Source organism: Streptomyces lacrimifluminis, assembly GCF_014646095.1.
GTDB lineage: Bacteria > Actinomycetota > Actinomycetes > Streptomycetales > Streptomycetaceae > Streptomyces > Streptomyces lacrimifluminis.
In genome coordinates, this window is record NZ_BMMU01000002.1 from 113,884 (window position 1) to 344,569 (window position 230,686).

A 230,686-nucleotide genomic window follows, 5' to 3' on the forward strand; every position below is an offset into this window, starting at 1 on the left:
ACTACGACGTCGTCGTCAACTATCTGGTCCCGCTGATCCGTCAGTTGGGCGAGCAGCCGGACGGCGGCCTGATCGCCCACACCAACTCCCTGGCGGGGCTGATGGGCATCCCCCGCCAGGGCCCGTACTCGGCGGCGAAGGCGGCCGTACGCACCCTCATCGACGCCGCGCGCGTCGAACTGGCGCCCAGGGGAATCCGGTTCACCTCGATCCACCCGGGCTTCGTGGGAACGGAACGGGTCGACGCGGACGGCCTGCCCAAGCCCTTCCAGGTCAGCCAGGAGCGCGCGGCCCAGTACGTCGTACGCGCGTTGGAGCGGGAGCCGGCGCAGGCCTGTTTCCCCTGGCAGACAACGGCGTTGGTCCGCACGCTGCGGGCCCTGCCCGCGCCGGTCTCCGACCGGGTGCTGCGGCTGTTGGCCGCGCGGTAGCGGCCCTGGCGAGGACCACCGGTCCGTCAGGCCGTCGCCACGAACAGCACGCCGGACACGCGGCGCTGCCACAGCCGCCGGGAGGCCTCCTCCAGGTGGGCGGCGACGGCCGGTTCGGTGTCAAGACCTGGACGAGACGCCGTTCGGTGTCGTACGCGGGCCGGCCCGGGTCGCCGTGGTGGCACAGGAGGTCCAGGCTGTGCGGAAGCGGGCGGAGAGTGCCTCGGTCTCGAACGGCGGGGTGGGCACGGCCAGCATGTGCCGAGCCCGCCGGCGGTGTCGCCGTGGTTGCCGAAGGCCAGCGGCACGTCCAGCCCGTGACAGGCGCCCAGGGCTCCACCGTTCACCGGAACGGGCCAGGTCAGCTCATGCCCGTGGAGATGGTGTCCCGCCGAATGGTGTAGCCGATCAGCAGACCTGAACTTGCAGGTCACGCCGGGTAGTCCAAGCGGTTGGGGCACTCCCGGCGCCTGGCCGGGCCGCCTCGTGTGCCGCGCCCGTCGGAGAGATCGTCGCGAGCCAGGTACCGGACGGCGAGGCGCATGATCGCTTACACCACCGCGCGGGACGTGACCCGCGTGGGCCCGGTCACCGCCGGCCACCTGGGCGTGGGCCAGGCTCAGTGACGGCATGCGGAACAGCCGGTCGGCCTGCACCAGTTCGAACCGGCGCTGCGCCGAGGCGTCCGGGAACGCGGCACGGCAGAGGTCGCGCCGGAGGGCCCGCGGCACCGCTCGCCCTGCGCAGGGACGTGACCCCCGACTAGGTTGTGGGCCATGAGCAACCTTGACCGCGCGCCCGTACCCAGTGTCTGTGGCGGCCGTGGATTCGTCGTCGCCGAACCCGTGCGCGAGCTGCTGAGTCCCCGGCGCGTGAAGCTCGGGGAGGGCACCGAGGTACGCCGGCTGCTGCCGAACCTCGGCCGGCGCATGATCGCCGCGTGGGCCTTCGTCGACCACTACGGGCCCGACGACATCGCCGACGAGCCCGGCATGCAGGTGCCACCGCACCCCCACATGGGCCTCCAGACGGTGAGCTGGCTGCACGAGGGCGAGGTGCTGCACCGTGACTCGACCGGGAGCCTCCAGACAATCCGCCCGCGCGAACTGGGCCTCATGACCTCCGGCCGGGCGATCAGCCACTCCGAGGAGAGTCCCAGGGCCCACGCGCGATTCCTGCACGGGGCGCAGCTGTGGGTCGCCCTGCCGGACGGCCACCGCCACACCGACCCCCGTTTCGAACACCACGCCGGCCTGCCCACGGTCACGGCACCCGGCGTGACGGCGACCGTGATCCTGGGCCAACTCGACGGCGCGACCTCGCCCGGCACGGCGTACACCCCGATCGTCGGCGCCGACCTGACACTCGCCGCCGACGCCGACGTACGCCTCCCGCTCGTTCCCGACTTCGAGTACGGGGTGCTGGCGATGTCCGGGGAGGTGCACGTGGACGGGGTACCGGTGCTGCCGGGCTCGATGCTCTACCTCGGCTGCGGGCGCACCGAACTCCCGTTGCGCGCCGCGTCCGACGCGAGCGTGATGCTCCTGGGCGGTGAGCCGTTCGAGGAGGAGTTGATCATGTGGTGGAACTTCGTCGGGCGGACCCAGGAGGAGATCGTGCAGGCTCGCGACGACTGGGCGAAGGGGACCCGTTTCGGCGAGGTGAAGGGCTACGACGGAGCCCCGCTCCGCGCACCGGCTCTGCCCGAGACGCCGCTGAAGCCACGAGGAAGGGTGCGCTGACCAGGGGAAATCCGAGCTGCCGGTCCCGTGCGTCCGGGACCGGCTATCAGCCCGTCCAGCTACCAGGATCTTTGGCAGCGCGGCACCTCGGATGCTGCTACACAGGTGCCTCCTTGGTCATCCGTGTTTCTAAAGTGTGGGCGTCTGTGGGCACCTCTGGCAGGACGAATGCTGACCTGATGCTGACTTTCCTGACAGGCCGTCAGGGCGTGGTGTGGCGATGTATCCGACGTTGGGAAACGAGCCCTGGGACGTATCGACTGCATGGCGTTGCCAGCTGATGCCTCCTGGAGCGGAGCGGCCTGCGGAGGCCGTCGTCACAGGCGGCCATTCGGATGGCCGATTGTGGAAACTTGCTGAAGCCGAGGGCGCGCCAGTCACCAGGGATGACGCCGTGAACGGAACTCCACGAGTAGGGCCAGGGCCGTCCGGCCCGCTCAACGTCTGAACTGAAGGCGCCAGCCATGAAGAGGGGCCAGGAATCATAGATCTCTCGCTCAATCTCCAGCGCCAGACCGTTCTGGTCGTGCCCAATACCTCATCGCCGAGGAACTCGCCGGACCACGGGCGAGGGTATGCCCGGTATCCAGAGCCCCGAGAGGAAATCCTCGTAGCGGTGAAAGGCCGAACGATGGGCCTCGCCATCCGCCCCGACTAGACCTACTTGTCGCCGTCACCCCACTCGCCGATATCCAGGCCTGATCTTCCGGCCCACCGAGGACCGCTGAAGCCAGGCGGCGGCCTGCTGCGGATCGGTAGTAGCAAGGCACAGCGTCCAAGGCGGCTGCAACTGTTGATCGGTGAAGAGCCGCTCCAGCGCCACACGGCGCTCCCGGTAGGGCTGCCTGGTCTGGTCGCTGCCCAGGCGGAGCAGGGCGAAGGCGACGAAGTGGGCTGGCTACTGCACGGTCGCTCGGGCCGCAGCTGCCACTCTGCGGTGCTGGCGTTACTGAAGCCGTTCGAAGGCGAGCCCGTTGTTCTCCCACCCGATCAGCTCCCCGTTTCCCGACCGTCGACAAGGCGTCACAGAATCCGGCCCCTGACGTGCTACAAGGTGCAGCTGGCTAGCTGACCCCGATCTCCCCCGGGGAAAGCACTCCAGCCACACCCCCCCTGAGACCGGGGGCGTCCTTGCTCCACCTCCCCGGAGCATGCCGCCCCCGGCAAGACTTCCGGCACACACCGACGATCCCGTTCCCCGGGTGGCGTCTCCTGTAGGGCAGTGCCGGATCCGCGGCCTGGCCGACGGTCTGGGCATGGACCGTTCGGCCAGGCCGCGACACTAGACCCCGCGGACTGCACGTTTCCCGGCATGTCCCGCACGCAGCCCTCATCTCGTCTTCGCGTGGCCCCCTCACGCCAGGAGTTGCAGCGCGCCCGCCGGCCCGGCGTCATCTCCCGCGACGCGTCCAACGTCGCCGACATACTGCTGCGCGCCCCAGTCGCCGCCCGACGCCGCGCCTTCAAACAGGACATCAGCGCCCGCGAACGGTCGTACGTCATGCGGGAGGTCGAGCGAGTCACCGGCTCCTTGTACGGCCTGTGGCGGGACAGCCCTTCGGGTTTCGTGGAGGACGTCCTCGGCGAGTCCATATGGAGCCTGCAGCGCGACGTCCTGGACGCGCTCGTCGACCACAAGCGCGTCGCCGTTCCGGCCGGCTTCGGCGTCGGCAAGATCCACCTTGCCGCGCGTGCCGCCGTGTGGTTCGTCAACGTCTACCCGGTCGGCACCGCCCTGTGCATCACCACCGCGACCCGCTTCCGTCAGGTACAGCGGCTGCTCTGGCCCCACATCCGCAAGGTCGTCCCCCGCGCAGGCCTGCCCGGCTCCTGCGACACGGTCCAGTACAAGATGCCCACCCCTCAGGGGCACGACTTCGTCGCTGCATACGGCTTCTCAGCACCGGCGAACGATGAAGCGGCCATGCAGGGCATCCACACGGCCCACATCCTGCTGATCGTCGACGAGGCCGGCGGTATCGCGCCGAGCATTGGTCACGGCACGAACAACCTGCTGACCGGCGGACACGCTGCGATGTTGGCGATCGGTAACCCCGCCATGGATGACCCGGCGAGCTGGTTCGAGGAGCTGTGCACCTAGGGCGACGACCCTGAGGAACCGACCACTGTCACTATCCCGATCTCCTCCCTCACCTCCCCGGCGATCACGGGCGAGCGGGTGCCGTACTGCACAGACTGCCCGCCGAACCCGAACGACATGCACACCCTGAGCCGGCACATGCCGGACCAGGACTGGGTCGACCGAACGATCCGCGCCTACGGCCCCGATCACCCGTACGTCGTCGCCAAGGTCTACGCGAGGTTCCCGAAGGGAGGCGGAGGCCTCGTCATCCCGCCCACCTGGATCGAAGACGCCATCAACGCCGAAGACCCCACCGGGCCCGGCTGGCACCGACTTTACGACCTCGGCCTGGACGACGAGACCGCCACCCACACCGTGAAGGAAGGCGCCTGGGTCCGCTTGGGTGTCGATGTCGCCGCCGACGGTGGCGACGAATTCGCCATCGCCCGTTCCGTTGGCGACGTCATCGAGAACCGGCACGCGAGCGCCGGCGCCGCCAATGACAACCAGGTCAAGGTCGCGGAGAAGGTCCTCGATGAGATCCACGCAGCGCAGCGTCTCGCGGACGCCCTGCGCTCCCCGCACCCCGTCCGCGTCAAGGTCGACAAAAACGGCATTGGCCACGGCGTGGTGTCCATGCTCGAACGGGGCGAGAACGGACGGCACCAGGCGCAGATTGTCGGCGTGATGGTGTCCGAGAATCCCACCCAGGACGACCCGGGCGCCGTCATGCGGCCTTACCGCAAGCGTGACGAGATGTGGCTCGCCACCCGCAGTCTCCTGCAGCCCGACCCGTCCACCGGCCACGGCCGCCTGCGCTACCGGATCGACAAGAAGTCAACGGCGCAGCTCTCCACGCCGAAGCTCCTGTCGAACGCGGGCGGCTACTCCGTCGTCGAGTCGAAGAAGCAGATGACAGGGCGCGGCATGAAGTCCCCCGACCGTGCCGAGGCGATCCTCCTGGCCCTGTACGAGCCGGTGCCGATCAACCAGCCGCGCCGTCGCGGACTGCTCAACTAGTCAGTGGTCGTCACGGGAATGGTGGGCCACCGCCAAGATCAGCCCCGAGACGGCGTCTGACAGTCACTGTGCCCGGTGGCGGCGACCTTCCCCATGACAATGTGCTCGCGGTGCCCGGCGCGTTGCTGGTTCCCGGCACCAACACCCTGGAGATACGCAGTTCCACCGAGGCGCGCAGCAGACTGTGCTCTACCGGATCACCCTGGACTCCGTCCATGACCGGGGCTGCTCCGAGCGCGCTCTGGACGCCGAGGCCGGCAAGCCGTTCGTCTTCAGCTTCAGCAGCGAGCGACGGGTGCTGGACTCCGCGTCCTGGGAGTCCGCCCCGAGGCTGCGCTTCCATGTCGACCGGGGCGAGCAGACGCTGCCCTCGCAGCTTTCCTGGCGCGGAGCGGACGGGGCGGAGGCGACGGTCAGCTTCGCGTCGGGCATGTCCGGCTTCTACGGCTCCTACCGGGCCGCGGATGGCGCGATCGGCGAGTTCCGCGGCAGTCTCACAGAGCGGCTGGCCTTCTCGGAGGGGCCCGCGGACATGCCGGTCCTCCGATTCCGTACGGAGGAGGGGTGGGGCGGGTCCTGGCACGCGTCCTCGGAGCTGCGGCTGCTGTCGACGACGACGGCGCACCCGTGGAGCGCATAGCCTGACGCGACCAGCGGGAGAACTCCGGCTCGGTCAGCCTGCGGGGCACCGGCTCCCGGCCCGCCGACGCACACACCCATGACGTCACCGCCAAGGTGACAGACATCGACGCGAGCAACGAATTCCGGGCCGCGGGGGAGATCGCCGCCAACCTTCTCGACCGTGCCAGGAACAAGTGACTGTCCCACGGCAACAGCGCCCGCCTGGACTTCCTCCTCTCGCAGCCCACGGCTGTCGCGTCGTACACACTGACATCCGCCCACGACTGCTCGGCACCGCGATCCCCGGAGCTGGCACTTCTGAGGATCGCACGACGGCAACCAGTGGACGACCCTGGACTCCCGGACCCAGCAGGTCTTCACCGAGAGCTTCCAGTTCGCGAGCTACTCCTTCGGCAACACCACGGCGTACCGGCACTATCGCCTGCACATCACGCGCAACGGCGGCTCGCGGGAACTGCAACTGTCGCAGGTGCGTCTTTTCCGGGCTTCCCCCGCTGCCGCCCCGCGTACCCCGGACAAGTTCATCGGGTCCTACCAGCGTGCGGGCGAGGGCGCCATCGGATGCCGCGGCACGGCGGTACCCGGCTCCGGCGCTGTCGACTCCGACGCCACCGGGACGGTCGGGGAGAGGGACGACGCCCGCCTGAGTCAGCTCATCGGGGAGCTGGAGCAGACCGCCCAGAACCTGGGCGGCGCGGCCAGGACCATCGAGAAGCTGGCGGACTGGCTCGACACGCGCTGACCGTACGAAGTCCGGCTCCGCCCGTCCGCCCGAACGCGCGCCGGTGCCGCGAAGATCACGAGGTGGCCAGAGAGGCCCGGACCTCCGGGTAGTCCACCTCGTCGGGCAGCCGGTGGCCGAGAGCGGTGAGCCGCGCCGCGACGTCCGCCGGGCTTCTCCCCGTCAGGCTCGCGCTGCGCAGGACGTGTTCCAGGTGGATGTTGTCCAGGTACGAGCGGTCGACCGTCTCCAGCAGCCGGATGTCCTCCTCATCGACGGTCTCCGGCAGCTTCGCGTTCTCGTGCAGCCAGTGCCCCAGCGCGGCCAGCCTCTCGGCGATGTCCGCGGGGCTCCGTCCCGTGGTGAGGGCCGCGCGCAGGATGTGCCGCATCTGTAGCCCGACGACAGTGTTCTTCAGCAACCAGGGCGCGCGGCCGTCGAGTTCCTCACTGAGGATGGTGAGGTCGTCGGCCTCCGGGTGGTCGGGCACGACCGGTTGAGCCCAGCCCAGCTCCGTCAGCCGGGCGGCGACGTCCGCCGGACTGCGGCCCAATTCCTGTGCGACAGCGAGAATGTGCCCGATGGATTGAGCCCCGTAGAGGGGGCGAGCACCGTGTTCTCCAGAAGACCTGAGGAGCAACTCGTCGCCGGGGTCAGGGGTGTACGGCAGCCGGAGGCCGAACGCGAGCAGTCGCGTGGCGGCGGTGTGCGGGCTGCATCTCAAGTGCGCGGCCGCGCTGAGCACCTGGGACGCGGGCACCTCGTCGTCCCAGTCGAGCCACTTCACATAGGGGCCGGGGTTGACGCTGATCAGCGTGGCGTCACCGCGATCGGGGGATTCGGGCAGCGTCCTGCCATCGCCACCGAGCCGGTAGCCGAGAGCGGTCAGCCGCCGTGCGACGTCGGCAGGACCTCGATCGGCCAGGCCCGCCGATTCGAGTATCTGGCGCAGGGACACCGGCTTGCCGACGTCGAGCCATGCAGGCCTGCATTTCGCGCTCGAGTCCCTGACCAGCGGGATGTCGTCGAGGGCGACGGTGTCGGGCAGCGCCTCGGGGTGCTGGATGTCGGTGCGTCCCATGGCGGTCAGCCGTGCCACTACGGCGGCGGGGCTCCACCTCAGCAGGGCAGCGGCGTGCAACACGTGGCCGTACGGAACCTGTTCGGCCGGCTCGAGCCAGGGGCGGCGGCCATTGACTTCGCGACTGGCGATCCGGCGGTCGTCCGGGTCCAGGGACTCGGGGGCTTGGAACATCGTGCGGCCTTTCGACGGCGGTGGGAGCGGTGCCGGGGAACGAGAGAGGGAAGTGGAGGGTCAGGACCTGGCGACGGCGGTCATTCGGCGACCGCGATGTACCGGCCGTGTTCCTGCCCCCACTCGGGGTTGCCCCCGTCGTCCTCCTGCCGGGCGGTCAGATTCACACGAACCCCCTGCGGCTCCAGCTCTGTCCAGATCCGCAGCATCATGGCGTCGCTGAGGAAGTGGTGCGAGAGGTCCAGCTCCCGCAGGTGGCTGAGCGGCTGACCGTGCAGCAGTGCCTCCACGCCCGCGTCCGTGAGCGTGCCCAGCGCCAGGCTCAGCGACGTGAGCCGGGATATGACCGGCGCGGAGGCCAGCGCAGCAGCCAACTCGTCCTGGACCGGGCTGTTCTGCAACCCCAGGTGGCGCAGTGCGGGCTTGCCCGCACCCGCGAGCAGCGGGGCGAGGTGCTCAACAGTGGTCCCACCGCCGTAGCTTTCGTCACCCAGCCACAGCTCCAGGCGCTCCAGGGAAGGCAGATCGGATGCGGCGATCTGCGCCGCCGCCTCCGGGGGCAGCCCGCCGGACTCGACGCGCAGCACACGCAGTTCTCCGTGGCCCGTCACGGGGAAGTCCAGGCCTTCTCCACCGCGCAGGACCAGCTCCCGAAGACCGGGGAACGCCTCCAGGACGGGCGCGACATTGCCCAGGTATATCGTGGAGATCATCGACTCCTCGCTCTCCAGATCGCCGAGGAAGAGTGCTTCGAGTCCGGTCAGCCGGGAGCGGAGGCCGATCAGCGGTTCGTCCGGAAGCCCGCCGTCGGCGTCGTACCAGGGGTGACCGAATACCAGCGCCCGTACTTTCTCCAGCTCGACCGACTCGGTGAAGCGTGCCCAGTAGGCGTCGACGCGCCCCATGTAGTCGGCCTCGTAGGGTATTTCCGCGCACTGGATGCGCCAGGCCACGGAACCCGGATCAGGAAGGTTCTCGGGGTTCACCTGCGGTGAAAAAGTATATGTGGGCAGTCCGTAGAACCGCTCGACATGGTGCACATAAGACAAAACGTGACTCCCTACACTCCAGACCTGGCGGTTATTCAGTGTTTTCTATCAGTCGCCTCTGACAAGTGGATCCAGATCCGGTGGCGTTGGTCCGGAAGGCCGTTTCGCGGGCTGCGCGCATTCGCCCGAGACCGTGCAGCTGAGCCTCACCGGTGGCCGGGGCGGTGCTTCGCGGAGCCGGACCGCGTTCAGTCTCACTGAGCTTTTCCCGGTAAGTACCCGTCGCTCGCTGTGATCGCGATGCTGGCGCTGCGGCCCGTGCGGTCCTCAAGTCCGTGCAGGCGTAAGGCCCCTGGTAGGAACGATCTTGCGACAGATTGTTCTGACCGAGGGGCCTCACGTGTCGACCAGTGTCACATACACCACCGTGCTCGATGCGAAGCGGACCACCGCCGAGCACCTGGCCGGCCTCCTGCGTGACCACCGGATCGTGGCCAGGACCCGCGAGGGCCGACGTGCGCTGGGCTGCTTCAAGCAGGCCGTACTCGTGCTGCGCTGGTTCCTCGACGGCACCCGGTTGGCTCAACTCGCCCGTGACAACGGACTGTCGGCCTCCACCTCCTACCGCTACCTCCACGAAGGACTGGCCGTCCTGGCCGCCGGCGCACCGGACCTGTCCACCGCGCTGGAGCGTGCGAAGGCAGCCGGGCTGACGCATCTGAACCTCGACGGCACGGTCATCCGCACCGACCGCGTCGCCGCCCCGGGCCCCAACGGCGCAGACCTCTGGTGGTCGGGAAAACACAAGCACCATGGCGGGAACGTACAGGTCATCTCGACTCTGGACGGCTGGCCGATCTGGGTCTCGTCAGTACGGCCGGGCCGGGAGCACGACACCACCTGCGCCCGCCACCACGGGCTGGTCGACGCCCTCAACCGCATCGCGGCCGAGCTGGACATGCCGACCCTCGTCGACCTCGGCTACGAGAACGCCGGCGACGGCTTCCGCCACCCCGTCAAAAAGCCCGCCGGAGCCGAGCTGACCGAGGCTCAGCAGACCTACAACAAGGTCATCCGCGGCATCCACGGCGTCTGCGAGCGCGCCAACTCCCTGCTCAAGACCACCTTCAAGACCCTGCGCCGGGTCAGCCTCGACCCCAGCCGCATCACGAAAATCGCCGCCGCAGCCCTCGTACTGCTCCAACTCGAGTACGACCGCACCATCTGAACAATCACACAACGCCACGATCCGTTACTGACAAAGACTCAGTGACCAGCCGAAGTCGAGCGGCCTGTTCGATCCGCAACACCAACCATCTGGACGGCACGTCGCAACGGGGCGACTGCCGCCCGATGCAGCAGAAAGTATCCGGCAACGCTGCTTCCACCGTCCGTGGACCTTCACTCAAGCCGCAAGGTTGAGGTTGAGGATTTTGGCTGCTGAGCTGATCGAGCCGGGCATGAGGTGCCGGTAGACCTTGAAGGTGATGTCGAGACTCTTGTGTCCCATCCACTCAGCAACGTCCGTGATCGGAATTCCGCTGCTCAGGCAGTTCGACGCGAAGAAATGGCGGTTCCCGTAGAGCACCATCCCTTCCGGAATATCTACGACGCCCGCTGCCTTGATCCGCCGCCACTGATTGTCCATCCCATGATGCGGATACGGCTTGCTGACATCGGTGGGCTGACGCAGCAGGTAGCCGTCGAAGGCCCCATATTTTTGGGCGTACCACTCGATCGTCTCCCGGACCCGAGCCGGCAGAGGAACATCGCGGTATTCTCCTGGCTTCCGGTGCTTGAGCGGCCCGTACTGCCGGGTGGACATGATGGTCTGCTCAGCAACCCGATACACGTCGTCGGCCACTATGTTTTTGAGGTTCACTGCCGCCGCCTCGCCATTCCGCAGGCCACAGCCGCTCATCAAATCGACGATCAACGTGAACGCGTCATCGCCTGCGGTCCGTATCCCCCGCAACTGTTCCAGAGATAGAATCACGGCCCGCGCAGGGTTGTACTGCGGCGGCTTGACGCCAGCCACGGGGTTGTCGGGATAGAGGCCGAGCCGGTACGCATCGAGGAGGACCGCTCGTAGCTTGTCGAAGGCGTTGGACTGGGTTGCCAGGCCGGCGCCTTTGCGCTCCATGGTGCGGATGAAGCCGTCAACCACCTTGTGGTCGAAGGAGTTCATCCGCCGACTGCCGAGCGCCGGATAAAGGTGGTGCTTCAAGAGCGAGTCGAGGTGCCCTACCGAGGTGACAGCCAGGTGCCGCTGCCCGGCCTTCCACTCCTCCACGTACTCCTCGAACGGCATCTCCCCGTACGTCCGAATGCGCTCCGCCTTCGACTGAGACTGCGGGGCCGCCTTCTTCTCGTTGCAGATCTCCAACAAGCGCCCGATGGCCCCGTCCTGGGTCTCGAAACCAGACTCCTCCGCCTGCCGCCCGGTCGTCGGCCGATACCGGATCTTGTACGGGTGAGGGCACTTCGACCACCTCGACCGCGTATGCTCGCACTCCTTGAAGAACGACCCCATCCCACGAGCCAATGAATCCTGGGCCACGGTCAACCAACTCCTCGCGACTGATGCTGACGGTTTACTGACCGGCAGCCGTCCCAGAGGGCTCTGACCTGCGGAAACAACGGCGAGGTTCGATATGTGGTGGAACTTCGTCGGGCGGACCCAGGAGGAGATCGTGCAGGCTCGCGACGACTGGGCGAAGGGGACCCGTTTCGGCGAGGTGAAGGGCTACGACGGAGCCCCGCTCCGCGCACCGGCTCTGCCCGAGACGCCGCTGAAGCCACGAGGAAGGGTGCGCTGACCAGGGGAAATCCGAGCTGGCGGTCCCGGACGTCCGGGACCGGCAGGACTCACCCTCCCGATCGAGCGGCCGAGCCAGAGCGCACCTGCGAGGCCCGCCCGGCGGATCGCCCACGACACCACGCTCCCCCGCGCCCCTGTCACCCCGTCGGCAGCCCCTGCGGGCCTCACTCCTCCAGATCCGGCGCCCGTGCCGGGGCCGGGCAGATGCGCTCTCCGTGGTGGTCGAAGACGAACAGGTGGGCGAGGTCGACGAGGAGGGGGACCTGCATGCCGTGGCGGAGGTCGATGTCGGGGGCGGTGCGGACGATCAGGTCGCCGGGGAGGCGGCCTTCCGGGGGTGTCACGGGGGCAGTGCTCCTCGGCTCGTCGAGGACGGCCACCGGACCCGCCCGCAGGGCGCCCGCGCGGTCCCTGAGGCGGTCCAGGACGCCGGGGCCGCCCTCGCGGCGCCGCCGGGTGGAGCGGGCGGCGGGGCGCGGGGCCTCCAGGTCCGGTACGACGGCGGGGCTGGAGCCGGTGTTGAAGTGGACGAGGGCCTCGTGGCCCTGGAACTCCACGTGCTCCACGAGGCCGGTGAGCGCCATCTCCCCCGGGCGCGCGGCGGACGGCTTGGCGATACGGACCGCCTCCGAACGCAGGCCCACGATGACCTCCCGGCCCTGCTGGACCCGGAGCAACTGGTGGTCCAGGGAGAGGGGTTCGGGCAGACGCAGGTACTGCTTGCCGAGGCTGATGGTCATCGCGGCGCCGAGCGGGGCGCGCATCATGCCGCGCAGGAGGTTGATGCGTGGGGTGCCGATGAAGGCGGCGACGAAGACGTTGCGGGGCAGCGCGTACACCGAGCGCGGGGTGCCGACCTGTTGCAGGACGCCGCCCCGCAGGACCGCGACACGGTCGCCGAGGGACATGGCCTCGGACTGGTCGTGGGTGACGTAGACCGTGGTGACGCCCAACTCGCGGGTGAGCGTGGATATCTCGGCGCGCAGATGGTTGCGGAGTTTCGCGTCGAGGTTGGACAGCGGCTCGTCCATCAGGAACGCGGAGGGGTGGCGGGCGATGGCCCGGCCCATGGCGACGCGCTGGCGTTCGCCGCCGGAGAGCTGAGCGGGGAAGCGGTCCAGGACCTCCTCGATGCCCAGCATGCGGGCGGTGGCGTCCACGCGGGGGCGAGGGTCCATACCGGGGGCCTCGAAGCGCAGCGGAAAGCCGATGTTGTGGCGGCTGGTCATGCTCGGGTACAGGGCGAAGTTCTGGAAGACCATCGCCATGTCCCGGCCGGACGGTGGCAGGTCGTTGGCGTACGCGCCGTCGAGCAGCAGCCGGCCCTCGTCGATCTCCTCCAGGCCGGCGATCATCCTGAGCACGGTGGACTTGCCGCAGCCGGAGGGCCCGAGCAGGACGAGGAACTCGCCGGGCTCGATGTCCAGCGACACCCGGTCCACCACTCGGGTGCCCCTGGTGTAGCTCTTGCTCACGTCGTGCAACGAGATGGCGCGTGTCATGGCAGGTGCCCCCGAGGGCTGACTGAGCGCTGATGCTCGGTGGTCGGATGCCCCGCCTGTGTCGAACGGAGCCTGTGGGTCACGGAAGTTAACGGAAAGTGCGCGCCGATGGGAAGAGAACGGGCAGGATCGGACGGTGCCATCCAGCAAGTGAGAAAACGGACGCTCTCATTCAGCGCCGGACGGCGGTCGCGGGCGGCTCAGGGAGTCGTGGCCAGTCCTCCAAAACCGGCCCATCGGGCAACACGCCCGCCGAGTACGCGCCCGCCGACCGAGAACTCGGCCCGGCGGAGGGCGAGTCGGGCGGTGTGCTGCCGAACCCCGGCGGCCGTCGGCCGGTTCAGCGTCGGACGCTTGAAGTGGGCGTAGGGCGGATACGGTTTGAAGCAGATCAGCACCTCGAAGGGGTGCCCGCCGCCGAGTTCCTGGCCCAGGGCCGGGAGCGCCGCCATCAGTACCGAGCGTCCTTCGGTTACGCCTTTCTGGCGCGGGCCCCAGCCAGCCGCCTCAGCGAAGGACGTGGCGGTCTCGGCGAAGACCTCCCGGCTGCCGAACAGGAAGAACGTTCGGGCGTGGGTGGCATGCCGCAACTCGTCCCGGTTGTCGGCCCGTTCGCGGCGTTCACGCCAGGAGGCGGCGTCCCTGGCGGTGCGTGCCTCGTCGGTGCGGACGGTCAGCGGAGTGCTGTTCGCCAGCTTGCGCCGCAGCTCGGGCCACGTGCTGGGGCTCAGGCCGAGCGTGTGGTGGGCCAGGACCAGGTCGACCGTCTCCCCGACGCCCTCGTCCGGCGGGAGGCCGGTGCGCAGCGGTACGTGGACGATGGTGTGCCGGGAGTAGGCGGCGAAGGAGAACAGGCCCGCGAGCCGGTTCAGCCCGTCGTGGTCGCCGAGCAGAAGGCCGATGGGGTCGGGGGCACACAGCGAGGTGTGGCGCAGCGACTGCCGGGGCTGGACGACACGATGCTCGTACGGCCCGGTCCGGGGTGCACACTGAGCAGCCGCAGCAATTGACGGCCCGTCTCGTTGAGCCGGAGAGCGGGGTCCGCCTTGAGCCGGTTCACCGCCGAGAGCCCTTCGGCGAAGGCGGCCCCGGCTGCCATGTCGTACCGGTCCTCACCACGGCCGGTCTGCGGCACGACCTGCAGCCTCTCCTCACGGGGGCGAGGCCGGACACCGCGTGGCCGTGGCGAGAGCAGCGGCTCCTCCCCTCGGCTGAGGCGATTGCGCACGTCCCGCGCGGTCTCCGGGGAGATGCCGGCGGCACGGGCGATCTGACGCAGCGACAGATTCGGGTTCTCGGCGATCAACTGACCCGCACGCCTGCGCCCCTCGGCGATGTCGACGGGGCGCACCCGCCCGTCCCGCCCGATTCTCGCGATGCCCTCCCCGGGTGTGCCGACCGGCGCCGACCGGCGCACATCGGCGACCGTATTGGGGGCGATGCCCGTCACCGAAGCGATTTTCCGGTCCGACCACTGCGGATGGGTGGCGACGATCCGCGCCGCGGCCCTTTTGCGGTCCGGCAGTGACAGTGGCAGTCCGTGCCGCACGTTCGATTCGACGGCGAGGACGAAGGCGTCCGCGTCGGTGCCGTCATAGAAGGACACCGCGATAGTGCTGTGGCCGCGGAGTTGGGCGGCACGCAGTCGGTGCAGTCCGTCGATCACACGCATCGATGCGCGGTGCACGACGATGGGCGGCAGTGGAACATCCAGTTCCGCGAGTGCCACCACATGATCCGGGTCCTCGCCCGCGTTTCTCGGTGATCCTTCCGCCGATAATGATCGAATGTCAACGTCGATGATCCTGTCATCCGTACTCCCCCGTCGCACTACAACTCCATTCGCTTGATCAACACCTGCCTCACGCGCCGCGATTTCGGGCGACGCACACCGGCACACGCTGATTTCACGCCACGAGTCGATCAATCGGCTCTCGTCACAATTGACCGGAGTGACTTTCACCAAGATCACGCGCTCATTCTGTGGCGACCAGGCCCTCGGTGCCGGCGCTGTACGTCCGCATCACCACTGCATCGCCACAGTCAGATCCCGACTCTCATCGGTTCGTGGATCCGTGAAGTCCGCTCTAGCGAGGAGTCGAACTGTGACCTGCTCGCTTTTCGAACGAGTCTCCAGGCGAAACAAGAGTCCCTTTTTCCCTGGTGCGTTCACTCTAACAGCAGCACACAGTCCAGAGGACGAGGCTTCAGCATGCCGTCCGCATTCCTGACTGGTCGCCAATTCCGCTGAACACACAGGCGCACGCCGGCCCGCAATGCGGAATGGTCCATTCTCCCTTGGCTTTGGAATTTCCTTGCCCACGCAACGTCCGACCGCTCGGTCGGGCACGGACACGACTCGGCACCATATGACAGTGGACGTCGCAGTGCGCGCCGAAGGGCCCGGAAGCGGATTCACCCACTCTCCGGCGGGGCCACCGATCCAGGACGCGCAAACCGACAGCCGATCAAAGTTGTTCTGCCCCCGATCCGCGCGACAGCGGCTCCACCGCCGGCCCCCCATGCTCTCACCCACGGGGTTGCAGGGACGTAACAAGCGTGCGGCCTGGGCTGTCATCGCCATCTCGCGCATCACCGGTTGCAGCGGGGTGCCGCGCGACATGGCCGACGCCTTGCGCTGGCACAGCAGATGTTCCGGCGCGGTAACCGTCGCTCCGCTCTACTGAGCATCGGATCGCGATGACCCCCACGCCGGCCCGGGAGGCTCCCCATGGGTAACGCAACCAGTCTCTGCGCCACGTGCGGCGTCGAGTTCGTCACGACAGCCCGTCGCCGGGGCCGTCCCGACGCACGCTTCTGCACCGCCGCATGCCGTGCGCTTGGGGAGCGGACACGCGGCACTCACATGGTTCCTGGACCGCCCGCGGTCGTAACGACGCGTGCAAACGAGGCAGTTGAGACGATCGAGTCGGTCACCTCACTCGATGCGGTGGAAACACTGAGGTCGGTCGCGCCGACCGAGAGAGTCGAGGCACTTGGGAAGGTCGAGGCAGTCGGAGCCGGAGCCGTCTGTCCGACCCCGTTGCCGCCGCTGGGCACCGAGCATTCCTGCCCGCACTGCGGCCACGAGTTCACGATCGTCAACTTCGTGCAGCCGAGCCTGGATCGGACCGGTGACGCGGACGTGCGGAACCGCTACTCCACGGGGTGAGCGGCGCCGGTGGAACGCGGTCGGCGGCAAGGCAGCCGATTGAACGGGAGCCCATATGTCCACCCGCCCCGGCCTCAGTGGCCTCCCCTGCCGCCAGGGCGATGCAACGCTTCGGCGTCACGGCAAGCCGACTGGCCGCCGTGCGAGGCATGAGGCCTCACTGCTCCACTGCTCCACTGCTCCACTGCTCCACTGCACTGACGGTGTCGGGGCCGGTAGGCGTCAGGCCGTCTGGCGTGGCGTATGTCCACCGGGCGACGCAGCCCGACCGGTTGTCCGCGACCCACCGGGTCACAGTGGTCGGGTGGGCCAGTCGAGGATGCGGGCACCGATGGAGGCGGTCTGCAAGGGTGTAGCGGTCGGCGGGGTCTGCGGGGTCGTTGCCGGTCAGGGTGTGGATGCGTGCCAGCCGATAGGTCAGCGCGCGCACGCTGAGCGACAGCCGCCGGGCCGCGGCGGCGGCCACGCAACCGGTGTCGAAGTACACCATGAGGGTGTCGAGCAGCGGCCGGGCCCCACCGCGCGCCTGTTCCAGCGGCCCCACAGTGCTGCGCACGAAATCCACCAGGGCCTGCCGGTCGCGGGCCAGGACGGGAAAGACCAGCAGGTCCGCGGCGCGCAGCAGACGTTCGTCGAGGCCCATGCGCTGCGCCACGTCCAGGGCGTTGAGGGTCTCTTCGTAGCTGTGTCCGATGCCGACCGCGCCGGGCCGGGGCCGGCCGATGGCCACCTGTGCCTGGCCGGTGGCGGCGTGGGCGTGCTCGGCGAAGTGGGTGAGGACGTCGTCCTGGTCGCCGGGGGCGATGCACACCATCCGGCCGTCCTTGGTCGTGAACAGGATGGGGCGGTTCTCGAAGCGTGCGAACAACTCGCTCGCCACCTGCCCGGGTACGGCGTCCGTCTCGTCGTACTTCTCCGGCCCCTCGGCCACGGCGACCGCGTGGGCGCGGGACAGACGAAGCCCGAACCGTTCGGAGTGGGCGGCGAGTTGGCCGGGGTCTCCGCGTCCGTGGAGCAGGTCGTCGATGAACTCCCGGCGGGCGGCCTCCTCCTTGCGGACCACGAGTCGCTGCGCGCTCGTAGCCGTCGCGGGGGCGCCCGCCCCGCGGTTCACGGCCGTCCGCATCCGGTCGAGCAGGGCGGATGCCCGGCCCGGCCAGGCGGGGCCGGTGCGGCGCCAGAGCGGTACGACGAAAGTGACCCGCTCCCGGTACACGGCGGTGAGTTCGGCGGCCAGCCGTTCGGCGAGCGCGTCGTCTCCACACACGATCGTGTGCCCCGGCTGACGAGCACCGCGCGTGGGCTGAGGGAGGACAACCATGGTGCGTAACCTCCGGTCGGACGACGGCGAAGTACGGCAGCCACCACACGTAGAGCGCTGAAAGCACCGCCGTGACGGCGGGCTGTGCTGGGTGAACTGCCAGGAGATGGGCTGCCGGTCGCGTACGGCCGGGCGAGACGCGCACGTCAACCGCAGCGGGTGTGCACCGGCTCGGCCGTGATCGGAGCCGTGGCGACGATGTGGGGATGTCGTCCACGATGACGGACAGCACGGTCTCGGTAACCCGTCGACCGGGCTTTCCGGCCCACCCCCGGGAACCTTACGAGTCCTTTACGCGAGGTGGACAGGCCGACCGCGCGCAGTCGGGAGGCCCGGACATTGCCGGGTTCCGGCATGGTCGGCCCGACCAGACTCCGCGGCCCGGCTCCGGATCGCGAGCCGAGGGTGTCCTCGCCATGTTTCCTGACCGGATCACCTCACAGGCGAGGATGATTGATGGGATGGATTTGGCCTTCCATTCGCAGACCCGGACGCCGAGCACACCCACAGACCCGGATGACGGGGCGAATTACGTAAGGTCTAGACAGACCCTCGATGGCTCGCCTATACATACATCCCACCTCTCCGAGAAAGGACGCAACGGCCTGATCATCCTGGTCACGCTGATGATCTCGCGCATCACTGGAGGCAAGGTCCAGGACTGAAACGGGCGGCCGTCGCCGGACCCACCGTGACCGCGCGGCGCCCGCCCTCCCCCGTCGTTCCCCCCCCTTCACCCTCGTCGCAGGGTCCACGCCCCCTGTCCGCACCCGCTGCCCCCAGGAGTTGCCATGTCCTCCACCACCGAGTCCCCCGTATCTGCGTCTGCCCGCATCATCGCCCTGGACGTCCTCGACGTTCGCTTCCCGACGTCCGAGCACCTGGACGGCTCGGACGCGATGAACCCCGAACCCGACTACTCCGCCGCCTACGTCGTCCTGCGCACCGACGCCGCCGACGGTCTGGAGGGCCACGCCCTGGCCTTCACCACCGGCCGCGGCAACGACGTCCAGGCCGCGGCCATCGCAGCCCTCGCCCCGCACGTGGTGGGCCTGTCGGTCGCCGAGGTCTGCGCCGACCTCGGCGCGTTCTCCCGCTCCCTGGTGCACGATCCCCAACTGCGCTGGCTGGGACCCGAGAAGGGCGCCATCCACATGGCGACCGGTGCGGTGGTCAACGCGGCCTGGGACCTCGCCGCCAAGCGTGCCGGCCGGCCCGTCTGGCGCTTCCTGGGCGAGATGCCGCCCGAGGAACTGGTCGCCCAGGTCGACTTCCGCTGGCTCAGCGACGCCCTCACCCCCGAAGACGCGCTGGAGATCCTGCGCCGCGCCGAACCGGGCCGCGAGGAACGCATCGCCCGGCTGCTGGAGCGCGGTTACCCCGCCTACACCACCACCCCCGGCTGGCTCGGCTACTCCGACGAGAAGCTGGCCCGCCTCGCCCGCGAGGCCGTCGCGGACGGCTTCACCCAGATCAAGCTGAAGGTCGGCGCGTCCCTGGAGGACGACGTACGGCGCATGCGCACCGCCCGAGAGGCGGTCGGAGACGGTATCCGCATCGCCGTGGACGCCAACCAGAGATGGGACGTCCAGCCCGCGATCGACTGGATGCGCGAACTGGCCCCCTACGACCCGTACTGGATCGAGGAGCCCACCTCCCCCGACGACATCCTCGGCCACGCCGCCGTCCGCAAGGCCGTCGCCCCCATCAAGGTCGCCACCGGCGAGCACATCGCCAACCGGGTCGTCTTCAAGCAACTCCTCCAGGCGGGCGCCGTGGACATCGTGCAGATCGACTCCGCCCGGGTCGGCGGGGTCAACGAGAACATCGCGATCCTGTTGCTGGCCGCGAAGTTCGGCGTGCCGGTCTGCCCGCACGCCGGCGGCGTCGGCCTGTGCGAGATGGTCCAGCACCTCTCGATGTTCGACTACATCGCCGTCTCCGGCACGACCGAGGACCGCGTCATCGAGTACGTCGACCACCTGCACGAACACTTCGTCGACCCGGTGCGCATCGCCGACGGCCACTATCTCGCCCCCGCCCTACCCGGGCTGAGCGCCCAGATGCACCAGGACTCCCTCAAGGAGTACACGTACCCCGACGGGCCGGTCTGGGCATCCCGTGTCTGACAGCCGCCGCATGGTGGACGCCCACGATCACCTGTGCGACCTGGACCGCCGACCGAAGCCCTGGCCGGACGACCCCGACCACGAGCCCGTCCGCCGCACCCTGGGCGTGGCCTACCTGCGCTCGGCGGCGGCCCTGCCGCTCGCCGGAAGGGAGCCGGAGCGCACGGTGGCTGTTGGGTGCGTGGCCGCCATGCCCGAGACACGGGAACTACTCACCTGGCCCAGGCCGCCCCGCTGATCGGCGTGGTCGTCGGCCGGGAGGAGCGCGGCTCCCCAGCGGTCGCGGATGTTTTCGACGGCCTGTTCGCCTGCCCCGGGGCCTCTGCCTCCGCGCCCTGCGGCACCTCGTCCAGAGCGAATCGGACCCGGCCTGGTGGCAACGGCCGTCCGTGGAACGGGGGTTGCGGGCGGTGGGCGAGGGCTGGCCGGCGTAGGTCGTGCTGATCCGCAGCCATCGGTCCGACCGGGCCGTCCGGTTCGCCGAGCACCTCCCCGACCTGCCGCTCGCCCTCGGCCACGGGGGCGGGGGCGGGCCGCCCAACGGCCGGCGTGAACCGGGTGACAGGGAAAGGCAGTTGCGGAGACCGGCCGCGCAGCTTCGGGTGCGCCGCCGGTCTCGGGCCTGGGCACCGAGGCCGACCGGCACCAGTGGGCGACCGCCGACATCCGCCCGGTGCGAGACGTGCGGATGTCCGCCTTCGGTTCCGACCGGCCGATGTGTTCGGCCTGACCGGCCGGTGCGTTCGGTTCCGGCTGGCGGTCCGTGTCCTCGTGGGCAGCCGCCACCGCCGGGCCGCCACCGCCGATGAACCGCTGGCCGCCCGCTCCGCCTCCGAGACGCCGGTGATCCTCGCCGGGACCGCGACCCCTTCCTACCGCTCGACCTCTCCCGCGACAGACCCACCGAGGCATGGGGGACGACTGCCCGGAGGCGCCGCCCGCCCCGTTCACCCGCGCCCGGACGATCACCGACGTCTGCGCCGCCCACGGCACGCCCCTCCCGGGCCGCGATGGCCGTCCCGGACAGCCGTCCCAGTATCATCAACGTCACCCTCGGCATGCGAGCCCCGATCAGGTGGCACGGAACGTGGATCTCCACCGCCGGCACACCCCCGAAGGTCTCTGGGACGGTCTTCGCGCCCAGGAACCGATCAGGTCGGAGGTGCCCGCGGAGGGCGGTCATGGAAGGAGTTCGCGTTGTCACTGACGGACAAGGCCATCGAGCAGATCCGTGAGCTGATCCGCACCGGCGCCCTGCCGCCGGGATCGAAGCTCCCGCCGGAACCGGAACTGGCCGTCCAGCTCGGTCTGTCCCGCAACCTCGCCCGCGAGGCGGTCAAGGCCCTCGCCGTCGCACGGATCCTGGAGGTACGCCGAGGCGACGGCACCTACGTGACCAGCCTGGAGCCCAGGTTGCTCTTCGAGGGCATCGGCGGGGCGGTGGAACTGCTCCAAGGGGACTCGGCCGCCCTGCAGGACCTCATGGAGGTACGCCGGCTCCTGGAACCGATGGCCACCGCGCTGGCCGCCACCCGGATCTCCGACGAGCAGCTCGCCGAGGTCAAAAGCCATCTCGACGCCATGCGCGAGGCCCGCGACGACGTCGAACGCCTCAACGCCCATGACACGGCCTTTCACCGCGCCGTCGTCTCGGCGACCGGCAACGACACGCTGCTCACCCTTCTGGAGGCCATCTCCGGCCGTACCCTGCGCGCCCGCATCTGGCGTGGCCTGGTCGACGCCCAGGCCGCGGGCCGCACCCTCGCCGAGCACGAGGCGATCTACCGGGCGCTGTCCACCCGTGACGCCTCCCTCAGTCAGGCCGCCGCCCTGCTGCATGTGAGCAGCACCGAGCAGGGGCTGAGGGACCACCTGCGCGCCGCCGCCCCCCTCACCGACCGAGCGCCGACAACAGCCGCCACCAGCACCTGACCGCCCCCGCCCCGCCCCCGCCGAGCGGGTGACCGTCACGCGGGTCCGGTGCAGGTCCCGCGAGATTTAGTAGCCATGTACATAGTAGCCATGTAATCTATCGCCCATGAGTTCGACATCCGGGGACGCGACCCCCGGCTATCTGGTCTGGCGTCTGTCGACGAAGTGGCGCGTCGCCGTCGACCGGGCGGTCGCCCCCCTGGGACTGACCCACGCGCAGTACGCCCTGGTCGCCTCGCTGCAGGGCATGCGGCGCGCCGGTCTGCGCCCCAGTCAGCGGCAGCTCGCCGATCACACCGGCCTCGAACCGCTCTACGTGTCGAAGCTCGCCCGCGCCCTGGAGACCACCGGTCTGCTCGAACGCACACGGGACCCGCAGGACCCACGTGCGGTGCGGCTGGCCCTCACCGAGGAGGGCAGCGAGGTCACCCGGCGGGCGATCAAGGTCGTACAGGGGCTGCTTCAGCAGTTGCTGGAACCGCTCGGCGGCCTGGACAGCGAGCGCACCCGGGACTTCACCCGCGACCTGGCCCTGCTCCTCGACACCCCTCTCAACGCCGACCCCGAGAAGGAGCGGTCATGACCACATCCAACGCACCCACCACAGCCCCCACGCCCGTCGCGCCGACCCTGAACCCCCGTGTCATCGCCCTCGCCCACTACGCCGGGCGGGCGGTCCTGGAGACCGTGCTTGCCCGGCACGGCGCCACCTTCCAGCAGTCGGTGACGCTCAGGCTCGTCGCCGTCGCCGACGGGCCCGTAGAGCACGCGTGGCTTGTCGGCGAGGTCGTCGACGCCCTGAAGGTGGACGCGGCAGCCGTGCGCGCGGTCGTCGAGGAACTGGTCGAAAGCCGGCTGCTGGCAGCCGAGTCCACGACCTCCCTCACCATCACGGACGCGGGACGAGAGCTGTACCGCGCCACCAGCGCCGAGACCACCCCGATCACCGCACGGATCTACGCCGGCATCCCGGACGCTGACCTGGCCACCGCCGGCCGGGTGCTGTCCCTGATCAACGAGCGGGCGAATGCGGAGTTGGCCGCCATGGCCGGACCACGGGCGGAATGAACAACCGCTCCCACCGGTTACCGCTTCCGAAGGAGGCACGAGTGGAGACCACGACGTACACGTACTACGACCACGGAACCGCCGCGGAGCGCTGGGAGCGGGCGGGGCTGTTCTTCGACGCCAAGGACTACGCCGGCGCGGCGCGTGTTCTGGACGGGCTGGTCAAGGAGGTGCCGGAGCAGACCGCGCCCCGGCTGCTGCTGGCCCGCGCCTACTACCACTCGGCCCAACTGCAGCGCGCCGAAGCCGAGTTGCGCATCCTCGTCGAGCGCGACCCGGTGGAGCAGTACGCCCGGCTGATGCTCGGGCGCACGCTCCAGCGCCAGGGCCGCCACGAGGAAGCCGCACCGCACATGAAGCTCGCCTCCGCCCTCGCGGGCGACTTCGAGTAGATCTCCGTACGACTGGATCTCCGTACGACGGACAGGACGGCCCGGCTCCCCGGTTGAGGGGAGGCCGGGCCGTCGCGTACCGACGCCTACTTCGCGCCGACCCGCTCTTCGCGCGTGCGCCCGCCCCGCCGGTGGTCGATCTCGCCCAGGATCACGTCGACGGCGATGAAGGCGGCCAGCGGAATACCGAGCAACGGAACGAAGTAGCCCACGACTGCCACCCCCGCCATCAGCACCACCAGGAGCAGCGGGGGCACCTGCTGCCAGGCGCCGCGCGGGATCGGGCGGCCGAAGGCGGCGGCCCGGCCTCGCTGCCACCACATGCGGTAGCCCCACAGGATGAGCAGGACGAGCGAGAGCGCGAGGGCCATCAGCGCGACCTGGTTGACGATCCCGAACAGGAGACCGGTGTGCGCGTCGATGCCCCAGCGGGTCAGCTTCGCGAGCACCGGGTAGTCCGCGAACCGGAGGACGTCGAGCACCTCGCCGGTCGACGGGTCCACGGCGACCGAGTCCTGCTTGGTGGGCCAGCTGCGCTGGACCTGCTTCACGACATACGCGGAGGACTCGTCCACGGGCGGGACCATCTCGACGGGGTCGCCCAGGCCCTCGGCGCGGGCCGCGGCCAGCACCTTGTCGAGGCCGACGCCGTGCTCGCCGGTGCTACCGGAGCCGGCCGCCGCGCCATGGCCCGTGTGCTCGCCGCCCGCCGCCGAGATGGAGGGGGTGGACTGGCCGAGGGAGGTGCGCAGGACGTCGATGTTGGCGCCCGCGTACGTCGACCAGGTCAGGCCGGTGGCGGAGAGGAAGATGAAGCCGGCCGAGGCCCAGACGCCGACGGTGCCGTGCAGCCCGAGGGTCCGTCGCCGTCCGCTGGTGCCGCGCACCTTGCGCTGGGTACGGCGGCGGGCGAACCACAGCACCAGACCGCCGCCCGCGATCACCCACAGCCAGCTCGCGGCGAGTTCGCTGTAGAGGCGGCCGTTCTCGCCGAGGTGCAGATTGCGGTGGAACTCGCTGATCCAGGTCCGCAGCGGCAGTGCGCCCGACGATCCGTACTGTTCGAGCGCGCCCTCCACCTTCGCCGTGTACGGGTCGACGAACACCGCGAGCGTGTGTCCCTCGCCGACACCGGGCACGCCGGACAGCATGACCCTCGTCGTGGCGTCGTCCTCGGGTGAGGGGCGCACGGCCGCGACGGTGCCCTCGGGATGGGCCTTGCGGGCGGCGGCCACCTGCTCGGAGATCGGCAGCTTGGTGTCCCCCGCGGAGACGGTGAACTCGTCGGCGTAGATGATCTCCTCGGCCTGGAAGGAGGCCGCGTACAGAGCACCGCTCAGGGCGGCGACCAGCAGGAACGGGGCGACGAGCAGACCCGCGTAGAAGTGCAGCCGCAGGACGAGCGGGCGGAGCGTGGCGGCTGCGGACGGCTTCGCCGGGGCCGAGGGTTTCGACGACTCCGGTGCGTCCGGGGACTCGTCCGTCGTGGTCGTGGGAGCGGTGGACATCGGCGGGCTTCTCCGGTGGGCTGGGGACGGTGAGCGGGGAAGACGGCTGTGGGGGTGTACGGCCGGGGGTACGGCTCTGGGCGGTACGACTGTGGGGACGGTTCAGTAGTCGGACCGCCGGCCCGTCGAGTTCCCGACCCCGTCAGTGGCGTACGTCACACAAGAGGGCGCCGGGTGTCAGAGGCGCGTGGCATCCTGGCGCCATGGCAACTCCCCATGACCCGAGCACCCTTGCCGACCGGGTCGAACGACTCCTCGCCGTCGGCGGCCCGTTGCCGATCGTCGCCGCCGGGGACCCGGTGCTGCGCCGTGGCACCGTGCCCTTCGACGGGCAGCTCGGCCCGGAGCTGCTGGCCCGCTTCGTCGAGGCGCTGCGCGAGACGATGCGTGCCGCACCGGGTGTCGGCCTGGCGGCTCCGCAGGTCGGGGTGGGGCTGCGGATCGCGGTCATCGAGGACCCTGCGCCGGTGCCGGAGGCGGTGCGGGTGGTGCGCGGGCGCGTGCCACTGCCGTTCCGGGTGCTGGTGAATCCGTCGTACGAGGCGGTCGGCGCCGAGCGGGCCGCGTTCTTCGAGGGGTGTCTGAGCGTGCCGGGCTGGCAGGCGGTGGTGTCCCGGCCCGCGGCGGTGCGGCTCACCGGCCAGGACGAGTACGGGCATGCGGTGGACGAGGTGTTCACGGGGTGGCCGGCGCGGATCGTCCAGCACGAGACCGACCATCTGGACGGCACGCTCTATCTCGACCGCGCGGAACTGCGCTCGCTGTCCTCCGGCGCGGCCATGGCGGAGCGGTGGGCGCAGCCGACCCCGGCGCAGGCGGCCGAGGAGCTCGGGTTTCCCCTCTGACCGCCCGTCCCCGCCGACCGCCGGTTCCTACTTCCCGTCCCGGAATGCCTCCAGCAACCGCAGCCAGACCTCGCTGATCGTCGGGTACGACGGCACCGCGTGCCACAGCCTTCCCAGCGGCACCTCGCCGGCGACGGCGACGGTCGCGGAGTGGATCAGTTCGCCCACTCCGGGGCCGACGAAGGTGACGCCGAGCAGGGTCTCGCGGTCCAGGTCGACAACCATGCGGGCGCGGCCCCGGTAGCCGTCGGCGTACAGGCCGGCGCCCGCCACCGACGAGAACTCCACGTCGACGGCGCGCACCCGGTGGCCCGCCTGCTCCGCCTCGGCGAGGGAGAGGCCGACGGCTGCCGCCTCCGGGTCGGTGAAGACGACCTGCGGGACGGCGCCGTGGTCGGCGGTGGCCGCGTGGGCGCCCCAGGGGTCGGGCTCCAGGAGGGGTGCGCCGGCCGCGCGGGCGGCGATGGCGGCGCCCGCGATCCGGGCCTGGTACTTGCCCTGGTGGGTGAGGAGGGCGCGGTGGTTGACGTCGCCGACCGCGTACAGCCAATCGCTGCCGGTGACCCGGAGGCTGTCGTCGACCGACAGCCAGGAGCCCGGCTCCAGGCCGACCGTGTCGAGGCCGATGTCGTCCGTGCGCGGGGCGCGGCCCGTGGCGAAGAGGATCTCGTCGGCCTCGATCCGGTCACCGGTGCCCGTGACCGCCACGACGGTACCGTTCTCCCTGGTCACCGACTGGACCGACGTACCGGTGCGGACGTCCGTGCCCGCCTCGGCCAGCGCCTCGGCGACCAGTTCGCCCGCGAACGGCTCCATGCGGGGCAGCAGGCCCTTGCCGCGGACGAGCAGGGTGACCCGCGAGCCGAGCGCCTGCCAGGCGGTGGCCATCTCCACCGCGACGACACCGCCGCCGACCACGATCAGGCTGCCGGGCACCGACTTGGCGCTGGTCGCCTCCCGGCTCGTCCAGGGCCCGACCTCGTCGAGGCCCGGCAGGTCGGGCAGCTGGGCACTGGTGCCCGTGCACACGGCGACCGCGTGCCGGGCCGTCAGCGTCCGCGTCGAGCCGTCCTCGCCCGTCACTGTCACCGCGCGCGGGCCGGCCAGGCGCCCCCGACCCCGGTAGAGGTCGGCGCCGATGCTCTCCAGCCAGCCGATCTGTCCGTCGTCCTGCCAGTTCGAGGTCTCGTAGTCGCGGTGGGCGAGGACCGCTTCGGCGTCCAGGGAACCCTGGACGAGGTGGCGCAGGCCGGGTACCCGGCGGGCGTCGGCGCGAGCGATGACCGGGCGCAGGAGGGCCTTGCTGGGCATGCAGGCCCAGTAGGAACACTCGCCGCCGACCAGTTCGCTCTCCACGATCGCGGTGGACAGACCGGCCGCGCGGGTGCGGTCGGCCACGTTCTCCCCCACGGGTCCGGCACCGAGCACCACGACGTCGTACACGTTGGTTTCCGTTTCCGTCATGGGGTCAGTCTGGTAGGTGGCGTGGCCCGTGGCCACACGGGTATCGGCGCGGAATACGCGGTGGCCGGGCCGTGTTGTGCGAACGCCACCGGCAACGACCCGACAGCAGGAAGAAGAGGAATCAGGTCATGAGCAGCACCGTGGAGCTGACCAAGGAGAACTTCGACCAGACGGTCACGGAGAACGAGTTCGTGCTGATCGACTTCTGGGCGTCCTGGTGCGGGCCGTGCCGTCAGTTCGCCCCGGTGTACGAGAAGGCCGCCGAGGACAACCCGGACCTGGTCTTCGGCAAGATCGACACGGAGGCGCAGCCGGAGCTGGCGCAGGCCTTCGGTATCCAGTCGATCCCGACGCTGATGATCGTCCGGGACCAGGTCGCCGTGTTCGCGCAGCCGGGCGCCCTGCCCGAGGCCGCCCTGACGGACGTCATCGGGCAGGCCCGCAAGCTGGACATGGACGAGGTCCGCAAGTCGGTCGCCGAGCAGCAGGCCCAGCAGGGCGAGTAGCCCCCGCCGGGGCCCGCGCCCCAGGGGGGCGCAGCCCCCAGGGGCGCGGGGAACTGCGCGACCAGCCACTCGGACCCGCAGCCGACAACGCACCGCAGCGTTCTAGAAGGGGTACGGGGCGACATCCCCCCGTACCGTCGTCCACCGCACGTCCGTGAACGCCTCCAGGTTGGACTCACCCCCGAAACGCGCACCCGTGCCGGACGCGGCGACCCCGCCGAAGGGGGCCACGGCCTCGTCGTTGACCGTCTGGTCGTTGATGTGGACGATCCCCGTCGGAACGCGTTCGGCCAGGTCGAGGCCGCGTGCGGTGTCCCGGGTGATGATGCCGAGGGAGAGCCCGTAGGGGCCGGCCGAGGCGAGGGCGGCGGCCTCGTCGAGGGTGGTGAAGGGGCGTACGGGCGCGACCGGGCCGAAGACCTCCTCGGCGTAGGCCGGGGTCCGGTCGTCGACGTCGGCGAGAACCGTCGGCCGGTAGAAGAGGTCCTCGTGCGTTCCGCCCGCCGCCAGTTTGGCGCCGCCGGCCGTGCTGGACTCCACCAGGCCGTGGATCTTGGCGAGTTGGGAGCCGTCGATGATCGGGCCGAGGTGGACCTGCGCGCGGAACGGGTCGCCGACAGCGAGGGAGTCGGCCTTGGCGGCGAGCCGCTCGACGTACTCCCCGTACAACGACTGGTGGACGAGGTGACGGCCGGTCGTCATGCAGATCTGGCCCTGGTGGAAGAAGGAGCCCCAGGCGGCGGTGGAGATCACCGCGTCGAGGTCGGCGTCCTCCAGGACGATCATGGCGGAGTTGCCGCCGAGTTCGAGGTGGGCACGCTTGAGGTGGCGGCCGGCCGCCTCGCCGACGGCCCGTCCCGCCCCCGTGGAGCCGGTGAAGGAGATGACGGGCACCAGCGGGTCCGCGACCAGGGCCTGGCCCGCGTCCGGACCGCCCGGCAGGATGTGCAGCAGGTCCTCGGGCAGGCCCGCCTCGGCGAAGACCGCGGCCAGGGAGAGCCCGCCGCAGACCGCCGTGCGCGGGTCCGGCTTCAGGACGACCGCGTTGCCGAGCGCGAGAGCGGGGGCGACGGAGCGGATGGAGAGGATCAGCGGGGCGTTGAACGGCGAGATCACGCCGACCACCCCGACGGGCACCCGCCGTGTGTAGGACAGCCGGGGCGCCTCGGAGGGCAGCACCTGCCCGGCCGGCCGGGAGGCGAGGGCGGCGGCCTCGTAGCACTCCTGGGCGGCGACGTGCAGCTCGAACTCGGCCTTGCCGGGTATCGAGCCGGACTCGCGGACGATCCAGTCGCGCAGCTCTTCGGCGTGCGCGGCGAACAGGTCCCCCGCCTTCCGGAGCACTCCGGCGCGGACGAAGTGCGGGGTGCGCGCCCAGGCCGCCTGGGCGGTACGGGCGGCCTGCGCGGCCGGTCCGACGTCCTCGCCGGTGGCGAGCACGACCGTGCCGAGCGCCTCGCCGGTGGCGGGCTCGGTGACGGCGTACTCGGGGCCCGACAGGGCACGGGCGGCATGGGACTGCCAGGTCTTGGGGTCGAGCAACGGCATTGCGGCTCTCCGTTTCGTCACCGGCGGGACGCGCGGAGCGAACGCGAGTCCCGTGTGGTTCGCGGCCGTTCGTCAGCCGCGGGGCGGGATGCGGTGATCCGGCGCGCGGCGAAGCAGCACACGGCGTCCGGTGGTCGACGGCATCCCCACTGGTTGAGCGTGCAACATCCTAGTCACGCCGTACGCGAACCGCGCCGCCCAAGTCGCCGCGTGCGGACGCCTTCAGCTGGAGTCGCGGTGGACGAGCGTCGCTTCGTGGACGTGGTGGGTCTCGGGGGCGGCGCCGGGGTTGCGCACCGCCCGGTCGACGAGTTCCGCGAGATCCCGGCCGGCCGGGAGTTCGATGTGCACCGTGCTCAGGCTGGGCCGCAGCAGCCGGCCGAGGACCAGGTCGTCCGCGCCGACCAGCGCCGTGTCGTCCGGGACGGAGACTCCCGCGTCCTGCAGGGCCCGCATCAGGAGCATCGCGTACTCGTCGTTGAACGCGAAGACGGCGTCCAGGCCGAGTTCGGGCCAGCGGGCGGCGAGTCGGGCGGCGGACTCCTCCTCGTACGCGAGCGGCAGCACGGTCACCGAGGCGTCCGTGCCCTCCACGGCGCTGCGCACCCCGTCGAGGCGGGGCTTGGAGAAGACCTTCAGGCCGGGCTCCTCTGGCACGACGACGCCGATCCGACGGCGGCCACGGGCGTACAGGTGCGCGCCCGCGACGCGGCCGACTCCGGCGTGGTCGACGAGCAGGCTGTGCGCACCCTCGATGCGCTCGGTGCCGAGGGTGACGACAGCCCGGGCACCGGAGCGTTTGAGGACGGCCACGCCCTCCGGTCCGATCCCGCCGACAGGCACGAGGACCGCGGCGGGCCGCAGTTCGGCCCAGGCCCGGGCGGCCTCGTCACCGCGCAGACCGACGGAGGCGTACTGGACGACGGTGTAGTCGAGGCGGCTGAGCGCCCACTGGAGTTCGTTGATGAACCGGCTGTAGAGCGGGCCGATCGGCACGCTCGGCGCGGGCATCAGGACCAGGCGGCTGTGTCCGGCCCGCAGACTGCGGGCCGCCGCGTGCGGAACATACCCGAGCTCCTTCGCGGCCTCGTGGACGCGCCGGCGGGTGGGTTCGCTGATCCGGACGGCACTGGTGTTGTTGAGGACGTAGGAGACGGTTGCGCGCGAGACGCCGGCCAGGCGGGCCACATCCGCGCTCGTGGGCACGGAGCGCGGCTGGGGCGTAGCCGGGGCGGCCGAATTCGGTATCTGCACCATGACGTATGGCATCTTTGCAGAAGCTCGGGGCCCGGTTTTGACCGGGGGAACTTCGCAATCGATCCGATAGCAAAGGCGGTTGACGAAAACGCTTCGGGAAAGCGCTTTACTGAAACGCTTTAAAAGATCATTCGCAGCCGCCCGGGGCCTGTTGTCCCACCACTTCACGACCGCATGACGCACTGAACGCGCTTTCCGGACAGCTGGTGTCAAGTCCCGGACAGCAGTGACCGGTTGACCACCTCCGTGCGCCGGAGTGCGACCGGCGCAGTTGGCCGAAACTCGCGCTCAATGCGAAGGCGCGCCGCCCGTGATCCGGTCCACGAGGTCGATCCAGCCCGCCTCGAGCCGCGCCGGCGCCATCCCGCACTGCTTGGTCAAGTGATGGATGAGGGCCGGGTCCAGATATCCCATCAGCGTTTTCGCGAGGAGTTCGCAGTCGGCGCCCGGAATCGCCTGCCGCAGCAGCATCCCGACATGGGCGGACAGCACCATGCGCGGTGCGGAAGCGAAGCGGCGGTCCGGTTCGCCCTCGGCGGCCAGTTGCAGTTCCAGTTCGTCGACGGCCCGGCGCAGCACCGCGACACCGAACGCGCGCAGCCGCTCCACGGGCGGCGCCCCGGGTCCGAGCGGCGGCGGGCCCGTCAGGAAGGCGGCCTGGAGTTTCCGCTCCGAGTGGTCGAGCAGGGCCATCAGCAGACCGGTGCGGTCCCCGAAGCGCCGGAACACGGTCCCCTTGCCCACCTGCGCCGCGGCGGCCACCGCCTCCATCGTCACGCCGGCCGCACCGAACTGCTCCACCAGGCGGGCGGCGGCCTCCAGCAGGCGGGCGCGGTTGCGTGCCGCGTCGGCGCGCAGACACGGCTCGTCGGCTCCGGCCCCGGTAGCGACGCCGGGACCGGTACCCAGTTCCAGCAGTTGGTGCTCACCGGCCCGCCACTGGGGCTCCGGGAGGATCGGCAGGGAGTCGGACATGAGGCCAGCGTAACGCCTCGGTAAGAAAACTGGACCACGGTCCGTTTCGCTGGTAGAACTTTAAACGGACCTCGGTCCGGATCGTAACGGCAATGTTTCAACCCTCTGTGGAGTCCCCCATGTCTGTTCGTATCCTTGCTCTCGTCGGCAGCCTTCGTGCCGGTTCCACCAACCGCCAGCTCGCCGAGGCGGCCGTGAAGCACGCCCCGGAGGGCGCAGAGGTCGTGCTGTTCGAAGGTCTCGCCGACGTCCCGTTCTACAACGAGGACATCGACGTGGAGGGCAGCCTGGCCGCCTCCGTCGTCGCCCTGCGCGCGGCCGCCAACTCGGCCGACGCGCTGCTGCTCTTCTCCCCCGAGTACAACGGCACGATTCCGGCCGTCCTGAAGAACGCCATCGACTGGCTGTCCCGCCCGTACGGTGCCGGCGCCCTGACCGACAAGCCGGTCGCCGTGGTCGGCACGGCGTACGGCCAGTTCGGCGGCGTCTGGGCGCAGGACGAGGCCCGCAAGGCCGTCGGCATCGCCGGTGCCAAGGTTCTCGACGTCAAGCTCGCCATCCCCGGCTCGCTGGTCCGTTTCGCCGAGACCCACCCCTCCGACGACGCCGAGGTCTCCGCGCAGCTGGCCGAGGTCATCGGCCTGATCCACGGCGAGGCCACGTCCGCCGCCGCCTGATCGACGTACGCATGACGGAGGGCCGGAACCGCACGGGTTCCGGCCCTCCGTCTTGCCCCGGCCCAGCTCGCCCGTGCGCGGCCCCAGGACCACTGTCTCGATGCCGACGGACTTGGCGTAGCCCTCGGTGTCCCGACCAAGGCGTCGACGCCGTTCGCCTCGGGTGCGTCACCCCTGGAGACAAGCGTCCTGGCGATGTCGTCGTACGGGATGAACTCCGGGCGCGGTGAGCTGGCGGGCGCCGGGACGCACAGCGTCTCGGCGAACCGGCAGCGCGTGCCGTCGAAGGGCCCGCGTGGTGGCGAACTTGGCGAGCGGTCCGGGGTGGCGGTACGTCACGCCGGTCACCAGCGCGCCGAGGCGGACCGTGGAGGTGCGGGCGGCGCGGAGGCCGAGGGTCGTGCATGCCTCCGGCATCGGGTCCCCGGCGGCGCCGTTGAACTCGATGCTCGACGTAGTGGTCCGTGACCGTGAGCCGGTGGGCGCCCGCCGCCTCGGCCGTGGCACCGGCCGCCGCCGGCTCGGGGCCGAGCGCGGGGCCGCCTCCGGGTGGCCGAACCGATTGACGTGCACGCCGACCCGCGTGTCCGTCTCCCGGTCGCCTGCCTCCAGCGGTGTTCGACGAGCGGCGCTGGTTCTTCGAGCGCTCACGAAGGTCAGGCCCGAGACCGGGCCGCTTCGGCCTCCTCCTGCTTCTTCGACGCCCGCAGGCTCGTGACGGTCGTGACGGCCAGGACGAGGACGATGAAGCCGAGTGAGAAGGGGATGGAGATCTCCGGGACGTGGACGCCGGACTCGTGCAGCGCGTGCAGCACCAGTTTCACCCCGATGAAGCCGAGGATGATCGACAGGCCGTAGCTGAGGTGCACCAGCTTCTTCAGCAGGCCGCCGATGAGGAAGTACAGCTGGCGCAGGCCCATCAGGGCGAAGGCATTGGCGGTGAAGACGATGTACGGGTCCTGGGTCAGCCCGTAGATGGCGGGAATGGAGTCGAGCGCGAACAGCACGTCCGTGGAGCCGATCGCGAGCATGACGACCATCATCGGCGTCATGATCCGCTTGCCGTTCTCCACGATGAACAGCTTGGTGCCGTGGTACCGGTCCGCGACACCGAACCGCTTCTCGGCCATCTTGAGCAGTTTGTTCTCCTCGTACTCCTCCTCGTGCGAGCCCTTCTTCGCGTCCTGGACCAGCTTCCAGGCGGTCCAGATGAGGAAGGCGCCGAAGATGTAGAACACCCAGGAGAACGTGGAGATGATCGCCGCGCCGGCCGCGATGAACCCGGCGCGCAGCACGAGGGCGACCAGGACGCCGACCATCAGCACCCGCTGCTGGTACTGCGAGGGCACCGCGAACTTGCCCATGATCAGGACGAAGACGAAGAGGTTGTCGACGCTCAGCGACTTCTCGGTGATGTATCCGGCGAAGAACTCACCGGTGGGCTTGGACCCGCCGTAGATCGCCAGCCCGAGCCCGAACAGACAGGCGAGGACGACCCACACCACGGTCCAGGTGCCGGCCTCCTTCAGGGACACGTCGTGGGGTTTGCGGCCGATGAAGAAGTCGACGGCGACGAGGACGCACAGGCCGACGACAGTCAGCGTCCAGACGGCGAATGAGACGTTCACAGGTACTCCAGAGGAAGGGGGGCAAGGGCAGCGTTGTCATCACCCCTGATCATTTCCACCCCCATATGGTGAACAACGATTCATCACCTGGCAAAATCCCCAGGTCAGGTGGCGCGGGTGCCGGTTCGGCCGACGCGCGGGCCGACCGGGCTACCCGCCGTACGGCGGGCAAGTCCCGCCGTACGGCGGTGGGCCGGCACCCGGCGGACGCGCGGATCATCACCGTACGATCCGCCGCACGCAGCATGAGGAGCACAGGCAATGACGCTTACGCCGCCCCCGTTCGACCCGGAACTCGCCGCCGTCCTGGAGATGCTCAAGGACGCGGTGCCGCCCCAGCTGACCATGGACGAGATCGAGGCCACGCGCAACGGGCCCGGTCTCGCGATGCTGGCGGACATGGACCTGACGATGGGCGGCGCCTTCGAGGTCGAGGACCGGGTCGTGCCGGGCCCCGAGAACGCGCCCGACATATCGCTGCTGATCTGCCGACCGGTCGCTCCGCCGACGGACGGTCCGCTGCCCGTGATCTACCACGTCCACGGCGGCGGCATGGTGATCGGCAACAACCGCGTCGGTGCGGACGCCGCGCTGCGGTGGGCCGAAGAGCTGGGCGCGGTCGTGGTGTCCGTGGAGTACCGGCTGGCGCCGGAGCACCCGTACCCGGCGCCCATCGACGACGTGTACGCCGGGCTGCTGTGGACCGCCGGTCACGCCGGGGAGATCGGCGCCGACCCCGAGCGGATCGTCATCGCGGGGGCCAGCGCGGGCGGTGGCCTGACGGCCGCCCTGGCACTGCTTCTCAGGGACCGCAAGGGCCCGCGCCCTCTCGGGCAGCTGCTGATGTGCCCGATGCTCGACGACCGCAACGACACCCCGTCCACGCACCAGATGGCGGGCCTGGGCGTGTGGGACCGCACGGCCAACGACACGGGGTGGACGGCGTTGCTCGGCGAGCGGCGCGGCGGCCCGGACGTCTCCCCGTACGCCGCCCCGGCCCGTGCGGAGGACCTGTCCGGGCTGCCCCCGGCCTTCCTCGACGTCGGCTCCGCCGAGACGTTCCGTGACGAGGTCGTCGCCTACGCCACGGGCCTGTGGCAGGCCGGCGGCGCCGCCGAGCTGCACGTATGGCCGGGCGGCTTCCACGGCTTCGACGGCTTCGCCCCCCAGGCGGCCCTCTCCCAGGCCTGCCAGGCAGCCCAGATGAACTGGCTGCGCAGGCTACTGGCGGAGTAAGAGGCATGGGGCTGCGCCACCCCCGATGGGGCGCAGCCCCATCGGGGGCGCGGGAAACTGCGCGACCAGCCTCCACCGGGCCCACGGCACAGGAACCACCCCTCCCACGGCCCGCCACCCAGCGGCCAGCACCGACACGCCGACCGGCGCCCGGCGACTCCAAGGGGCGCGGGGAACTGCGCGGCCAGCCCCCACCGGGCCCGCAGCCGAGGAACCGCGCAACCTGCGGAGCAACTGGCACCATGGGGCCATGAAAGAGCTGGCCGGGCGGCTGACCGCGCTGGATCCGGACGCCGGCGCCGCCGTCCGGGTCATCGCCTACTTCGATCGGCTGGCCGAGCACCGGGCCGGCCTTGAGGCGCTGGTGCGTGGGGTCGCCGTGCTGGCCGGGTGTCCCGCGCGGCTCTCCGACGCCGGGCGGCGGGTGCATCTGCGCGTCGAGACCGACGGGCGGCGCCGGGACACGGAGCAGCCACCGGACCCCGCCTGGCCGGCCGCCGCGCTGTCGCCGGACGGTGCCCCGGCGCTGTGGCTGGAGCGGGCAGGCGCGCCCAGCGTCGTCGACGCGGTGATCCTGGAACGGGCGGCGGCTGCCATCCGCCTCGTCCTCGACCGCACCCGCGGTCGCGCACCCTCGGCCCTCGCCGACGACCCGGCGCTCGTCGAGACCCTCCTCGACGCCGCCGCACCCGCGCAGGTGCGGCTGCACGCGGCTCGCTGTCTGGGCCTGGACACGGCCGCCCCGGCCCACGCGGTCGCCCCGCTCGGCGGCCCGCCCCGCGTCCTGGCCGCCTCCGCTCTGCGCGGGCCGGTATCCGCCGAGGGCCGGCCGCCGGCCCGGGAGGACTCGGCCCGTGCCAAGCCGGCCGCCGGCACCGGGTCCACCGGCCCCGTTCTCCCGTCCGGCCGGGTCGGTGTCGGCCCCGCCGTGCCCGTGCTCGAACTGCCGGACTCCTGGGCCGCCGCCCGCACCGCGCTCCGTTTCACCGCCGACGGCACTCCGCACGCCCCCGGACCACGGGTCGTGTACGCCGATGAGCTCGGCGGTATCGGGCTGCTCGCCGAACTCGTCGTGCCGGGGGCGGATCCGCCGCCCGATGTGCAGGCACTGGAGGCCGCGGTCGCGGACGCACCCTGGATGCTGACGACGTTGCACGCCGTCGCCTCGACGGCGAGCCTGCGCGGCGCCGCCGCCGAGGTCAACGTCCACCACTCCACCCTTCAGGACCGGTTGGGCCACGCCGAGGCGCTGCTCGGGTGGCCCGTCCGTACCCCGCAGGGCCGACTCAGACTGCAACTGGCGCTGACCATGCGCCAGTTGGGGCGGTCGTAGCGGAAAAGAGGCTACGCCCAGGCCGTCACCGGGACGAAGGAGCTGTCCTGGCGGAAGGTGTCCGTGCCGTCCGTCAGGTCCACGCGCAGCTGGTAGTTGTAGTGGCGCAGGAAGTAGCCCGGGTAGTTGTACGACTCGAAGCGCACCGACCCCGACGTGGTGCCCGTCCGGGCGATGAACGTGGCGTCCTTCGCGAAGGTCGACGTACCGTCGTTGGCGTCGAACCGGGCGCGGTAGTCCCAGTGGCGGAGGTAGTTGCCGGAGCTGTCGCGGAACGAGTAGCCGTTGCCGTCGGCCAGTCCGGCGACGACGGTGAAGGTGGACGCCTGCTTGAGCGCGGTGGTGCTGGAGCCGCTCACCACGGGGAGGTTGAGCAGCGAGGACTGCACCTGCCAGTACCGCGTCGAGTAGTTGACCGACCGGAAGGAGCGGGTGACGCCCTTCGACAGGGCCGGGCCGCCACTGACCGTCTCCTTGACCACGGTGAAGTGACGGGCCGTTCCGGAGATCGAGGGCAGTGCCTTCGCGGCGGTCCAGGTGGCGAACGTGTCGTAGCTGTCGCTGTAGTAGTACTTCCCGTCACCGTAGCCGTCGAAGAAGATCCGCCAGCCGCCGTTGTCGAGCTGGATCACGGACGGGCCTTCGCGGTAGCTGCCCCAGCCGGCCCAGTCGCCGGTCTTCGAGATCGTGTAGGGGCCGGCGAGGCTGGTGGCGGTGGCGTACTCGATGTACTTCGTCGTCTCGTTCTTGGGGAAGGCGTGGTAGGTCGAGCCGATCTTCACGATGTACGTGTCGATGTGGTTCGGCCCGATGCCCGACAGCGCCACCGGTGAACTCCACGCCGTGAGCGCGGAGTTGGTCGCCTTCAGCAGGTACGGCGTGAAGATCCACTCGTTACTGGTGACCGAGCAGGACACGATGATGTTCACGCTGCCGTCGCTGTCGACGAACCACTCGGGTGCCCATGCCCGGGACAGGCTGGCGATCGGGACCGTGTAGTCGTACAGGAAGGTCCAGTTGACGCGGTCCGAGCTGCGGGCGAAGCCGATGGTCGTGCTGGTGTCCTGCCAGGTGTGCGTGGTGTAGGTGACGTAGTAGTAGCCGTTGGTGTGCTTGATGACGCTCGCGTCGCGGATGCGGTTGCTCGGCGGGGTGTAGGCCGGGGACTTCACGAGCCGGAAGTCGGTGGCGTCGTCCGACTGGTAGACGTTCACCGTGCCGTCGTTGCTGTTGAGGAACGGCACGATGGTGTACCGCGTCGCGGAGCCGCTGGGCGGGGCCGCCGCGGCGGCGGTGCCGAGCAGTCCGGGCAGTTCGCCCAGGACGAGCGCCGAGGCGGGCAGGGCGGCCAGCGCACGCAGCAGGCTGCGGCGGGAGGGCGTGGGGCGGGGACTGGTCACGTGCGGCTCCTTGGTGATCCAACCGACGGCTCTCCACGTTCGACATTGCGAACGCAGTTCGGTAAATCGGTCAGACCGTAAATCCGGGTCGTGCGCACGTCAATACTTCGGACACGCTCCGACCTGTGAACTTCTGCCCGGACGGGGCGCATTCGACATCCCGCACCGCACCAACCCGTCAGCCGGCACCGTGCGGTAGTGAAGCTGTGCAATCACTATGGGGGAACACACCGAAGCGGCGCGGAGATGCGCGACGGAGGTGCCCCGGTGACTACCTGGCCCGTACGCTGTGACCATGGACGACGCGGCGATGGTCGGCTTGATGGGGCGGGTGACGGGCACGATCGGGCCGGGGCTGGTCGGCGAGGTGATCGTCCGGGTGCGCGGTGGCGCCGAGCACTTCCTGGCGTATCCCTCTGCGGCCCAGGACCGTATCGAGCGGGGGACGGTGGTCATGGTCGTCGAGTACCTGCCGCCGCGCACGGTGTACGTCACCGCCGCGTACGACAGTTGAGCCCGCACGAGGGCTGAGACCGGCGAACGCGCGGTCGTGGGGTCCGTACGTCTGCGGATGATCACGTGTGCGTCAAGCTTGCAACAAGGATTCCTCAGCCGCTGTACCCGGGCCCCGCACAGGAGCACCCTTGCGTCGTTCGGTGCCGAAAGGGCACCAGGCAAAGGGGGCGTATGCCGATGTTCGTCGGCGTCGTAGCGGGGGCCGCGGTAGTAGCCGTCCTCGTACTCATCGGTGTTTTCAAGATGATGTGGCGGGTCGCTGAACCCAACGAGGCACTCATCATCTCCGGTTCCAAGCACAGGACCGAAGGCCTTGAGGAAGGCATGGGGTTCCGTATCGTCACCGGGCGGGGCACTCTCGTGCTGCCCGGGATGCAGGCGGTGCGCAAGATCTCGCTCGACCTGAACGAGACCGAGCTGCACGTGGACTGCGTGACCACGCAGGGCATTCCGCTCAAGGTGCGGGGCGTGGTCATCTTCAAGGTGGGCGACGACTTCGTGTCGATCGCGAACGCGGGCCGCCGTTTCCTCGACCAGCAGAAGATGATGGCGGAGCGCGTGCACAACGTGTTCGCCGGTCATCTGCGGTCCATCGTCGGCGGGTTGACCGTCGAGGAGATGATCCGCGACCGCGAGAAGCTCACCGGGCAGACCCGGGCCGCGTGCGGCACGGAGATGGAGAAGCTCGGCCTGATCGTGGACTCCCTCCAGATCCACGAGATCGAGGACCCGACCGGTTACATCAAGAACCTCGCCATGCCGCACGCGGCCGCCGTCCAGCGGGACGCGCGCATCGCGCAGGCCGAGGCGAACCGTCTCGCCACCGAGGCCGAGCAGAAGGCCGCGGCGCTGATGTCCGAGGCCACCCGGGACAGCGAGATCCTGCAGGCCGGATATCAGGCGGAGCGCGACAAGGCGGCGGCGAAGGCCCGGCAGGCCGGACCGCTCGCCGACGCCGCCGCCCGCCAGGACGTCGTCGTCCAGGAGACACGCATCGCCGAACTCGACGCCCTGCGCCGGGAACAGCAGCTCCAGGCGGACGTCCGCAAGCCGGCCGACGCCCAGGCCTACGAGACGCGGGCGCGGGCCGAGGCCGAGCGTGACGCGCGTATCTCGGCGGCGCAGGCCAAGGCCAAGGAGACGGAGCTCGCTGCCTTGGCCGAGGCGAACCGGGTCAAGACGGCCGCGACCGCCGAGGCCGAGGCGACCAAGGCACGTGGTGCCGCCGCCGCGATGGCGACCAGGGCCACGGGTGAGGCCGAGGCCGCCGCGTCCCAGGCCAAGGGCCTCGCCGCCGCCGAGGCGACACGGGCGAAGGGGCTCGCGGAGGCCGAGGCCATCAAGGCGCGGGCCGCCGCGCTCGCGGAGAACCAGGAAGCGGTGGTCGCCCAGCAACTCGCCGAGAACTGGCCGGAGATCGTGAAGGCCGGGGCGTCCGCGTTCGGCAGCGTGGACAACATGGTGGTCCTCAACGGCGCGGACGGCATGGCGGAGATGCTCGCCAAGGCCCTCACCATGGGCGGTACGGGGCTGGGGCTGGCCCGGCAGCTGCTCGCGTCCATGAACCAGAACGGGCAGACGCCGAACGGCACTTCGGCGCTGAACGGGCTGGCGGCGCCGACGGTACAGAAGGTGCCGGTGGAGAAGGACGAGGGGTGATGCGGTGACTCACGGGGCTCAGGCTCTAACGTGAGCCCCGTGACCGCCCTTCCCGATGCCGAAGTCCCGGGCCGCTACGGCCCTTCCGCCACCACCGAGGCCGACCCTCGCGATGTGGGGCGGGTCCGTACGGAGTACTCGCCCGCCCACGACGGGGATCCCGATCCCGGGGAGATCGTGTGGACGTGGGTGCCGTTCGAGGAGAACGACGGCAGGGGGAAGGACCGCCCCGTGCTTGTTGTCGCTCGCGAGGCAGCCGGGTCGTTTCTCGCCGTGCAGCTGTCCAGCAAGAGGCACGACGGGGACCGGGAGTGGGTTCCGATCGGGAGCGGGCCGTGGGATCGGACCGGCCGAGACTCGTGGGTGGCTGTGGATCGGGTGCTGCGGTTGTTCGAAGGCGGGATGCGGCGGGAGGCCTGTGCGTTGGACCGGATGCGGTTCAACTCCGTTGTGCGGCGGTTGCGGGAGCTGTACGGCTGGCAGTGAGGGGTTCGGTCGTGGGGCGCGTGCGGGTTGCGCGTGGCTGGTCGCGCGGTTCCCCGCGCCCCTGAATGCCGCGCCCTAGGGGGCGCTTGCTCCAGCGAAGGCACGTTCGAACGCTGCCCTTGTTGTCGTGCCGGTCGTGCGGTCCAGGATCGCGAACACGACCCTCTCGAATCTGCCCTCGAAACGGCCGCCCACCAGCAGGTTCCTGAACGCACCCGCCACCGTGCCCGGGTCGTTCCGGAACACCCCGCAGCCCCAGGCGCCCAGCACCAGGCGGCGGTAGCCCTCTGTGGCTGCCGTTTCCAGGACCCGTTCCGCGCGTGATGCCAGGGCCCGGGGGATGTCCGCCGCCCGCTCGGGGGCCGTTCGTCGTACGACGCCCGCGTTCGGGGCCGCCGAGGTCAGGAAGCCCGCCGTGTACGGGTCGTCCAGGAGGCGGCCCCGGTCGTCGCGGAAGACCGGTACCCCGGGTGAGTGGATGACGCGGTCCGTGTAGAACGGGTCTCGGTGGGTGCGGTGGTGGTCGTAGAACTCGCGCACCCCCGTCAGACAGGTGTACAGGGCCGAGGCTCGGCACAGGGCCTCTTCCTGGGCCTGGGCGCCGTTCAGGTAGCCGCCGCCCGGGTTGCGGGCCGAGGAGAAGTTCAGGACCGCCACGGGGCCGGGGAGACGGCGGGCGGCCTCCAGGCTGCTCTCGCCGGTGACCTCGAAGGACGTGTCCAGTGATGAGTCCGCCGGGGGTACGTCCAGCGGGCCCGGGCCGTAGAGGCGTGTGCCCGCCCGGGCGGCATCGATCGCCGCGGCGAGTCGCACCTCGCGCCCGTCGGACGCGCGGTAGGAACCGGCCGCGACGATCTCCTCCGTACCACGTGCGAGCTCGCGCAGTCGGGCACTCATGGCGCCACCCCCGTGTGCGCCATGACCGTGCCCGGTGCCCGCTCCCCCGCCGTGCTCATACACGCATCGTGGGTGATGCTGGACGGGCGGTGCAACAGAGTTTCCCGGGTATGCGAACGGCTCACCAACACCATGGAAACGGAGATCCATCGTCCCGAAAGTGCCCATGTGCACCCTTGTGCGATTCCACGCGAGGGGTTTGGGTGGGACGAGCGTTGCCTGTCCGGCCCACCCGAAGCCGGGCCGGCGGCATGGTGGAATCTCAGGAGGATCCCGACATGTCCGATGCGTCTACTGCCACTTCGGCAAGTGGCTGTACGAAACGCCGCACCGCTCTCTCCGAGGCCGAGGTCGAAGCCCTGGTCCGGGGGATCTGTTTCAAGACGGGACCGCCCCGCACCCTCGGTGTCGAGGTGGAATGGCTCGTCCACGAGCTGCGGCAGCCGCAGCTCCCCGTGACACCCGAACGGCTCGAAGCGGCCTACGCCGCACTGCGGACCCTGCCTCTCAGGTCGGCGCTCACCGTCGAACCGGGCGGTCAGCTGGAGCTCAGCTCCGCCCCCGCCGCCTCCCTGATGGAGTGCGTCGGGTCCGTCTCCGCCGACCTGGACGTGGTCCGCGCGGTACTGCGCGAGGACGGTCTCGGTATCGTCGGCATCGGCCAGGACCCCTGGCACGCGCCCCGTCGTTTCCTGCACGAGCCGCGCTACGACGCCCTGGAGCGGTGCCTCGACCTCACGGGCCCGGCCGGCCGCGCCATGATGTGCACCTCGGCCTCCGTGCAGGTGTGCCTCGACGCCGGTCACGAGGAGCCGGGCCCCCTCGGGCACGGACGGCGCTGGTGGCTCGCGCACCAGCTCGGCGCGGTCCTCGTGGCCGCCTTCGCCAACTCTCCGCTCGCCGTGGGCAGCCCCACCGGCTGGCGTTCCACCCGGCAGGTGCTGTGGATGGAGATCGGCGCCGGGAGAGCCGGGGCGCAGCCGCTGGACGCCGAGCCGCGGCAGGCCTGGGCACGGCATGTGCTCGACGCCCCGGTGATGTGCGTACGGCGGGACAGCGGACCGTGGGACGTGCCGGAGGACGGGCTGACGTTCCGGCAGTGGATCCGCTCCGGAGTGCCCCGGCCGCCGACGCAGGAGGATCTCGACTACCACCTGACGACCCTGTTCCCCCCGGTGCGGCCACGCGGCCACCTCGAACTGCGCATGATCGACGCCCAGCCCGGCGACGACGGCTGGATCGTCCCGCTCGCCGTCACGGCCGCGCTCTTCGACGACCCCGAGGCCGCCGAGCTGGCCTACCGGGCGGTCAAACCGCTCGCCGAGCGCGCCGGGTCACTGCCCGCCCCGCACAATCCGCTGTGGTCCGACGCCGCCCGCCACGGCCTGGCCGACCCCGAGCTGCAGGAGGTGGCACTCGTCTGCTTCTCGGCCGCCGTGGACGCCCTGCCCCGGCTCGGCGCGAGCCGGCAGGTCGTCGACGCCGTCGCCGCGTACCTCGACCGGTATGTCGCCCAAGGCCGTTGCCCCGCCGACGACCTGCTCGACAGCCTGCGCGACACGGACGGTGACCCGGACCGGCGCGCACCAGGGACTCCGTACGGAAAGGATCTCCGCACATGACCGACCCCGCCCTGGATCCGGAGACGCTCCGGGGGCGCGCTTTCGCCGCGCTCACCACCGCGCGGGAGCGGACCGCGCTCCTCACCTCCGTCGAGGATCCCGAACTCACCGCGCAGCACTCGCCGTTGATGTCCCCGTTGGTGTGGGACCTCGCGCACATCGGCAACCAGGAGGAGATGTGGCTGCTGCGCGCGGTCGCCGGGCGGGAGGCGATGCGGCCCGAGATCGACGGCCTGTACGACGCCTTCGAGCACTCCCGCGCCGAGCGGCCCTCCCTGCCGCTGCTGCCTCCCGCGGAGGCCCGTAAGTACGCGGCGGAGGTGCGCGGCCGGGTCGTGGACGTGCTGGAGAACGCCTCGTTCGAGGGAACCGGTGCGCGGCTGACCCAGGCCGGGTTCGCCTTCGGGATGATCGCCCAGCACGAACAGCAGCACGACGAGACGATGCTGATCACCCATCAGTTGCGGAGGGGACCGGCGGTTCTCCATGCCCCCGACCCGGAGCCCACTCCCCCGTTCACCGGTCCGGCCGAAGTCCTGGTCCCCGGTGGGCCGTTCACGATGGGCACCTCCACCGAGCCGTGGTCCCTGGACAACGAACGGCCCGCGCACCGGCGCGAGGTGGCCCCCTTCTTCATCGACACCACCCCGGTGACGAACGCCGCCTACCAGGCGTTCATCGCGGACGGCGGCTACGACGACCCGCGCTGGTGGACACCGGACGGCTGGGCGCACGTACGCGGGCACTCGCTGTACGCACCGCTGTTCTGGTTCCGGGACGGCGGGCAGTGGCTGCGGCGCCGGTTCGGCGTCACCGAGGTGGTGCCGCCCGACGAACCCGTCGTGCACGTGTGCTGGTACGAGGCGGACGCGTACGCCCGCTGGGCCGGGCGCCGCCTGCCCACCGAGGCGGAGTGGGAGAAGGCCGCCCGGCACGACCCGGCGACCGACCGCTCGACGCGCTACCCGTGGGGCGACGCCGACCCGGCGCCCGAGCACGCCAACCTCGGTCAGCGGCATCTGCGTCCGGCGCCCGCCGGAAGCTATCCGGCCGGCGAATCGCCGCTCGGGGTACGGCAGTTGATCGGTGACGTGTGGGAGTGGACGGCGAGCGACTTCCTGCCGTACCCGGGGTTCAGCATGTTCCCCTACAAGGAGTACTCGGAGGTGTTCTTCGGGCCCGAGCACAAGGTGCTGCGCGGCGGTTCGTTCGCCGTGGACGCGGTGGCCTGCCGGGGCACGTTCCGCAACTGGGACTATCCGATCCGGCGGCAGATCTTCTCCGGGTTCCGCACCGCCCGTACCCCGGAAGCCGTCTGATGTGTCGTCAACTGGCCTTTCTGGGACCGCCCGAGGCGATCGGCGAGGTCGTGATGGAGCCGCCGCACGGGCTGTACCGGCAGTCGTGGGCACCCCGGCACCAGCGGTACGGGACCGTCAACGCCGATGGTTTCGGGGTCGGTTGGTATGCGGACGGCGATCCGGTACCGGCTCGCTACCGACGAGCCGGGCCCGTCTGGGGGGATGCGTCCTTCGCCGACCTCGCCCGGGTCGTGCGGACCACCGCGCTGCTCGCCGCCGTGCGGGACGCGACGCTGGCCGGCGCCGACGGGGAGGCGGCGGCGGCGCCGTTCGCCGCCGGTGCCTGGCTGTTCGGGCACAACGGGGCGGTCAGGGGCTGGCCGGGGTCTCTCGCGCCCCTCGTACAGGCCCTGCCCGGCGAGGAGTTGCTGTCGATGGAGGCGCGCTCCGACTCGGCGTTCCTGTGGGCGCTGGTGCTGCACCGGCTGCACGCCGGTGACGACGTCGGCCGGGCGTTGGCCCGCACCGTCCTGGAGGCCGACGCGGCGGCCCCCGGGTCCCGGCTCAACCTGCTGCTCACCGACGGCAAGACGATCGCCGCGACCACCTGGGGCGACACCCTCTTCCACCTGACCGGGCCCGGCCCCCGCACGGTGATCGCGTCCGAACCGTACGACGACGATCCCCGCTGGCAGGAGGTACCCGACCGCACCCTCGTCATCGCGAGCCGCACCGAGGTACGGCTCACCCCGCTCCAGGACCTGAGCGGCGATCTGGCATCCGTACCACCCGAGGAGCTTCGTACGTGAGTCCGTTCCTGGTCACCCGCACCCTGCCCGAGGACGCCACGGAGGCCGCCCTGCGCGCCGATGTCCTCCACGGGCTCACCCGCACGCCCAAGACCCTCCCGCCGAAGTGGTTCTACGACGCCCACGGCAGCGAACTCTTCGACAAGATCACCGAGTTGCCCGAGTACTACCCGACCCGGGCCGAGCGCGAGATCCTTCTCGCCCGGGCCGGGGAGATCGCCGCCGCGACCGGGGCACGCACGCTGGTCGAGCTGGGCTCCGGCTCGTCGGAGAAGACGCGGCACCTGCTGGACGCGCTGCCGCGGCTGGAGACGTACGTCCCGGTCGACGTCAGTGAGAGCGCGCTGCGCCAGGCCGGCGAGGCGCTGATCGCCGAGCGGCCCGGGCTCGGCGTCCACGCCCTGATCGCCGACTTCACCGGCGGTCTGGCGCTGCCGGGCACGCCCGGACCCCGGCTGATGGCATTCCTGGGCGGCACGATCGGCAATCTGCTGCCCTCCGAGCGGGCCGCGTTCCTGTCCTCGGTCCGCTCCCTGCTGTCGCCCGGCGACGCGCTGCTGCTCGGCACGGACCTGGTCAAGGACGAGTCGGTGCTGGTCCCGGCGTACGACGACGCGGCGGGCGTCACGGCCGCGTTCAACAAGAACGTGCTCAGCGTCGTCAACCGCGAGCTCGGCGCCGACTTCGAGCCCGACGCCTTCGAGCATGTGGCGCTGTGGGACGCCGACAACGAGTGGATCGAGATGCGGCTGCGCTCGCTCGCCGATCAGACCGTGAAGATCCCCGCGCTCGATCTCGCCGTGGACTTCGCGGTGGGCGAGGAGTTGCGTACAGAGGTGTCGGCGAAGTTCCGGAAGGAGGGCGTGGGCGCCGAACTGGCCGCCGCCGGGCTGGAGCCGACCCGGTGGTGGACGGACGAGCAGGGCCGTTTCGCCCTCTCGCTGAGCGTCGCCCGTTGACGACACCTCGCGAACCACCGCCCCATGGGGCACGGTGGAACGTGGAACGCCGCCAGGAGAATCCCTACGTCCAGCACATCCAGTACCGCGAAGAGGAGCACCCGCATGTCGAACCACACCTATCGGGTCACCGAGATCGTCGGCACCTCGCACGAAGGCGTCGACCAGGCCGTCCGCAACGGCATCAGCCGGGCCTCGCAGACCCTGCGCAACCTGGACTGGTTCGAGATCACGCAGGTCAGGGGGCAGATCGTGGACGGGCAGGTCGAGCACTACCAGGTCGGCCTGAAGGTCGGTTTCCGGCTGGAGGACGGCGAGTAGCCGTACTGGGCCACTTGCTCAGGTCCGGCCCTCGCCCTCCTGCGCCTCCTTCAGCGCGCCGGACTCGGCGGTCCAGCGGGCCCGTACCACGCTGAAGCCCGCGCGTTCCGCGTCCTGGCAGACGAGTTCGTCGTCGTCCACCAGGACGCGGATCTCGCGGTCGCGGGCCAGGCGGCGCAGGATCTCCAGTTTGGTGCTGCGGGCGGGCCTGCGGTCGTCGTTGCGCCGCATCCAGACGCGGCCCTCGGGCAGCCCGTGCGCGGCGAGCCAGGCGAGCGTGTCCCGGCGGCAGCGTTCGGGCCGTCCGGTGAGGTAGACGACCTCGCACTCCCGGGCGCTCTCCAGGGCCAGGGTCACGCCCTCGGCCAGGGGCGGATCGTGCGGCGCGGCGGCGAAGAACGCCGCCCAGTCACGGGGCTTTCGCTCCAGGAACCGCTGCCGGTGCGCGGTGTCGGCGAGCGTGTTGTCCAGGTCGAACACGGCGAGCGGTCTGCTGTTGTTCAAGCTGTTGTTCTGCGTCACGGTCCCTGACCCTAGTCAGCCAGGACCGGCGACCTCCACGGGCGCTCGTCGCACGGACGATCCACTGCCTGCGGCCCTCAACTCCCTTGTGCCGCGCGCGACAACGAAATTCAATCTGTCGGAAACATTGACTCACTCCCGCCCCCTACCTATCTTTCGGTCGAACGTCCGTACATCGTTCTATATATCGAACAACCGGCCCGGGAACAGGCCGCTGAAGGAGACTCGCCGTGGACCGCACCCGCAGCAGCTCGACCAGCCGACGCACGCTCCTCAAGGCCTGCACGGCCCTGGTCGTCGCCGTGACCGTGCCCGCCGTCGTCGGCACCCCGGCGTTCGCCGCCGTCCCCGCTTCCCCGGCCGTCACCTTCACCAACCCGATCGCCGAGCAGCGCGCCGACCCGCACATCCACAAGCACACCGACGGCTACTACTACTTCACCGCCACGGTCCCCGCGTACGACCGGATCGTGCTGCGCCGCGCCACCACTCTGCAGGGCCTCGCGACCGCCGCCGAGACGACCATCTGGACCAAGCACGCCAGCGGTGACATGGGTGCCCACATCTGGGCTCCGGAGATCCACTTCATCGACGGCAAGTGGTACGTGTACTTCGCGGCCGGCGCCTCCAACGACATCTGGAAGATCCGCCCGTACGTCCTGGAGAGCTCGTCCGCCAACCCGGTCACCGGGACCTGGACCGAGAAGGGCCGGATCGCGCTGCCGCTGGACACGTTCTCGCTCGACGCGACGACCTTCGTGGTGAACGGCACCCGCTATCTGAGCTGGGCGCAGAACGACCCGGCCGTCGGCACCGGCACCAACCTCTACCTCGCCAAGCTGGCCAACCCCTGGACGATCAGCGGCACTCCGGTGATGATCTCCTCGCCCACCAACGCGTGGGAGACCATCGGCCACCGGGTCAACGAGGGGCCGGCCGTCATCCAGCGGAACGGCAGGGTCTTCATGAGTTTCTCGGCGAGCGCCACCGACGCCAACTACTGCCTGGGGCTGTTGACCGCGTCCGCCTCCGCCGACCTGCTCAACCCGGCCTCCTGGACGAAGAGTTCGCAGCCGGTGTTCGCGAGCAACGCCTCGACCGGGCAGTACGGGCCGGGCCACAACACGTTCACGGTCTCCGAGGACGGCAAGTCCGACGTCCTCGTCTACCACGACCGCAACTACAAGGACATCAGCGGCGATCCGCTCAACGACCCCAACCGGCGCACGCGTTACCAGAAGCTGTACTGGAACGCCGACGGCACCCCGAACTTCGGCATCCCGGTCTCCGACGGTGCCACCCCGGTCCGCTTCTCGTCGTTCAACTACCCGGACCGGTACATCCGGCACTGGGAGTACCGGGCGAAGCTGGAGGCGAACGTCACCAACCTCGCCGACTCGCAGTTCCGGATCGTCACCGGGCTGACCGGCTCCGGGACCGTCTCGCTGGAGTCGGCGAACTTCCCCGGCTACTACCTCCGGCACAAGAACTACGAGCTGTGGGTGGAGAAGAACACCGGCACGGCCACCTTCCTCGCCGACGCCTCCTTCACCCGGCGGGCGGGTCTCGCCGACCCGGCCGGGGTGTCCTTCGAGTCGTACAACTTCCCGGGCCGGTACATCCGGCACTACAACGGCCTGATCCAACTCCAGCCGCTCAGCACCTCCCTGGACCAGCAGGACGCGACCTACTACACCGAGTAGTCCTCCGGGCGAAACCCCTTACGGAGCAAGGAACTTAAGAGCTCAGCTACGTCAGTCACCTCAGAGACGAGGCACATGTGACCCCCCACCTGTCGAGACGGTTCCTGCTCCAGAGCGCGATCCTCGCCGCCGCCGCGCCCGCGTTCGCCCACGCCGCCGTCGGCCGGGCCGCCGCCGCTGCCCTGCCCGCGCCGTCCGCCTGGACGCTCCGCCCGTTCGAGCTGAAGGACGTCTCACTCGGCCAGGGCGTCTTCGCGAACAAGCGCCAGCTGATGCTGGACCACGGGCGCGGCTACGACGTGAACCGGCTGCTCCAGGTGTTCCGCGCCAACGCGGGCCTCTCCACCGGCGGGGCGGTCGCCCCGGGCGGCTGGGAGGGCCTGGACGGCGAGGCCAACGGCAACCTGCGCGGCCACTACACCGGCCACTTCCTGACCATGCTGTCGCAGGCGTACGCGAGCACCGGGGAGCAGACCTACGCCGACAGGATCTCGACCATGGTCGGTGCGCTGACCGACGTGCGCGCGGCGCTGCGCACCGACCCGCGCATGCTCACCGTCACCGGGCGGTGGGGTGGCGCGCACGAGAACGTGCGTGGCTCCTACCAGTACGTGGACCTCCCGGCGCCAGTGCTGGGCGGTGCCGCGGCGATCACCCTGTCGACCTGGGTCAAGCCCACACACGACGCCAACTGGCAACGTGTCTTCGACTTCGGCAACGACACCACCAGGTACATGTACCTGGTCACCCGGAACGCCGGCGGAGTGCCACGGTTCGCCATCACCACCAACGGGCCCGGCGGCGAACAGGGCCTCAACGGCACCGCCGCACTGCCGCTGAACCAGTGGAGCCACCTCGCGGTGACCATCACCGGCACCACGGGCACCCTCTACGTCAACGGCACCGCCGTCGCCCAGAACACCTCGATGACGCTCAACCCGTCCGCCCTGGGCACCCTGACGAACAACTGGCTCGGTCGCTCGAACTACTCCGGCGACCCCGTCTACGCGGGCGCCTTCGACGAGTTCAACGTCTACTCGCGCGCCCTGAGCGCGGCCGACATCACCTCGCTCCAGAGCAACGAGGCCAAGAAGTCCTCGGCTGGGCTCGGCAACCTCGCCTCGTACTACTTCTCCGCCACCTCCGGCGGCACCTTCGCCGACGCCTCCGGCCGCGGGCTGACCGCCACCCTGCGCCGCACCTGGGGCGCGCCGAGCCACGCCGGGTTCCTCGCCGCGTACCCGGAGACCCAGTTCATCGACCTGGAATCGAGGACCAGCCCGGACTACACCAAGGTGTGGGCTCCCTACTACACCGCGCACAAGATCCTCAAGGGTCTGCTGGACGCGTATCTCGCCACGGACGACGCCCGGGCGCTCGACCTCGCGTCCGGCATGTGCGACTGGATGTACTCCCGGCTGTCCAAGCTGCCCGAGGCCACTCTGCAGCGGATGTGGGGCATCTTCTCCAGCGGCGAGTTCGGCGGCATCGTCGAGACGATCGTCGACCTGTACTCGATCACCGGCAAGGCCGACCACCTCGCGCTGGCCAAGCTGTTCGACCTCGACAAGCTCATCGACGCCTGCGCCGCCAACACCGACACCCTGGACGGCCTGCACGCGAACCAGCACATCCCGATCTTCACCGGCCTGGTGCGGCTGTACGACGCGACGGGCGAGACCCGCTACCTCACTGCCGCGAAGAACTTCTGGGGCATGGTCATCCCTCACCGGATGTTCGGCATCGGCGGTACGAGCACCGCCGAGTTCTGGAAGGCGCGCGGTGTCGTCGCGGGCACGATCAGCGACACCAGCGCCGAGTCCTGCTGCGCGTACAACCTGCTCAAGCTGAGCCGGATGCTGTTCTTCCACGAGCAGGACCCGAAGTACATGGACTACTACGAGCGGGCGCTCTACAACCAGGTGCTCGGCTCCAAGCAGGACAAGGCCGACGCCGAGAAACCGCTCGTCACGTACTTCATCGGGCTCACCCCCGGGCACGTGCGCGACTACACGCCCAAGCAGGGCACCACCTGCTGCGAGGGCACGGGCATGGAGAGCGCCACGAAGTACCAGGACTCGGTGTACTTCAAGTCGGCCGACGGCGGCTCCCTCTACGTCAACCTGTACAGCGCGTCCACCCTGACCTGGGCCGAGAAGGGCGTCACGGTCACCCAGACCACCGAGTATCCGAAGGAGCAGGGCACCACGCTCACCTTCGGGGGTGGCAGCGCGGCCTTCGCACTGCGGCTGCGCGTGCCGGTCTGGGCGACGGCCGGCTTCCGGGTGACGGTCAACGGGCAGGCGGTGAGCGGGACTCCGGTCGCCGGGAGCTACTTCGCCGTCTCGCGGACCTGGCAGAGCGGGGACATCGTACGGATCAGTGTGCCGTTCCGGCTGCGGGTCGAGAAGGCGCTCGACGACCCGTCGCTCCAGGCCCTGTTCCACGGGCCGGTGAACCTGGTCGCGCGGAGTTCGAGCACCAGTCATCTGTCCGTCGGGCTGTACCGCAACGCGGCTCTCTCGGGCGATCTGCTGCCCTCCCTCACCCCGGTGAGCGGCAAGCCGCTGCACTACACGCTGAACGGCACCGAGTTCGCCCCCTTCTCCGAGGGGACCGAGGACCCGACGCACGCCTATGTCCGGCGCGCCGAACCGACGGTCGTGTTCGGGACCGTCAGCTCGGGGGTCGCCAATCCGGCGAAGGCCGACGGCACCACACTTCTCGACGAGATCTGGGCCGGGGCGCCCTTCGCGAACAAGGCCGCGCTGGTCACGCGGGTGCGGTCGACGTCGGCGGCCTGGGTGTCTGCGGGGCTGCTCACGCAGGCGGCGGCCGACACGGTGGTGAGCACGGCGCAGCAGGCCTCGTACGTGTCCTGACCGGCGTACGTCTCCTGATCATCGCGGGCGGTACCCCTACCCGAGGGGTGCCGCCCGTCCTGCGTGCGGACGACCGGCGAGGCCGCCTGTACTGCGTTCTCAGTAGTCGCGATTGTCGACAGGTGCACGACGACGGGAGGGGGCCGGTCCCGGGAACCTTGTCGGGTACCCGAGATCCGATGATGTGGAGACCTCCCCCTCGTGGCCACCTTCCTGTACAAGCTGGGCCGACTGGCCTTCCGACGGCGCTGGTACGTCGCCCTCATGTGGCTGGCGGTGCTCGCCGCCGTCGGTGCCGGTGCCGCGACCGCGCCCGCCGCTCCCGACGCGGACAACACGATGCCGGGAATCGAGTCCCAGAAGGCCTTCGACCTGATGGACCAGCGGTTCCCCGGCTCCGACGCGCACGGCGCGAACGCCCGGGTGGTGTTCGTGGCGCCGGACGGCGAGAAGGTCACCGCCACCGAGAACAGGGCGGTGATCGAGACGTTCGTGGGCGAGATGGCCGACGGTTCACAGGTCGCGTCCACCGCGGACCCCTTCCAGGCGCAGGCCGTCAGCGAGGACGCCTCGACGGCGTACGCCACCGTCACCTACAAGGCGAAGCCCGACGATCTCACCGACGCCACCAAGAACCATCTCGAGGACGCCATCAAGGAGGCGCAGGGCTCGGGACTGACCGTCGAGGTCGGCGGTACGGCGCTCGCGACGACGCCTTCGGCGGGCGGCGCGGCCGAGGCGATCGGTATCGCCATCGCGGCCCTCGTCCTGATCGTCACCTTCGGTTCGCTGGCCGCCGCAGGGCTGCCGCTGCTGACCGCGGTCATCGGGGTGGGTGTCAGCATGGCGTCGATCCTGGCTCTGAGCAGTGCGCTCGGGCTGTCCTCGACGACCGGGACGCTCGCCGGCATGCTGGGTCTGGCCTGCGGAATCGACTACGCGGTGTTCATCGTCTCCCGGTACCGGGAGGAGCGCGGCAAGGGGCACGGCCCGCAGGAGGCGGCGGCGCTCGCGACCGGTACCGCCGGTTCGGCGGTCGTCTTCGCCGGTCTCACCGTCGTCATCGCGCTGGCCGGGCTCATGGTGGTCGGTGTCCCGATGCTGACGAAGATGGGGCTGGCCGCCGCCGGCGCGGTCGCCGTGGGCGTGCTCGTCGCGCTGACGCTGGTCCCGGCCCTGGTGGGCTTCTGGCCGAACGCCCTGCTCTCGCGCTCCGCCCGGAAGACCGGGCAGATCGAGCAGGCCGACGAGCACAACGGCGGCAGCCGCTGGGCCCGGTTCGTGCTGCGCCGTCCGATCCCGGTGCTGATCGCCTCGGTGGCCGGTCTCGGCGCCCTCGCGATACCCGTGATGGACCTCCAGCTGGGCACGTCCGGCGACGAGGCCAAGCCGACCTCCACCACCGAGCGCCGCGCCTACGACGACCTCGCGACGGCCTTCGGCCCCGGCTTCAACGGTCCCCTGACGATCGTCGTGGACGCCAAGGGCGCGAGTGACCCCGAGGGCGCGGTGGCGAAGGTCTCCGAGAGGATCGCCGCCACCAAGGGGGTCGTGTCCGTCTCCGGGGCCCGCTTCAACCCCGCCGGAGACACGGCGGTCTTCGCCGCCGTCCCGGCCGACGCGCCGACCAGCACGAAGACGCAGGACCTTGTGAAGAGCATCCGGTCCGAGCGGCCGGCCACGGTGGCCGGCACGGACGCGGAGTTCAGCGTCACCGGCAGCACGGCGGCCAACATCGACGTCGCCCAGAAGATGCGGGACGCGCTGGTCCCGTATCTGATCGTGGTCGTGGGGCTGGCGATCGTGCTGCTCCTGCTGGTCTTCCGGTCGGTCCTCGTACCCGTCAAGGCGGCCCTCGGCTTCCTCCTGTCGGTGCTGGCGGCGCTCGGTTCGGTGATCGCGGTGTTCCAGTGGGGCTGGGGCGCGGAGCTGCTCGGCGTCGAGACGACCGGTCCGATCATGAGCATGATGCCGATCTTCCTGGTGGGCATCGTCTTCGGCCTCGCGATGGACTACGAGGTGTTCCTGGTCGCCCGGATGCGGGAGGCGTACGTCCACGGGGACGGGCCCGCACAGGCGGTCGTCACGGGTTTCCGGTACAGCGCTCGGGTCGTGGTCGCCGCCGCGCTGATCATGATCGCCGTTTTCTCCGGCTTCATCGGGGCCGGCGAGTCCATCATCAAGATGATCGGCTTCGGACTGGCCGTGGCCGTCCTGTTGGACGCCTTCGTCGTCCGGATGGCGCTCGTCCCCGCCGTACTGGCCCTGCTCGGCGAGGCCGCCTGGTGGATGCCGGGCCGGCTGGACAAGGTGCTGCCGCGGGTCGACGTGGAGGGCGAGGCACTCGCACACCGGGCGGCCACACCCGAGGACGGGGCGGACGGAACGGCAGACCGGGAGGCGGTCCGGGTCTGACATCCGGCCGTACGCCCTGGGGGCCGCCCGTGCTGGACCCACGGGCGGCCCTCGTCGGACGTCGTGACGCGCTGTCGTGGACCATGGGTCCAAGCCCTTCGACCGGAGAGAGCCGATGAGCACCAGCATCGAGCGTTGCATCGCGAGCCATCCCCGTCTCGTGGACACGGTGACCGTCGTGACGCTGTTCGTCCTCTTCCTGGTCGGCGCCCGGATCAGCCTGCCCGGCGCCACCCGGCGCGAGGACCTGTGGCCCGCCGTGCTCCTCGCCGTCAACGCGTGCGCGGGTGTGCTGCTGAGCCGCAGCCATCCGCGTACGGCCGTCGGCGTGACCACGCTCTGTGCCATGACGGCCAGCGCGCTGGGCTATCTGCTCACCGTGCTGATGCTGGCCCCCGCCATGGTGGCGATCTACTGGCTGGCGGTCCTCACCGACCGGCGGACGACCCGCTCCTACGGCATCGGTGTGATCGTCATGCTGGTGGCCACGGCCACGATCCTCGACCCGCTCGACCACCCGCTCGTCCTCAAGACGGTCGCCCCCGTCGCCTATGTACTGGTCCCGGTCGCCACCGGCAGCACTCGACGAATGCACCGCGCCTATCTGGACGCCGTGCACACCCGCGCCGAGCACGCCGAGCGGACCCGTGAGGAGGAGGCCAGGCACCGGGTGACCGAGGAACGGATGCGCATCGCCCGGGAGCTGCACGACGTCGTCGCCCACCATCTGGCCCTGGCCAACGCCCAGGCGACCACCGCCGCGCATCTCGCGCGCAGCAACCCCGAGCAGACCCGCAGAATGCTCAACGACCTCACCGGCACCACCTCCTCGGCGCTGCGCGAGCTCAAGGCCACCGTGGGTCTGCTGCGCCACGCCGACGACGTCGGCACTCCCCTGGAACCGGCTCCCGGGCTCTCCCGGCTCCCCGAGCTGATCGACACGGTCCGATCCGCCGGGCTCCGGGTCACTCTCACCACCGTGGGCAGGGAACGCCCGCTGTCCCCGGGGGTGGACCTGACGGCGTACCGGATCGTGCAGGAGGCGCTCACCAACATCACCAAGCACGCGGTCGGCGCGACGGCGTGTGTGCGGCTCGCGTACTCGGCGGACCGGCTGGCCATCACGGTCACCAACAACGCCGCTGCCACGGTCCCCGCCGGTCCCCCCGACCCCGTCGTACCCGTGCCGACGCGCGGTTTCGGTCTCATCGGGATGCGGGAGCGCGCCCACTCCGTCGGCGGCGACCTGGAGGCGGGACACCGTCCGGAGGGCGGGTTCGAGGTCTCCACCGCACTGCCCCTCTACCCCCAGCCCTCGGAAGAAGAAGAGCGCACCCCATGACCATTCGTGTCCTGCTCGCCGACGACCAGGCGCTGCTCCGGGCGACGTTCCGGATCCTGATCGACTCCGAGGCCGACATGACGGTGCTCGGCGAGGCCACCGACGGCCGGGAGGCGGTCGAACTGACCCGCACCCACCTCCCCGACGTGGTCCTCATGGACATCCGTATGCCCGGCACCGACGGTCTGGCCGCCACCGCCGCGATCTGCGCCGACCCGGAGCTGTCCGCGACGCGTGTGCTGATCCTGACGACGTTCGAGACGGACGAGTACGTGGCCCACGCGCTGCGGGCCGGCGCCAGTGGTTTCCTCGGCAAGGACGTCACCGCCGAGGCGTTGCTGGCCGGCATCCGCACGGTGGCCTCCGGAGATTCCCTCCTCTCCCCCAACGCCACGCGCACGCTCATCAACCGTTTCCTCAACTCCCCTTCATCGGAGTCCCGGTTGGCGACCCCGGAGGCGCTCGCGGCGCTCACCGCCCGCGAACGGGAGGTGATGTGCCTGGCGGCCGAGGGCGGCTCGAACGACGAGATCGCGGAGAAGCTGTACGTCAGCCCGCTGACCGTCCGGACCCATGTGCACCGCGCGATGACGAAGCTGGGCGCCCGCGACCGGGCCCAACTGGTCGTCATCGCCTACCAGTCGGGGCTGGTCCGGGCTCTGCCGCCGCGGGAGCCGTGAGGCGCGCGGCGACAGTCACTCCGTGTCGCCGTGACCGGCGGGCCCGCCGGTCGTCCTCCCCTGGCCACGCCGGTACGCTAACCAGCCGGCCGCGGTGAGCGCCGCGGCGGCCGTGGCCGTCCCCAGGGCGCCCACGCCCGTGGCGGCGAGGCTGCCGCCGGTGGTGGAGCCCGAGACGGAGGTGGCCGACCCGGTCGACGCCGAACCGCCGGTGGTGCCGGTGCCGCCCGTGGTGCCGCCCCCGGTCGTGCTGCCGCCCGCCGTACCGCCACCGGTCGTACTGCCGCCGGTGCTGCCCCCGTCGGTGCCGCCGGTCGTCCCACCGTCGCCGCCAGTGTCTCCACCGGTGGATCCGCCCGAGGCTCCGCCGGTGCTCGCGTCCGCGGTCACGGTGAGGGTGACGGGCGTGGTGCGGGTGGTGCCGCCCGTGTTGCTGAACTCGGCGCGGAAGCGGTGGCCGTCGTGTCCGGCCTCGGCGGTGAAGGCGTACGTGGTCCCGGTCGCGCCCGGCACGTCCTGCCAGGTCCGCGCCCCGTCCGTGCTGACCTGCCAGCGCTCCGACGGCTCCGGGGTCCCCTCCGCCCGGGCGATGAGGGTGACCGTGTCGCCCACCGTCACCGTCTGGTCCGTCGGCGCCTGGACGACCTTCGGTGACACGAAACGGTCCAGTTCGACGACCTTGCCCTCGGCGGGGCTGGTCACGTACACCGTCCTGCCGCCGGGGGCGACGGTGAGCGCGGCCGAGCCGAGCTGGGAGTGGTTGCCCGGCAGCAAAACCGCCTCGACGGCGACCTCGTAGGTCGTCGTGTCGTACACGGCGAGCGAGCCGTCGTTGTCGCCGCCGCTGCCGGTGTCGCCGTTGTCCTGCCGGACCACGAAGGCGCGGCCCGTCGACGGGTCGAAGGCGGCTGCCGCGGCCTCGTCCGTGCCCTCGACGGTGGCGAGGAGTGTCGCGTCCCGGTCGAAGACGAGGACCGAACTGCCCACGCCCACCCAGACGTTGCCGTTGGCCGGGTCCGTCTCGACGAACCCGATGGCCGCGTCCGGGAGTTGGGCGGTGGCCGTGACGGTGAAGGTGGCGGTAACTTGAGGCCTCGTGGAATGTCAACGGAAGGCAAAGCTGGCAGCAACCTCCCCAGGGCATACGGCAGTTGCCGACACGGCGCCGCGAACCGGACCGGGCCGGACATGCCGAAGCCCCCACCGCCGAGGTGGGGGCTCGTACAGATGATCGTCAGTCGCCGACCGTCGTGGGGTGTACCGCCTCGTCCGGAGGTGCCGTGGCCGGGGTCCGAGGGCGGGCGCGGCCGGCTCGCCACCCGCCGAACCGGGCGGCCAGGGGCTCGGTCCAGCGGGCGGTGAGCGGGCCCGCGACGACCAGGATCAGGACGTACGCCGTGGCCAGCGGGCCGAGGTCGGACTCGATGCCGGCGGTGACCGCGAGTCCCGCGATGACGATGGAGAACTCACCGCGGGCGACCAGCGCGCCGCCCGCCCGCCAGCGGCCCTTGACGGAGATTCCGGCACGGCGGGCCGCCCAGTAGCCGGTGGCGATCTTCGTGCCCGCCGTGACGACGGCCAGGGCGAGGGCCGGCAGCAGCACGGGCGGGATGCTGGCCGGATCGGTGTGCAGCCCGAAGAAGACGAAGAAGATGGCCGCGAACAGGTCCCTGAGCGGACTGAGCAGGGTGTGCGCACCCTCCGCCACCTCCCCCGACAGCGCGATGCCGACGAGGAACGCCCCCACGGCGGCGGACACCTGGAGCTCCTGCGCGATGCCCGCGACAAGGATGGTCAGGCCGAGGACGACCAGCAGCAGCTTCTCGGGGTCGTCGCTGGAGACGAACCGGGAGATGACCCGTCCGAAGCGGACGGCCACGAACAGCACCAGCCCGGCCGCGCCCAGCGCGATCGCCAGCGTCACACTGCCGGCGGCGAGCGAGACGCCGGCCACCAGCGCGGTGACGATCGGCAGGTAGACCGCCATCGCCAGGTCCTCCAGGACCAGGATGCTGAGGATCACCGGGGTTTCGCGGTTGCCGACGCGGCCCAGGTCGCCCAGCACCTTGGCGATGACACCGGAGGACGAGATCCAGGTGACCCCGGCGAGCACGACGGCGGCGACCGGGCCCCAGCCGAGCAGCAGCGCGGCGGCGGCACCGGGCAGCGCGTTCAGGGTGAAGTCGACCAGGCCGGCCGGGTAGTGGGACTTGAGGTTGGAGACAAGATCGCTGGCCGTGTACTCGAGCCCGAGCATCAACAGCAGCAGGATGACGCCGATTTCGGCGCCGGTGGCGATGAACTCCTCGCTCGCGCCGAGCGGCAGCAGCCCGCCTTCGCCGAAGGCGAGACCGGCGAGCAGATAGAGGGGTATCGGGGAGAAGCTGAGCCGGGCGGCCATCCGGCCGAGCAGCCCGAGCGCGAGGATGATGGCCCCGAACTCGATCAGCAGAACCTGGGAGTGCATGGCGGTGTCACTCCCGTCCGAGTATCGCCGCGGCGGCGTCGACGCCCTCGCGGGTACCGATCACGATGATGACGTCGCCGCCGGCCAGCCGGAAGGCGGGCGTCGGAGAGGGGATGGCCTCGGCCCGCCGCAGCACGGCGACCACGGACGCACCGGTCTCCGTCCGCATCCGTGTCTCCCCGAGCACCCGCCCGTTCCAGCGTGAGCCGGCGGCCACCTCCACCCGCTCCGCGACCAGCCCCAGCGGTGTCGTGGACAGCAGGCTGGAGCTGTGGTGCGAGGGACTGAGCGCGTCGATCAGCGAGGCGGCCTCGGGCGCGGTCAGCCGCAGCGACTGTGCGCACGAGTCCGGATCGTCGTCGCGGTACACGTTCACGGTACGGCCGCCGTCGCGGTGGGCCACCACCGACAGATGCCGTTGCTCACGCGTGACGAGGTCGTACTGAACCCCGATACCCGGCAGCGGTGTCGCCCGCAGGCGTGGCGCAGACACGTGGGTCTCCTTGCTGGTTGGGTGTGTTGCTCGTGGAACCTTTGCCCGTAGAACCCTTGTCGGAGCTCAGGCGCCCGTGGCTCCGTCGACGAGTTCGCGCAGGAGGTCGGCGTGGCCGTTGTGGCGGGCGTACTCCTCGATCATGTGCACCATGATCCAGCGCAGCGAGAGCCCCTGGGTGCCTGCCAGGGCCGCCTCCTCCTCCGACAGACGTCCGGACTCGTCCAGTGAGGCCGCGGCGCCGACCAGTTCCCGGCTCCGCGTGACCTCCGCCCGCCAGACGGCCAGCGCCTCGTCGAGGCCGCGCTCGGGGACGAGGGTGAAACCGTCGCCCTTGCCCTGCGGATGGACGAGGGGCACGTCGAGGCCGGCGAACACCCGCTGGAACCAGTTGCGTTCGACCTCGGCCAGGTGCTGGACGAGCCCGAGCAGGGTCATCTCCGAGGGAGCCGCCGCGGGGAGGCGCACCTGCCGGTCGTCGAGATCCTTGCACTTGAGGGCGAGGGTGGCGCGGTGGAAGTCGAGCCAGGCGCTCAGCATGGCGCGTTCGTCGGCGTTCGCGGGAGGTATGGGACGGCCGTCCGGTGTAGTCGACATGTACTGCACCCTTGCACAGGTGCCCGGCGGGCCGCGAGGAATACGTGCTGCGGGCAGATCGGCGGCAAGGACACGCCGGAGGACGTCCGGAGCCGTTGTGCCGAACCCAGCAGGTCGACCGGTGCGATCACAGGCGCCCGGGTCCGGGGCCGGTACTGTCCACCCCCGGTTCTCCGTGCTCGACCGGCCCCGCACCCGGGAGGGGCACCCGGACGCCGGGGCTCGGCGGGACACGCTCGGGCCGGCCCGGGAGGCGGAACGGCTCGGCTTCCCCCGGTTTCCGGGTCTCCGATCACCAGGGGGTGCCCGGGTCGCCGGTTCCGCGCCCCCTCGTGCCGACCGCGACCATGGCAGCCGGGCCGAAACCCGTAGGATCCGGGTCGGCGACGGCGGCGTCAGGCTGTTTTCTTTGGACCCCGGCCCCGGGCAGCGGTGCTTCGACGGCCTGCCGGGCGGTGGCCTTGAACACGTCCGGCACGGGTCGGCCAGGACAGGCGCGGATCGCGGGCTGCCTGGACGACCGTGGAGCCGGCATCAGCTGCCTCACCCGTGCCCAGCCCTCGGGTGAGGCATATCGGTCCGCAAGCGGTCTCCACGGATTCAGCACCCGTGCCGCTGCGGGCGCCCACCGACCGGTGGACGCCCGCAGGCGAAGACTGCCGGCATGTCACAGGGGCGTCGCCCGTCAGCCGACCGGCTTGAACGTCCACAGCAGGTTGTTGTGCTGCTGCCACGTCCACTGCTTGGTCGCGGTCCCTGCGGCCACCATGCCGCCGCCGTCGAGGACCAGTCCCGTGTTGCGGTTGGCGATCGAGTACTGGCCTTGGCCGCGGTGGGTGATCTGCCACTGTTGGTTGGCGCCGCTGTTCCAGGGGGCCTGCCGGGCCGGGTCGCCGTTGCCGGTAGCGCCCCAGCCGTCGGCGACCAGGCCGTTGGTGCGATTGACGAGCCTGTAGTAGCCGTTCCCGAGTTCGATCGCCTGCCACTGGACGTTGGCGTTGTCTATCGGCTCCCACTGCTTCAGGTTCGAGCCACTGCTGGAGCTGCCGCCGCTGTCGAGCACCAGGCCGCTCGTCACGTTGCCCAGGCGGAAGTACCTGGCCGGGTTGAACGTCACCTTCAGCGAGGCGATGGCGTCGTTGTTGCCGGTCACCCGAAGGTCGGGGTTGTTCGACGTGAACGTCCAGGCGGTGCCGGTGAAGTTGTCGCCGGAGTAGCCCGTCACCTGGTAGCCGTCGGGCACCAGGAGGGAGGAGGTCGCGGCGGGGCCCAGGCCGGCGGCGGACAGCTGGGAGGAGGTGTAGCTGCCCAACTGCAGAACGGCGCGGGTGCCTTGGTAGTCGACGTTCTGGAACACAGTCGGCGAGAAAGTCGTGGGCATGCCCTGGACCTCGACGCACACCACGGAGATGTTGGCGTTCGGCGCGGTGGCCGGCACGGTGACGTTGATCTGGTCGGTGACGGTGTAGGAGAGGGAGACCGAGGGGTTGTTCAACAGATAGACACGGCTGATCGTGTTGTCGACCCTCGGGATCCGCAGCTGGCCGTTGGTCGGCCAGGTGAAGACGTGGGCGAAGAGCTTGCCGTTCTTCTTGGTGAGCTTGCCCCACGAGGGTTCGGCGGTGAACGGGCTGCCGCTGGTGCCGTGAATGCTGTCGCTGTACGTCGACATCCATGAGGCCAGGCCGTTCAGGACGGTCTGGGATCCCGCTGTGACCGAGCCGTCGCCCTTGGGGCCGATGTTCAACAGGAGGTTTCCGTCCCGGGAGACCACCGTGACGAGCTCCTGGACGATGTCCTTGACGGAACGGTAGGAGTTCTCCTTCGACGCGTTGTAACCCCAGGCGTCGTTCATGGTGACGCACCGCTCCCACGGCCGGCCCATCGGCTCGCCCGGTATCCCGAACTCCGCGACGTCGTAGTCGCCGAGACGGTGGCCCCGCTTGACCCGTTCGTTGACGACGAGGTTGGGCTTGCGGGCGATCAGCCAGTTGTAGAGGTCGACGCCGTCCGACTGCACCCACCAGTCCTCCAGCGTGGGGCTGGACGGCTCGCCGAACCAGTCGCCGTCGAACCACAGCAGTGCCGGGTCGTAGCGGTCCAGCAGTTCCTGGAGCTGCGCCTTCATGTCGGCGATGTAGCCCGTGCGGGCGGCCTGGGAGGACATCGTCGTGAGGCCGAGGTCGTGACGGTCGGTCTGGGACGAGTGGCTCCAGTCGAGGATCGAGTAGTACAGGCAGAACTTGATCCCGCGGCTCTCGCACTCGGTCTTGAGGTTCATGAGCGGGTCGCTCTGGATGCCGTTGTAGTCGCGCAGGTTGTACTGCTTGGTGCCGGTGGTGTCGGTGAAACCCGCGACGTTGGAGTCCCACATCGCGTAGCCCTCGTGGTGCTTGGCGGTGATCACGAGGTACTTCATGCCGGCGTTCTTGGCCAGCTCGGCGATCTGGGCGGCGTTGAACTGGCTCGGGTTGAAGTTCTGGGTGACCTGCGTCTGGTAGTTCGCCTTGCTCCACTGCGAGTTGGTGAACGCCCACTCGCCCTGGCCGAGCTGCGAGTACGACCCGTAGTGGATGAACATCCCGAACCGGGCCTGGTACCACCAGTCCATCTTCGAGGGGACGGTGTACGCCTCGGCGGTTGCGGGCCACAAAGCCTGCGGCAGCCCGAAGGCCGCCACTCCTCCGGCAAGGGCGGCGGCCTTCATCAGAGAGCGTCTGCTGAGGGAGGCAGAGGACATGGTGCGGCTCCATGTGTCAGGGGAGGGATGACAGGGCGCTGGGAGCGGAACGCCGGCATAGCGGCCGTGCTCCGCGTCACCCTACAGAAGACATCGGATGGATTTATAGGAGAACGATGATGGCTACGTCTACAGTTGCGACGAGATTGACCCAAGATTAGGAGAAAAAGAGGAGGCGCTCAGTGGCGCGTTGATCCGAAAGGTCGCCCGTTCCCCGGTCAGGCGAGCCCCAACACATCGGATCTCTTGGAGTGGCTCTTCCCGAAGCGTGCCGACGGGGAGGTGCGCGAGGGCACCGCGATCGCCGCCCAGGGGCCTACCCGTGGTAACCGGCGACCTGCGCGGCGATGAGCGGATGCCGCACGGCATCGACACCTGGCGTGCCGGTTCCCCGCCCTCGTCCTGGGCGAGCCCGAAGACCGCCAAGGAGCGCGGCTTCTGCAGGTCCGGGTTCGCGGGCCGGCTCGCCGGTACGGCGGGCGAAGTGGCCCACGAACAGGAGACGTTGGTGAAGGAGACGGTGCGCAGGAGGTCCCGGTCACGATCAGCACGTACGACCGGGAGGCCCCGCGCAACTCCTCCGCCCGGCCGGCCGGGCTGTTGTGTGGCTGGCCGGGCGGTCCTGGCGAAGATCGACACAGCGTCGACCCCGCGCGCCGAGCGAGGACGCGTCCCACAGGAACGCGGGGCTGTGCCGATCTGCGGATCCGCCGCGGGGCGCGACCAACCGCAACGAATCCGAGCCAGGTCACGTCCCGCGCGGTGGTGTAAGCGATCGTGCGCCTCGCCGTCCGGTACCTGGCTCGCCACGATCTCTCCGACAGGCGCGGCACACGAAGCGGCCCGGCCAGGCACCGGGAGTGCCCCAACCGCTTGGACTACCCGGCGTGACCTGCAAGTTCAGGTCTGCTGATCGGCTGCACCACTCGGCGGGACACCATCCGCAGCCGCAGACGCGCCCCTCTTCTCAGGACGCGACCGGCCGCCGTCGGCCCACCCACGCGGCGGAGCCTGTTGTCGGGCAGGTTTCAGCCGTCCGGGCCTGAGCAGGCCGGTTCGGATGGGTGCCCGGCACATCGGCATCCCGTGTCTCGACCAGCAGAGGCCGGTGCGGGCCGAGGAGCGGCGGCTGGGCCGCTCTGGCCAGGGCCCGCCGGTCCCGGTGGCTTCCCGGGGCTATGACGTCCCGTACCTCGACCTCCGCCACCAGCCCCCGTGCCGACACCACCCGCCACACCGACGTGAGCAGGGAGTCCTCGCCGACGAAGGCGGGCGCCGTGCTCGCCGCTCCCCCGGCGAGCCGGTAGTGCAGGTGCACCGGCTGGACGGGGACGTCGGCGTCCAGCGCGGCCTGGAACACCGCCCGGCGGAAGTGACCCTGGGCCTTGCCGCACCACGTGCTGCCCTCGGGGAAGGCGACGACCGCCGTGCCCTCGCGCAGTGCGCCGGCGATCTTCGCGACGGTGTGCGGCAGCGCCCGCAGCCGGTCCCGCTCGATGAACAGCGCACCGCTGGTCGCGGTCAGCGCGCCCGCCACCGGCCACCGCCGGATCTCGGCCTTGGCCAGCATCCTCGCCGGTCGTACGGCGGCCAGCAGCGGGATGTCCAGCCACGAGATGTGGTTGGCGACCAGCAGCACGCCCCCGGTGGGCGCGGTGGCGCCGGTCACCCGGAGCCGGACCCCCGCGGCCCACACGATGGTGCGGGCCCAGCGCCGTACCCACCCGGCAGGGATCCTCCTGCCGAGCGGGCACAGCATGATCCCCGCGAGGAGGACGACCAGGACGATCACCAGTCGCAGCACGGCCAGGGGTGCGGCCGTGGCGGAACCCGTCGTCTCCACGCACGTCCTCGGGGTGCAGGGCGCGCTGGGCAGCCAGACGCTCATCAGGCCGGGACGAGGGAGAGGAAGTGCCGCAGATAGCGCTGGTTGATCCGGCGCATCGACAGCAGCACGTACAGGTCGGCGACCCCGAAGTCCGGGTCGTGGGCGGGCTCCCCGCAGACCCAGGCGCCGAGGCGGACGTAGCCGCGCAGGAGCGGGGGCAGTTCGGTGCGGCCGGCCGGACGGGCCACGCCCTCGGCGGACCAGGGCAGCAGCGGGCTCACCCGGAACTCCTCCGGGGCCAGGTGCTTGGCCCGGACCCGGTCCCAGGTGCCGGCGGCGAGGGTGCCGCCGTCGGCGAGCGGGATGGAGCAGCAGCCGGCCAGCCAGTCGTGGCCGCGGTCGACCATGTAGCGGGCGATCCCGGCCCAGATGAGGCCGATGACCGCGCCGTCCCGGTGGTCGGGGTGGACGCAGGAGCGGCCGACCTCGACGAGGCCGGGGCGGATCGCGTCGAGCGGGGAGATGTCGAACTCGCCCTCGGAGTACAGGCGTCCGGCGATCGCGGCCCGCTCCGGGGGCAGCAGCCGGTAGGTGCCGACGACCTGACCGGTGAGCGTGTCGCGGACCAGCAGGTGGTCGCAGTACGCGTCGAAGGGGTCGATGTCGAGGCCGGGCTGCGGGGAGGACAGCAGGGCGCCGAGCTCACCGGCGAAGACGTCGTGCCGCAGGCGCTGCGCGGCTCGTACGTCGTCCTCGTCGCGGGCGAGGGTGACGGTGTAGCGGGTGGGTGTGGCGGGGAGCGGGGGACGTTCGATGGTGGAAACGCCGGTCATGGCTCTCTCCTGGTCACGGGCCGGGGACGGCGAGGCGACGAGCTGGCCGGTCCCGTTACGTCCGGCCGTATCAGTTCTTCCGACCGCGGTTGTCCGGCGCGTGACTCTCGAAGAGAGGTGGGGTGTGAGCTTGTTGAATGCCAGGGGTGCCTGGCGGGACCGGGGTCGAGCACCACTCCGGTCCCGCCCGTCCGCACTGGTCGGCGAACGTTCTCGGGGTCAGCGTCCGGACACTTTACGCGTCGCCCGCAGCCACTCCTTGTTCATCCCGGTGATGGAGACGAGGGGGATGCCCTTCGGGCAGGCGGTGGCGCACTCCCCGGCGAGGGTGCAGCCGCCGAACCCCTCCTCGTCCATCTGCGCGACCATGTCGAGCACCCGGGTCTCCCGCTCGGGCGCCCCCTGCGGAAGCACGTTCAGGTGGTTGACCTTGGCGGAGGTGAAGAGCATCGCCGCCCCGTTCGGGCAGGCGGCCACGCAGGCCCCGCAGCCGATGCACTCGGCGTGCTCGAAGGCGAGGTCGGCGTCCGGTTTCGGTACGGGGGTGGCGTGGGCCTCGGGCGCGGCGCCGGTCGGGGCGGTGACGTAGCCGCCGGCCTGGATGATCCGGTCGAAGGCGGACCGGTCGACGACCAGGTCCTTCACCACCGGGAAGGCGGCGGCGCGCCACGGCTCGACGTCGATCGTGTCGCCGTCCGCGAAGGACCGCATGTGGAGCTGGCAGGTGGTGGTGCGCTCGGGCCCGTGCGCGTCGCCGTTGATGACGAGCGAGCACGCACCGCAGATGCCCTCACGGCAGTCGTGGTCGAAGGCGACCGGGTCCTCGCCCGTGAGGATGAGCTCCTCGTTGAGGGTGTCGAGCATCTCCAGGAAGGACATGTCGGCCGAGATGCCGTCCACCTCGTACGTGGACATGGCGCCGTCGGCGTCGGCGGCGCGCTGCCGCCAGACGCGCAGGGTGAGCTTCATGCGTAGCTCCGCTGGGTGGGGTGGACGTACTCGAAGACGAGGTCTTCCTTGTGCAGGATCGGGGCCTCGCCCGTCCCCGTGAATGCCCAGGCCGCCGCGTACGCGAAGTTGTCGTCGTCGCGGGCCGCCTCGCCGTCCGGGGTCTGGGACTCCTCACGGAAGTGGCCGCCGCAGGACTCGGCCCGGTGCAGCGCGTCGAGGCACATCAGTTCGGCGAGCTCCAGGTAGTCGACGATGCGATTCGCCTTCTCCAGCGACTGGTTGAACTCCTCGCCGGTGCCCGGGACCTTGATCCGCCGCCAGAACTCCTCGCGGATCTGCGGGATCCGTTCGAGGGCTTTGCGCAGTCCGCTGCCGCTTCGGGCCATGCCGCAGAACTCCCACATCAGTTCGCCGAGTTCGCGGTGGAAGGAGTCGGGGGTGCGGTCGCCGCCGACGGAGAGGAGGAGGTTCAGGCGGTCCTCGGTCTCCGCCAACACCTCCTGTACGACAGGGTGTTGGGCGTCGACCCGGTCCTGGCCGGGGTTGCGGGCCAGGTAGTCGTTGATGGTTGCCGGGAGGACGAAGTAGCCGTCGGCGAGGCCCTGCATCAGCGCGGAGGCGCCGAGCCGGTTGGCGCCGTGGTCGGAGAAGTTGGCCTCGCCGATCGCGAACAGGCCGGGGACGGTGGTCTGGAGGTCGTAGTCGACCCAGAGGCCGCCCATCGTGTAGTGCACGGCGGGATAGATCCGCATGGGGACGGTGTACGGGTCCTCGGCGGTGATCCGCGCGTACATGTCGAAGAGGTTGCCGTACTTCTCCTCGACCGCCTTGCGTCCCATCCGCCGGACGGCGTCGGCGAAGTCGAGGTAGACGCCCTGCCCGCCGGGTCCGACGCCCCGCCCCTCGTCACAGACGTTCTTCGCGGCGCGGGAGGCGATGTCTCGCGGCACCAGGTTGCCGAAGGAGGGGTAGATGCGCTCCAGGTAGTAGTCGCGTTCGTCCTCGGGGATCTCGTTCGCGGGCCGCGTGTCCCCCTTGGCCTTCGGCACCCAGATCCGGCCGTCGTTGCGCAGCGACTCGCTCATCAGGGTGAGCTTGGACTGGTGGTCGCCGGTACGCGGGATGCAGGTCGGATGGATCTGTGTGAAGCAGGGGTTGGCGAAGTGGGCGCCGCGTCGGTGGGCCCGCCAGACGGCGGTGGCGTTGGAGTTCATGGCGTTGGTCGAGAGGTAGAAGACGTTGCCGTAGCCGCCGGAGGCGAGGACGACGGCGTCCGCGAAGTGGCTGGAGATCTCCCCGGTGATCAGGTCACGGGCGACGATCCCCCGGGCCCGCCCGTCGACGACGATCAGGTCGAGCATCTCGGTGCGTGCGTGCATCTCGACGTTCCCTGCGGCGATCTGCCGGCTCAGTGCCTGGTAGGCGCCGAGGAGCAGCTGCTGTCCGGTCTGGCCGCGGGCGTAGAAGGTCCGCGAGACCTGGACGCCGCCGAAGGAGCGGGTGTCGAGCAGTCCGCCGTACTCGCGGGCGAAGGGCACCCCCTGGGCGACGCACTGGTCGATGATCTCGACGGAGATCTGTGCCAGCCGGTGCACATTGGACTCACGGGCGCGGAAGTCGCCGCCCTTGACGGTGTCGTAGAACAGCCGGTGGACGGAGTCGCCGTCGTTGCGGTAGTTCTTCGCCGCGTTGATGCCGCCCTGGGCGGCGATCGAGTGGGCGCGGCGCGGGGAGTCCTGGTAGCAGAACTGGACGACGTGGTAACCCTGTTCGGCGAGCGTGGCGCCCGCGGAACCCCCGGCCAGCCCGGTGCCGACGACGATGACGGTGTGCCTCCGACGGTTGGCGGGGTTGACCAGCCTGGCCTCGAAGCGGCGCGTGTCCCAGCGCTCGCCCACGGGGCCGGCGGGCGCCTTGTGGTCGGCGAGGGGCTCACCGGTCGTGAACTCGGTGTATTCGGAGGTCATTTCAGTTCACCACTCCGGTCATGACGCCCACGGGTACGGCGAGGAATCCGGCCGTGAGCAGCAGCGCGAGGATGTCGGCGACGGTCTTGAGGGCGCGGTCGCGGGTGCGGCTGCCGACGCCGAGGGTCTGGGCCGCGCTCCAGAAGCCGTGCCGGATGTGCAGGCCGAGAGCGAGCATCGCGACGACGTAGATGACGTTGCCGTACCAGGTGGAGAAGGTGTCGACGATGTTCTGGTAGGGGTGGCCCTCCTGGAAGCCGCCCGCGTGCACGGTGCCGGTGGTCAGGTCGAGGATGTGCCAGACGATGAAGAGGGCGAGAATGATCCCGCCCCAGCGCATGGTGCGCGTCGCGTAGCTCGCGCGCGCCTTCCGGTGCACGTACTTGGCCGGCCGGGCCCGGATGTCGCGGCGGCTGAGCTGGTACGCCGAGATGGCGTGGGCCACGACGGCGGCCACGAGCACGATCCGGATGAGCCAGAGCGTCCACTCGTAGTGCATGAAGGGCTCGCCGACCGTGCGCAGCCAGTGGGCGTAGTGGTTGAACTCGCCGGGTCCGAAGAAGATCTTCAGGTTGCCGATCATGTGGACGACGAGATACAGCAGCATGATCAGACCGCTCACGGCCATCACGGTCTTCTTGCCGACGGAGCTGTCCCACACCGTGCGTGCCATGGACGACCGTCGGTCCGTCCGCGTTGCCAGAGCCATGGCCAAGACGCTAGGCCGAGGGACCCCGATCGGTCCAAGACATGGTCCGGCTCGTTTCCATAGCCATAGCCTATGCAAGGCCTATCCTGGAGGCATGCAGTTCCAGCAGCTCCAGTACTTCGTGGCGGTCGCCGAGACCCGGCACTTCACCCGCGCCGCGGAGCTCGTCCATGTCGCTCAGCCGTCACTCTCCCAGCAGATCAAGTCACTGGAACGGGAGTTGGGGGCCGAACTGTTCCTGCGGGCGCGCGGCAACATCACCCTCACCGACGCCGGCGAGGCGCTCCTGCCGCTGGCCCGGCGCATCCTGGCCGACGCGGACACGGCCCGGCACGAGGTGCAGGAGCTGGTCCAGCTCCGGTCCGGGCGGATCCGCCTCGGTGCGACGCCGAGCCTGTGCACGGGTCTGCTGCCGGACGTGTTGCGCGCCTTCCACGACCGCTATCCCGGAATCCGGCTGCTGATCGAGGAGGGCGGCTCGCACGACCTCGTACGGGAGCTGGCGCGCGGCGCCCTGGACCTGGCCCTGGTCGTCCTTCCGCTGCCCACCCCGTCCCCGGCGCTGACCACGGTGGAGGTCCTGCGCGAGGACCTGGTGGTGGTGTCGTCCCCGGATGCGCCCGCACCCGGCCGGGGCCGCCGGACCGTCCGTGTCACCGATCTGGAGGGCGAGCGTCTGGTGATGTTCCGGCACGGTTACGACCTGCGTGAGCTGACCGTGACCGCCTGTCGCTCCGCCGGATTCGAACCGGACTTCGCGGTGGAGGGCGGGGAGATGGACGCGGTGCTGGGTTTCGTGCGGGCGGGGCTGGGCGTGGCCGTCGTACCGCGCATGGTGGCGAGCCGGTCGGGGCGCGGGCTACGGGTGACTCCGTTGGCTCGGCCGGGGTTGTTCAGGGCGATCGCCCTCGCCCACAGGAGCGATGTGGCTCCGCCTCGGGCCGCTCGGGAGTTGCAGCGGATGCTGCTTGAGCGCTGAGGGCGCGCTGCGCTGCGCTGTCCGGGGGCGCGAGGTCGTGGACAGCTCAGGCAGTACGTGGCTGGTCGCGCGGTTCCCCGCGCCCCTTCAAAGCGCTCCCCTCAGGCTGGATCCAAGGGTCACGTCGCGTCCGCCAACGCCAGGTCGTGGAGGCGTTCCGGGGGGCCCGGGCGGGCGTAGTACCAGCCCTGGGCCGTGTCGCAGCCGAGTATGCGGAGTTGCTCTGCCTGGGCGCCCGTTTCCACGCCCTCGACCGTGACCGTGAGGTTCAGTCCGTGGGCGAGGGAGACGATTCCCTCGACGATCTTGAGGTCGACGGGGTCCGCCGGGAACTGCTGCATCCCCTGGGTGAAGGAACGGTCGAGCTTGAGGATGCTCACCGGGAGGCGGCGCAGGTTGGCGAGGTTCGAGTATCCGGTGCCGAAGTCGTCCAGGGCGATGTCGACGCCCATCTCGGCGAGGCGACGCAGGGGCTTGAGAAGGTCGTCGTCCGCGCCGATCAACGCCGACTCCGTCACCTCCAGGCACAGCGCCTCGGGTTCCAGGCCCGCGCGTTCCAGGATGTCGACGGTGTCCTGCACCAGACCGGGATGGGTGAGCTGGCACGGGGACAGGTTGACGTTGATGCGCAGCGGACCCCCGGCCGGGTGTCCCCCGAACTGCTCCTGCCAGTCGCGGGCCTGGCGCACCGACTGTTCCAGGACCCAGCGGCCGAGCGGGACGATCAGGCCGGTGTGCTCGGCGAGCGGGATGAAGCGGTCGGGGCCGAGGACGCCGTGCTGCGGATGCAGCCAGCGCACCAGTGCCTCGGCACCCCGGACACTGCCGTCACCGAGGTGGACCAGCGGCTGGTACTCGATGAAGAACTCGCTCCGGTCCAGGGCCGCCGGCAGTGCCGTGGTGAGCCCGTGGCGGGTGATCGCCCTCAAGTCGGCCTCGGGGTCGGCGAGTTCGAAGCGGTTTCCGCCCGCCGACTTCGCCCGGTACATGGTGATGTCGGCGCTGCGCAGTACTTCCGCCGGGCCGCGCTCCCCCGCCGGGCCCTCGACGATGCCGATGCTGCCGCGCACGGTCAGCTCCCGGCCGTCGACGCTGACCGGCGCGATCATCGCGTTCATGATGCGGGCGGCTAGTTCGTCGACCTCGCGTTCGGTGTCGGGGCCGGTGGTCAGCGCCACGAACTCGTCGCCGCCCAGCCTGGCCACCATCTCGCCCGGCGCGGTCGCACAGGACTGCAGCCGGTCGGCGACCTCGACGAGCAGCCGGTCTCCGGCCGCGTGGCCGAGGCTGTCGTTGATGGTCTTGAAGCCGTCGAGGTCGAGATAGCACAGGCCGAAGCGCTGGCCCTCGCCCGCCGACAGCGCCTTCTCCAGGCGTTCGAAGAACAGGGTGCGGTTGGGCAGCCCGGTGAGCGCGTCGTGCGTGGCCTCGTACCGCAGCCGGAGGTTGAGGAGCCGCCGCTCGGTGGTGTCCTCCATCAGGGCCAGCTGGTACTGCGGCCGGCCGTCGGCGTCACGCAGCAGGGAGACCGTGAGGTTGGTCCACAGGACCGTCCCGTCGGGGCGGTAGAACGCCTTCTCGACGTGGTAGTGCTCACGGTCGCCACGGACGAGCTCCTCGTACAGCCGCCAGACCTGCGGAGCGTCGTCCGGGTGGGTCCAGTCCGTGACCCTGCGGCCCCGTACGGTCTGCTCCGAGCCGCCGAACATGCGTTGCAGCGCGCCGTTGATCTGGAGGATGTTCCCGTCGAGGTCGGCGATACCGATCCCTATCGCCGCGCCCTCGAAGACCGCCCGGAAGCGTGCCTCACTGTCGTGCAGCGCCTCGGCGACCGCGCTGCGCGCGCTCTGCGCGGCCCATGCGATCGCCTCCTGCTCGGCCAGTGTCCGGTCGCGCAGCGCGGCGGCGTATCCGGCGGACATGGCGTGCTGGAGCCTCGCCGAACGGGCGCGCAGGTCCTCCTGCGGGCCGTCCTCGCCGCAGTACAGCACCAGATAGGCGTCCACGCAGTCGAGCGAGCGACTGAGCGCCTCGGGGTCGGTGCAGTGCGCGGAGACCAGCGCGGCGCCGACCGCCCGGCCTTCCTCGGCGTCGAACGTCCTCGCCAACAGCGCCGCGCTCAACCGCCCGGCGAGCGGCAGGAGTTGCTCCTCGAACTCCACCCGGGTGAGTGACGTGGAGGTCACCTGGTAGACCGCCCGGCTCCAGATGGTCGCGAACCTGCGGAGTCTGCCCTGAGGGCCGTCCGGCTCGGCGGTCACGCCTTGCGCCCCACGCCGGCGAATCCGGAGAAGGCGTACGCGTCCTCGTCCTCCGGCGCCGTCTCCGGCCGCCAATGCGGCATCGGCACCAGTCCCGGTTCCACCATGTCGTACCCCTCGAAGAACCGCGCGATCGCCTCGCGCGAGCGCATGACCAGCGGATTGCGAATGCCCTTGTACACGTCGACCGCGCCCTCGGCCCGCGCCGGCGGCAGCGGGATCCCCTCGTACGAGGCATGCGTCAGGACGAGCAGGCTGCCGGGTGCGAGCGCGTCGCGCAGCTCGGCGACCGCGGCGTAAGGGTCGTCCATGTCTTCCACGAAATGCAGTATGGCAACGAGAAGCAGGGCCACTGGCCGGTTCTGGTCGATCAGGCCCCGCACCCGGGGGCTGTCCAGGATCTCCCGGGGCTTGCGCAGATCGGCGGCGAGGACGTCCGCGTGCTCGTCGCCGGCCAGAACGGCCTGGCTGTGTGCGACGGCGACCGGGTCGTGGTCGACGTACATCACCCGCGCCTCGGGGCTGACCGCCCGGGCCACTTCGTGGACGCTGCCGAAGGTGGGAATGCCGGAGCCGATGTCGAGGAACTGGGTGATGCCCTCGGCGGCGGCGAAGCGGACCGCCCGACGCATGAAAGCGCGGTTCGCCTGCATGATCTTCGGAAGTCCCGGCATGAACTCCATGGCCCTGCGGGCCGCTTCCCGGTCGACCTCGAAGTTGTGCGAACCGCCCAGGTAGAAGTCGTAGATCCGGGAAACGCTCGGCACCGAGATGTCGATGCCCCGGGGGGCCCAGGCAGGACGCTCCATCTATCTCTCTCCCAGGAGTTGGCAGGCGTTGGCGCTCCAGTGTTCGAGCTGAGGTTACTGATCGCCTGCCAAAGGGGCGAGCCTAAACGGAAATTGACCATCCGTTCCCGGTCACTGCCAGCGGCACGTGCCGAATTGGCGCCCGGTGAACTTCCTACGAAACGTATCCGGAGCATTCCAAAGAGTTCTCAAGGGCTCTGAACGGCTATGAAGGGGGTTACCCGGAGTCGCGTGGGAATCGCGGTGAAATCCGGCGAGTCATGGACGATTCCCCGGCAAGTTGCCCGGCCTCGCGGGGTTTTGAGAGAACGCCGAAGGGCCCGCTCCCCCCCCGTGCGGTACGGAGGGAGGGAGCGGGCCGTCGGTCCGACTGGGCGAGCGAGCTGATCGACCTTGGAGAGGGTGATCCTCTACTTGCTCGGCTTGCCGACCGCCTTTCCGTCGGGGGCGATGGCGTACCAAGTGCCGCCGACGCCCTGACCGTTGGTGTCGCCAGGAGCCTTGTCACCGGCAAAGGTGTAGATCGGCCAGCAGTCGATGCTCTGCTGCTTGAGCCCGTCCGGACGGTTCAGGACGACATAGCCCCTGCGGCCGTCGTTCGTGTTGGCGATGCCCTTGGTGTCGGCGGCGTCGACCGGGGGGACGACGGGCCACTTGTCGAGGCACGCTCCGACACAGGCCGACTTCATCGGCCACGGGGTGTCCTTCTCGAAGCGGTAGACCGTCATGCCGTTCTTGTCGACGACGATCTCACCGAGTTTGGGGTCGTTGCGGGTGGACAGGCCGAGCTGCCCCGCGGAGGACGCGGCGAGTGTCGCCTTCTTGCCGTCGGGCGCGAGGCCGTACCACTTGCCGCCCACACCCTGGCCCTTGATGTCGCCGGGGGCGGTGTCCTTGGCGTAGTAGTAGGCGGCCCAGCCACCCACGGTGAGCTGCTTGGTGCCGTCGGAACGGGTCACCTCACCGAGCAGCGCGGCATCGATACCGGCACCGGCCGTGACATCGCCCGCCGGAACCGGCGGCCAGGCCTCGGCGCAGTCGCCGTCGCAGTTGGACTTCGGCGGTTCGGCCGTGTCCTGGTCGAACCGGTACAGCGTACGGCCGCTGTTGCTGGCCAGCACCTTGCCGACCTTCGCGTTCGTGACCACGTTCAACTGGCCCGCAGCGGCCGAGTCACCGGCGGCGGCCTGCTCTCCGTTGGCCTGCGTACCGGTGTCGGTGCCCGTGTCCGTACCGGTGCCCGCGCCTGCCGTGCCCGCGCCGGCCACGGAGCCGTATCCACCGGCGGCCGGTGCCGCCGCGCCGACGTTCTGGCTGCTCGTGTCGGGGGCCTTTTCCTGACCGCACGCCGTCGTCAGCGCCAGCACGGCCGCAGCTGACGCTACGAGTGAGGCGCTCCGCCAGGAGGTGTTCATTACGTACTCCCCGTAATCATTAGGGTGTTGCGACGCCCTGTTGGGCCGCCGCACGGTCCTGAATACGGGCGGGCATGGTCACTGCGTTCAACCACCGCGCAAAATTCTTTCCGAACCCTGTGACCACACCCGTCGCATGCGGCACACCCGCCACACCTCGCACACGAGGCCGACGACCGGCCGAACCTAGAACGTGTGATCCAAACCGCTGCACGACATATGTCACTCGTTCGGGGCAATCTGCTCGCGCTCCCGCGCGCGCGGGAGCGCCCAACCCACATGATCTTCGTCGTGCATGGACCCACACGGACCCGATTCGCCCTCGCCATACGGTTATTGGCGCTACTGGCCCTGACCTGGCTGCTCGTCGGCGTGCCGGCCGGCACGGCCGGGGCGACGACCTGCGTCTTCGTCTCCACCGGCTCGGGCAGCGGCACCTCGGTGTCGGTCACCGGGCACGGCGCCACGGTCACGGTCGGCACCGGTGTCCCGGTCGCCTCCGGAGACGGCTGGTCGGTCAGAGCGGGCAACGGTGGAGCGGCCGTCACCGGAAACGGCACGGCGGTCGTCGTCGCCACCGACCCCTGGTGCCCGAGCCCGACACCACCCCCGCCCTGCCCCACGCCCACGCCCACGCCCACGCCCACGCCCACGCCGACACCTACTCCCACACCGGAACCACCGCCACCACCGAAACCGAGGCCCACTCCGACCCCGACCCCGAAGCCCACTCCCCCGCAGAAGCCGACGCCGGCACCGCAGCCGAAGCCACCGGCCGCCCCGCCCGCACCGGCCCCGCGGCCGACCCCGAGTCCGCCGCCGCCCCCCGCTCCCGCGCCCACCCCCGTGCACACACCGACGCGTACCGCGAAGCCGAGCCCGAGCCCGACCGCGTCACCGACCCCGGTGACCTATCCGCCGTACCACGTGTCCGCCCGCAAAGGGGCCGTCCGCAGTGGCCCGTCGCTGGTCTCGTTCACCCTGCTCGTGACCTTGCCCGCGGTGATCGCCGTCGCCGCACTGCGTCCCCGCTGACCCCTAGGAGACATCCCCTTGTCGGAATGGCTTGTTCTCGCCGTCGCGATCGCGGCCGCGTGCGCGGTCGTCATCCTCATCACCTTCGTACGGGACCGCAGGGCCCCGGAGGACGAGGACCCGTCCGACACCCCGGACGTGATCGAGTACATGACGATGTGGATCGGTGTGGTGTACGCCATCGTGCTGGGTCTGGCCATCGCCGGCGTCTGGGAGGCGCGCGGCGTCGCCCAGGACCACGTCTCGACCGAGGCCCACGCACTGCACGAGATCTCGGAGCGGGTCCGGGTCTATCCGCCGGACGTCCGTGACCGTATTCGGGACGACGTCAACGCCTATGTCGGACACGTCGTCAAAACCGAGTGGAAGGAGATGGCCGACAACGGCAAGGTCACCGAGCGAGGCGACCAGTTGCTGCGGCGCGTCCGCGTCGGCATCACCGACTACGAGCCGACGACGAACTTCCAGGCGCAGGCCTACCTGCCGCTCCTCGACCAGGTGACCGTGGCGGACCAGGCACGCACGGCCCGCGCCGACTCGACCGGGCCGACCATGCCCGGCGTCGTCTGGTTCGGCCTGATCGCGGGTGGCATGATCACGGTCGGCATGATCTTCGCCCTCCAGATCCGCCGCACACCCCGCGAACTGATCCTCGCCGGGCTCTTCTCGACCCTGATCGCCTTCCTGCTCTTCCTGATCTGGGACTTCGACGCGCCCTACAGCCGTGGCATCACGGCCACGGCGGATCCGTTCCTGACGCTCTTTCCTGGCGCGGGCCGCTGACCGCCTGCGGACCGGTGGGGACCGGCTGACGGTTCCTCACCGGACGCGTCCACGGGGGGACACCCGCCACGCGCGTGGCGGGTGTCCCCCGGTTTGCTCAGCGAGATCCCCTGAGCGGCCCACATCCATGCCCCATTCGCACGACACCGATCGCGCGTGCGCACACATGTTCCTAGCGTTTCGGTCATCGAGGTGCATTTCTGGCGCGAGCGGTACGGCGCGAGCGGAAAAGGTCCGCGGCTGCTCCTCGGGGACCCGGAGGACTCATATGCACGCGATACGCGTCGCCTCGGCCGCACTGCTGGGCGTCACCGCCCTCACCTTCACCGCACCCGCCGCCCGAGCCGTCGTCATGGACAACGACGTCACGTCGTTCGGGTTCAGCGTCGTGCCCTCGACCATCGCGGCGGGCGGACAGGTCACCCTGCGCGTGGACGGCTGCAACGACGACACCCGGGTGTCCTCCGGCGTCTTCGATCCGGTCACCGTTCCCAAGGGGCACTCGTCGGCGACGGCGAAGGTCGACTGGGACGCCAAGCCGGGAGCCGCGTACCGGGTGACGTTCACGTGCGGCGGTGAGAGCGGCCACACCGACCTCACCATCGCCGTCGGGCGCCCCAGCGACCCCACGCACTACCCCCTGCCCGTCCAGCGCGGTGTGCACGCGGGCGAGGGCGGCAGTGTCGCAGGCTTCGACCTCAAGGAGATCGGCCTCGGAGCCGCGCTCACCGCGGGGTCACTGGCGGTGGCGTACCGCTTCTCGCGCCGTCGCCCGAGCGACGACAACGCCTGACCCGGCAGCACCCGCACAGCCCTTCGCCCCGGACCCTGACGGGTTCCGGGGCGAAGGGCTGTTGACGTGCGGTCCGCGCTCCGAAGGGGCGAGCGTCAGATCCGGCTCTCGGACCGGCGGCGCATCCAGAACACACCACCGCCGACGAGCGCGGCGGCCACCAGCCCGCCCCCGATCGCCATATCGGTCGGGGTGGCCCCGATGGAGCTGCTGCCACCGAGACCGCCTCGGACACCGCCGATGACCGTGAAGACCCCGGAGAACGTCTGGGGCCTGCCCTCACAGCGGGTGGTGACGCTGTACGAACCCGCGGTGGCGTTCGAGTTGACGGTCACCGTCGCCGTTGCCGTGCTGCCGCCCATGGACTTGAACTTGGTCGTCGGGAAGGCGTTGGAGCTGATGGTGCTGCCGTTCACGGTGCAGGCCGAGCCGTTGGCCGTCAGCACCAGCTGGCCGCCCGGCGCGATGACGCTGGGGGCGGCGGTGACGCTGGAAGGCTGGTCCCAGGCCGAGGCCGCCGGGGCGGCGAGCCCCACCGCGGCAGCCGTGGCGGCAGAAACCACCAGGGCACGAGTAGTACGCATGTGAACCTCCGCGGAAGGCGCCCCGGGACCCGTCCCCGGTCGATCGGCGAGAAAACGCCTCCCAGACGAACCCTCAGATGCCGTGCGCGCAGCCGCATTTCGGGAATGGTCCGTCCTGGTGAGGGGACACGCCGACGGATGACCGCACAATCAGATATTGCCGCAGGTCACGGACCGTCAGAAAAATACTTTCGGCGCCGACTCGGATGGCTCACCAACGACATGCCCGCCACCCGTTCGCCGCTGCCCCGTCGCCGGTTTCCCGCCGGGCACTTAGCGTTCTCGTATGCGCGATTGACACGGCGACGGCCGGGTCGAGAGGGGATGACGAATGTCTGCGTCGGAGCTGGCGGAAGAAGAGGAGCGGCGGAAGAAGCGCGCTCCATGGGGCGTGATAGCGCTTGTTCTGCTGACCGGCCTCGCTCTCATTCGAAACGGTTCCGGAGAGTTCGACGCGGGTCCGCCACAGCCCGCGTCGGCGGCGGCAGCGGACAGCCGCCTCCCGGGCGGCACGTTCTCCAGCGCCCCGGCCGCGCTGCCGTACTCCGTGGTCGATCGCGTGCGGATCCCGGCGATCCAGGTCGACGCGCCGGTACTGCCGGTGGGCCTGGACGCTGCCGGGTGGGTGGACGCCCCGCCGCCGGAGGACCCGAACCTGGCCGGCTGGTTCACCGGCGCCGTGTCGCCCGGCGAGAAGGGCACCGCGGTGGTCGTCGGACATGTCGACAACAAACAGGGCCCCGCCGTGTTCTACGGACTCGGCGCCCTCAAGAAGGGACATCGCGTCGAGGTCCAGCGCCAGGACGGAAAGGTCGCCGTTTTCGAGATCTACGGCATCGAGGTCTTCGAGAAGAACAACTTCCCCGGCGACCGCGTCTACGGCAGCAGAAACACCCCCGAATTGCGGGTCATCACCTGCGGGGGCGGTTTCTCCGAGCAGAACGGCTACAACGGGAACGTGGTGGTGTTCGCCCGCCTGGTCGAGGTTCGCTGAGCGTTCCCCGGCCGGGCGGGCGAAAGCCCGTGGCCGGCAATTCGGTTACGTGTAATGCCGGGTCGGTACGGTGATGTCGTATCCCGAGTCCAGCAGTTCCGGCAGATAGTCGCGCAGCGCACGGACGCTCTGCGAGCGGTCGCCGCCCGCGTCGTGGGAGAGCACCACGACACCCGGGGCGGCACCGCGCTCGACCCGGTCGGCGATGGTGCGGACGCCGGGCGTCATCCAGTCGAGGGTGTCGACGGTCCAGCCGAGCGGCTCCATGCCGAGGTCTGCGCCGAGTTGGAAGGCGGCCCGGTTCCAGGCGCCGTAGGGGGCACGGAACCAGACGGGCGGCTCACCGCAGGCGTCCTCGACGACCTCGCTGGTGCGCTCCATCTGGGAGCGGATCTCGGAGCGCGTGAGGCGGGTGAGCAGCGGGTGGGACCAGGTGTGGTTGCCGACGACGTGCCCGTCCTCGGTCATCTCGGCGAGCAGGTCCGTGTTGTCGACCGCCATCTCCCCGCACACGAAGAACATCGCGCGTACGTCGTGCTCGCGCAGGGTCCGAAGGATGTCCGGGGTGTATCGGGGGTCCGGGCCGTCGTCGAAGGTCAGCACCATGGTGCGGCCCCGTCCGGACACGCGCAGCAGCGGCTCGTGGCGGACCAGGGTGCGCCCGTGGGCTGCGGCGCGCGGCGGGCCGTATCCGGTGAGGGGTTCGAGGCGGTACGCGGAGGGCTTGAGCGCGCGGTGCGCCGGGGGACCCGCGGCGGGGGCGGCGGGCCGGGCGGCCGGGGGCGTGTCCTGGCCGCCGGTGAGCAGCGCGGCCGTACCGGCCGCTCCCACGGCGGCGGCCCCGCCGATCGTCAACGCCCGGCGCCGTGTGAGCAACTGATCCTTCGTCATGACTCATCAGTCGCCCCGTCCGGTCCTGACGCCCCGCATCGACACCGGTGCGGCGGCAGGAAAACACCCGTTGGGCCCAGTACGCGCCCGCGCCTCCCGGATGGCGGCGACGGCCGGTTTCCCGGCGCCCGGCTGCCGATCATGCCCGCCCCGCGTGCCCGCCGGCGCCCTTGCTCCCGTTAGCCTCGCAGGGTGACGGAACACCAGCACTCAGCGCGGGACGGGCATCGGTTCGAGCGGGGCACGGACGGTCCGAAGGTCATCGTGGTCGGCGTCGACGGCTCCGACTCCTCACTCCGTGCCGCCGCCTACGCCGCGGGGCTGGCCCGGCGCCAGCACGCGCTGCTCGCCCTGGTGTACGTACAGCCGGTGATGACGGCGGGCGCCGCGTTCGGGGCGCCCGTGGCGGAGACGACGGACAGCATCGCGGAGGATCTCATCGCGCAGATCCGGGAGTCGACCGAGCAGGTCAAGGGGATATTCGATGTCCGGTGGGAGTTCCACACCCTGCGCGGGGACCCGTACGCGGGCCTGGTGAAGGCCGCCGACGACCTCAAGGCGGACGCGGTGGTCGTCGGCACGTCCGAGCAGGCGGGCCACCGGATCATCGGTTCGGTCGCGGTCCGGCTGGTGAAGGCGGGCCGCTGGCCGGTCACGGTCGTGCCGTAGCGGCTCCTACCGGCCCATCGTCAGGCCGTCCTGGCCCGCGCCCCGGCTCAGGACCACATCCCGGATACGGTCGCGCACGGCGCCCACGTCGGCCCCGCGCGCGAGCGCCTCGTTCAGGTTCACCACCCGGCCCGCGTCCGGGTCGTACTCCTGGGGCAGGAACTCGGCCCGGGTCACCTCCCAGCGGTCGCCCTCGCGGGCCGGCGGGGCGAAGGTGAAGCGGCCGAGAGTGCCCTGGTTGCCGCGCGGGTCGGACAGTCCCTCGTGGTTGGTCATCGCGCCCGCGATCTGGTCGCCCATGCCGTAGATCACCCAGGTTCCGTTGACCTTCTCGTAGGCCTGCGGGACGTGGGCATGGGTGCCGAGGATCAGATCGATGTCGGGACGGCCGCCGTCGGTGCGGGAGGCGGTGAGCCGGTCGGCCAGGCCCAGTTGGGTCTCGTCGGGCTCGTCCTGCCATTCGGTGCCCCAGTGCAGGGACACGGCCACGACATCGGCGCCGGCCCGGCGGGCGGCCCGGGCGTCGGCGACGATCCGGTTCTCGTCGATGAGGTCGACGGCCCAGGGCTGCCCGGCGGGGAGCGGGTAGCCGTTGGTGTCATAGGTGTAGGAGAGGTGGGCCACCTGGGCGGCGCCCGCGCGCAGGAGCGTGACCGCGTCCGCCTCCTCCGCCGTGCGCGCCGTTCCCGCGTGGCGTACGCCGGCTCGGTCCAGCGCGTCCAGGGTGCGCTGGATGCCGTCGGCCCCGTCGTCCAGGGTGTGGTTGGAGGCGGTGGAGCAGCCGTCGTAGCCCGTGTCCGCGAGGGCCTGGGCGATCTGGGGCGGGGACTTGAAGGCGGGGTAGCCGCTGTAGTCGCCGTCGGCTCCGTACACGGTCTCCATGTGGCAGAGCGCGAGGTCGGCGCGGGAGACGACAGGGGTGATTCCGGCCAGCATCGGGCGGAAGTCGTAGCCGGTGCCACCCGCGTCGGCGTTCGCGCGGGCGATGACCGAGTCGTGCGGCAGGACGTCACCGGAGGCGACGAGGGTGAAGCCGCGGGCGGGCGGCGGCGCCGCGGGACGTCCGGTCGGTCCGGGTGGCTGTCCGCCCTGGCAGGCGGCGGTGGCCGCGACGAGAAGGGCCACCGCCAGTCCCCTGGTCGCCGGCAGGCTGCGCATGATCATCGCCTCACCCCGTTGCGGTCGTATGTACATATGTATCTGTACGAATCCGTATACGGCCTCAAACGGGGAAGCGGCCGTTCAGATGAGGAACCCGCCGTTCAGACCGTTCGTCGCACCGTTCGTCGACGGGTCCGACCGTCCGCCGCACACTCCGGTCCACGGTCTGTCCCGAATCGGGACCCTGCGATGCCATACGGCCATGACGGCCGGAACCACCATCACCCACGGGACGACGACCGCCGAGCACGAGCTGGCCGCGCTGCAGCGCGAGCACGGCCGACCGCTCTTCGCCCTGCTGCTGCGCCTGTGCGACGGCGACCGGCAGCGCGCCGAGGACCTGGTGCAGGAGACCCTCGTACGCGCCTGGCAGCACCCCGAGGCGCTGCGCGCCGACGACTTCGAGTCGGTACGGCCGTGGCTGCTGACCGTCGGGCGGCGGCTCGCCATCGACGCGCGGCGGGCCCGGCAGGCGCGGCCCGCCGAGGTCGGGGACGCGATCCTGGAGAACGCCCGGGTGTGTGCCGATCACGCGGAACGGTCCGTGGCGACCCTCGATGTGCGGGAGGCTGTGAAGACACTCACTCCGGAGCACCGTGAAGTCCTGGTGCTGGTGTATTTCCAGGGGGCGAGTGTGGCGGAGGCCGCGGCGGCACTGGATATCCCGCCCGGTACGGTGAAGTCTCGCGCGTACTACGCGCTGCGCGCCCTGCGCCGAGTCCTTCCGGGTTATGCGGCCGACCTGCGGTGAAACCAATGGTTGGGTCAAACCTCGGTAAAGCGCCTTGCTGAGGACCATGGTTGAGCAATCAGCTGTCTTCATCCGTTGTACGGACCGGGCGAAGTCCCGGAGGCCCGGGGTCGGGCGACGCGCACGCACCGGAGGAGGGCAGGAAGGGATGCTGCACAGAGGTCAAGAGAGCACCGACGGCACCGGCGGGGGCGAACTCACCGTGCCCATGGCCTGGTTGTACGCCGAGTACATCGCCGACGAGCTGTTGCGGACGGGCGACCTGATGCCGCCCACGTCCTTCGAGTTCCGCGCGGGTCGGGACGCGCTGGCGCTCACCATCTTCCTGTCCGACACCAGCGGTGAACTCTCGGGCATCCGGGTCATCACGCAACTGGAGAAGTGGCTTTCGCTGACGGCGTACGACCAGCCCTGGCAGGACTGGGTTCGGACACGTATTTCCAGGTTGGCGGCCGACGCACTCGAATCGAGGGCGCCGGCACCGGACTTGGACATGGCCGCCGCCGCCTGGCGCTGGCTGGAGGAGACCGAGCTGCTCGCCCCGGACCTGGACGCCGTACCGGGAGGCGGGCCGGTGCTCGGTGAGGACGACGGACCGAAGGTGTGGACCCCTGCCTGGCGGCTGGGACTGCCTCTCGGGCATCTGGCGATCCATCTTTTTTAGAATCCGACCAATCCGCGCTCCCCTCCGCTCCGAACACCTTTGGTCTCGATTCGGTATGGGGCTTGAGTGATTCCGCTGTCCGGTGCGTACCGGTGGTAGCAACACCACCCCACCCGTACCATCGGCACGAGGATTCGGCATGAGGTCCCTGGAACTGCATCGCGACGTCGGCGCCTACGCGCTCGGCGTGCTCGACGAGGCGGACGCGTTCCGCTTCGAGGACCACCTCATGGAGTGCCCTCAGTGCGCGGCCCATGTGACCGAATTCGGTCCCGCCACACGGCAGTTGCTGCTTTACCGGCGGGCCACGCCGCGCTCCGTGCACCCCATGACCCAACCCGGTCCCAGACTTCTGGACCGGCTGCTCGGCGAAGTCGCGACCCGGCAGCGCGCCGGCCGTCGGCGCTGGCTGTACGCCGTGGCCGCCTCGGTGGTCTTCGCCGTGGCCGGGCCCGGTATCGCGATCATGGCGAGCGGCGACGCGGACCGGACGCAGCAGGTCACCGCGACCGACGAGCGGTCGGGCGTCTGGGCACAGGTCACCAGTGAGAACACGGCCTGGGGCAGCCAGATCGAACTGAAGGTCAAGGACGGCGCCGGCCCCCGCGCCTGCCACCTCGTCGCCATCGCGGACGACGGCACGGAAGAGACGCTGACCAACTGGAACGTGCCCGAGCACGACGCTCGCGCCAGCACCATGATGGGGGCGTCCACTTTCCACCCGGACCAGATCGATCGGTACGAGTTGCGTACGGTCGACGGGCTGCACCTGGTCACGCTCGACGCGCCGTGAAGCCGCACTTCGACTGCGGCTCCGTTGTGGCTGGTCTCGCAGTTCCCCGCGCCCCTTCGGTGCGCCCCTTCCGGGCGCTACTTCAGCAGGCGTGACATCCGGCGGTCCGCGAGCGGTTTGCCGCCCGTCTGGCAGGTGGGGCAGTACTGGAGCGAGGAGTCGCTGAAGGAGACCTCGCGGACGGTGTCCCCGCAGACCGGGCAGGGCTCGCCGGTCCGGCCGTGCACTCTCAGGCCGCTCTTCTTCTCCGCCTTCAGGCGTCCGGCCGCTAGGCCCCGGGAGCGCTCGATCGCCCCGGTGAGCGTCGTGCGCAGTGCCTCGTACAGCCGCCGGTTCTCCTCCGGCGTGAGTGAGGCGGCGAGCTTGAACGGGGACATCCGCGCGGCGTGCAGGATCTCGTCGCTGTAGGCGTTCCCCACCCCCGCGATCAGGCCCTGGTCGCGCAGCGCCCCCTTCAGCCGGCGCCGCTCCCCCGCCAGCAGACCGGCCAGGCGCGCCTCGTCGAAGTCGTCGGCGAGCGGGTCCGGACCGAGGCGGGCCACACCGGGCACCTCCTGGGGATCGTGCACGACATACACCGCGAGCCGCTTCTGGGTGCCGGCCTCGGTGAGGTCGAAGCCCTCCCCCGTCTCCAGGGCGACACGCAGCGCGAGCGGGCCCTTTCCGGGCTTCGGCGGGCCGTCGGGGAGACGGTCGCGCCAGTGGAGCCAGCCCGCGCGGGCCAGATGGGTCACGAAGTGCGGCCCGCCGTCCGATGTCAGGTCGAGGAACTTGCCGTGCCGGTGCACGGCGGTGACCTCGCGGCCCTCCAGGGCGGTGACCGGTGGGTCGTAGGTCTTCAGGACACTGATCGCGACGGGCAGCACACGGACCATCTCGTGGCCCACGATCCGATCGGTCAAGAAGTCCCTGAGCGCTTCGACCTCGGGAAGTTCCGGCATACGTCCAGAGTGCCACCGCGCGCCCCGGCGCTCAGCTCGTGGGCGGCACCACGAACTCGCACCACACGACCTTGCCGCCGCCCCGCGCCTCGACGCCCCAGTCGTCCGTGAGGAGGTCGACCAGGAGCAGGCCGCGCCCGGAGACCCCGGACTCCCCCGCCTCCCGGCGGCGCGGCAGCGCGCTGGAGGCGTCCTCGACCTCGACGCGCAGCCGGCGGTCGGGGCCGCTCAGCACGCGCAGGGTGACGACCGCCGCGCCCTCGGTGTGCATCAGGGCGTTGGTGATCAGCTCGTCGGCCACCAGTTCGACCTCGTCGGCGCGCTCCCGGGCGCCCCAGGCCCGGACCGCCGCGCCGATCATGTGCCGGGCCTCGCTCAGCGCGTCGGGGTCGGCCGGCGCGACGTGCTGCTGGAGCCGCCCGCCGGACTGCACGGCGGCCAGGCCCCGGCGGCGCAGGAGCAGCAGGGCCACGTCGTCGTCCCCGCTTCGCTCGTCGGCCACCTCGATGAGACAGTCGGCGAGTTCCCAGACGCTCTCCGGGCCCGCGGCGATGAGCGCCCGGAGGGTCCGCAGCCCGTCGTCGAGGTCGGCGCCGGGCTGCTCGATCAGCCCGTCCGTGCACAGCACCAGGGTCTCGCCGGGGTCCAGTTCGAGGGTGGCCACCGGGTAGGTGAGGCGCCCGAACTCGGCGGAGAGGCCGAGCGGCAGCCCGCCGTCGACCGGGACACGGCGGCAGGTGCCGTCGGCGCGCCGCACCAGCGGGTCGAGGTGGCCGGCGCGGACCGCCTGGACCACTCCGGTGGACAGGTCGGCCTCCGCGTACAGGCAGGTCGCGAAGCGGTCGGTGTCGAGTTCGTGCAGGAAGACGGAGGCGCGGGCCATCACCGTGGCCGGCGGGTGCCCCTCTGCCGCGTAGGCCTTCAGGACGATCCGCAGCTGGCCCATGACGGCCGCCGCGTGCGTGTCGTGGCCCTGTACGTCGCCGATGACCGCGCCGACCCGGCCGCCCGGCAGCGGGATCACGTCGTACCAGTCGCCGCCGATGTCCCGGCCGAGCTGGCCGCCGGAGGAGGCGGCGCGGTAGCGGACGGCGATGTCGGCGCCGGGCACGTTGGGGATGGAGCGGGGCAGCATGGCCTGCTGGAGGCCCTGGGCGAGGTCCTTCTCCTGCTCGTAGAGCATGGCCCGCTGGAGGCTCTGCGCGATGCTGGTGCCGAGCGCGACGAGTACGGCCCGGTCCTCCGCCGAGAAGCCGTACCGGTCGTTGTAGAGCAGGCCCATCGCGCCGATCGGCCGGGCCTGCGCGATGAGCGGCAGATAGGCGGCCGAGGTGATCTTCAGGTCGGTGAGGTGCGGCCACAGGATCGGGTACCCGGCCGCGAACTCCTCCGGCGACTCGATGAAACGAGGGCTCAGGGTCCGTACGACGTCGCCCATCGGGTAGGGCTCGTCGATCCGGGTGATGCGGGTGCCGGGCACGGAGGCACCCGCCGGGCCCTCGGCGACCAGCCGGATACGGCCGGCCTCCACCAGGCCCATGACCAGGCTGGCCGCCCCCAGGTGGGGCACACCGTGGGAGTCGGTGAGGACGTCGATGACGTCCTCCACGGTGCGGGCGTGCGCGAGGGCCGCCGTGATGACCTGTACGACGTTGGTCTGGCGGCGCCGGACCTCGTCCTGGGCGGCCTGTTCGGTACGGGCCTGGCTGTCCCGCAGCTCCTGTGTGGCATCGCGGATCAGGCCGATGATCCGGCGCGGACGGCCCGTGTCGTCGCGGCGGATGTAGCCCTGGGTGTGGGTCCAGCGCAGGGTGCCGTCACGGCGGCGGACACGGAAGTAGGCGCCGTAGTTCTCGCTGCCGTCCTTCATCGCCTCGCTGACGGCGGAGTCGAGCCGACGGCCCTCCATCGGGGGCACCCGCACGTTCAGGCTCTCCGGGTGCCCGTCGTATTCGTCGGGGCGCAGGTCGAAGATCTCGAACGCCACGGCGTCCATGTGGAGGAGGCCTGCGTCCAGGTCCCAGTCGAACGTCCCCATGCGGTTGAGCGCCAGGACCGGGTCCGGATGGGCGGGCCAGTCGTCCGGGAGTGACAGGGCGCTCGCTCCCCGATCAGCCATGCGCCCACCCTGCCAGTATTTGGCTGATTCTTCGACTTGTCCGACGGCTTTCGCCGTAAGACCCTCACTCGCCGAAGCCCTCGCAGGGGTCGTACGGAACATGGAAGCCGTACGCGGTGGTGGTCTCGTCGGGAATCAGGCCGCCGCCGTCGGGGAGGTCGGGAATCTCCGGGACCCGGTCGGGGCCGATGTCGCTACAGACATCCTGAGCTGTGCCCGGTCCGGCATCGTCCGGGGGCACGGTTTCCTCGCCCGGCGGGTCACCGTCCCAGCCGCCGACGAGCAGAGCCGCGGAGAGTGCGCAGGCAGTGACAAAGGTTCGCTGCATTCCCCATTGTCTGCGTCGTCCGCTCGGCGTACGCAAGCCGAGAGCGGTCACCCACGGTCACAATGGGAGGAGAAGGCGACGGGAGGGAAGGGTGACGGGAGGGGGAGGAAGAGAGGAGCGGTCGGCGTGGAGTGGTTCGCCGCACCCGACTACTGGCTGAGCCGTCTGTTGTTCCAGCGGGGCCTGGCCTGCGTCTACCTCGTCGCGTTCCTGGGCGCGGCACTCCAGTTCCGGGCACTCATCGGTGAGCGGGGCATGCTTCCGGTCCCCCGTCTGGTCGCCCGCGTGCCCTTCGGACAGGCACCGAGCGTGTTCCAACTCCACTACTCCGACCGCTTCTTCGCCGTCTGGTCCTGGGCCGGCTGCGCGGTGTCGGTGGCGCTGCTGGCGGGGCTGGACTCGCGACTCCCCCTCTGGGCCGGGATGTTGCTGTGGCTGCTGCCGTGGATGATGTATCTGTCGATCGTCAACGTCGGGCAGACCTGGTACGGCTTCGGCTGGGAGTCACTGCTCCTGGAGGTCGGCTTCCTCGCCGTGTTCCTGGGCAACGACGAGGTGGCGCCGCCCGTCCTGGTGCTGTTCCTGCTGCGCTGGATCCTGTTCCGCGTCGAGTTCGGCGCCGGCCTGATCAAGATGCGCGGCGACGCGTGCTGGCGGAAACTGACCTGCCTCGACTTCCACCACGAGACCCAGCCGATGCCGGGCCCGCTGAGCTGGTACTTCCACCATCTCCCGAAGCCGGTGCACCGGATCGAGACGGGCGCCAACCACCTCACCCAACTCGCCGTCCCCGTCCTGCTGTTCACCCCGCAGCCACTGGCCACGGCCGCCGCGTCCCTGATGGTCGTCACCCAGCTGTGGCTGGTTCTGTCGGGCAACTTCGCCTGGCTGAACTGGATCACGATCGTGCTGGCACTGTCGGCGGTGCGCCTCCCGGACACGGCGCCGACGCCTGCCCCGGACACCCCGCTCTGGTACGAGATCGTCGTCCTGACCGTCGCCATGGCGCTGGTCGGCCTCAGCTACCGCCCGGTCCGCAACATGCTCTCGCGCCGCCAGGTCATGAACCGCTCCTTCGACCCGTTCCATCTGGTCAACAGCTACGGCGCCTTCGGCAGCGTCAGCCGCGTCCGGTACGAGGTGATCGTCGAGGGCACCACCGACGACGTACCGCGTGCGGCGTCCGACTGGCGGGAGTACGAGTTCAAGGGCAAGCCGGGTGATCCCCGGCGCAGGCCACGTCAGTTCGCGCCCTATCATCTGCGGCTGGACTGGATGATGTGGTTCGCGGCGCTGTCGCCCGCCTACGCCGGATCGTGGTTCGGCGCGCTGGTCGAACGGCTCCTGGAGAACGACCGCGACACGCTCCGGCTGCTGCGCGGCTCCCCGTTCCCGCCGGACGCGCCCCCGCGCTACGTCCGCGCCCGCCTCTTCCGCTACCGGTACACGACCTGGCGGGAGCTGCGGGCGACGGGGGCGCGCTGGGAACGGGTGTACGTACGGGAGTTCATGCCGCCGACGCGGCTCGCCGGGTCGGTTCAGAGGCCGTAGACGCGGGTCGCGGTGCCCGCGAAGATCTGCTCGCGTTCGTCCGTGTCGAGGGAGGCGGTCAACTCCTCGGTCAGGGACATCACTTGGCCGTAGGACGCGGCGAGCGTGCACACCGGCCAGTCCGAGCCGAACATCAGCCGGCCGGGGCCGAAGGCGTCCAGGGCCGTGTCCACGTACGGGCGCAGATCGTCGGGCGTCCAGGAGGCGTGGTCCGCCTCGGTGACCAGGCCGGAGAGCTTTCCGGCCACGTTGGGCAGGGCGGCCAGAGAGCGGAGGCCCGAGGCCCAGGGGTCCGGCGTGCCGGAGGCGATCGGCGGCTTGCCCAGGTGGTCCAGGACGAAGGTGAGCTGCGGCAGCGACTCGGCCGCCCTGACGCAGGCGGGCAACTGGTGCGGGAGGACGACCAGGTCGTACACCAGGTCCGCCGCGGCGACGGCGGCAAGGCCACGGTGTACGTCAGGGCGCAGCAGCCACTCCGGATCAGGCTCGCCCTGGACCTGGTGGCGGATGCCCTTCAGGTACTCGCCGCCGGGGAGTTCACGCAGCCTGGCGAGCTCGTCGGCGATGTCGGTACGGGTCAGGTCCGTCCAGCCCACGACTCCCGCGATCAGCTCCTGCTCCGCCGCGAGTGCCAGGAACTCCGGGGTCTCCTCGGGAACGGTGATCGTCTGGACGAGGATCGTGCGGTCGACACCGGCAGCGCGGGTCTCCGGCCGGAGGTCCTCCACGGTGAAGTCCCGGCGCAGTGGACTGTCCTCGGCGATCCAGTCCTGGTCGCGGACGGACAGATCCCACACGTGGTGGTGTGCGTCGACGACCGTCACGGCAGCTCCCAGACCACCGGCAGACCCGACTCCGTGCCCTCGGCCGAGTAGTCGTGGACCACGTCGAGGAGTTCGGCCATCCGGGCCTGCCAGGCCACGTTGACCGGCAGTTTCTCCAACTCGGCGAGGAGCAGGGCGTAGTCCGCGCACTCCAGGACGTGGAAGAGGTCGGTGCCGCTGCGCCAGATCGTCCAGGAGGTGGCGCCGGCCGCGCGGATCGCGTCGGTCAGCTCGACGGGGACCTCGCGGTGGGCGGCGTCGTACTCGGCGACGCGGTCGGCGCGGACCTTGGTGTGCAGGGCCACTCTCATGACGACTCCTTGGTGGACAGCAGACCGGTGTCCCTGAGTTCCTGCCAGAAGGCCTCGGGCACGGGCACGGCGAACTGCTCGGCGCAGTCGCGGACTTCGGCGGCCGAACGGGTGCCGACGAGCACGCCGGCGACGGCCGGGTGGGCAGCGCAGAAGGCGAGCGCGGCGGACCGCAGGGTGATGCCGTGGTGGTCGGCGACGGACTTCATGCGCAGAGCGCGGTCCAGCAACTCCCCCGACACCGTCGCGTAGTTGTATGTCGACCCGGGCCTCGGGTCCGCCAGCAGACCGGAGTTGAAGGCGCCGCCGATCACGACGGACGTACCGCGTTCGACGGCGGCGGGCAGCAGTTCGGTGAGCGCGCTCTGGTCGAGGAGCGTGTAGCGGCCCGCGCACAGGACCACGTCGACGTCCGTGTCCCGGACGAAGCGGGTGAGCATCTCCGCCTGGTTCATGCCCGCGCCGATCGCCCGCACGACGCCTTCCGAGCGGAGTTTCTCCAGTGCCGGGTAGGCCTCGCGGAAGGCCTCCTCGGCATGGTCGTCGGGGTCGTGGAGGTAGACGACGTCGACGTGGTCGACACCGAGCCGCTCCAGGCTCGCCTCCAGGGTGCGGCGTACGCCGTCGGCGCTGAAGTCCCAGACGCGGTGGTGGGTGGCGGGGACCGCGAAGCCGTTGGCGAGGTCGTCGCCCGCCGGAACCTCGGTGGGTTCGAGGCGGCGGCCGACCTTCGTGGAGATCGTGTACGCCGAGCGCGGGTGCTCGCGCAGGGCCGCGCCGAGGCGGCGTTCCGAGAGGCCGATGCCGTAGTGCGGCGCGGTGTCGAAGTAGCGGATGCCCGCGCCCCAGGCGGCGGACACGGCATCGTGCGCCTCCTCCTCGGTGACCTCGGTGAAGAGGTTGCCGATGGCGGCGGCGCCGAAGGCCAGGCCGGTGACCTCGACGCCGCTGCGGCCGAGCGCGTGCACCGGCATGGGCACGGGAAAGCCCGCTGAGGTGTTGCCCGGAGTGTTCACCGGGCCGCCGGACGCAGTCGCAGGCCCTGCATACCGCCGTCGACGGCGAGTGAGGTGCCGGTGGTCGCGCCGGACAGCGGGCTCGCCAAGTAGGCGATGGCGCCCGCGACTTCGGCTGCCGAGACCAGGCGGCCGGTGGGCTGGCGGGACTCCAGCGCGGTCCGCTCGGCGGCGGAGTCGGCGGCCGAGTCGAGGAGGCGGCCGACCCACGGGGTGTCGACCGTCCCCGGGTTGACGCAGTTCACGCGGACGCCCTCACGGACGTGGTCGGCGGCCATGGCCAGGGTCAGCGAGTACACGGCACCCTTGGTGGCGCTGTACAGGGCGCGCTGCGGCAGGCCCGCCGTGGCCGCGATCGAACAGGTGTTCACTATGACGGCGTGCGCCGAGTTCCGCAGGTGCGGCAGCGCGGCACGGGCCGTGCGGACCATGCCGAGCACGTTGACGTCGAAGACGCGCTGCCATTCCTCGTCGGCGTTGTCCTCGACGGTGCCCTGGGCGCCGATCCCGGCGTTGTTGACGACGATGTCAAGGCCGCCGAGGTCGGTGACGGCGGCGGCCACCGCCTCCCGTACGGACGTGTCGTCGGTGACGTCGGCACGGTAGCCGCGCAGCGGTTTCTCGACCGACGACGGGTCCAGGTCGAGGACGGCGACCTGTGCGCCGCGCGCCGCCAGCAGTTCCGCGGTGGCCCGGCCGATGCCGGACGCGCCGCCCGTGACCAGCGCCTTGAGACCCTCGAAGTCGGTCATGCGGCCTGTCCCTTCTCCCTCGCCAGGTCGGCGGCCCAGAAGCTGCCGCCGGGGTACGTGAACTCCGCGATGGACTCCGGCCGCATGGTCGCGGAGAAGCCCGGTGCGGTCGGTGCCAGGTAATGACCTTGCCTGATCACCACGGGGTCGAGGAAGTGGCCGTGCAGATGATCGACGTACTCGATGACCCGGTTCTCGGTCGTGCCGGCCAGGGCGACGTAGTCGAACATCGAGAGGTGCTGGACGAGTTCGCACAGGCCGACGCCGCCCGCGTGCGGGCAGACGGGAACACCGAACTTGGCCGCGAGCAGCAGGATGGCGAGGTTCTCGTTGACGCCGCCGACGCGGGCCGCGTCGATCTGCACGATGTCGACGGCGTCGGCCTGCAGGAGCTGCTTGAACACGATGCGGTTCTGGACGTGTTCGCCGGTGGCGACCTTGACGGGGGCCACGGCCCGGCGGATCGCCGCGTGGCCGAGGATGTCGTCGGGGCTGGTGGGCTCCTCGATCCAGTAGGGGTCGAACTCGGCGAGCGCCTTGGTCCAGCGGATCGCCTCCTCGACGTCCCAGCGCTGGTTCGCGTCGATCGCCATGCGGATGTCGGGGCCGACGACGCTGCGGGCGACCCGGCAGCGCCGTATGTCGTCCTCGAGGTCCGATCCGACCTTGAGCTTGATCTGCTTGAAGCCGTCGGCGACGGCCTCGGCGGCGAGCCGGGTGAGCTTCTCGTCGTCGTAGCCGAGCCAGCCGGCGGAGGTGGTGTAGGCGGGGAAGCCCTTGGCCAGCAGGTCGGCCGTGCGTTCGGCGGCACCCTCCCGGCCCCGGCGCAGCAGGTCGAGAGCCTCCGCGGGGGTGAGCGCGTCGGTGAGGTAGCGGAAGTCGATCTGCTGGACGAGCCACTCGGGTTCGGCCTCGGCGAGCAGCCGCCACAGGGGCTGGCCCGCGCGCTTCGCGGCAAGATCCCATACGGCGTTGACGACCGCGCCGATCGCCATGTGCATCACGCCCTTCTCGGGTCCGAGCCAGCGCAGCTGGCTGTCGCCGATCAGGTCGCGGTTGAGGGTGCCCGGGTTCGCGCACAGCTCGTCGACGGACCGGCCGACGACATGACCGCGCAGCGCGTCGATCGCGGCGACCTGGACCTCGTTGCCCCGCCCGATGGTGAAGGTGAACCCATGCCCGGTGTGCCCGTCGGCCGCATCGGTACGCAGCACGACATAGGCAGCCGAGTAGTCGGGGTCGGGATTCATCGCGTCGGAGCCGTCGAGCTCACGCGAGGTGGGAAACCGGATGTCGTAGGTGTCGACCGCGGTGACGCGGGCGGGGGTCGGGGACACGGGATGCCTTTCGGTCAAGTGGCAGGGGCTCGCCGGGCGGAGCCTCAGGGGGTTCGGACGGCGGTGGGGAACAGCTGAGCGGGCCTGGCCGGGTGGCACCCCTCAGGGGCGCGGGGAACTGTGCGACAAGCCCCCGGCGCCCCGTGGACGGGGAACCGTTCGGCCGGCGGCGCTCCGCTCATCAGTCCTGGGCCCGCCCCGTCGTCACACGGGCGATCATGAGCGCCACCAGGATGATTCCGCCGTAGATCGCCTGGATCCAGAACGACGGCACCTGGGCCAGCGTCAGCAGGTTCTGCACAACACCCAGCAGGAGTACGCCGGTCAGCGCACCGAACATCGTGCCCTTGCCGCCGTCGAGGCTGATGCCTCCGATGACAGCCGCGGCGAACACGGTGAAGATCATGTTGTTGCCCTGGTTGGCACTGATCGCGCCGACGTACCCGGTCTGCATGATCCCGCCGACGGCGGCGAGCGCACCGGCGACGACGAACACGCCGAGCATCACCCGTTCGACGCGGATACCGGCTGCCCGGGCCGCGTCCGCGTTCCCGCCGATCGCGTACAGGGCGCGGCCGACGCGGTGGTACTTGAGAACCATGCCGGCGACGGCGAAGCAGGCTCCGGCCACCCACACGGACAGGGGCACGTGGAGGAACGTGGTGGTGGCGAGGGAGTAGAAGGAGTCGGGCATGCCGAACAGGGTCTTGCCCTTGGTCGAGCCGACCAGCAGTCCACGCAGCACGATCAGCATCGCGAGCGTCACGATGAACGCGTTGAGCTTGAGTTTGACGACCAGGAGGCCGTTGAACGCGCCGACCGCCGCGCCGACGACGAGGATCGCCAACAGGGCGAGTGCGGCGGGGAATTCGGTCCCCCACCCGGACTGAGCGACCGGCAGTACCAACAGCGCTCCGATGGCCGGGGCGATGCCGACGACCGACTCCAGGGAGAGGTCGAACTTGCCGGTGATGAGGACGAGCGACTCGGCCAGCACGACCATCGCGAGTGCCGCGGAGGCACCGAGGATCGAGATCAGGTTGCGTTCGGTGAGGAACGAGTCGTTGACCACCGTACCGAGCACCATGAGCAGCAACAGAGCTGGTACCAGGGCGAGTTCACGGGCGCGGCGGAGCAGTACGGTTTTGGCCGAACGCGGGTCCGGGGCCCGTAGGGGGGCGAGCGGTGGGGCCTTCGTGTCAGCCATGTTCCACTCCTTCTATGGAGGCGATCAGCTCGTGGTCGTGCCAGCCCGCCGGATGTTCGGCGACGACACGGCCGTGGAAGAGGACGAGGACTCGGTCGCAGCGGCGCAGGTCGTCGAGTTCGTCGGAGACGACCAGGACGGCGGTGCCGTCCTCGCGGGCGCTGTCCATGCGCGCGAGGAGCGACTCCTTGGACTTCACGTCGACGCCCGCGGTGGGGTTGATGAGGACGAGCAGTTTGGGGTCGGAGGCGAGGGCGCGGGCCATGACGACCTTCTGCGCGTTTCCGCCGGACAGGTCGGAGACCGGCTGTTCGGGGCCCTCGGCGTGGATGTCGAGGCGTTCGATGAGCTCGGTGGCGAAGCCTCGTTTGCGGTCGCCGGAGACGAATCCGTACCGCCCGAGCCTGCGCAGGACGCTCATGGTGGCGTTGTCGCCGATGGTCATGCCGGAGACGAGCCCCTGTTCGTGCCGGTCTCGCGGCACACAGGCGACGCCTGCCGTCAGTGCCGCCTGCACGTCACCGAAGGGCAGCCGTCCGCCGTCGAGTTGAGCCGATCCGCCGGTCGGTGTGTGCAGCCCGGCGAAGGACTCGGCCAGCTCGATCTTGCCGCTGCCGCTGGATCCTGCGAGCCCGACGACCTCACCGCGACGAACGGTCAGGTCGATGTTCTCGTACGCCGCCGAGGTGAGCCCCTCGGCGGCCAGCAGCACCGGCTGCCCCGGCTCGACTCCCCTGGGGGTGACGGCCTGTTCGGCGACCGACTCCCCGGCCATGGCCTCGATGAGGGCCTGGCGCGGGAGGTCGGCGACGGGGGCTGTGGTGATCCAGCGGGCGTCGCGCAGGACGGTCACCTTCTGGCACACCTCGTACACCTCCTGGAGGTGGTGCGAGATGAACAGGAAGGTGACGCCGGAGTCCTGGAGTGCGCGCATCCGGGTGAAGAGCCGCTCGATCTCCCGGCTGTCGAGCTGGGCGGTCGGTTCGTCGAGGACGATGAACCGGGCGCCGAAGCTCAACGCCCGTGCGATCTCCACCATTTGGCGGTCCTCGACCTTGAGGTCGGCGGTGCGGGCCTCCGGGTCGACATGGACGTCCCAGGTGTCGAGGAGTTCGGCCGCCTCGGTGCGCAGCCGGCGCCAGCTGATGACGCCGCCGCGGCCGGCCGGCTGCCGGTTGATGAAGAGGTTCTCGGCGACCGTCAACTCGGGGACGACGGTCGGCTTCTGGTAGACGCAGGCCACCTTGGTGCGCCAGGCGTCGCGGTCGGTGAGCGGGGGTGCGGGCTGGCCGTCGAAGCGGACCGTGCCCTCGTCGGGCGCCTGGAGACCGGTGAGGATCGAGACCAGGGTGGACTTTCCGGCGCCGTTGCGGCCGACGAGGGCGTGCGACTCACCGGCCAGGACGGTGAGTCGACCGTCCTGGAGCGCGGTGGTCGGACCGTACCGCTTGGCGATGCCGTGGGCCTCGACAAGCGGTACGAGAGAGGTGTCCGGGGTTTCCCGTTGCTGGCTGCTCATCCGACTGTGTTGCCCCACAGGTCGGGGTCGTCCACGTTGTCCTTGGTGACCAGCGGCGCGGACAGCTGGTCCTCCAGGAGGCCGTTGGGCAGCTTGACGATCTCGGAGTCGTGATCGGTGGGCCCGGGCTTGAACGTCTTTCCGGCCATCGCCGCCTTGATGTAGTACATGCCGTACTTGGCGTAGAGGTCCGCGGGCTGCGAGACGGTCGCGTCGATCTCACCCTTGCGGATGGCGTCGAACTCCTGCGGGATGCCGTCGTTGGAGACGATCGCGATATGACCGGGCTGGCCCAGCTTCTTCAGCAGCCCCTTGGACTTCAGGGTCTGCAGCGTGGGCGCGAGGTAGACGCCGCCGGCCTGCATGTAGATGCCCTTGAGGTCCGGGTTGGCGTTGAGGAGCGTGTCGAGCTTGGAGGCCGCGGTGTCCGACTCCCACTTGGCGGGGATCTCCAGCACCTTGAGCTTCGGGAACTTCTCCTTCACACAGGCGCGGAACGCCTCCGACCGGTCACGGCCGTTCACCGACGCGAGATCGCCCATGATCTGGACGACCTTGCCCGAGGGGATCTGCTTGCCGAGGTACTCGCAGGCCTGCTCGCCGTACGCGACGTTGTTGGCGCGTACGACCATCGCGACCTTGCCCTTCTCGGGCGCCACGTCGACGGCCACGACGGGCACGCCCTTGCGCTCGGCCTGGTCGAGGCCGGCCTCGATGGCGGCGCTGTCCAGAGGCGCGACCACCAGGCCCTTCACGCCCTGGTTGAGCTGGTTGTTGATGTCGGTGATCTGCTGCGAGGGGTCGCTGTTGGAGTTGACGGTCTTCAGCGCGTCGACGCCCTCGGCCTTGGCCATCTTCGGCACGTAGTCGTTGTACGCCTGCCAGAACGGCGAGGTCAGCAGCGGAAGGACCACTCCGACCTTGCCCGTCCCGTCACTGTCACCGCCGGAGGAGACGGTGTCCTTGGTGCTGCCGCAGGCGCTGAGCACCAGGCCGGTACAGGCGGCCAGGGCCACCACACCGAGGCTCCGCGCTCTGGCGGGCTTCTTCGGGTTCCCCACTGTTCGGTTGAGCATTTTGGTAGCTCCTCGTTGAGCGTGATCGAGCGGATGCCGCATATTTATCAGACCACTTCCAGGTAAGAACAGCCCATCGGGCCAAATTTTCCTAGATTCCGTCAGTAGTGGTCCGACCAACCCTCTGGTTAGACTGCGGCGGACCCGGCGACAGGAGGACACGGCGTGGACGAGATCCCGGCCAGGAACGGCGAGGCCGCCCCACAGAAGGGCACCGTGACGCAACGCGCCATCGACCAGATCAAGGCACTGATCGGCGAGGGCCGGCTGGAACCGGGTGAGCGGCTGCCCACCGAGCGTGATCTCGCCGCCCGGCTGGGTATCTCGCGCAGCTCGATGCGGGAGGCGATCCGGGCGCTCACCGTGATGGGCGTACTGGAGGCCCGGCACGGCTCGGGCATCTACGTGACCCAGCTGGAGGCCGGCGACCTGCTGGAGACCTTCGGCGTGGTCGCGGACCTCTCGCGGGGCCCACGGCTGGCCGAGCTGCTCGAGGTCCGGCGCATCCTGGAGTCGACGGCGACCGCCCTGGCCGCAGCCCGGATAACCCCGGCCCAGCTCGCCCAGGTCGAGAAACACCTCACGGCAATGAACACCACCGATGATCCCGAGGAAATCCTCGCCCACGACCTGGCATTCCATCGCGAAATCACCGCAGCGGCAGGCAATGACAGTATGGCGGCGATCTTGGAGGGTCTCTCCTCCCGCACCTTCCGCGCCCGTGTCTGGCGCGCCTACCAGGAAGAGGGCGCCTTCACCCGCACCCGCCGCGAGCACGCGGCGATCCACCGCGCACTCGTCGCCCATGACCCGGAGGCGGCCCGGGCGGCAGCAGCGGCCCACGTCGGCGAGGTGGAACAGTGGCTGCGGGGCCAGGCCGCGTCCCCGCCCTCGGATGAGCACCAGGCCTGAGCAGGGCACCGGCAAACGGCGGGTGCGGCACGGAACGCCGACCGCACCCGCGTACGACGCCCACTCGCGACCGTCAGCCCACCGCCGACCGGTACAGCCCGAACTCCGCGACCCGCACGTGTGCGCGGGCCTGTGTCACCCGGACCCGCCACCGCCGTGCCCGGACAGGAGCCGCCAGCAGCAGAATCCGGCTGGCGCCGACCGTGCCCGCGCCCGCCATCCGGGTCCAGCGGTCCCCGGTGAACGCCTCGGCCTGCTGTCCGTGCCGGATGCCCTCCGCGAGCCGGACCCGGTCCACCTCGCACTCCCTGCCGAGGTCGACGGTGACGACACCGGGAGTCCGGGCGCAGGAGCAGTTGGTTGAGCTTGTGGTACGCCATGTCGCGTACGAGGTTCTCCAGCCACGGTGTCGAGATGTGGATGCAGCAGACGCACACGCCGACGCCCCGCTCCGCGTACCGGGGTACGTCGACCGTGCGTCCGGCGGGGATCCGGTCGCCCTGGGCGAGGAGCCGGAGGAGGGTACGGGTGCCGTAGAACGCGCCCGCCTCGGCGGCACCGGTCACCGACAGCCGTGCGCCCGCCCGGAGTTCGTACCCCTCGGCGCCGAGTGCGGCCCGCCCCGTGGCCACGTCGACAACGATGTCACCGGACCGTGCACCGCCGCTCACCACGGGGACGATGCCGTGGCCCCCGTCGCGCAGATCGTCGGCGAGCGTGTCCGCGACCCTGCCTCGGGCACGGAGTGGGCGACCATGCGGGCAGCGCCGCCGTACCGATAACTCCCCTGCTCCGGTGTCCAGTTGGCGAGGGCGGGCACGGTGACCGGGATACTCGCCGCCACTGCGCCCGCGGCGGCCGGAACCGGGGCGGCCAGCAGCAGGAGGGTCACCAGCGCACCCAGAAGCCGACGTCTCGGCTACCTACTCATCTGGAAGCTCCCATTCATCGGAGGTGTGCTGATTGGGCGCGCCCCGGACAGTGACAATGGGGTCCGGAGCCAGGCGAGTCGGCCAGTGATCGGATGACCAGCGACTCCGCCACGGGAACCAGGAGTCCCGGTGGCAGAAAAGTCCACGAGACACGGGCCGAACGTCCAAGCCCGACGACACTCGACGCCAATCCGTACTCGCAAGTAGCCTCATCGCCTCACGCGTTGCACGATGTGTCGCATCCACCCCGAGGAGCCCCTGTGACCAGCTGGGTCGGCCGTACCGCCGTCGAGATCGCCGCCGCCGTACGCGAGAAGCGCATCACACCGCGTGAAGTCGTGGCCGAGCATCTCGCGCGCATCGAACTGCTGGACGTCCGGGTCGGAGCGTTCCGCCGGCTGCGGGCCCAGGAGGCGCTGGCCGAGGCGGACGAGGTGGCCGGCCGCGCCGACCTGGCAGACCTCCCGCTCGCGGGCGTACCCCTCGCGGTGAAGGACAACCTGGGCGTGCGTGGCGAGTCGACCCGGCACGGTTCCACCGCGACGCCGGACGCCCCCGCCGACGACGACCACGTCACCGTGGCCCGGCTCCGCGCGGCGGGCGCGATCGTCGTCGGGGTCACCAATGTGCCGGAGCTGTGCATCTGGGGCACCACGGAGGGCCCGCTCGGCACGGCCCGCAACCCGTGGGACACCACCCGCACGGCGGGCGGTTCCTCGGGCGGCAGCGCCGCGGCCGTCGGCGCCGGGATGGTGCCCGTCGCGCTGGGCAACGACGGCATGGGCTCACTGCGCATCCCCGCCGCCAACTGCGGTGTCGTCACGATCAAGCCGGGTCTCGGGGTCGTCCCGGCGGGCATCGGCAACGGCGACTGGTTCGGCATGTCGGAGAACGGTCCGCTGGCGACGACGGTCGAGGACGCCCGCCTGCTGCTGTCGGTCCTCGCGGACACGGAGTTCGTACGGTCGGACGCGCACGCCGGCCGCAGGATCGCCCTCTCCGTCCGCAGCCCCATCACCGGCGTCACCGTCAGCAGGCCGTTCACCTCCGCCGCACGCGAGGCCGCCGCACTGCTGGACAGCGCCGGTCACCAGGTGCGGCCCGCCGACCCGCCGTACCCGCTGTCGATCGGCGTGACCTCGTTCACCCACTGGACGGCGGGCACGGCGCGGGACGCGGAGGGCTTCGACCGGGGCGGACTGACCCGGCGCACCCGGGTCCACGCGGCTGTCGGGCGCCGGTTCGTCGGCCACGTCGAGCGGGGGCAGCACAAGGAACAACTGCGTCGGCGCCTCGAACCGTTCTTCGCCGAGCACGACGTGCTGCTCACCCCGGCACTGGCCCGGCGCTCTCCCACCGCCGCGGCCTGGCACGAACGGGGCTGGCTGCGCAACGTCCTCGCCAACACGAACTACTCGCCGATGACGCCCCCGTGGAACCTGACGGGCTGGCCGGCGATGGCGGTGCCGTTCGGCACCGCCATCGGGCGCGCCCTGCGCCGTGCAGTTGGTGGGCCGCCCGGGCTCTGAGGCCGTACTCCTCGACGTGGCCCAGCAGTTGGAGGAGCTGCACCCCTGGCAGCGGACGGCTCCGCTCGCCTGACCGCGGCCGGTCGCAGGCCGCGGCTCACCGGAAACTCCTCGATCGGCATGGGCGCGAGTCGGGCACACCCATGCCGACGGCGATCTCGACAGGTCCTGTCGGGGCGTCAGTCGACGCTGGGCAGGATGTGGGGCTCGGCGAGGTCGTCCTCGTAGCCCGCCAAACGGATCGGGGCCGACCTGGCCCAGACGTCGAGGCTGCCGAGCCGTTCGCTTCGGTCGCCGGGGGCCGCCGTGCGTTCTGCGGGGCCTTCTTCGAGCTTCGTCTTCTCCGGTGTCACCGCGCACTCCTTATGTGTCGGGTAACCCTCAGGACATTCGGGACCAGACTGATGCCGGCCGCTCTACGTCCACTCGGGTCTGGGTCGGGAACAGTCAGGACGCGGTGGCGCCGGTAACGGACCGTGGGTGTGGGTGGAACCCGGTCGTGCTGCCCGTCCGCTCCAGTATTAACCAAATGAGCGGGTGCCCGCTCGATGGGGTGAAAACAAGGAGTAAAGAACTCAAGTCGCTCAGTGTTCATTCAGCCATAATCTGCGGTTGTTTGTAACCTTGAGCACGGTTTGCGCTTCACCCGTACGGCTCAGTCGACGCCCCCACGTACGCCATTGCCGGAACACGTCCGGCAGTTCAGCTCCCGTTGGCCCGCACGCAAGTCGGCCCTGATCTGCTGGCCGACGGCAACGGCTGGTCCCGCCGTAGGACTCGGGAGGACTGACGTATGGAGCTGCGCGGCGTCGAGGAGCTGATGGATCTGCTGCACGCCTGCCGGGGCACCCCGGAGCACGGCGGCGGCCCGGTCGGTCCGGTCGATCTGCACCAGCACGCCCTCCAGACGGCCGCCCTGCTGCGCCGAAGTCGCCCCGCCGACAAGGAACTCCAGGTGGCCGGCCTGGTCCATGTCATCGGCCGGCTCCTCGTGCCCGGCGCCCCCGCCCGGCACGCCCGGGTCGCGGCGGACGCCGTCCGGCACCTGCTCGGCGAACGGGTCGCCCGCCTCGTACACGACAGCCCCTACGCCACGGACCTGGACCCGCACATGGACGCCGACACGCTTGCCCTGCGCCAGGCGGACGAGGCCGGCCGGGTCCCGGGGTTCGACGCGGGCGTCCTGGAGGACTGGCGCACACTGCTGGAACTGGTCGCACAGCAGCGCTCCCGGCTGGGCGCCGTCGACTGAACGCCGCCGCCCTCGAACCCCCTTACGTCCAGGGGCTGTTGGCTGACGGCCCGTCATGAGACGGTACGCGGATGACGTCGCCGTACGGACTCGACGGGCAGGTTGCCCTGGTCACCGGGGGCACACGCGGGATCGGGCTGGCCGTCGCCCGGGCGCTCGTGGGGGCGGGAGCGAGGGTGTGTGTGACGGCCCGTGACCCGGAGGGCGTGCGGCGGGCCGCCGAGTCGCTCGGCGGAGTCGGGCTGGCGGGCAGTGTCGCCGATCCGGCACACCTGTCGGCGTTGACCGAGTTCACACTCGACGCGTTCGGGCGGCTCGACATCGTGGTGAACAACGCGGCGACCAACCAGCCCTACGGCCCGCTCATGGACGCCGACCCGGACACCTGGCGCGAGGCGTTCACGATGAACGTCGAGGCTCCGCTGCGGCTGACACAGTGCGCGTGGCGGGCGTGGATGCGCGACCACGGCGGCACCGTGGTCAACATCTGCACGGAGGGCGCCACACATGTCGGCCCCCACATCGGCGCGTACGGCACCAGCAAGGCGGCGCTGCTCCACCTCACGCAGCAACTCGCGGGCGAACTGGCCCCGAGGGTAAGGGTCAACTCGGTCTCCCCCGGCCTCGTCCGCACGGAGATGGCCCGCTTCGTATGGGAGCACGGCGAGGTCACCGGCCTACCACTCGGCCGAATCGGCGAGCCCGAGGACATCGCCCACGCGGTGCTCTGGCTGGCGTCGGACGCGGCGGAATGGGTAACGGGGACAGACCTGCTGGTGGATGGCGGAACCCGTGTACGTCCAGCGCAAACGGGGACGACATACACGGTCCATGAACACTTGCGGCTGCAGAGACCCACCTAGGGGCGCGGGGCGGTGTCAAATTGCGGCTCCGCCGCGTGGGCGCGACCAGCCCCCCACTACCCGCACGCGCACCGCCGGCTCCCGCCTACCACTTACCGGGCGCGTAGTCCTTCATGAAGACCCCGTACAGATCCTCCCCCGCCTCGCCGCGCACGATCGGGTCGTACACACGAGCCGCCCCGTCGACCAGGTCGAGCGGCGCGTGGAACCCCTCGTCGGCCAGGCGCAGCTTGTCGTAGTGCGGGCGTTCGTCCGTGATCCAGCCCGTGTCGACCGAGGTCATCAGAATCCCGTCGGCCTGGAACATCTCCTGCGCGCTGGTGCGGGTCACCATGTTCATCGCGGCCTTCGCGGCGTTCGTGTTCGGGTGGCCCGCGCCCTTGTAACCGCGGCCGAACACCCCCTCCATCGCCGAGACGTTGACGACGTACGCCCGCTTGCTGACCGCGCCGCGCGCCGCCCCGGCCATCGCCGGCCGCAGCTTGCTGATCAGGATGAACGGCGCCGTGTAGTTGCACAGCTGGGTTTCGAGAAGCTCCACCGGGGAGATCTGCTCGATGGTCTGTACCCAGGTGTTGGTGTCGACGACGTCGGGGACGAGGCCGCCCGCGTCGATGGCGGTGCCGTCGAGGTGCCGGGCGACGCTGGCGTTGCCCGCGACCAGGGCGAGGTCGGCGACCTTCTGGGCGTCGATGCCGCTGATACCGACGGGCAGCGCGGCCAGTCCGTCGACCGCGCCGGAGTTGAAGGCGCCGATGACGTGGTGGGCGGGCAGCTCACCGGCCGGCAGCGGAGCGCTCTCCGCCTCGACCAGCGCGGCGTACGCGGAGGGCAGCCGGCGTACCGTCTGCGTCGCGTTGTTGATGAGGATGTCGAGCGGACCCTGCTCGGCGACCCGGTCGGCCAGGGCCACGACCTGCGCCGGGTCGCGCAGGTCGGTGCCGACGACCTCCAGGCGGTGGAGCCAGTCCGCCGAGTCGTCCATGGCCTTGAAGCGGCGGATGGCGTCCTTCGGGAAACGGGTGGTGATCGTGGTGTGCGCGCCGTCGCGCAGCAGCCGCAGCGCGATGTACATGCCGATCTTGGCCCGGCCACCGGTGAGCAGCGCGCGCTTGCCGGTGAGGTCGGTGCGGGCGTCGCGGCGGGAGCGGTTCAGGGCGGCGCAGGCCTGGCAGAGCTGGTGGTAGAAGTAGTCGACCTCGACGTAGCGCGTCTTGCAGGTGTAGCAGGAGCGCGGGCGCTGGAGTATCCCCGCGATCTGCCCCTCCTGGGTCACCGACGACGGCAGGATGCCCTCGGTCTCGTCGTCGATGCGCTGGGCGGAGCCGGTCGCCGTGGACTCGGTGACCGCCTTGTCGTGGGCGGTCTTGGAGGCCCGGCGCTCCTGCCGGCGGCGCTGCTTGACCGTGCGGTAGACACCGGCGGTGGCGCGGCGCACGGCGATGGCGTCGGGGTGGTCGACGTCCAGCTTGTCGAGTTCTTCGAGCACGCTGAGGCAGACGGCCATGCGCTCGGGGTCGATGCCGGGGCCGTAGGAGACGTCGCCCACGTCGTCCGAGCCGTCCACGGCCGTCGGGCCGTCCTCTGTCACCGTCATCGCGCTGCCGTTCCCTGGGTCGCCTTCGCGGCGCTCAGACCGCGCCCGCTCTCGAACAGGCGATTTTACGGAAGCCCCGGCCCAGTCACCAAACCCGCGACGATCATGACGCGGGTCACAGGGTGCAGGCGGCGACCAGCGTCTCCACCTCGGCGGACAGCGCGGCGGCGAACCGGTCGAGGTCCGGCACGGCTTCCGCGTCCGCGACGAGCCCGAAGTGGACCTGGCCCCGGTAGGTCGAGATGGCGACCGCCAGCGACTGGCCCTGGGCGAGCGGGGCGAAGGGGTAGACCTCGGTGAGCGGGTTGCCGCCGAGCCTGAGGCCGAGACTGGGCAGCGGCACGCTGGTCACGAGGATGTCGAACCAGAGCCGGGCGGCCTGCTTGACCAGCGGTCCGCCGAGCCGGTGTCCGAGCGGCGGCACATGGTCGGCGAGCAGCGCGACCGCGCCCGCGCCCCGCCCGGGGCCCGCGTCCTTGTTGCGGTCCATGGCCCTGCGTACGGAGTCGAGGCGCCGGAGCGGGTCCGGGTCGTCGACGGGCAGCCGCATCAGGTACCCGGAGAGCCGGTTGCCCTGCGGATGCGCGGTGCGCGGACGTCGTTTGGAGACGGGGATGAGCGCGCGCGGGGCGACTCCCTCGCTTCCGTCGCCGCGCTCGTCGAGCCAGCTCCGCAGGGCTCCCGCGACGACGGCGATGAGTACGTCGTTCACGGTGCCGCCGACGGTCTTGCGCACCCGGTGGACCTCGTCGAGGTCGATGGCGACTCCGGCGGTGCGGCGGGTGCCGGTCGGTTCGGCGACGAGCGCGGCCGACGAGCGTGTGTTCAGGGTGTTCAGGCCGGAGCGGGCGACGGACACGCCGATGTCCAGGGCGCGGCCCACGTCGGAGAGGGCGTCGCGCACCAGCCCCGGCAGCTTGCGCACATCCGGGAAGAGGCCGGTGACCGGCTGTTCGGGGCGTGGGCGCGGCTTGGGCAGATCCAGGGGGTCCATGACGCCGGCGGCGAGGGTCAGTGCGCGCAGGCCGTCGGCGAGGGCGTGGTGGAACTTGAACAGCACGGCGAAGGAGGTGCCGTCCTCGCCGGGCAGCACGTGTGCCTCCCAGGGCGGCCGGCCACGCTCCAGCGAGCGTTCCATGAGCCGTCCGGCTTCGGCGTGGAAGTCGGAGGCCGGGGCGTGCAGCCGGACGTGGTCGAGCGGGTCGAAGTCCGGTGCGGTTTCGCGGGTGGCTCCCCCGAAGGCCAGCGGGAGCAGGGGCTGCCAGACGTCCCGGATGCGCATACGCAGTCCGGGGACGGCGGCGGCGCGGGCGGCGAGCAGATCGGCCGCGTGGGCTCCGGCGGTGGGTGAGCGGGACGGGAAGACACCGAGTGCGCCCAGGTGCATGGGGTGCAGGTCGGAATCCATGTTCCAGAACGCCAGGTCGAGGGGGGCGAGCAGGTCCGAGGTCTCAGAGGTCAAGGGATCACTCTCGCGTCGACGACGGGTGAGTCAGCAGTCAATCGCCTACGGACGATTACGGTCAAGCACGATCAAGCTACGCTCAGTTAACAGCGGATTAAGTCCCGCCGCTTCGAGAGCGGCGGGACTCAGGTGACTCACGGGGTTACGCCGGGGCCCAAAGCGCCTATTTCAGAGCTGGCGGCGCCTCAGCCGCGCCCGTTCCCCACCCGGACGGCTCCGGGCCGACCGTGAAGTCGAGCGAGCGGGCACCCCGCAGCATCCCGCTCGTCACATACGTACGGCTGTACGAGGACCCGTCGACGGCCACCGACTGGACGTACCGTCGGCTGTCCGACGTACCCGGCGCCGTGACCGTGAGGGCGCCGAGCGGGTAGTAGCGGGGGTCGAGGGTGAGGTCGACCCGGTCGAAGACCGGGGTGGACAGACCCCAGGTGTCATAGCCGGGCTGCACCGGGAAGATCCCGATCGTGGACAGGACGTGCCAGGCGGACATGGTGCCCATGTCGTCGTTGCCGGTCATCCCGGTCGGGCCGTCCGTGTAGAGGGTCAGCGCGGCGTGCACGACCTCGGTCGTCTTCCAGGGCTGGCCGGTGGACAGGTAGGTGTACGGGGCGGTGAGGTCGACCTCGTTCTGCGGGTTGTACTTGTCCGCGTTGTAGTAGGCGTACGGGCCGTTCACCCACACCTCGCGGGCCGTTCCGGCCGGGTCCGCCATCATCCGGTCGTACGCGAAGAAGGCGTCGAGCCGCTCGTTGGCCGCCTGCCTGCCGCCGAGCAGGTCCACCAGGCCCGGCAGGTCCTGCGGAACCAGCCACTGGTACTGCCAGGCCGTGCCCTCGTGGAACCCCTCGCCCTTGGCCGGATCGGGGTCGCCCGCGAAGGCGCCCGAGCCGTCCCGGGGCCGGAAGAAGCCGGTCGAGGGATCGAAGACATCGCGGTAGCTCTGCGCCCGGTCCGCGTAGCGGGCGGCGTCGGCCTCGTGGCCGAGCTCGCGTGCCATCTGGGCCAGCATCGCGTCGGACAGGGCGTACTCCAGGGTGACGGACGCCCCCCAGTGGTAGTCCGAGTCGCCGGGCTTCGTACGCGGGCGGCCCTTGAGATAGGGCGCGAAGCCGTTCTCGATGTACTCCCGGTTCGCCTCGCGCCCCAGCATGGGCAGCGCGGCGGGCGGCACGCCGTCCGCGTTCTTCTTCAGGGCGCGGTACGCCCGCTCCTCGTGACCGTGCAGCAGCCCCTGCTGGTAGGCGTGGGTGAGGAACGGGGTGACCGGGTCGCCGGTCATGATGTTGGTCTCGACCGTGCCGTAGCCCCACTTGGGCAGCCAGCCGCCCTCCTCGTCGATCTTGAGCACCGACAGCGCCATGTCCCGGGCCTCACGGGGCGCGAGCAGCGACAGGAGCTGCGCCTGGGTGCGGTAGGTGTCCCACAGGGACCAGTTCTGGTAGTAGGTGAAGTCCCGCGCGCGGTGGATCCTCAGGTCCCAGCCGGTGTAGCGGCCGTCGGCGTCGCTGCCGATGTTGGGGGCGAGGAAGCTGCGGTAGAGGGACGAGTAGAAGGTCCGGCGGAGTGTGTCCGGGCCGCCGGTCACGCCGACGTCGTCGAGGCGTGCCTCCCAGGCGTTCCTGGCCTCCTCCCGCACCTCGTCGAACGGACGTCCGCCCTCGGCGCGCAGGTTGCCGGCCGCGCCCTCCGCGTCCACGTACGACAGGGCGGTGGTCGCCTCGACAGTGCGGTCCCCGTCCGTCGTGTCGAAGCGGACGTAGGCGCCGTCGGCCCCGGTCCGGGAGCCGCCGGTGACCGTGGTGCCGTCCCAGGTGCCGTACGCCGTGAACGGGCGGTCGAAGCGGGTGATCGTATGGACGGTGTACGGCTTGGTGCCCCGGCAGAAGCCGGAGCCGGTGATCGTCGTGCGCACGGTCCGGTCGTCGAGGATCTCGACCCGGTTCGCCACCTTCGTGTGCAGCGACTGGCCCGCGTTGAGCAGCACGTTGGCCTTGCCGGTCGCCGGGAAGGTGTAGCGCTGGACGCCGGTGCGCGCGGTCGCCGTCAGCTCGGCCTCGATGCCCGATTCCAGGCCCACCTGGTAGTGGCCGGGACTCGCGCTCTCGCTGTCGTGGGTGAACTCGGCGGCGTAGGACGCGTAGTCGGTGCTCGTGATGTCGCCGGTCGTGGGCAGGACCGGCAGGTCGCCGCCGATCCGGCAGCCGACACCGGAGAGGTGGACGAGGGAGAAGCCCCGGATGCGGCTCTGGGAGTAGCGGTAACCGGTCTTGTGCCCGGTGTCGGGCGAGAGCTGCACCATGCCGAAGGGCACGGTCGCGCCGGGGAAGGTGTTGCCCTCGTTCTCCGTGCCGATGAACGGGTTGACCAGGTCGGTGAGCCGCTCCTCACGTGCGTGGGCGGCCGGGGCGGCGAGCGCGCCGGCCATCAGGGCGGCGGCCGTCACCGCCCCCGCGGTGCGCAGCGTCCATCTCACTGGGAGAACCTCCGTGGGCTCGGGCCGGCTGGCGGGGCGGCCCGCGGGAGGCTCCCGGGTCCGTGTCCCGGATCCGTTCCTCGTCGGACGTCCCGATCCGCGCCGCGCCCCGCACCGTCACCTCGCGGCCGTACGGCAACAGCCCGTTCGGCTCACTCGCCGGAGCCCGGACACGCCGACGGCCCCGGTGAGCACGGACTCACCGGGGCCGTCGGCGTGGCTCGGGGGCACCTGCCTACGACACGTGCTGGCCCTTCCCGAGGCCGATCACGCCGCCCTTGGAAACGGTGTACAGGTCGGCGTCCCGCTCCGGGTTGACGCCGATGGTCGCCCCCGGGGGGACCTCGACGTTCTTGTCCAGGACGGCCCCGCGCACGATCGCGCCCCGCCCGATGCGCACGTTGTCGTGCAGGACCGACCCCTGGACGACGGCACCCGGATCGACCCGGACGCCGGGCGAGAGCACCGAGCGCGTCACCTGGCCCCGGATCAGGCACCCGGCGCTGATGATCGACTCGCTGGCGATGCCGCCGGCGTTGAAGCGGGCGGGCGACAGCTGGCCGGAGTGGGTGTAGACGGGCCAGCTGCGGTTGTAGAGGTTGAAGGCGGGCCGCTCGGCGATCAGGTCCATGTGGGCGTCGTAGTACGCGTCGAGCGTGCCGACGTCCCGCCAGTAGCCCTGGTCGCGGGTCGTCTCGCCGGGCACGTGGTTCTCGCTGAAGTCGTACAGCTGGGCCTCACCCCGGTCCGTGAGCGAGGGCAGTATCGAACCGCCCATGTCGTGCACGGAGTCGCCGTCCTCCGCGTCCCGCTGCAGGGCCTCGATGAGGGCCTTGGTGGTGAAGATGTAGTTGCCCATCGAGGCGAACACGCACCCGGGGTCGTCGGGCAGGCCCGGCGGGTCGGCGGGCTTCTCCAGGAAGCCCTGCACGGTCTGGCCGTCCGAGCCGGGACTGATCACGCCGAAGGACGACGACTCGGCGCGCGGCACCCGTATCCCCGCGACGGTGACCCCTGCGCCGCTCTCGATGTGCTGGTTGAGCATCTGGCGGGGGTCCATGCGGTAGACGTGGTCGGCACCGAACACCGCGACGTAGTCGGGCTGTTCGTCGTACACGAGGTTGAGGGACTGGAGAATGGCGTCGGCACTGCCCAGGTACCAGCGCGGACCGAGGCGCTGCTGGGCGGGGACCGGGGTGACGTAGTTGCCGAGCAGACTGGACATCCGCCACGTGGTGGTGATGTGCCGGTCCAGCGAGTGCGACTTGTACTGCGTGAGCACGCAGATGCGCATGATGTCACCGTTGACGAGATTGGACAGGACGAAGTCGACCAGGCGATACGTTCCGCCAAAGGTCACCGCCGGTTTCGCGCGGTCCGCGGTCAACGGCATCAGGCGTTTGCCCTCTCCGCCCGCCAGCACGATTCCGAGCACAGAAGGCCCACCACGACGCATCGTCGCTCCCCTCACCGTGGTTGTGCACGATGCTTTCCCGTACGCCGGTCGGGCTAAGCCTGTTGACCTTGTTTGAGGATCTCCTCATAGAGCCTTACCGTCCGCCTGGCCACGGCGTCCCAGCCGAACTCCCCCACCGCGCGCTCCCGTCCGGCGTCCCCCATGCGCCGCGCGGCCTCCGGATCACCGATCACGGAGTCCAGGGCTCGCGCGAGGTCCGCCTCGAAGATCCCCGAGTCGTCGTCCAGGGACACCAGTACCCCGGTTTTCCCGTCCTCCACCACCTCGGGGATGCCTCCGACCCGCGAGGCCACGACGGGAGTTCCGCAGGCCATCGCCTCCAGGTTGACGATGCCCAGCGGCTCGTACACCGAAGGGCAGACGAACACGGCGGCGTGCGTGAGGAGTTGGATGACATCCGGGCGGGGCAGCATCTGCGGGATCCAGAAGACGCCCTCGCGTACGGCGCTCAGTTCCTGGAAGAGCTCGCGGAACTCCCGGTCGATCTCCGGGGTGTCGGGGGCGCCCGCGCACAGCACCACCTGGGCCGCCGGGTCGATGTCCCGTACCGCGCGCAGCAGATGGGGGACACCCTTCTGGCGGGTGATGCGGCCGACGAACAGGACGTACGGCCGGTCGGGGTCGACGCCGATCCGGGTGAGCGCGTCCGTGCCGTGGTCGGGGCGGTAGAGGGTGGTGTCGATGCCGTTGTGGACGACATGGACGGTGGCCGGGTCGAGGGCCGGGTAGCAGGCGAGGATGTCCTCGCGCATGGCCCCGGACACGGCGATCACGGCGTCGGCGGCCTCGATGGCGGTGCGCTCGGCCCAGCTCGACAGGGCGTATCCGCCGCCGAGCTGCTCGGCCTTCCAGGGGCGCAGGGGCTCCAGGGAGTGCGCGGTCATCACGTGCGGGACGCCGTACAGGAGCTTGGCGAAGTGGCCGGCGAGGTTGGCGTACCAGGTGTGGGAGTGGACGAGTTCGCGGCCTTCGAGGGCGGCGGCGATGGAGAGGTCGGTGGAGAACGTACGCAGGGCGTCGTTGCTCCCGTCCAGCGCCGGCCAGGACCGGTGCCGGACGACGCCGACTCCGCGGCCCTCGCCCCAGCAGTGCACCTCCAGGTCGGTGAGGGCGCCCAGCTCCCGGGCCAGAAACTCGACATGGACACCCGCGCCGCCGTACACATCCGGCGGGTACTCCCGGGTCAGCAGGCCCACACGCACCCAAAACTCCCTGCCTCGGCGGTTGGTTCCCACATGGTCACCCAGATGTGGCGTCCGGGGAAGACCATGGTGTCCTGGTGAAGCAGCAGTCGCCGCAGATCCCGCCGCCGGGCACCCGGTAGTAGAGGCAACAACTGCGCCGCCGGAAGGCGCTTTTGGTGAGGGTGCCGGTCGGGGCGAGGCGGGGGTGGGCGAACAGTTCGGAAGCGAGGACCTGGGCGCGTGCACCGGCGTCCGTGCCCGCCCCGCGCGCCCAGCGGTCGAGCTCGCGGGCCGCGCCGGCCAGCGCCGAGCCCGCGTTGCCCCACAGCAGGCCCTCGGCGACGCCGTACCGGCCGTGCAGGGCGGCCGTGAGGGGCTCCAGATGCCCTCGTACGACGAGGTCCGCGATCGTCGCCGCGTCGGCCGGTAGGGGACGCACGTCCGCCAGCCACAGGTCGTCGGGGGCACTCGCGGCAGGGTCCCAGTGGAGCAGGCGGGGGTCGACGTCGGGGACCGTGCCGTACAGGACTGCACAGCCGAGGGCGACGGACCACAGACGGGCCGCGAGCCCCTGTTGGGCGATCGACGCGGAAACGCGCAGCTCAGAGGCGTGAATACGGTCTGCGACCGTACGGAGGCGGAAAGTTATGGAATCCGGGTAAACGTCCTCCCCGCGGTGTGCGTACGCCTGCGCGAGTGTCGGCGGTTGATCGTCGAGGGCTCCGGCCGTGCGTAGTACGAAGAAGCCGCCGAGCTGCCGGAGCGCCGCGAGATCGGGGTCGAGGTCCACGAGAGGCAGTAGTACCAGGTCGGACAGTAGACCGAGAGCAGCAGCTCCGCTCCCGCGTCGCCCACCCTGGGGAGGACGTGGGACCCGGCGTACTCCATCGGCAGTAGGACGTAATGGATGCTCTGGTACGACGCGGTGGCGCCCGCGAGGGGGGATCGTAGTCACCATGGAAGCCGACCGATCGCCGCGCCGGGCCCCGCGCCCCCGCTGCACGCAGAGGAGTTGCTCATGAGCGCCCTCGCGTTGTCCATTGTGCTGTCGCTCGTCTCCGCTGTCGCCTACGCGGGTGGGGCGATCGTGCAGGAGAGGGTCGCGGATTCCGGGCACGGTCCGTCCTACGCGCCGATGCGCAGGCCGGTCTGGTGGGCCGCCGTGGCGCTGAACGGCTTCGGCGGAGTGCTGCACGTGGTGGCGCTGGCCTTCGGGCCGCTGAGCGTCGTCCAGCCGATGGGCGCCCTGACCATCGTGTTCGCGCTGCCGATGGCGGCCCTGTTCGTGCGCCGCAAGGCCGGGGCGGCGGCCTGGCGCGGCGCGATCATGGCGACGCTCGGACTCGCGGGCCTGCTGTCCCTGGTCGGCACCTCCGAGGCGCAGTCCCTGGGCACCACCGAGCGGGTGCTGCTGGCCGTGGTCACCAGCTCCGCGGTGGTGGCGCTGATGGTGGCGGGGCGTGCCGCGCACCGGCACCCGGCGGTGCGCAGCACCCTGCTCGCGATCGCGTCCGGTATCGCCTTCGGGATGTCGTCCGTGTTCACGAAGGTCGTCGCCGTGGACTGGTCCGGCGGCCTCACGACCGCGGATGTGCCGTCACTGGCGTTGATCGCGGTGCTCGGTGTCTCCGGTCTGCTTCTCTCACAGGCGGCCTACCGGGGCGGCGGCCTCACGGCGCCGCTCGCGACGCTGACGGTCGTGAACCCGGTCGTGGCGGCGGCGGTCGGCATCACGATGTTCGGCGAGACCTTCCGGTACGGCACCACGGGCACCATCCTCGCGCTGAGCTGCGGTGTGGTCGCGGCGGGCGGCCTGATCCTGCTCACCACGGAGCGGCTGCAGCACGCCACCCACAGGGACGCCACGCCCTCTGCCTTTCTTTCCCCTGTTCCTGTTTCCGTTGCTTCGGCACCCTCGTCACCGGAACAGGCCGGATCCGGCCAGGAGGAGCACATGGAGACGGCGGCGGTGAGCAAGGAACCCGCCCACGCGGCCCTGACCACCGTGGCGGCACCGGCACCGCTGACCGTGCCCGATGTGCTCGACGGGGAGCCCGTTCCCTACGGGGCCTTCTCCGGCATCCCCTACGTGCCGATCCCGATCTCCGCCCGGGACCGGCACCGTATGCGGGTCAAATCCTGACGCCGCCGGCCCGGAGATAGGCCACCGGGTCGATGTCGCTGCCGAAGCCGGGTCCCGTCCGCACCTCGAAGTGCAGATGCGGGCCCGTGCTGTTGCCCGTCGAACCGGAGCGCCCGATGCGCTGCCCGACGGACACCGACTGCCCCGCCCGCACGGAGATCGCGGACAGATGCGCGTACTGCGAGTAGCGCCCGTCGGCGTGCCGGATCACCACCTGGTACCCGAAGGACCCGCCCCAGCCCGCTTCGACGACCTCACCCACGCCGATCGCCTTCACGGAGGTCCCGGTGGGCACCGGGAAGTCCACGCCCGTGTGGTAGCCCTTCGACCAGGAGGAACCCGACTTGTGGTACGGCGTCCCGGTCGCGGCGCCCACGGGCGCGGTGAGGGTGGTGGTCGTGGTGCGGGGTGCCTTGGTGGCGGCCTTCTCGGCGGTGCGCGCGGGGGCCTTCTCCGTCGTGGACTTGCGCGCGGGCTCGGCGGTGGCGGGGGCGGCGGGCGCGGCCTTCGTACGGAGGTTCAGCCGCTGGCCGGGGACGATCAGGTCCGGATCGGTGCCGATGGTCGTGCGGTTGGCCGCGTAGAGGCGCTGCCAGCCGCCCCGGACCTCGCGGTCGTCGGCGATGCCGGAGAGGGTGTCGCCGTGCACGACGGTGTACATCTCGGCGGTGCCCGCCTGGGACTGGGGCGTGATCTGCGGCTTCACGTCACGGACGGTCCGCTGGGACTTCCGTTCGGAGTTGCCCGGGTTGCCGGAGGGGTTGATGTCGGGGGTGTCGCCGCCGCGGGTGAGGCCGGCGCGGACCGAACAGGTGGGCCAGGCGCCGGGGCCCTGTGCCTTGAGCACCTTCTCGGCCACGGCTATCTGCTGGTCCTTGGTGGCCAGATCCGCACGCCCGGCGTAGACCCTGCCGCCGTACGCCTCCCAGGTGGACTGGCTGAACTGGAGCCCGCCGTAGTACCCGTTGCCGGTGTTGATGTTCCAGTCGTTCGTGGACTCGCAGGCGGCGACCTTGTTCCAGGTCGCCACATCCGCCGCGTCCGCCGCTCCGGCACCGACCAGCGGGAGCGCGATCCCGGCGCTGCCCGCGGTGACGGTGAGAGAGGCCCGGTTGATCCGGTTCGGCTGGTACCGGCGATGCTTGCCGCGTACGGCCATGGAAGAGCCCCCTTACCGTTGCCAGGAGCCGCAAAAGTAAACGCTGTCAACAGGCCACACAAGACTGCAAATCAGCCTCCGTGCGGCCGAAGTTCGCCCGCCGCGAACCCGAAGTGGCCAGGAATACGGGTCGATTGCGTAAACGCTGAGGCAGGTGGGGGTCCTGGTCCGTATCTGCGTACGCAGGAACGGCAGCCCGGATGTGCGGTCGGCGTACCGGCGCGTCAGGATGGCCCGAAGGGCAATACTGGCGAGCACGTACGGCACCACCGATTCCAGGACCTACCGGCACCACCGTTTTCCAGGACCCACTAGGAGCCATCCGCATGAGCAACTCAGCCCAGATCGGCGTCACGGGACTCGCGGTGATGGGCCGCAACCTCGCCCGCAACTTCGCGCGCAACGGCTACACGGTCGCGCTGCACAACCGGACGGCGGCGCGTACGCACGCCCTGGTCGAGGAGTTCGGGTCCGAGGGCGACTTCATCGCGGCCGACACCGCCAAGGAGTTCGTGGCCGCGCTGGAACGGCCGCGTCGCCTGGTCGTCATGGTGAAGGCCGGTGAGCCGACCGACGCCGTCATCCAGGAGTTCGCCCCGCTCCTGGAGCCCGGCGACATGATCATCGACGGCGGCAACGCGCACTTCGCGGACACCCGGCGCCGGGAGCGCGACCTGCGCGAGCAGGGCATCCACTTCGTCGGCATGGGCGTCTCGGGCGGCGAGGAGGGCGCGTTGCTCGGCCCGAGCATCATGCCGGGCGGCCCGGTCGAGTCGTACGACTCGCTCGGTCCGATGCTGGAGAAGATCTCCGCGAAGGCGGCGGACGGCACCCCCTGTGTGTCACACGTGGGTCCGGACGGCGCCGGGCACTTCGTGAAGATGGTCCACAACGGCATCGAGTACGCCGACATGCAGCTGATCGGCGAGGCGTACCAGTTGCTGCGCGACGTCGCCGGGTACTCCCCCGCGCAGATCGCCGACATCTTCCGCACCTGGAACACGGGCCGTCTCGACTCCTACCTGATCGAGATCACCGCCGAGGTGCTGTCGCACGTGGACGCGGCGACGGGCAAGCCGTTCGTGGACGTGGTGGTGGACCAGGCCGAGCAGAAGGGCACCGGCCGCTGGACCGTGCAGATCGCCCTGGACCTGGGCGTGCCGGTGTCGGGCATCGCCGAGGCCGTCTTCGCCCGCTCCCTCTCCGGCCACGCGGCGCTGCGCGAGGCGTCGCGCGGGCTGGCCGGCCCGAAGGCGACCCCGCTGAGCGAGTCGGAGGCGGCGGCCTTCGCCGACCGTGTCGAGCAGGCGCTGTACGCGTCGAAGATCGTGTCGTACACCCAGGGCTTCCACGAGATCGCGGCGGGCGGCGCGGAGTACGACTGGAACATCGACCTCGGTGCCGTCTCGGCCCTCTGGCGCGGCGGCTGCATTATCCGGGCGGCGTTCCTGGACCGTATCCGCGCCGCGTACGACGCGCGGGCGGACCTGCCGAGCCTGCTGTCCGACGACACGTTCGCGCAGGAGATCGCGGCGGCGCAGGACGACTGGCGCGAGGTGCTGGTCGCCGCGACCCGCCAGGGTGTGCCCACGCCGGGCTTCGCGGCGGCCCTCGCGTACTACGACGCTCTGCGCGCGGAGCGGTTGCCTGCGGCGCTTACGCAGGGCCAGCGGGACTTCTTCGGTGCGCACACCTATCGGCGTACGGACCGCGAGGGCTCGTTCCACACGCTGTGGGGTGGGGATCGGTCCGAGGTGACCGGCTGAGGGTCGCTCCCGCGGGTCGGGCGGTTCTTCGGCTGCGGGTTGTGGGGGCAGGTCGCGCAGTTCCCCGCGCCCCTTTCGGGGCGCGGTTCCGCGCCCCGAGGGTGATGGTGGGCGGTCGGCATTTTCCGGCCGCCCACCTGGTCTTTCAGGACAGCGGTGGACCCGGTTCGGGCTCGGGTACCGGCTCGGGGCCCGGGGGCTGTGGGATGGGGGACGGGGCCGGGTCCGGAGGTGTCGGGGTCGGCCCGGGGATCGGAGGTTCCGGGTCGGGGCCCGGCGGAGGGCCCGGGGTCGGGTCCGGGTAGGGGCCGGGGGTGGGGCCCGGCGGTACGGGGTGGGGATACGGGTCCGGTTGGGTCACTGTGTCCTCCAGCCAGTGGGTTCGTCGGCTCTGGACTTCTCCCCCGCGTACCCGGCGCACGCGCCCCCACTCACCCCGTCGCGCTGTGCGCGGGGACCAGGTGGGTCACCGTCGGCCGGTCACGGCGGCCCGTGCCGCCGCCGCGAGTCCGGGCCGGGGGCTGGACAGCACCGGCACGGTGGTCGTCGTCAGTGCCTGCGCCGGGGTCATGGATGCCTGGGCGAGGACGATCGCGTCGGCGCTGTCGCCGGGGATCGAGTCCACCGCGTCGGCGACCGAACGGACGTAGCCCTCCGTGTCGCCGGCCTGGAAGAGGGACCAGGCGCCGTCCACCAACAGTGGCCGTACGTCGGCGGGGAGTCCGGCGCGGCGCGCCTCCTCCTCGACGAGGGCGACCGTGGGTCCGAACGTGCTCTCCGAGGTCGCGACGACGACCACCCTCGGGCCGATGGCCACCGCGGCGGCGGCCATCGGACGGTCGACCCGCAGGACGGGCACCCCGATCTCCCCGGCGGCCACCTCCGCGACGCCACCGATGGAGGAGCAGGTGCAGAGGACGGCGACGGCTCCGTCGGCGACGGCCTGCTCCAGGATGTCCCGGACGTCGCCGGCCACGGCGTCGGGCCCGTCGGCCCGGGCCCTGGTCAGCAGGTCCTCGTCGACGAAGTGGGCGAGTTCCAGGCCCTGGTGGTCCTCGTCGCACAGGGCCTCGAAGACCGGGACGTGCAGGGGCGAGGTGTGCAGAAGGGCGAGCACGGTGAGGGGAGTCCCCTTGTCGGGCGTCAGAAGCGGTCGGGGTTCGCCACGAGCCACTCCTTGGCGGCGCGGAGAAGCTGGGGGTCCGCCGCCGGGGCCTCGGCGGGGTGACGCTCGGCCCATTTCACGACGTACGGGCAGAGGGGAGCCACGACGATGCCCTCACGCGCGGCCATGAGGTAGAGCTCGCGGGCCAGTGAGCCCGCGATGCCCTGTCCCTCGTGCGCCGGCTCGACGATCGTGTGGACCGGGACCAGAGCGCGGCCCCGCGCGGCCAGCACGAAATACGCGATGTGGCCGACGACCTCCCCCGCCGCCAGCGCCTCCAGGCGGCCCGCCGTCCGGTCGTCGCGGATCTCTATGTCGCTCATGGACACACTCCTCATCGGGTCCTCGGATCGCCGGCCGGATACGTCGGCTCGCCGGACGGTCAGACCGTGACCGCCTGTGGGCTGCGCTCCTGGTCCGATCCCGGCACCGGCTCGGCCGGGTCGGCGCCCAGCGCCACGACACGGTTGCCGTGGTCCACGTGGACCACCTTCGGCCGCAGCGCCCGCGCCTCGGCGTCGGTCACCTGAGCGTAACTGATGATGATCACCAGATCCCCGGGATGGACCAGGTGGGCTGCCGCCCCGTTGATCCCGACGACGCCGGACCCCCGCTCGCCCTCGATGACATAGGTCTCCAGCCGGGCACCGTTGGTGATGTCGACGATGTGCACGAGCTCACCGGGCAGCAGATCGGCTGCGTCGAGGAGGTCGGCGTCGATGGTCACGGAGCCGACGTAGTGCAGGTCGGCCTGGGTGACGGTGGCTCGGTGGATCTTGGACTTGAACATGGTGCGCAGCAATGTGGACTCCTCAAGACGGCTCCCTGCCAGCTTTCTGCAGGTCAAGGGCGGTCCTCACCCTACAACTGGCCCGCCTCGCAGTCGACGGTCGTCAGCGACGTCGCTCCACAAGAGCAGCCTCCCCGAACCCTTCCCCTCCCTCACCTGCACGGCCGTACGCCCCGCGCGAGCTATACGCCCTACGTATACATGCCGCGTATACACGGCATGTATAGTGTGCTCATGTCCATCGGTCACACCCTTTTGGGGCTCCTGGAGTCCGGTCCACGCCACGGTTACGACCTGAAGCGGGCCTTCGACGAGACGTTCGGTCACGACCGACCGTTGCACTACGGCCAGGTCTACTCGACGATGTCCCGGCTGCTGAAGAACGGCCTCGTGGAGGTCGACGGGATCGAGGCCGGCGGCGGACCGGAGCGCAAGCGCTACGCGATCACCGACGCCGGCATCACCGACGTGGAGCAGTGGCTCGCGACCCCGCAGAAGCCTGAGGAGTACCTCCAGTCGGCCCTTTACACCAAAGTCGTCCTCGCGCTGCTCACCCACCGGGACGCCGCCGACATCCTCGACACCCAACGCTCCGAGCATCTGCGCAGCATGCGCATCCTGACCGACCGCAAGCGCAAGGGCGATCTGGCGGACCAGCTGATCTGCGACCACGCCCTCTTCCATCTGGAGGCGGACCTGCGCTGGCTGGAACTGACCGCCGCCCGACTCGACAAACTCCGTGAGGCTGTAGCCCGATGACGACTTCTCCCCCTGGTCGCCTGCTCACCGCGCAGGACCTGCGCAAGACCTACGCGCACACCCACGCCCTCGACGGCGCCGAGTTCTCCATCCACCCCGGCGAGGTCGTCGCCGTCATGGGCCCCTCCGGCTCCGGCAAGTCGACGCTGCTGCACTGCCTCGCGGGCATCCTGCCGCCCGACTCCGGGTCGATCACCTACAACGGGCGCGAGATGACGACGATGAGCGACGCCCAGCGCAGCGCGTTGCGCCGCTCCGAGTTCGGCTTCGTGTTCCAGTTCGGGCAGCTCGTGCCGGAACTGACCTGCGTGGAGAACGTCGCCCTGCCGCTCAGGCTGAACGGCACCTCCCGCAAGGAGGCCGAGCGGGCGGCGCTCGGCTGGATGGAACGCCTGGAGGTCGACGACCTGAAGGGCAAGCGGCCGGGCGAGGTCTCCGGCGGCCAGGGCCAGCGCGTCGCCGTGGCCCGTGCACTGGTCACCGGTCCCCGGGTGCTGTTCGCCGACGAACCGACCGGCGCGCTCGACTCCTACAACGGCGAGCGCGTGATGGAACTGCTCACCGACGCGGCCCGCTCCACCAACGCCGCCGTCGTCCTCGTCACCCACGAGACCCGGGTGGCCGCCTACTCCGACCGCGAGATCGTCGTGCGCGACGGCAGGTCCCAGGACATGGAGCGCGCCATATGAATCCGCGCCACTGGGCCAGAGACCTGGCTATGGGAGCCCGGTTCGCCGTCACCGGCGGACGCGAGGGCTGGGTCCGGATGACGTTGACAGCGGTCGGCGTCGGCCTCGGCGTGGCCCTGCTCCTGTTGTGCACCGCGATGCCCAACGTGATCGCCTCCCGCAACAAGGTGGAGGACGCCCGCTACGCCAACGTGTACTCCCAGACGGTCCCGCCCAAGGCCGACGACACTCTCCTGATCGCCGTCGCGGACACCACCTGGCACGACGACGACATCCGGGGCCGGATCGTCGAACCCGAGGGCAGGCGGGCGCCGCTGCCTCCGGGGGTCGACCGCTTCCCGGGCAAGGGCGAGATGGTGGTCTCCCCCGCGCTGAAGGACCTGCTGGACTCGGACGACGCGAAACTGCTGCGGGAACGCCTGCCGTACAGGATCACCGGCACGATCGGCGAGAGCGGGCTGATCGGCTCGCACGAACTGGCTTACTATGCGGGCGCCTCGGGGTTGAAGCTCTCGGTGACCTTCCCGGTGACGCGGCTGACCGAGTACGGCAAACCGGACGCGCCGCCCGAGGAGACCGACCCGGTGCTCCTGCTCATGGTCATGGTCGTGATCGTGGTGCTGCTGACGCCGGTCGCCGTGTTCATCGCCGCCGCCGTCCGCTTCGGCGGCGAACGCCGCGACCGCCGCCTCGCCGCGCTGCGCCTGGTCGGTTCCGACCGGGGGATGACCCGTCGGATCGCGGCGGGCGAGGCGCTGGCCGGAGCCCTGCTCGGCCTGGCCGTGGGCACCGGCTTCTTCCTGCTCGGCCGCCAGAAGCTGGGCACCGGCGAGTTGCTGGGCGTGAGCGTCTGGCCCAGCTACCTCGACCCGGCCCCCGCGCTCGCCGCGCTGGTCGCGGTGGCGGTGCCGGTCGCCGCGGTGCTGGTCACGCTGCTCGCGATGCGCGGCGTGGTCGTCGAACCCCTCGGTGTCGTGCGCGCGGCCAGGCAGCGCCGCCGCCGGCTGTGGTGGCGGCTGCTGCCACCGCTGGCGGGCCTCGGGATGCTCTACCCGATGCTCGGCCAGGGCCACGAGAACGGTGACTTCAACCAGTACCTCGTCATCGGTGGCGTCCTGATGCTGCTGATCGGCATCACCGCCCTGCTGCCCTGGGCCGTGGAGGCGGTCGTCGTCCGGCTCGGCAAGGGCCCGCTGTCCTGGCAGCTGGCCGTGCGACGGCTTCAGCTGAGCAGCGGCACCGCCGCCCGCATGGTCAACGGCATCGCCGTGGCGGTGGCCGGGGCCATCGCGCTGCAGATGCTGTTCACGGGAACACAGAACCGGTACACCGAGAGCACCGGCATGGACCCCGACCGGGTGCAGATGCAGGTCGAGTTCAGCAGCCCCAAGCCGCCTTCCGGCATCGAGCGCGCATTCACCGGCACCAAGGGTGTCCGGGCCGCGGCGGTCCTGGCCCGCGCCGAGTACGGGGACTCACGTCGGGACCCGAAGAGCAACAGCGACCTGACCGTGGGTAGCTGCGCCGCCCTGCGCGAACTCGCCGCATTGCCCTCCTGCAAGGACGGTGACGTGTTCATCAAGCGAACGCGGAGCGGCTACTCGGACCCCAGCAACGCAGCCGAAATCGCCCTGGCGAAGCCCGGCCGGCAGCTCTACATCGACCCGTCGTACGACGGCGAGGACCGCGGTCTGGAGGTGCCCTGGACCGTTCCGGCGAACCTTCGGCAGGTGAACGCGCGCAAGGACTCACTGCAGGAATACGCCAGTCTGCTGGTCACCCCCGCCGCTCTGCCCGCCAAGGCCGCGCCTGCGGTGTTCTCGGACGGTGTCTACCTGCGTCTGGACCCGTCGGTACCGGACTCGCGGGAGTACGTACGCAACGTCGCCGCCCGTATGGACCCCCTGGCACAGGCCTTCGGCTGGTCGGCGACCCAGGAGAACGCCAAGTACACCTCCATCCGCACCGGCCTGTTCGTCGGCTCCGCCTTCGTGCTGGCACTGATCGGGGCGAGTCTGCTGGTCTCCCAGCTGGAGCAGCTGCGCGAACGCAGGAAGCTGCTCTCCGCGCTGGTCGCCTTCGGCACCCGTCGCCGCACGCTGAGCCTGTCGGTGCTGTGGCAGACGGCCCTCCCGGTCGGACTCGGTCTCGTACTGGCCACGGGGGTGGGTGTCGTCCTCGGCACGGTGCTGCTGAAGATGACCCGTATACCGGTGGCCATGGACTGGGCGAGCGTGCTCACCATGACCGGCGTGGGCGCGGCCGTGGTCGGCGTGGTCACACTGCTCAGCCTGCCGCCGCTCCTGCGCATGATGCGCCCGTCGGGCCTGCGCACGGAGTAACCCCCCGCACATCCCATGAAGTGGGCTCCTCCTACCGGAAGGAGCCCACTCCTGCACGCGGGCAGGCCCGCACGGTCACCGGCCGCCGTGCACAGGTTCGTTGGCCCGTGCGAACCTGAACTGCCGGACCCAGCGGCCTTCGTATGTCTCGTACGCCCCGTTCGCCCCACCGGATGGAGATTCGTATGTCCCCCGACACCCCACGCCGTCGCGCCGCCGTGGTCGGTCTGGGCGCCCGTGCCCGGCTGTTCACGCGTGCGCTGGCCGGTCCCTACGCGGACCGGTTCGAGCTGGCGGGCTTCTGCGATGTCAACTCCCGCCGGATGGCCGTCCACAACGGCTGGCTCGCGGACGCCGATCCGGGCCGGGCGCCCGTACCGGCGTACGCAGCCGAGGACTTCGACGAGATGCTGCGCCGCGAGCGGATCGACCTCGTCGTGGTCTGCTCCGTGGACCGTACCCACGACGACTACATCGTGCGCGCCCTCGAAGCGGGCTGCGACGTGGTCACCGAAAAGCCGATGACGACCGACGCCGACAGGGCCCGCCGCATCCTGGACGCCGTCCGCCGCACCGGGCGCGAGGTGCGGGTGGCGTTCAACTACCGCTACAACCCGGTGCATTCGGCCGTACGGGAGCTGATCGCGGCCGGGGAGATCGGCGAGGTCGGCTCGGTGCACTTCGAGTGGCTGCTCGATCTGCGCCACGGCGCCGACTACTTCCGCCGCTGGCACCGCGACAAGGCGAACTCCGGTGGCCTCATGGTCCACAAGGCCACCCACCACTTCGACCTGGTCAACTGGTGGCTCGGCACCCGGCCGGAGACCGTCTTCGCACAGGGCGGCCTCTTCTTCTACGGCGACGAGGCCGGCCGGCGCCGGGGACTCGCCCGGGACTACACCCGCGCCCACGGCTCCCCCGCCGCCCGGGACGACCCCTTCGCCGTCCGTCTGGAGGACTCGCCCGCGCTCAGCGCGCTGTACCTGGACGCGGAGGCGGAGGACGGCTATCACCGCGACCAGAACGTGTTCGGCCCGGGCGTGACCATCGAGGACGACATTGCGGTCCTGGTGCGGTACGCGACCGGGGCGACGCTGACGTACCACCTCACGGCGTACGCCCCCTGGGAGGGATACCGGATCGCCTTCAACGGCAGCGAAGGGCGGCTGGAGCTGCTGGTGGAGGAGTCGACGTGGACCCCTTCCCTGGTTCCGGCGAACGGCTCCGATCCCGTGCTGCACGGCGCGGAGACGGCCGACACCGTCGGTCGTACCGAGCTGACACTGCGGCGCTTCTGGGAGGAGCCGCGCGAGATCGAGGTCGCCACCGGCGAGGGCGGGCACGGGGGTGGCGACGCGCGCATGCTCGATGACGTGTTCGGCACCCGCGTCCCGGACCCCCTGCACCGTGCGGCGGACGCGGCCGACGGTGCCCACTCCCTGGTCACCGGTCTGGCCGCGAACCGCTCCTTCGAGACGGGCCTTCCGGTGTTGACCCGGGATCTGCTGGACCTCTGACGAGGGTCAGAGGTCCCGGACGGCGGGGCGGACAAGGCCGGTCCGGTGGGCGATGACGACGAGCTGGGCGCGGTTACGGGCGCCGCGTCAGGGCGCGCTGGATGTGGGTGCGGACGGTCAGGACGCTCAGGACCAGGCCATCGGCGATCTCCGCGTTCGACCGGCCCTGGGCGGGGAGACCCACCTTGGTGAGCGTCGAAATGTCGATCACTGTGAGGCCGGCCAGGGCGACGACGACGGTGGGCCGGCGGAGCCCACCGCCGGCCCGGCCGCTTCCCCGCCCCGTCCCGCCCCCGCGCCTACACGGCCTCCGGCACTTCCGCCCGCTCCCCTGGCCGCTGCGCGAACTGGGTCCGGTACAGCTCCGCGTACCGCCCGTCCAGGGCCAGCAGTTCGTCGTGCGTGCCGCGTTCCAGGATCTGTCCGGCCTCGACCACGAGGATCTGGTCGGCCGCCCGGACCGTGGACAGACGGTGGGCGATCACCACGGCCGTGCGGTCGGCCAGGGCCTCCGCCAGTGCCTCCTGGACCGCCGCCTCCGAGGTGTTGTCCAGGTGGGCCGTCGCCTCGTCGAGGATGACGACACGCTGGCGGGCCAGCAGCAGCCGGGCGATGGTCATGCGCTGGCGTTCACCGCCGGAGAGGCGGTAGCCGCGTTCGCCGACCACCGTGTCGAGGCCGTCGGGCAGTTCGCGGACCAGGTCGTCGAGGCGGGCCCGGGTCAGCGCCGCCCACAGTTCGTCGTCCGTCGCCGTGGGGCGGGCCAGCACCAGGTTGGCGCGCACGGAGTCGTGGAAGAGGTGGCCGTCCTGGGTGACCATGCCGAGGGTGGCGCGCAGGGAGGCGGCGCTCAGGTCACGGACGTCGACACCGCCGATGCGTACGGCGCCCTCGTCGGTGTCGTACAGACGGGGCAGGAGTTGTCCGATGGTCGACTTTCCGGCGCCGGAGGAGCCCACGAGGGCGATCGTCTGACCGGGTTCTGCGCGGAAACTTACCCCGTGCAGGACCTCCGTGCCGCCCCTGGTGTCCAGGGCGGCCACCTCCTCCAGGGAGGCGAGGGAGACACGGTCAGCGGCGGGGTAGGCGAAGCGGACGTTGTCGAACTCCACCGCGACCGGACCCGCCGGGACCTCGCGGGCGTCCGGCTTCTCCTCGATGAGGGGCTTCAGGTCGAGCACCTCGAAGACGCGCTCGAAGCTCACCAGGGCGCTCATCACCTCGACGCGCGCCCCTGCGAGCGACGTGAGCGGCGCGTACATCCGGGTCAGGAGCAGGGCGAGCGCGACGACCGCGCCCGGTTCCAGGCTGCCGCGCAGCGCGAACCAGCCGCCGAGCCCGTACACCAGGGCGAGCGCCAGGGCCGACACCAGGGTGAGGGCGGTGATGAAGACCGACTGCGCGAGGGCCGTCCGTACGCCGATGTCCCGGACCCGGCGGGCGCGGGCCGCGAACTGGGCGGACTCCTCGTCGGGCCGTCCGAAGAGCTTGACGAGGGTGGCGCCGGGGGCCGAGAAGCGCTCGGTCATCCGGGTGCCCATCGACGCGTTGAGGTCGGCGGCCTCGCGCTGGAGCTTGGCCATCCGGCTGCCCATCCGCCGGGCGGGGACCACGAACACCGGCAGCAGTACCAGGGCGAGCAGGGTGATCTGCCAGGACAGGGTGAGCATCACGGCGAGCGTGAGCACCAGCGTGACCAGATTGCTCACCACCCCGGACAGGGTGTTGCTGAACGCGCGCTGCGCGCCGATGACGTCGTTGTTGAGCCGGGAGACCAGTGCTCCCGTACGGGTGCGGGTGAAGAACGCGACCGGCATGCGCTGCACATGATCGAATACTGCCGTCCGCAGATCGAGGATCAGCCCTTCCCCGAGCATCGCCGAGAGCCAGCGGCCGAGAATCCCGAGTCCCGCCTCGGCGACCGCGATGACCGCGATGAGCAGCGCGAGCCGGACCACCGTGCTCTCCTCGCCGCCCGACACGATCGTGTCGACGACACGGCCGGCGAGCACGGGGGTGGCGACGGCGAGCAGCGCGGTGAGCACACTCAGGACGACGAAGCGGATGATGCGGCGGCGGTGCGGGCGTGCGAACTCCGCGATACGGCGCAGGGTCGCGCGGGCGAAGGGGCGCCGGTCCTGCTGGGAGTTCATGACGCTGTGCAACTGCATCCAGGCGGTGGTCTCCATACTCATGGCAGCGACCGTACGACCTCAAGCGACCTTGAGGTCAAGGACGGCACAAGTGCTGCGGACCATGCCCCTCTCGTGCCGTTGCCCGACGCGTCGGCCGGTGGCCGTGCGTCCGCAACCCGGTGTTGGTGCGGTGCGGAGAACCTCTCCGGTTGTGACAGCGGTTCTCCTTCCTCCGGTCCGGCGCCGGCGCATACCGGTGCGGCAGGTCCTGTGCCTGCTCCCGCTCCTCCTCGTCGCCGTGGTCGCGGTGCGCCACCGGCAGGTGCTCGCCGAGGGCTTCGGCCATCTGGCGTCGGCCAAGTGGCCCTGGCTGCTGGCGGCGGCCGGGGCGACGTGTCTGACCTGGGTGGCCGCCGCCGTCAGCCGGCAGGGAGCCGTCGTCGAGCGACTGCCCAAGCTGCGGTTGCTCGCCACGCAGTTCGCGGCCGGTTCGGCCAACCATCTGCTGCCGACGGGGCTCGGCGCGAGCGCGGTCAACCTGCGGTTCATGACGGTGTGCGGTCTGCCGCTGGCCCGTTCCTCGGCGGCGCTCGCCCTGTATCTGCTCGCGGAGGGCGTCGGCCGGCTGGGCCTGCTGGCCGCGCTGCTGATCGCGTTCCCCCACGCCCTACGGCTCGGAAGTCTCGTTCCCGGCACGGCACTCGGCCCGCTGCTCATCGGCATCTGCGCGGTGCTGTCGGCGGCGGCCGGCGCGGCGGTGTGCGTACGGCGGCTACGCACGGCCGTCCTCTCCTTCCTGCGTACGGCGCTCGGCGAGGCCCGTTCCGTGCACATGCGGCCGTCCCGAGCGCTGGCGCTGTGGGGCGGTTCGCTGGCGTTCCCGGCGTTGCAGGCCGCCGGACTGACCGCGGTGGGAACGGCGTTGGGGCTGCCGGTGCCGGCCTGGCACATGGCGCTCGCGTATCTCGCGGCGACGGTCGCCGTCGCGCTGATCCCCACGCCCGGCGGTATCGGCTCCGTCGAGGCGGCGCTGATCCTGGCCCTGGTCGCGGTGGGCGGTCCCGTGACCGTCGCCACGGCGGTGGTGCTCGCGTTCCGGATCATCACCGTCTGGGTACCGCTGCTGCCGGGGGCGTTGGCGCTGGGGGCGCTGGTGCGGCTCAAGGTGATCTGACGGCCGCCTCCAGGCAGTATCTCGGGGTGACGCCTCGGGATGGCGACCTCGGGGCCGTTTGTGACAATGGTTTCCAATAAGCTAGCGTGCCGGGACATGCCCACCACTTCCCTGGACCCCCGCCTGCCCGTGACCGTGCTCTCCGGTTTCCTCGGCGCCGGAAAGACGACGCTGCTCAACCACGTCCTCGGCAACCGTCAGGGCCTGCGGGTCGCGGTCATCGTGAACGACATGAGCGAGATCAACATCGACGCGTCCCTCGTCCGGGACGGCGGCACCCTCTCCCGTACGGAGGAGCGGCTGGTCGAGATGACCAACGGCTGCATCTGCTGCACGCTCCGGGACGACCTCCTGGAGGAGGTCGCGAAGCTGGCCCGCGAGGACCGCTTCGACTACCTGCTCATCGAATCGTCCGGAATCTCGGAACCCATGCCCGTGGCCGCGACCTTCGCCTTCGCCCGCGACGACGGTGCGAGCCTGCTGGACGTCTCCCGCCTGGACACCATGGCCACGGTCGTGGACGCGGTGAACTTCCTGCCCGAACTGGACCGCGGCGACGACCTGCTGGAGCGCGGGATCACCCCGGTCGAGGGTGACGGGCGCACGGTGAGCGATCTCCTCGTCGACCAGATCGAGTTCGCCGACGTGATCCTCCTCAACAAGACTGATCTGGTCCCCGAGGAGGAGGCCGACCGCCTGGAGGCGACCCTGCGCCGCCTCAACCCGGCCGCCCGCGTGCACCGTACGGTCCGCGGCACGATCGACCCCGCCGAACTCCTCGGCACGGGCCTGTTCGACCTGGAGAAGGCCGAGCAGGCGCCGGGCTGGGTGGCCGAGCTGAACGGCGACCACGTGCCGGAGACGGAGGAGTACGGCATCTCCTCGCTCGTGCTGCGCGACCCGCGCCCCTTCCATCCGGGCCGCCTCTGGGACCTGCTCACCGGTCCGCTCGACGCGGGCCACTACGGCCAAGTGCTGCGCTCCAAGGGCTTCTTCACCCTCGCCTCCCGCCCCGGCACCACGGGCCTGTGGTCCCAAGCGGGCTCCGTCGCCCGCTTCGAGCCGATCGCGACGGGTGACGCCACGGGAACCGAATCCCCCGTCCAGGGACAGGAGTTGGTATTCATCGGTACCGATCTGCGCCGCCAGTCGCTGCGCCTCGCACTGTCGCGCTGCCTGCTGACGGAGGAGGAACTGGCCGCGTACGCAGTCGACTTGGCGCACACGGCGTACGAGGACCCCTTCCCCGCGTGGGAGGTGCACCCGGCGGACGTCTGCGATGCGCTCCCCGTCTGAGCTGCTCAATGGCGGGTTTGCCACTGCTCGGTGACGACCGGTCCGCCGGATGCGGCAGGATGAGCGGTCGCCGGACGTCGTACAGACGTCCGGACATTGATCGCACGTCCAAGACTTTTCGCACTTTCGAACAGGTGACAAGTGACGAGACTTCACATCCGGCCGTCGGTGGCGCGGGGCGCCGCGGAACCACTCCTCGGAGGTGAGCGATGAAGCGAGAACTCACCGTGGACGATCTGGTCGTCGCGGGCATCGCCCTCGCCGTGGGCCTGCTGGCGGCCTTCCTGCTGCGTATGCTGCTGCGCTGGCTTGGCAGGCACGCGGACCGAACCCGCTGGAGCGGGGACGACGTCATCGTGGACGCGCTGCGCACGGTGGTGCCGTGGTCGGCGTTCACCGGGGGCGCGGCAGCGGCAGCCGCAGCGCTGCCGCTGACGAAGACGGTCGGGCACAACGTCAACCAGACGCTGACCGTCCTCCTGATCGGTGTCACGACGCTCACGGTGGCCAGAGTGGTCGGCCGGCTGATGAGTGCCGTCACCCAGTCCCGGTCGGCGGTGGCCGGCTCGGCGACGATCTTCGTGAACATCATCAGGGTCGTCATCCTGGCCCTGGGCTTTCTCGTCATGCTCCAGACGTTCGGCGTCTCCATAGCGCCGATGCTCACCGCCCTGGGCGTCGGCGGTCTGGCCGTCGCGCTCGCTCTCCAGGACACCCTCGCCAACCTCTTCGCGGGCATCCACATCCTCGCCTCGAAGACCGTCCAGCCCGGTGACTACATCAAGCTGAGCAGTGGCGAGGAGGGATACGTCGTCGACATCAACTGGCGTCAGACGACGGTCCGCCAGCTCTCCAACAACCTGGTCATCATCCCGAACGGGCAGCTCGCCGGGACCAACATGACCAACTTCAACCGCCCCGAGGAGATGCTGACGATCCTCGTCCAGGTCGGCGTCGCCTACGACAGCGACCTGGAACAGGTCGAGCGGGTCACCTGCGAGGTCGTGACCGAGGTGATGACGGAGATCACCGGCGCCGTCCCGGAACACGAGCCGCTGGTGCGCTTCCACACCTTCGGCGACTCGCGGATCGGCTTCACGGTGATCCTGGGGGTCGGCGAGTTCAGCGACCAGTTCCGCATCAAGCACGAGTTCATCAAGCGCCTGCACAGGCGCTACCGGGTGGAGGGCATCAGCATCCCGGCGCCCGCGCGGACGGTCGCCCTGCAGCAGGGCGCGGTCGTCATTCCGCAGCAGCGGAGCGGCCACGCGGAACCCGACCTGGGGCTCGGCCCGGAGCAGGGCGGACCGGCGTCCACCCTGCTCGACAGACTCGACAAGCTCGACAAGCTCGACAGATGAGACTCACGCCCCAGCGGGCGACCTCAGAGGGTCGCGGAGTTGTCGTGATGGCCGGCCGTGCGGTTCTGCGGCGCGACCAGTGACGTACGGACCGGGGTGACCGTCCAGTCCGGGTGACCGGGCATCCGCGGTGTCGTCGTGCCGTACAGCCAGTCCCGCAGGAAGCCGGAGAGGTCCTGGCCGGCGGTCTCGGAGGCGACCGAGATGTAGTTCTCGGTCGTCGCCGAGGCGTTGCGGTAGCGGTCGAGGAAGGTGCGCTCGATCGCGTTGAAGGTGGCTTCGCCGACGAACTGGCGCAGCGCGTAGAGGACGAGGACGCCGCCCAGATAGCGCTGGCTGTCGAACAGGTTCGCCTCGTTGGGTGCCGCGACCGGCCCGGAGTCGTGGCGCCACTGGTCGCCGCGCGCGTACGTGTTCTTCATGCGCGCTTCCATGGTGGTCAGGCCGATGGAGTCGGTCCAGCCGCGCTCGTAGCGGTAGAGCAGTCCGTAGAAGTCGGCGTGGCCCTCGTTGAGCCACAGGTCGGCCCAGCTGCCGGGGCTGACGCTGTTGCCGAAGTAGGAGTGGACCAGCTCGTGCATCATGTGCGAGCCGATGAACCTCTCCTCCTGGAGAAGGTAGTTCGGCTTGTAGAGCGTGAGGGTCTGCGTCTCCAGGCCCGTGAAGTCGAAGGCGGCCGGGTCGTCGGTGTTGCACGGCAGCAGGCCGTACGTCTCGAACGGGTAGGCGCCGAGCCGCTGTTCGAGCCATGCCACCAGGTTCGGGGTGAGCGCCAGCGCCGGTTCGAGGGCGGCGGCGCGCGCGACCGGTACGACGTCCCGCAGCGGCAGCCCGTTCGGCCCCTGCCGGTCCTTCACCACGTAGTCGCCGACGGTTATCTGCACGATCTCGGTGGCGATCGGCGAGCGCGAGCGATAGGTGTACGCGGTCCGCTCACCGGCCAGGCTCTCCGTGCGGACGAGGGTGCCGCTGGCGACTCCGCGCAGGCTGTTCGGGACGGTGATCCGGAACGTGAAGTCGGCCTTGTCGACCGGGTGGTCGTTGCACGGGAAGACGGTGTGCGCGGAGTTGGGCTGCGGGCACACCGCGAAGCCGTCGGGGGTGGGGACCCAGGCCGTGTGGGTCAGGGCACGGCGCGGGTCGGCGCCGTACTCGACACAGACCGTCGTCCAGGTGTCCGCCGACAGCGTACGGACGGGTGTGATCCGCAGTTTCTCGTCGACCTGCTCGTACGTGGCCGCGCGGCCGGCGACGCGGACGGAGCGGATGTCCAGGCCGAGGGCGTCGAGGGAGAGGCGGGTGAGGGCCTGGGTGGTGCGGACGCGCAGGGTCGCCGTGCCGTCGACCAGCCTGGTCGTGGCGTCGTAGGCGAGGTCGAGGTGGTAGGCGGCCACGCGGTAGCCGTCGTTGCCCAGGCTCGGGTAGACGGGGTCACCGAGGGTCTCGGGGCCCGGGGCACCGGCCTCCTTCCCGGAAGCCGCCTTTGACGTCCCCCCGGACGCCGCGTGGGCCGAGGGGGCCAGGGTGGTGGCCGCCGCCGTACCGAGCAGGGCTGCCGCAGGGGCCGTCAGTCTGGTGCGATATCTCATGGTTCGCTTTCACTCGGGCGCCCGGGTGGTCAGGCCCGGTCGTCGATCAGGTGTGCGGGTCGAGGGCCTGTCGTTCGAATCAGGTCGCAGACGCGGCGTGTGGCACGCGCATCTGCATTCACAGGGAACCGCCGTTGTCCGGCAACCTGATCCGAACGACAGGCCCTACCCCCTGGACCACAAGATCGGCTCAGTCGGTTGCATCGGCGCCCGAACGGATCCCGATCGACTTCCGCACGGACCTCTGAGATATCTTGATGTCGAGCAATGTTGCAGACGTGGAGCGGAGCACCCGGTGACTGACTCGACCATCATCTACACGCACACTGACGAGGCGCCCGCACTGGCGACGCACTCGTTCCTGCCCGTGATCCAGGCGTACGCCTCGCAGGCCGGGGTGAACGTCGAGACCCGGGACATCTCGCTGGCCGGCCGCATCATCGCCGTCTTCCCGGAGTTCCTGGAGGAGGGCCAGCGCATCGCGGACGCCCTCACCGAGCTCGGCGAGCTGGCGAAGACGCCCGAGGCGAACATCATCAAGCTGCCGAACGTGTCGGCGTCGATCCCGCAGCTCAAGGCGGCGGTCGCCGAGCTGCAGAGCCAGGGCTACGCGCTGCCGGACTACCCGGACGACCCGAAGTCGGACGAGGAGCGCGACATCCGCGCCCGCTACGACAAGATCAAGGGTTCCGCCGTGAACCCGGTGCTGCGCGAGGGCAACTCCGACCGCCGCGCCCCCGCCTCGGTGAAGAACTACGCCAAGACCCACCCGCACCGCATGGGCGCCTGGACCCCCGAGTCCAAGACGAACGTGGCGACGATGGGCCAGAACGACTTCCGTTCCACCGAGAAGTCCGTGGTGATCTCCGAGGCCGGTTCGCTGCGCATCGAGCTGGTGGGCGAGGACGGCTCGACCAGCGTCCTGCGCGAGTCCGTACCCGTCCTCGCGGACGAGGTCGTCGACGCGTCCGTCCTGCACGTCGCCGCGCTGCGCGAGTTCCTGACCGCACAGATCGCCCGTGCCAAGGCCGAGGGCGTGCTGTTCTCCGTGCACCTCAAGGCCACGATGATGAAGGTCTCGGACCCGATCATCTTCGGCCACGTCGTGCGCGCGTTCTTCCCGAAGACGTTCGCGCGGTACGGCGAGACGCTCACGGCGGCCGGCCTGTCCCCGAACGACGGTCTCGGCGGCATCTACAAGGGCCTGGAGGCGCTGCCCGAGGGTGCCGCGATCAAGGCGTCCTTCGACGCCGAGCTGGCCGAGGGCCCGGCGCTGGCCATGGTCGACTCCGACAAGGGCATCACCAACCTGCACGTCCCGTCCGACGTCATCGTCGACGCGTCGATGCCGGCCATGATCCGCACCTCCGGCCACATGTGGGGCCCGGACGGCGAGGAGGCCGACACCCTGGCGGTCCTGCCTGACTCCTCCTACGCCGGCGTCTACCAGGTCGCGATCGACGACTGCCGCGCCAACGGCGCCTACGACCCGTCGACCATGGGCTCCGTCCCGAACGTCGGCCTGATGGCGCAGAAGGCCGAGGAGTACGGCAGCCACGACAAGACCTTCGAGATCCCGGTCGCCGGTACGGTCCGTCTCGTCGACCAGGACGGCAACGTGCTGATCGAGCAGTCGGTCGCCGCCGGTGACATCTTCCGCGCCTGCCAGACCAAGGACGCCCCGATCAGGGACTGGGTGAAGCTGGCCGTCACCCGCGCCCGCGCCACCGGCTCGCCGGCCGTGTTCTGGCTGGACGAGACCCGCGCGCACGACGCCAACCTGATCGCCAAGGTCAACACGTACCTGGACGAGCACGACACCGAGGGCCTGGTCATCCGGATCCTGAACCCGGTCGACGCCACCAAGCTGTCGGTCGAGCGCATCCGGCGCGGCGAGGACACCATCTCGGTGACCGGCAACGTGCTGCGCGACTACCTGACCGACCTGTTCCCGATCCTGGAGCTGGGCACCAGCGCCAAGATGCTGTCGGTCGTCCCGCTGATGGCGGGCGGCGGCCTGTTCGAGACGGGCGCCGGCGGCTCCGCCCCGAAGCACGTCCAGCAGCTCGTCAAGGAGGACTACCTGCGCTGGGACAGCCTGGGCGAGTTCTTCGCGCTGGCGGCCAGCTTCGAGCACCTCGCCACGACCACGGGCAACGCGCGCGCCCAGGTTCTCGCCGACACCCTCGACCGTGCGACGGCGACCTTCCTCAACGAGGACAAGTCCCCGACCCGACGCGTCGGCGGCATCGACAACCGCGGCAGCCACTTCTTCCTGTCCCTGTACTGGGCGCAGGAGCTTGCGGCCCAGACCGAGGACGCGGACCTGGCGAAGTCGTTCGCCGCGTTCGCCGAGGCGCTCACCGCGAAGGCGGAGACGATCGTCGCCGAGCTGATCGCCGTTCAGGGCAAGCCGGCCGACATCGGCGGGTACTACCAGCCGGATGTCGAGAAGGCGAAGACCGTGATGCGGCCTTCGGCCACGTGGAACGAGACGCTGGCGACGTTGAGCTAGCACTCGGCCGGGCGCGCGGTCCTTTGGCCGCGGGCCCGGTGGGGCTGGTTGCGCTCATGCGACGCAGCCGCATGTCGACACAGTCCCGCGCCCCCGAAAGGGCGCCGTTCTCACCCGAGTTCACCAGCTCACCGATCGGCCCCCGGAACGCGCACCTGCGTCCCGGGGGCCGATTGCTGTGGCAGACCGGCGTTCCTGGCTCTCGCCAGTACGTCGCGGTTCATGTCGGCACTGATGGTGAAGTGGTCCCGGGCGAGCTCCCCGCCTGTCGGGCTCGCTTGCCCGCGACCGCCCCGTGGAGGGCCTTGTGGTCCTCGCCGCCGCGGTGGAAGGGGATGCGCTCACCCTTGCCCGAGGGCTCGACCGGGAGGCCGGGGCCGGGGCGGGCCAGCAGGTCTCGGCCGAACATGGCGAGTTGGCCCAGGCCCAGCAGAGTGTGCCGAACGGTCCCCGTCCCCTCCGCCTTCCGGCCCGCGCACCAGGGCGGCACGCTGGTCGCCCACGCTGTCGCCGGAACTTCGGTCCCCAGGTCGACTACACGCTCCGGTATCGGCAGGTGCACCGGTCCACGGGAGGTGTGCGCGGTCGAACGGCCCCGGCTGGTCGGCATGCCGTCGGGGCGGGCGGTCGCCTGCCACCCTCCGCTGGTGGCAGGCGTGCGTCGTGTCAGACGCGCAGCCACTCCGTCATGACGACCTCCGCGTCCGTCCGCAGCCGGAGCGCGAAGGGGCCGGCGACGTTCAGGTCGCTGGTGAAGCGGCCCATGTCGTCGGCGGTGAGGGTGGGCGGCGAGGCGAGCTGCGGACCGCTCAGCACCTCGATCCTGGCCTCCTGCGGCGGCAGCACCTGCCCCATCAGCCCGTGCGCGGTCACCTCGACGTCGACCGTCAGTTCATCCGTGTGGAAGGTCAGCATGCGGGGCGGGTCCACGGCGCCCCTGACGGGGATGCCGTGGACGAGTGAGTCGAAGGTCAGCTCGGCCAGCCTGGTGTCGAGCGAGTGCAGGGCGTAGGCCTCGACGGCGGTCTGCTGGAGCTGCGCCGGGACCGGATCCATGATGGCGGCGGCCTGACGCAGTGTCTCTTCCAGGAGGTCGTTGTCCAGCGAGTCGTCGCCCTCGAACTCCGCCAGGTCACCGGCGTCGGGGGCCAGTTCGTCGTCGAAGCCGTCCATGCCATCGGTGCCATCAGTGCCGTTCATCCGAGCCGCGCCGTCCATGTCGTCGGAGTCGTGGGGTAATCCGTCGTTGTCGTGCGCGTTGTTCACAGCACCCCCCGGGCGGCGAGCCGTACCCGCAGCCTGCGCAGGCAGCGCTGGCGCAGGGGGCCGATGCTGCCGACGGCGATTCCGAGGCCTGCGGAGATCTCCTGGTAGCTCGGCGGCGGCACCGACATCAGGATGCGCAGCAACTGCCTGCACCGGGCGCCGAGTTCCTCGAACTCCTGCCATAACTTCCGGATGCGCTCCGCCTCGGCGGAAGCCTCCTCGGACTCGATCACCCGCTGCTCGGGCGTACGGTCGTCGCTCATCCGGTCGAGCAGTTGGGTGTCGTCCGTCGGTGTCATCCGGTGACTGCTCTTGATGACCTTGAGGCACTCGTGCCGTGCGGTGCTGGCGAGCCAGGAGCCCGCCTTCTCCGGTTCACGGATACGGCCCAGATGCTGGGCGAAGCGGAACCAGACGGTCGAGTACACCTCCTGCGCGTCCGCGTCGGACAGCCGGTGGGCGCGCGCCACCGACCACACCAGCGGGCTCAGCCCCTCCACCAGCGCCTTCCAACCCGCCGCGTCGCCGTCGACGGCGGACTGGACCAACGCGCCGACCGCAGCTCGGTCCACGTCCCCACCCCTCGTGTACGGCCAGTCATCGTACGCCGTGGAAGGGGGTGCTCCACTCGTCCTGCGCATGGTCCTCACTCGATTTGTCCTTGTACGGAGGCCTGTTGACCTCATGGGGCGGGCGGGATGTTCACGACCGGCACCGGGCTCCACGTGGGCGGGATCAGCGCGGGTACCACCGCGCCCCGGACCTCGGCGAACTCGGTGTTCGCCGCGAGGAGTTGCTGCCGGGCAACGCGCGGGTCGGCCTCCTTGTGTGCGGTCATGTGGGCGGCGATCATCGCGGCGACCACCGGGGTGGCGAACGAGGTGCCGCTCCACTGCGCGAACCCCTCGAACACCACCTGGTCCGGGGTGCCCGTGCCGGTCTCGTGGCCCCCTGAGAGCACGCCGAGGTGCTGGGGGTCCCGGCAGGTGCAGGCGTAGGAGAAGTGGTGGCGGCAGGTGCCGTAGGTGCTGTGCTGGTAGATGTACGGCACCGGCGTGTCGAAGCCGGTCAGCGGGCCGGTGAGACGCTCGCCGGGGGCGTAGACCTTCACCCAGGGGCCGTGGTTGGTGAAGCAGGCGCCGAACTCGCCGTCGCTGCGCAGGGCGCCGACGGAGAGCACGGACCCGGCGTACTCGGGCTTGTCGGCGTAGGCGGCGGGCCAGAAGGGCGTCGCGCTGGCGTTGTTGCCGGCGGCGGCGACCAGCAGGGTGCGCGGCTGGTCGCGCAGGGCCTCCATGAACGCGGCGATGCCGAGCAGGCCTTCCGTGCTGCCGTTCGACGTGCCCGCGGAGAGGCTGATGATGGCAGGCCAGCCGTCCCGCTCGACGGCCTCGAAGAGTTTGTCGCCGAACTCGGACTCCAGGATGCCGCCCGCGTCGTTGAGCGTGTTGCGGGAGACGATGTTCGTGTTGGGTGCGACAGCCGCGACGAGCCCGGAGATGAACGTTCCGTGTCCCGCGTACTGCTGGAGGACGCCGGCCGTGTCGCACTCGTCGATCTGGGGGTCGCCCTGGACGTGGGCCATCGCCGGGTAGGACGCGTAGTCGTGCATGAGGCCGGTGTCCATGATCAGGACACCGACGGCGCTGTCCGGGTCGTAGCCGCTCTCCGCCACCGCCGGGTTGGGCCCGGCGTGGTGCGGGACGGGGACGGGTTCGTCGCCCGGGCAGGCGTTGACGGCGATGTGCACCACGTGGTTGCGGCTGACCAGGCGCCGCCCGGCGTTGCCCTCCGTCTCCCTGAGCGCGCGCAGGGCGCCCGCCACCGCGCGGTCACCGTGCCGGTCGCCCCGGCCCGGGTCGCCGACCCTTATCCGGGTGATGCCCGACCGGTTCGTCTCGGGACTCGCCCGGCGCACCTCGTCGGCGGTCAGGCCGGCGAACGTGGTGAAGTGCGCGCGTACGGCATCCTCCACGATCCGCGCCTCCTCGCCGTCGCGGGCCAGGACGACGCCCTTCTCGTAGATGAACTCGGCGGCGTCGTCCGGCCCCATCGCCAGCTCGACGCCGGGCATGGAGCGCTGGATCTGGTCGAACTGCTCCTGGAAACGCTGAGGTGCCATGGAATGTCCTCCCCCTTGAACCGATCCCCCTGCTGCCTCTATGGAGAGCCGTCTCCCGGCCGCGTGATACAGGGGCCGCCACACGTTCGTTGATACAGGGGTCGCTCAGGGATGGACAACGAGTTATCCATGGCCAAACCTGTGTGACGCGGGGCGCGGAGCACTACCATCCGTTGGGTGACAGCGGGAAGCGACACGGTTCTCGAACTACTTCCGATGGTGTTCGCCCGCCCGAAGGACGCCCTCGCGCGCGCGGAGACCGTCCTCGGCAACGATCCGACGCCGTTGCACGCCTCCGTCGCCCATCAGGTGATCGGTCTGTGGCAGCGGGACTTCGGCGACATGCGCGTCGCCCTGCGTCATCTGCGGCGCGCCCGCGATCTCGCGGCGGACGCCGGGTCGGCGGAACGCGAGGCGGACGTCCTCGGCACGCTCGGCGTCGCGCTGGTCCACGCGGGCCGTACCCGGCAGGGCCTGGAGGCGTTCGAGCAGGGCGTCGACCGGGGTACGGGGCATACACGCGCGCGTGTGCTGTACCGGCGGGCGTACGCGTGGTGGGTGCTGGGGCATCATCGCGAGGCGCTGGACGACGTACGGCGGGCCATTCCCGTGCTGCGGCAGGCGGACGACGTCATCTGGACGGCGCGGGCGCTGACCCTGCGGGCCACCGTGCATCTGGCGCTGGGCCGGCCCGAGCGGGCCGACGCCGACTTCACCGCCGCCGAACAACTGTGGGACACCACCGGCCAGGAGCACGACAAGGCCGATGTCGTCGAGAGCCGGGCGCTGGCCGCGTACCGGGCGGGCGACATCCCGGCGGCGCTGCGCCTGTTCGACGAGGCGGCCGAGCGGTACGACCGGCTGGGCACGCCGATCTTCATGTTCTACATCCGCCGCTGCGAGGTGCTGATGGCTGCCGGGCTGGCCCGCGAAGCGGTCACCGAGGCCGACGCGGCGCTCGGTGTGCTCGACGGCATCGGCGGGCAGAGCACCCGCAAGGCGGAACTGCTCCTGACCGCCGCGAAGGCGGCCCGCCTCGCGGACGATCCGCACACCGCGATCGCCCGCGCGGCCGTGGCCGTACGGCTGTTCGCCGGGCAGCGGCGCAGTTGGTGGGAGGCGCACGCCCGGCTGGTGCTGCTCGACGCGCGGGTCGCGACCGGGCGGACGTCGGGCCGGCTCGTCGCGGACGCGGCGGCGCTGGCCGAACGGCTCGCCGCCTTCGGCTCCCCGGCCGCGCCCGAGGCGTCGCTGCTCGCGGGCCGGATCGCGCTCGCGCTGGGCTGGACCGAGGACGCGGAGAAGCATCTGAAGGTCGCTGCCCGCAGCCGGCGCGTCGGTCCGCCGCTGGCGCGGATGACGGGCTGGGCCGCGCAGGCGCTGCGCGCGGAGGCGGCCGGGTCGGGGCGGGGTGTACTGGAGGCCTGCCGGCGCGGGCTCGCCGTCCTGGACGACCACCGGATGACGCTCGGGGCGTCGGAGCTGCGGGCGCGGGCCACGGCGCAGGGCGCCGAGCTGGCCGCGCTGGCCCAGCGGGCGACCCTGGTGTCCGGTGGGCCGCGGCGGCTGCTGGTGTGGAGCGAGCGGTGGCGGGCCACGGTCCTGTCGGCGCCGCCCGCCCGGCCGCCCGACGACCCGGCGCTCGTGCAGAGCCTCACCGCCTTCCGGGAGATCGCGGCCCGCGCGGAGGAGGCCCGGATCGACGGCCGCCCGGTGCCCGCTCTTGAGCGTGAACAGCGGCGTCTGGAACGGGAAGTGCGCTCCCGCACCCTTCACATCCGCGGCGAGTCACCCGGTAGCGGGCGCCGCTTCGACCCCGGTCGGCTGCTCGAACGTCTCGGCGACGGCGTGCGGTTGATAGAGATCGCCGTCGTCGCCGGCCGGGTGCAGGTGCTGTTGTGCGGCGAGGGGCGGGTGCGCCGCTTCGAGGCGGGGCTGCTCGCGGACGCGGTGACGGAGGCCGAGCACGTGCAGGCCGGGCTGCGGCGGCTCGCGCACCCGGGGGCGGACGGCAGGCTGCCGGTGCTGGAGGCCGCGGGCCGCCGGCTGGAGCAACTGCTGCTGGGCGCGGCCGTACCGCATCTGGGCTCGGGCCCGGTGGTCGTGGTCCCGCCGGGCAGGCTGCACCGGGTGCCCTGGGCCCTGTTGCCCTCCCTCCGGGAGCGGGTGCTCAGTGTGTCCCCGTCGGCGAGCAGTTGGCTGCGCGCCCAGGAGACCGGGCCCCCGCCGGGCGGCCGGCACGTCCTCGTCCGGGGGCCGGGCCTGGCGAGCGGTGGGGCGGAGGTGCCCGAGCTGGTCGACCGGTACGGCAGACCGACGGTGCTGGAACACGAGGGCGCGCGGGTACCGGCGGTGCTGGACGCGCTCGACGGGGCCGCGCTGGCCCATATCGCGGCCCACGGCACCTTCCGGGCGGACAGTCCCCTGTTCTCGTCCCTCCGCATGGCCGACGGCCCACTGATCGTCCACGACTTCGAACGCCTCGACCGCAGCCCGTACCGGATCATCCTGTCCAGCTGCGACACCGGCCGCCTGGCGAACGTCGGCGCTGACGAACTCCTCGGCCTGGTCACGGCGTTGCTTCCGCTGGGCACGGCGGGCGTGGTGGCGAGCAGCGCACCGGTCAACGACGCGGCCGTGGTCCCGCTGATGCTGGCCCTGCACAAGGGCCTCAGCGTGGGCCTCTCCCTCGCCGAGGCCCTGCGCGACGCCCGCGCGGCCCTCCCCGGGGACGCGACGCACCAGGCAACGGGGTGGGCGTTCTCGGCGTTCGGCGCCGCCTGAACCCACCCTGCCCATGCCCCGACGATCACGCGGGCTGCGCGGCCCGGACCTCGTCCAGCAGGCATGGCAGCGCGGTCCGGTCGCTCGCGCCGAGGCGGGTGTACGCGCTGTACAGGTGGTTTCCGACCGTCCGGACGGACAGGGTGAGCCGGTCCGCGATCTCGCGGTTGCTCAGGCCGGTCGCCGCCAGGGTGACGATCTGGCGCTGGCGCGCGGTGAGTTCGCCGAGGACCAGACCGGACAGGGCCGGGGTGCGGGCGCCCTGGCAGCGGCGGGCCAGGGCCATCGCCCGGGAGCGGGACCTGCGGGCGGCACGCGGGTCTCGGTGCACCGGGACGGCCTGGGCGTGTGCCTCGGCCGCGAAGAGCAACAGGCCCCGCCGCTCCAGGAGTTCGGCGGCTCGGTCCAGCGCGGGACCGTCCTGGCGGACGAGCGCGTCGGCGTGCCGGGCCAGGGGTTCGGCCTTCTCACCCGGCAGTTGGGCGAGCCGGTCCGCGACCAGGTGCGGGGCCCCGAGGCGTACGGCGTCGTACAGGACGTACGCCTCCCCCTCCCCGCCCTCGGGGACCGTTACCGACTCCAGTGCCCCGGCGATGTCACCCTGCGCCACCCGGAGCCACGGGGTCGCCCGCCCCGGGGACGCGGTCGCGACCTCGCTCAACTGGGTTGCCGCCAGCGCCAGTTCCGTACGACAGCACGGGTCGTCCGGGGTGCCGCGCAGGCCCTCCCGGGCCCAGGACAGGGCCTCGCGCAGTTCTCCGCGCAGTCGGGCGAAGCGGGCCCGGACGGTCGCGTAGTCGGCCGGGACCGCAGGGTGCGATGCCGCGCTCTCGGCCGTCAGCCAGTCCCCGACGGGGCCCGCCGCCTCCTGGACGTCGGTGCGCTCGATGCGGTCGGCCAGTTCGGCGCGCTCGGCGTCCAGGGCCGACGCGCACTCGGCCGGGGTGCGGGACAGCCGCCTCGCCCGGAGTTGCCCGGCGTCCGCGCGCAGGACGGGGCCGTGCAGGGGGTGGGCGAGGCGTACCTCGGAGTGGGCGTCGAGGCGGATCAGGCCGTCGGCTTCGAGGCGCTCCAGCGTGCCCAGGTCCAGGTTCAGGTCCGCGAGGTCCAGCGGGAGCGGTTCGCTGAACGCCAGGCGCTCCAGAACGTCCCGTTCCTCGGCGCAGGCGCGGTTCAGGGACCGGCCGGCCCGTTCCCGTATCGCAGCCGTCACGGGAACCGGGCCTCGCCACATCAACTCACCGGCCTCCAGGGTGAGTTCGCCGCGTGCGCGCACCGCACCGACCAGGTCGCGCAGCAGCCGGAGGTCACCCTGGCAGAGATGGTGCAGGCGGCGGGCGGTGAGCGGCTCGACCGGACCACCCGCGCCGGCCGCGACCAGGTGGGCGGTGGCCTCGCGGGGCAGCGGTTCCAGGGCGAGACGCGGCAGCACCTCGCCGGTCCACAGCCGGGCCACCGCGCCCGGCGCCGGGGCACCGTCCGTCGCCACCACGAGCAGCCTCGTACGTCCGTGCACCCCGAGCTGGTGGACCAGGGCCGCCGAGGAGTCGTCCAGCAGATGGGCGTCGTCGACCAGCAACGTTCGTACGTCGGAAAGGAGTTGGACCGCACGGTGCAGGGAGACCCGCTCCGGGAGGAGGTGCGCGAACGCGGCGAAGGGGATGCCCCGGGTCTCGGGTGTGCCGCTGACCTTCGCGCAGTCGGTGCCCCGGACGGCCTCCGTGACGAGACGGGTCTTGCCGTGTCCGGCCGGGCCCGTCACCACGACGCCGTGCCGTTCGGCCGCGATCGGCCGGCGGAGGAGCTCCAGTTCGTCGTCCCGGCCGGTGAACGGCCAGGGCAGTTCCAGGGTCTTGGCGTCCTGTACGAAAGTCGTCACGTGAACAGGAGCACGCCTACTCAGCTTTGATACAGGCCGACTTGAGTAGCCCCCGACTCAGGCGCCCGAGCACCCGTGACCCGCAGTCTGTTCCCCATGAACGCACGGTTCTGCTCGCTCCCGCAGCAACCGGCCCCCACGTTCGCACCGGGGTTGCCGGCCGAGCGGCTCAGTGCGCTCCTCTCGGGGCGCCTGATGTGGGTGAACGGCACCGTGCTCCACTACTACTTCTTCGACCGGGACAGCGACGGCTCGGTCATCCCACTGCCGGGCACCGGGGAGACACGGTGGGAGTCGTGGGTCGGCGCCGAGGCACAGCGCGAGGTCGTCCGCGACTGCTTCCGGGAGTGGCTGGACCTGGGGATCGGGCTGTCGTTCGTCGAGGTGCGCGACCGATCGGAGGCCGAACTGCGCATCGGGTTCCAGACCGGTGACGGTTCGTACTCCACGGTCGGGCGGGACGCACTGTCGGTGGGCCTGGGGCGGCGCACGATGAACTTCGGCTGGGATCTGACCGCGCCCGGGGAGCGCGCGACGGCCCTGCACGAAATCGGGCACGCCCTGGGCCTGCTGCACGAGCACCAGAGCCCGTTCGCCGGCATCCACTGGGACGACGAGGCCGTGTACGACGACCTGGCCGGACCGCCCAACTTCTGGGGCCGGGACAAGACCCACTTCAACATTCTGCGCAAGCTCGACCCGGACGAGGCCAACGGTTCCGTCTGGGACCCGCTGTCGATCATGGAGTATCCGTTCTCGGCGGGGCTGGTCCTCGAACCGGAGCAGTTCCGGTCCGGGGTCAGGCCCCCGGGGACGCTCTCCCCGGCCGACAAGGAGTGCGTGCTCCGCTGGTATCCACCGACGGGCACGTGCAGGCCGGCCGGACTCGCACCGTTCAGGTCCGCACCCCTGTGCCTCGGCGCGGGCGAGCAGGCCGACTTCGGCATCGCCCCGCCGGAGACCCGCGACTACACCGTGGGGGCCTTCGGGGAGAGCGACACGGTCGTCGCGGTCTTCGAGGAGATCGACGGCGAGCCCCGTTACCTCTCCGCCGAGGACGACGGCGGCACTCCGCGCAACGCCCACGTAAGGATCCGGCTCGTCAAGGGCCGCCACTACTTCGTCCGCGTACGCCTCTACTCCACCTGGGGATCGGGGGAAACGGCCGTCATGTGCTGGTGAAGCTGGGGGCAGAGACCAGCGCATGACGGCCGCCGCGGACGAATCGGACCACCGTCGGGCACTCGGGGGAGCGGTCGAGGACGTCACCTTCATGGGGGAGGGTGACGTCCTCGACCACGCCATGTACATACGTCCACGCCATGTACGTACGTCCATGCCGTGTACGCCGGGTTCAGGACGCCGCGCGCTCCCCCGCCGCGCCGGCGTCGGGACGGGCGAGGCCGAGCCGGTCGCGGAGGGTGGTGCCCTCGTACTCCGTACGGAAGACACCGCGTTCCTGGAGCAGCGGGACGACCGTGTCGGTGAAGCCGTCGATGCCGCCCGGGGTGGTGTGCGGGACCAGGACGAAGCCGTCGCTCGCGTCGGTCTGGACGAAGTCGCTGATGGTCTCGGCTACGGAGGCCGGGGAGCCGACGAGGTTCTGGCGGTTTCCGGTCTCGACGACGAGGTCGCGGATGGACCAGTTGTCGGACTCCGCTCGCTCCCGCCACTCGCGGGCGGTGGCCAGCGGGTCGCGGTACCTCCGCACCTGGGCCCGGCCAGGGGCGACGGTGTGTTCGCCACGGTCCTTCCGGGCTCAGGCGCTGACAGCAGCGGGGGCAGTGGCGGCGTATCGGCTGGCGGGGCGGTCAGGCCCAACAGTCCACGCAGGGGGTCGGCCTCGTACGCCTGCCGGAAGACGCCCCTGCGCTGGAGTTAGGGGACCAGTTGCCGGGTGATCGCCAGGAGGTCGTGCCCGGCGACAGCGGGCCGCAGTGTGTCGGCCAGATGAACACCGGCCGCGCCCCAAAGGGGCGCGGGGCTGTATTCGACATGCGGCTCCGCCGCGTGGGCGCGACAAGCCCCCACCGGGCCCGCGGACAACGAACCGCCTATCCCGCGGAGCGTTCCGCGTGCGCCGCCCAGTCCAGGATCTGAACAGCCGCCCCCGCGGCCTCCAGCCCCCGGCAATCGGCATGGTGACGGCGGGCGATCGCGTCGAGGTCGAGATGGGGACCGAACGCCGGGTGTGCGGCGAGTCGGCGGGCATAGGCCCACAGGGCCGGATGATCGGCGAGGCGGTGCACAGCGGTGGCGTCCAGGTGCCAGCGGTGCACGGTGTCGAGGCGGACGAGACTGACCCACAACTCCACGTCCGCAGCGGTCGGTTGCTCACCCAGCAGATACGGGTCCGCGGCGAGACGCGCGTTCAGGGACCCCAGGGTGCGCAGCAGCGAGACAAGCGCGTCAGCACGGTCGCCGTCCTCGCCGACGGCATCCCCCGCTCGCTGGGCCGCCGCGTCGATGCCCTGGGCGCACAGCCGCTCGACGGCCTCGATCTCCGCCTCCAGGCCGCACGGGTACAGCACGGGGCTGCCGCCGCCGAAGTGCCGGGCCAGGTCGCGCAGGATGTCCGGGGTGTGCGTGCTGACGATCCGCCCCGACCAGTCGTCGCTGAGCACCGGGACCGTGGCCGCGCCGGAGTAGCGGTGCGCGCTCGCCTCGTACAGCGGGCGCAGTGCGGAGTGTTCGCCGCCGGGGGCGTCGGGCACGTCGGGCAGTTCGGTGACGGGACAGGCCGCGCCGAGGCCGAGGAGGCTGTGGGTGACGGCGATCCGGAGACAGTCCGGGTCGGCCGGGGACAGGTGGAGGCGGTAGCGGCGCGGCACGGCGTAGTGGCCGCTGCGCGCGTCCCGGCCGAGCCGGCCGCGGAAGGCCGGGGCGGGGCGGGCGGAGGCAGCGGCCAGTGGTGTGACGGTCATGAGTCTCCCCAGGTGTGGTGCGCAGACGTACGCGCGGCGGAAGGCGTAGTCGGGGGCCGCCGCTGTGGCGCGGGGTGGGCGGCCGGGCTCAGCGCAGGGGGCTGATGGAGCTGCAGACGCGCTGCAGGTCGATGTGCCGGCGGGAGGTCAGCAGCGGGGTCGGCCGGGGTGTGCGAACCACCCGACTGGCGTTCGACTCCACGCGCATCGCGTTTCCCTACCTTTTCACTAGGATTCCCATGTGGAGTGTCGATCCGGTCGCGGCCCACGTCAAGGGCGTCTCGTACGGCGGACCGCGCCGGCCCCGCCGACCTTCGGTGCCCCCGCCGCCGAGGGTTCCCCACGACGCTGGGCGTCGAGTCGTTCCGTGACGGCGGCGGCCCCCGGCCGCCGGCACCGAAGGCTCTCCAGGGGCGGGGCGCCACCGCTCTCGAAGCGGTACGGCTGCGGCGGGCGCCGGGCAGCCGCCCACCCCTGCTGTTCGCCGACACCCCTAGTACTGGCTCAGTTGGTCGGAGCAGCTGACTCTTGATCAGCGGGTCCGGGGTGCGAAGTCCCTGGCGGCGCACGGTACGAAGGCCCTTCACGGATGTGGAGGGCCTTCGGCGTTGTCGCGGGTAGGCGTAGGGTGTTCAGGTGGCCGCGGCGGCCAGGTCGTCCCGTTCGATGGCGCGCGAGCGGTTGAACAGACGGCCGTCACGGCTCACCAGGCTGTCGCGGACCAGACAGCTGGGTTCCAGGACGTTCGTGCCGTCGGCACGTGTGACGCTCACCATCGCGTAGTAGGTCGTACGGATCACACCGTCCGGCGCGACCTCGGCCCGCAGCATGTCGAACCAGTGGCGCGGACGGCCCCCCAGGAACCGGGTCGAGGCCGCCTCCGAGGCGCGGGCGATGATCTCGCGACCACGCACCGCGTCCCGGCCCGCCGGTACGAACAGCGCGTCCTCGGTGAACGTGGCGGCGAAACCCGCGAAGTCGTCTCCGTCGAGTAGCTGCATCTGATGGGCATAGAACATCTGGAGTTCCACGTACAGTTCGGCGCCCGCGGGAACCGGCGGCGTACGATCCCGGCCGGCGCGCGGCGGGTCGGGGTGCGTCTGGGTCTGTGTCGGCTGGGTCATGTCTCCCGATTCTGGCCGCGCGGGCTGGAGGACGGGTAGAGGGCTCCTCCAGGCGTACCGACGGGGCGGGAACGGTGTCCCGAACTCGCCCCCCTACGATGGTCTCGGGACGAGCGGCTGAAGGAGGAGCGGACATGGCTGTGGACGAGGCCACACCGAGGCCGGGGCAGCGTACCGGGCGGCGGCCCGGTGCGACGCAGAGCGCGGACGTGATCCTCGACGTGGCGCTGCAGCAGTTCGCCGAACACGGCTTCGGCGGCGTGTCCATCAGGTCCGTGGCCAAGACCGCGAAGGTGGACCCCGCGCTCGTACGCCACTTTTTCGCCACCAAGGAGGGCCTGTTCGCCGCGGCGATCCGGGACGCGCTGCCACCGGACCGGCTGGCGCCTGTCATGGAAGGCGACGTCGCGGGGATCGGCGAGCGGCTGGTGCGGACGTTCCTGGAGATATGGGAGACCCAGCCCACCCGCGACAAGCTCTTCAGCATCCTGCGCTCGGCCGTCACCCACGAAGGCGCGGCGACCATGGTCCGCGGCTTCGTCGAAGGTGAGCTGCTGCCGCCGGTGATGGAGGCGGTGGGCCGGCCACGTGCCGACGTGCGGGCGGGGCTCGTCGGCGCGCAGCTCGTCGGACTCGCCCTCACCCGCTACGTGGTGGAGACCCAGCCGATGGCGTCCCTTCAGGTGGAGATGGTGGTCCAGGCCGTCGCCCCCACCGTGCAGCACTATCTGACGGGTGAGTTGCCCGACGCCGTGTCGGAGACGACGGGTCAGCCGCCCAGCCGTTCCTTGGCGTAGCCGAGGCCCGCGGGGGCGAAGCTCAGGGCCACGTGGGTGGACGCCGTGCGGACGTCCCGCCACAGGCGTTGCAGCGGGTGGGCGGCGGCCTGGCCACGGGTGCCGCCCGCCCGGAACAGATCCTCGACGGCATCGGTCAGCAGCTCCACGGCGAACGCGCTGTCCCGGCTGCCGCGGAAGACGGTCTCGGGATCGATGCGGCCCTGGTCGGCGCTGTCCGCGACGCTCAGCAGGAGGAGTTCGGCCGCGTCCGTGCGGGCCGCGGCGCGGGCGTAAGCGAGGCGGGCGTCGGTGTCGCCGCCGGGGCGACGGGGCCGGTCATCCCCGGAGAGCATGGTCTCCACGGCGGCGAGGGCGCCGCGCACCGCGCCGAGGATCGGGGCGGCGAACGTCAGGCCGTTGACCGCGCGCAACGGCACCGCGTGGCAGGGCTCGTCGGACGACGCGCCCCGTCCCTCGATCATGTCGTCCCGCAGGAACGTGCGGCGCTCGGGCACGAACACCTCGTCCAGCAACAGCGAGTGGCTGCCCGTCGCGTGCATGCCGACCGTGGACCAGGTCTCCTGGATGCGGTACGTCCCGCGCGGCACCGCGAAGAAACGGATCTCCCGGCCGCCCTCCGCCGGGGACGGGCCGACCACGAGGGCCCAGTCGGAGAACTCGATGCCGCTGGTGTAGGGCCAGGTGCCGGACACCTGCCAGCCGCCGTCGACAGGCCGCGCGGTGCCCGAGGGGGCCAGCGCGCTCACCACCCGGGTGTCCGGGCCCTTCGCCCAGACCTCGGCCTGGCCCTCCGGGTCCAGGTAGGCCGCGAAGCGCGCGGTGTACGCCCACAGCGAGCCGACCCACGCGGCCGACGGGCACCCCGCGCCGACCTCGGCCACGGCCCGTGTCAGCTCGCCGAATCCGACGGCCGTACCGCCCCAGCGCCGGGGCACGAACCGCGCGGCGAAGCCCGCTTCCACCAGGGCGTCGGCCACCTCCGGGGCCAGCCGCTGGTCGGCGTCGGCGCCGGCCGCGAAACGGCCCGCCAGCTCGCGCAGGGAGCGGGCGGCCGTGAGGAGGGGCGAGTCGGCCGCGGACGCCGGGAGCGCGGGGTCCGGCGGTGAGGGGGTCGGCGGACTCGTGAGCACCTGCGTCGGCGGCAGTCCGTTCGGGATGGCCATGGAGATCTCCTTTCCTCGCCCTCGGCGCACCGCCGGGGCGAGCACGGCCTTCAGCCTCGCCGGGGGCGGTCGAAGCGCGGTCGACGGAGGGTCGGCGCGGGGACGTGCGGCCTTGCCATCGGCTCCGGGATGCGGGATGCTCCCATTAAGTCCTCACATGAGGAAATACTGGCCACTCACGCCGGGATCGACCGGGAGGATCCATGTCCGAGCAAAGCCGCGCCCCGGCCCAGCCGAAGCCCGCGGAGCCGGAGTCGCCGGGGCGGGAGTCAGCGCCCGCCCGCCAGAACGAAGCCGCACCGCAGTCGAACAGGGCCGCGCCGCAGGGCGTCACCGAGGAACCGACGGGCGAAGAGCCGAGCCGTGGCCTACGGGCTCTGCCGCCACGGCAGTTGACGGCCGTCGCAGTGTCCGCCCTGCTCCTCCTCCAGGCCCTGATGCTGACCCTTTTCGCCTGGCCGAACGCCCGCATGGGCCCGCGTGACGTGCCCATCGCCATCGCCGGACCGCCGGCCGCAGTGGCCCCCCTCACCCAGCAGCTCGACCGGCAGGCGCCGGGCGCGTTCGAGGTGCACCGGGTCACCGACGAGGCCGCGGCCCGCGACCGCATCGAGGAGCGCAAGGACTACGGCGCGCTGGTCGTCGGCGGCCAACAGCCACGACTGCTGGTCGCCTCCGCGGCGAGCGTCCCCGTGGCCCAGTTGCTCCAGCAGATGGCGACCGGCATGAACGAAGGCCGCCAGGTGCCGGTCACCGACGTCGTCCCGGCCCCCGAGGGCGACCCTCGCGGCACCGGTCTCACCATGGGCATGCTGCCGCTGATCCTCACCTCGATGGGCGCCGGCATCATCCTCAGCTTCGTGGTCGGCTCCACCCGCTGGCGACTGCTCGGCGCGACGGCCTTCGCGATCCTCGGCGGTCTGGCATCCGCCGCCCTGCTGCAGGGCTGGATCGAGGCGATCGACGGGCCCTACCTCACCAACGCGGCCGTCCTCATGGGCCTGATGGCGGCGATCTCGCTCACCGTCATCGGACTGTCCGTCTTCGGCGTGGTCGGCACGGCACTCGGGGTGGTGCTGATGTTCCTGGTCGGCAACCCGTTCTCCGGCATCTCGGCCGGCCCCGAGATGCTGCCCGAACCGTGGGGCGCGCTCGGTCAGTTGCTCCCGGCGGGCGCGTCCGGCCAACTCCTGCGCTCTGTGGCGTTCTTCGACGGCAACGCGGCGATCGGCAAACTGCTCATCGTCCTCGCCTGGATTGCCCTCGGCCTGACGCTCAGTCTCCTCGGAGCCTGGTTGAAACGCACCCGGGCGAGTCGGGCTCCCTCGGCCGTACGGCCCGCGTGACGGCGGGGCGGTGGTACGGCAGGCGGGCCGCTGACGCCCGGCGGCCCGCCTGCCGTCACCCGGCGGCCCGCCCGGGGGCACCGTCCGCGCGCACGCGGCGCATCTTGATCCGCCACCGGCCCTCGCTCTCGTCGTACACCAGCGTGTCCTCCCAGATGACGCTGCGCTGGACGGCGGGGACGCCACCGGGGGGCGTGGCCACGACGAGGGCGTTGGACCGGGTGTGCACGGTGTTCTCGCGCGCCGGGTCCTGACGCACCGTCAACATGCTCATGAAGTGGCGACGTCGGATCCCCGCGTCCCGAGCGCCCGCCGTGGCGGTGCTCAGCTGTTCCATGATGGTCGCCCGTCCCGCCAGGGGCGCGGGCAGCGCGTCGGTGTCGAACAGAGCGTCCTCCGTGTATCCGAGGGCGCAGACCGCGTAGTCGCCGTCGTCCACGGCCTGCATGTGTTCGGCGTAGAACTGCTGGATGTCGAGGTACAGCTCGGTTTGTACGGATGGAGTGGTCATGCCGAGAACGCTAGGAAGGGTGGGTCGAGACCGCCTTGAGCGTTCCTGGAGAACGCCTGGGCGGTATTTCCGGGCCGGAGCACCAACAGGGCTGGAGCGGCCCTCCAGCCGGGCGGCACAGAATCTGGTACATGAACATCACTGAATGCGGGGTGAAAGAGATCGGAATCATGGTCGGCGACTCGCACCGGAAAACGACCCGCACCGCACACGACACCGGAGCCGACTGTGCGGCGGCTCCGGTGCGTGTTCAACCCGCGCTGAGACTCAGGTCGAGGGTCAGCGGTGAGGCCGCCGAGACCGGCGTCTCCAGGGCGGAGTCGCCGGTGAGGACCGCCTGATGGAAGCGGTGCATTCGAGGCGAGGGCTCCAGGCCCAGTTCCCCGCTGAGGACGTGCCGCAGCCGGTGGAACGCCTCCAGGGCCTGGGCCGGGCGGCCGGAGCGGTACAGCGCCAGCATGAGCTGGGCGTGCAGGTTCTCGTGTGTCGGACGCTGAGCGGTCAACGCGCTGAGTTCCCGCACCAGTTCATGGTGCCGGCCGAGCCTGAGGTCCGCCTCGATGCGCTGTTCCAGGATGTGCAGCCGGTACTCCGCGAGCCCCACGACATGGGCCTGCAACAGTGGTCCGACCTGCACGTCGGCCAGGGCGGGTCCGCGCCACACCGCGAGGGCGTCGGCGAGCAAGGCCGCCCCCTTGCGGTCGTCGCCCGCGGCGAGCGCGGTGCGCGCCCGCTCCACCAAACGTTCGAACGTGTGCAGATCGAGTGCGCCGTCACAGACGACAAGTCTGTATCCCCGGTCACCGGTCTGCAGGATCTTCTTCGCTTCGGCGAGCCTGCCCACCTCGGGGATCTGTGAGAAGGCCCGCCGCAGATGGAGCACGTACGTCTGCAGCGTGGATCGAGCACTGAACGGTGGCCGGTTCTCCCACAGCTCTTCGATACAGGCGTCCACGGACACCGACTGGTTTGCGTCGACCAACAGCAGGGCCAGCAGCTGTCGCTGTTTCGGCGCGCTGGGCACGAACGATTTTCCGCCATTCGCCATCACGAGCGGACCGAGCACTGAGAAATGCATTACTCCTCCGGACGGGCAGAATTCATCTGAAGACGGTGTACGACGAATACTTCCATAAACATTTACATAAGGAATCCCCGCTTCCGTCATGGTCAACCAGGACTGGGCCCCAAACCTGCCCGGACCACTCAACGCTAACGATTCGATACAGTTAACTGCAAGTTGTCACGCGTTAAATCTGGAAATCAATAACAGAAAAGAAGATTCCGCTTCCATGGACCGCTTTTGGCAACGTATTCGGGCATCACGGAATGGCCATCCGGGCCAGACGGACGGCAAATTCGACGGCGCTCTCGGCGGAGCGGATGCGGAACGAGGGCGTACGGCAGGTTTATCGTCGACGGACGGAGGACAGAGCCGGCGGCACTGCCGGGCCCGGCGCGCGCTCCCGCCATCCGGGCGGCGCGCGTCTCATATGTGTTGGTTGCGCGGACCCCGGCGACGGTTTACCGTCCCCAGGAGAAATCTTCGTCTGCAGAAATCCGGCCAGCCATCAGCAAGGGCTGTACGGCCATCCTGATCCGTATCTCCCGATGCGCCCCGTTTGTCTCAGGCGCCCCACCCGGATTGGACCATGGAGGATTCCGCGGCGCTCGTCGCGTTCTGCGCGGTCATCGGCCCCCTCGGGGTACTCACCGTCGCCGCGGCCCGTCGGCCCGAGCCGGCCGGGCTGCCCGAATGGGTCCTGGCGAGGGCGGGACTTGGGCCCTCTACACGGCTGTGCGCTGACCCTCGCCGACGCGGTACGACTGCAACTCCTGGGCAGCGTATGGCTGTCGCAGACCATTCCGGCCGTAGCGCTGTCCCTGTTCACGGACTGGTTCCACCCGCGGGCGCTGCTCGTCGGCCGGGCGGCCGGACTGGTGGCGGGCAGACGCGCCCGCAGGTGTACGCGGGCCTGCCCGCCCTGGCGGTGAATCTGCTGGCCGCGGCGCTGTCCCCGCTCGTACTCGACCCGGCCCGAGTGCCGCGCGGCCTCGACAGCACCGCGCGCATTCGCCTCCAACCCGGTTGACCTGACCATTCCCGGCGGCCCCGGGAACCGTCGCGATCCCAGAGGACCACATGAACGCCGCATCAGACGGCCGGGCCGGCCAGAGGCAGCGCGCCCTGGACGGACCGGACGGACAGCGGGCCGACGAAGCCCTCGACGGCTCACCCGACCTGCGCGACGGCGAACGCGAGGCGGCGCTCGCCCGCCTCTTCCACACCCACTACTCACGCCTGCTGCGGCTGGCGGTGCTGCTCGGCGCGGACAGTGACGCCGAGGACCTCGTCGCCGAGGCGTTCTGCCAACTGCACAGCCGCTGGGACCGGTTGCACGCCCCGGAGCGCGCCGCCGCCTACCTCCGGTCGACCGTTTGCAACCTCGTCCGGATGCGACTGCGCCATCTGACCGTCGTACGCCGCCACACCGCGTCACCCGTGGGCGACGTGGTCTCGGCGGAGCAGTCCGTGCTGCTGCGGGAGGACCAGCGCGCGGTGGTGGAGGCGCTGGGCGCACTCCCGGAGCGGCAGCGCGAGGCTCTGGTGCTGCGCTACTGGCTGGAGCTGCGCGAGTCGGCTATCGCCGAGACCATGGGCATCTCGAGCGGCGCGGTGAAGTCCCACGCCTCCCGCGGCATGGCCGCTCTCGCCCGGATCCTGAAGGAGCGCGCCGATGTCGTCTGAGCCGGTTGCGGACAGTACCGAACGGCAGCTGCGCGACGCACCGGCCGGACTGGCGGACGCGGTCGAGGTGCGGGACGGTGCTTCCGCGGCGTCCACGACCGGTGCCGTCGGCGCTCCCGCCGCGTCCGGTCGCTCGCCGCGGCGCTGGTCGTGCGGGTGCCGGCCGCCGCGCCGGCGATCAGGGTGCGCGGACTGTCCGAGGCGCCACGGTGGGAGCTTCCGACCCGGGTGCAGGACGGCCGGCCCGACGGACCGTCGATCCGCGTCCGGTGGGTCGGCCCACCGCCCGGGCCCGTGCCGCGACGCCCCCGCCGGCCGCGTCCGACGGGCGGCTCGCTGAGGGGCTGTCGACGCACCACTCCGCGACCGTTCGTCAGGCCAGTGAGCGGAACGCCCGGTCGAAGTACACCATGGGCTCGCCCTCACCCAGGCGGGCTCCGGTCACCCGGCCCACGATGATCACGTGGTCGCCGGCCGGGTACCGCTCGTGCACCGTGCAGTCCAGTACGCTGCGCGCGCCCTCGACTGCGGGCAGTCGGGCCGCGGTGAGCGTCAGGCCGCGGTCGGCGAACTTGTCGGCACTGCGGGTCGCGAACCGTGTGGCGAGCGCGCTGTGCTCCGGCCCCAGCACGCTCACCGCGAACCGGGCGCACCGCGTGAACGCCCCGTACGACTCGGCCGAGTCGGCCAGGCAGACCAGGACCAGCGGTGGGGTGAGCGAGACCGAGCAGAACGAGCTGGCTGTGAAACCACGCGGCAACCCGTGTTCGTCCAGCGTCGTCGCCACCACGACACCGGCCGGGAAACGGGCCATCGCCGCCCGGAAGCTCGCGGCGTCGACCGTGCCCGCGTCGACCGTGCCCGCGTCGCGCGGACCCGGTGGGGGCGCCGGGGTCGCCCGTTCCGTGGTCGAGGCCGGTGCCGTGCCCGCGGCCTGCTCCCTGGTCGGAGCCCGATCCGTCATGGCAGCAGCACCACCTGGGCCGCGAAGTTGAGGCCGGCGCCGAAGCCCACGAGGAGCGCCGAGTCCCCGCCGCCCACCCGGCCCTCCGCGAGCAGCGCCTCCAGGGCGAGCGGCACGGACGCAGCCGAGGTGTTGCCGCTGCGCACCACGTCCCGGGCGATCTCCGTACGGTCGGTGAGACCGAGCCGCTCCGCCATCAGGTCGATCATCCGCAGGTTGGACTGGTGCGGCACGAAGGCCCCGAGGTCGGCCGGTTCGACCCCGGCCGCGCTCAGTGCCCGCCCGGCGGCGGGGCAGACGTCGTCCATGGCCCAGCGGAACACCCGCCGCCCGTCCATCTTCAGCCACGGCCGCCGCGCCGCCACGGGATCGGCGCAGTACTCGTCCCAGCCGGCCGACATCTTCAGCGAGTCGAAGTACCTGCCGTCCGCGCGCCGCACGACCGGACCGATGCCCGGCGTCGGAGAGGGGCCGAGGACCGCGGCACCCGCCCCGTCGGCGAACAGGAAGGAGATCGTACGGTCCCGCGGGTCGACGATGTCGGTCATCCGTTCGGCGCCCACGACCAGGACGTGCCGGGCGCTGCCCGCCCGCACCGCGTCGGCGCCCGCGGCCATGGCCTGGCAGAACCCGGCGCAGGCAGCCGAGAGGTCGAGCGCCGCCGCGCGGTCCGCGCCCAGCGCCGCCGCCACCTGGACGGCGAGCGGCGGCGTCTGCACCAGGTTCGAGGTGCTGGCGAGCAGCACCAGGTCGATGTCCTCGGGGGTCACCCCGGCGTGCGCGAGCGCCTTGCCCGCGGCGGCCACCGCCATCTGGGGAACGGTCTCGTCGGGCTCGGCGAAGCGGCGTTCACGGATGCCGCTGCGGGTCTCGATCCACTCCTCCGTGGAGTCGATGAGCGCGCACAGTTCGGCGTTCTTCACCACGCGCCGGGGCCGGTAGGCACCGATGCCGAGGATCCTGCTGTGCCCGCCGTCGGACGCGCGCAGCCGGGGTGGCCGGGCGACCGCACGCGGGCTGCTGGGCTGGGACATCCAGAACTCCCCTCGTTCCGTGCTCTTTTCGTGCCGGACTTGGCATCCCCGCCAGCTTCCGGGCCGGCTCTGGAGGCGCGGTCGAGGACCGTCGGGGGACGCGGCGTCCTGGCCGTGGAGCCGGCTTCGAGCACACCTCCAGCCCGGGACCTCACGGTGGCAGCGACCTGTCGTACGTCCGGGTGACATCACCCGGCGCGAAACCCACGCGAAAGGAAGGCCCATGGCCGGCTTCACCCTCACCGAGTTCCGCAAGATCGTCGAGGCGTGCTACGAGGGCGCGGACGCCGAGGCGCTGGACGGCTCCGCCCTGAACACCGATTTCTCCGACCTGGGCTACGACTCGATCGTCATGTACGAGATCGCCATGCGCATCCAGGACGACTTCCCGGTCACCATCCCCGACGAGAGGCTCGACGACCTGCGTACCCCGGCCGCGATGATCGCGTTCGTGGACGCCCAGGTGAAGGTCGCCTGACAGTGAGTCCGGGCCGGGCGCTCGCCGGACTCGGCCGGGCCCGGCCTCGCGTCAGGCGAGCAGGCCCTCGCCCGCCAGCCGCTCCCGGGCCGCGTCGAGCGTCTCCTCGTCCTCGACCGTCCCGGCGGTGCGCCCCGGAAGCAGCGGTACGACCACGCAGGTTCCGGAGCGCACCGCGGGATGGCGCCGGGCCGGTGCCGACAGGCTGCGGTCCGCGGAGGCGTCGAGCAGCACCAGCCCGGGACCCCGCGCGTGCGCGTCGAGAAGTGCGCGCAGGGCGGGCCAGTACAGTACCGGCAGGGCCAACTGACCGGCCCAGAAGGCTGGTTCGCGCGCCTGCCGCTCGTCGACCGGGCGGGCTGTGCGAGCCGACCACAGTTCCGTGCGCGGCGGCAGCAGTCGTACGCGGGCGACGTATTTCTCGAACCGCGCGGCGGCCGGGCGCATCTCGGGGCTGTGGAACGCGTGCCCCGAGCGCAGCGGCCGTACCACCACCCCGGCGGCCCGCAGCCGCGCCTCCGCCCGGGCGAGCGCCTCGACGGGTCCGGCGAGCACGGTCTGCCGGGGCCCGTTGACCGCGGCGACGGCCGCCCTGCCGTCCGGGAGACCCGCCAGCAGCCCGGTGACCTGCTCCAGCGCGGCGGCCGCCGCCAGCATGCCGCCGCCGCCCGTACCAGTCAGGGCGTGCGAGCGGGCGGCCAGCAAAGTGGCGGCGGCGCGCTCGTCGAAGACACCGGCGAGGCAGGCGGCGGCGAGTTCGCCCGCGCTGTGGCCGAGCAGGACGCCGGGGCCCGCGTTCCAGGACCGTACGACCCGGCCCAGCGCGTGGCCGACCGCGAACAGCAGTGGCTGGGCGACCAGTGCGTCGTCCAGGACGGGATTCGGCGCGGGGCGCAGCCACTGGGCGCGAAGCTTCCCGCCCTCCGTTCCGAGCGCGGTGAGGAACGCGTCCATGTGCGCGGCGAACACGGAACCGGGCCGGTACAGACCGGCGGCCATGCGCTCCCGCTGCGCTCCCTGACCGGGCAGCAGCAGTGCGACTCGGCGGTGTTCCACCTCAAGTCCTCCTGTACGGACGCGGATGCGGTGTCCTTCGCGACCCTGGCGCGAGGCGCTCGGCCCGGGGTCGAGCCGCCATGGAAACCCCGGGCCGCGCCCACGCCAGCGGGTCACGCTCGGTTCTCCAGCAGTCCTGGAGGCCCCCCGCACAGACTCGGCCAAGAACGGTCCCTGTTGTCAGTCCCTGTGATCAGAGAGGTTCTCCAGTGAACCGAAGTGTCGCCATCACCGGTATCGGTGTCGTCGCGCCCGGCGGGATCGGCCGGAAGTCGTTCTGGGACCTGCTCATGTCGGGCCGGACCGCCACCCGCACGATCTCGATGTTCGACCCGTCCCGATTCCGCTCACAGATCGCCGCCGAGGTGGACTTCGTCCCGGAGCGGTACGGTCTCACGCCCCGCGAGGCGCGCCGGCTCGACCGGGCCGCCCAGTTCGCGGTGGTCTCCACCCGCGAGTGCCTGACGGACAGCGGGCTGGAGTTCGCCGAACTCGATCCGCACCGCATCGGCGTGAGCGTCGGTAGCGCCGTGGGCGGCACGACCACGCTGGAGCAGGAGTACCTGGTGCTGAGCGACAGCGGCCGACAATGGGAGGTGGACGGCTCCTACATGTCGCCGCACCTGTTCGACGCGTTCGTGCCCAGCTCGCTCGCCGCCGAGGTCGCGGCCGTCGCCGGCGCCGAGGGCCCGGCCACGGTGATCTCCACGGGCTGCACCTCCGGTCTCGACTGCCTGGGCTACGCCCGCGACCTGATCGCGGAGGGCAGCGCCGACGTGATGCTGGCGGGCGCCACCGACGCGCCGATCTCGCCGATCGCGGTCGCCTGCTTCGACGCGGTGAAGGCGACCTCGCCGAGCAACGACGATCCGGGCACCGCGTCCCGCCCCTTCGACCGCACCCGCAACGGCTTCGTGATCGCCGAGGGCGCCGCGATGTTCGTCCTGGAGGAGCTGGAGCACGCCCGCGCACGCGGCGCCCACGTCTACGGGGTCATCTCGGGCTACGCCACCCGCTGCAACGCGTACCACATGACGGGGCTCAAGGCCGACGGCCGGGAGATGGCCGAGGCGATCCGCCGCTCCCTGGCGGAGGCCCGGCTCGCCCCGGAGCGGGTCGACTACGTCAACGCCCACGGCTCGGGTACCAAGCAGAACGACCGGCACGAGACCAACGCCTTCAAGGACGCGCTGGGCGAGCACGCCTACCGGGTGCCGGTCAGCTCCATCAAGTCCATGATCGGCCACTCGCTGGGCGCCATCGGCTCGATCGAGATCGCGGCCTGCGCGCTGGGCATGGAGTTCGGGGCGGTGCCGCCGACCGCGAACCTGCACGAACCCGACCCCGAGTGCGACCTCGACTACGTGCCCCTGGAGGCCCGCCCTGCCCGCCTGGACACCGTCCTCAGCGTCGGCAGCGGCTTCGGCGGCTTCCAGAGCGCGATGATCCTCACCCGGGACGCGGGTACGACCCGGAGGGCCGCCGCGTGACGGCGCCAACCACCGCCCCGGGCACTCCCGGGACCTCGTCCTCGACGGCCGTCATCACCGGCATCGGCGTCGCCGCGCCCAACGGCCTCGGCACCGAGGCCTGGTGGGCGGCGACCCTGCGTGGTGAGAACGGCATCCGACGGGTGGAGGCGTACGACGCGAGCGCCTACCCGTCCTCGCTCGCCGGTCTGATCATCGGATTCGATGCCGCCGGACACCTGCCGGGGCGGCTGCTGCCGCAGACCGACCGGTGCACGCGGCTCGCCCTGACCGCCGCGGACTGGGCGCTGGCGGACTCCGGCGCCGACCCGGCCGCACTGCCCGAGTACGCCACGGGTGTAGTCACCTCCAGCGCCACCGGCGGTTTCGAGTTCACCCACCGCGAGGCGCGCAAGCTGTGGACGCGGGGGCCACAGCACGTCAGCGTCTACGAGTCGTTCGCCTGGTTCTACGCCGCCAACTCCGGCCAGATCTCCATCCGGCACGGCATCCGCGGCGCCAGCGGTGTCTTCGTCGCCGAGCAGGCGGGCGGCCTGGACGCCATCGGTCACGCCAGGAGGACGCTCCGCAAGGGCAGTTCGCTCGTGGTCACCGGCGGCGTCGAGTCGGCCTTGGACCCCTGGGGGTTCGTCTCGCACATCGCCGGCGGCCGTGTCTCGCGCCGCACCGAGGCCGACCGCGCCTACCTGCCCTTCGACAAGGACGCCTCGGGCCATGTCCCCGGCGAGGGCGGCGCGATGCTCGTCCTGGAGGACATGTCGGCCGCCGTGCGCCGTCAGGCGCCCCGTGTCTACGGGGAGTTGGCCGGTTACGCCGCCACCTTCGACCCGCCGCCCGGCTCCGGCCGTCCGCCGGGCCTGGAGCGCGCCGCCCGGCTCGCCCTCGCCGACGCTGGACTCGCCCCCGGCGATGTGGACGCCGTGTTCGCCGACGCGGCCGCCGTGCCCGCGCTGGATGACGCCGAGGCCGCCGCCGTCGAGGCACTGTTCGGCCCGTACGGAGTGCCGGTGAGCGTGCCCAAGACCCTCACCGGGCGGCTGATGGGCGGCGCCGGGCCGCTCGACGTCGTCGCCGCCCTGTTGTCGATCCGCGACGGCGTGCTGCCCCCGGTCGCCCACGTGGACCGGCCCGTTCCGCATCATCGCCTCGACCTGGTGCGCGGCGAGCCACGTCCGGCCCGGGTGCGCCACGCCCTCGTGCTCGCCCGCGGTCACGGCGGTTTCAACGCCGCGGCCGTCGTCAGCGGCGCGCCCGACCTGCCCTCCGCCGCGGCCGACCCGTCCGCCACCTTCCCCCCCGTCCCTGACCCGTAACCGAACCGAACCGAACCGACCGGAAGGCCACCAGCATGCCTCGGATGACCCTCGACGACCTGAAGCTGATCCTCGACGAGTGCGCGGGCGAGGACGAGCGCACCGACTTCGGCAGCGATCTCCTCGACACCTCGTTCACCGACCTCGGCTACGACTCGCTCGCCCTGCTGGAGACAGCGGCGACGACCACCCTGCGCTTCGGCGTGGAGCTGGCGGACGAGGCGGTGACCGACGCGGAGACCCCCCGGCAGTTCCTGGACCTCGTCAACACGGCGCTGGTGAAGGTGGCTTGACGATGACCGCCACCCGAACAGCCACCACCGCCGAAGCCCCCGACCGCGGCCCCGCCCTGATCACCGGTGCCACCCGCGGCATCGGCCGCGCCGCCGCCACCGAGCTCGCCGAGCGCGGCCACCCGGTCTTCCTGTGCGCGCGGGACGCCTCGGACGTGGCCGCAGCGGTCAAGGAACTGCGCGACCAGGGCCACATCGCCGACGGCACCGCCTGCGACGTCACCTCCGTCGAGGACGTACGCCGCTGGATGGCCGCCGCAGTCGACACCTTCGGACCAGCCGGCGTACTGGTGAACAACGCGGGGCGCAGCGGCGGCGGCGTGACCGCCGAGATCTCCGACCAACTGTGGCTCGACGTCATCAACACCAACCTCACCAGTGTCTTCCTGGTGACGCGAGCGGTCCTGACCACGGGCGGCATGCGGGAGCGCGGGCACGGCCGGATCGTCAGCGTGGCCTCCACCGCCGGCAAACAGGGCGTGGTTCTGGGCGCCCCGTACTCCGCGTCCAAGCACGGCGTCGTCGGCTTCACCAAGGCACTCGGCCTGGAGCTCGCCAAGACCGGCATCACCGTCAACGCGGTCTGCCCCGGCTATGTCGAGACGCCCATGGCGGGCACCGTCCGGCGCGGCTACGCGGAGCTGTGGGGCGTGCCCGAGGACGAGGTGCTGGAGCGGTTCAACGCGAAGATCCCACTCGGCCGCTACACCACGCCGGAGGAGGTGGCGGCGTTCATCGGCTTCCTCTCCTCCGACCGCGCGGCCGCGATCACCGCGCAGGCCCTCAATGTCTGCGGCGGCCTCGGCAACTACTGACCCACCGCCCGAAGCACCCCGAACGAAAGGACCGGCTGTGACCAGCACCCCCGCACGCTCCGCGGAGCACACCGCGGTGCTCCACGCGCCCCCGGAGCGCGCCTACCGCCTGATCGCCGACGTCACCCACTGGCCGCTGCTGTTCCCGCCCTGCGTCGGCGCCCGCCTCCTCGAGAGCGGCCCGGACTTCCAGCGCATCCGGCTGTGGGCCGTGGTCGGCACCGAGGTGCGCAGTTGGACCTCGCTGCGCGAACTCGACGACCGAGCGCTACGCATCGGCTTCCGGCAGGAGGTACCGAGTCCGCCGGTCACCTCGATGGGCGGCCACTGGCAGTTCACGGCCGATCCCGGCGCCCCCGGAACGACCCGGCTGGTACTCGGCCACACCTGGTCGACGGCGGGTTCCGACACGGATGCGGACCGGATCGCCGCCGCCCTCGACCACAACAGCGACAACGAGATCCGCGCGGTCAAGTCCTGGGCGGAGCGCCCCGAGGACCCGTCCCAGCTGCTGTTCTCCTTCACCGACCGGGTGTTCCTGGCCGGTGAGCGACGCGATGTGTACGACTTCCTGTACCGCGCCGACCTGTGGCCCGAGCGTCTCGCCCACGTGGTGCACACCGACGTGGAGACCGCGGTTCAGTCCCCCGCGAGCGCGGGCGCGGACGTCCAGACGCTGGACATGGAGACTCTGGGCCCGGACGGGTCCACGCACACCACTCAGTCGATACGGCTGTGCTTCCCGGGCGAGCGGATCCTCTACAAGCAGACGACCGTGCCGCACGGCCTGCTCGCCCACAGCGGCGAGTGGCTGCTGACCGAGGCCTCGGACGGCACCCACGTCATCGCCCGGCACGACGTGGCCCTCGACCCGTCGGCCCTCGTCGAACTCCTCGGCCCCGGCGCGGACCTGGCCGACGCCCGCCGACAGGTCCGCGCCTCCCTCGGCGGCAACAGCCTGCGCACCCTGGATCAGGCTCGGCTGCACGTCGCGGGCGCCGCGCGGGAGGGCGCCGTATGACGCAGGCGGTCGTGCCACGGTCCGGTCGTGTGCGGCTCGACGAGGTCGCCGACGGGGTCTTCGCGTATGTCCAGGAGGTCGGCGGCTGGTGCGTCAACAACGCCGGTCTGCTGCTGGAGCCGGACCGTGTCACGGTCGTGGACACCGCCGCCACCGAGGCCCGCGCACGGGCCCTGCGCGACGCCGTGTCCACCCTCACCCGCGCCGAGCCCCGGCTGCTGGTCAACACGCACTTCCACGGCGACCACACCTTCGGCAACGCGCTGGTGGGGCCGGACGCGGTGATTGTCGCGCACGAGCGGGCCCGCGCCGAGATGGCACAGGCGGGCCTCGGCCTGACCGGCCTGTGGCCCGACGTGGACTGGGGCGAGATCGATGTCACGCTGCCGCATCTCACGTACGAGGACCGGCTGACGCTCCATCTCGGCGACCGCCGGGCCGAGTTGATCCATGTGGGCCCGGCACACACCACGAACGACACGGTGGTGTGGCTGCCCGAGGAGCGGGTGCTGTTCGCTGGCGACGTGCTGATGGCCGGCTGCACCCCGTTCGTACTGATGGGCTCGGTCAGCGGCGCCCTGCGTGCGGTCGAGGAGCTGCGCGCGCTCGGCCCGCGCACGGTGGTCGGCGGGCACGGCCCGGTCTGCGGCCCGGAGGTCCTCGACGAGACCGCGGGCTATCTGCGGCGTCTCGTGCGGCTGGCCCGGGAGGGCGGCGTCGCCGGACTGAGCCCGCTGGAGACCGCACGCCAGGCGGGCCCCGGCCCGTACGCGCACTGGCTGGATCCGGAGCGGCTCGTGGGCAACCTGCACCGGGCGTACGCCGAGGCGGGCGGGGTCGCCGAGGGCGCGCCGTTGGATGTCGTGGGCGTCTTCGGCGAGATGGTCGCCTACAACGGCGGCCGCCTGCCGCACTGCTGGGCGTGAGCCAACCTGCCTCGTGAGAAGCGCCTCCCGCCCCCGAGCCCGGTACGCGTCGACCAGCCCCGCCACGTCCTCCCCCGTCAGCCTTCGGCACGCACCCTCTCCCGGCGGCCTCCACCACACCGGATCGGCACACGGACCCATCCCGTCTCGGTCCGGCCCGGTGGATCTTGTTCGTGGCCGTGACCGACATCCGATCCACCACCCGCACGAGCCGGGCCGAGCGGGCCGCCACACCGGCCGCCGCCTCGCGGTGGGTGAGCACCCTCCCCCGCCCTCGGCCCCGCTCTACCGGGAGACCCCCTATCCCACCGCGGCCCCGGCCGGTGGTCTCCCCACCGGGCGGCGACGAGCTCGGCCACCGTGCGCGCCCTGGACTCCATGACTGCGCACGGTAATGACGCTTCGTCAGGTATGGAGGGCCATGCCATGCCGAAGCCCTGTCGATTCAGGCCCTGCCGATCCAGGCCTTGTCAGCCCAGTGACCCGGTTCTGAGATCCTGTCGCAGGAGCGGCAGATACGGTCGAGGACATGGCCGACGGCGTTGATCCACTTGAAAGGGCCTGGCGTTCTCGTTCCAGACCTTGATCCGCTCGCCGGCCACGACTCGCCGACCACCACCCAGCGCTGCCTGCACCCGGACGCGCACAAGATCACGGCCGGCGCGGCATTCTCCACGCACCACGCCCCCCGCCGAGCCCGATCGTCATGACCCGCTGACGCCGGTCAAGGATGCCGGTCCCCAACTGGTCCCCAAAGAATGGCCAAAGGCCGGTTTCGGATGTCTCCGAAACCGGCCCTGACCTGCGACTGTCTCCAGTCGGGACGACAGGATTTGAACCTGCGACCCCTTGACCCCCAGTCAAGTGCGCTACCAAGCTGCGCCACGTCCCGGTGCGTCGACCCGCGGTTGCCCCGCGTGATCGCACAGACAAACCCTACCGCACACACGCCCGTACCTCCGAGCGGTCACGGAACGGTCACCGACACATCAAGTGTCCCTTACCGTCCCATCAGCCGCTCTACCGTCGTCCCACCCGAAACGCAACAGAGGGACGATCATGAGCAATCCGTACAACACTCCGGGCAACGTGCCGCCGGTGCCGGCTCCGATACCGGGGCCGGCACCGGACCGGCAGGGGCCGAGATGGGCCCGTAAGAGATTCGTCCTGCCCGCCCTCGGACTAGCGCTCTTCGTCGGGATCGCCATCGGCGACGGCGGTCAGGGGGACGACAAGGAACCCGTGGCCGCCGACCCGACACCCACCGCGACCGTCACGGCCACGGCGACCGCCACGGTCGCGGCCACCGTGACGGCCACGCCCGAACCCGCCCCCACCGTCACCGTGTTGGCGACCAGGACGGTGACGGCCGAACCGGCGGTCGACACCGACACCGGATCCGTCACGGGTTCCGACGGCGGCTCCGACGGCGGCTCCGGCTCCGGTGGCGGCGACGTGTACTACCAGAACTGCGCGGCTGCCCGCGCGGCCGGAGCCGCCCCGGTGCATGTCGGTGAGCCCGGCTACGGACGGCATCTCGACCGGGACGGCGACGGCGTCGGCTGCGAGTGACAGGTACGGCGTCAGGCGTTCGGGTCGAACGCGATGCCCGCCGGCTTGGCCGCCGCGAGGTGGGAGTTGAAGTTGCCGTCCTTGAGGCCGAAGTTGGCGCTGCCCCAGTTGGCTGCCGTCAGCTTGTCGCGGATGCCCGACGGGTAGCCGTTCCAGCCGACCAGCGCCGGGAACTGCCAGGTTCCCTTGTGGTTCTCCGGCGGCTCGTCGTTGGTGTTCGCGAGGCGGAAGCAGTGCGTTCTGATGCCGTCCTTGTGGTAGACGATCTTGGGATGGGTGCCGTCCCAGCGGACCTGGTCCCGGGTGTGGATGCTGAAACCGCCGTGGCTGGAGGTCGAGACGTACTGCGCCACGCCGTCCCGCACCCACACCACCACATGCTCCCAGTCGTGCCGGTGCCCGCCGATGCTGCTCCCCGCGACGGCCTGATCCTTCTCGAAGTAGAGGCCGTAGATGATCGCGCACCAGCCGTTGTTGCACTTGTAGCGGGAGTAGCCGTTGGTGTTGTCGAGGTCGGAGGCGTCCCGGCACTGCCCGTTGAGGGCGCCGGTCGGGTTGAGGCCGCCGTTGAGGGTGCCCGTGGGGCCGATGGCGGGGGTGGCGTAGCAGCCGTCCGTGTCGTAGTCGTACGCCGGTTGGTACGTCTGCTCGGTGCCGTCCGCGTTGGCCGGCAGGGCCCCGGGCGGGGCGGCGAGGGCGGTGCCGGGAAAGGCGACGACCAGCGCCACCGCACTGCCGAGGACGAGCGAGGCTCTGCGGGTGCGCACACGTCTCTTCACGGGGGCCTCCTGATCGATGACGTCCAAGGGGGACGGGGCTCGGTCAGATTGGCATGCCCACATCACGGTTGGGTCACTCGGAAGGAAAGGTTCAGGGGCCCCCGGCGGACATCTGGGTTGTCAGGCCGACTACTCCGGCGGCGTCGGCGTGTCGTGCGTCCGGTACATCGCCTGCACGTCCAGCTCCAGTTGGACCGTCGGACCGACCACCGCGATCCCCCGGGCCAGCATGGAACGCCAGTTGAGCGTGTAGTCCTCGCGGTGGAGTTCCGCCCGGGCCCGGGCGGCGCAGCGCAACTCCTCGCCGTAGCCGCCGTTGACGGATCCCAGGTAGGTCGTGTCCAGCGACATCGAGCGGCTCACCCCGTGCATCGAGAGTGAGCCCTGCACCGCCCACTTCGCACCGGCCCGGTAGGAGAAACGCGAGCTCACGAAGTCGATGTACGGGAAGCGCTCGACGTCCAGGAAGTCCGCCGACCGCAGATGGTTGTCCCGGGTCCGGTTCCCGGTCGTGATGCTCGACGCGTCGATACGGACCTGCACCCGGGACTCGGTCATCGACTGCGCCACTTGTATGCCGCCCTCGAACCGCTCGAAACGGCCGTGCACATCACCCATTCCGACATGCTTGGCGATGAACCGGATCGCGGTGTGCGGCGGGTCGAACAGCCAGGTGCCGGGCACGGGGAGGTCCAGCCTCCGGGCCGGTTCCAGTTGGATGCGCTGCGTCGGGAGCATCATTCCGTCGAGGAGGTCGACCGTCTCGCGGTACGGCGTCAGGCCCTCGGCGGAGATCATCAGGCTGTAACGGCCCGACGGAAGGATGGCGAGGAAGTAGCCGTACGGGTCCGTCGTGCCGCGTGCCATCACCTGGTGGGCGTCGGTCGCGCTCACGGTCACTTCGGCGCCGCCCATGGGCTGGCCCAGCGGATCCAGCACCTCGCAGCCGAGGGATCCCGCGCCGGGCGGCAGGGGAAGGGAGAGGCCCGCGCGATCGGAGGCGCCTTTGGACCGCAGGCGCCTGAGCAGTGCGAGGGCCATGGGTTCACCTTTCTGTTCTTCTACTGTGTGCCGTCATGGTCGGGTGAGGTACCGGTGTCTCAGTCCGTGCCGGGCGCCGCGTCCCGGTACGCCGCGCGCAGCACACCGAGCACGCCCTCGGGCGGGACCTCCCACGGGTTGGCGTACGCCCGCTGCCCGGTGACCTGGGTCGCCGCCACCGTCACATCGGCCTCGGTGAGGCCCAGTTCGGCGAGGGAACACGGGGCGCCGAGGCGTCCGGCCAGCTCCCGTAGGGCAGTTGGGGCATCGGCGACGCCGCCCAGCGCACGGGCGGCGACGTCGGCCGCGTCCGGTGCGGCGGACGCATTGTAGGCCAGGCGTACATCAGGACGACCGTGCGGGTCTCGGCGCGCGGCAGGCCGAAGGCGACGCCGAGAACATGGCAGAGCTTGTGGTGCAGGCCCAGAAGCTGCGCGAGTACCGGGTCCGAGCCGGCTTCACAGCCCTGGGGCGGATGCGCGGTCGGCCTTCGGATCTCCGGCGTCGGGGCGCCGGGGTGGACGCCGCTCCCCAGTGGTCCTTATGTCCTGTCAAAGGATTGACAAGCAAGGCTGACGGCACCGAGGGTGAGTGTGAAACGTTCTGGACCGGTCCGAAAAGGGGCTGTCATGGCAAGTACGCTCGGTGTCGCCGTCGTGGGGTTCGGCTGGATGGGACGGGTGCACACCCAGGCGTACGCCCGCCTGCCGCACCACTTCCCCCAGCTGGGACTGCGGCCCGAACTGGTCATGGTCGCCGAGGAGGTGCTGGGCCGGGCCGAGGAGGCCGCCGCGCAGTTCGGGTTCGCCTCGACGACCCGCGACTGGCGTGCCGTGGCCGCCGACCCGCGTGTGCGGGCGGTGAGCATCACCGCACCCAACTTCCTGCACCGGGAGATCGGCGTCGCGATGGCCGAGGCGGGCAAACACATCTGGATCGAGAAGCCGGTCGGCCTCACCGCCGCCGACGCGGTCGCGGTGGCCGACGCGGTCGCCGAGGCCGGTGTCCAGGGCACGGTCGGCTTCAACTACCGCAACGCGCCCGCCGTGGAGCGGGCCCGGCAGCTCATCGCGTCCGGGGAGATCGGCACGGTCACCCATGTCCGCGTCCGCCTGTTCAGTGACTACGCGGCCCATCCGGACGGCGCCCTGACCTGGCGGTACGAGCGGGAGCGCGGCGGCAGCGGAGTCCTGGGCGACCTCGCCTCGCACGGCGCGGACCTGGCCCGTTTCCTGCTCGGCGACATCGCCGCGCTCACCGCCGACACCGCCGTCTTCGTGCCCGAGCGGTCCCGTCCGACGGGCGCCACGGCCGGTCACACGCGTGCGTCGGGCGGTGAGCCGGGTCCGGTGGAGAACGAGGACTACGTCTCCTGCCTGCTGCGATTCGCCTCCGGAGCCCGAGGCGTCCTGGAGGCGTGCCGGGTCTCGGTCGGCGAGCAGAACAACTACGGCTTCGAGGTGCACGGCACGAAGGGGGCGGTCTTCTGGGACTTCCGCCGGATGAACGAGCTGGGCGTGAGCACCGGGACGTCGTACCAGGACCAGCCGGTCAGCACGGTGTTCGTCGGTCCGGGCGACGGTGAGTTCGGGGCGTTTCAGCCGGGCGCGGCGAACGCGATGGGCTACGACGACCTGAAGGTCATCGAGGCCCACCGTTTTGTGCGCTCGGTGGCCGAGGGCACGCCGTACGGGGCGACGTTGACGGATGCGGTGCGGAGCGCTGCCACGGTGGACGCCATGAGTCGGTCCGTGGAGTCGGGGGCGTGGGTGACACTCGGGGCGTAGTGGCTCCGTGGGCTTGTGCGGTGTAGTTGCTGCGGGCCCGCTGTGGCTGGTCGCGCAGTTCCCCGCGCCCCTTTCGGGGCGCGAGTCCGCCCCCGAGTTGCCCCGACACCCCATGACAAGGGTCACCGTGGCGACATGTTGTAGGGCGTCACCACCTGGATCGCGGACGGCAGGGTAGGGCCGGCGGGTGGGAGGGCGCCGTGGGCTCGCATGACCGTGCGGCAGGCCTCGTACATGTCCTGGCGGAGGTCGTGGTGGAGCACGCAGGACAGGCGGTGCTGGCGCAGGAGGCGGGTGTTGTCGTGGTCGAGGTCGTGGGCGACGAACACCGCGCACTCACGGCCCAGGTCCTCGAAGGCCCGTAGCGTCGCGATGTTGCCGCCGCCGATCGAGTAGACCGCCCGGATGTCGGGGTCGCGTTTCAGGGCGTCCCTGACCAGGTCGTACTGGGTGGCGTCCAGGCCCTGGCCCTCGGTGATCTCGACGAGGGCGCGTTCGGGGTGCCGGGCGCGCATGGCACCGCGGAAACCCATCTCACGTTCCTCCTCGTTGCGGAAGAAGCCGCTGCTGAGGCTCGTGAGCACGTTGCCGGGGCGCTCACCGAGCCACTGGCCCATGAGATAGGCGGCGGTGGCTCCGGCGGCCCGGTTGTCGATGCCGACGTAGGCGAGCCGGGCACTGGAGGGCAGGTCGGTCACCAGGGTGACGACCGGGATGCCGGCGGCCACCAGCCGGCCGACGGCCGCCGTGATCTCGGGCACGTCCGGCGCCTTGACGATGACGCCCTGGGAGCCGCGCCGGGCGATGCGGTCGAGGGCCGCCGCCAGTTCCGCCACCGGGCCGGTCTCACGGAAGTGGAAGCGGGAGCGCACGACGGCCGGGTGGAGGGCGGGCAGCTCGGCCTCCAGGGCGGCCCGGACGGCGGTGGTGAACCGCTCGGGCGCCTGCATCACGATGTCGATCATGAACGTACGGCCGACCAGCCGGACCTGGGTGCGCTGCCGGTCCAGGTCGGCGATGGCCTGCCGCACCTCCCGCTGGGTGCTCTCGCGCACGCCGCCCCGGCCGTTCAGGACACGGTCGACGGTGGCCTCGCTGAGGCCGGCCTGCCGTGCGATCTCCCGGATCGGATAGGGGTGGCCCACGGGGAGGTTCCTCGGCTTCCGCTTGAGGGGTTTTTGATGGCCGCCTGCTGGTTGTTTGACGAGTTTGTCATGACAACAATGACAGCATTCGGTCGTCGTGGACGACGTCGGTGATGTTGACGATATTGATGATGTTGATGATCGAGAGAAGGACGACGATGTCCCTCACCGCCGCACAACGCCACACGTGGCTGTCGGAGCAGGACTGCGATCTCGACGCCTTCCGTGCCGGGGTCCGGCGGACGACCGACGCCGCCGACTACCCGTACGCGACCGCCGTCCGCGAGAACGTCCTCGTCTACGACGGTGAGCGGCTGCGCTCCGCCGTCACCACGCCGGTCGGACGCCGGGAGGTCATGGCGGAGCTGGTCCGGGCGCTCACCGACGGCCCCGGGGTCGTGATCCTCCAGCGGGCCTTCACCGACCCGTCGGTCGTGGACCGGGCGACCGCCGCCTTCGAGGCGCTCATCGCCGAGCAGCACGCCGCCGGGACCGTCGCGGGCGACCACTTCGCCAGCCCCGGGGCCAACGACCGGGTGTGGAACGCCCTGGAGAAAGCCGCCCTGCGCGCGCCGGAGGCGTTCGCCGACTACTACGCCAACGACATGATCGCCCTCGTCTCCACCGCGTGGCTCGGCCCCGGCTACCGGATGACCTCACAGATCAACGTCGTCAACCCAGGTGGCGCCGCGCAGAGCCCGCACCGCGACTACCACCTCGGCTTCCTGTCCAACGAGGCGGCTGCCGCCTACCCGGCGCACGTCCACCGCCTCTCCCCCGTGCTGACCCTGCAGGGCGCGGTCGCCCACTGCGACATGCCCGTCGAGTCCGGCCCGACGCTGTACCTGCCGTACTCGCACTCGTACGAGCCCGGCTATCTGGCCTGGCGGCTCCCGGAGTTCAGGGCGTACTTCGACGCCCACCACGTGCAGCTGCCGCTGGCCAAGGGGGACGCGGCGTTCTTCAACCCCGCGCTCTTCCACGCGGCCGGCACCAACCGCTCCGCGGACATCCGCCGGATGGCGAACCTCCTCCAGGTGTCGTCCGCGTTCGGGCGGGCCATGGAGACCGTGGACCGGGCGGCGATCGTGAACGCGGTCTACCCCGTGCTGCTCGCCCGCAAGGCCGAGGGAGCGGGCGACGCGTGGCTGGAGGCGGTCGTCGCGGCCTCGGCGGAGGGCTACCCCTTCCCCACCAACCTCGACCGGGATCCGCCGGTCGACGGCCTGGCCCCGCCCTCGCAGGCGGACCTCGTACGGCGTGCGCTGCGCGAGGAGTGGACCCCCGAGGCGCTCCGCGAGGCACTGCGGGCCGGCGCCGAACGACAGATGAGCTGAGGAACCGAACAGCATGGGACTTCTTCAGGACAAGGTCGTCCTCGTCAACGGCGGCAGTCAGGGCGTCGGGGCGGCCATCGCCCGCGCGGCCGTCCGCGAGGGCGCCGTCGTCGCGGTGACCGGGCGGCGCCCGGAACCGGGCGAGGCACTGGTCGCGGAACTGACGGCGGCGGGCGGCAAGGCCATGTACGTACGCGCCGACCTGTCGGACGCCGAACAGGCGAAGGCGTCCGTGGCCGAGGTGATCGCCGCCCACGGGCGGATCGACTGCCTGGTCAACTCGGCGGGCCTGACCTCGCGCGGCACGCTGCTGGACACCACGCCCGAACTGTTCGACGCGCACATCGCGATCAACCTCAAGGGCCCGTTCTTCGCCATGCAGGCCGCGGTGGCGGACATGGTGGCGCGCAAGGCGCCCGGCACGGTCGTCAACATCATCACGTCCTCGGCGCACGGCGGGCAGCCCTTCCTGGCCCCGTACGTCGCCGCGAAGGCCGGTCTCATCGGCCTGACCCGCAACGCGGCGCACGCCCACCGCTGGGACCGGGTCCGCATCAACGGCCTCAACATCGGCTGGACGGCGACCGAGGGCGAGGACGCCACCCAGCGGGCCTTCCACGGAGCGGGCGACGACTGGCTCGACCAGGCCGCCGAACGCCTGCCCATGGGCAAGCTCGGCCAGCCGGACGAGATCGCCGACTTCGTGGTCCTCCTGCTCTCCGACCGGTCGGGCGTGGTCACCGGTTCGGTGATCGACTGGGACCAGAACGTCCTGGGCGGCCTGGACTGACCCTCCCCTTCTCCCGCCCGCTTCGCCCCCTCTGCGGCTTCTCTCCCCTTTTTCTTCCCTTCTCCTCGCAGAACACCCGCACCACTCTCAAGGAGCACCACAGCCCATGCGTATCGGAATCCTCGGCCTCGGCCGCATCGGCGTCTTCCACGCCGAGACCCTCTCCGGTCTCGCCGCCGTCGACTCCCTCGTCGTCAGCGACCCGTTCGCGGAGGCCGCCAAGACCGCCGCCGAGCGCTTCGGCGCCCAGGTGGCGGACTCCCCCGAGGCCCTCCTGGCCGCCGGTGTCGACGGCATCGTCGTCGCCGCCGCGACGGACGCCCACCCGGCCCTGATCCTCGCCGCCGTCGAGGCGGGTGTGCCGGTGTTCTGCGAGAAGCCGGTGGCCCGCTCGATGGCCGAGGGCGTCGCGGTGCTGAACGCGGTCAAGGACAGCGGCGTCGAGATCCAGATCGGCTACCAGCGCCGTTTCGACGCGGGCTTCAGCGCGGCCCGCGGCGCTGTCCGGAGCGGGGAGCTGGGCCTCCTGCACTCCATCCGGTCGACCACGCTGGACCCGGCGCCGCCGCCGGCCGCGTACATCGCCGCCTCCGGTGGCATCTTCCGGGACTGTTCGGTCCACGACTTCGACATCATCCGCTGGGTGACGGGCCGCGAGGTGACCGAGGTGTACGCGGTCGGCGGCAACCGGGGGGCCGGCTACATCAAGGACGCGGGCGACGCCGACACCACCGGCGCGATCCTCACCCTGGACGACGGCACGATCGCCGTGGTCTCCAACTCCCGCCACAACGCCCGTGGTTACGACGTCCGCATGGACCTGCACGGCTTCAAGGACAGCATCTCGGTGGGCTTGGAGGACAAGCTCCCGCTGCGTTCCGTGGAGCCGGGTGTGACCTTCCCGGCGGGTGTCCCGCACGACTTCTTCATGGACCGGTTCATCCCCGCCTACCGCGCAGAACTGACGGCGTTCACGGAGGTCGTCGCGGGCACCCGTACGTCCCCGTGCACGGTCGCCGAGGCACTGGAGGCGGGCTGGATCGCGGACGCGTGCACGCTGTCGCTCCAGGAGCACCGCCCGGTGCGCATCGAGGACGTACGCACGGTCTGAGCAAGCCCGGTCGGGCGCCGGTCCGCGCTGTCGACTCACCTGTACAGCGCGGGCCGTTCGACGAGTTCCACCTCGACGCGCCGGCCCTCGGTCCGCGCACGTACGCCGGCCTCGCAGACCGCGGCCACCGCGTAACCGTCCCAGACACCGGGCCCGGTGACCTCGCCGCGCCGGGTGGCGTCGACCCACGCCTGGACCTCACGGTCGTACGCGTCCTCGAACCGTTCGATGAAGTCCTGGGCGATGGTCCCGCCCCACTGCCCTGCCGAGTTGACGACCATCCCACGGCCGTCGCCGATCCGCGCGGTCCCGCGTTCGCAGACCACCTCGGCCCGCACCTGGTACCCGAAGCCGCAGTTGACGTTGATCTCGACGTCGACGATCGCCCCGCCGTCGGTCTCCATCACGACGAACTGCGGGTCCTGAAGACCCTCCGGCGCGTTGACTGACGGCCTCGGACACAGCACGGTGACCGCGGTGATCTCCTGTCCGAGGAGCCACCGGGTCACGTCGATCTCGTGCACCACGGAGTCGTTGATGTGCATCGCACTGGTCCACCAGGGCGGGGAGGCCATGTTGCGATGCACGTTGTGCAGCATCAGCGGTCGGCCCAACCGCCCTGTGTCGAGCAGCGACTTGAGCTTCAGGTACTCGGCGTCGTACCGCCGCATGAACCCGACCTGGACCCGCCGCCGCCCCAGCCTCCGCTCTGCCTCCAGCACCCGCAACGCGGAGGCCGCGTCGGGCGTGAGCGGCTTCTCGCACAACACCGGCAGGTCATGGGAGAAGGCCGCGAGCAGGGCCGCCTCGTGAGCGACCCCCGGCGAGGCGACAAGCACGGCGTCGACATCGGGCGAGGCCATGGCGGCGACCGGGTCGGTGTACGTCCTGCAGCCGTCGATGCCGGCCGCGACCTGCTCGGCCCGCGCGGGATCGACGTCCACGACGGCGACCACCCGGGCGCCACTGGTGACTTCCTCGATCCGACGAACGTGATCGGCACCCATCCTGCCGGTACCGATCACGAGCACGCCGAGCGCGTCATGGCGTTTCATGGAGAAACGGTGCCCCTTTGCGACGTGGCACGAGGTCTCCGACGGTAGGGGCGCGGGCCTGTGTCGATCTGTGGCTCCGCCGCGTGGGCGCGACCGGCCACGGACCACCCGCACCCGACGAACCACCCGTGAACTGCCCGCGTCTACGCTATTCCGTCGTCCCCTTCGAGGGGGTCGCGACGGTTGTCTTGAGGTCCTCGGCCTCGGGGAGCTTCTCGACGTCGACCCCGCGGACCTGTGCCAACTCGTGTTTGAGGGCCGCGAGTTCGGCGCCGCCGGCCATGTGGTTGGTGAGCTCTTCGAGGGTGACCTCGCTCCGGGCGGCGGAGAGTTCCATGGTGCCCAGGCGCAGGACGCTGAAGTGGTCGCCGACCATGTAGGCGTGGTGCGGGTTGTGGGTGATGAAGATGACACCCAGACCCTTGTCACGGGCGGCGGCGATGTACTTCAGCACCACACCGGACTGCTTGACGCCGAGGGCGGCGGTGGGCTCGTCCAGGATCAGGACCCGTGCGCCGAAGTAGACGGCGCGGGCGATCGCCACGGACTGGCGCTGGCCGCCGGAGAGGGTGCCGATGGGCTGGTCGAGGTCGTCCAGGACGATGCCCATGTTGCGCAGTTCCGCGTCCGCGGTCTGCTTCATCTTCTCGATGTCGAGACGGCGCACGGGCCAGGGGCCCTTGGTCATCTCGGAGCCGAGGAAGAAGTTGCGCCACACCGGCATCAGCGGGACGGTCGCCAGGTCCTGGTAGACGGTCGCGATACCGGCGTCCAACGCCTCCCGGGGCGTGCCGAAATGGACGGGGTTGCCGTCGACGAGCACCTCGCCCTCGGTGTGCTGGTGCAGCCCGGAGATGATTTTGATCAGCGTGGACTTGCCGGCGCCGTTGTCGCCCAGCACGCAGGTCACCTGACCGGAGCGCACCGTGAGGTCGACGCCGTGCAGGGCGCGGACGTTGCCGTACGACTTCCCGGTGTTCCGCAGCTCGACGACCGGCGCGGCGTCCGTCGGCGAACTCTCCTGGGTGAGCGTGCCGTTGGGGGAGGTTTCGTTGGTTGTCATCAGTTCACCTCCGGGTCGCCTGGCGGCGGACCCACAGATTGACGAGGGCGGCGACCAGGAGCATCACGCCGAGGAACGCCTTGAACCAGTCCGGGTTCCAGTTGGCGTAGACGATGCCCTGGGAGACCATGCCGAAGATGAAGGCACCGATGACCGGGCCGATCGCGGAGCCGTAGCCACCGGTCAGCAGGCAGCCGCCGATGACCGCGGCGATGATGTACAGGAACTCGTTGCCCACGCCCTCGCCGGACTGGACCGTGTTGAACGAGAACAGCAGGTGCATGCCCACGAACCAGGCGCCCGCGCCCACGCCCATGAACAGGGCGATCTTCGTGAACTTCACCGGGACACCGACCGCGCGGGCGGAGTCCTGGCTGCCGCCGACGGCGAAGATCCAGTTCCCGAACCTGGTGCGCAGCAGGAGCCAGGTCGCGATCGCGGCGAAGACCAGCCAGTACACGATCGTGATCTTGAAGTTGACGTCACCGATGGCGAACTCGGAGGCGAAGACCTTCTTGGCCTGGTCGAAGCCGTCCATGTCGGCGATCGAGTCGGACGCCACGTTCCCGGTGAAGATCTTCGTGACGGCGAGGTTGGCGCCCTGCAGGATCAGGAACGAGCCGAGGGTGACCAGGAAGCTCGGCAGCCCGGTCTTGATCAGCAGCCAGCCGTTGAACGCCCCCACGGCGAGGGACACGACCAGGGCGACGAACACTCCGGTCCATACGTTCATGGAGAGCTGGAAGCTGAGGATGGCCGCGGTCAGCGCCGAGGTCGTGACCGCGACGCCGGCGGACAGGTCGAACTCCCCGCCGATCATCAGCAGGGCCACCGGCAACGCCATGATGCCCATGACGGACGCCTGGTAGAGCACCGTCGCGAGGGCACTGGTCTCCCGGAAGGAAGGCGCCACCGTGAAGAAGAACAGGTACACACCGATCGCGGCGATGAGGGCACCGACCTCGGGGCGGGCCAGCAGCCTGCGCCCCAGGGACCGCTGATTGGTGCGGCCGTCCTTCTGAGTGACCGGCGGAGCCGGCGGCGAGGAACTCGCCGCCGGAGCCGTTGCGTGACTCGACATCACCGAGTGCCCTTCGCGGCGAACGCGGCGATCTTCTCGACGTTGGACTTGTCGACGAACGCCGGGCCGGTCAGCACGGGCTGCTCACCGCCACCGCTGTAGTTGCCGTTGTTCTTGAACAGCCACATCGAGTCGACGGCCAAGTAGCCCTGGAGGTAGGGCTGCTGGTCCACCGCGAACTGGATGTCGCCCTTCGTGATGGCGTCGGTCATCTCCTTGTTGAGGTCGAACGTCGCGACCTTGGCCTTGCTGCCTGCGTCGCTCACCGACTGCACCGCGGTCAGCGCGTAGCTGGCGCCGAGCGCGACGACGTAGTCGATCGCCTTGTCCTGGTTGAGCTTCGCGGTGATCGTCGACTTCACGGACGGCATGTCGGTGCCGTTGACGTTGAGAGTCTCCAGCGTGCCGGTGAACGTCTTCTTCACACCGTCACAGCGCTGGGTGAGGCCGACGTTGCCCTGCTCCTGGATCACACAGACGGCCTTCTTGGAGCCGAGTTCGTTCAGCTTCTTGCCGAACGCCTCGCCCGCGACGGTCTCGTCCTGGCCGAAGAACTGCTGGAGACCCAGCTTCTTCCAGTCGCTCAGGCCCGAGTTGAGGCCGACGACAGGGATGCCGGCCGCCGTCGCCTTGGCCACGACGTCCTTCATGGCGTCCGGCTTGGCCAGCGTGATGGCGATGCCGTCGACCTTCTGGGCGATCGCGTTGTCGACGAGGTTGGCCTGGTTGCCCGCGTTCGGGTCGGCCGAGTAGACGAGCTTGATGTTGTCCTTGTCCGCGGCAGCCTGGGCGCCCTTGCGGACGATGTCCCAGAAGGTGTCGCCGGGCGCCTGGTGGGTGACCAGGGCGACGGTCATCCGAGGGGTGGTGGCCTTGCCCGCCGAGGCGTCGGCACCGCCGTCCTCGGACTTCTTGCCGCCGGAACTGCTGGAGCAGCCCGCGAGGACCAAGGCCGTCGCCGCGGCAGCGGCGACAACGGGGGCGATTCTGCGGGAGCGAGAAGAGCGGTCCATCTTTCCTGCACCTCACTGTGCGACCGGGGAGAGGGTGGGGATCTTAGCGATCCCGGGCCCGGGTCCCGGAGGTCCGGGCCGTGTGCCGCGAACACGGCAGTCCACTTGGGACCGAATCCAAATCCTTGGAACTGTCCGCTGTCAATACTTTGTTAAGACATCATTTCACGAGCAGGTCAGAATGTAAGAACAAACTCTTGACAGCGTCACCCTCCGAGTCCTACACCTGGGAGACGACAAGCCCCTCGGGACCCGCATCCTCCGCAGCTCGAAGGAGCATCGCATGACCGAGTCAGCCCCGCCCTTCGACCTGGTCACCATGGGCCGCATCGGAGTTGATCTCTGTCCGCCGCGGTCCGGCGCACCGCTGACCCTAGTGCAGACGTTCGGAGAGTTTCCCGGTGGGTCCGCCGCCGACGTCGCGGTCGCGGGGGCCCGTCCGGGCCGTTCCTCGGCCGTCGTCACCCTCACCGGTGCGGACGCCTCCGGCGGCCATCCGCACCAGGCGCTCAGGGAGTTCGGGGTCCACGACGGCTGGGTCACCGGGCTCCGCGCCGAGGACATCGCCCGGCTGCGCTTCGACGCGGGCAGGCTGCTGCTGCGCAGCGACCACGACGACCCGGGCTCGCTCGCGACCCTGGAGTCCGGCTTCCCGTCACCGACGACCCGGAAGGCGCGTACGAGCGCCGACGCGAGGTGCTGCGGCCGTCGACCGTGCAGGGCCGGTCGTCGGCCGGTCGCTGCTCCACCCGTCTTCGGGCAGTGTGGAGACAGCCGTGGACACGGTGGTGGGACTGCTGTGAACCGAGACAACAACAGGGTACGGCCGTGAACCGGGTCAACACAGGACCCGCTGTGAACAGGAGTAGTGACAGATCATGACCACCGCCTACCACCTCCCGGCCGGCAAGGCTCTCGGCGGCCCGTACGTCGTCGACGTCAACCCCGACAAGGCCGGCTGGGGCTACTCCAGCCTCCGGGTGCTGGAACTGCCCCCAGGCGGCTCGCACGCCTTCTCCACCGGTGACAGCGAGTGGATCGCACTGTCCCTGAACGGCTCCTGCACGGTCGACACGACGGACGATTTCGGCCACACCGCCTTCGAGATGCACGGCCGCGACAGCGTGTTCAGCGGCGTCAGCGACTTCGTGTACATGCCCCGTGACGCACGTACGACCATCACCTCCGCCGAGGGCGGGCGCTTCGCGCTCACCGGCGCGCGCTGCACCCGGCGGCTGCCCGCGCGCTACGGTCCCGCCTCCTCCGTCCCGGTGGAGCTGCGCGGCACCGGGAACTCCTCCCGGCAGGTCAACAACTTCGGCGCGGCGGGCGTCTTCGAGTGCGACAAGCTGATCGCCGTCGAGGTCATCACACCCGGCGGGAACTGGTCGTCCTTCCCGCCCCACAAGCACGACGAGCACCGGCCCGGCGAGGAGTCCGTCCTCGAGGAGATCTACTACTTCGAGTTCGCCGACCACGAGAGCACGCCCGGCCTCGGCTACCAGCGGGTGTCCCCGTCCGGGCAGGGCCGGAACACGGACGTGCTGGCCGAGGTGCGCGGCGGGGACGTCGTCCTCATCCCCGACGGCTGGCACGGCCCGTCCATGGCCGTGCCCGGTCACCACATGTACTACCTCAACGTCATGGCCGGACCCGAGGCCGACCGCGCCTGGCTGATCTGCGACCACCCCGATCACGCCTGGGTCCGCGGCACCTGGCCCGAACAGCCCGTCGACCCCCGCCTGCCCCTCTACACGGCCCCGGAGAAGTCCTGATGAGCACGACCCCTACCCGCCGTCTGACCGTCGCCCAGGCGCTGGTGCGGTTCCTGTCCGTCCAGTACACCGAGCGCGACGGCGTACGCCACCGGCTGATCGCCGGCACATGGGGCATTTTCGGCCACGGCAATGTGGCGGGCCTCGGGCAGGCGCTCCTGGAGGCCGGTGAGGACGCGATGCCGTTCCACCAGGGCCGCAACGAGCAGGCGATGGTCCACGCGGCCGTCGGCTACGCCCGCCAGCTGCACCGGCTCTCGGCACAGGCCGTCACCACGTCCATCGGCCCGGGCGCCACCAACCTCGTCACCGGCGCGGCGCTCGCGACGATCAACCGCCTTCCGGTGCTCCTGCTCCCCGGCGACTACTTCGCCACGCGCAGCGCGGACCCGCTGCTCCAGCAGCTGGAGCACCCGGTCGAGGCCGACCTGTCCGTCAACGACACGCTGCGCCCGGTCTCGCGCTACTTCGACCGGGTGACACGCCCCGAGGCGCTGATCCCGTCCGCGCTGAACGCCGTACGCGTCCTCACGGACCCGGTGGAGACCGGTGCCGTCACCCTCTCCCTGCCGCAGGACGTGCAGGCGGAGGCGTACGACTGGCCGGAGGAGTTCTTCGCCGAGCGCGTCTGGCACGTCAGGCGTCCCGCGCCCGACCCGTACGAGCTGGCCGAGGCCGTACAGGCCGTCCGTGCCGCCGAGCGACCGCTGATCGTCGCGGGCGGCGGGATCCACCACAGCCAGGCCGAGGAGGCGCTGAAGGCCCTGGTGGACGCCACCGGCATCCCCGTGGCGTCCACGCAGGCCGGCAAGGGCTCCCTGCGCCACGACCACCCCGCCGACCTGGGCGGCATCGGCCACACCGGTACGGCCGTCAGCGACGACCTGGCCCGCACCGCCGACCTGATCATCGGCGTCGGCACGCGCTACACGGACTTCACGACCGCCTCGAACACTCTGTTCCAGAACCCGGGCGTACGGTTCCTCAACCTCAACATCGCCGCCTTCGACGCCCACAAGCTGGCCGCTCGTGCGCTCGTCTGCGACGCCCGCGCGGGCCTCACGGCGCTCACCGAGGCGCTGACGGAGACCGGACACCGGGTCGGACGGGCGTACGAGGAGGAGTACCGGGCGGGCCGGGAGCGCTGGGACGCGGTCGTCGAGGCCGCCTTCCGGGGCGACGACTCGGCCGTGCCCACCCAGACACAGGTGCTGGGTGCCCTGGACTCGGTCGTGGGCGACGACGACGTGATCATCAACGCGGCGGGGTCGCTCCCCGGTGACCTGCACAAGCTGTGGCGGGCCCGCAGCCCCCGGCAGTACCACCTGGAGTACGGCTACTCCTGCATGGGCTACGAGATCCCCGCCGGGATCGGCGTCCAGCAGGCCGCTCCGGACACCCCGGTCTGGTCGCTGGTCGGCGACGGCACCTATCTGATGATGCCGACCGAGATCGTCACCGCCGTCCAGGAGGGTCTGCCGGTCAACCTGGTCCTCGTCCAGAACCACGGGTACGCCTCCATCGGCGGCCTCTCCGAGTCGGTCGGCGGGGAGCGCTTCGGCACCCCCTACCGCTACCGGGCCGCCGACGGCACCTTCACCGGCGACCCGCTGCCGGTCGACCTGGCGGCGAACGCGGCCAGCCTCGGCATGGACGTCCTGCGCGCCAAGACCGTGGGCGAGCTGCGCACGGCCCTGGCGACGGCCCGCGCCTCGGACCGGCCGACCTGCGTGTACGTGGAGACCGACCCGACGCCGACCGCTCCCCCGGCGGAGGCCTGGTGGGACGTACCGGTCGCCGAGACCGCCACCCGCGAGTCCGCCGTACAGGCCCGCGAGGCGTACGACCGCCAGGTCACCGACCGACGCCGGCATCTCTGATCTCCCCCGGCGGACGGCGGTAACAACCTCGTTCCCCTCAACCACTTCTGACGCATCGTCACTATCCGAAGGGAGGTGCCCGGTGGTGACACCCGGTGACCGCGCCCGTGGGGTGTCCGGCTCCCCGCTCGACACCCTGGACTTCACGCTGGACCGCTCCAGCCCGGTCCCGCTCTACTACCAGCTGGCTCAGCAGCTGGAGGCGGCGATCGAGCACGGGGTTCTGGCGCCGGGCAATCTCCTCGGCAACGAGATCGACCTGTCGGTCCGCCTGGGCCTGTCCAGGCCCACGGTCCGCCAGGCGATCCAGTCCCTGGTGGACAAGGGCCTGCTGGTCCGCCGGCGTGGCGTCGGCACGCAGGTGGTGCACAGCCAGGTCAAGCGCCCGCTCGAACTGAGCAGTCTGTACGACGACCTGGAGTCGGCCGGCCAGGGGCCCACCACGCAGGTCCTGCGCAACGAGCGGCAGCCGGCGTCCACCGAGGTCGCCGCCAACCTCGGGGTGAAGGAAGGCAGCGAGGTCGTCGTGCTGGAGCGGCTGCGCTGCACACACGGCGAGCCGGTGGCGTTCCTCTGCAACTACCTGCCCTCGGGACTCCTCGAACTCGACGGCGCCCGGCTGGAGTCGACGGGCCTGTACCGGATGATGCGCACCGCGGGCATCACCCTGCACAGCGCCCGCCAGACCGTCGGCGCCCGCTCGGCAACGGCGGCGGAGGCCAAACGCCTGGAGGAGTCGGAGGGTGCCGCCCTGCTCACCATGCAGCGCACGGCGTACGACGACACCGGACGGGCCGTGGAGTTCGGCACGCACATCTACCGGGCATCGCGCTACGCCTTCGACTTCCAGCTGCTGATGCGCCCCTGAGCCGCCCCCTTTTCCCGTCCTCCGTACGGCTGTCAGGAGCAGGGGCGGCCCGGGTACTCCGCGCTCTCCGGTACGCCCGCCGCGCGCATCCGGCGCAGTACCTCGCCCCGGATCGCCTCGTCGTCGATGTAGAGGGGGCAGTTGACGTCCCGGTCGAACACCAGGACGTCCCCGGCGGTGTCCCAGAGCACCCACCGGGGTGCGTGGGGCGAGTCCTGCCACAGCTGGGTGTACTCGCCGATGACGTCCGTCGTCGGAGCGCTCACAGCGTTCCCTCCTCGTTCTCCAGGCCGTCGACGAGTGTCGCCACGACCTCGATGTCCCCGATGCGTGAGGTGTCGACGCTTCGGGGGTCGTCTCCCAGCACGACCAGATCGGCCCGTTTGCCGGGGGTGACACTGCCCGCGCTGACCTCCCAGTGACAGGCCCAGGCGCCGTCGACGGTGTACGCGCGCAGCGCCTCGTCCACGGTGATGCCCTCGTCCGGCCCGATCAACTGCCCTGACAGCGAAGCCCGTTCGACCATGAACTGCACGGCCCGCAGCGGCGACCCGTCCGCCACCGGCCGGTCGGAACTCCCTACCAGCCGGATGCCGTGCTCCAGGAACCCCCGCCCCCGGTACAGCCAGGGTGCCCGCTCCTCCCCCATGATCGACGCGTAGTCGTCGCCGAAGTAGCGCAGGAAGTTGGGCTGTACGACGGCCGTCGCACCGAGCCGTGCCAGCCGGGGCAGCTGGTCGGGCCGGATCAGCCCGGCGTGCTCGATCCGGTGCCGGGCGCCCGGCCTGGGCCGCAGCCGCTGCGCCTCCTCCAGCGCGTCCAGCGCGACATCGGCGGCCCGGTCGCCGATGGCGTGCACGGCGAGCTGCCAGCCCGCGAGATGCCCGTCCACGATGGTCCGCTTGAGGAGTTCGGGGTCCTCCTGCAACTGCCCTGCGGTGTCCAGCCCTTGGTAGGGGCTGGTGAGCGCGGCGGTGCGGGCCATCATGCCGCCGTCGGTGTACACCTTCAGCGCGCCGACGGACAGCCGGTCGTCGCCGAAGCCGGTACGCAGCCCCAGGTCGAGGGCGCGCGGGATGCCGTCGGCCTCGTGGGCGGTGACGGAGTGCAGTCGGTCGGCGGCCACCATCAGCTGGATCCGCAGGGGCAACAGACCGCGTTCCCGGGCGAGTTGGTAGGCGCCCAGCTCGACCGGGCTGTTGCCGAGCAGGGCGCCGCCGATGCCCGCCTCGGCGCACGCGGTGATTCCCTCGGCCAGACAGGCCCGGGCGGCCCGTCCGATCGCCTCCGCCAACTCCTCCTGGGAGTGCGGCAGTCGTAGCGCCCTGGCCGCGCCCATGGCCCCCTCGGCGAGGAAGGCGCCCTCGTGCGGGACCACGCCGGGCAGCAGGTCCAGCACCGGGCCGCTGACCGCGCAGCCGTGTCCGGAGTCGTGCATGAGCAGCACCTTGCGACCACTGGCGGCCCTGTTCAGCTCAGCGAGGGTCAGATGCCGGCCGAGCCCCCGCTGGTCGTATCCCGCGACGTCCACCCAGCCGCCCGGCGGCACCTGGGCCGCGGCCTCCGCGACGACCGCGAGCACGTCCTCGACCCGGACGCAGGGCGCCACTGTGGGCGTGGCGGCCTTGAACCCCGTCCAGGCCAGGTGCACATGGCTGTCGATGAACCCGGGCAGCACGGTCGCGCCCTGGAGGTCGATCACCCGCTGCGCGGGCAACCCGGTGACCGCCTCGTCCAGGCCCACGATCCGGCCCCGCCAGATGCCCAGGTCGTGGGCGACGGGGTGGTCGGGGTCCATGGTGAGGACGCGGGCGTTGGTCAGTCGCGTGGTGAGCATGGGGAGTCAGTTCCTCGTTCCGGTTCCGAAGCCGATCCGATCCGTCCGATCGGATCGATCCGATCGGATCCGATCGTGGCTTCAGCCGGTCCGCTCCATGCGGTCCGCCAGGCTCTTGGGCCGCATGTCCGTCCAGTTGGTCTCGATGTGGTCCAGGCACTCCTGGCGGGGTGCCGGGCCGTGGACGACGGTCCAGCCGGCCGGTACGTCGACGAAGTCGGGCCACAGGCTGTGCTGGCCCTCGTCGTTGACGAGCACGGAGTAGACGCCGTCGGGGTTCTCGAAGGGGTTGGTGCTGCTGCCGCTCATGCGGGTCCTCCTCGGTTGGGGTGGATGGGTGGGGTCGGTGCTGGTCAGTCTCGGCCAGGGGTCTCGGCGCGGGCGACCAGGGCCCTGAGTGCCCGGAACCAGGTCTCCGCCAGGTCCCGGACCGCTTCCTCGGACAGGACGGCGGCGGGCCAGGACCAGTGGGCGGCCAGGACCGGGCCGTCGGCGCGGTCCTCGGTGACGACGTTGATGCCGAGGGCGTGGCCCTCCCGCATCTCCGGCTCGGCGCCGATGTCCGAGACGTCCTCCTCCGGAGCGTACGACCAGTCCGTCGCCTCGGGGATGCCGAAGCGGCCGAGGTAGTTGAACTCGATCGGCGGTGCCGCGAAGCCCGCCAGGACGGGCGCCGTACGGGGGTTGAGATGGCGGAGCATGCCGTAGCCGGCGCCGTTCGCGGGCAGCGAGCCGAGATGGGCGCGCACCCGGGCGAGCGCCTCCTCGATCTCCGGCCCGCCCGCGAGGGCCGCGTCCAGGTCGACGGGACCGGGATCGAGCAGGACCGGGAAGACGCTGGTGAACCAGCCGACCGTACGGGACAGATCGGCGTCTCCCGCCAACTCCTCGTCGCGGCCGTGGCTTTCGAGGTCGACCAGGGCCGGACCGCCCTCGCCGTCCCCGTGGCGCCGCCGCCAGTCGGCGACGGCGAGGCCGAGGCCGGTGAGCAGCACGTCGTTGACGTTCGCGGTGAAGGCGGACGGTACGGCGGACAGCAGCGGGCCGGTGATCCGGGCGGGCAGTCGCAGTTCCAGGTTCCGTACCGTGCCGGCCGTGTCGCGGGCCGGGTCGAGCGGCCTGTCGAGCGGGAGGGGTGCGGCTCCTTCGAGTACGCCGGTCCAGAAGGGCAGTTCGGCCTCGCGTGCCGGGTCCTGGGCCAGCTCTTCGAGCTTGCGGGACCAGGTGCGGAAGGAGGTGTCGACGGGTGCGAGGTTCACGGGGCGCCCGGCCTCGACGTCGGTCCAGGCGGCGGCCAGGTCGGGCAGCAGGACCCGCCAGGACACGCCGTCGGTGACGAGGTGGTGGCCCATCAGAAGGAGCCTTCCGGGTTCCGCGCCCGCGTCGAACCAGACGGCCCGCACCATGGCACCCGTGTCCGGGTCCAGTGCCGCGCGGGCGGCGTGGGCACGGTCCGCGACGACCACCCGGAGCTCCCGCGCGTCCAGTCCGGCGACGTCGACACGCTCGATCCACGCCTCGGTGTCCACCGCTCCGGCCGCCGGCACCTCAAGGGTCCAGTGACCGGTCTCCGTACGGACGAGGGTGCTGCGCAGCATGGCATGCCGCTCGGCGAGCGCCAGGAGCACGGCGGCGAGCTTCGGCCGGTCCAGGGCGGCGGGCGTCTGGACCAGGGCCGACTGGTGGTAGCTCTTGAACGGGCCGCCCAGTTCGCGCAGCCAGTGCATGACCGGCGTGAGCGGCACGCTGCCGGTCCCCTCGTCCGTGGGACGGGCGGCGGCGGAACCGGTGGTGGTCGCCACTTCGGCGAGCCCGGCCACCGTACGGTGGCGCAGCACGAGCCGCGGAGTGATCCGCACGCCCACCGCCCGTGCCCTGCTGACCAGTTGCATCGCCATGATGCTGTCGCCGCCGAGCGCGAAGAAGTCGTCGTCGACGCCGATCTCGCCCAGACCGAGCACGTCGGCGAAGACACCGCACAGGGCCTCTTCCAGCGCGGAGCCGGGGGCCCGGCCCGTGGAGAGGGCGGAGAAGTCCGGGGCGGGCAGGGCGGATCGGTCCAGCTTGCCGTTGGCGAGTTCGGGCAACCGGTCCAGGAGGACGACGGCCGCCGGCACCATGTGGTCGGGCAGTTGCCGGCCGACCTGGCCGCGCAGCCGTCCCGGGTCGGGCAATTGGCCCGGCACGGGGACCACGTACGCCACCAGCAGCTTCCGCGCACCGTCCTGACGCACCGTCACCACCACCTGGGCGACGTCCGGTTCGGCCGCGAGCACGGACTCGATCTCGCCTGGTTCGATACGGAACCCGCGGATCTTGACCTGGTCGTCGGAGCGGCCGAGGTAGTCCAGGTAGCCGTCGGCGGTCCACCGGGCCAGGTCACCGGTCCGGTAGAGCCGGGAACCCGGCGCGCCGAACGGATCGGCGACGAACCGCTCGGCGGTCAGCGCGGGGCGGCCCAGATAGCCACGGGCCAGGCCGCCGCCGGCCAGGTACAGCTCGCCGGTCACGCCGGGGGGTACGGGCTGCAGCCTGTCGTCGAGGACATACGCCCGGGTGCCCGCCACCGGGCGGCCGACGAGCGGCCGGTCGCTGTCGCGCACCCGTGCCACCAGGGCGTCGACGGTGGACTCGGTGGGTCCGTACAGGTTGAACGCCTCGGTGCCGCTGAGCCGCCCGAGCCGCTCCCACAGGGCCACCGGTACGGCCTCGCCGCCGACGCCGACCACGGCGAGGGGACAGCTCCCGTCGTCCCGGACGAGGCCCGTCTCGGCCATCTGCGCGAAGAACGACGGCGTGACCTCCAGGAAGTCGAAGCCGTGCTCGACGACGGCCGCCGCGAGCAGCTCCGGGTCTCGCCGGGTCTCGTCCGACACGACGTGCACGCAGTGCCCGTCCAGCAGCCACAACTGCGGCTGCCAGGAGGCGTCGAAGGAGAACGCCCAGGCGTGCCCGGCCCGTAGATGACGGCGGCCGGTGGTGGCCTTCGCCGGTGCGTACAGCGTCTCGCGGTGGCTGTGGAAGAGATTGCCGACGGTCTCGTGCGTGATGACCACGCCCTTGGGGCGGCCGGTGGAACCGGAGGTGTAGATGACGTATGCCGGGTGGCGTGGGGTGAGGGGGGCGAGGCGGTCGTCGTCGAGGAGGTCGGCCGCGTCCTGGGCGGCGAGCTGTTCGGCGGTCGCCGGGGCGTCCAGCTCCAGCATCGGCGGGCCGTCCGCGGGCAGCAGCTCCGCGATGTTCCGCGTGGTGAGCGTCATTACCGGGCGGGCGTCGTCGAGCGTGTCGCGGAGGTGACCGGCGGGTGCGTCCGGGTCGAGGGGCAGATAGGCGGCGCCTGCCTTCTGCACGGCGAGGACGGCCAGCAGTGTGCGGGCGGTTCGGGGCAGGGCGAGCGCCACGAGCCGCTCCGGTCCGGCGCCCCGCGCGACGAGCAGCCGGGCGAGCCGGTTGGCCTCGGCGTTGAGCCGCGCGTACGTCATCTCGATACCGTCGGAGGCCACGGCGGGAGCGTCCGGGGACAGCGCGGCCTGGCGCTCGAAGAGGGCCGGCACGGTGGTCGGCTCGGTGAGCAGCGGCCGGGCGTTCCACTCGGTCAGGATCCGGTGGCGTTCGGCGGTGCCGAGGATGTCGATCCGGCCGATCGGGGCGTCGGGGGCGACGACCACCGCCCGCAGGAAGCGGACCAGGCGCGCGGCGATCGCCTCGGCGGTCGCCGGGTCGAAGAGGTCGGCGCTGTACTCCAGCACACCGTCGACGCCCGCTCCGTCGGCACGTTCGACGAAGTCGAAGGAGAGGTCGAACTTGGCGGTGGTGGCGCCGAGTTCCTCCCGCCGCGACTCCAGCCCCGCGAAGCCGGCTCCGTCGACGCCCGCGGCCAGGTACACGACCATGACCTGGAAGAGCGGATGCCGGGACAGCGAACGGGCGGGGTTGAGGACGTCCACCACGCGCTCGAACGGCACGTCCTGGTGGTCGAAGGCGGCCAGGTCGGTCTCGCGCACCCGGGCGAGCAGTTCGCGGAACGCGGGGTCGCCGGAGGTGTCGGTGCGCAGCACCAGGGTGTTGAGGAAGAACCCGACCAGATCCTCCAGCGCCTCTTCGGTGCGGCCGGCGATGGGGCTGCCGAGCGGGATGTCGGTACCGGCGCCGAGCCGGGTCAGCAGTGCGGCCACCGCCGCCTGGACGATCATGAACATACTGACGTTGCTCGTCCGGGCCAACTCCCGCAGCCCGGCTGTCAGTTCGGCGTCCAGGGCGAGGTCCGCCATCCCCCCGCGGTAACTGGCCTCCAGCGGGCGCGGCCGGTCGGTGGGCAGCGCGAGCTCCTCGGGCAGCCCGTCCAGGGTCCGCTTCCAGAAGGCGAGTTGGCGGAAGGCAAGGCTCTCCGGGTTTTTCTCGTCACCGAGCACCGCCCGCTGCCACAGGCTGTAGTCGGCGTACTGGACCGGCAGCGGAGCCCGCTCCGGCGCCCGGCCCGCCGCGCGCGCCTCGTAGGCGGCGGCCAGGTCTCGGGTGAGCGGCGCGTCGGACCACTCGTCACCCGCGATGTGGTGGAGCAGGAGCAGCAGTACGTGCTCGTCCTCGGCGGTGCGGAAGAGGTGCGCGCGCAGCGGCGCCTCCCGGTCCAGCTCGAAGCCGTGACCGGCGGCCTCCGCGAGGCGTTCGGCAAGGTCCTCCTCGCTCGCGACAGCGGCGGTCCGCACCTCGGTCCCGGCCCGGCCGGGCTCCAGGATCAGCTGGTACGCCCGGCCGTCCTCCTCGGGGAAGACAGTGCGCAGCGGTTCGTGCCGGGCCACCAGGTCGTCGACGGCCAGTTGCAGCGCGTCGGCGTCGAGCCGTCCGGTGAGCCGCCAGACCAGCGGGATGTTGTACGTGGGGCTGGGCCCCTCCACCCGGTACAGCACCCACAGGCGTTGCTGGGCGAAGGAGAGCGGCAGCCGCTCCGGCCGCTCGACCGGGGCGAGAACGGGCAGGCCGGCGCCGGTCTCCTCGCCGCCTTCCCGGAGGCGCTCGGCGAGCCGGGCGACCGTGGGCGCCTCGAACACCGTGCGCAGGGAGACCTCGGCGGCGAGCGCGGCCCGGATGCGGGCGGCCAGTCGCATCGCGACCAGGGAGTGTCCGCCGAGGGTGAAGAAGTCGTCGTGGATACCGACGCGTTCGAGGCCTAGGACGTCGGCGAACAGGCCGCAGAGGATCTCCTCGCGCGGGGTGCGCGGCAGGCCTTCGCTCGTGCCGGCCGCTGCCGCCGTGAAGTCGGGGGCGGGCAGGGCCTTGCGGTCGAGCTTGCCGTTGGGTGTGAGCGGCAGCGCGTCAAGGACGACGAAGGCCGCGGGGACCATGTGCTCGGGGAGCACGGCGGCGGTGTGCCGGCGGAGTGCGGCGCCGTCGACGGCGGCGGGGCCCGCGGGGACGACGTAGGCGACGAGTCGCTGGTCACGCGCGACGACACTCACGTGGGCGACGGTGTCGTGCCGGGTGAGGACGGCCTCGATCTCGCCCAGCTCGACACGGAAGCCGCGGATCTTGACCTGGTCGTCGGTCCGGCCCAGGTATTCGAGTGTTCCCCCTGTTGTCCAGCGTGCCAGGTCACCCGTGCGGTACATGCGTGAACCGGGTTCACCAAAGGGATCGGCTGTGAACCGCTCAGCGGTCAGCCCCGGGCGGCCCAGATAGCCGCGCGCCAGCTGCACACCGGCCAGATACAGCTCCCCCGCCACACCCGGAGGCACCGGTCGCAGGCCAGCATCCAGGACGTACGCACGCGTGTTCCACACCGGGCGGCCGATCGACACCCGGTCGGTCACCTCCGTCACCTGACCGGCGGTGACGTCGACCGACGCCTCGGTCGGCCCGTAGAGGTTGTGCAGTTCGGCCGGCAGTACGGCACGGAACCGCTGGGCCAGCTCGTCGGGCAAGGCCTCCCCGCTGCACATCACCCGCCGCAGGCCGAGGCAGCCCGCCGCCGAGGGTTCCTCCAGGAACAGCTGGAGCATCGACGGTACGAAGTGCACGGTCGTGATGGCCTGCTGCTGGATCAGCCCGGCCAGGTAGACGGGGTCCTTGTGCCCCTCGGGCCTGGCGACCACGAGGGTCGCGCCGGTGCTGAGGGGCCAGAAGAACTCCCAGACCGACACGTCGAAACTGGACGGCGTCTTCTGCAGGACACGGTCGTCGGCGGTCAGCCCGTACTCCCCCTGCATCCACAGCAGACGGTTGACGATGCCCTCGTGCGGCACGACAACACCCTTGGGGCGCCCGGTCGAACCGGAGGTGTAGATGACGTACGCGGGACTCGACGGATCGTAGGAGTCCGGGAGTTCACCCTCCGCCCCCGCCGGAAGAGCCTCCCGGATCACCGCCACCGGCTGGGCATCGGCCAGCATGAACGCCAGCCGCTCCTCCGGATAGTCTGCGTCCAGCGGCAGATACGCCCCGCCCGCCCGGTGCACCGCCAGCAGCGCCACCACCAGGTCCACGGAGCGGGGCAGCGCGACGGCGACCGTCCGCTCAGGGCCCACGCCCATGCCGGCCAGCACCCGGGCCGTCCGCTCGACGCGCTCGTCCAACTCCGTGTACGTCAGGTGCTGTTCGCCGGACACCAGCGCCAAGGCGTCCGGCGTACGGGCCACCTGAGCCCGGAACAGCTCGGGCAGGCTCGTGGACGGAACCTCCTGGGCGGTGTCGTTCCAGTGACCCAGAACGACCTGCCGTTCGTTCTCCTCCAGCACCTCCAGGTCCCGCACCAGCACATCGGGTTCGCCCGCCACCTGCGCCAGCAGCCGCACCAGACGCCCCGCCGTCCTGGTGGCCGTCGGTTCGTCGCAGAGGTCGGTCGCGTACTCCAGGAGCAGGGTCAGACGGTCCGACTCGTCCACGAAGGTGAAGTGGAGGTCGAACTTGGCCATACCGGTGTCCATGTCGAACCACTCGGTCGGCATGCCGAGTACGTCGGGGTCGCCGTCGGGTCGGTAGTGGTAGCCCAGCATGACCTGGAAGAGCGGGTTGCGGCCGGGCAGGCGGGCCGGGTTGACGGCCTCGACGACCCGGTCGAAGGGCAGGTCCTGGTGCTCGAACGCGGCCAGGGACGATTCCCGTACCCGCGCGACCAGCTGACGGAATGTCAGCTCTTCGCCCGACAGGTCGGTTCGCAGCACGAGCGTGTTGACGAAGAAGCCGACGAGGTCGTCGAGCGCGTCGTCCGTGCGACCCGCGATGGGGGCGCCGAGGGGGATGTCGTTCCCGGCACCGAGGCGGTGCAGCAGCGCGGCCGTGGCGGCCTGGAACAGCATGAACATGCTGGTGTTGGTGGTGCCGGACAGGTCACGCAGGGCGCGGCCGATGTCGGTCGGCAGCTCCACCCTCACCTTGCCGCCCCGGCCGGTGGGCTCGACCGGGCGGGGCCGGTCCAGGGGCAGCCGCAGTTCCTCGGGGAGGTCCCGCAAGGTCCCGGTCCAGTGGGCGAGTTGGTCGGCGCCGACCTGGTCGAGCAATTCGTCCTGCCAGAGGGTGTAGTCGGCGTACTGGACCGGCAGCGGTGCCCACTCGGGAGTGCGGCCGGCGCGCCGGGTCCGGTAGGCGGTGGTGAGGTCGGCCAGGAACGGGCGGTCGGACCACTCGTCGGTGGTGATGTGGTGGAGGACGACGGCCACGACATGGTCGGCCGGGCCGAGCCGCAACACCTCGCAGCGCAGCGGGAGTTCGCTGGTGAGGTCGAAGGGCCGGCGCTGCGCCGACTCGATGATGTCGGTCAGCTCCCCCTCCCCGCAGTCCGTCACCGTGAACTCGGGTTCGGCCTCGGCCGCCGGGACGATCAGCTGGTACGGCTCCCCGTCCTGCTCGGGGAACCTCGTGCGGAGCGCCTCATGGCGTCCCGCCACGTCCCGTACGGCCGACCGGAGTGCGTCGAGGTCCAGGTCACCGCGGAGACGGAAGACCAGCGGGAAGTTGTAGGCGACGCCGCTGCCGGTGATCTGTTCGACCAGCCACAGGCGGCGCTGGGCGGCCGAGAGCGGGATGCGCTCGGGCCGGACGGCGGGGGCGACGGCCGGTCGGGCGGGGCGTGAGGTGTCGGCGCGGGCCGCGAGTTGCTCGGGCGTGGGTGCTTCGAAGAGGTCCCGGATGGCCAGTTCGGCGCCCAGTTCGGTGCGGGCCCGGCTGATCAGGCGGGTGGCGAGCAGGGAGTGGCCGCCCAGGTCGAAGAAGCCGTCCTCGGCGCCGACTTCGGACAGGCCGAGCACCTCGGCGAAGAGCCGGCAGAGCACCTCTTCCTGCGGGGTGCGCGGACCGCGGCCGGTGCCGAGCGCCACGGCCGGTTCGGCATCGGGCAGGGCGCGGACATCCAGCTTGCCGTTGTCGTTCATCGGCAGCCGGTCGAGGGTGACGAACGCGGCCGGGACCATGTAGTCGGGCAGCCGCTGCTTGAGGTCGTCGCGGAGCTGCCGGATCAGGCTGTTGGCGTCGCGGGCGGCCGTCGGGGAGTTGGCGTACGGTGCCGCTCCGCCGCCGGGGAGATAGAGCCCGGCGGTGAGTGCGGGCACCTCGTCGGGGACGAACACGGCGTCGTACGTGCCCGGTTGGCCGGACCAGGTGGTCAGGACACGGTGGCCGAGTTCGGCGGCGAGGTCGCGCAGGGTCTCCGGGTCGACTCCCCCGGCGGTACCGATACGGGCGTCGGGGATGCCGGTGAGGCGCAGGGGCACCCCGGTCAGCAGCTCCGCCAGGTCGCCGCCCTCGGCGCCGAACCGACCGGCGTCGAAGGGAACATTCGGCGCGTCCGTCAACCGCAGGCCGGGCTCGTCGGCGTACAGGACGGCGTCGTAGCGGTAGCGGGTGAGTTCGTTGTGGTGGCGGGCCTGCTTGGTGCGCAGGTCGACGCCGTAGCCGAGGGTGGTGAAGTAGTCGGGGTCGACGAGGAGTTCCTTCTCCAGACGCAGGCCGCGTTCGACGGCCCGGCCCAGGGCGTCGCCGGTGACGCCCTTCGCCTCCTGGATCTCGGTCTGGAAGGCGCGGGCGAGCCGCAGGTTGCGGACGTCGCCGACGAACAGCGCGCCGCCGGGGGCCAGCAGCTTCATCGCGCCCCGGATCACCGAGGTCAGGTAGTCGACGCTGGGGAAGTACTGGATGACGGAGTTGATGACGATCGTGTCGAAGTAGCCGTCGCCGGGCAGACCGGTGAGATCGTCTGCGGGCTGCGCGCGGAGCGTGACCCTGGACGCCAGCTCCGGGTCCTGGTGCAGCTCCTGGCCGATCTTGCGGATGACGGGGGCGGCGAAGTCGGTGGCCCAGTAGGCCTCCGCGTCCGGGGCCAGCCTGGACAGGAGCAGGCCCGAGCCGACACCGATCTCCAGGATCCTGCGGGGCTTCAGCGAGCGGATGCGCTCCACGGTGGCCTCGCGCCACTCCCGCATGTGGTCGAAGGGGATGGGCTGTCCGTCGTAGGAGGAGTCCCAGCCGGCGTACTCCTCGGTGAAGACGGCGGTGCTGATCTCCTCGTACTCGTCGGAGTAGATCTCCTGCCACTCGCCGACCTGGTCGCGCTCGGCCACGTCCCGGTCGTCCCCCGCGAGTTGGGCGGGGACGACATAGCCCACGAGGCGCTCGTCGCGGACGATCACGGCGGCGTGGGCGACCCGGTCGTGCTGGGCGAGGGCGGTCTCGATCTCGCCCAGCTCGACGCGGTAGCCGCGGATCTTCACCTGGTCGTCGGTGCGGCCGAGGAAGTCGAGGTTGCCGTCGGGGTTGCGGCGGACCAGGTCACCGGTGCGGTACATGCGCTCACCGGGTTCGCCGAACGGGTCGGCGACGAACCGTTCGGCGGTGAGGGACGGCCGGTTCAGATAGCCGCGGGCCAGACCGATACCGGCGATGTACAGCTCGCCCGGGACCCCTTCGGGGACGGGGCGCAGCCAGGCGTCCAGGATGTGGGCGCGGGTGCCGCGGATCGGGCGGCCGACGGTCGGCGTGGCGCTGTCGAGGGTGCCGCCGCCGAGGGTGTTGATGGTGTACTCGGTCGGTCCGTACAGGTTGTAGCCGTAGGTGCCCTCGGTGTCGCGCAGCCGGTTCCAGACCGTCTCCGACACGGCCTCGCCGCCGAGCAGCACCAGCGGCGGGCGGTGGCCCTCCAACAGCCCTTCCTCGATGAGGAGATGGGCATAGGTCGGGGTCACGTTGACGACGTCGACGCGATGGCGCTCGCAGTAGGCGACCAGGGCCTCGGCGTCGCGCCGCAACTCCTCGTCGCAGATGTGGACCTCATGTCCCTCGACCAGCCACAGCAGCTCCTCCCACGACATGTCGAAGGCGAAGGACACGGTGTGCGCGATGCGCAGTCTGCGTCCGCCCGCCGACGCGATCGCCGGTTCGAAGATCTCCTTCTGGTGGTTGAGCTGCATGTTGGTCAGACCCCGGTAGGGCGTGACGACGCCCTTGGGGCGGCCGGTGGAGCCGGAGGTGTAGATGACGTACGCGGGGTGTTCGAGGCTGAAGCTGACGGAGACCAGGCCGCCGGGCAGCGCGTCGAGTTCGGCGGTGATCGCCGGGTCGTCGAGCAGCACGCGGGGCGTCTCGCCCGTCAGGCGTGCCGACACGGCGGCCGTGGACAGCAGCATCGTCGGCCGGGCGTCGTCGAGCATCGCGGCGAGCCGGTCGTCCGGGTAGTCCAGCTCCAGCGGCAGGTAGGCGGCACCCGTGCGCAGTACGGCGAACAGGGCGACGACCATGTCGAGGGAGCGGGGCAGACCGAGCGCGACGACCCGCTCGGGGGCGGCGCCCCGCGCGATCAGCAGCCGCGCCATCCGGTTGATACGGGTGTCGAGTTCGGCGTAGGTGAGGGTGCGGTCGCCGAAGACGACGGCCGTGGCGTCGGGGGTGGCTGCGGCCTGGGCGGCCAGCAGGTCGGCGATGGTGTCCGTGGGGTCGGGGACCCGTCCGGCGGCCCGCTCGTGCTCCAACTCGGTGTGCTCGGCCGGGAGCAGCGGGTCGAGGCCGCCCACCGGGGCGTCGAGGTCGAGGGTGAGCCGGTCCAGGAGGAGCGTGAAGCGGTCGAGCAGGTCCTGCGCCTGGGGGCGGGCGACGACGTCGGCGCGGTGGGTGAGGGTGACCGTGATGGAGCGGCCCGGGGTGACGACGAGGTTGACCGGGTAGTGGGTCGCGTCGACGTTGGTGACGGCCGTGGCACCGTGCCGGTCGCTCAGCTCGGCGAGCCGCTCCTCGGTGTCGTTGTTGCGCAGCACGAACAGCGTGTCGAACAGCCGCCGGTGCCCGGTCTCGGCCTGCAGCACGCCCAGGCCCAGGTACTCGTACGGCATCACGGCGAGCCGCTCGTCCTGGACGCGGCGCAGCAGCCCGAGCACCGGCTCGGCCGGGTCGTAGGCGATGCGGGCGGGGACGGTGTTGAGGAACATGCCGATGACGTTCTCGATGTCCGGCACCTCGCTCGGCCGGCCGGCGACGGTCGTGCCGAAGACGACGTCGGTACGGCCGGTCGCGCTCGCCAGGGTGAGTCCCCAGGCCGCGGTGAGCACGGTGTTGAGGGTCAGCCCGTGCAGGCGTCCGATGGCACGCAGCCGTTCGCCCACCTCGTCGGGGACGAGGACGTCGAGGCTTTCCGGGATGTCCGGTTCCAGGCCCTGGTCGGCGGCGGCCAGCAGCGTGGGCTCGTCGAGCCCGGCGAGGGCGCGGCGCCAGGCGCCGGTGGCGACGGCCGTGTCCTGGACCTCCAGCCAGGTCAGGTAGTCACGGTAGTTGCCGGGGGCGGTCAGGGTGCTCGCGTCGCCGCCGTTCTCGTACAGGGCGAAGAGCTGGTCGAGGAAGATCCAGGCGGACCAGCCGTCCCAGAGGAGCAGATGACGCCCGACGACCAGCCGGTCGCCCCGGTCCGCGCCGAGGCGGACCAGGAGCATGCGGAAGAGCAGCGGCCGGGTGAGGTCGAAGCGCCGGGAGCGCTCGGCTTCGGTCAACTCCCGCAGTCGTACGTCCTGTTCGACTGCGGACAGCCCGGACAGGTCGACCTCTTCGAGGGGGATCTCGGGGTCGCGCACGATGAACTGCACCGGCTGGCGCAGGCCTTCGCTGGTGAACCCGGCGCGCAGGCTGGGGTTACGGGCGAGCAACACCCGTACAGCGGTGCGGAGTCGGTCGGTGTCGAGGGGTTCGGCGAGGTCGAAGGACTCGTGGACGGTGTAGACGTCCAGGGCGCTGTCGTCGTACGTGGAGTGGAAGAACAGGCCTTCCTGGAGGGGCGCCAGCGGCCAGATGTCCTCCACGGGGGCGGGGCTGAGCCGGTGGACGCGCTCCGTCTCCTCCGCCGTGAGGGCGAACGAGGAGCGCAGAGCGGCCACTTCGGCCACGGGCGCCGCCGCTGCCGCGAGGGCGGCCGGGGTGCGGTGCTCGAAGACGTCACGCGGGCCCAGGTCCAGGCCCGCCCGGCGGGCGCGGCTGGAGACGCCGATGGAGGTGATGCTGTCGCCGCCGAGCATGAAGAAGTCGTCGTCGATACCGACGTCTTCGAGCTTCAGTACGGCGGCGAAAATGCCGGTGAGGGCGTGTTCCCGCTCGTTGCGCGGGGCGCGCGTCTGCGCTCGTACCGCCTGCGGGGCGGGCAGCGCGGCCCGGTCGAGCTTGCCGCTCGGGGTGAGCGGGAGCGCGTCGAGGACGACATAGGCGGCCGGGATGACGGCGGCGGGCAGTTCCTCGCCGAGCGCGGCCTGGAGTTCGGCGGGCGGCGGTACCTCGGCGTCGCGGGCCGGCACGACGTAGGCGACCAGCCGGCCGCCGTTCACGGTGACGGCGGCCTGGGCGACCGCCGGTTGGCGGCTCAACGCGGCCTCGATCTCGCCGAGTTCGATCCGGTTGCCGCGGATCTTCACCTGCCGGTCGGTACGGCCGAGGTACTCGATCACGCCGTCCGCGCGGCGGCGCACGAGGTCACCGGTGCGGTACATGCGCGCGCCGGGCTCCCCGTACGGATCGGCGACGAACCGCTCGGCGGTCAGTTCCGGCCGGGCGTGATAGCCGCGCGCCAGCTGAACGCCCGTCAGGTACAGCTCGCCGGGCACCCCTTCGGGAGCGGGGCGCAGGCAGGAGTCCAGGACGCGCAGACCCGTGTTCCACACCGGGCGCCCGATGGGCACGGTGGTGCCGGGCGTCCCGTCGTAGGGGTGGTACGTCACGTCGACGGCCGCCTCGGTGGGGCCGTACAGGTTGTGCAGCGGTACGCCGGTCAGCTCGCGCCAGCGGGCGGCGGCGGCGCCGGGCAGCGCCTCGCCGCTGCTGAAGACGTTGCGCAGGGACGCGGCCCAGGTCGGGTCGGCGGTGATCTCGTCGGACTGGAGGAACGCCTCCAGCATCGACGGCACGAAGTGCAGTGCGGTGACGCCCTGTTCGCGGATCAGCCCGGCGAGGTAGGCGGGGTCGCGGTGTCCGTCCGGGCGGGCGAGGACCACGGCGGCGCCCTCGCACAGCGCCCAGAAGAACTCCCAGACACTGACGTCGAAGCTGGCCGGGGTCTTCTGCAGCACCCGGTCGCCGGCGGTCAGTCCGTACTCACCCTGCATCCACGCCAGCCGGTTGACGATGGCCCGGTGGGTGACGACAACCCCCTTGGGACGGCCGGTGGAGCCGGAGGTGTAGATCAGGTACGCCGGGTCGTCGGGGTGGGCGGCGAGCGGTTCCGGGCCGGCCTCCTCGGACGGGGTGTCGAGCAGCAGAAGGGCGTGCCCGGAGGGGAGTTGAGGGGCGGTCGCCGAGGTGGTCACCACAGTGGCGGCACCGGAGTCCGCGAGCATGTGGGCCACCCGGTCGGCGGGATAGTCGACGTCGACCGGGAGATAGGCGGCGCCCGACTTCAGTACGCCGAGCAGCGCGACCATCAGCTCGGCGGAGCGCGGTACGGCGACGGCGACGACCGTGCCGGGGCCCGCGCCCCGGGCTGTCAGCCGACGCGCCACCTCGCCTGCTCTGGCATCGAGTTCGGAATAGGTCAGCGTCTCACCCTCGTGGACGACCGCTGTCGCCTGCGGGCTGCGGGCCACCTGCGCCGCGAAGACCGCCGCGAGGGTCGTGCCGGGGATGTCACGGTGTTCGCCGGTCGGGTGGGCGGCGAGAAGTTCGTCGGCCGACAACAGGTCCACGTCGGCGACGGACTGCCCCGGGTCGGCGGCCAGCGCGTGCAGGACGCGGGAGAGACGGTCCGCGATCCGGCGTACGGCCTCGGCGTCGAGTCGCTGGGCATGGTGCTTGAGCCGCAGGTCGAGACGTCGGCCCGGCTTGACGATGAGGGCGAGCGGATAGTGGACGGCGTCGTGGAACTCGTGCCCCGTCAGCCGGAGGGTGCCGGTCGGGTCGGCGAGGTCGGTCGCGGCCGGGTAGTTCTCGAACACGACAAGGGTGTCGAAGAGTTCACCCGCGCCCGCGAGGCCCGCGACGCGCTGGAGTTCGGCGAGGCCGAGGTGCTGGTGGTCGAGCAGCTGGGCCTGTTCGTCCTGGAGGCGGCCGAGGAGCTCGGCGAGGGTGTCGGAGGGTTCCCAACGGAAGCGCGTCGGGAGGGTGTTGATGAACAGGCCGATCATGGACTCGATGCCCTCGACCTCGGCGTCCCGCCCCGAGACGGTCGTGCCGAACACCACGTCCTGGCGTGCCGTGAGCCGACCGATGAGCAGCCCCCAGGCGCCCTGCACGACCGTGCCGAGGGTCACTCCGTGCTCGCGCGCCCGCGCGGCCAGCCGTGCGGTCACCTGCTCGGACAGTTCGAGGCGGATCTGCGCGGGCTCGACGGGCGTGCCGTCGGCCGGGGTCTCGACGAGCCGGGTGGGCTCCTCGACCCCGGCGAGGGCCGTGCGCCAGGCCGTGCGCGCGGCCTCGCGGTCGGCGGTGGCCAGGTGGCGCAGGTGGGCGCTGTACGGCGCGGGCTGCGGCAGCGCGGCCGGGGTGTCCCCGTAGGAGGCCATCAGCTCGCGGTGCAGGACGGGCAACGACCAGCCGTCGGCGACGATGTGATGGAACGTCAGGAGCAGGCGGCTGCGGTGCTCGTCGAGGCGGATCAGCGCGCAGCGCACGAGGGGCGGGTTGGCGAGGTCGAAGCGGCGGGCGCGTTCGGCGGCGGCGACCGCGTCGGCCAGCGGGGTGCGGGCGGGCCCGTCGTGGACGGTCAGGTCGACTTCCCGCCACGGCAGTTCCAGGCCTGCGGCGATGACCTGTACGGGCCGGCCGTCCGGGCGGCGGCGGAAGCAGGCGCGCAGCGGGGCGTGCCGGTCCAGGACTCGCTGGGCGGCCCGGCGCAGGGCTGTGCCGTCGACAGGACCGGTCAGTTCGAGGGCCTGCTGGACGACGTACGCGTCGAGGTCGGTGCCGTCGACGAGGGAGTGGAAGTAGAAGCCCTCCTGGAGAGGGCTCAGCGGCAGCGTCTCGTCGATGGCGACCGGGAACGTGTCCTGGATCTCGGCGAGTTCGGCCTCGGTGAGGACGACCAGCGGGGCGTCCGGCTCCGTGTCCTCCCGGACCACGTCACCGGCCGCCGCCGCGAGCGCCGCGACCGTGCGGTGCTTGAAGACATCCCGGGAGCTGAGGCGCAGGCCGGCGCGGCGGGCGTGGACGAGGAGCTGGATGGCGGTGATGCTGTCGCCGCCGAGGGCGAAGAAGTCGTCGTCGATGGTCGCCGAGCGCAGGCCGAGGACGTCGGCGTAGGCCGCGCACAGCAGTTCCTCGCGGGCGTCGCGGGGCGGGCGGCCGGCGCTGAGGGCGCCGTAGTCGGGGGTGGGCAGCGCGGCGGCGTCGAGTTTGCCGCTGGGGGTGACCGGGAGGCGGTCGAGGGGGACGACGGCCGCGGGGACCATGTACTCGGGCAGTTGGTCGGACGCGTACGAACGCAGCGCCCGCATCAGGGCGTTGATGTCCCGGAAGGGTGCCGGGCGGTTGGCGTGCGGGGCGGTGCCCGACGGGCGGTAGAGGCCGGTGAGGGGTGTGTCGCCGAGGGCGAAGACGATGTCGAGGCTGCCGTCGTCGGCGGTGCCGTTCCAGGTGACGGCGGCCCGGTGGCCGTACCGGGCACCGAGCGTGTGGAAGACCTCGGGGTCCGGGGCGTCCGCCGTACGGCTGCTGTCGTCCAGGGCGGACAGCGCGGCCAGGTCCTCTGCGAGGCGGGCGTTGGGCACGCCGGTGACCCGGAGCAGCGAGGGTCCTTCGGCCAGGCGGGCTTCGAGTGCCTCCGGCCCGCTCCAGACGATCTCTTCACCACCGACAGGCTCCCGCGCCGGGGCGCTCTTGCTGAGCACCACGTCGTACCGGTACCGGGTGAGTTCGTTGTGGTGGGCGCCGCGCTTGACGTGGATCTCGGCGTCGAAGCCGTCGAGGGCCGCGAAGTAGTCGGGGTCCAGGAGGAGTTCGCCCTCCCAGGCGACGGACCGCTCGACGGCGGCCCGCAGGGCCTGCTTGTCCTCGGCGTCGTCGGTGCGGCGGCTCTCGACGGCCGCTCTCAGACAGCGCAGCAGCCGGGCGTTGCGCACATCGCCGATGAACAGCCGCCCGCCGGGGGCGAGGAGCGTACCGACCGCCCGGACGACGTCGGTCAGATAGTCGGCGCTCGGGAAGTACTGGGCGACGGAGTTGATGACGACGGTGTCGAAGTGGCCCTGCGGCAACCCCGTGGTGTCGTGGGCGGGTTGGGCGGACAGCCGGACCCGGTCGGCGAGTTCGGGTATCGCGTCCACCTGGGTGCGCAGGGCGCGTACCGCTTCCTCGGAGAGGTCGGTGCCCCAGTACTCCGCGCGGTCGGGCGCGATGCGGGAGAGGATCAGGCCACTGCCGACGCCGATCTCCAGCACGCGACGGGGGGCGAGTTCCTCGATGCGGGCGACGGTCGCCGCGCGCCACTCGCGCATCTCCTCGACGGGGATGGGCAGCCCGTCGTACATGCTGTTCCAGCCGGCGAAGTTCTCGCGAAGGCCCGCGCCACCGTCGGTTCCGCCTTCCGATCCGGCGGCGGAGTAGAGCAGTTCGTGCAGGTCCTTCCACTCCCGCACCTGGTCGGTGGTGTCGTGGCCGGCGGCCCCGCCGTCCAGCGCGGGCACGACGTACGCGGCGAGCCGCCGGTCCCCGGGCCGGTCCTCGCGTACGACGACCGCGGCCTGGTCCACGGCCGGGTGGCCGCGCAGTACGGACTCGATCTCGCCCGGCTCGATACGGAAGCCGCGGATCTTCACCTGGGAGTCGGCTCGGCCCAGGAACACCAGCCGGCCGTCGGCCTGCCAACGCACCAGGTCGCCGGTGCGGTAGAGGCGTTCGCCGGGGGCGCCGAACGGGTCGGCGCCGAACGGGTCGGCGACGAACCGCTCGGCGGTCAGGTCGGGACGCCCGAGGTAGCCGCGGGCGAGCCCTGCGCCGCCGAGGTACAGCTCGCCCGGAACACCGGCCGGGACGGGCTTCAGCCGGGCGTCGAGGACGTAGGCGCGCGTGCCCGGGTCCGGGAGGCCGATCGGGACGACGGAGCCGGACGGGATGTCGGGGTCGCACAGGCCGAGGGTGGAGTTGGTGGTCGCCTCGGTCGGGCCGTACGCGTTGAACATCGTCCTGTCGCGCGCGTACCGGCCGACCAGCTCGGGCGAGACGCGTTCGGTGCCCGCGAGCAGGGTGGCGGGCGGGAGTTCGACGTCCTCGGGCATGGCCGCGAGCAGCGCGGGCGGCAGGATCATGAACGTGATGCCGTGCGCGTGGGCGTAGTCGGCGAGCGCCGGACCGGGCACCCGGCGTTCGGACGGTACGACGACGAGCCGGCCGCCGGACAGCAGGCCGAGGCACAGGTCCCAGAACGCCACGTCGAAGCTGGGCGAGGCGAACTGGAGCACCCGGCTGTGCGGGCCGATCCCGAACCGCTCGGTCTGGGTGGCCACCAGTTTGGCGACACCCGCGTGGGTGAGGACGACGCCCTTGGGGCGTCCGGTGGAGCCGGAGGTGTAGATGACGTAGGCGGCGTTGGCGACGGTCAGCGTGCCCGGATCGGCGCCTGCGGGCTGACGCTCCGTCAATTCACGCACCATGCCGGGTGAGTCGAGGACGACGACGGCCGTGCCGTCGTTCGCCGGGAGGTCCGTGGCCACCTCGGCGGTGGTGACCAGGCAGACGGGGCCGGCGTCGGCGAGCATGTAGGAGATGCGGTCGGCCGGGTAGTCGGTGTCGACCGGCAGATAGGCGGCACCGGACTTCAGTACAGCGACCTCGGCGACGATGAGTTCCGCCGAGCGGGGCACCGCGAGGGCGACCACGCTCTCGGGTCCGGCACCCCGGGCGATCAGGGCGGACGCCAACCGGCCGGCACGGTCGTCCAGTTCGGCGTAGGTGAGCGAGGTGTCCTCGAAGACCAGCGCGACGTCGTCCGGGCGCCGCCGCACCTGGTCGGCGAACATCTCCGGCCAGGTGCGCAACGGGATGTCGTGGTCGGTGTCGTTCCACTCGCGCAGGACACGGTGGCGCTCCTCGGTGTCCAGCAGCTTCAACTCGCCCACGAGGGTGTGCGGGTGGGCGAGGGCGTCGGCGAGCAGAGTCGTGTAGTGGTCGGCGATGCGCTCGGCGGTCGCGGCCTCGAAGAGGTCCTGGCGGTAGGTCACGCACAGGTCGTCGGCGCGGACTTCGAGGGCGAGGTCGAGCCGGTCCGCGCCACCGGGCACGTCACCGAACGCGGTGTTGAACAGCAGTCCGCCGCCCCGGGTGGGTTCCGGGCTCAACCAGCCGACCAGTGTGGCGTGTTCGACCCGGTGGGTGCGCACGTCCTCGCGCGCCCGGGTCACCTTCCGTACGAGGCCCGCGAAGGAGGCGCCGCCGTCCACGGTGATCCGGAGCGGCAAACCGCCGTACCCGAAGGTGATGTCATGAGCGCCGCTGTAGCGGTGCAACAGTGCGGCGTACGCGGCCAGGAGGGTCGGCTCGTCGGCCGTCGGGGCCAGCGGGCGGCGAAGGGTGTGCCGTTCGGCGGCGGGGCGCAGTGGGTACGGAGAATCGACCGGGAGAGCGGTCTCCTGCGGGAGCGGTTCGAGACGCCGCCGCCAGAAGGCCGAGAGCGCGCCTTCCGCGTCGTCGTCGACACCAGGCACACGTACTTCGAAACCGGACACAGGCGACCGTGCCTCCAGGGTGTACGGACCGGCTGAGCCGGAGGACCGCAGGCAATACTAAGGTAAGCATTACCTAACCAAAAGCCCCCACTTTCGGCGGACCCCCTTCTCACCACTACTATTAAGGCCTGCCTAACCTAAGGAAGTTATCCGTTGGAGACCGCACGATGACGCCGGGGAAAAGGGTTCGCCCCCTTCTTCTCGTGGCGGTTCTCGGCGCTGTCCTGCTCGGACTGTGTCTTCTGTCACTCGCCCTCGGCGCGGCCAGCATTCCGCCCGATCAGGTGGTGCGGGCGCTGTTCGGTGACGCGCCCAGCCGGTTCGTGGACAACGTCATCTGGTCGGCGCGGGTACCCCGCACGGCGCTCGGTCTGTCCGCCGGGGCGGCGCTCGGACTGTCGGGCGCGCTCATGCAGGCACTGACACGCAATCCGCTGGCGGACCCCGGAATTCTCGGAGTCAGTGCCGGTGCCGCGTTCGCGATCGTGCTGGCGGTCGGAGTGTTCGGAATCGGGTCGTTCTACGGGTACGTGTGGTTCGCCTTCGCGGGTGCGATGGCGGCCAGCGTCCTCGTGTATCTGCTGGGCGGGCTCGGGCGCTCCGGGCTCACACCGGTCAAACTGGCGCTCGCGGGCATCGCCGTGACCTCGCTGCTGTCGTCCTTCACCAGCGCGATCGTGCTGACCGACCCCGATGCGCTCAACCGCTTCCGCTTCTGGTCGGCCGGTTCGATGGCCGACCAGGACGGCGAGACCGTCCTGCGGATCCTGCCCTTCCTCGCCGTGGGCGCGCTGCTGGCCCTCGCCTCCGCGCCCGCCCTCAACAGCATGGCCCTGGGCGACGACGTGGCGGCGTCCCTCGGCCGGCGGCTGGGTCTGGTGCGGCTCCAGGGCGTGATGGCGGTCACCCTGCTGACCGGGGCCGCCGTCGCGGTCATCGGCCCGGTCGTCTTCATCGGGCTCGTCGTACCCCATGTCGCCCGCGTACTGGCCCAGATGGCGGGGATCGGCCCCGACCAGCGCTGGCTGCTGCCGCTGTCCGCCGTGCTCGCGCCGATTCTGCTGCTCGCCGCGGACATCGTCGGGCGTCTGGTGGCCAGGCCCATCGAGGTCCAGGCCGGGGTGATCGTCGCCTTCATCGGCGGGCCGTTCTTCATCGCCCTGGTGCGGCGCCGGAAACTGGCGGAGGTGTGACATGACGAACGCCAAGTCCACCGGTGACGCCACCGCGTCGGCACCCGCGCGCCCCTCCCTCCGCGTCCAGCGCACCTACCGCCTGGCATTCCCGCCGGTCTCCGGGATCCTCCGCCCCCGCCTGGTCACGGTCACCACGCTGCTCGCCGTGGGCACGTTCCTCGTCTTCTGCTGGAGCCTGACGATCGGCGACTACCCGATCCCCTTCACCGACGTCGTCCGCGCCCTGACCGGCTCCGGCGACCCCGGCACCGTGCTCGTCGTCCAGGAACTGCGGCTGCCGCGCTCCCTGGTGGGGCTGCTGGCCGGAATCGCGTTCGGGGTGTCCGGCGGGCTGTTCCAGACCATGACCCGCAATCCGCTGGCCAGCCCCGACATGATCGGCCTCACCCAGGGCGCGGGCACCTTCGTGGTCGTGGGCATCGTCCTGGGCTGGGACGGCGGCCTCGGCACCCAGACGCTCGGTCTGCTCGGCGCGCTGACCACGGCCCTCGTCGTGTACGCGCTGGCCTGGCGGCGCGGCACCACGGGCTACCGGATCATCCTGGTCGGCATCGGCGTCGCCTGGATCTGCACGAGCGCCACCGACTACCTGGTCGCCAGGGGCGGCCGGTTCCAGGCACAGGCCGCGCTGGGCTGGCTGGTCGGCAACCTCAACGGCCGTACGTGGTCGGATGTCGGGCCGCTCGCGATCGCCCTGGCCGTCCTGCTGCCGACGACACTGCTGCTCGGCCGGCTGCTGCGCACGCTCCAGCTGGGCGACGACGTGGCGACCGGCCTGGGCACCCGTGTACAGCCCGTACGCCTCGCCGTCCTGCTCGCCGGCGTCGGGCTGATCGCCTTCGCGACCGCGGCCGCCGGGCCGGTCGCCTTCGTGGCGCTGGCCGCCCCGCAGATCGCCCTGCGCCTCGCGCGCACCGCCTGGCCGCCCACGCTCGCCTCGGGACTGACCGGGGCGCTGATGGTCCTGGGCAGCGACCTGATCGCCCGTACGCTGATCTCCGGCACGGAACTGCCGGTCGGAATCGTCACCGGCGTGCTCGGCGCGCCGATCCTGCTCTGGCTGCTCGTCCGCGCCAACCGCGCGGGTTCAGGAGGCTGATCCCATGTCGACGGACCCCACGATGCCGGCTGACGCCCTGTCGACGGCCAAGGCCACCACGACCTCCGAGGACGCCATGCCGGCCGATCCCCTGCCCACCACCGCGGAGCCGGCCGCCGACCCGGACCTGAGGGCGACGGGACTGCGACTGTCGTACGACAACCGGGTGGTCGTGGACGGCCTCGACCTGGTGGTACCACCCGGCCGGATCACGGCCATCGTCGGCGCCAACGCCTGTGGAAAGTCGACGCTGTTGCGTGCCCTGGCCCGGCTGCTCGCACCCCGCGAGGGTGCCGTCCACCTGGACGGCCGGGCCCTCCAGTCCATCCCCACGAGGGAGTTGGCGCAGCGCCTGGGCATCCTGCCCCAAAGCCCGGTCGCGCCGGAGGGGTTGACGGTCATCGACCTTGTCAACCGGGGCCGGTCGCCGCACCAGACGTGGTGGCGGCAGTGGTCGAAGGCGGACGAGCAGGCCGTGCACGAGGCGCTCGCCGCCACCGACATGACCGACCTCGCCGACCGCCCGGTGGACGAGTTGTCCGGTGGCCAGCGGCAGCGGGCATGGATCGCGATGGCGGTCGCCCAGGGCACCCCGGTACTCCTCCTGGACGAGCCGACGACGTATCTCGACCTGGCCCACCAGATCGACGTACTGGACCTGATCACGGACCTCAACCGCCGCGAGAACCGCACCGTCGTGATGGTCCTGCACGACCTCAACCAGGCCTGCCGGTACGCCGATCACGTCGTCGCCATGAAGTCCGGCCGGATCGTGGCGGAGGGGCCGCCGGCGGAGGTCATCACGGCGGAGACCGTGGAGGACGTCTTCGACCTGACGTGCCGCATCACCCTCGACCCGGTCAGTGACACCCCCATGGTGATCCCGATGGGCCGCCACCACCAGGACGCGCGCGCCAGGACGTCCTCGTGACGTGCCCGGCGCCGGCCCGCGTTTCCAGCCCGTCCGGCGTTCGAGAACAGGCCCGTTAAGGGCCGTAGGGGGTTTGGGGGCGCAGTCCCCACACCACGTTCCGCCGCAGTGGGCCCTCCGGGACGGTCAGGTCGTCGAAGTCCCTGTCCGGGTCGTGGGTCATGCCGAGGCGGCGCATCACCGCCTGCGAACGGAGGTTGGTGGCCGTCGTGATCGCCAGGACCTCTTCGAGGCCGAGGCCCTTCTCGTCGAAGGCGTGGGCGACCACCGCACGGGCAGCCTCCGTCGCATAACCGTGACCCCACGCGGAGCGGGCCAGCCGCCACCCCGCCTCGACGCCCTCGAACGCCATGTCGTCCTCCACGGGGTCCAGCCCCGCGAACCCGATGAACTCACCGGTCCCCGTGACCTCCACCGCCCACCAGCCCCAGCCCCGTTCGTCGAGACCGGTCTGGAATCGGGCGGCGGAGGCTTCGCTCTGTTCACGGGTGAGGATGGCCCCGAGGTGCTCGCGGACCTCCGGGTCGGCGTTCATGGCCGCCCAGGGGGCGAGGTCGGAGGGGCGCCAGGAGCGCAGGACGAGGCGTTCGGTTCGCAGGTCGGGCATGGCGCCATCCTGGCGTGATCACGCGTCCACGTCGACCGGGATTCGGCCCGCCCGCGAACCGCCCCCTCCGTCAGGGCCGGGCCGTCAGATACCCGCCCATCGTGCGGAAGTACTCCGTCGCCGCGATCTCCGACCCGTCCTCCGTCCGCACCCGTTTCACCAGCAGCCCCCGCAGGCGCCCGTTCCGGGCCTCCGTGCCCGCGACCACGACGATCCCGTCGCCCTCGCGGATGAAGATCCGGCCGGGGGTGCCGCCGTAGCAGCCCTCGGAGACCGCGGCCTCGACGATGCGTATGCGCTGCCCCTTGTGATGGGTGAAGGCGTTGGGGTACGGGTCCGACTGGGCGCGGACCAGGCGTTCGAGATCCTCGGCCGGCCAGGTCCAGTCGATGCGGCTGTCCTCCAGGGAACGCTTGTGGAAGAAGCTCGCCCGGCTGCGGTCCTGCGGAATCCACTCCGCACGGCCGGAGGCGATGAGCCCGAGGGACTCGTGGACGACCGGTGTGATCAAGTCCACAGTGCGGTGGAAGAGGTCGGTCACCGTGTCGCGCGCGCCCACCGGGACCGCCCGCTGCAACAGAACGTCACCGGCGTCGAGCTCTGCGTTCATGCGGTGGGCGGTGACACCGACCTCCCGTTCGCCGTTGATGAGCGCCCAGATCAGCGGGGAGAAGCCCGCGTACGCGGGGAGGAGCGAGTCATGGATGTTGAGCGTGCCGTGCGCGGGAAGGTCGAAGATCTCGGGGGGCAGGACCGTGCGCCAGTTGTTGGCGACAATCAGATCTGGCGCCAACTCCCGTAGTTTGCCGAGGAGTTCGGGGTCATCGGGGCGATTGCGCAGCAGGACCGGGATGCCGTGCTTCTCGGCGAGGTCGGCGACGGAGTCGTCCCAGATCTTCTCGTACACGTGGTCGCTCTTGGGGTGGGTGACCGCCAGGACCACCTCGTGATCGGAGTCCAGCAGGGCCTGGAGCGTGCGGTGCCCCCAGGCCTGATAGCCGAACATGACGACCCGCATATTCGATCCTTCCGTAGGACACACCATTGCAAGGTAAGGCTAACCTTATTTAATATCAGTGGCGCCTAGGGGAAGGGAAGTTGCGGTGAACGCACTGCACGACGAGCCGGACGCCATCCATGACGTGCTCGGTATCGGCTTCGGCCCGTCAAATCTGGCGCTGGCGATAGCCATCGCGGAACACAACGCACAAGCCGCGCCCGAGGAGCGGATCCACGCCGAGTTTCTGGAGCGCCAGCCACGGTTCGGCTGGCACCGCGGCATGCTCATCGACGACGCGACCATGCAGGTGTCCTTTCTCAAGGACCTGGTCACCATGCGCAACCCGACCAGCGATTTCAGCTTCCTGTGCTTCCTGCGGGACCGCGGCCGGCTGGTAGACTTCCTCAACGCGAAGACCCTCTTCCCGCTGCGGATCGAGTTCCACGAGTACTTCGAGTGGGCGGCGGCGCGGATCGCGGACCAGGTGACGTACGACGCCGAGGTCGTCTCCGTGGAGCCCGTACTGACCGAGGACGGCGAGGTCCGCTGGTTCGACGTGGTCAGCCGCGTGCCGGGCGATCCGGGTCGTACGGTGGTCCGCCGGGCCCGCAACATCTCGGTCGCCGTCGGTCTCGAACCGCACGTACCGCCGGGCACCGCCCTGTCGGACCGCATCTGGCACAACAGCGAACTGGTCCCCCGCACTCGCGAGTTGACCGACTCGGGCGCCTCGGTGGGCCGCATTCTCGTACTCGGCGCGGGACAGAGCGGCGCCGAGGCCGTGGACTACCTGCACCGCTCCTTCCCCGGCACCGAGGTCTGCGCGGTCTTCGCCAAGTACGGCTACACGCCCGCCGACGACAGCCCGTTCGCCAACCGGATCTTCGACCCGGAGGCGGTGGACGTCTACTTCCGGTCCCGGCCGGAGGTGAAGCAGTCCCTGCACGACTACCACCGCAGCACCAACTACTCGGTGGTCGACATGGATCTGATCGAGACGCTGTACGCCACCATGTACCGCGAGAAGGTCCAGGGCAACGAGCGGTTGCGGATGCGCAACGTCTCCCGCATCCGGGACGTCGAGCAGTTGGACGACCGGCTGGACGTCACCGTCGAGTACCTCCCCACCGGAGAACGGGAGGTGCTCTCCTGCGACGTGCTCGTGCACGCCACCGGCTACCGGCCCCGCGACCTCGACACCATGCTGGGCAGAGCCGCCAAGCTCTGCCTCCGGGACGACAACGACGCCGTACGGGTCGGCCGCGACCACCGGGTCGAGGTCTCGCCCGAGGTCACCGCCGGCATCTACCTCCAGGGGGCGACCGAGCACACGCACGGTCTCACGTCCACGCTGCTGTCGACGACCGCCGTCCGCTCGGGGGAGATCCTCGACTCCCTGCTCACCCGGCGCACGACCGAGGCCGTCACCGGAGCTGGGCAACTGTCTGCAACTTAGAGTAGCCTCACCTAAGTTTTCGCCTGTCCGAGTGCACACACCACGCCCTCGGGCAGGCCCTACTGGCCCAAACTGTCGTCCGATCCCGGAGGGGTACGGGTGAGTAGTCCTTCACAGCTGTCGGGGCGAGACGTCCTGCGGCAGGCGGTCAGAGGGCAGCGGCGTGACGTCGCCCTCGGCGCGCTCCTCGGCTCCGGCCACCAACTCGGCGAAGTGATGGTGCCGGTGGTGATCGGCCTGGTCATCGACCGCGCCGTCACGGGCTCGGACACCGGCGCCCTGCTGAGCTGGCTGGCCGCCCTCGCCGTCGTCTACGTCGGTCTCGCGCTCAGCTGGCGCTTCGGCGCCTGGTCCGCCGACCGGGCCGCCGCCCAGGCCGAACACACCCTCCGCATCACCCTCGTACGCCGCGTCCTGGCCCCCGGGGGCGGCGCGGAGGAGGGCCGGTTGCCCGGCGCCCTCGCCAACATCGCCACCGAGGACGCCAAACGCGTCGGCGCCGTCAGCATGGCGGCCATGGGCGGGATCTCGGCCCTCGTCGGCATCCTCGTCGGCGCGGTCGTCCTGCTGCGCATGTCCGTCACCCTCGGGCTGGTCGTGCTGCTCGGCACTCCTGTGCTGTTGTGGCTGGGGCATCTGCTGAGCAAGCCACTGGAGTCGCGCAGCGAGGCCGAGCAGGAGCGGGCCGCGCACGCCTCGGCCGTCGCCGCCGACCTGGTGGCCGGCCTGCGCATCCTCAAGGGCATCGGCGGCGAGGCCACCGCACTGGCCCGCTACCGCACCACCAGCCGCGACTCCCTCCAGGCCACCCTGAAGGCCGCCCGCGCGCAGGCCTTCCAGAGCGGCATGGTGCTCGCCCTCACCGGCTGTCTGATCGCCGCCGTCGCCCTGGTCGGTGGCCGGCTCGCCGCCCAGGGGGACATCAGCCTGGGCCAGTTGGTGTCGGCGGTCGGGCTCGCCGTCTTCCTCGTCGGCCCGCTGGAGACCCTGGCGTGGGTCAACGCCGAGCTCGCCCAGGGCCGGGCCTCGGCCACCCGCATCGCGGAGGTGCTGGCCGCCCCGCACAACGTCACCCCGGGCACGGCGCCCCTGGCCCAGCCGGTGCGCGGTGCGATCCGCCTGACCGGCGTCAGCCTCGGCGGGCTCAAGGGCCTCGACCTCGACATCGCGCCGGGTGAGCTGCTCGGCGTGGTCGCGACCGACCCCGCGCACGCCACCGACCTGCTGCGCTGCCTGGCCCGGCAGGCCGACCCCGAGGCAGGCACCGTCGAACTCGACGGCGTCCCCCTGCGGGACCTGGACCCGGCCGAGCTGCGCACCGCGCTGCTGGTCGCCGAGCACGACGCCGACCTCTTCGAGGGCACCCTCCGCGGCAACGTCACGGCGGCAGCGCCCGACCGCTCCGACCCCGGACAGGCGATGACCGCGGCCGGTGTGGCCCAGGTCGCGCAGACCCTCCCGGACGGCGAGGACACGGCGGTCAGTGAGCGGGGCCGCTCGCTCTCCGGCGGACAGCGTCAACGCGTCGCGCTGGCGAGGGCGTTGGCCGCGGAACGGCCCGTCCTGGTGGTCCACGATCCGACGACCGCCGTCGACACGGTGACCGAGGCGGCCATCGCCACCGGCGTCCGGGAGATCCGCAAGGGCCGTACGACGGTGCTGGTGACCACCAGTCCCGCACTGCTGTCGGTGACCGACCGGGTCGTACTGCTGGAGGACGGGCGGATCACCGACACCGCGCCGCACGCCGACCTGATCGACCGTCACGAGACCTACCGAGCGGCGGTCCTGGCATGAGCGACCACGAACTCTCCGACAGCACGCGGGAGTTGTTGCCCACCGCGACACCCCGGCGCACCCGTGCCGCGGTCCGCGAGCTGGTCCGCCCGCGCCGCCGGCTGGCTCTCGGCGCCTTCACCGTGATGGTCGCGGCGACCGCTGTCGGGCTGCTCGTCCAGCCGCTCCTGGGCCGCATCGTGGACCTGGTCGCCGAGCACCGCCCGCCCGACGACCTCACCCTCCCGGTCGTCCTGCTGGTCCTGGTGGCCGTCTCACAGGGCGCCGCCACCGCGCTCGGGCTGTCCCTGGTGTCCCGGCTCGGGGAGACCGTGCTGGCCCGGTTGCGCGAGCGGTTCGTCGAGCGGGCCCTGCGGCTGCCCCTGGAACAGGTGGAGAAGGCCGGGTCCGGCGACCTCAACGCCCGTGTCACCAGGGATGTCTCGGTGGTCGGCGAGGCGGTGCGCAACGCGCTGCCCGAGCTCGCCCGCTCGCTGCTCTCCATCGTGCTGACCTTTGCCGCGATGGCCGTCCTGGACTGGCGTTTCCTGCTGGCCGCGCTGCTCGCGGTACCCATCCAGGCGGGGACCGCGCGCTGGTACGTGCGCAACGCCGTGCCGCTGTACGCCGAACAGCGCATCGCCATGGGGGCCCAGCAGCAGCAGTTGCTGGACACCATCGGGAGTGCCGGTACCGTACGGGCGTTCCGGCTGGAGGAACCGCACACCGAGTCCGTCACCCGACGCTCGTCCGCCGCGGTCGCGTTGACGATGCGGGGCGTGCGGCTGGTGCTCGACTTCTACAACCGGCTGCACCTCGCCGAGTACACAGGCCTGGCTGCGGTCCTGGTCACCGGGTTCCTGCTGGTGCGCGCCGAGTCCGTGTCCATCGGTACGGCCACGGCCGCCGCGCTCTACTTCCACAGCCTCTTCGGCCCGGTCAACCAGGCCCTCGCGCTGCTCGACGACGCCCAGTCGGCGACGGCCGCGCTGGCCCGGCTGGTCGGTGTCGCGGACGTACCGGAGCCCGAGGCCACTCCCCCGGCGCCCACGGCACGGCAGCGCGAGCCCGGCACGGTCACCGTGACCGGGGTCCACCACGAGTACGTACCCGGCCGTCCCGTCCTTCGGGACGTCCATCTCACACTGGCCGCCGGGGAACGGGTCGCGCTGGTCGGGTCGAGCGGTGCGGGCAAGACGACGCTCGCCAAACTCATCGCGGGTGTGCACGAGCCGACCTCCGGCACGGTTCGGCTGACCGGCGTCTCGACGTCCGCCCACAGCCTGCCGGTTGCCCTGGTCACCCAGGAGACGCATGTCTTCGCGGGCCCGCTCGCCGACGACCTGCGTCTCGCGCGCGCCGACGCCACGGACGAGGCCCTGCGTACGGCCCTGACCGAAGTCAGCGCGCTGGACTGGGTGTCGGCACTGCCCGAGGGCCTGGCCACCGTCGTCGGCGAGGGCGGCCACCGGCTCACCGCCGCTCAGGTGCAGCAACTCGCCCTGGCCCGGCTGGTGCTGGCGGATCCGCCGGTCGCCGTGCTGGACGAGGCGACGGCCGAGGCCGGCAGTACCGGTGCGCGGCTGCTGGAGAGGGCGGCCGACCGGGCGATCGAGAACCGCACCGCGCTCGTGGTCGCCCACCGGCTCACCCAGGCCGCCGACGCGGACCGGATCGTCGTCATGGACGGCGGCCGGATCGTGGAGAGCGGCACCCATGACGAGCTGTGCGCGGCGGCCGGCACCTACGCCCTGCTGTGGCAGGCCTGGTCCGGTACCCGCACGACAGCCGAGAAGCCCCCCACGCGTCCCAGCACCGACACCACCACCGTGAAGGACCACTGATGTTCGGCTCTCCCAGAGGCACTCGGCTCGCCGCCGCGTTCACCTCCGTACTGCTCCTCTTCGGCACCGCCACCGCCTGCGGCTCCGACGACGACGCCGGCACGGCGGGCTCCGCCGCCGACGCGTCCGCCAACTCCGCCTTCCCGGTAACCCTTTCGCACAAGTACGGCAGCACCACGATCAAGTCCGAGCCCAAGCGGATCGTCACGGTCGGTCTGACCGACCAGGACGCCGTGCTCGCACTGGGCAAGGTGCCCGTCGGCACGACCGAGTGGCTGGGCGGCTACAAGGGCGCGATCGGCCCGTGGGCGGCGGACAAGCTGGGCAGCGCGGCGGCGCCGACCGTCCTGAAGGACACCGGCACAGGCCCGCAGACCGAGAAGATCGCCGCGCTCCGGCCGGACCTGATCCTCGCGGTCTACGGCGGTCTGACGAAGGCGCAGTACGACACGCTGTCGAAGTTCGCCCCGGTGGTGGCGCAGCCGAAGGAGTACAACGACTACGGCGTGCCGTGGCAGAACCAGACCGAGATCATCGGCAAGGCGCTCGGCCAGGAGGCCAAGGCGAAGGAACTGGTCACGGGGGTCGAGTCCGACTTCAAGAAGGCGGCGACCGAGCACCCCGAGTTCGCCGGTGCCACCGCCGTGATGGCGACCCCGTACGAGGGCACCTTCGTCTACGGCAGCCAGGACTCGCGCTCGCGCGTCCTCACCGACCTCGGTTTCACGCTGCCCACCGACCTGGACAAGGTGATCGGTGACGAGTTCGGGGCCAACATCAGCAAGGAGCGCACCGACCTCCTGAACACGGACGCGATCGTGTGGATCGTCTCCGACACCACCAAGGACAAGGCGGCGCTGCGCAAGGACCCCCTGTACGCGGACCTGAAGGTGGCGAAGGAGGACCGTGAGGTCTTCGTCAAGGAGAGCAGCGACTACGGCAACTCCGTGTCCTTCGTGTCAGTGCTGAGCCTGCCCTACATGCTGGAGCGGCTGGTCCCGCAGCTGTCGGCGGCCGTCGACGGCAAGACGGCCACGAAGGTGACCGAGCCGACGAGCTGACGGCCGGTCATACGACGGTGGCCCGACCGGAGTTCCGGTCGGGCCACCGTCCGTTACCGCCTGCGACTCACGTCGTGGGCCTGATCTGCCACTGCTGGCAGTTGTTGCCGAGCCACGTCCACTGGCGTACGTCGCCGCCGTTCGCGGTGGAGCAGTCGGCGACGTCGGCGACCTTGCCGGTGGACTCGTTCACGATCCGGACGTAGTCGCCGGTGGCCGTGTACACGAGCCTGAACTTCTGGCAGTTGTTGTTCAGCCAGGACCACTGGCGCAGATCGGTGCCGTCGGCCGTGGCGCACTCCGCGGTGTCCAACACCTTGCCGGTGGCGACGTTGACCAGTCGGCTGGTGTCGTTGGCCTGGTCCTCGATGCGCCACTTCTGGTTGGTCCCGCCGTTGCAGGTCCACTGGAGGATGTTGGTGCCGTCGGCGGTGTTCCCGCCCTCCACGTCAAGACACTTGCCGCTGTTGCGGTTCACCAGCGTGTACGCCGTCGGGGTCGCGGCGGTCTCGCCGGACGGGCCGGGCAGCGTGGTGCCGAGCGCGACGGGGGTGCCGAAGTTCGGCGTGCCGTCCGCGTTCCAGGTGAACTTCTGAGCGCGGGTGGTACGGCCGTTGCCGCAGCCGCCCGAGGCCGAGTCGTTGGCGTGGTAGACGATCCAGTTCTCGGTGCCGTCCGGCGAGGTGAAGAACCCGTTGTGGCCGGGCCCGTAGATCCCGGCAGCGTCGTTGCGCTGGAAGACGGGCGTCTGCTTCTTCGTCCACGAGGACGCCAACAGCGGGTTGGTTCCGGTGAGTTCGAGCTGACCGAGCTTGTAGTCGGCGGTCTGGCAGTAGCTCGCGGAGAAGGTGAGGAAGGTCCGGCCGTCGTGGTAGAGCGGCTCGGGTCCCTCGTTGACGGGCGCCCCGGAGGTCTCCCAGGCCAGCGTCGGCTGCGAGATGAGGCTGAAGGTGGAGCCGCTGACCGTGTACGGGTTGGTCATGGGCGCGATGACCAGGCTCTGCTTGCTGCCGCCGATGGCACCGCTGCCGACCAGGTAGAGCTTGCTGTTGTACCTCAGCACGGTGGCGTCGATGAGCCAGCCGCCCGGGTCGAGGTTGGCCCCGGTGAGCTGGTTCTTGAAGGTGTACGGGCCCATCGGATCGGTGCCGGCGCTCTCCACCACGTACGTCCGCTGCTGGTCGCAGCAGGCGGCCCCGCTCGGCGCCCCGGAGTAGTACAGGTACCAGCGGCCGTCGAAGAAGTGCAGCTCGGGCGCCCAGAAGTTGTTGTTGCGGGTCGAGGTGGTGTCACTCCAGACCTGCACGCTGGGAGCCGTGGCCAGCCCGGCCAGGGTCGGTGACTTGCGCATGGTCAGGACGCCGGTGAAGGACGTGGTGACCAGGTAGTAGTTGCCGTTGTAGTACTCCAGCCAGGGGTCGGCGCCCTTCTGGGACTTGACCGGGTTCGTGTACGGGCGCCCCTCGGCCGCGGCGGCGGGCTGAATGCCGACGACAGGTACGAGCAGCGCCAGCAGCGCTGCCAGGAGAGTCAACCAGTGACGGGTACGGAACACAGACAGGTCCCTTCTCATGGCCACATTGTTCGAAATCCCAGACGATGTACGTAACTTCGACCAGAACATAGGTACACGGGATGCACACGTCAACGTTTGTGACAGGTTCGGTTCCGGTTGACGTCGGTTGCGTAAAAACAAGTTGTCCGACCTGCCGAACATCGTTCGAAAACTCTTGACGACCCAGGTCGCACCGATTGACACTCTCGCAACGCGCGGACACACAGACGAAATCTGATGTCTCCCGTTACACCCCCCTACCGCCCCCCGTGTCCGAGCAGAGGAAGCCGAAACGATGCAACTCGCGAGATCACGCGGCCGCAGCAGACCCTGGTCACAACGGCTCGCCGGACTGACCGCCGCATCGCTTCTCCTCGGCCTCGCCGGGCCGTTGGCCATATCGGCTCCCGCGCAGGCCGCCGCGTCCGATCTCACCGACGGTCTGGCCCTCTGGTACAAGCTCGACGCGGCCTCGGGCACGACCGTCGCCGACGCCTCGGGCAACGGCCGTACGGGCACGGTGAACGGGACCGCCGGCTGGTCCAACTCCGGTGAGGGCCTTGCCTTCAACGGGTCCGACACCTACGTCAAGGTGCCGGACAACATCATGAGCGGCATGAACTCGATCACCGTCTCGATGGACGTGAAGGTCGACTCCGCCCAGTCCAACCCGTACTTCATCTACGGCTTCGGCAACACCAGCGGCACGGCCGGCAACGGCTACCTGTTCACCACGGGCAACTCGTACCGGACCTCGATCGCCAGCGGCAACTGGTCGACGGAACAGACGACGCGGAGCGCGGGCACGAACCTGCAGCGCGCGGTCTGGAAGCAGATCACCTACACCCAGACCGGCAACACGGGCGTGCTCTACGAGGACGGCGTGGAGGTGGGCCGCAACACGGCGATCACCCTCACCCCCGGCTCCATCGGCTCCGGCACGACCACCGCCAACTACCTAGGCAAGTCGGTCTACCCCGGCGACAACCTGTTCAAGGGCAACATCCGCGACTTCCGGGTCTACAACCGGGCGCTGGCCGGCTCGGAGGTCGAGGAACTCTCCCTCCCCGTCGCCGCGCAGGGCGTCGCCGCCGACAGGTCGGCCCTGACACTGGGCGACACGAGCGCGGTGGTCGCCGACCTGACCCTGCCGAGCGCGGGCCCCGCGGGTGGCTCCGCCATCACCTGGGCGACCGACAACGCCTCCGTGGTCTCGTCCTCCGGCGCCGTCACCCGCCCCGCCGCCGGCCAGCCGGACGGCCACGCCACGCTCACGGCGACCCTGAAGAAGGGCCCGGTGAGCGACACCAAGACCTTCGGCGTCACCGTCCCGGCCCTCTTCGACGACGCCACGGCCACCGAGCGGGCCGCCGAGGCGCTGACCGTCCCGAACATCGACGACGTACGCGGCAACATCACGCTGCCCTCAACGGGCGTCTACGGCACGGCGGTTGCCTGGTCCTCGGCGAACCCGGACGTCATCGCGACCGACGGTGTGGTCCACCGCCCCGCGCACGGCGCCGGCGGCACGACGGTCGACCTGACCGCGACGATCACCAAGGGCACGGCCACCGCGACCCGCACCCTGACGGCCAAGGTCCCCGAACTCCCCGCGAAGGAAGCCCTCAAGGGCTACATGTTCAGCTACTTCACCGGCGAGGGCACCTCGGACGGCGAACAGCTCTACGCGGCCCTCAGCAAGGGCAACGACCCGCTGAAGTGGCGGGAGTTGAACGACGGCAAGCCCGTCCTGACGTCGACGCTCGGCGAGAAGGGCCTGCGCGACCCGTTCATCATCCGCTCCCCCGAGGGCGACAAGTTCTACCAGATCGCCACCGACCTGCGGATCTACGGCAACGGTGACTGGGACGCCTCCCAGCGCACCGGCAGCAAGTCCATCATGGTGTGGGAGTCCACGGACCTGGTCCACTGGACCGACCAGCGGCTGGTGAAGGTCTCCCCCGACTCGGCGGGCAACACCTGGGCGCCGGAGGCCTTCTACGACGCCGAACTCGGCTCGTACGTCGTCTTCTGGGCCTCGAAGCTGTACGACAACGCCGACCACTCCGGCGACACGTACAACCGCATGATGTACGCGACGACCCGTGACTTCCGCACCTTCAGCGAGCCCAAGGTGTGGATCGACCGCGGCTACTCGGTCATCGACTCCACGATGATCAAGGACAAGGACACCTACTACCGCCTCTCCAAGGACGAACGGAACAACAGCTCCTCGACGCCGAACAGCAAGTTCATCTTCGAGGAGAAGAGCGACTCGATCCTCAACCCGTCCTACACCGCCGTCGCCGAGGGCATCGGCAAGGGTGCGATGAGCGCGGCCGAGGGTCCCCTGGTGTTCAAGTCGAACACCGAGGAGAAGTGGTACGCGTTCCTCGACGAGTTCGGCGGTCGCGGCTACATCCCCTTCGAGACGACGGACCTCGCCTCCGGCGTCTGGACCCCGTCCACCAACTACGACCTGCCGTCAAAGCCCCGGCACGGCACCGTGCTCCCGGTCACCCAGGCCGAGTACGACCGGCTCCTGAAGACCTACCAGCCGGACCAGATCATCACGGACGCCGAGGACGTCAAGGTCCAGACGCGTATCGGTGACGCCCCGGTCCTGCCCGCCACCGTCATCGCCGAGTCCGCGGACGGTGTGAAGCGACCCGTCGCCGTCACCTGGGAGGCCGTGGCCGAGTCGCAGTACGCGCAGGCCGGCACCTTCACGGTGAAGGGCGACCTGGCGGGCGACTCCGCGATCGAGGTCAACGCCGAGGTCACTGTCTCCGCCGAGGGCCCGGACGTCCCTGCCGACCTGCTCCTGCGCTACGACTTCGACGAGACCGGCGGCAGCATCGCCCGCGACTCCAGCGGCCACGGCTACCACGGCACCTATGTCCGTACGCCCGACTTCGGGACCGGCGTCGACGGCGGCTCGTTCAAGATGGCCGGCGGCAACAGCGGCTCCAGCTCGCCGTACGTGAAGATCCCGGGCGGGGTCCTGAAGGACGCGAACAGCGTCACCGTCTCCACCTACGTCAAGTGGAAGGGCGGCGACAACTTCCAGTGGCTGTTCGGGCTCGGCCCCGACAGCAACAAGTATCTGTTCGCCACGCCCTCCAACGGCGCCGGCAAGCTGTTCTCCGCGATCACCAAGGCCACCTGGTCCGGTGAGAAGCAGATGATCGGCGGCTCCCAGCTCACCCAGGGCCAGTGGAAGCACCTCACCGTCACCCTGGACGGCGCGACCGAGACGGCGGTCCTCTACGTCGACGGTGCCGAGGCGGCCCGCGTGAACGGTGTCACCATCAAGCCCTCCGAGCTGTACGACCCGGCGAAGGACTACTCCGGCTACATCGGCAAGTCCATGTACTCCCCGGACCCGTACTTCGGTGGCGAGGTCGACGACTTCCGGATCTACAACCGGGCCCTGACGCCCGCCGAGGTCCTGGAACTGAGCGGCAACACCACCGGGATCGCCGCGGCGACCCACCCGGCGCTCAAGGTCGACGCGATCATCAACGACAAGGACGGCAAGGTCGTCCTGCCGCTCACCCCGGGCAGCAATGTCAAGGCCCTGGCACCGGAGTTCACCCTGGCCCACGGCGCGACCATCAGCCCCGCCTCCGGCACCCTGCGCGACTTCACCAAGCCGGTCACGTACGAGGTCACCGGCTCCGACGGCAAGAAGCGCACCTGGACGGTGTCGGCCGTGGAGATGAAGAGCCCGGTGCTGCCGGGTCTGAACGCGGACCCGAACATCGTGCGCTTCGGCGACACCTTCTACATCTACCCGACCACCGACGGCTTCGAGGGCTGGAGCGGCACGCAGTTCAAGGCGTACTCCTCCACCGACCTTGTCCACTGGAAGGACCACGGCGTCATCCTGGACCTCGGTCCCGACGTCAGCTGGGCCGACAGCCGCGCCTGGGCACCGGCCATGGAGGAGAGGAACGGCAAGTACTACTTCTACTTCTGCGCCGACGCGAACATCGGCGTGGCGGTGTCGGACTCCCCGACGGGCCCGTTCAAGGACGCCCTGGGCAAGCCGCTGCTGAAGGCGGGTGACTACCCGGGCCAGATGATCGACCCGGCGGTCTTCACCGACGACGACGGCACGTCGTACCTCTACTGGGGCAACGGCCGCGCCTACGTCGTCCCCCTGGGCGACGACATGGTCTCCTTCGACGCGTCGAAGGTCGTCGACATGACGCCGAGCAACTACAACGAGGGCACGTTCGTCATCAAGCGGAACGGCACCTACTACTTCACGTGGTCGGAGAACGACACCCGCGACGAGAACTACCAGGTGGCCTACGCGACCGGTCCCTCGCCCACGGGCCCCTGGACCAAGCGCGGTCTGATCCTGCAGAAGGACCTCTCCCTGGGCATCAAGGGCCCCGGCCACCACTCGATCGTCCAGGTACCGAACACCGACGACTGGTACATCGCCTACCACCGCTTCGCGATCCCCGGCGGCGACGGCATGCACCGCGAGACGACCATCGACAAGCTGGAGTTCGACGCCGACGGTCTGATCAAGAAGGTGATCCCGACCCTGTCGAGCATCGACCCGGTGACCATCGTCCACGCGGGCGCGGACGCCAAGGGCCAGGAAGGCAGCACGATCCCGCTCACGGGCACCATCTCCGGTGCGGGCAAGCCGAGTTGGAGCGTGAGCCCGACAACCCCCTGCACGCTCTCCAGCACGACCACGATCCCGACGTCCCTCACCTGCCGGGACAACGGCACGTACGAGGTCACGCTGACGGGTGGCCGCAGCAAGGACACCCTGAAGGTGACGGTCACGAACGCGCCGCCATCGATCACCTCGGTCCAGGGCCCGAGGACCCCGGTCCCGGCGGGCAAGAACACCCCGGCGCGCATCTCGGCGAAGTTCACCGACCCGGGCCGCGCCGACACCCACACCTGCAAGATCGACTGGAAGGACGGCACCACCCCGACGTCGGGCAAGGTAACGAACGGCATCTGTGAGGCGAGCCACGCCTACCTGAAGGCGGGCATCATGCGCCCGACGGTCACGGTGACGGACGACGACAAGGCAGCGGCCACCGTTCAGCTCCCCGAGCTGATCGTGTTCGACCCCAAGGCCGGCGTGGCGGGCACCGGCGTGATCGCTTCCCGGCCGGGCGCCTACCCGGCCGACCCGAAGCTGACCGGCAAGGCGGCCTTCTCCTTCGGCGCCCTCTACCGGAAGGGCGCCACGGTCCCGACGGCCACGGCCTCCTTCGACCTCGCGGCGCCCGGCAAGTCGAAGGCGAAGGTGCGGTTCCGCTCCACGTCCTCGGACTGGCTGGTGGTCACCGGCTCCACGGCGGTGTACCAGGGCTCCGGCACGGTCAACGGCAAGGACGGTTACGCCTTCCGTATCACGGCGACGGACAAGCCGGACACGTTCCGTATCCGGATCTGGAAGAAGTCCACGGGCGACGTCGTGTACGACAACCGCACGGGGACCGCGACCAAGGGCATCGTCTTCCGCCGATAGGCGGGAGGTACAGGTCGCGCCGGACAGCTGGACCTGAGGGCGCGCACACCGAGTTGGGCCTCACCGCCCGCTCGGTGTGCGCGCCCTCGGCGTTCCGCCGCCCGGCTCCGGCGCACCCCTGTCACAAGGAGAGCCGCTGTCAGGTCTCGCCCGGCACAAGGACCGCATGCGGAAGGCATGGGCCATGTGAAGTCGTAGTGATCGGTGGCACCGGACTCATGGGCTCGAAGCCGGGCGTCAGGCTACAAACTGCTTCCTCCCCAAAAGGGTCCAGGAGGAGCCGATCAGGGTCGAACCGCTCGACGACATCTGGATACCGATGCTCGGCATGATCACCACCATCCGTGAGGGCGTGCGCAGGTGGGGAGGGCTTGACCGCAGCGCCCGGTCCGTGTGGCCCACCGGATCACGGGTACTCGTGGCGGTGACATGACCCCTTGAGGTCTCTCAGGCTCCCTGAGGAGATGACTCGGATGCGGTTCATCGGACTGCTCCTCCTCGCGGCCACCGGTGCGTTCACGGGTCTGGTAATCGCCGACAATTTGTCCGGCGGGCCCGATTACACCGTGTCGCTGCTCGATCGCGATATCGCCACCCTGAACACCCTGGCCATCTTCTGCTCCGGCCTCGCTCTGGCACTGATCTTCTGCCTGGGTCTGGCCATGGCGATGCGCGGGGCGGCACACCGGCGCCGGCGCGACCCGCGCACCCGCCGGACCCGGGTGTCCGGGCCGGACACGATGGCCGGACCGAACCTCCAGCACTGACGAGGCCCGCCATCAGGATCGGCGCCCCGTCCTCCGACCACGACGACACATTTGCCGACCGTGACTGACACCGACCCGATGCCGTTCCGCCGCTGGTCCGCGACGGCTCCACACATTCGACGGCGGCTGACGGTCACTGTCACCCACCACGGATTTGGCATCACGCCGCCATCACATGGCACCCGAACGCGACCAGCGGGCCTGCCGTTTCTCGCAGACCCGCTGGTGAACACCGTCGGGACGACAGGATTTGAACCTGCGACCCCTTGACCCCCAGGAGTGAGGGTCGGGGGTATTTTCTGGATGTAACAGTCTTAATCTGGATGCGATTTGTGTGTCCAAGGCTCTGCCGTGCGCCATCGCGCACACCGTGTGGTCCCCAACTGGTCCCCACCCGCATGTCATAGCTCTGCCGCCAGGCCACTCCGTGAAGCGTCCTCGCGACAACCAAGCTGCGAACTGCCCCGCTCATTGCGGCAGTCTGCCGATACGATCCCGTTCCCAGGGCTGGGGGCTCCGTTCACAGGTGTGCGTCCAGTCTCATGACGCTCTACCGCAGAAGAGGAACGAACCCTGTGAGCATCGCTCGCGCAGAGGCGCGGGTACAGCCTGCCCGCTCTGGTGACCCGAAGCAGGTCAGCCCCTACCGGATCACCGGCCGTCTCGGCGCGGGCGGCATGGGTACCGTTCACGCCGGTCTCGACTGGATGAGGCCAGTGCCACGTGGACGACGGCTCATGTGCCACGTGCAGTGCCCGAGTGGGGGCGGCCTGCTTGACGAGGCGCCATGGAGATCGGCCCGCTCCGGACCGCCCGCTCAACGGTACCGATCGAGGGCACGCTCGCCACGCAGGCCCGCACGTTGCGAGTTACCCACCTCGTGGGCCTGTTCAGATACAGATCGGCCTGTTCAGATGCAGATCACGATCTTTCCTCGGGTGCGTCCGCGCTCGGCGTGCGTGTGGGCGTCGGCGATCCGTTCCAGGGGGTAGGTCTGTTCGATACGGGGTGTGTAGCGGCCTTGCCCGCCCAGCTCCGCCGCCGCGGACAGGAGGGCGGAGTCGTTCACCGCGTTGGCCACATGCGTGCCCAGGCGCTGCCCGCCCGCGTGGTCGGCGACCGTCGCGACGCGCTTCGGGTCGCCCGCGATCGCCACGAGGCCGTCCAGGGAGCCGGAGGCCGCGGTGTCGAGCACGATGTCGACGCCGTGCGGAGCGAGGGTGGTGAGGCGCTGTGCGAGGCCGGGGCCGTAGGTGGTGGGAACGGCGCCGAGAGAGGTGAGGAACTCGTGGTTGCGTTCGCTGGCTGTCCCGATCACGGTGGCAGCACCTTGTGCCACGGCGATCTCGACCGCCGCGCTGCCCACGCCTCCGGCGGCGCCCTCGACGAGGAGGGTGCGCCCCGCGAGGGAGCCGAGCGCGTTCAGTCCACCTATCGCGGTCACGGACGCGAGACCGGCGCCTGCGGCCTGCTCGTCGTTCCACGTGGCGGGGGTGTGCGCCCAGGCCGAGAGGATGAGCAACTCTGCGGTCGCGCCGGTGACGCCGCCCAGCCCGAAGACCCGGTCGCCGATGCTCACCCCCTGCACCCCGACACCGATCTCGTCGACCACACCGGCGCCGTCGCGCCCGGGAATGTCGGGCAGATCCAGGGGGAAGATCTGGTGCAGGGCGCCGGAGCGCAGCTTCCAGTCGATGGGATTGACGCTGGCCGCCGCGACGCGGACACGAATCTCACCGGGTCCGGGGTGGGGGTCGGGGGCCTGCTCGATCACCAGGCTCTCCACTCCGCCGTATTCGTGGAACCGGGCTGCGCGCATGATGGTCTGCCTTACTTTGACGGGCCGGAATGACGTGTTCATCCGACGCCCGTCACTCTAGAACCTGACGTTGACGTGAGGTGCAAGCCGCAACTGCCGCCCGGCCGGAGGAGGACAGGCGCGGATGGGTGAGGTTGCCGAGCGGGCGGGGGTGAGCGTGAGGGCCTGCGCCAGTACGAGGGATCACGCCGCCCGTCACGGTCGACACCCATGCGCCCTCGGGCGGGCTCGGCGATCCCGGCGCGACGCGAGGACTGCCATGCGTACGTGAACCACGTGAACGCCCTCGGGTCCGCCACCGGGTCATGATCGATCCCGGCGCCGGCAAGGGTTCGATCGGCCCCCAGGGCTGCCCCGGAGCCGGTATTGCTAGCCTGAACCTGACGTCGACGTGAGATACGAGCGGGAAGGGATGACCTGCGTCATGCGCATCGGACAGCTCGCCAGGCGGTCAGGGGTCAGCGTGCGGGCCCTGCGCTACTACGAGGAACAGCGGCTCCTGGAATCGGCGCGGACGCCCGGAGGTCAGCGTGATTATCCCGACGAAGCCCTGGAGCGGGTCCAGCTCATCCAGGACCTCTTCGCGGCCGGCCTCTCCAGCCGTACCGTCGTCGAACTCCTGCCGTGCGTGAGCACCGGCGTCGCGACCCCCGCCATGCTCGACCAGCTCATCATCGAACGCGACCGCATCGCCGCACGCATCCAGGACCTGACCCGGGCCAAGACCAAACTCGGCCGCGTGATCGAGAATGTGACCGCAGCGAACGTGGCGCAGGACTGATCAACCCGTCGCGAGGGGTGGGGGCCCCGACCTGTCCGGATCCGGCATCCACCGGGCACTGGCCGGCCACGGGAAGCCCCAGGCGTATCCGGAGGCCGTCGAAACAGCGTTCGTCGCGCTCGCTGCCCCCGGACACACGCCGGGCAGCGGTGGGCAGGGCAGGCCGCGGCTGACCACGGTACCGGCACACCGCAGGACCGTCAGCCGCAACCTCTCCGACCGGACAACGTCCACGAGCGGACAGCAAGAGTTCGGGCGGCCTGCGGCTGGATCGACCACGCCATCGATACCGGAGAGGTGGACAGGTGACTTCCTGTGGCCATCAGCCTGGATTCGCATGGCCGCTCACCCGGACTTCGCCATGGCCACTCTCAACAGGTGGACGTGGCCTCTTCCTTGTCGCCGCACTGCCAACTGAGTGGGGATCTCATTCCTGCGCAGCAGGGAAGCGAATTACACCCCGGGAAATCAGCCCAGAACCATCAAGGAGAGCCATGAGAACACTACAAAGCACCCTGCTGGGCCTTGCGGCGATCGGACTGATGGTCGCCACAGCCCCCTTCAGCGCAGCGGACGAACGTGCCTCCGGTTCGGCGGATTCCGCGCGAACGGCGGCCACCGGATCCACGTCGGGGGCGGCGGCGCCGAAGCCGTCGACGCAGCGAGCCGCCGCGGCCGACGCCAGGGTCTACGTGTACCAGGACCTCAACTTCACCGGTACCTGGTGCGGCATGGGCGGCAACGAGCGCGACTACCGGAGCATCAGCAACTGCCCCAACATGGACAACATCACCACGTCCGTCTGGAACAACGGATACGTGGCCGTGTTCGACGACATCCGCCTGCACCGGGACTAGGCATACAGCGGCCCCAACATGTGTATCCGTCTCGGCGACAGCTGGGGCAACCTCGACCTCGGCTGGGAAGTGTTCAACAACGGCGAGCACGCGAACGACAAGATCAGCTCGCACATCTGGGCCAACAGCTGCCCGTAGCAGGGGTTCCGGTAGCACTCGTCGAAAACCGACAGCTGCGGATCAACCGTACGGGGTAGCGTGCGACACCGCGCCGGGTTCCTTCGCCCTCCGGCAGGGGCCCGGCCGCGGGCCGACCCGCGCAGTCGACCCGCACTCGCCGTGAGCCGCCGGGATCAGCCAGGGCGACGAGGTCGTCGCTGCGGCCGGTGCGCATGGACCACGCGGCGGCCTCGCCGCTGGTGGATGCGAAGTGGGCCTCGGCCGGCCGGGGTCTCCGACGCCACCGGCACCGAAGCCGTTACTGATGGCTCGTGGGCGGTGTCACAGGGCTGGATGACGATCGCGGTGACGGTCAGGGTGCCGTTGAAGCAGCCGCCGGTGCGGCACTCTCCGCACACCTCAGCGCGTTGCGCGCCCCGCGATCTCTTCCCGCAACGACTGTCCTCACCCGCTGACGCCGGTCAAGGAAGGCTGGTCCCCACCTGGTCCCCAGAAATGACCGAAGGGCGGTTTCGGATTCCTCCGAAACCGCCCCTGACCTGCGACTCGTTCGAGTCGGGACGACAGGATTTGAACCTGCGACCCCTTGACCCCCAGTCAAGTGCGCTACCAAGCTGCGCCACGTCCCGGTGCCGTTTCCCGCGGTTGCCCCGCGTGATCACGCGTGCAGAACTTTACCCCACGTCAGGGGCTGCCCCTAAGACGGCAGGGGGCGCGCGACAATCGGTGCATGAGCAGTGCGTCTGAGGATCGGGCAGCAGGGGACGGGCGGGACCGGGACCAGGAGGGGCGGGCTCGCAACGCGCGGCCACGGGACGGGCTCGGGCGCCCGCTGCCGTACGGCGAGCACGGGGTGGGCCGGCAGCCCGAAGGGGTCGTACGCCGCCCCGAGGAGAGCGTCGCCGAGGCGCAGACGTTGCTGGACGCGGGAAAACCGTTCCACGCGCACGAGGTCTTCGAGGACGCCTGGAAGTCGGGGCCGGAGGAGGAGCGCGGCCTGTGGCGGGGGCTCGCGCAGCTGGCCGTGGGGCTCACGCACGCCGCGCGCGGGAACGTCACGGGCGGCGTCCGGCTGTTGCGGCGCGGGGCCGGCGCGGTCGAGGAGTGGGCAGCCGTGGGTGCGCGAGCGGAGCCGTACGGGATGGACCTCTCGGGGGTCGTCGCCTGGGCGCGGGAGCTGGCGGCGGAGGTGGAGCGGGAGTCCGTGGCCATCGACGCGGAGGCCCGGGCACCACGGTTGTCGAGCCGTACCGCCGACGGCTGACCTGGGCAGACGGCCGCGTTGTGTGCGGCGCCTGCGGTCTGTCCCGGGGCTGGTCCGGCAGCTCGGTCGTGTTCTCGGGCGGCACGGCCGCCCCGGCACACGACCCGTACTTCCGCATCCCCGTGTGGCTGCAGACGGAGACCCGTCACGGTTGGCTGTGGGCGTACAACCTCGAACACCTGACCCACATCAGGCGGTTCGTCGCGGCCTCCCTGCGCGAGCGAGCGCCCTGGTACGACACCGGTCAGAAAATGACCCTGGTCGCCCGGCTGCCGGTATGGATCAAGAGCGCCAGGAACCGGGACGAGATCCTGCGCGCCGTCGACCGCACGCAGGCCATGCTCGGCCCGGGGCGGCGCCCGGACGGCCGCTGATCAGCGCAGCAGCAACTGCGCCCCGCCCACCACCGTGGCCGCGATCACCAGCTGCTCGAACAGCCGCTGGTTGATTCGGCTCACGGCCCATTTGCCGAGAAACGCCCCGGGGATCACGAACACCACGAGCGCCGCGTCCAGCAGCAGCGATTGGCCGTCGATCAGGCCGAGGCCGGCGCTGAAGGGAACCTTCGAGACGTTGACGATCAGGAAGAAGAACGCCGACGTTCCCAGAAAGCCGAGCTTCCGGAAACCGGCCGACAGGAGATACATCGACATGACCGGGCCGCCCGCGTTGGCGACCATCGTCGTGAAGCCGCCCAGGACACCGTACGAGCGAGCCTTCAGACGGCCGGTGGGTGTACTCACCGCGTCCGGTTCGTTCCCCGCCGATTCCGCAGCCGACTCCGATTCCGGCGCTGCCTCCGTCCGCCGTCGGCGCCACACCGTCACCCCGGACATGAACAGCAGGATCGCCCCGATCGAGGTCCGTACGACCTCGTCGTCCGCCCACACCAGGAACACCGTGCCGACGACCACGCCCACCGCGACCGCCGGGAACAGCCGCCACAGGGTCGGCCAGTGGGCGTGTCGGCGATAGGTCAGGACGGCGAGCACGTCCCCGGCGATCAGGATCGGCAGCAGCACGCCGGTGGACTCGCGGGCGGGCAGGACTGCCGCGAAGATCGCCAGGCTGACCGTGTTGGCCCCGCTGACGGCGGTCTTGGAGAAGCCGACGAGCACCGCCGCGGCGGCGAGCGCCGCGAACTCCCAGTGCGTTATGTGCCAGAGCGTCATCGTGTTCATGCGGACACCGATGCTAAGCCCACCCAACTGCCGCCGTAAGCACCGTCTCGCCAAGTGACCCCTGCCCCACCCGGACGCGTCACCGTGGACCGGCCGCCCTGCCCCTGGGAAGATCCACACACACCGCACACGCTCCACGACGCAGCCGGAGATGCCATGGCCGAGTCCCGCGAGTACAACCTCACCGGCACCAGGGGCGCGATCGCCGTCCGCGAGTGGCCCCGGACCGCCCGCGGTGATTCCGAACGCCCACTCGACCCACCACCCCGCTACCTCGCCCTCCTCTCCCACGGGTACGGGGAACACACGGGCCGCTATGACGAGCTCGCCCGCGTCCTCGTGGCTCACGGTGCGGCCGTCCTCGGCCCCGATCACCAGGGACACGGCCGGTCGGCGGGCGAACGGGCGGTGATCGTGGACTTCGAGGACGTCGTCACGGACCTGCACACCGTCGCCGACCTCGCCCGGGCCGCTCACCCGGACGTGCCGGTCGTCCTGATCGGCCACTCCGCCGGCGGCCTGATCGCGGCCCGCTTCGCGCAGCGGTACGGCGACGAACTCGCCGCGCTCGTCCTGTCCGCGCCCGTGCTCGGCAGCTGGGACCTCCCGGGGCGGCTGCTCGACCTCGACGAGATCCCCGACCGGCCCATCAACCCGGCCGCGCTGTCCCGCGATCCCGCGGTCGGGGCGGCGTACGCGGCGGACCCGCTGGTCTGGCACGGCCCGATGAAACGGCCGACGCTGGAGGCGTTCGTACGGACACTGGAGACCGTGGCGAAGAGTGGTGACATCGGACCGCTGCCGCTGCTGTGGCTGCACGGCGACGACGACCGGCTCGTCCCGCTCGCCGGGAGCCGCGTGGGCGTCGAGGAACTGCGCGGCACCGACTGGACCGAGCGGATCTTCCCGGGCGCCCGGCACGAAGTCTTCCTGGAGACGGACAGGGCGTCGGCCTTCGCCGAGCTGACCGCCTTCGTGGACCGGGCGCTCGCGCACCGGCCCGAATGATCGCCCTCCCCGGAGGCTGATGTCCCTCCTCCCCGGGTCCTGATCGCTCTTCGTCGCCACCGGTGGCCGTTTCTGTCACGTTTCCGTCCCTCGGGCCTGGGCACCCGCGTTTGCATGGAGTGGTTGCGGCGAGCCGCATGCAAAGGGGAGGACCCCGAGTTGTTCTTCCCCGTGGGCACGATGGGGCCGGCGGTGCGGGACATCGCCGCCGCGAAGCTCGTGTGCGCCCACTGCCCGGTGGCCTCGCAGCCTGGACCGGGCATTGCGCAGCGGTCAGACCGCGGGCGTGTGGGGCGGCACCTGCGAGGACGAACGCGCCGCGCTGCTCCGTAACGCGCGAGAACGGGTCCGGTAGCGAGAATCCGGGCCGAGAAACGAGGAGGAGCACCCATGACCGTCGTGAAGAGCAGCCTGCCCGAGCCGGAGCGCCGGATCACCGGCGACGCCCTGCAGGCGACTCTGGTGGATCTGCTGGCGCTGTCACTGATCGGGAAGCAGGCCCACTGGAACATCGTGGGGCCCAGGTTCCGTTCGATCCACCTGCACCTCGACGAGGTGGTGTCGGCGGCCCGCACGTTCTCCGACACCGTCGCGGAGCGCGCGGCGGCACTCGGCGTGTCGCCGGACGGCCGCCCGGAAACCGTCGCCTCGGCCTCCGTGTTCCAGGGCCCGAAGGACGGCTGGATCCAGGACACGGACGTCGTCCGGCTCCTCGTCGAGGCACTGGCGACGGCGATCGAGCGCCTGCGTGAACGTATCGGTGCGACGGAGGAGGCAGATCCGGTGACCCAGGACCTGCTGATCGGCATCACGGCCGAACTGGAGAAACAGCGCTGGATGTTCGAGGCGGAGAACGCGACCCGCGACGCCTGACCGGATTCCCTGCCGCCCTCTCCTGACGTTCCTCACCCCGGCAGCCACTCCCCGCCGACGCTCAGGTCGGTCGCGTTGACTGAGCGGTTGCACAGCAGGAAGTCCACGGCGTCCACCACGTCGACCGTCGTGGCGAGTCGACCGGTGGGTGTACGGGCCGCATTCCGGCCGGTACACCCACCGGTCGGCGCCGTGTTCAGCGCCGTTGGCGTCGAGCGCGACGACGCCGGCGCGCTTGCCGGGTGTGACGGAGTCGGTGCGGTGTTCGAAATCCGCGACATCGGCGCCGCGAGAACCCCGCAGGGTCATACCTTCCCTGTGGGGAAGAGCGCCCGTACCTCCCAACCCTGTGTCTGTCCGGCCGGGGGCCCCGCGCGCAGGGCTCCGCCCAGGGCCGTGACGCGTTCCGTGAGGCCGACCAGGCCGAAGCCGCCACCGTGTGCGGCGGCCGGGAGCTGGGTGCCGCCCAGTCCGTCGTCGGTCACACCGACCTCCAGTCGCCGGCCGTCGTGGCGGAGCCGGACGGTGATCTCGGTGGCGTCGGCCGCGTGCCGCCGTACGTTCGTCAGCGCTTCCTGCACCACCCGGAACGCGGCGGCCTGCACCTCGTGCGGGAGGTCCTCCGGGACCGTGGGGTCCCGGTCGAGGGTGACGTGCTGGACCGGGCTCGCGAAGCCGTCCGCCAGTTCCGCGATGCCGGCCAGGTCGCCGACGGGTCTGCGGTCGGCGGCGTCCGGGCCTGTGTCGCGCAGCACGCCGACAGTACGGCGCATCGACGCCAGGGCTTCCGTGGCCGCGCGTTCTATACCCGCCAGGACGGTGTCCAGATGCTCCGGCTGGGTGGTGGCCATCATCCGGGCCATCTGCGTCTGGACGAGGATGCCGGTGACATGGTGCGCGACGAAGTCGTGCAGGTCGGCGGCGATCGCCACCCGTTCCGCCCGCCGGGTCTCGACGACCGCCACGGTCCGCCGGTAGTCCTGCGAGCGCATGAACGCGGCCAGACCCCCGACGACGCCGATCAGGACGAGCGCCGCCATCATGAAGCCCAGCAGGCCGGACGTGTCGTCCTGGTAGAAGCGCGCGGGCGTGCCGAGCAGCGCGATGCCGGTCAGGATCCCGCAGACGACGGTCCAGGGCTGCGGACAGTGCCGTACCGCGATGAACAGCAGACTCAGCAGGACGGCCGTCTCGCCCGGGCCGAACAGTGCCTCCTGGCCCAGCAGCAGCGAGGCCGCCGTGAACAGCAGCGAGGCGACGGCCGGTGCGCCCGTGCGCAACTGCGGGGTGAGCCAGTGTGGCCGCCGCCTGGCCGGCCACAGCAGAGCGGCGTACCCGATTCCCAGGACGACCGCGTAGGGCCAGATCGCATAGCCGCCCTCGCTCGCGTTGAGCAGGTCGGGGATCCCCGACATGACCAGGAGCGTGACGACGAAAGCCCGGGCGCAACTGCGGGGCGAGTCCGATGTCATGCGGATCACCGTATGCGCGGACGGCGACGGCGGGATCGGCCGAATGGTCGAGGACCGGTCCGTGAAGGGTGGCCGGACGGCCGAGGCGCGTGCTCGTGCCCGCGGGACAGAGTGGAGCCACTGCCCACACCGCCCCACCTTCAGGAGTACGAGATGCAGCGCAAGGCCCTCATCAGCGTGATCGGCGGTGCGACCGCCACGGTCGCGCTGGCCGGCGTCGGAACCCATCTGCTCGCGGGCACCGAGTCGACGACCTCCCTGGACAGGTTCACGGCGGTGACGGTGGACGGGCACAAGGCCCTGGCGGCAGACATCGTCGCGGGCCGCGCCCAGAGCAAGTTCCACCCGCTGCCCTGGGTGGGCACGAAGGTCTCCCGGGTGTCCTGCCCGACCGGTCTGAAAGCCGTGGCCGGCGCGAGCATCACGTGCACGGGCCACACCGGCAAGGGCAAGGACATCGACATACCGGTGACGGTGGTCACGGCGACGGGCACCTCCGTGACCTGGAAGTTCGAGCGCTGAGCAGCGGCGAAGAGACCAAGGAGAACGAGAAGACGATGAGCACCGTCCTGGCCGGTCTCGGCCTCACCAAGAAGTACGGCTCCACCATCGCGCTGCACGGCGTGGACGTGAAGGTCGGCGTCCGCGAGTCACTGGCGATCATGGGTCCGTCGGGGTCCGGGAAATCGACCCTCCTGCACACCCTGGCCGGAGTCGTCCGTCCGGACGGCGGCGAGGTCCTGCTGCACCACGAGCGCATCGACAACCTGGGCGAGAACCGGCTGAGCGAACTGCGTCGCAAGCGGTTCGGATTCGTTTTCCAGTTCGGCCAGTTGCTGCCCGAACTGCCCGCCGAGGAGAACATCGCCCTGCCGCTGATGCTGGACGGCATGCCCCGTGGCCGGGCTGTCTCCCTGGCCCGCCGCTGGTTCGCCCCGCTCGGCCTCGACGGTCTGGAGAAGCGCCGCCCCGGTCAGCTGTCCGGCGGTCAGGCCCAGCGCGTCGCGATAGCCCGCGCGCTGGTCGTCCAGCCCGACGTGGTCTTCGCCGACGAGCCGACCGGCGCGCTGGACCAGGGCACCGGCGAGGAGGTGGTCCGGCTGCTGACCTCGGTCACCCGCGAACAGGGCGCCTCCCTGGTGATGGTCACGCACGACCCGGACGTCGCCGCCCACTGCGACCGTGTTCTCCAGGTCCGCGACGGCCGGATCACGGGCCACCATCAGTGCACCGTCATGCCCTGAGGCCCCGGCCCTGGCACCCCGGCGCCCTTCCCTCTGCTCCGGTTCGCCTCCGCATCGCCCGACTCCCCCGCCTGCCCCGAGCACCGGCCCCCGCGCCCTCTCGATCACCCCGGAGCCCTCATGTCCTCGCCCGTCCCACAGCTGACGTGGTTTCTCGCGCGCCGCTCCGGCCGCCGCGGCCTGCACAGCCAGTTGCTCGCGGTCGGCGCCGCGGCCGTCGGTTCGCTGATCCTGCTGGTGCTGACGGCCGCCTGCTTCGGCAGCGGTGCCCGCGCCCACGACACCGCCTGGCGCATCCCGGCCCCCGACCGGCACGGCACTGCCGTCCAGACCGTCGGGACGACGTACCTCGGTGACCGCCCGGTCACCGTCGTGTCGCTGGCCCAGTTGCCCGGCCGCAAGGCGACTCCGGCGCCCCCCGGGCTGACCGGGTTCCCGAAGCCCGGGCAGGTGTACGTCTCGCCCGCTCTGGCCGGCCTGTTGCACAGCACACCGGCGAACCAACTCGCCGACCGCTTCCCGAAGGTGTCCTCGTACGGCACCATCGGCGACGCCGGGCTCGCGGCGCCCGAAGAGCTGGTGGCCGTCGTGGGGAGGGCCGCGTCCGACCCGGCGGTCTCCACCGCGGCCGAACCACTCGGCATGTTCGCCCAGTTCGGAGGGCTCACCGCACGCGCCGTGGTTTCCGGCTTCGACGGAAGCGACGTCAGCGTGTTCACCTCGCCGGACAAGCCGGCGGTGTCGATGGGGGTGGCGATCGTCGCCGTCCCCGTGATCGTGCTCGCAGCGGCAGCCGGACGGCTCGGTGCGGCCCGGCGTGAACAGCGGCTCGCCGCCCTGCGGCTGGCGGGGGCGACACCGCGCCAGATCCTCGCGATGACCGGTCTGGAGTCGGGGGTCGTCGGTGCGGCCGGGGCTCTGGTGGGCGCGCTGGCGTACTGTCTGCTGCTGCCCGCGCTCGCGGAGATCCCGTTCGGCATCGGCACCTGGTACACCGGCCGACTGTGGGTGGGGCTGCCCTGGCTGCTGGCCATCGTGGTGTTCGTGGCCGCTCTCATCGCGGTGAGCGCCATGTTGACGTTGCGTCAGGTGGCGATCTCTCCGCTGGGGGTGGCCCAGCAGGCGAACCCGCGCCGCACCCGTTTCATCCGCCTTCTCCTCTTCGTGGCGGTCCTGCTCTACATCTACGTGACGACCTCCTCGGGCGGCGCGGGCTCCCGTCAGCTACTGGTGATGCTGCTGATGTTCTACGGCGCCTTCTGGCTGCTCGGCCCCTGGGTCGTGGACCGCCTCGGCCGGATCACTGCCCGCTTCGCCCGCCGTCCGGCGACTCTGCTGGCCGCGCGCCGGCTCAGTGACGACCCGCGCGGCTCCTGGCGCACCGTCAGCGGGCTGGTCCTCGCCGGGTTCGTCGCCGGGTTCTTCACCGTGGGCAACGTGGGCATCGACAGCTACCGCTTTCCCGGCCAGGTCGCCGTCCCCACCACGAGTACCGCCGCGGCCCGCACCGCCACCACCGAGGCCCGCACGCTGCTCCACGCGGCCGGGGTGAAGGCGACCGTCTTCATGAGCGACGGCGACGACGACGGGCTTGTGTCCGGCACCCCCGGAGTGGTCGTTCATGTCTCCGGCGGCACCTCGGAGCTCGACACCACGATCACCGCGTTGCAGAACCTGGTGCCGGGCCAGCTCCCGTACACCCAGGACTACGCCAACGCCGAGAGCGAGGCCTTCACCGGCCGACTGGGCGAACTGGGCGCCGCCGCGCTCGTGGTCAGCTTCCTCGTCGCGACCGCTTCCGCCGGGCTGACCGCCGCCGCGAACGTACTCGACCGGCGACGCGTCTACGCCCTGCTGCGGCTGGCCGGCACGCCGTTGAAGCTCCTCGACCGGGCGAGGTTCCGTGAGACGGTCCTCCCGCTGGTCGTGCTCGCCGGCGGCACCACCGCCGCCGGAATCTACGCCGCCTTCCAGGTCAACAAGCTGTTCGACAGCACGATCAGCACCTCAGGCGCGGTGACC

The 230,686-nt window shown here is 70.9% G+C and carries 179 protein-coding genes, 2 tRNA genes and 14 pseudogenes (2 of these 195 running past the window's edge); 99 read left to right on the forward strand and 96 right to left on the reverse strand.

The window, feature by feature from the left end; translation table 11 throughout:
• The 6 genes from IEY89_RS03655 to IEY89_RS03675 form a co-directional block, all read left to right on the forward strand.
• Positions 1-431 carry the 3' portion of an SDR family NAD(P)-dependent oxidoreductase gene (locus tag IEY89_RS03655; RefSeq protein WP_189145790.1) on the forward strand. Its footprint begins 343 nt before the window's first position, so only the last 431 of its 774 coding nucleotides appear in the window; its start codon lies beyond the left edge, outside the window; its stop codon occupies positions 429-431.
• 776 nt (positions 432-1,207) lie between these two features.
• Entirely contained in the window at positions 1,208-2,173 is a 966-nt protein-coding gene (locus tag IEY89_RS03660; protein ID WP_189145791.1) for a pirin family protein, read from the forward strand.
• A 1,345-nt stretch (positions 2,174-3,518) separates the two neighbouring features.
• Positions 3,519-4,274, forward strand: a complete 756-nt coding sequence (locus IEY89_RS40395) for a hypothetical protein (RefSeq protein ID WP_229695042.1) — start codon at positions 3,519-3,521, stop codon at positions 4,272-4,274.
• Positions 4,275-4,391: 117 nt separating this feature from the next.
• Positions 4,392-5,276 carry a hypothetical protein gene (locus tag IEY89_RS40400; protein ID WP_229695043.1) on the forward strand — a complete coding sequence of 295 codons (885 nt, stop codon included), beginning with the start codon at positions 4,392-4,394 and terminating at the stop codon, positions 5,274-5,276.
• Positions 5,277-5,460: 184 nt separating this feature from the next.
• Positions 5,461-5,916, forward strand: coding sequence for a hypothetical protein (locus IEY89_RS03670; protein ID WP_189145792.1), 456 nt, complete (start codon positions 5,461-5,463; stop codon positions 5,914-5,916).
• 471 nt (positions 5,917-6,387) lie between these two features.
• Positions 6,388-6,660: a hypothetical protein gene (locus tag IEY89_RS03675; RefSeq protein WP_189145793.1), complete on the forward strand. Its 273-nt coding sequence runs from the start codon at positions 6,388-6,390 to the stop codon at positions 6,658-6,660.
• Between the two features lie 55 nt (positions 6,661-6,715).
• Here IEY89_RS03675 and IEY89_RS03680 read toward each other — a convergent pair whose 3' ends face one another.
• Together IEY89_RS03680 and IEY89_RS03685 are read right to left on the reverse strand one after the other, a co-directional pair.
• Positions 6,716-7,894 (reverse strand): wHTH domain-containing protein, encoded by a 1,179-nt coding sequence (locus IEY89_RS03680; RefSeq protein WP_189145794.1) that lies wholly within the window; start codon positions 7,892-7,894, stop codon positions 6,716-6,718.
• Positions 7,895-7,974: 80 nt separating this feature from the next.
• Complete coding sequence (locus IEY89_RS03685; RefSeq protein ID WP_229695044.1) at positions 7,975-8,880, reverse strand: STM4015 family protein; 906 nt, start codon at positions 8,878-8,880, stop codon at positions 7,975-7,977.
• A gap of 403 nt (positions 8,881-9,283) precedes the next feature.
• On the opposite strand from IEY89_RS03685, the gene IEY89_RS03690 reads away from it, so the two are divergent.
• Positions 9,284-10,111, forward strand: a complete 828-nt coding sequence (locus IEY89_RS03690) for an HARBI1 family protein (RefSeq protein ID WP_189145796.1) — start codon at positions 9,284-9,286, stop codon at positions 10,109-10,111.
• A 177-nt stretch (positions 10,112-10,288) separates the two neighbouring features.
• Here the strand turns inward: IEY89_RS03690 and IEY89_RS03695 are convergent, their stop codons facing one another.
• Complete coding sequence (locus IEY89_RS03695; RefSeq protein ID WP_189146085.1) at positions 10,289-11,416, reverse strand: tyrosine-type recombinase/integrase; 1,128 nt, start codon at positions 11,414-11,416, stop codon at positions 10,289-10,291.
• Between the two features lie 121 nt (positions 11,417-11,537).
• Between IEY89_RS03695 and IEY89_RS03700 the strand changes: the two are divergent.
• A pseudogene (locus IEY89_RS03700) lies at positions 11,538-11,702 on the forward strand (pirin-like C-terminal cupin domain-containing protein); the annotation flags it as partial.
• 166 nt (positions 11,703-11,868) lie between these two features.
• Here IEY89_RS03700 and IEY89_RS03705 read toward each other — a convergent pair.
• The 3 genes and pseudogenes from IEY89_RS03705 to IEY89_RS42285 form a co-directional block, all read right to left on the reverse strand.
• On the reverse strand, positions 11,869-13,206 hold the full coding sequence (locus IEY89_RS03705) for an ABC transporter ATP-binding protein (RefSeq protein ID WP_189145798.1): 1,338 nt from the start codon (positions 13,204-13,206) through the stop codon (positions 11,869-11,871).
• A gap of 347 nt (positions 13,207-13,553) precedes the next feature.
• A pseudogene (locus tag IEY89_RS40405) lies at positions 13,554-14,213 on the reverse strand (hypothetical protein); the annotation flags it as partial.
• Between the two features lie 11 nt (positions 14,214-14,224).
• Positions 14,225-14,878, reverse strand: a pseudogene (locus IEY89_RS42285) (ParB/RepB/Spo0J family partition protein); the annotation flags it as partial.
• 1,059 nt (positions 14,879-15,937) lie between these two features.
• On the opposite strand from IEY89_RS42285, the gene IEY89_RS03720 reads away from it, so the two are divergent.
• On the forward strand, positions 15,938-16,378 hold the full coding sequence (locus IEY89_RS03720; RefSeq protein ID WP_189145800.1) for a hypothetical protein: 441 nt from the start codon (positions 15,938-15,940) through the stop codon (positions 16,376-16,378).
• 291 nt (positions 16,379-16,669) lie between these two features.
• Here the strand turns inward: IEY89_RS03720 and IEY89_RS03725 are convergent.
• Positions 16,670-17,699: pseudogene (locus tag IEY89_RS03725) on the reverse strand (PucR family transcriptional regulator).
• 791 nt (positions 17,700-18,490) lie between these two features.
• Here IEY89_RS03725 and IEY89_RS03730 point away from each other — a divergent pair.
• The 6 genes from IEY89_RS03730 (at position 18,491) to IEY89_RS03755 (ending at position 23,220) form a co-directional block, all read left to right on the forward strand.
• Positions 18,491-19,828: an L-fuconate dehydratase gene (locus IEY89_RS03730; RefSeq protein ID WP_189145801.1), complete on the forward strand. Its 1,338-nt coding sequence runs from the start codon at positions 18,491-18,493 to the stop codon at positions 19,826-19,828.
• Positions 19,821-20,066 carry a hypothetical protein gene (locus tag IEY89_RS41645; RefSeq protein WP_308437416.1) on the forward strand — a complete coding sequence of 82 codons (246 nt, stop codon included), beginning with the start codon at positions 19,821-19,823 and terminating at the stop codon, positions 20,064-20,066. Before IEY89_RS03730 ends, IEY89_RS41645 begins: the two co-directional genes overlap by 8 nt.
• Positions 20,067-21,025: 959 nt before the next feature.
• Complete coding sequence (locus tag IEY89_RS03740) at positions 21,026-21,760, forward strand: FadR/GntR family transcriptional regulator (RefSeq protein ID WP_189146087.1); 735 nt, start codon at positions 21,026-21,028, stop codon at positions 21,758-21,760.
• Positions 21,761-21,866: 106 nt separating this feature from the next.
• Complete coding sequence (locus tag IEY89_RS03745; RefSeq protein WP_189145802.1) at positions 21,867-22,343, forward strand: MarR family winged helix-turn-helix transcriptional regulator; 477 nt, start codon at positions 21,867-21,869, stop codon at positions 22,341-22,343.
• Positions 22,340-22,828, forward strand: coding sequence for a winged helix DNA-binding protein (locus tag IEY89_RS03750; protein ID WP_189145803.1), 489 nt, complete (start codon positions 22,340-22,342; stop codon positions 22,826-22,828). Before IEY89_RS03745 ends, IEY89_RS03750 begins: the two co-directional genes overlap by 4 nt.
• Positions 22,829-22,869: 41 nt before the next feature.
• Positions 22,870-23,220 (forward strand): tetratricopeptide repeat protein, encoded by a 351-nt coding sequence (locus tag IEY89_RS03755; RefSeq protein ID WP_189145804.1) that lies wholly within the window; start codon positions 22,870-22,872, stop codon positions 23,218-23,220.
• Between the two features lie 86 nt (positions 23,221-23,306).
• On the opposite strand, the gene IEY89_RS03760 is transcribed toward IEY89_RS03755, so the two are convergent.
• Positions 23,307-24,728, reverse strand: a complete 1,422-nt coding sequence (locus IEY89_RS03760; protein ID WP_189145805.1) for a PepSY-associated TM helix domain-containing protein — start codon at positions 24,726-24,728, stop codon at positions 23,307-23,309.
• 203 nt (positions 24,729-24,931) lie between these two features.
• Between IEY89_RS03760 and IEY89_RS03765 the strand changes: the two genes are divergently transcribed.
• A complete protein-coding gene (locus tag IEY89_RS03765; RefSeq protein ID WP_189145806.1) occupies positions 24,932-25,573 on the forward strand; it encodes a peptide deformylase in 642 nt (213 codons plus the stop codon).
• Positions 25,574-25,600: 27 nt separating this feature from the next.
• Here the strand turns inward: IEY89_RS03765 and IEY89_RS03770 are convergent, their stop codons facing one another.
• The gene (locus tag IEY89_RS03770) at positions 25,601-27,037 is read right to left on the reverse strand and encodes a dihydrolipoyl dehydrogenase family protein (protein ID WP_189145807.1); all 1,437 of its coding nucleotides are present in this window, start codon (positions 27,035-27,037) and stop codon (positions 25,601-25,603) included.
• Between the two features lie 128 nt (positions 27,038-27,165).
• Between IEY89_RS03770 and trxA the strand changes: the two genes are divergently transcribed.
• Positions 27,166-27,543 carry a thioredoxin gene (trxA, locus tag IEY89_RS03775; protein ID WP_006376459.1) on the forward strand — a complete coding sequence of 126 codons (378 nt, stop codon included), beginning with the start codon at positions 27,166-27,168 and terminating at the stop codon, positions 27,541-27,543.
• A 102-nt stretch (positions 27,544-27,645) separates the two neighbouring features.
• Here the strand turns inward: trxA and IEY89_RS03780 are convergent, their stop codons facing one another.
• The 3 genes from IEY89_RS03780 to IEY89_RS03790 form a co-directional block, all read right to left on the reverse strand.
• Complete coding sequence (locus tag IEY89_RS03780) at positions 27,646-29,091, reverse strand: aldehyde dehydrogenase family protein (RefSeq protein ID WP_189145808.1); 1,446 nt, start codon at positions 29,089-29,091, stop codon at positions 27,646-27,648.
• Positions 29,092-29,313: 222 nt separating this feature from the next.
• Positions 29,314-30,348, reverse strand: a complete 1,035-nt coding sequence (locus IEY89_RS03785; protein ID WP_373287185.1) for a LacI family DNA-binding transcriptional regulator — start codon at positions 30,346-30,348, stop codon at positions 29,314-29,316.
• Positions 30,349-30,636: 288 nt separating this feature from the next.
• The gene (locus IEY89_RS03790) at positions 30,637-31,323 is read right to left on the reverse strand and encodes a TetR/AcrR family transcriptional regulator (protein ID WP_189145810.1); all 687 of its coding nucleotides are present in this window, start codon (positions 31,321-31,323) and stop codon (positions 30,637-30,639) included.
• 119 nt (positions 31,324-31,442) lie between these two features.
• Here IEY89_RS03790 and IEY89_RS03795 point away from each other — a divergent pair, with 119 nt between their 5' ends.
• Positions 31,443-32,000, forward strand: a complete 558-nt coding sequence (locus IEY89_RS03795) for an NADPH-dependent FMN reductase (protein ID WP_189145811.1) — start codon at positions 31,443-31,445, stop codon at positions 31,998-32,000.
• Positions 32,001-32,168: 168 nt separating this feature from the next.
• On the opposite strand, the gene IEY89_RS03800 is transcribed toward IEY89_RS03795, so the two are convergent.
• Both IEY89_RS03800 and IEY89_RS03805 read right to left on the reverse strand, forming a co-directional pair.
• On the reverse strand, positions 32,169-32,651 hold the full coding sequence (locus IEY89_RS03800; RefSeq protein WP_373287186.1) for an LLM class oxidoreductase: 483 nt from the start codon (positions 32,649-32,651) through the stop codon (positions 32,169-32,171).
• A gap of 5 nt (positions 32,652-32,656) precedes the next feature.
• Positions 32,657-33,628 (reverse strand): TerC family protein, encoded by a 972-nt coding sequence (locus IEY89_RS03805; RefSeq protein WP_189145812.1) that lies wholly within the window; start codon positions 33,626-33,628, stop codon positions 32,657-32,659.
• Between the two features lie 261 nt (positions 33,629-33,889).
• On the opposite strand from IEY89_RS03805, the gene IEY89_RS03810 reads away from it, so the two are divergent.
• Positions 33,890-34,864, forward strand: a complete 975-nt coding sequence (locus IEY89_RS03810) for an alpha/beta hydrolase (RefSeq protein WP_189145813.1) — start codon at positions 33,890-33,892, stop codon at positions 34,862-34,864.
• A gap of 250 nt (positions 34,865-35,114) precedes the next feature.
• The gene (locus IEY89_RS03815; protein WP_189145814.1) at positions 35,115-36,197 is read left to right on the forward strand and encodes a helix-turn-helix domain-containing protein; all 1,083 of its coding nucleotides are present in this window, start codon (positions 35,115-35,117) and stop codon (positions 36,195-36,197) included.
• A gap of 11 nt (positions 36,198-36,208) precedes the next feature.
• On the opposite strand, the gene IEY89_RS03820 is transcribed toward IEY89_RS03815, so the two are convergent.
• Positions 36,209-37,597 (reverse strand): glycoside hydrolase family 43 protein, encoded by a 1,389-nt coding sequence (locus IEY89_RS03820; protein ID WP_189145815.1) that lies wholly within the window; start codon positions 37,595-37,597, stop codon positions 36,209-36,211.
• Between the two features lie 295 nt (positions 37,598-37,892).
• Between IEY89_RS03820 and IEY89_RS03825 the strand changes: the two genes are divergently transcribed.
• The 3 genes from IEY89_RS03825 (at position 37,893) to IEY89_RS03835 (ending at position 40,258) form a co-directional block, all read left to right on the forward strand.
• Positions 37,893-38,111, forward strand: a complete 219-nt coding sequence (locus IEY89_RS03825) for an NfeD C-terminal domain-containing protein (RefSeq protein ID WP_229695046.1) — start codon at positions 37,893-37,895, stop codon at positions 38,109-38,111.
• 173 nt (positions 38,112-38,284) lie between these two features.
• On the forward strand, positions 38,285-39,772 hold the full coding sequence (locus tag IEY89_RS03830) for an SPFH domain-containing protein (protein ID WP_189145816.1): 1,488 nt from the start codon (positions 38,285-38,287) through the stop codon (positions 39,770-39,772).
• Positions 39,773-39,811: 39 nt separating this feature from the next.
• Positions 39,812-40,258 (forward strand): type II toxin-antitoxin system PemK/MazF family toxin, encoded by a 447-nt coding sequence (locus IEY89_RS03835; protein WP_189145817.1) that lies wholly within the window; start codon positions 39,812-39,814, stop codon positions 40,256-40,258.
• Between the two features lie 75 nt (positions 40,259-40,333).
• Here IEY89_RS03835 and IEY89_RS03840 read toward each other — a convergent pair whose 3' ends face one another.
• Positions 40,334-41,155, reverse strand: a complete 822-nt coding sequence (locus IEY89_RS03840) for a TIGR02452 family protein (RefSeq protein ID WP_189145818.1) — start codon at positions 41,153-41,155, stop codon at positions 40,334-40,336.
• A gap of 278 nt (positions 41,156-41,433) precedes the next feature.
• On the opposite strand from IEY89_RS03840, the gene egtA reads away from it, so the two are divergent.
• The 5 genes from egtA to IEY89_RS03865 all read left to right on the forward strand — a co-directional run bounded on the left by egtA (position 41,434) and on the right by IEY89_RS03865 (position 46,167).
• Positions 41,434-42,777 carry an ergothioneine biosynthesis glutamate--cysteine ligase EgtA gene (gene egtA, locus IEY89_RS03845; RefSeq protein ID WP_189145819.1) on the forward strand — a complete coding sequence of 448 codons (1,344 nt, stop codon included), beginning with the start codon at positions 41,434-41,436 and terminating at the stop codon, positions 42,775-42,777.
• A complete protein-coding gene (gene egtB / locus IEY89_RS03850) occupies positions 42,774-44,096 on the forward strand; it encodes an ergothioneine biosynthesis protein EgtB (RefSeq protein ID WP_189145820.1) in 1,323 nt (440 codons plus the stop codon). The genes egtA and egtB overlap by 4 nt, the downstream gene beginning before the upstream one ends.
• Positions 44,096-44,887, forward strand: coding sequence for an ergothioneine biosynthesis protein EgtC (egtC, locus tag IEY89_RS03855; protein WP_189145821.1), 792 nt, complete (start codon positions 44,096-44,098; stop codon positions 44,885-44,887). The genes egtB and egtC overlap by 1 nt, the downstream gene beginning before the upstream one ends.
• Entirely contained in the window at positions 44,884-45,846 is a 963-nt protein-coding gene (gene egtD / locus IEY89_RS03860; protein ID WP_189145822.1) for an L-histidine N(alpha)-methyltransferase, read from the forward strand. The genes egtC and egtD overlap by 4 nt, the downstream gene beginning before the upstream one ends.
• A 105-nt stretch (positions 45,847-45,951) precedes the next feature.
• Positions 45,952-46,167, forward strand: coding sequence for a dodecin (locus IEY89_RS03865; RefSeq protein ID WP_006379393.1), 216 nt, complete (start codon positions 45,952-45,954; stop codon positions 46,165-46,167).
• A gap of 18 nt (positions 46,168-46,185) precedes the next feature.
• Here the strand turns inward: IEY89_RS03865 and IEY89_RS03870 are convergent, their stop codons facing one another.
• Positions 46,186-46,671: a phosphatase domain-containing protein gene (locus tag IEY89_RS03870; RefSeq protein ID WP_425579456.1), complete on the reverse strand. Its 486-nt coding sequence runs from the start codon at positions 46,669-46,671 to the stop codon at positions 46,186-46,188.
• A 308-nt stretch (positions 46,672-46,979) separates the two neighbouring features.
• On the opposite strand from IEY89_RS03870, the gene IEY89_RS03875 reads away from it, so the two are divergent.
• The 5 genes from IEY89_RS03875 to IEY89_RS03895 all read left to right on the forward strand — a co-directional run bounded on the left by IEY89_RS03875 (position 46,980) and on the right by IEY89_RS03895 (position 55,711).
• Positions 46,980-48,392, forward strand: a complete 1,413-nt coding sequence (locus IEY89_RS03875) for a family 43 glycosylhydrolase (protein WP_189146089.1) — start codon at positions 46,980-46,982, stop codon at positions 48,390-48,392.
• Positions 48,393-48,469: 77 nt separating this feature from the next.
• Positions 48,470-51,274 carry a beta-L-arabinofuranosidase domain-containing protein gene (locus IEY89_RS03880; protein ID WP_189145824.1) on the forward strand — a complete coding sequence of 935 codons (2,805 nt, stop codon included), beginning with the start codon at positions 48,470-48,472 and terminating at the stop codon, positions 51,272-51,274.
• Positions 51,275-51,475: 201 nt separating this feature from the next.
• Positions 51,476-53,689 carry an MMPL family transporter gene (locus IEY89_RS03885; RefSeq protein WP_189145825.1) on the forward strand — a complete coding sequence of 738 codons (2,214 nt, stop codon included), beginning with the start codon at positions 51,476-51,478 and terminating at the stop codon, positions 53,687-53,689.
• Between the two features lie 115 nt (positions 53,690-53,804).
• On the forward strand, positions 53,805-55,031 hold the full coding sequence (locus IEY89_RS03890) for a sensor histidine kinase (protein ID WP_189145826.1): 1,227 nt from the start codon (positions 53,805-53,807) through the stop codon (positions 55,029-55,031).
• On the forward strand, positions 55,028-55,711 hold the full coding sequence (locus tag IEY89_RS03895) for a response regulator transcription factor (RefSeq protein WP_189145827.1): 684 nt from the start codon (positions 55,028-55,030) through the stop codon (positions 55,709-55,711). Before IEY89_RS03890 ends, IEY89_RS03895 begins: the two co-directional genes overlap by 4 nt.
• A 15-nt stretch (positions 55,712-55,726) precedes the next feature.
• Here IEY89_RS03895 and IEY89_RS03900 read toward each other — a convergent pair whose 3' ends face one another.
• The 10 genes from IEY89_RS03900 to IEY89_RS03945 form a co-directional block, all read right to left on the reverse strand.
• Entirely contained in the window at positions 55,727-56,698 is a 972-nt protein-coding gene (locus IEY89_RS03900) for an immunoglobulin domain-containing protein (protein ID WP_189145828.1), read from the reverse strand.
• Positions 56,699-56,945: 247 nt separating this feature from the next.
• Positions 56,946-58,178, reverse strand: a complete 1,233-nt coding sequence (locus IEY89_RS03905; RefSeq protein ID WP_189145829.1) for a cation:proton antiporter — start codon at positions 58,176-58,178, stop codon at positions 56,946-56,948.
• Between the two features lie 7 nt (positions 58,179-58,185).
• Positions 58,186-58,671 carry a cation:proton antiporter regulatory subunit gene (locus IEY89_RS03910; protein ID WP_189145830.1) on the reverse strand — a complete coding sequence of 162 codons (486 nt, stop codon included), beginning with the start codon at positions 58,669-58,671 and terminating at the stop codon, positions 58,186-58,188.
• 66 nt (positions 58,672-58,737) lie between these two features.
• Complete coding sequence (locus IEY89_RS03915; protein ID WP_189145831.1) at positions 58,738-59,268, reverse strand: DinB family protein; 531 nt, start codon at positions 59,266-59,268, stop codon at positions 58,738-58,740.
• 685 nt (positions 59,269-59,953) lie between these two features.
• Entirely contained in the window at positions 59,954-62,008 is a 2,055-nt protein-coding gene (locus IEY89_RS03920; protein WP_189145832.1) for an alpha-L-fucosidase, read from the reverse strand.
• Positions 62,009-62,975: 967 nt separating this feature from the next.
• Positions 62,976-63,896, reverse strand: a complete 921-nt coding sequence (locus IEY89_RS03925; protein ID WP_189145833.1) for a lysophospholipid acyltransferase family protein — start codon at positions 63,894-63,896, stop codon at positions 62,976-62,978.
• Complete coding sequence (locus IEY89_RS03930) at positions 63,896-64,669, reverse strand: GNAT family N-acetyltransferase (protein WP_189145834.1); 774 nt, start codon at positions 64,667-64,669, stop codon at positions 63,896-63,898. Before IEY89_RS03930 ends, IEY89_RS03925 begins: the two co-directional genes overlap by 1 nt.
• Before the next feature lie 219 nt (positions 64,670-64,888).
• Positions 64,889-65,638, reverse strand: a complete 750-nt coding sequence (locus IEY89_RS03935; RefSeq protein WP_189145835.1) for a succinate dehydrogenase/fumarate reductase iron-sulfur subunit — start codon at positions 65,636-65,638, stop codon at positions 64,889-64,891.
• On the reverse strand, positions 65,635-67,587 hold the full coding sequence (locus IEY89_RS03940; protein WP_189145836.1) for a fumarate reductase/succinate dehydrogenase flavoprotein subunit: 1,953 nt from the start codon (positions 67,585-67,587) through the stop codon (positions 65,635-65,637). Before IEY89_RS03940 ends, IEY89_RS03935 begins: the two co-directional genes overlap by 4 nt.
• Position 67,588: 1 nt before the next feature.
• Entirely contained in the window at positions 67,589-68,260 is a 672-nt protein-coding gene (locus IEY89_RS03945; RefSeq protein ID WP_189146090.1) for a succinate dehydrogenase, read from the reverse strand.
• A gap of 130 nt (positions 68,261-68,390) precedes the next feature.
• Between IEY89_RS03945 and IEY89_RS03950 the strand changes: the two genes are divergently transcribed.
• Positions 68,391-69,275, forward strand: a complete 885-nt coding sequence (locus IEY89_RS03950; RefSeq protein WP_189145837.1) for a LysR family transcriptional regulator — start codon at positions 68,391-68,393, stop codon at positions 69,273-69,275.
• A gap of 119 nt (positions 69,276-69,394) precedes the next feature.
• Here the strand turns inward: IEY89_RS03950 and IEY89_RS03955 are convergent, their stop codons facing one another.
• The 3 genes from IEY89_RS03955 to IEY89_RS03965 all read right to left on the reverse strand — a co-directional run bounded on the left by IEY89_RS03955 (position 69,395) and on the right by IEY89_RS03965 (position 73,760).
• The gene (locus IEY89_RS03955) at positions 69,395-71,536 is read right to left on the reverse strand and encodes a putative bifunctional diguanylate cyclase/phosphodiesterase (RefSeq protein WP_189145838.1); all 2,142 of its coding nucleotides are present in this window, start codon (positions 71,534-71,536) and stop codon (positions 69,395-69,397) included.
• Complete coding sequence (locus IEY89_RS03960) at positions 71,533-72,345, reverse strand: SAM-dependent methyltransferase (RefSeq protein ID WP_189145839.1); 813 nt, start codon at positions 72,343-72,345, stop codon at positions 71,533-71,535. Before IEY89_RS03960 ends, IEY89_RS03955 begins: the two co-directional genes overlap by 4 nt.
• Before the next feature lie 410 nt (positions 72,346-72,755).
• Positions 72,756-73,760 carry an SCO0930 family lipoprotein gene (locus IEY89_RS03965; RefSeq protein WP_189145840.1) on the reverse strand — a complete coding sequence of 335 codons (1,005 nt, stop codon included), beginning with the start codon at positions 73,758-73,760 and terminating at the stop codon, positions 72,756-72,758.
• A gap of 291 nt (positions 73,761-74,051) precedes the next feature.
• Between IEY89_RS03965 and IEY89_RS03970 the strand changes: the two genes are divergently transcribed.
• The 3 genes from IEY89_RS03970 to IEY89_RS03980 all read left to right on the forward strand — a co-directional run bounded on the left by IEY89_RS03970 (position 74,052) and on the right by IEY89_RS03980 (position 76,371).
• Positions 74,052-74,795, forward strand: a complete 744-nt coding sequence (locus IEY89_RS03970; protein WP_189146118.1) for a hypothetical protein — start codon at positions 74,052-74,054, stop codon at positions 74,793-74,795.
• Positions 74,796-74,813: 18 nt separating this feature from the next.
• Positions 74,814-75,578 carry a bestrophin-like domain gene (locus IEY89_RS03975; RefSeq protein ID WP_189145841.1) on the forward strand — a complete coding sequence of 255 codons (765 nt, stop codon included), beginning with the start codon at positions 74,814-74,816 and terminating at the stop codon, positions 75,576-75,578.
• A 268-nt stretch (positions 75,579-75,846) separates the two neighbouring features.
• Positions 75,847-76,371, forward strand: a complete 525-nt coding sequence (locus tag IEY89_RS03980) for a hypothetical protein (RefSeq protein WP_189145842.1) — start codon at positions 75,847-75,849, stop codon at positions 76,369-76,371.
• Positions 76,372-76,466: 95 nt separating this feature from the next.
• Here IEY89_RS03980 and IEY89_RS03985 read toward each other — a convergent pair whose 3' ends face one another.
• On the reverse strand, positions 76,467-76,955 hold the full coding sequence (locus tag IEY89_RS03985) for a hypothetical protein (protein ID WP_189145843.1): 489 nt from the start codon (positions 76,953-76,955) through the stop codon (positions 76,467-76,469).
• A 331-nt stretch (positions 76,956-77,286) separates the two neighbouring features.
• Here IEY89_RS03985 and IEY89_RS03990 point away from each other — a divergent pair, with 331 nt between their 5' ends.
• Positions 77,287-77,949 (forward strand): class F sortase, encoded by a 663-nt coding sequence (locus tag IEY89_RS03990; protein ID WP_189145844.1) that lies wholly within the window; start codon positions 77,287-77,289, stop codon positions 77,947-77,949.
• Positions 77,950-77,994: 45 nt separating this feature from the next.
• On the opposite strand, the gene IEY89_RS03995 is transcribed toward IEY89_RS03990, so the two are convergent.
• The gene (locus tag IEY89_RS03995) at positions 77,995-78,840 is read right to left on the reverse strand and encodes a polysaccharide deacetylase family protein (protein ID WP_189145845.1); all 846 of its coding nucleotides are present in this window, start codon (positions 78,838-78,840) and stop codon (positions 77,995-77,997) included.
• Positions 78,841-79,032: 192 nt separating this feature from the next.
• Between IEY89_RS03995 and IEY89_RS04000 the strand changes: the two genes are divergently transcribed.
• Positions 79,033-79,509 carry a universal stress protein gene (locus IEY89_RS04000; RefSeq protein ID WP_189145846.1) on the forward strand — a complete coding sequence of 159 codons (477 nt, stop codon included), beginning with the start codon at positions 79,033-79,035 and terminating at the stop codon, positions 79,507-79,509.
• A gap of 6 nt (positions 79,510-79,515) precedes the next feature.
• On the opposite strand, the gene IEY89_RS04005 is transcribed toward IEY89_RS04000, so the two are convergent.
• The gene (locus tag IEY89_RS04005; RefSeq protein ID WP_373287187.1) at positions 79,516-80,673 is read right to left on the reverse strand and encodes a CapA family protein; all 1,158 of its coding nucleotides are present in this window, start codon (positions 80,671-80,673) and stop codon (positions 79,516-79,518) included.
• A 199-nt stretch (positions 80,674-80,872) separates the two neighbouring features.
• On the opposite strand from IEY89_RS04005, the gene IEY89_RS04010 reads away from it, so the two are divergent.
• The 3 genes from IEY89_RS04010 to IEY89_RS04020 all read left to right on the forward strand — a co-directional run bounded on the left by IEY89_RS04010 (position 80,873) and on the right by IEY89_RS04020 (position 82,878).
• Positions 80,873-81,421 (forward strand): sigma-70 family RNA polymerase sigma factor, encoded by a 549-nt coding sequence (locus tag IEY89_RS04010; RefSeq protein ID WP_189145847.1) that lies wholly within the window; start codon positions 80,873-80,875, stop codon positions 81,419-81,421.
• Positions 81,422-81,569: 148 nt separating this feature from the next.
• Positions 81,570-82,085 carry a hypothetical protein gene (locus IEY89_RS04015; protein ID WP_164316922.1) on the forward strand — a complete coding sequence of 172 codons (516 nt, stop codon included), beginning with the start codon at positions 81,570-81,572 and terminating at the stop codon, positions 82,083-82,085.
• A gap of 139 nt (positions 82,086-82,224) precedes the next feature.
• Positions 82,225-82,878 carry a zf-HC2 domain-containing protein gene (locus tag IEY89_RS04020; RefSeq protein ID WP_189145848.1) on the forward strand — a complete coding sequence of 218 codons (654 nt, stop codon included), beginning with the start codon at positions 82,225-82,227 and terminating at the stop codon, positions 82,876-82,878.
• 77 nt (positions 82,879-82,955) lie between these two features.
• Here the strand turns inward: IEY89_RS04020 and IEY89_RS04025 are convergent, their stop codons facing one another.
• The 3 genes from IEY89_RS04025 to IEY89_RS04035 form a co-directional block, all read right to left on the reverse strand.
• Positions 82,956-83,819, reverse strand: coding sequence for an Fpg/Nei family DNA glycosylase (locus tag IEY89_RS04025; RefSeq protein ID WP_189145849.1), 864 nt, complete (start codon positions 83,817-83,819; stop codon positions 82,956-82,958).
• 31 nt (positions 83,820-83,850) lie between these two features.
• Entirely contained in the window at positions 83,851-85,938 is a 2,088-nt protein-coding gene (locus IEY89_RS04030) for a SpoIIE family protein phosphatase (protein WP_189145850.1), read from the reverse strand.
• A 64-nt stretch (positions 85,939-86,002) separates the two neighbouring features.
• Complete coding sequence (locus tag IEY89_RS04035; RefSeq protein WP_189145851.1) at positions 86,003-86,266, reverse strand: hypothetical protein; 264 nt, start codon at positions 86,264-86,266, stop codon at positions 86,003-86,005.
• Positions 86,267-86,392: 126 nt separating this feature from the next.
• Between IEY89_RS04035 and IEY89_RS04040 the strand changes: the two genes are divergently transcribed.
• Positions 86,393-87,817, forward strand: a complete 1,425-nt coding sequence (locus IEY89_RS04040; protein WP_189145852.1) for a lipase maturation factor family protein — start codon at positions 86,393-86,395, stop codon at positions 87,815-87,817.
• Here IEY89_RS04040 and IEY89_RS04045 read toward each other — a convergent pair.
• The 8 genes from IEY89_RS04045 to IEY89_RS04080 all read right to left on the reverse strand — a co-directional run bounded on the left by IEY89_RS04045 (position 87,805) and on the right by IEY89_RS04080 (position 95,859).
• Entirely contained in the window at positions 87,805-88,641 is an 837-nt protein-coding gene (locus IEY89_RS04045) for an amidohydrolase family protein (RefSeq protein WP_189145853.1), read from the reverse strand. The two genes, IEY89_RS04040 and IEY89_RS04045, sit on opposite strands and share 13 nt — an antisense overlap.
• Entirely contained in the window at positions 88,638-88,952 is a 315-nt protein-coding gene (locus tag IEY89_RS04050; RefSeq protein WP_164316911.1) for an L-rhamnose mutarotase, read from the reverse strand. Before IEY89_RS04050 ends, IEY89_RS04045 begins: the two co-directional genes overlap by 4 nt.
• Positions 88,949-89,920, reverse strand: coding sequence for an aldo/keto reductase (locus IEY89_RS04055; RefSeq protein ID WP_189146092.1), 972 nt, complete (start codon positions 89,918-89,920; stop codon positions 88,949-88,951). Before IEY89_RS04055 ends, IEY89_RS04050 begins: the two co-directional genes overlap by 4 nt.
• 44 nt (positions 89,921-89,964) lie before the next feature.
• Positions 89,965-90,720, reverse strand: coding sequence for an SDR family NAD(P)-dependent oxidoreductase (locus IEY89_RS04060; protein WP_189145854.1), 756 nt, complete (start codon positions 90,718-90,720; stop codon positions 89,965-89,967).
• A complete protein-coding gene (locus IEY89_RS04065) occupies positions 90,717-92,057 on the reverse strand; it encodes an L-fuconate dehydratase (protein ID WP_189145855.1) in 1,341 nt (446 codons plus the stop codon). Before IEY89_RS04065 ends, IEY89_RS04060 begins: the two co-directional genes overlap by 4 nt.
• A gap of 181 nt (positions 92,058-92,238) precedes the next feature.
• Positions 92,239-93,264 (reverse strand): ABC transporter permease, encoded by a 1,026-nt coding sequence (locus IEY89_RS04070; RefSeq protein ID WP_189145856.1) that lies wholly within the window; start codon positions 93,262-93,264, stop codon positions 92,239-92,241.
• The gene (locus tag IEY89_RS04075) at positions 93,257-94,783 is read right to left on the reverse strand and encodes a sugar ABC transporter ATP-binding protein (RefSeq protein WP_189145857.1); all 1,527 of its coding nucleotides are present in this window, start codon (positions 94,781-94,783) and stop codon (positions 93,257-93,259) included. The genes IEY89_RS04070 and IEY89_RS04075 overlap by 8 nt, the downstream gene beginning before the upstream one ends.
• Positions 94,780-95,859 (reverse strand): sugar ABC transporter substrate-binding protein, encoded by a 1,080-nt coding sequence (locus tag IEY89_RS04080; RefSeq protein WP_189145858.1) that lies wholly within the window; start codon positions 95,857-95,859, stop codon positions 94,780-94,782. Before IEY89_RS04080 ends, IEY89_RS04075 begins: the two co-directional genes overlap by 4 nt.
• A 165-nt stretch (positions 95,860-96,024) precedes the next feature.
• Between IEY89_RS04080 and IEY89_RS04085 the strand changes: the two genes are divergently transcribed.
• Positions 96,025-96,771, forward strand: a complete 747-nt coding sequence (locus IEY89_RS04085) for a FadR/GntR family transcriptional regulator (protein WP_189145859.1) — start codon at positions 96,025-96,027, stop codon at positions 96,769-96,771.
• Between the two features lie 73 nt (positions 96,772-96,844).
• On the opposite strand, the gene IEY89_RS04090 is transcribed toward IEY89_RS04085, so the two are convergent.
• The gene (locus IEY89_RS04090; protein ID WP_373287188.1) at positions 96,845-97,069 is read right to left on the reverse strand and encodes a hypothetical protein; all 225 of its coding nucleotides are present in this window, start codon (positions 97,067-97,069) and stop codon (positions 96,845-96,847) included.
• A 229-nt stretch (positions 97,070-97,298) separates the two neighbouring features.
• Positions 97,299-97,574 (reverse strand): annotated as a pseudogene (locus IEY89_RS41850) (glycoside hydrolase family 20 zincin-like fold domain-containing protein); the annotation flags it as partial.
• A gap of 389 nt (positions 97,575-97,963) precedes the next feature.
• Between IEY89_RS41850 and IEY89_RS04100 the strand changes: the two are divergent.
• Positions 97,964-99,305 (forward strand): annotated as a pseudogene (locus IEY89_RS04100) (amidase).
• 106 nt (positions 99,306-99,411) lie between these two features.
• On the opposite strand, the gene IEY89_RS04105 reads toward IEY89_RS04100, so the two are convergent.
• The gene (locus IEY89_RS04105; RefSeq protein ID WP_189145860.1) at positions 99,412-99,585 is read right to left on the reverse strand and encodes a hypothetical protein; all 174 of its coding nucleotides are present in this window, start codon (positions 99,583-99,585) and stop codon (positions 99,412-99,414) included.
• 440 nt (positions 99,586-100,025) lie between these two features.
• Between IEY89_RS04105 and IEY89_RS04110 the strand changes: the two genes are divergently transcribed.
• Positions 100,026-100,484: a hypothetical protein gene (locus tag IEY89_RS04110; RefSeq protein ID WP_189145861.1), complete on the forward strand. Its 459-nt coding sequence runs from the start codon at positions 100,026-100,028 to the stop codon at positions 100,482-100,484.
• Between the two features lie 71 nt (positions 100,485-100,555).
• Entirely contained in the window at positions 100,556-101,347 is a 792-nt protein-coding gene (locus IEY89_RS04115; protein ID WP_189145862.1) for an SDR family oxidoreductase, read from the forward strand.
• Between the two features lie 85 nt (positions 101,348-101,432).
• On the opposite strand, the gene IEY89_RS04120 is transcribed toward IEY89_RS04115, so the two are convergent.
• The 6 genes from IEY89_RS04120 to IEY89_RS04145 form a co-directional block, all read right to left on the reverse strand.
• Positions 101,433-102,944, reverse strand: coding sequence for an SDR family NAD(P)-dependent oxidoreductase (locus tag IEY89_RS04120; protein ID WP_189145863.1), 1,512 nt, complete (start codon positions 102,942-102,944; stop codon positions 101,433-101,435).
• 115 nt (positions 102,945-103,059) lie between these two features.
• The gene (locus tag IEY89_RS04125; RefSeq protein WP_189145864.1) at positions 103,060-104,406 is read right to left on the reverse strand and encodes a wax ester/triacylglycerol synthase family O-acyltransferase; all 1,347 of its coding nucleotides are present in this window, start codon (positions 104,404-104,406) and stop codon (positions 103,060-103,062) included.
• A 166-nt stretch (positions 104,407-104,572) separates the two neighbouring features.
• Positions 104,573-106,837, reverse strand: a complete 2,265-nt coding sequence (locus tag IEY89_RS04130; protein WP_189146093.1) for a GH92 family glycosyl hydrolase — start codon at positions 106,835-106,837, stop codon at positions 104,573-104,575.
• Positions 106,838-107,120: 283 nt separating this feature from the next.
• A complete protein-coding gene (gene glgC, locus IEY89_RS04135; protein WP_189145865.1) occupies positions 107,121-108,341 on the reverse strand; it encodes a glucose-1-phosphate adenylyltransferase in 1,221 nt (406 codons plus the stop codon).
• Between the two features lie 53 nt (positions 108,342-108,394).
• Positions 108,395-109,564, reverse strand: a complete 1,170-nt coding sequence (glgA, locus tag IEY89_RS04140) for a glycogen synthase (RefSeq protein WP_189145866.1) — start codon at positions 109,562-109,564, stop codon at positions 108,395-108,397.
• A gap of 37 nt (positions 109,565-109,601) precedes the next feature.
• Positions 109,602-110,336, reverse strand: coding sequence for a (2Fe-2S)-binding protein (locus IEY89_RS04145; RefSeq protein WP_189145867.1), 735 nt, complete (start codon positions 110,334-110,336; stop codon positions 109,602-109,604).
• Between the two features lie 228 nt (positions 110,337-110,564).
• Between IEY89_RS04145 and IEY89_RS04150 the strand changes: the two genes are divergently transcribed.
• Complete coding sequence (locus tag IEY89_RS04150; protein WP_229695047.1) at positions 110,565-111,689, forward strand: DMT family transporter; 1,125 nt, start codon at positions 110,565-110,567, stop codon at positions 111,687-111,689.
• Here IEY89_RS04150 and IEY89_RS04155 read toward each other — a convergent pair.
• Positions 111,679-112,848 carry a transglycosylase family protein gene (locus IEY89_RS04155; RefSeq protein ID WP_189145869.1) on the reverse strand — a complete coding sequence of 390 codons (1,170 nt, stop codon included), beginning with the start codon at positions 112,846-112,848 and terminating at the stop codon, positions 111,679-111,681. The genes IEY89_RS04150 and IEY89_RS04155 overlap by 11 nt on opposite strands.
• A 326-nt stretch (positions 112,849-113,174) precedes the next feature.
• Between IEY89_RS04155 and gnd the strand changes: the two genes are divergently transcribed.
• Positions 113,175-114,614 (forward strand): NADP-dependent phosphogluconate dehydrogenase, encoded by a 1,440-nt coding sequence (gnd, locus tag IEY89_RS04160; protein WP_189145870.1) that lies wholly within the window; start codon positions 113,175-113,177, stop codon positions 114,612-114,614.
• 466 nt (positions 114,615-115,080) lie between these two features.
• Here gnd and IEY89_RS04165 read toward each other — a convergent pair whose 3' ends face one another.
• Genes IEY89_RS04165 through panD form a run of 3 tightly spaced genes read right to left on the reverse strand, consistent with a single transcriptional unit; the run spans position 115,081 to position 116,581 of the window.
• Complete coding sequence (locus IEY89_RS04165; protein ID WP_189145871.1) at positions 115,081-115,731, reverse strand: aspartate/glutamate racemase family protein; 651 nt, start codon at positions 115,729-115,731, stop codon at positions 115,081-115,083.
• A gap of 26 nt (positions 115,732-115,757) precedes the next feature.
• Positions 115,758-116,102 (reverse strand): GNAT family N-acetyltransferase, encoded by a 345-nt coding sequence (locus IEY89_RS04170; RefSeq protein ID WP_189145872.1) that lies wholly within the window; start codon positions 116,100-116,102, stop codon positions 115,758-115,760.
• A 59-nt stretch (positions 116,103-116,161) separates the two neighbouring features.
• Positions 116,162-116,581 carry an aspartate 1-decarboxylase gene (gene panD / locus IEY89_RS04175; protein WP_189146094.1) on the reverse strand — a complete coding sequence of 140 codons (420 nt, stop codon included), beginning with the start codon at positions 116,579-116,581 and terminating at the stop codon, positions 116,162-116,164.
• A 222-nt stretch (positions 116,582-116,803) separates the two neighbouring features.
• On the opposite strand from panD, the gene IEY89_RS04180 reads away from it, so the two are divergent.
• The 4 genes from IEY89_RS04180 to IEY89_RS04195 all read left to right on the forward strand — a co-directional run bounded on the left by IEY89_RS04180 (position 116,804) and on the right by IEY89_RS04195 (position 121,876).
• A complete protein-coding gene (locus IEY89_RS04180; RefSeq protein WP_189145873.1) occupies positions 116,804-117,328 on the forward strand; it encodes a PadR family transcriptional regulator in 525 nt (174 codons plus the stop codon).
• Positions 117,325-118,017 (forward strand): ABC transporter ATP-binding protein, encoded by a 693-nt coding sequence (locus IEY89_RS04185; protein WP_189145874.1) that lies wholly within the window; start codon positions 117,325-117,327, stop codon positions 118,015-118,017. The genes IEY89_RS04180 and IEY89_RS04185 overlap by 4 nt, the downstream gene beginning before the upstream one ends.
• Positions 118,014-120,359: an ABC transporter permease gene (locus tag IEY89_RS04190; RefSeq protein ID WP_189145875.1), complete on the forward strand. Its 2,346-nt coding sequence runs from the start codon at positions 118,014-118,016 to the stop codon at positions 120,357-120,359. The genes IEY89_RS04185 and IEY89_RS04190 overlap by 4 nt, the downstream gene beginning before the upstream one ends.
• Positions 120,360-120,544: 185 nt before the next feature.
• A complete protein-coding gene (locus IEY89_RS04195; protein WP_189145876.1) occupies positions 120,545-121,876 on the forward strand; it encodes a Gfo/Idh/MocA family protein in 1,332 nt (443 codons plus the stop codon).
• A gap of 6 nt (positions 121,877-121,882) precedes the next feature.
• Here IEY89_RS04195 and IEY89_RS04200 read toward each other — a convergent pair.
• A pseudogene (locus IEY89_RS04200) lies at positions 121,883-122,060 on the reverse strand (response regulator transcription factor); the annotation flags it as partial.
• Positions 122,061-122,175: 115 nt separating this feature from the next.
• Entirely contained in the window at positions 122,176-124,071 is a 1,896-nt protein-coding gene (locus IEY89_RS04205; protein WP_373287189.1) for an ABC transporter ATP-binding protein, read from the reverse strand.
• Between the two features lie 151 nt (positions 124,072-124,222).
• Here IEY89_RS04205 and IEY89_RS04210 point away from each other — a divergent pair, with 151 nt between their 5' ends.
• The 3 genes from IEY89_RS04210 (at position 124,223) to IEY89_RS04220 (ending at position 127,842) form a co-directional block, all read left to right on the forward strand.
• Positions 124,223-125,185 (forward strand): lysylphosphatidylglycerol synthase transmembrane domain-containing protein, encoded by a 963-nt coding sequence (locus IEY89_RS04210; RefSeq protein ID WP_189145877.1) that lies wholly within the window; start codon positions 124,223-124,225, stop codon positions 125,183-125,185.
• A 96-nt stretch (positions 125,186-125,281) separates the two neighbouring features.
• Positions 125,282-126,481, forward strand: a complete 1,200-nt coding sequence (locus tag IEY89_RS04215; RefSeq protein WP_189145878.1) for a GTP-binding protein — start codon at positions 125,282-125,284, stop codon at positions 126,479-126,481.
• A gap of 209 nt (positions 126,482-126,690) precedes the next feature.
• Positions 126,691-127,842, forward strand: coding sequence for a mechanosensitive ion channel family protein (locus IEY89_RS04220; RefSeq protein WP_189145879.1), 1,152 nt, complete (start codon positions 126,691-126,693; stop codon positions 127,840-127,842).
• Positions 127,843-127,865: 23 nt separating this feature from the next.
• On the opposite strand, the gene IEY89_RS04225 is transcribed toward IEY89_RS04220, so the two are convergent.
• Positions 127,866-129,431 carry a M1 family metallopeptidase gene (locus IEY89_RS04225; protein WP_189145880.1) on the reverse strand — a complete coding sequence of 522 codons (1,566 nt, stop codon included), beginning with the start codon at positions 129,429-129,431 and terminating at the stop codon, positions 127,866-127,868.
• A 295-nt stretch (positions 129,432-129,726) separates the two neighbouring features.
• Here IEY89_RS04225 and IEY89_RS04230 point away from each other — a divergent pair, with 295 nt between their 5' ends.
• A complete protein-coding gene (locus tag IEY89_RS04230; protein WP_189145881.1) occupies positions 129,727-131,946 on the forward strand; it encodes an NADP-dependent isocitrate dehydrogenase in 2,220 nt (739 codons plus the stop codon).
• Between the two features lie 220 nt (positions 131,947-132,166).
• Here IEY89_RS04230 and IEY89_RS04235 read toward each other — a convergent pair whose 3' ends face one another.
• Genes IEY89_RS04235 through IEY89_RS04250 form a run of 4 tightly spaced genes read right to left on the reverse strand, consistent with a single transcriptional unit; the run spans position 132,167 to position 135,334 of the window.
• The gene (locus IEY89_RS04235) at positions 132,167-132,628 is read right to left on the reverse strand and encodes a hypothetical protein (RefSeq protein ID WP_189145882.1); all 462 of its coding nucleotides are present in this window, start codon (positions 132,626-132,628) and stop codon (positions 132,167-132,169) included.
• The gene (locus IEY89_RS04240; RefSeq protein ID WP_373287198.1) at positions 132,613-133,164 is read right to left on the reverse strand and encodes a hypothetical protein; all 552 of its coding nucleotides are present in this window, start codon (positions 133,162-133,164) and stop codon (positions 132,613-132,615) included. The genes IEY89_RS04235 and IEY89_RS04240 overlap by 16 nt, the downstream gene beginning before the upstream one ends.
• Before the next feature lie 44 nt (positions 133,165-133,208).
• Positions 133,209-133,853, reverse strand: coding sequence for an RNA polymerase sigma factor (locus IEY89_RS04245; protein ID WP_189145883.1), 645 nt, complete (start codon positions 133,851-133,853; stop codon positions 133,209-133,211).
• 41 nt (positions 133,854-133,894) lie between these two features.
• The gene (locus IEY89_RS04250; protein ID WP_189145884.1) at positions 133,895-135,334 is read right to left on the reverse strand and encodes a S8/S53 family peptidase; all 1,440 of its coding nucleotides are present in this window, start codon (positions 135,332-135,334) and stop codon (positions 133,895-133,897) included.
• A gap of 216 nt (positions 135,335-135,550) precedes the next feature.
• Here IEY89_RS04250 and IEY89_RS04255 point away from each other — a divergent pair, with 216 nt between their 5' ends.
• Entirely contained in the window at positions 135,551-138,118 is a 2,568-nt protein-coding gene (locus IEY89_RS04255; RefSeq protein WP_229695063.1) for a CHAT domain-containing protein, read from the forward strand.
• 25 nt (positions 138,119-138,143) lie between these two features.
• Here the strand turns inward: IEY89_RS04255 and IEY89_RS04260 are convergent, their stop codons facing one another.
• On the reverse strand, positions 138,144-139,997 hold the full coding sequence (locus IEY89_RS04260; protein ID WP_189145886.1) for a LuxR family transcriptional regulator AbsR2: 1,854 nt from the start codon (positions 139,995-139,997) through the stop codon (positions 138,144-138,146).
• A gap of 96 nt (positions 139,998-140,093) precedes the next feature.
• Between IEY89_RS04260 and absR1 the strand changes: the two genes are divergently transcribed.
• Entirely contained in the window at positions 140,094-141,179 is a 1,086-nt protein-coding gene (gene absR1 / locus IEY89_RS04265; RefSeq protein ID WP_189145887.1) for a beta-glucuronidase AbsR1, read from the forward strand.
• A 172-nt stretch (positions 141,180-141,351) separates the two neighbouring features.
• Here absR1 and IEY89_RS04270 read toward each other — a convergent pair.
• The 5 genes and pseudogenes from IEY89_RS04270 to IEY89_RS04280 form a co-directional block, all read right to left on the reverse strand.
• Positions 141,352-141,747 (reverse strand): annotated as a pseudogene (locus IEY89_RS04270) (F420-dependent methylene-tetrahydromethanopterin reductase); the annotation flags it as partial.
• A 9-nt stretch (positions 141,748-141,756) separates the two neighbouring features.
• Positions 141,757-141,935: pseudogene (locus IEY89_RS40415) on the reverse strand (LLM class flavin-dependent oxidoreductase); the annotation flags it as partial.
• A gap of 116 nt (positions 141,936-142,051) precedes the next feature.
• Positions 142,052-142,921: a glutathione S-transferase C-terminal domain-containing protein gene (locus IEY89_RS04275; protein ID WP_189145888.1), complete on the reverse strand. Its 870-nt coding sequence runs from the start codon at positions 142,919-142,921 to the stop codon at positions 142,052-142,054.
• Between the two features lie 88 nt (positions 142,922-143,009).
• Positions 143,010-143,129: a putative leader peptide gene (locus IEY89_RS41855; protein WP_345635816.1), complete on the reverse strand. Its 120-nt coding sequence runs from the start codon at positions 143,127-143,129 to the stop codon at positions 143,010-143,012.
• Positions 143,130-143,553: 424 nt separating this feature from the next.
• On the reverse strand, positions 143,554-144,045 hold the full coding sequence (locus IEY89_RS04280) for a nuclear transport factor 2 family protein (RefSeq protein ID WP_189145889.1): 492 nt from the start codon (positions 144,043-144,045) through the stop codon (positions 143,554-143,556).
• Positions 144,046-144,179: 134 nt separating this feature from the next.
• Here IEY89_RS04280 and IEY89_RS04285 point away from each other — a divergent pair, with 134 nt between their 5' ends.
• Positions 144,180-144,842 carry a TetR/AcrR family transcriptional regulator gene (locus tag IEY89_RS04285; RefSeq protein WP_189145890.1) on the forward strand — a complete coding sequence of 221 codons (663 nt, stop codon included), beginning with the start codon at positions 144,180-144,182 and terminating at the stop codon, positions 144,840-144,842.
• Here the strand turns inward: IEY89_RS04285 and IEY89_RS04290 are convergent.
• Complete coding sequence (locus IEY89_RS04290) at positions 144,815-146,008, reverse strand: acyl-CoA dehydrogenase family protein (protein ID WP_189145891.1); 1,194 nt, start codon at positions 146,006-146,008, stop codon at positions 144,815-144,817. The genes IEY89_RS04285 and IEY89_RS04290 overlap by 28 nt on opposite strands.
• Before the next feature lie 203 nt (positions 146,009-146,211).
• Here IEY89_RS04290 and IEY89_RS04295 point away from each other — a divergent pair, with 203 nt between their 5' ends.
• The gene (locus IEY89_RS04295; RefSeq protein ID WP_189145892.1) at positions 146,212-147,354 is read left to right on the forward strand and encodes a hypothetical protein; all 1,143 of its coding nucleotides are present in this window, start codon (positions 146,212-146,214) and stop codon (positions 147,352-147,354) included.
• Positions 147,355-147,409: 55 nt separating this feature from the next.
• Here the strand turns inward: IEY89_RS04295 and IEY89_RS04300 are convergent, their stop codons facing one another.
• Together IEY89_RS04300 and IEY89_RS04305 are read right to left on the reverse strand one after the other, a co-directional pair.
• A complete protein-coding gene (locus IEY89_RS04300; RefSeq protein ID WP_189145893.1) occupies positions 147,410-147,865 on the reverse strand; it encodes a nuclear transport factor 2 family protein in 456 nt (151 codons plus the stop codon).
• A 250-nt stretch (positions 147,866-148,115) separates the two neighbouring features.
• A complete protein-coding gene (locus IEY89_RS04305) occupies positions 148,116-148,889 on the reverse strand; it encodes an AfsR/SARP family transcriptional regulator (RefSeq protein ID WP_308437417.1) in 774 nt (257 codons plus the stop codon).
• 755 nt (positions 148,890-149,644) lie between these two features.
• Here IEY89_RS04305 and IEY89_RS04310 point away from each other — a divergent pair.
• Complete coding sequence (locus IEY89_RS04310) at positions 149,645-149,860, forward strand: hypothetical protein (RefSeq protein WP_189145895.1); 216 nt, start codon at positions 149,645-149,647, stop codon at positions 149,858-149,860.
• A 148-nt stretch (positions 149,861-150,008) separates the two neighbouring features.
• Positions 150,009-150,614, forward strand: a complete 606-nt coding sequence (locus tag IEY89_RS04315) for an RNA polymerase sigma factor (protein ID WP_189145896.1) — start codon at positions 150,009-150,011, stop codon at positions 150,612-150,614.
• Between the two features lie 373 nt (positions 150,615-150,987).
• Here the strand turns inward: IEY89_RS04315 and IEY89_RS04320 are convergent, their stop codons facing one another.
• The gene (locus tag IEY89_RS04320; RefSeq protein WP_189145897.1) at positions 150,988-151,578 is read right to left on the reverse strand and encodes a flavin reductase family protein; all 591 of its coding nucleotides are present in this window, start codon (positions 151,576-151,578) and stop codon (positions 150,988-150,990) included.
• Positions 151,575-152,612 (reverse strand): beta-ketoacyl-ACP synthase 3, encoded by a 1,038-nt coding sequence (locus tag IEY89_RS04325; protein ID WP_189145898.1) that lies wholly within the window; start codon positions 152,610-152,612, stop codon positions 151,575-151,577. The genes IEY89_RS04320 and IEY89_RS04325 overlap by 4 nt, the downstream gene beginning before the upstream one ends.
• Positions 152,613-152,835: 223 nt before the next feature.
• Here IEY89_RS04325 and IEY89_RS04330 point away from each other — a divergent pair, with 223 nt between their 5' ends.
• Positions 152,836-153,090 (forward strand): acyl carrier protein, encoded by a 255-nt coding sequence (locus IEY89_RS04330; RefSeq protein ID WP_189145899.1) that lies wholly within the window; start codon positions 152,836-152,838, stop codon positions 153,088-153,090.
• 51 nt (positions 153,091-153,141) lie between these two features.
• On the opposite strand, the gene IEY89_RS04335 is transcribed toward IEY89_RS04330, so the two are convergent.
• Entirely contained in the window at positions 153,142-154,146 is a 1,005-nt protein-coding gene (locus IEY89_RS04335) for an acyltransferase domain-containing protein (protein WP_189145900.1), read from the reverse strand.
• A 209-nt stretch (positions 154,147-154,355) separates the two neighbouring features.
• Here IEY89_RS04335 and IEY89_RS04340 point away from each other — a divergent pair, with 209 nt between their 5' ends.
• From IEY89_RS04340 to IEY89_RS04365, 6 genes are read left to right on the forward strand one after another with little or no spacing between them, the layout of a single operon-like run.
• Positions 154,356-155,636: a beta-ketoacyl-[acyl-carrier-protein] synthase family protein gene (locus tag IEY89_RS04340; RefSeq protein ID WP_229695048.1), complete on the forward strand. Its 1,281-nt coding sequence runs from the start codon at positions 154,356-154,358 to the stop codon at positions 155,634-155,636.
• Positions 155,633-156,949 (forward strand): beta-ketoacyl synthase N-terminal-like domain-containing protein, encoded by a 1,317-nt coding sequence (locus IEY89_RS04345; protein ID WP_189145902.1) that lies wholly within the window; start codon positions 155,633-155,635, stop codon positions 156,947-156,949. The genes IEY89_RS04340 and IEY89_RS04345 overlap by 4 nt, the downstream gene beginning before the upstream one ends.
• Before the next feature lie 35 nt (positions 156,950-156,984).
• The gene (locus tag IEY89_RS04350) at positions 156,985-157,242 is read left to right on the forward strand and encodes an acyl carrier protein (RefSeq protein ID WP_189145903.1); all 258 of its coding nucleotides are present in this window, start codon (positions 156,985-156,987) and stop codon (positions 157,240-157,242) included.
• Positions 157,243-157,244: 2 nt separating this feature from the next.
• A complete protein-coding gene (locus IEY89_RS04355) occupies positions 157,245-158,057 on the forward strand; it encodes an SDR family NAD(P)-dependent oxidoreductase (protein ID WP_189145904.1) in 813 nt (270 codons plus the stop codon).
• Between the two features lie 37 nt (positions 158,058-158,094).
• Positions 158,095-159,078 carry an aromatase/cyclase gene (locus tag IEY89_RS04360; protein WP_229695049.1) on the forward strand — a complete coding sequence of 328 codons (984 nt, stop codon included), beginning with the start codon at positions 158,095-158,097 and terminating at the stop codon, positions 159,076-159,078.
• Positions 159,075-160,004, forward strand: a complete 930-nt coding sequence (locus IEY89_RS04365; RefSeq protein ID WP_189145906.1) for an MBL fold metallo-hydrolase — start codon at positions 159,075-159,077, stop codon at positions 160,002-160,004. Before IEY89_RS04360 ends, IEY89_RS04365 begins: the two co-directional genes overlap by 4 nt.
• 818 nt (positions 160,005-160,822) lie before the next feature.
• Here IEY89_RS04365 and IEY89_RS04370 read toward each other — a convergent pair.
• Positions 160,823-160,896: transfer RNA gene (locus IEY89_RS04370), tRNA-Pro, on the reverse strand.
• Positions 160,897-161,063: 167 nt separating this feature from the next.
• On the opposite strand from IEY89_RS04370, the gene IEY89_RS04375 reads away from it, so the two are divergent.
• Positions 161,064-161,576, forward strand: coding sequence for an excalibur calcium-binding domain-containing protein (locus IEY89_RS04375; protein WP_189145907.1), 513 nt, complete (start codon positions 161,064-161,066; stop codon positions 161,574-161,576).
• An 11-nt stretch (positions 161,577-161,587) separates the two neighbouring features.
• Here the strand turns inward: IEY89_RS04375 and IEY89_RS04380 are convergent, their stop codons facing one another.
• From IEY89_RS04380 to IEY89_RS04390, 3 genes and pseudogenes are all read right to left on the reverse strand, one after another.
• Positions 161,588-162,355: an NPP1 family protein gene (locus IEY89_RS04380; protein WP_189145908.1), complete on the reverse strand. Its 768-nt coding sequence runs from the start codon at positions 162,353-162,355 to the stop codon at positions 161,588-161,590.
• Between the two features lie 129 nt (positions 162,356-162,484).
• Complete coding sequence (locus tag IEY89_RS04385) at positions 162,485-163,396, reverse strand: YceI family protein (RefSeq protein ID WP_189145909.1); 912 nt, start codon at positions 163,394-163,396, stop codon at positions 162,485-162,487.
• Between the two features lie 59 nt (positions 163,397-163,455).
• Positions 163,456-163,832 (reverse strand): annotated as a pseudogene (locus tag IEY89_RS04390) (maleylacetate reductase); the annotation flags it as partial.
• Positions 163,833-164,025: 193 nt separating this feature from the next.
• On the opposite strand from IEY89_RS04390, the gene IEY89_RS04395 reads away from it, so the two are divergent.
• Positions 164,026-165,183, forward strand: a complete 1,158-nt coding sequence (locus tag IEY89_RS04395; RefSeq protein ID WP_189145910.1) for a Gfo/Idh/MocA family protein — start codon at positions 164,026-164,028, stop codon at positions 165,181-165,183.
• A 122-nt stretch (positions 165,184-165,305) separates the two neighbouring features.
• Here the strand turns inward: IEY89_RS04395 and IEY89_RS04400 are convergent, their stop codons facing one another.
• A complete protein-coding gene (locus IEY89_RS04400; RefSeq protein ID WP_189145911.1) occupies positions 165,306-166,328 on the reverse strand; it encodes a LacI family DNA-binding transcriptional regulator in 1,023 nt (340 codons plus the stop codon).
• A 158-nt stretch (positions 166,329-166,486) separates the two neighbouring features.
• On the opposite strand from IEY89_RS04400, the gene IEY89_RS04405 reads away from it, so the two are divergent.
• The 3 genes from IEY89_RS04405 (at position 166,487) to IEY89_RS04415 (ending at position 169,566) form a co-directional block, all read left to right on the forward strand.
• Positions 166,487-167,665 (forward strand): phytanoyl-CoA dioxygenase family protein, encoded by a 1,179-nt coding sequence (locus IEY89_RS04405; RefSeq protein WP_189146097.1) that lies wholly within the window; start codon positions 166,487-166,489, stop codon positions 167,663-167,665.
• A 13-nt stretch (positions 167,666-167,678) separates the two neighbouring features.
• The gene (locus tag IEY89_RS04410) at positions 167,679-168,455 is read left to right on the forward strand and encodes an SDR family oxidoreductase (RefSeq protein ID WP_189145912.1); all 777 of its coding nucleotides are present in this window, start codon (positions 167,679-167,681) and stop codon (positions 168,453-168,455) included.
• 106 nt (positions 168,456-168,561) lie between these two features.
• Positions 168,562-169,566 (forward strand): Gfo/Idh/MocA family protein, encoded by a 1,005-nt coding sequence (locus tag IEY89_RS04415; RefSeq protein ID WP_189145913.1) that lies wholly within the window; start codon positions 168,562-168,564, stop codon positions 169,564-169,566.
• 35 nt (positions 169,567-169,601) lie between these two features.
• Here IEY89_RS04415 and IEY89_RS04420 read toward each other — a convergent pair whose 3' ends face one another.
• The 4 genes from IEY89_RS04420 to IEY89_RS04435 form a co-directional block, all read right to left on the reverse strand.
• A complete protein-coding gene (locus IEY89_RS04420; RefSeq protein WP_189145914.1) occupies positions 169,602-170,621 on the reverse strand; it encodes a Gfo/Idh/MocA family protein in 1,020 nt (339 codons plus the stop codon).
• Positions 170,622-170,769: 148 nt separating this feature from the next.
• Positions 170,770-171,684 carry an ATP-binding cassette domain-containing protein gene (locus tag IEY89_RS04425; protein ID WP_189145915.1) on the reverse strand — a complete coding sequence of 305 codons (915 nt, stop codon included), beginning with the start codon at positions 171,682-171,684 and terminating at the stop codon, positions 170,770-170,772.
• Positions 171,685-171,688: 4 nt separating this feature from the next.
• The gene (locus IEY89_RS04430) at positions 171,689-172,765 is read right to left on the reverse strand and encodes an ABC transporter permease (RefSeq protein WP_189145916.1); all 1,077 of its coding nucleotides are present in this window, start codon (positions 172,763-172,765) and stop codon (positions 171,689-171,691) included.
• A complete protein-coding gene (locus tag IEY89_RS04435; protein ID WP_189145917.1) occupies positions 172,765-173,778 on the reverse strand; it encodes a sugar ABC transporter substrate-binding protein in 1,014 nt (337 codons plus the stop codon). Before IEY89_RS04435 ends, IEY89_RS04430 begins: the two co-directional genes overlap by 1 nt.
• A 283-nt stretch (positions 173,779-174,061) precedes the next feature.
• Here IEY89_RS04435 and IEY89_RS41860 point away from each other — a divergent pair.
• The 5 genes and pseudogenes from IEY89_RS41860 to IEY89_RS04455 all read left to right on the forward strand — a co-directional run.
• Positions 174,062-174,334 (forward strand): annotated as a pseudogene (locus IEY89_RS41860) (5-dehydro-2-deoxygluconokinase); the annotation flags it as partial.
• A pseudogene (locus IEY89_RS04440) lies at positions 174,308-174,581 on the forward strand (Cgl0159 family (beta/alpha)8-fold protein); the annotation flags it as partial. The pseudogenes IEY89_RS41860 and IEY89_RS04440, both read left to right, overlap by 27 nt.
• A gap of 75 nt (positions 174,582-174,656) precedes the next feature.
• The gene (gene iolB / locus IEY89_RS04445; protein WP_189145918.1) at positions 174,657-175,553 is read left to right on the forward strand and encodes a 5-deoxy-glucuronate isomerase; all 897 of its coding nucleotides are present in this window, start codon (positions 174,657-174,659) and stop codon (positions 175,551-175,553) included.
• Positions 175,553-177,433, forward strand: coding sequence for a 3D-(3,5/4)-trihydroxycyclohexane-1,2-dione acylhydrolase (decyclizing) (gene iolD, locus IEY89_RS04450; RefSeq protein WP_189145919.1), 1,881 nt, complete (start codon positions 175,553-175,555; stop codon positions 177,431-177,433). The genes iolB and iolD overlap by 1 nt, the downstream gene beginning before the upstream one ends.
• Before the next feature lie 82 nt (positions 177,434-177,515).
• Positions 177,516-178,301 carry a GntR family transcriptional regulator gene (locus IEY89_RS04455; protein ID WP_189145920.1) on the forward strand — a complete coding sequence of 262 codons (786 nt, stop codon included), beginning with the start codon at positions 177,516-177,518 and terminating at the stop codon, positions 178,299-178,301.
• Between the two features lie 32 nt (positions 178,302-178,333).
• Here the strand turns inward: IEY89_RS04455 and IEY89_RS04460 are convergent, their stop codons facing one another.
• From IEY89_RS04460 to IEY89_RS04475, 4 genes are all read right to left on the reverse strand, one after another.
• On the reverse strand, positions 178,334-178,567 hold the full coding sequence (locus IEY89_RS04460) for a hypothetical protein (RefSeq protein WP_189145921.1): 234 nt from the start codon (positions 178,565-178,567) through the stop codon (positions 178,334-178,336).
• Positions 178,564-180,138 carry an amidohydrolase gene (locus IEY89_RS04465; RefSeq protein WP_189145922.1) on the reverse strand — a complete coding sequence of 525 codons (1,575 nt, stop codon included), beginning with the start codon at positions 180,136-180,138 and terminating at the stop codon, positions 178,564-178,566. Before IEY89_RS04465 ends, IEY89_RS04460 begins: the two co-directional genes overlap by 4 nt.
• Positions 180,139-180,219: 81 nt before the next feature.
• The gene (locus IEY89_RS04470) at positions 180,220-180,447 is read right to left on the reverse strand and encodes an MbtH family protein (RefSeq protein WP_189145923.1); all 228 of its coding nucleotides are present in this window, start codon (positions 180,445-180,447) and stop codon (positions 180,220-180,222) included.
• A 44-nt stretch (positions 180,448-180,491) separates the two neighbouring features.
• A complete protein-coding gene (locus IEY89_RS04475; RefSeq protein ID WP_229695050.1) occupies positions 180,492-199,220 on the reverse strand; it encodes a non-ribosomal peptide synthetase in 18,729 nt (6,242 codons plus the stop codon).
• A gap of 188 nt (positions 199,221-199,408) precedes the next feature.
• On the opposite strand from IEY89_RS04475, the gene IEY89_RS04480 reads away from it, so the two are divergent.
• The 3 genes from IEY89_RS04480 (at position 199,409) to IEY89_RS04490 (ending at position 202,467) form a co-directional block, all read left to right on the forward strand.
• A complete protein-coding gene (locus IEY89_RS04480; protein WP_189145925.1) occupies positions 199,409-200,434 on the forward strand; it encodes a FecCD family ABC transporter permease in 1,026 nt (341 codons plus the stop codon).
• A 1-nt stretch (position 200,435) separates the two neighbouring features.
• Positions 200,436-201,536, forward strand: coding sequence for a FecCD family ABC transporter permease (locus IEY89_RS04485; protein WP_189145926.1), 1,101 nt, complete (start codon positions 200,436-200,438; stop codon positions 201,534-201,536).
• 76 nt (positions 201,537-201,612) lie between these two features.
• Positions 201,613-202,467, forward strand: a complete 855-nt coding sequence (locus IEY89_RS04490) for an ABC transporter ATP-binding protein (RefSeq protein ID WP_189146098.1) — start codon at positions 201,613-201,615, stop codon at positions 202,465-202,467.
• A gap of 55 nt (positions 202,468-202,522) precedes the next feature.
• Here IEY89_RS04490 and IEY89_RS04495 read toward each other — a convergent pair whose 3' ends face one another.
• Together IEY89_RS04495 and IEY89_RS04500 are read right to left on the reverse strand one after the other, a co-directional pair.
• Positions 202,523-203,074, reverse strand: coding sequence for a GNAT family N-acetyltransferase (locus IEY89_RS04495; protein WP_189145927.1), 552 nt, complete (start codon positions 203,072-203,074; stop codon positions 202,523-202,525).
• A gap of 70 nt (positions 203,075-203,144) precedes the next feature.
• Complete coding sequence (locus IEY89_RS04500) at positions 203,145-204,092, reverse strand: methionyl-tRNA formyltransferase (RefSeq protein WP_189145928.1); 948 nt, start codon at positions 204,090-204,092, stop codon at positions 203,145-203,147.
• An 85-nt stretch (positions 204,093-204,177) separates the two neighbouring features.
• On the opposite strand from IEY89_RS04500, the gene IEY89_RS04505 reads away from it, so the two are divergent.
• The 4 genes from IEY89_RS04505 (at position 204,178) to IEY89_RS04520 (ending at position 210,211) form a co-directional block, all read left to right on the forward strand.
• Positions 204,178-205,530 (forward strand): lysine N(6)-hydroxylase/L-ornithine N(5)-oxygenase family protein, encoded by a 1,353-nt coding sequence (locus tag IEY89_RS04505; RefSeq protein WP_189145929.1) that lies wholly within the window; start codon positions 204,178-204,180, stop codon positions 205,528-205,530.
• A 99-nt stretch (positions 205,531-205,629) separates the two neighbouring features.
• On the forward strand, positions 205,630-207,327 hold the full coding sequence (locus tag IEY89_RS04510; protein WP_189145930.1) for an ABC transporter ATP-binding protein: 1,698 nt from the start codon (positions 205,630-205,632) through the stop codon (positions 207,325-207,327).
• Positions 207,324-209,150 carry an ABC transporter ATP-binding protein gene (locus tag IEY89_RS04515; protein ID WP_189145931.1) on the forward strand — a complete coding sequence of 609 codons (1,827 nt, stop codon included), beginning with the start codon at positions 207,324-207,326 and terminating at the stop codon, positions 209,148-209,150. The genes IEY89_RS04510 and IEY89_RS04515 overlap by 4 nt, the downstream gene beginning before the upstream one ends.
• Positions 209,150-210,211, forward strand: coding sequence for an iron-siderophore ABC transporter substrate-binding protein (locus IEY89_RS04520; RefSeq protein WP_189145932.1), 1,062 nt, complete (start codon positions 209,150-209,152; stop codon positions 210,209-210,211). The genes IEY89_RS04515 and IEY89_RS04520 overlap by 1 nt, the downstream gene beginning before the upstream one ends.
• A gap of 67 nt (positions 210,212-210,278) precedes the next feature.
• Here IEY89_RS04520 and IEY89_RS04525 read toward each other — a convergent pair whose 3' ends face one another.
• Entirely contained in the window at positions 210,279-211,784 is a 1,506-nt protein-coding gene (locus IEY89_RS04525; protein WP_189145933.1) for a family 43 glycosylhydrolase, read from the reverse strand.
• A 277-nt stretch (positions 211,785-212,061) separates the two neighbouring features.
• On the opposite strand from IEY89_RS04525, the gene IEY89_RS04530 reads away from it, so the two are divergent.
• Both IEY89_RS04530 and IEY89_RS04535 read left to right on the forward strand, forming a co-directional pair.
• Positions 212,062-217,278, forward strand: coding sequence for a family 43 glycosylhydrolase (locus IEY89_RS04530; RefSeq protein WP_189145934.1), 5,217 nt, complete (start codon positions 212,062-212,064; stop codon positions 217,276-217,278).
• A gap of 473 nt (positions 217,279-217,751) precedes the next feature.
• Positions 217,752-218,045, forward strand: a complete 294-nt coding sequence (locus IEY89_RS04535) for a hypothetical protein (RefSeq protein ID WP_189145935.1) — start codon at positions 217,752-217,754, stop codon at positions 218,043-218,045.
• 910 nt (positions 218,046-218,955) lie between these two features.
• Here the strand turns inward: IEY89_RS04535 and IEY89_RS04540 are convergent.
• Positions 218,956-219,864: an NADP-dependent oxidoreductase gene (locus tag IEY89_RS04540; protein WP_189145936.1), complete on the reverse strand. Its 909-nt coding sequence runs from the start codon at positions 219,862-219,864 to the stop codon at positions 218,956-218,958.
• Positions 219,865-220,288: 424 nt separating this feature from the next.
• Here IEY89_RS04540 and IEY89_RS04545 point away from each other — a divergent pair, with 424 nt between their 5' ends.
• A complete protein-coding gene (locus tag IEY89_RS04545; RefSeq protein WP_097289521.1) occupies positions 220,289-220,645 on the forward strand; it encodes a MerR family transcriptional regulator in 357 nt (118 codons plus the stop codon).
• 494 nt (positions 220,646-221,139) lie between these two features.
• Positions 221,140-221,502: a hypothetical protein gene (locus IEY89_RS04550; RefSeq protein WP_189145937.1), complete on the forward strand. Its 363-nt coding sequence runs from the start codon at positions 221,140-221,142 to the stop codon at positions 221,500-221,502.
• 675 nt (positions 221,503-222,177) lie between these two features.
• On the opposite strand, the gene IEY89_RS04555 is transcribed toward IEY89_RS04550, so the two are convergent.
• Positions 222,178-222,251: transfer RNA gene (locus tag IEY89_RS04555), tRNA-Pro, on the reverse strand.
• A 101-nt stretch (positions 222,252-222,352) separates the two neighbouring features.
• Between IEY89_RS04555 and IEY89_RS04560 the strand changes: the two genes are divergently transcribed.
• Both IEY89_RS04560 and IEY89_RS04565 read left to right on the forward strand, forming a co-directional pair.
• Positions 222,353-222,886 carry a DUF309 domain-containing protein gene (locus tag IEY89_RS04560; RefSeq protein ID WP_189145938.1) on the forward strand — a complete coding sequence of 178 codons (534 nt, stop codon included), beginning with the start codon at positions 222,353-222,355 and terminating at the stop codon, positions 222,884-222,886.
• Between the two features lie 11 nt (positions 222,887-222,897).
• A pseudogene (locus IEY89_RS04565) lies at positions 222,898-223,260 on the forward strand (hypothetical protein); the annotation flags it as partial.
• Here IEY89_RS04565 and IEY89_RS04570 read toward each other — a convergent pair.
• Positions 223,261-224,067, reverse strand: a complete 807-nt coding sequence (locus IEY89_RS04570) for a sulfite exporter TauE/SafE family protein (RefSeq protein ID WP_189145939.1) — start codon at positions 224,065-224,067, stop codon at positions 223,261-223,263. It abuts the pseudogene before it with no gap.
• Between the two features lie 156 nt (positions 224,068-224,223).
• Here IEY89_RS04570 and IEY89_RS04575 point away from each other — a divergent pair, with 156 nt between their 5' ends.
• From IEY89_RS04575 to IEY89_RS04585, 3 genes and pseudogenes are all read left to right on the forward strand, one after another.
• A complete protein-coding gene (locus tag IEY89_RS04575; protein WP_189145940.1) occupies positions 224,224-225,075 on the forward strand; it encodes an alpha/beta hydrolase in 852 nt (283 codons plus the stop codon).
• A 114-nt stretch (positions 225,076-225,189) separates the two neighbouring features.
• Positions 225,190-225,430 (forward strand): annotated as a pseudogene (locus IEY89_RS04580) (WhiB family transcriptional regulator).
• Positions 225,431-225,465: 35 nt separating this feature from the next.
• Entirely contained in the window at positions 225,466-225,948 is a 483-nt protein-coding gene (locus IEY89_RS04585; protein WP_189145941.1) for a Dps family protein, read from the forward strand.
• A gap of 305 nt (positions 225,949-226,253) precedes the next feature.
• On the opposite strand, the gene IEY89_RS04590 is transcribed toward IEY89_RS04585, so the two are convergent.
• Positions 226,254-227,420 carry a sensor histidine kinase gene (locus IEY89_RS04590; RefSeq protein ID WP_189145942.1) on the reverse strand — a complete coding sequence of 389 codons (1,167 nt, stop codon included), beginning with the start codon at positions 227,418-227,420 and terminating at the stop codon, positions 226,254-226,256.
• 153 nt (positions 227,421-227,573) lie between these two features.
• Between IEY89_RS04590 and IEY89_RS04595 the strand changes: the two genes are divergently transcribed.
• The 3 genes from IEY89_RS04595 to IEY89_RS04605 form a co-directional block, all read left to right on the forward strand.
• Complete coding sequence (locus IEY89_RS04595; RefSeq protein ID WP_189145943.1) at positions 227,574-227,942, forward strand: DUF4333 domain-containing protein; 369 nt, start codon at positions 227,574-227,576, stop codon at positions 227,940-227,942.
• Positions 227,943-227,977: 35 nt separating this feature from the next.
• Entirely contained in the window at positions 227,978-228,664 is a 687-nt protein-coding gene (locus IEY89_RS04600) for an ABC transporter ATP-binding protein (RefSeq protein ID WP_189145944.1), read from the forward strand.
• Positions 228,665-228,784: 120 nt separating this feature from the next.
• A protein-coding gene (locus IEY89_RS04605; protein ID WP_189145945.1) for an FtsX-like permease family protein crosses the window boundary here: on the forward strand, positions 228,785-230,686 show its 5' portion. The gene runs 108 nt beyond the window's last position; only the first 1,902 of its 2,010 coding nucleotides appear in the window; the start codon lies at positions 228,785-228,787; its stop codon lies beyond the right edge, outside the window.

Excerpts from the sequence above, each read along its gene's own strand:
- IEY89_RS03660 (WP_189145791.1), top strand. The coding sequence starts at position 1,208 with ATGAGCAACCTTGACCGCGCGCCCGTACCCAGTGTCTGTGGCGGCCGT.
- IEY89_RS40400 (WP_229695043.1), top strand. The coding sequence starts at position 4,392 with ATGCACACCCTGAGCCGGCACATGCCGGACCAGGACTGGGTCGACCGA.
- IEY89_RS03680 (WP_189145794.1), bottom strand. The coding sequence starts at position 7,894 with ATGTTCCAAGCCCCCGAGTCCCTGGACCCGGACGACCGCCGGATCGCC.
- IEY89_RS03695 (WP_189146085.1), bottom strand. The coding sequence starts at position 11,416 with ATGGGGTCGTTCTTCAAGGAGTGCGAGCATACGCGGTCGAGGTGGTCG.
- IEY89_RS03705 (WP_189145798.1), bottom strand. The coding sequence starts at position 13,206 with ATGACACGCGCCATCTCGTTGCACGACGTGAGCAAGAGCTACACCAGG.
- IEY89_RS03720 (WP_189145800.1), top strand. The coding sequence starts at position 15,938 with ATGGGTAACGCAACCAGTCTCTGCGCCACGTGCGGCGTCGAGTTCGTC.
- IEY89_RS03730 (WP_189145801.1), top strand. The coding sequence starts at position 18,491 with ATGTCCTCCACCACCGAGTCCCCCGTATCTGCGTCTGCCCGCATCATC.
- IEY89_RS03745 (WP_189145802.1), top strand. The coding sequence starts at position 21,867 with ATGAGTTCGACATCCGGGGACGCGACCCCCGGCTATCTGGTCTGGCGT.
- IEY89_RS03750 (WP_189145803.1), top strand. The coding sequence starts at position 22,340 with ATGACCACATCCAACGCACCCACCACAGCCCCCACGCCCGTCGCGCCG.
- IEY89_RS03760 (WP_189145805.1), bottom strand. The coding sequence starts at position 24,728 with ATGTCCACCGCTCCCACGACCACGACGGACGAGTCCCCGGACGCACCG.
- IEY89_RS03765 (WP_189145806.1), top strand. The coding sequence starts at position 24,932 with ATGGCAACTCCCCATGACCCGAGCACCCTTGCCGACCGGGTCGAACGA.
- IEY89_RS03770 (WP_189145807.1), bottom strand. The coding sequence starts at position 27,037 with ATGACGGAAACGGAAACCAACGTGTACGACGTCGTGGTGCTCGGTGCC.
- trxA (WP_006376459.1), top strand. The coding sequence starts at position 27,166 with ATGAGCAGCACCGTGGAGCTGACCAAGGAGAACTTCGACCAGACGGTC.
- IEY89_RS03780 (WP_189145808.1), bottom strand. The coding sequence starts at position 29,091 with ATGCCGTTGCTCGACCCCAAGACCTGGCAGTCCCATGCCGCCCGTGCC.
- IEY89_RS03785 (WP_373287185.1), bottom strand. The coding sequence starts at position 30,348 with ATGGTGCAGATACCGAATTCGGCCGCCCCGGCTACGCCCCAGCCGCGC.
- IEY89_RS03790 (WP_189145810.1), bottom strand. The coding sequence starts at position 31,323 with ATGTCCGACTCCCTGCCGATCCTCCCGGAGCCCCAGTGGCGGGCCGGT.
- IEY89_RS03795 (WP_189145811.1), top strand. The coding sequence starts at position 31,443 with ATGTCTGTTCGTATCCTTGCTCTCGTCGGCAGCCTTCGTGCCGGTTCC.
- IEY89_RS03810 (WP_189145813.1), top strand. The coding sequence starts at position 33,890 with ATGACGCTTACGCCGCCCCCGTTCGACCCGGAACTCGCCGCCGTCCTG.
- IEY89_RS03815 (WP_189145814.1), top strand. The coding sequence starts at position 35,115 with ATGAAAGAGCTGGCCGGGCGGCTGACCGCGCTGGATCCGGACGCCGGC.
- IEY89_RS03825 (WP_229695046.1), top strand. The coding sequence starts at position 37,893 with ATGGACGACGCGGCGATGGTCGGCTTGATGGGGCGGGTGACGGGCACG.
- IEY89_RS03830 (WP_189145816.1), top strand. The coding sequence starts at position 38,285 with ATGCCGATGTTCGTCGGCGTCGTAGCGGGGGCCGCGGTAGTAGCCGTC.
- IEY89_RS03840 (WP_189145818.1), bottom strand. The coding sequence starts at position 41,155 with ATGAGTGCCCGACTGCGCGAGCTCGCACGTGGTACGGAGGAGATCGTC.
- egtA (WP_189145819.1), top strand. The coding sequence starts at position 41,434 with ATGTCCGATGCGTCTACTGCCACTTCGGCAAGTGGCTGTACGAAACGC.
- egtB (WP_189145820.1), top strand. The coding sequence starts at position 42,774 with ATGACCGACCCCGCCCTGGATCCGGAGACGCTCCGGGGGCGCGCTTTC.
- egtC (WP_189145821.1), top strand. The coding sequence starts at position 44,096 with ATGTGTCGTCAACTGGCCTTTCTGGGACCGCCCGAGGCGATCGGCGAG.
- IEY89_RS03865 (WP_006379393.1), top strand. The coding sequence starts at position 45,952 with ATGTCGAACCACACCTATCGGGTCACCGAGATCGTCGGCACCTCGCAC.
- IEY89_RS03890 (WP_189145826.1), top strand. The coding sequence starts at position 53,805 with ATGAGCACCAGCATCGAGCGTTGCATCGCGAGCCATCCCCGTCTCGTG.
- IEY89_RS03895 (WP_189145827.1), top strand. The coding sequence starts at position 55,028 with ATGACCATTCGTGTCCTGCTCGCCGACGACCAGGCGCTGCTCCGGGCG.
- IEY89_RS03905 (WP_189145829.1), bottom strand. The coding sequence starts at position 58,178 with ATGCACTCCCAGGTTCTGCTGATCGAGTTCGGGGCCATCATCCTCGCG.
- IEY89_RS03915 (WP_189145831.1), bottom strand. The coding sequence starts at position 59,268 with ATGTCGACTACACCGGACGGCCGTCCCATACCTCCCGCGAACGCCGAC.
- IEY89_RS03920 (WP_189145832.1), bottom strand. The coding sequence starts at position 62,008 with ATGTCCTCTGCCTCCCTCAGCAGACGCTCTCTGATGAAGGCCGCCGCC.
- IEY89_RS03925 (WP_189145833.1), bottom strand. The coding sequence starts at position 63,896 with ATGAGCGTCTGGCTGCCCAGCGCGCCCTGCACCCCGAGGACGTGCGTG.
- IEY89_RS03930 (WP_189145834.1), bottom strand. The coding sequence starts at position 64,669 with ATGACCGGCGTTTCCACCATCGAACGTCCCCCGCTCCCCGCCACACCC.
- IEY89_RS03935 (WP_189145835.1), bottom strand. The coding sequence starts at position 65,638 with ATGAAGCTCACCCTGCGCGTCTGGCGGCAGCGCGCCGCCGACGCCGAC.
- IEY89_RS03940 (WP_189145836.1), bottom strand. The coding sequence starts at position 67,587 with ATGACCTCCGAATACACCGAGTTCACGACCGGTGAGCCCCTCGCCGAC.
- IEY89_RS03945 (WP_189146090.1), bottom strand. The coding sequence starts at position 68,260 with ATGGCACGCACGGTGTGGGACAGCTCCGTCGGCAAGAAGACCGTGATG.
- IEY89_RS03950 (WP_189145837.1), top strand. The coding sequence starts at position 68,391 with ATGCAGTTCCAGCAGCTCCAGTACTTCGTGGCGGTCGCCGAGACCCGG.
- IEY89_RS03960 (WP_189145839.1), bottom strand. The coding sequence starts at position 72,345 with ATGGAGCGTCCTGCCTGGGCCCCCCGGGGCATCGACATCTCGGTGCCG.
- IEY89_RS03965 (WP_189145840.1), bottom strand. The coding sequence starts at position 73,760 with ATGAACACCTCCTGGCGGAGCGCCTCACTCGTAGCGTCAGCTGCGGCC.
- IEY89_RS03980 (WP_189145842.1), top strand. The coding sequence starts at position 75,847 with ATGCACGCGATACGCGTCGCCTCGGCCGCACTGCTGGGCGTCACCGCC.
- IEY89_RS03985 (WP_189145843.1), bottom strand. The coding sequence starts at position 76,955 with ATGCGTACTACTCGTGCCCTGGTGGTTTCTGCCGCCACGGCTGCCGCG.
- IEY89_RS03990 (WP_189145844.1), top strand. The coding sequence starts at position 77,287 with ATGTCTGCGTCGGAGCTGGCGGAAGAAGAGGAGCGGCGGAAGAAGCGC.
- IEY89_RS03995 (WP_189145845.1), bottom strand. The coding sequence starts at position 78,840 with ATGACGAAGGATCAGTTGCTCACACGGCGCCGGGCGTTGACGATCGGC.
- IEY89_RS04005 (WP_373287187.1), bottom strand. The coding sequence starts at position 80,673 with ATGATCATGCGCAGCCTGCCGGCGACCAGGGGACTGGCGGTGGCCCTT.
- IEY89_RS04010 (WP_189145847.1), top strand. The coding sequence starts at position 80,873 with ATGACGGCCGGAACCACCATCACCCACGGGACGACGACCGCCGAGCAC.
- IEY89_RS04015 (WP_164316922.1), top strand. The coding sequence starts at position 81,570 with ATGCTGCACAGAGGTCAAGAGAGCACCGACGGCACCGGCGGGGGCGAA.
- IEY89_RS04020 (WP_189145848.1), top strand. The coding sequence starts at position 82,225 with ATGAGGTCCCTGGAACTGCATCGCGACGTCGGCGCCTACGCGCTCGGC.
- IEY89_RS04025 (WP_189145849.1), bottom strand. The coding sequence starts at position 83,819 with ATGCCGGAACTTCCCGAGGTCGAAGCGCTCAGGGACTTCTTGACCGAT.
- IEY89_RS04030 (WP_189145850.1), bottom strand. The coding sequence starts at position 85,938 with ATGGCTGATCGGGGAGCGAGCGCCCTGTCACTCCCGGACGACTGGCCC.
- IEY89_RS04035 (WP_189145851.1), bottom strand. The coding sequence starts at position 86,266 with ATGCAGCGAACCTTTGTCACTGCCTGCGCACTCTCCGCGGCTCTGCTC.
- IEY89_RS04050 (WP_164316911.1), bottom strand. The coding sequence starts at position 88,952 with ATGAGAGTGGCCCTGCACACCAAGGTCCGCGCCGACCGCGTCGCCGAG.
- IEY89_RS04060 (WP_189145854.1), bottom strand. The coding sequence starts at position 90,720 with ATGACCGACTTCGAGGGTCTCAAGGCGCTGGTCACGGGCGGCGCGTCC.
- IEY89_RS04070 (WP_189145856.1), bottom strand. The coding sequence starts at position 93,264 with ATGGCTGACACGAAGGCCCCACCGCTCGCCCCCCTACGGGCCCCGGAC.
- IEY89_RS04075 (WP_189145857.1), bottom strand. The coding sequence starts at position 94,783 with ATGAGCAGCCAGCAACGGGAAACCCCGGACACCTCTCTCGTACCGCTT.
- IEY89_RS04080 (WP_189145858.1), bottom strand. The coding sequence starts at position 95,859 with ATGCTCAACCGAACAGTGGGGAACCCGAAGAAGCCCGCCAGAGCGCGG.
- IEY89_RS04110 (WP_189145861.1), top strand. The coding sequence starts at position 100,026 with ATGGAGCTGCGCGGCGTCGAGGAGCTGATGGATCTGCTGCACGCCTGC.
- IEY89_RS04115 (WP_189145862.1), top strand. The coding sequence starts at position 100,556 with ATGACGTCGCCGTACGGACTCGACGGGCAGGTTGCCCTGGTCACCGGG.
- IEY89_RS04120 (WP_189145863.1), bottom strand. The coding sequence starts at position 102,944 with ATGACGGTGACAGAGGACGGCCCGACGGCCGTGGACGGCTCGGACGAC.
- IEY89_RS04130 (WP_189146093.1), bottom strand. The coding sequence starts at position 106,837 with ATGGCCGGCGCGCTCGCCGCCCCGGCCGCCCACGCACGTGAGGAGCGG.
- glgC (WP_189145865.1), bottom strand. The coding sequence starts at position 108,341 with ATGCGTCGTGGTGGGCCTTCTGTGCTCGGAATCGTGCTGGCGGGCGGA.
- IEY89_RS04150 (WP_229695047.1), top strand. The coding sequence starts at position 110,565 with ATGAGCGCCCTCGCGTTGTCCATTGTGCTGTCGCTCGTCTCCGCTGTC.
- IEY89_RS04155 (WP_189145869.1), bottom strand. The coding sequence starts at position 112,848 with ATGGCCGTACGCGGCAAGCATCGCCGGTACCAGCCGAACCGGATCAAC.
- gnd (WP_189145870.1), top strand. The coding sequence starts at position 113,175 with ATGAGCAACTCAGCCCAGATCGGCGTCACGGGACTCGCGGTGATGGGC.
- IEY89_RS04170 (WP_189145872.1), bottom strand. The coding sequence starts at position 116,102 with ATGAGCGACATAGAGATCCGCGACGACCGGACGGCGGGCCGCCTGGAG.
- IEY89_RS04180 (WP_189145873.1), top strand. The coding sequence starts at position 116,804 with ATGTCCATCGGTCACACCCTTTTGGGGCTCCTGGAGTCCGGTCCACGC.
- IEY89_RS04185 (WP_189145874.1), top strand. The coding sequence starts at position 117,325 with ATGACGACTTCTCCCCCTGGTCGCCTGCTCACCGCGCAGGACCTGCGC.
- IEY89_RS04190 (WP_189145875.1), top strand. The coding sequence starts at position 118,014 with ATGAATCCGCGCCACTGGGCCAGAGACCTGGCTATGGGAGCCCGGTTC.
- IEY89_RS04195 (WP_189145876.1), top strand. The coding sequence starts at position 120,545 with ATGTCCCCCGACACCCCACGCCGTCGCGCCGCCGTGGTCGGTCTGGGC.
- IEY89_RS04205 (WP_373287189.1), bottom strand. The coding sequence starts at position 124,071 with ATGAGTATGGAGACCACCGCCTGGATGCAGTTGCACAGCGTCATGAAC.
- IEY89_RS04215 (WP_189145878.1), top strand. The coding sequence starts at position 125,282 with ATGCCCACCACTTCCCTGGACCCCCGCCTGCCCGTGACCGTGCTCTCC.
- IEY89_RS04220 (WP_189145879.1), top strand. The coding sequence starts at position 126,691 with ATGAAGCGAGAACTCACCGTGGACGATCTGGTCGTCGCGGGCATCGCC.
- IEY89_RS04225 (WP_189145880.1), bottom strand. The coding sequence starts at position 129,431 with ATGAGATATCGCACCAGACTGACGGCCCCTGCGGCAGCCCTGCTCGGT.
- IEY89_RS04240 (WP_373287198.1), bottom strand. The coding sequence starts at position 133,164 with ATGGACGGCGCGGCTCGGATGAACGGCACTGATGGCACCGATGGCATG.
- IEY89_RS04245 (WP_189145883.1), bottom strand. The coding sequence starts at position 133,853 with ATGCGCAGGACGAGTGGAGCACCCCCTTCCACGGCGTACGATGACTGG.
- IEY89_RS04250 (WP_189145884.1), bottom strand. The coding sequence starts at position 135,334 with ATGGCACCTCAGCGTTTCCAGGAGCAGTTCGACCAGATCCAGCGCTCC.
- IEY89_RS04255 (WP_229695063.1), top strand. The coding sequence starts at position 135,551 with ATGGTGTTCGCCCGCCCGAAGGACGCCCTCGCGCGCGCGGAGACCGTC.
- absR1 (WP_189145887.1), top strand. The coding sequence starts at position 140,094 with ATGAACGCACGGTTCTGCTCGCTCCCGCAGCAACCGGCCCCCACGTTC.
- IEY89_RS04275 (WP_189145888.1), bottom strand. The coding sequence starts at position 142,921 with ATGACCGTCACACCACTGGCCGCTGCCTCCGCCCGCCCCGCCCCGGCC.
- IEY89_RS41855 (WP_345635816.1), bottom strand. The coding sequence starts at position 143,129 with ATGCGCGTGGAGTCGAACGCCAGTCGGGTGGTTCGCACACCCCGGCCG.
- IEY89_RS04280 (WP_189145889.1), bottom strand. The coding sequence starts at position 144,045 with ATGACCCAGCCGACACAGACCCAGACGCACCCCGACCCGCCGCGCGCC.
- IEY89_RS04285 (WP_189145890.1), top strand. The coding sequence starts at position 144,180 with ATGGCTGTGGACGAGGCCACACCGAGGCCGGGGCAGCGTACCGGGCGG.
- IEY89_RS04290 (WP_189145891.1), bottom strand. The coding sequence starts at position 146,008 with ATGGCCATCCCGAACGGACTGCCGCCGACGCAGGTGCTCACGAGTCCG.
- IEY89_RS04295 (WP_189145892.1), top strand. The coding sequence starts at position 146,212 with ATGTCCGAGCAAAGCCGCGCCCCGGCCCAGCCGAAGCCCGCGGAGCCG.
- IEY89_RS04300 (WP_189145893.1), bottom strand. The coding sequence starts at position 147,865 with ATGACCACTCCATCCGTACAAACCGAGCTGTACCTCGACATCCAGCAG.
- IEY89_RS04315 (WP_189145896.1), top strand. The coding sequence starts at position 150,009 with ATGAACGCCGCATCAGACGGCCGGGCCGGCCAGAGGCAGCGCGCCCTG.
- IEY89_RS04320 (WP_189145897.1), bottom strand. The coding sequence starts at position 151,578 with ATGACGGATCGGGCTCCGACCAGGGAGCAGGCCGCGGGCACGGCACCG.
- IEY89_RS04325 (WP_189145898.1), bottom strand. The coding sequence starts at position 152,612 with ATGTCCCAGCCCAGCAGCCCGCGTGCGGTCGCCCGGCCACCCCGGCTG.
- IEY89_RS04330 (WP_189145899.1), top strand. The coding sequence starts at position 152,836 with ATGGCCGGCTTCACCCTCACCGAGTTCCGCAAGATCGTCGAGGCGTGC.
- IEY89_RS04350 (WP_189145903.1), top strand. The coding sequence starts at position 156,985 with ATGCCTCGGATGACCCTCGACGACCTGAAGCTGATCCTCGACGAGTGC.
- IEY89_RS04355 (WP_189145904.1), top strand. The coding sequence starts at position 157,245 with ATGACCGCCACCCGAACAGCCACCACCGCCGAAGCCCCCGACCGCGGC.
- IEY89_RS04365 (WP_189145906.1), top strand. The coding sequence starts at position 159,075 with ATGACGCAGGCGGTCGTGCCACGGTCCGGTCGTGTGCGGCTCGACGAG.
- IEY89_RS04375 (WP_189145907.1), top strand. The coding sequence starts at position 161,064 with ATGAGCAATCCGTACAACACTCCGGGCAACGTGCCGCCGGTGCCGGCT.
- IEY89_RS04385 (WP_189145909.1), bottom strand. The coding sequence starts at position 163,396 with ATGGCCCTCGCACTGCTCAGGCGCCTGCGGTCCAAAGGCGCCTCCGAT.
- IEY89_RS04395 (WP_189145910.1), top strand. The coding sequence starts at position 164,026 with ATGGCAAGTACGCTCGGTGTCGCCGTCGTGGGGTTCGGCTGGATGGGA.
- IEY89_RS04405 (WP_189146097.1), top strand. The coding sequence starts at position 166,487 with ATGTCCCTCACCGCCGCACAACGCCACACGTGGCTGTCGGAGCAGGAC.
- IEY89_RS04410 (WP_189145912.1), top strand. The coding sequence starts at position 167,679 with ATGGGACTTCTTCAGGACAAGGTCGTCCTCGTCAACGGCGGCAGTCAG.
- IEY89_RS04415 (WP_189145913.1), top strand. The coding sequence starts at position 168,562 with ATGCGTATCGGAATCCTCGGCCTCGGCCGCATCGGCGTCTTCCACGCC.
- IEY89_RS04420 (WP_189145914.1), bottom strand. The coding sequence starts at position 170,621 with ATGAAACGCCATGACGCGCTCGGCGTGCTCGTGATCGGTACCGGCAGG.
- IEY89_RS04425 (WP_189145915.1), bottom strand. The coding sequence starts at position 171,684 with ATGACAACCAACGAAACCTCCCCCAACGGCACGCTCACCCAGGAGAGT.
- IEY89_RS04430 (WP_189145916.1), bottom strand. The coding sequence starts at position 172,765 with ATGTCGAGTCACGCAACGGCTCCGGCGGCGAGTTCCTCGCCGCCGGCT.
- IEY89_RS04435 (WP_189145917.1), bottom strand. The coding sequence starts at position 173,778 with ATGGACCGCTCTTCTCGCTCCCGCAGAATCGCCCCCGTTGTCGCCGCT.
- iolB (WP_189145918.1), top strand. The coding sequence starts at position 174,657 with ATGACCACCGCCTACCACCTCCCGGCCGGCAAGGCTCTCGGCGGCCCG.
- iolD (WP_189145919.1), top strand. The coding sequence starts at position 175,553 with ATGAGCACGACCCCTACCCGCCGTCTGACCGTCGCCCAGGCGCTGGTG.
- IEY89_RS04465 (WP_189145922.1), bottom strand. The coding sequence starts at position 180,138 with ATGCTCACCACGCGACTGACCAACGCCCGCGTCCTCACCATGGACCCC.
- IEY89_RS04470 (WP_189145923.1), bottom strand. The coding sequence starts at position 180,447 with ATGAGCGGCAGCAGCACCAACCCCTTCGAGAACCCCGACGGCGTCTAC.
- IEY89_RS04480 (WP_189145925.1), top strand. The coding sequence starts at position 199,409 with ATGACGCCGGGGAAAAGGGTTCGCCCCCTTCTTCTCGTGGCGGTTCTC.
- IEY89_RS04485 (WP_189145926.1), top strand. The coding sequence starts at position 200,436 with ATGACGAACGCCAAGTCCACCGGTGACGCCACCGCGTCGGCACCCGCG.
- IEY89_RS04490 (WP_189146098.1), top strand. The coding sequence starts at position 201,613 with ATGCCGGCCGATCCCCTGCCCACCACCGCGGAGCCGGCCGCCGACCCG.
- IEY89_RS04495 (WP_189145927.1), bottom strand. The coding sequence starts at position 203,074 with ATGCCCGACCTGCGAACCGAACGCCTCGTCCTGCGCTCCTGGCGCCCC.
- IEY89_RS04500 (WP_189145928.1), bottom strand. The coding sequence starts at position 204,092 with ATGCGGGTCGTCATGTTCGGCTATCAGGCCTGGGGGCACCGCACGCTC.
- IEY89_RS04515 (WP_189145931.1), top strand. The coding sequence starts at position 207,324 with ATGAGCGACCACGAACTCTCCGACAGCACGCGGGAGTTGTTGCCCACC.
- IEY89_RS04520 (WP_189145932.1), top strand. The coding sequence starts at position 209,150 with ATGTTCGGCTCTCCCAGAGGCACTCGGCTCGCCGCCGCGTTCACCTCC.
- IEY89_RS04525 (WP_189145933.1), bottom strand. The coding sequence starts at position 211,784 with ATGAGAAGGGACCTGTCTGTGTTCCGTACCCGTCACTGGTTGACTCTC.
- IEY89_RS04530 (WP_189145934.1), top strand. The coding sequence starts at position 212,062 with ATGCAACTCGCGAGATCACGCGGCCGCAGCAGACCCTGGTCACAACGG.
- IEY89_RS04535 (WP_189145935.1), top strand. The coding sequence starts at position 217,752 with ATGCGGTTCATCGGACTGCTCCTCCTCGCGGCCACCGGTGCGTTCACG.
- IEY89_RS04540 (WP_189145936.1), bottom strand. The coding sequence starts at position 219,864 with ATGCGCGCAGCCCGGTTCCACGAATACGGCGGAGTGGAGAGCCTGGTG.
- IEY89_RS04545 (WP_097289521.1), top strand. The coding sequence starts at position 220,289 with ATGCGCATCGGACAGCTCGCCAGGCGGTCAGGGGTCAGCGTGCGGGCC.
- IEY89_RS04550 (WP_189145937.1), top strand. The coding sequence starts at position 221,140 with ATGAGAACACTACAAAGCACCCTGCTGGGCCTTGCGGCGATCGGACTG.
- IEY89_RS04560 (WP_189145938.1), top strand. The coding sequence starts at position 222,353 with ATGAGCAGTGCGTCTGAGGATCGGGCAGCAGGGGACGGGCGGGACCGG.
- IEY89_RS04570 (WP_189145939.1), bottom strand. The coding sequence starts at position 224,067 with ATGAACACGATGACGCTCTGGCACATAACGCACTGGGAGTTCGCGGCG.
- IEY89_RS04575 (WP_189145940.1), top strand. The coding sequence starts at position 224,224 with ATGGCCGAGTCCCGCGAGTACAACCTCACCGGCACCAGGGGCGCGATC.
- IEY89_RS04585 (WP_189145941.1), top strand. The coding sequence starts at position 225,466 with ATGACCGTCGTGAAGAGCAGCCTGCCCGAGCCGGAGCGCCGGATCACC.
- IEY89_RS04590 (WP_189145942.1), bottom strand. The coding sequence starts at position 227,420 with ATGACATCGGACTCGCCCCGCAGTTGCGCCCGGGCTTTCGTCGTCACG.
- IEY89_RS04595 (WP_189145943.1), top strand. The coding sequence starts at position 227,574 with ATGCAGCGCAAGGCCCTCATCAGCGTGATCGGCGGTGCGACCGCCACG.
- IEY89_RS04600 (WP_189145944.1), top strand. The coding sequence starts at position 227,978 with ATGAGCACCGTCCTGGCCGGTCTCGGCCTCACCAAGAAGTACGGCTCC.